Origin of the sequence: Virgibacillus dakarensis (assembly GCF_900155625.1) — a bacterium.
Classification (GTDB): domain Bacteria; phylum Bacillota; class Bacilli; order Bacillales; family Amphibacillaceae; genus Lentibacillus_C; species Lentibacillus_C populi.
On the sequence record NZ_LT732554.1, the window covers coordinates 1,094,968 to 1,325,653 of the forward strand.

205 protein-coding genes, 6 tRNA genes, 4 pseudogenes and 3 riboswitches (1 of these 218 cut by a window edge) are annotated in these 230,686 nt (G+C 41.0%); of the genes and pseudogenes, 176 read left to right on the forward strand and 39 right to left on the reverse strand.

What is annotated here, in order from left to right; all coding sequences use genetic code 11:
* The 14 genes and pseudogenes from CZ382_RS15120 to CZ382_RS15185 form a co-directional block, all read left to right on the forward strand.
* A protein-coding gene (locus CZ382_RS15120) for a hypothetical protein (protein ID WP_088052017.1) crosses the window boundary here: on the forward strand, nt 1-150 show its final stretch. 297 nt of this gene lie to the left of the window's left edge; the window shows 150 of its 447 coding nt (coding positions 298-447); the start codon falls outside the window, past its left edge; it ends in the stop codon at nt 148-150.
* Nucleotides 151-162: 12 nt separating this feature from the next.
* Nucleotides 163-237: transfer RNA gene (locus CZ382_RS15125), tRNA-Glu, on the forward strand.
* A gap of 78 nt (nt 238-315) precedes the next feature.
* A tRNA-Val gene (locus CZ382_RS15130) sits at nt 316-391 on the forward strand.
* 92 nt (nt 392-483) lie between these two features.
* Nucleotides 484-559 (forward strand) — tRNA-Thr (locus CZ382_RS15135).
* Between the two features lie 39 nt (nt 560-598).
* Nucleotides 599-683: transfer RNA gene (locus CZ382_RS15140), tRNA-Tyr, on the forward strand.
* Between the two features lie 12 nt (nt 684-695).
* Nucleotides 696-770, forward strand: a tRNA-Gln gene (locus CZ382_RS15145).
* Nucleotides 771-829: 59 nt separating this feature from the next.
* Nucleotides 830-905 (forward strand) — tRNA-Lys (locus CZ382_RS15150).
* A 221-nt stretch (nt 906-1,126) separates the two neighbouring features.
* Nucleotides 1,127-2,416, forward strand: coding sequence for a hydroxymethylglutaryl-CoA reductase, degradative (locus CZ382_RS15155; RefSeq protein WP_088052018.1), 1,290 nt, complete (start codon nt 1,127-1,129; stop codon nt 2,414-2,416).
* Nucleotides 2,413-3,273 (forward strand): annotated as a pseudogene (gene mvk, locus CZ382_RS15160) (mevalonate kinase); the annotation flags it as partial. The gene CZ382_RS15155 and the pseudogene mvk, both read left to right, overlap by 4 nt.
* A gap of 434 nt (nt 3,274-3,707) precedes the next feature.
* Entirely contained in the window at nt 3,708-4,685 is a 978-nt protein-coding gene (gene mvaD, locus CZ382_RS15165) for a diphosphomevalonate decarboxylase (protein ID WP_088052021.1), read from the forward strand.
* Nucleotides 4,682-5,803 carry a phosphomevalonate kinase gene (locus CZ382_RS15170; RefSeq protein ID WP_230856195.1) on the forward strand — a complete coding sequence of 374 codons (1,122 nt, stop codon included), beginning with the start codon at nt 4,682-4,684 and terminating at the stop codon, nt 5,801-5,803. The genes mvaD and CZ382_RS15170 overlap by 4 nt, the downstream gene beginning before the upstream one ends.
* Before the next feature lie 74 nt (nt 5,804-5,877).
* Nucleotides 5,878-6,303 (forward strand): metallothiol transferase FosB, encoded by a 426-nt coding sequence (gene fosB / locus CZ382_RS15175; protein WP_088052022.1) that lies wholly within the window; start codon nt 5,878-5,880, stop codon nt 6,301-6,303.
* A gap of 272 nt (nt 6,304-6,575) precedes the next feature.
* A complete protein-coding gene (rocF, locus tag CZ382_RS15180) occupies nt 6,576-7,478 on the forward strand; it encodes an arginase (RefSeq protein ID WP_088052023.1) in 903 nt (300 codons plus the stop codon).
* A gap of 58 nt (nt 7,479-7,536) precedes the next feature.
* Nucleotides 7,537-7,683, forward strand: a riboswitch (cyclic di-AMP (ydaO/yuaA leader).
* 114 nt (nt 7,684-7,797) lie between these two features.
* Nucleotides 7,798-9,123, forward strand: coding sequence for a TrkH family potassium uptake protein (locus tag CZ382_RS15185; protein ID WP_088052024.1), 1,326 nt, complete (start codon nt 7,798-7,800; stop codon nt 9,121-9,123).
* 119 nt (nt 9,124-9,242) lie between these two features.
* On the opposite strand, the gene CZ382_RS15190 is transcribed toward CZ382_RS15185, so the two are convergent.
* Nucleotides 9,243-9,398 carry an aspartyl-phosphate phosphatase Spo0E family protein gene (locus CZ382_RS15190; protein ID WP_230856196.1) on the reverse strand — a complete coding sequence of 52 codons (156 nt, stop codon included), beginning with the start codon at nt 9,396-9,398 and terminating at the stop codon, nt 9,243-9,245.
* A gap of 148 nt (nt 9,399-9,546) precedes the next feature.
* Between CZ382_RS15190 and sigW the strand changes: the two genes are divergently transcribed.
* The 6 genes from sigW (at nt 9,547) to CZ382_RS15220 (ending at nt 16,144) form a co-directional block, all read left to right on the forward strand.
* Nucleotides 9,547-10,110, forward strand: coding sequence for an RNA polymerase sigma factor SigW (gene sigW / locus CZ382_RS15195; protein WP_088052026.1), 564 nt, complete (start codon nt 9,547-9,549; stop codon nt 10,108-10,110).
* A 15-nt stretch (nt 10,111-10,125) separates the two neighbouring features.
* Entirely contained in the window at nt 10,126-10,767 is a 642-nt protein-coding gene (rsiW, locus tag CZ382_RS15200) for an anti-sigma-W factor RsiW (RefSeq protein WP_088052027.1), read from the forward strand.
* Nucleotides 10,768-11,188: 421 nt separating this feature from the next.
* The gene (gene cdaA / locus CZ382_RS15205; protein WP_088052029.1) at nt 11,189-12,010 is read left to right on the forward strand and encodes a diadenylate cyclase CdaA; all 822 of its coding nucleotides are present in this window, start codon (nt 11,189-11,191) and stop codon (nt 12,008-12,010) included.
* Nucleotides 12,003-13,259 (forward strand): CdaR family protein, encoded by a 1,257-nt coding sequence (locus tag CZ382_RS15210; RefSeq protein ID WP_088052031.1) that lies wholly within the window; start codon nt 12,003-12,005, stop codon nt 13,257-13,259. Before cdaA ends, CZ382_RS15210 begins: the two co-directional genes overlap by 8 nt.
* 162 nt (nt 13,260-13,421) lie before the next feature.
* Entirely contained in the window at nt 13,422-14,765 is a 1,344-nt protein-coding gene (gene glmM / locus CZ382_RS15215; RefSeq protein ID WP_088052032.1) for a phosphoglucosamine mutase, read from the forward strand.
* Between the two features lie 578 nt (nt 14,766-15,343).
* Nucleotides 15,344-16,144: a 3D domain-containing protein gene (locus CZ382_RS15220; RefSeq protein WP_088052034.1), complete on the forward strand. Its 801-nt coding sequence runs from the start codon at nt 15,344-15,346 to the stop codon at nt 16,142-16,144.
* A 94-nt stretch (nt 16,145-16,238) separates the two neighbouring features.
* Here CZ382_RS15220 and CZ382_RS15225 read toward each other — a convergent pair whose 3' ends face one another.
* Nucleotides 16,239-16,418, reverse strand: coding sequence for a hypothetical protein (locus CZ382_RS15225; RefSeq protein ID WP_088052036.1), 180 nt, complete (start codon nt 16,416-16,418; stop codon nt 16,239-16,241).
* 329 nt (nt 16,419-16,747) lie between these two features.
* On the opposite strand from CZ382_RS15225, the gene CZ382_RS15230 reads away from it, so the two are divergent.
* Complete coding sequence (locus CZ382_RS15230; RefSeq protein ID WP_088052038.1) at nt 16,748-17,938, forward strand: glycine C-acetyltransferase; 1,191 nt, start codon at nt 16,748-16,750, stop codon at nt 17,936-17,938.
* A gap of 238 nt (nt 17,939-18,176) precedes the next feature.
* Complete coding sequence (locus CZ382_RS15235) at nt 18,177-19,109, forward strand: L-threonine 3-dehydrogenase (RefSeq protein WP_088052040.1); 933 nt, start codon at nt 18,177-18,179, stop codon at nt 19,107-19,109.
* A 408-nt stretch (nt 19,110-19,517) separates the two neighbouring features.
* On the opposite strand, the gene CZ382_RS15240 is transcribed toward CZ382_RS15235, so the two are convergent.
* The 3 genes from CZ382_RS15240 to CZ382_RS15250 all read right to left on the reverse strand — a co-directional run bounded on the left by CZ382_RS15240 (nt 19,518) and on the right by CZ382_RS15250 (nt 22,653).
* Nucleotides 19,518-20,591: a nuclease-related domain-containing protein gene (locus CZ382_RS15240; RefSeq protein ID WP_088052042.1), complete on the reverse strand. Its 1,074-nt coding sequence runs from the start codon at nt 20,589-20,591 to the stop codon at nt 19,518-19,520.
* A gap of 104 nt (nt 20,592-20,695) precedes the next feature.
* Nucleotides 20,696-20,968, reverse strand: a complete 273-nt coding sequence (locus CZ382_RS15245; protein WP_159457810.1) for a hypothetical protein — start codon at nt 20,966-20,968, stop codon at nt 20,696-20,698.
* Between the two features lie 68 nt (nt 20,969-21,036).
* Nucleotides 21,037-22,653 (reverse strand): ABC-F family ATP-binding cassette domain-containing protein, encoded by a 1,617-nt coding sequence (locus tag CZ382_RS15250; RefSeq protein WP_088052044.1) that lies wholly within the window; start codon nt 22,651-22,653, stop codon nt 21,037-21,039.
* A 472-nt stretch (nt 22,654-23,125) separates the two neighbouring features.
* Between CZ382_RS15250 and CZ382_RS15255 the strand changes: the two genes are divergently transcribed.
* Nucleotides 23,126-23,755: a hypothetical protein gene (locus tag CZ382_RS15255; protein ID WP_088052045.1), complete on the forward strand. Its 630-nt coding sequence runs from the start codon at nt 23,126-23,128 to the stop codon at nt 23,753-23,755.
* 237 nt (nt 23,756-23,992) lie between these two features.
* Nucleotides 23,993-24,976 (forward strand): helix-turn-helix transcriptional regulator, encoded by a 984-nt coding sequence (locus CZ382_RS15260; RefSeq protein ID WP_088052047.1) that lies wholly within the window; start codon nt 23,993-23,995, stop codon nt 24,974-24,976.
* Nucleotides 24,977-25,030: 54 nt separating this feature from the next.
* Here CZ382_RS15260 and CZ382_RS15265 read toward each other — a convergent pair whose 3' ends face one another.
* From CZ382_RS15265 to CZ382_RS15280, 4 genes are all read right to left on the reverse strand, one after another.
* Nucleotides 25,031-25,669: a YpmS family protein gene (locus CZ382_RS15265; RefSeq protein WP_088052049.1), complete on the reverse strand. Its 639-nt coding sequence runs from the start codon at nt 25,667-25,669 to the stop codon at nt 25,031-25,033.
* 54 nt (nt 25,670-25,723) lie between these two features.
* Nucleotides 25,724-26,620: an SGNH/GDSL hydrolase family protein gene (locus CZ382_RS15270; protein WP_088052050.1), complete on the reverse strand. Its 897-nt coding sequence runs from the start codon at nt 26,618-26,620 to the stop codon at nt 25,724-25,726.
* Nucleotides 26,621-27,005: 385 nt separating this feature from the next.
* Nucleotides 27,006-28,007: a homoserine dehydrogenase gene (locus tag CZ382_RS15275; protein WP_088052052.1), complete on the reverse strand. Its 1,002-nt coding sequence runs from the start codon at nt 28,005-28,007 to the stop codon at nt 27,006-27,008.
* Nucleotides 28,008-28,039: 32 nt separating this feature from the next.
* Nucleotides 28,040-29,761 (reverse strand): PLP-dependent aspartate aminotransferase family protein, encoded by a 1,722-nt coding sequence (locus CZ382_RS15280; RefSeq protein WP_088052053.1) that lies wholly within the window; start codon nt 29,759-29,761, stop codon nt 28,040-28,042.
* 164 nt (nt 29,762-29,925) lie between these two features.
* Nucleotides 29,926-30,042, reverse strand: a riboswitch (SAM riboswitch).
* A gap of 112 nt (nt 30,043-30,154) precedes the next feature.
* On the opposite strand from CZ382_RS15280, the gene CZ382_RS15285 reads away from it, so the two are divergent.
* A complete protein-coding gene (locus CZ382_RS15285; RefSeq protein ID WP_140392740.1) occupies nt 30,155-30,418 on the forward strand; it encodes a hypothetical protein in 264 nt (87 codons plus the stop codon).
* Nucleotides 30,419-30,526: 108 nt separating this feature from the next.
* Here the strand turns inward: CZ382_RS15285 and rarD are convergent, their stop codons facing one another.
* Nucleotides 30,527-31,441 carry an EamA family transporter RarD gene (gene rarD, locus CZ382_RS15290; protein ID WP_088052055.1) on the reverse strand — a complete coding sequence of 305 codons (915 nt, stop codon included), beginning with the start codon at nt 31,439-31,441 and terminating at the stop codon, nt 30,527-30,529.
* 494 nt (nt 31,442-31,935) lie between these two features.
* Here rarD and megL point away from each other — a divergent pair, with 494 nt between their 5' ends.
* The 4 genes from megL to CZ382_RS15310 all read left to right on the forward strand — a co-directional run bounded on the left by megL (nt 31,936) and on the right by CZ382_RS15310 (nt 37,300).
* A complete protein-coding gene (gene megL, locus CZ382_RS15295) occupies nt 31,936-33,120 on the forward strand; it encodes a methionine gamma-lyase (RefSeq protein WP_088052056.1) in 1,185 nt (394 codons plus the stop codon).
* A 208-nt stretch (nt 33,121-33,328) separates the two neighbouring features.
* Nucleotides 33,329-34,771: a cardiolipin synthase gene (gene cls, locus CZ382_RS15300; RefSeq protein WP_088052058.1), complete on the forward strand. Its 1,443-nt coding sequence runs from the start codon at nt 33,329-33,331 to the stop codon at nt 34,769-34,771.
* A gap of 99 nt (nt 34,772-34,870) precedes the next feature.
* The gene (locus CZ382_RS15305) at nt 34,871-35,383 is read left to right on the forward strand and encodes an acyl-CoA thioesterase (RefSeq protein ID WP_088052059.1); all 513 of its coding nucleotides are present in this window, start codon (nt 34,871-34,873) and stop codon (nt 35,381-35,383) included.
* Between the two features lie 492 nt (nt 35,384-35,875).
* The gene (locus CZ382_RS15310; RefSeq protein WP_088052061.1) at nt 35,876-37,300 is read left to right on the forward strand and encodes an alanine/glycine:cation symporter family protein; all 1,425 of its coding nucleotides are present in this window, start codon (nt 35,876-35,878) and stop codon (nt 37,298-37,300) included.
* A 398-nt stretch (nt 37,301-37,698) separates the two neighbouring features.
* Here the strand turns inward: CZ382_RS15310 and CZ382_RS15315 are convergent, their stop codons facing one another.
* Complete coding sequence (locus tag CZ382_RS15315; RefSeq protein ID WP_088052063.1) at nt 37,699-38,103, reverse strand: PepSY domain-containing protein; 405 nt, start codon at nt 38,101-38,103, stop codon at nt 37,699-37,701.
* A 226-nt stretch (nt 38,104-38,329) separates the two neighbouring features.
* Nucleotides 38,330-38,932, reverse strand: coding sequence for a cupin domain-containing protein (locus tag CZ382_RS15320; RefSeq protein ID WP_088052065.1), 603 nt, complete (start codon nt 38,930-38,932; stop codon nt 38,330-38,332).
* Between the two features lie 204 nt (nt 38,933-39,136).
* On the opposite strand from CZ382_RS15320, the gene CZ382_RS15325 reads away from it, so the two are divergent.
* The 6 genes from CZ382_RS15325 to CZ382_RS15350 all read left to right on the forward strand — a co-directional run bounded on the left by CZ382_RS15325 (nt 39,137) and on the right by CZ382_RS15350 (nt 47,865).
* Nucleotides 39,137-40,714 (forward strand): spore germination protein, encoded by a 1,578-nt coding sequence (locus CZ382_RS15325; RefSeq protein ID WP_088052066.1) that lies wholly within the window; start codon nt 39,137-39,139, stop codon nt 40,712-40,714.
* The gene (locus tag CZ382_RS15330) at nt 40,711-41,889 is read left to right on the forward strand and encodes a Ger(x)C family spore germination protein (RefSeq protein WP_088052068.1); all 1,179 of its coding nucleotides are present in this window, start codon (nt 40,711-40,713) and stop codon (nt 41,887-41,889) included. Before CZ382_RS15325 ends, CZ382_RS15330 begins: the two co-directional genes overlap by 4 nt.
* 29 nt (nt 41,890-41,918) lie before the next feature.
* Nucleotides 41,919-42,983, forward strand: a complete 1,065-nt coding sequence (locus CZ382_RS15335; protein ID WP_088052069.1) for a GerAB/ArcD/ProY family transporter — start codon at nt 41,919-41,921, stop codon at nt 42,981-42,983.
* A gap of 526 nt (nt 42,984-43,509) precedes the next feature.
* A riboswitch (cobalamin riboswitch) is annotated at nt 43,510-43,692 on the forward strand.
* Nucleotides 43,693-43,953: 261 nt separating this feature from the next.
* The gene (locus CZ382_RS15340; protein WP_088052071.1) at nt 43,954-46,242 is read left to right on the forward strand and encodes a ribonucleoside-diphosphate reductase subunit alpha; all 2,289 of its coding nucleotides are present in this window, start codon (nt 43,954-43,956) and stop codon (nt 46,240-46,242) included.
* A gap of 111 nt (nt 46,243-46,353) precedes the next feature.
* The gene (locus CZ382_RS15345; RefSeq protein WP_088052072.1) at nt 46,354-47,400 is read left to right on the forward strand and encodes a ribonucleotide-diphosphate reductase subunit beta; all 1,047 of its coding nucleotides are present in this window, start codon (nt 46,354-46,356) and stop codon (nt 47,398-47,400) included.
* A complete protein-coding gene (locus tag CZ382_RS15350) occupies nt 47,401-47,865 on the forward strand; it encodes a flavodoxin domain-containing protein (RefSeq protein ID WP_308777387.1) in 465 nt (154 codons plus the stop codon).
* Nucleotides 47,866-48,102: 237 nt separating this feature from the next.
* Here CZ382_RS15350 and CZ382_RS15355 read toward each other — a convergent pair whose 3' ends face one another.
* Nucleotides 48,103-48,663: an HAD family hydrolase gene (locus CZ382_RS15355; RefSeq protein ID WP_200809536.1), complete on the reverse strand. Its 561-nt coding sequence runs from the start codon at nt 48,661-48,663 to the stop codon at nt 48,103-48,105.
* A 127-nt stretch (nt 48,664-48,790) separates the two neighbouring features.
* Entirely contained in the window at nt 48,791-49,642 is an 852-nt protein-coding gene (locus CZ382_RS15360) for a cytochrome c oxidase assembly protein (RefSeq protein WP_088052075.1), read from the reverse strand.
* A 613-nt stretch (nt 49,643-50,255) separates the two neighbouring features.
* Here CZ382_RS15360 and CZ382_RS15365 point away from each other — a divergent pair.
* The 5 genes from CZ382_RS15365 to nhaC all read left to right on the forward strand — a co-directional run bounded on the left by CZ382_RS15365 (nt 50,256) and on the right by nhaC (nt 55,749).
* Nucleotides 50,256-50,852, forward strand: a complete 597-nt coding sequence (locus tag CZ382_RS15365) for a DeoR family transcriptional regulator (RefSeq protein WP_088052077.1) — start codon at nt 50,256-50,258, stop codon at nt 50,850-50,852.
* Between the two features lie 195 nt (nt 50,853-51,047).
* Nucleotides 51,048-51,461 carry a FixH family protein gene (locus CZ382_RS15370; protein ID WP_235000446.1) on the forward strand — a complete coding sequence of 138 codons (414 nt, stop codon included), beginning with the start codon at nt 51,048-51,050 and terminating at the stop codon, nt 51,459-51,461.
* A 312-nt stretch (nt 51,462-51,773) separates the two neighbouring features.
* The gene (locus tag CZ382_RS15380) at nt 51,774-53,273 is read left to right on the forward strand and encodes a copper resistance CopC/CopD family protein (RefSeq protein WP_088052081.1); all 1,500 of its coding nucleotides are present in this window, start codon (nt 51,774-51,776) and stop codon (nt 53,271-53,273) included.
* Between the two features lie 30 nt (nt 53,274-53,303).
* Nucleotides 53,304-53,945, forward strand: coding sequence for a YcnI family copper-binding membrane protein (locus tag CZ382_RS15385; RefSeq protein ID WP_235000447.1), 642 nt, complete (start codon nt 53,304-53,306; stop codon nt 53,943-53,945).
* Between the two features lie 406 nt (nt 53,946-54,351).
* Entirely contained in the window at nt 54,352-55,749 is a 1,398-nt protein-coding gene (gene nhaC / locus CZ382_RS15390) for a Na+/H+ antiporter NhaC (protein WP_327365609.1), read from the forward strand.
* A 246-nt stretch (nt 55,750-55,995) separates the two neighbouring features.
* Here the strand turns inward: nhaC and CZ382_RS15395 are convergent, their stop codons facing one another.
* Nucleotides 55,996-56,325 (reverse strand): winged helix-turn-helix transcriptional regulator, encoded by a 330-nt coding sequence (locus CZ382_RS15395; RefSeq protein ID WP_088052085.1) that lies wholly within the window; start codon nt 56,323-56,325, stop codon nt 55,996-55,998.
* A 391-nt stretch (nt 56,326-56,716) separates the two neighbouring features.
* On the opposite strand from CZ382_RS15395, the gene CZ382_RS15400 reads away from it, so the two are divergent.
* Complete coding sequence (locus CZ382_RS15400) at nt 56,717-57,955, forward strand: aminopeptidase (protein WP_088052086.1); 1,239 nt, start codon at nt 56,717-56,719, stop codon at nt 57,953-57,955.
* A gap of 14 nt (nt 57,956-57,969) precedes the next feature.
* Nucleotides 57,970-58,167, forward strand: coding sequence for a hypothetical protein (locus CZ382_RS15405; protein WP_088052087.1), 198 nt, complete (start codon nt 57,970-57,972; stop codon nt 58,165-58,167).
* 12 nt (nt 58,168-58,179) lie between these two features.
* Here CZ382_RS15405 and recQ read toward each other — a convergent pair whose 3' ends face one another.
* Nucleotides 58,180-60,321 (reverse strand): DNA helicase RecQ, encoded by a 2,142-nt coding sequence (recQ, locus tag CZ382_RS15410; RefSeq protein WP_088052089.1) that lies wholly within the window; start codon nt 60,319-60,321, stop codon nt 58,180-58,182.
* A 423-nt stretch (nt 60,322-60,744) separates the two neighbouring features.
* On the reverse strand, nt 60,745-62,043 hold the full coding sequence (gene brnQ, locus CZ382_RS15415; protein WP_088052090.1) for a branched-chain amino acid transport system II carrier protein: 1,299 nt from the start codon (nt 62,041-62,043) through the stop codon (nt 60,745-60,747).
* 459 nt (nt 62,044-62,502) lie between these two features.
* Here brnQ and CZ382_RS15420 point away from each other — a divergent pair, with 459 nt between their 5' ends.
* On the forward strand, nt 62,503-64,353 hold the full coding sequence (locus tag CZ382_RS15420) for a cation:proton antiporter (protein ID WP_088052091.1): 1,851 nt from the start codon (nt 62,503-62,505) through the stop codon (nt 64,351-64,353).
* A 398-nt stretch (nt 64,354-64,751) separates the two neighbouring features.
* Complete coding sequence (locus CZ382_RS15425) at nt 64,752-65,000, forward strand: hypothetical protein (protein ID WP_088052092.1); 249 nt, start codon at nt 64,752-64,754, stop codon at nt 64,998-65,000.
* Between the two features lie 96 nt (nt 65,001-65,096).
* On the opposite strand, the gene CZ382_RS15430 is transcribed toward CZ382_RS15425, so the two are convergent.
* On the reverse strand, nt 65,097-65,282 hold the full coding sequence (locus tag CZ382_RS15430; protein WP_088052094.1) for an SE1832 family protein: 186 nt from the start codon (nt 65,280-65,282) through the stop codon (nt 65,097-65,099).
* Nucleotides 65,283-65,367: 85 nt separating this feature from the next.
* Here CZ382_RS15430 and CZ382_RS15435 point away from each other — a divergent pair, with 85 nt between their 5' ends.
* Nucleotides 65,368-66,210 (forward strand): GNAT family N-acetyltransferase, encoded by an 843-nt coding sequence (locus CZ382_RS15435; protein WP_159457811.1) that lies wholly within the window; start codon nt 65,368-65,370, stop codon nt 66,208-66,210.
* A 48-nt stretch (nt 66,211-66,258) separates the two neighbouring features.
* Here CZ382_RS15435 and CZ382_RS15440 read toward each other — a convergent pair whose 3' ends face one another.
* On the reverse strand, nt 66,259-67,347 hold the full coding sequence (locus tag CZ382_RS15440) for an AI-2E family transporter (RefSeq protein WP_250889651.1): 1,089 nt from the start codon (nt 67,345-67,347) through the stop codon (nt 66,259-66,261).
* A 259-nt stretch (nt 67,348-67,606) separates the two neighbouring features.
* Here CZ382_RS15440 and CZ382_RS15445 point away from each other — a divergent pair, with 259 nt between their 5' ends.
* The 5 genes from CZ382_RS15445 to CZ382_RS15465 all read left to right on the forward strand — a co-directional run bounded on the left by CZ382_RS15445 (nt 67,607) and on the right by CZ382_RS15465 (nt 73,084).
* On the forward strand, nt 67,607-69,337 hold the full coding sequence (locus tag CZ382_RS15445; RefSeq protein ID WP_088052097.1) for a phospho-sugar mutase: 1,731 nt from the start codon (nt 67,607-67,609) through the stop codon (nt 69,335-69,337).
* A 195-nt stretch (nt 69,338-69,532) separates the two neighbouring features.
* The gene (locus tag CZ382_RS15450; RefSeq protein ID WP_088052099.1) at nt 69,533-70,039 is read left to right on the forward strand and encodes a hypothetical protein; all 507 of its coding nucleotides are present in this window, start codon (nt 69,533-69,535) and stop codon (nt 70,037-70,039) included.
* Nucleotides 70,040-70,424: 385 nt separating this feature from the next.
* Nucleotides 70,425-70,787 carry a DUF488 domain-containing protein gene (locus CZ382_RS15455; RefSeq protein ID WP_088052100.1) on the forward strand — a complete coding sequence of 121 codons (363 nt, stop codon included), beginning with the start codon at nt 70,425-70,427 and terminating at the stop codon, nt 70,785-70,787.
* Nucleotides 70,788-70,826: 39 nt separating this feature from the next.
* Nucleotides 70,827-71,267, forward strand: a complete 441-nt coding sequence (locus CZ382_RS15460; RefSeq protein ID WP_088052102.1) for an OsmC family protein — start codon at nt 70,827-70,829, stop codon at nt 71,265-71,267.
* A 422-nt stretch (nt 71,268-71,689) separates the two neighbouring features.
* Nucleotides 71,690-73,084 carry an L-cystine transporter gene (locus CZ382_RS15465; RefSeq protein ID WP_088052103.1) on the forward strand — a complete coding sequence of 465 codons (1,395 nt, stop codon included), beginning with the start codon at nt 71,690-71,692 and terminating at the stop codon, nt 73,082-73,084.
* 194 nt (nt 73,085-73,278) lie between these two features.
* Here the strand turns inward: CZ382_RS15465 and CZ382_RS15470 are convergent, their stop codons facing one another.
* Complete coding sequence (locus tag CZ382_RS15470) at nt 73,279-75,096, reverse strand: DNA ligase D (RefSeq protein ID WP_088052105.1); 1,818 nt, start codon at nt 75,094-75,096, stop codon at nt 73,279-73,281.
* 183 nt (nt 75,097-75,279) lie between these two features.
* Here CZ382_RS15470 and ku point away from each other — a divergent pair, with 183 nt between their 5' ends.
* The 3 genes from ku to CZ382_RS15485 all read left to right on the forward strand — a co-directional run bounded on the left by ku (nt 75,280) and on the right by CZ382_RS15485 (nt 78,286).
* Nucleotides 75,280-76,131 carry a non-homologous end joining protein Ku gene (gene ku / locus CZ382_RS15475; RefSeq protein ID WP_088052107.1) on the forward strand — a complete coding sequence of 284 codons (852 nt, stop codon included), beginning with the start codon at nt 75,280-75,282 and terminating at the stop codon, nt 76,129-76,131.
* A 266-nt stretch (nt 76,132-76,397) separates the two neighbouring features.
* Nucleotides 76,398-77,423 carry an acyltransferase family protein gene (locus CZ382_RS15480; protein WP_088052109.1) on the forward strand — a complete coding sequence of 342 codons (1,026 nt, stop codon included), beginning with the start codon at nt 76,398-76,400 and terminating at the stop codon, nt 77,421-77,423.
* A 35-nt stretch (nt 77,424-77,458) separates the two neighbouring features.
* Nucleotides 77,459-78,286, forward strand: a complete 828-nt coding sequence (locus CZ382_RS15485) for a sugar nucleotide-binding protein (protein ID WP_088052111.1) — start codon at nt 77,459-77,461, stop codon at nt 78,284-78,286.
* A gap of 43 nt (nt 78,287-78,329) precedes the next feature.
* Here the strand turns inward: CZ382_RS15485 and CZ382_RS15490 are convergent, their stop codons facing one another.
* Nucleotides 78,330-79,679: a YjiH family protein gene (locus CZ382_RS15490; protein ID WP_088052112.1), complete on the reverse strand. Its 1,350-nt coding sequence runs from the start codon at nt 79,677-79,679 to the stop codon at nt 78,330-78,332.
* Between the two features lie 612 nt (nt 79,680-80,291).
* Here CZ382_RS15490 and CZ382_RS15495 point away from each other — a divergent pair.
* From CZ382_RS15495 to CZ382_RS15515, 6 genes are all read left to right on the forward strand, one after another.
* Complete coding sequence (locus CZ382_RS15495; RefSeq protein WP_235000448.1) at nt 80,292-81,935, forward strand: ABC1 kinase family protein; 1,644 nt, start codon at nt 80,292-80,294, stop codon at nt 81,933-81,935.
* Nucleotides 81,936-81,948: 13 nt separating this feature from the next.
* Nucleotides 81,949-82,245, forward strand: a complete 297-nt coding sequence (locus CZ382_RS15500; protein WP_088052114.1) for a phasin family protein — start codon at nt 81,949-81,951, stop codon at nt 82,243-82,245.
* A gap of 140 nt (nt 82,246-82,385) precedes the next feature.
* Nucleotides 82,386-83,960 (forward strand): FMN-binding glutamate synthase family protein, encoded by a 1,575-nt coding sequence (locus tag CZ382_RS15505; RefSeq protein ID WP_088052116.1) that lies wholly within the window; start codon nt 82,386-82,388, stop codon nt 83,958-83,960.
* Nucleotides 83,961-84,167: 207 nt separating this feature from the next.
* On the forward strand, nt 84,168-84,311 hold the full coding sequence (locus CZ382_RS23965; RefSeq protein WP_188724764.1) for a hypothetical protein: 144 nt from the start codon (nt 84,168-84,170) through the stop codon (nt 84,309-84,311).
* A 110-nt stretch (nt 84,312-84,421) separates the two neighbouring features.
* Entirely contained in the window at nt 84,422-84,715 is a 294-nt protein-coding gene (locus CZ382_RS15510; RefSeq protein ID WP_088052117.1) for a DUF5327 family protein, read from the forward strand.
* A gap of 91 nt (nt 84,716-84,806) precedes the next feature.
* On the forward strand, nt 84,807-85,175 hold the full coding sequence (locus tag CZ382_RS15515) for a DUF423 domain-containing protein (RefSeq protein WP_088052119.1): 369 nt from the start codon (nt 84,807-84,809) through the stop codon (nt 85,173-85,175).
* 255 nt (nt 85,176-85,430) lie between these two features.
* Here the strand turns inward: CZ382_RS15515 and CZ382_RS15520 are convergent, their stop codons facing one another.
* The 3 genes from CZ382_RS15520 to hemQ form a co-directional block, all read right to left on the reverse strand.
* Nucleotides 85,431-85,682: a hypothetical protein gene (locus CZ382_RS15520; protein ID WP_088052120.1), complete on the reverse strand. Its 252-nt coding sequence runs from the start codon at nt 85,680-85,682 to the stop codon at nt 85,431-85,433.
* A gap of 237 nt (nt 85,683-85,919) precedes the next feature.
* Nucleotides 85,920-86,447 (reverse strand): spore coat protein GerQ, encoded by a 528-nt coding sequence (gerQ, locus tag CZ382_RS15525; protein WP_088052122.1) that lies wholly within the window; start codon nt 86,445-86,447, stop codon nt 85,920-85,922.
* A gap of 700 nt (nt 86,448-87,147) precedes the next feature.
* Nucleotides 87,148-87,897 carry a hydrogen peroxide-dependent heme synthase gene (hemQ, locus tag CZ382_RS15535; protein WP_088052125.1) on the reverse strand — a complete coding sequence of 250 codons (750 nt, stop codon included), beginning with the start codon at nt 87,895-87,897 and terminating at the stop codon, nt 87,148-87,150.
* Between the two features lie 202 nt (nt 87,898-88,099).
* On the opposite strand from hemQ, the gene pta reads away from it, so the two are divergent.
* Nucleotides 88,100-89,071, forward strand: a complete 972-nt coding sequence (pta, locus tag CZ382_RS15540) for a phosphate acetyltransferase (protein WP_088052128.1) — start codon at nt 88,100-88,102, stop codon at nt 89,069-89,071.
* 124 nt (nt 89,072-89,195) lie between these two features.
* Here pta and CZ382_RS15545 read toward each other — a convergent pair whose 3' ends face one another.
* A complete protein-coding gene (locus CZ382_RS15545) occupies nt 89,196-90,053 on the reverse strand; it encodes a lipoate--protein ligase family protein (RefSeq protein ID WP_088052130.1) in 858 nt (285 codons plus the stop codon).
* Between the two features lie 178 nt (nt 90,054-90,231).
* Here CZ382_RS15545 and CZ382_RS15550 point away from each other — a divergent pair, with 178 nt between their 5' ends.
* The 3 genes from CZ382_RS15550 to CZ382_RS15560 all read left to right on the forward strand — a co-directional run bounded on the left by CZ382_RS15550 (nt 90,232) and on the right by CZ382_RS15560 (nt 92,831).
* The gene (locus CZ382_RS15550) at nt 90,232-91,545 is read left to right on the forward strand and encodes an HD domain-containing protein (protein WP_088052132.1); all 1,314 of its coding nucleotides are present in this window, start codon (nt 90,232-90,234) and stop codon (nt 91,543-91,545) included.
* Complete coding sequence (locus tag CZ382_RS15555) at nt 91,535-92,041, forward strand: YwgA family protein (protein WP_088052133.1); 507 nt, start codon at nt 91,535-91,537, stop codon at nt 92,039-92,041. Before CZ382_RS15550 ends, CZ382_RS15555 begins: the two co-directional genes overlap by 11 nt.
* A gap of 262 nt (nt 92,042-92,303) precedes the next feature.
* Complete coding sequence (locus CZ382_RS15560) at nt 92,304-92,831, forward strand: YwhD family protein (RefSeq protein ID WP_088052134.1); 528 nt, start codon at nt 92,304-92,306, stop codon at nt 92,829-92,831.
* A 297-nt stretch (nt 92,832-93,128) separates the two neighbouring features.
* Here the strand turns inward: CZ382_RS15560 and CZ382_RS15565 are convergent, their stop codons facing one another.
* Nucleotides 93,129-95,177: a transglycosylase domain-containing protein gene (locus CZ382_RS15565; RefSeq protein ID WP_235000449.1), complete on the reverse strand. Its 2,049-nt coding sequence runs from the start codon at nt 95,175-95,177 to the stop codon at nt 93,129-93,131.
* A gap of 456 nt (nt 95,178-95,633) precedes the next feature.
* Between CZ382_RS15565 and CZ382_RS15570 the strand changes: the two genes are divergently transcribed.
* The 40 genes and pseudogenes from CZ382_RS15570 to CZ382_RS15770 all read left to right on the forward strand — a co-directional run bounded on the left by CZ382_RS15570 (nt 95,634) and on the right by CZ382_RS15770 (nt 145,234).
* Complete coding sequence (locus CZ382_RS15570; protein ID WP_088052137.1) at nt 95,634-96,071, forward strand: DUF1934 domain-containing protein; 438 nt, start codon at nt 95,634-95,636, stop codon at nt 96,069-96,071.
* Nucleotides 96,072-96,076: 5 nt separating this feature from the next.
* Nucleotides 96,077-97,744: an arginine--tRNA ligase gene (argS, locus tag CZ382_RS15575; RefSeq protein ID WP_088052138.1), complete on the forward strand. Its 1,668-nt coding sequence runs from the start codon at nt 96,077-96,079 to the stop codon at nt 97,742-97,744.
* A 373-nt stretch (nt 97,745-98,117) separates the two neighbouring features.
* A complete protein-coding gene (locus CZ382_RS15580; protein WP_088052139.1) occupies nt 98,118-100,223 on the forward strand; it encodes a heterodisulfide reductase-related iron-sulfur binding cluster in 2,106 nt (701 codons plus the stop codon).
* A gap of 273 nt (nt 100,224-100,496) precedes the next feature.
* Entirely contained in the window at nt 100,497-101,684 is a 1,188-nt protein-coding gene (locus CZ382_RS15585; RefSeq protein ID WP_088052140.1) for an acetyl-CoA C-acetyltransferase, read from the forward strand.
* A gap of 194 nt (nt 101,685-101,878) precedes the next feature.
* On the forward strand, nt 101,879-102,733 hold the full coding sequence (locus tag CZ382_RS15590; protein ID WP_088052141.1) for a 3-hydroxybutyryl-CoA dehydrogenase: 855 nt from the start codon (nt 101,879-101,881) through the stop codon (nt 102,731-102,733).
* Between the two features lie 90 nt (nt 102,734-102,823).
* On the forward strand, nt 102,824-103,966 hold the full coding sequence (locus CZ382_RS15595; protein WP_088052142.1) for an acyl-CoA dehydrogenase: 1,143 nt from the start codon (nt 102,824-102,826) through the stop codon (nt 103,964-103,966).
* Between the two features lie 195 nt (nt 103,967-104,161).
* Nucleotides 104,162-105,301 carry an acyl-CoA dehydrogenase gene (locus tag CZ382_RS15600; protein ID WP_088052143.1) on the forward strand — a complete coding sequence of 380 codons (1,140 nt, stop codon included), beginning with the start codon at nt 104,162-104,164 and terminating at the stop codon, nt 105,299-105,301.
* Between the two features lie 155 nt (nt 105,302-105,456).
* Nucleotides 105,457-106,110 carry a TetR/AcrR family transcriptional regulator gene (locus CZ382_RS15605; protein WP_088052145.1) on the forward strand — a complete coding sequence of 218 codons (654 nt, stop codon included), beginning with the start codon at nt 105,457-105,459 and terminating at the stop codon, nt 106,108-106,110.
* A 3-nt stretch (nt 106,111-106,113) separates the two neighbouring features.
* Nucleotides 106,114-109,356 (forward strand): fused isobutyryl-CoA mutase/GTPase IcmF, encoded by a 3,243-nt coding sequence (icmF, locus tag CZ382_RS15610; protein WP_088052147.1) that lies wholly within the window; start codon nt 106,114-106,116, stop codon nt 109,354-109,356.
* A gap of 291 nt (nt 109,357-109,647) precedes the next feature.
* Nucleotides 109,648-110,163, forward strand: a complete 516-nt coding sequence (rpoE, locus tag CZ382_RS15615; RefSeq protein WP_088052149.1) for a DNA-directed RNA polymerase subunit delta — start codon at nt 109,648-109,650, stop codon at nt 110,161-110,163.
* Between the two features lie 237 nt (nt 110,164-110,400).
* The gene (locus CZ382_RS15620) at nt 110,401-112,002 is read left to right on the forward strand and encodes a CTP synthase (RefSeq protein WP_088052151.1); all 1,602 of its coding nucleotides are present in this window, start codon (nt 110,401-110,403) and stop codon (nt 112,000-112,002) included.
* A gap of 448 nt (nt 112,003-112,450) precedes the next feature.
* A complete protein-coding gene (locus tag CZ382_RS15625) occupies nt 112,451-112,819 on the forward strand; it encodes a response regulator (protein ID WP_088052153.1) in 369 nt (122 codons plus the stop codon).
* Between the two features lie 513 nt (nt 112,820-113,332).
* Entirely contained in the window at nt 113,333-114,190 is an 858-nt protein-coding gene (locus CZ382_RS15630; protein ID WP_088052154.1) for a class II fructose-bisphosphate aldolase, read from the forward strand.
* 160 nt (nt 114,191-114,350) lie between these two features.
* The gene (gene fsa, locus CZ382_RS15635) at nt 114,351-114,992 is read left to right on the forward strand and encodes a fructose-6-phosphate aldolase (protein ID WP_088052155.1); all 642 of its coding nucleotides are present in this window, start codon (nt 114,351-114,353) and stop codon (nt 114,990-114,992) included.
* Nucleotides 114,993-115,263: 271 nt separating this feature from the next.
* The gene (locus CZ382_RS15640; RefSeq protein ID WP_088052156.1) at nt 115,264-116,550 is read left to right on the forward strand and encodes a UDP-N-acetylglucosamine 1-carboxyvinyltransferase; all 1,287 of its coding nucleotides are present in this window, start codon (nt 115,264-115,266) and stop codon (nt 116,548-116,550) included.
* Between the two features lie 569 nt (nt 116,551-117,119).
* Entirely contained in the window at nt 117,120-118,088 is a 969-nt protein-coding gene (gene glpX / locus CZ382_RS15645; RefSeq protein WP_088052157.1) for a class II fructose-bisphosphatase, read from the forward strand.
* Nucleotides 118,089-118,767: 679 nt separating this feature from the next.
* Complete coding sequence (rho, locus tag CZ382_RS15655) at nt 118,768-120,048, forward strand: transcription termination factor Rho (protein WP_088052159.1); 1,281 nt, start codon at nt 118,768-118,770, stop codon at nt 120,046-120,048.
* Between the two features lie 143 nt (nt 120,049-120,191).
* Nucleotides 120,192-120,437: a type B 50S ribosomal protein L31 gene (locus tag CZ382_RS15660; RefSeq protein ID WP_088052160.1), complete on the forward strand. Its 246-nt coding sequence runs from the start codon at nt 120,192-120,194 to the stop codon at nt 120,435-120,437.
* A gap of 505 nt (nt 120,438-120,942) precedes the next feature.
* The gene (locus tag CZ382_RS15665; protein ID WP_088052161.1) at nt 120,943-121,563 is read left to right on the forward strand and encodes a thymidine kinase; all 621 of its coding nucleotides are present in this window, start codon (nt 120,943-120,945) and stop codon (nt 121,561-121,563) included.
* A 574-nt stretch (nt 121,564-122,137) separates the two neighbouring features.
* Nucleotides 122,138-122,434, forward strand: coding sequence for a WXG100 family type VII secretion target (locus CZ382_RS15670; RefSeq protein ID WP_088052162.1), 297 nt, complete (start codon nt 122,138-122,140; stop codon nt 122,432-122,434).
* A gap of 185 nt (nt 122,435-122,619) precedes the next feature.
* A complete protein-coding gene (esaA, locus tag CZ382_RS15675) occupies nt 122,620-126,144 on the forward strand; it encodes a type VII secretion protein EsaA (RefSeq protein ID WP_088052163.1) in 3,525 nt (1,174 codons plus the stop codon).
* Entirely contained in the window at nt 126,125-126,616 is a 492-nt protein-coding gene (gene essA, locus CZ382_RS15680) for a type VII secretion protein EssA (protein WP_235000450.1), read from the forward strand. The genes esaA and essA overlap by 20 nt, the downstream gene beginning before the upstream one ends.
* Before the next feature lie 11 nt (nt 126,617-126,627).
* Entirely contained in the window at nt 126,628-126,882 is a 255-nt protein-coding gene (locus CZ382_RS15685; protein ID WP_088052165.1) for an EsaB/YukD family protein, read from the forward strand.
* A 131-nt stretch (nt 126,883-127,013) separates the two neighbouring features.
* Nucleotides 127,014-128,342: a type VII secretion protein EssB gene (essB, locus tag CZ382_RS15690; RefSeq protein ID WP_088052166.1), complete on the forward strand. Its 1,329-nt coding sequence runs from the start codon at nt 127,014-127,016 to the stop codon at nt 128,340-128,342.
* Nucleotides 128,343-128,415: 73 nt separating this feature from the next.
* Nucleotides 128,416-132,864 (forward strand): type VII secretion protein EssC, encoded by a 4,449-nt coding sequence (gene essC / locus CZ382_RS15695; RefSeq protein WP_088052167.1) that lies wholly within the window; start codon nt 128,416-128,418, stop codon nt 132,862-132,864.
* 14 nt (nt 132,865-132,878) lie between these two features.
* Nucleotides 132,879-133,301: a YwqH-like family protein gene (locus CZ382_RS15700; protein WP_088052168.1), complete on the forward strand. Its 423-nt coding sequence runs from the start codon at nt 132,879-132,881 to the stop codon at nt 133,299-133,301.
* Between the two features lie 5 nt (nt 133,302-133,306).
* Nucleotides 133,307-133,618 carry a TIGR04197 family type VII secretion effector gene (locus tag CZ382_RS15705; RefSeq protein ID WP_088052169.1) on the forward strand — a complete coding sequence of 104 codons (312 nt, stop codon included), beginning with the start codon at nt 133,307-133,309 and terminating at the stop codon, nt 133,616-133,618.
* Between the two features lie 11 nt (nt 133,619-133,629).
* The gene (locus CZ382_RS15710) at nt 133,630-135,165 is read left to right on the forward strand and encodes a T7SS effector LXG polymorphic toxin (RefSeq protein WP_088052170.1); all 1,536 of its coding nucleotides are present in this window, start codon (nt 133,630-133,632) and stop codon (nt 135,163-135,165) included.
* A 33-nt stretch (nt 135,166-135,198) separates the two neighbouring features.
* The gene (locus CZ382_RS15715; protein ID WP_088052171.1) at nt 135,199-135,858 is read left to right on the forward strand and encodes a DUF443 family protein; all 660 of its coding nucleotides are present in this window, start codon (nt 135,199-135,201) and stop codon (nt 135,856-135,858) included.
* A gap of 217 nt (nt 135,859-136,075) precedes the next feature.
* Nucleotides 136,076-136,384: a DUF4176 domain-containing protein gene (locus CZ382_RS15720; protein ID WP_088052172.1), complete on the forward strand. Its 309-nt coding sequence runs from the start codon at nt 136,076-136,078 to the stop codon at nt 136,382-136,384.
* Between the two features lie 273 nt (nt 136,385-136,657).
* The gene (locus tag CZ382_RS15725) at nt 136,658-137,332 is read left to right on the forward strand and encodes a DUF4176 domain-containing protein (RefSeq protein ID WP_268811345.1); all 675 of its coding nucleotides are present in this window, start codon (nt 136,658-136,660) and stop codon (nt 137,330-137,332) included.
* A gap of 47 nt (nt 137,333-137,379) precedes the next feature.
* Nucleotides 137,380-137,946, forward strand: a complete 567-nt coding sequence (locus tag CZ382_RS15730; RefSeq protein WP_088052174.1) for a hypothetical protein — start codon at nt 137,380-137,382, stop codon at nt 137,944-137,946.
* Between the two features lie 655 nt (nt 137,947-138,601).
* Nucleotides 138,602-140,074 (forward strand): annotated as a pseudogene (locus CZ382_RS15735) (T7SS effector LXG polymorphic toxin); the annotation flags it as partial.
* A gap of 41 nt (nt 140,075-140,115) precedes the next feature.
* Nucleotides 140,116-140,841 (forward strand): hypothetical protein, encoded by a 726-nt coding sequence (locus CZ382_RS15740; protein WP_088052176.1) that lies wholly within the window; start codon nt 140,116-140,118, stop codon nt 140,839-140,841.
* Entirely contained in the window at nt 140,841-141,137 is a 297-nt protein-coding gene (locus tag CZ382_RS15745; protein WP_088052177.1) for a DUF4176 domain-containing protein, read from the forward strand. Before CZ382_RS15740 ends, CZ382_RS15745 begins: the two co-directional genes overlap by 1 nt.
* Nucleotides 141,138-142,139: 1,002 nt before the next feature.
* A complete protein-coding gene (locus CZ382_RS24545; protein ID WP_268811326.1) occupies nt 142,140-142,268 on the forward strand; it encodes a hypothetical protein in 129 nt (42 codons plus the stop codon).
* Nucleotides 142,269-142,398: 130 nt separating this feature from the next.
* Complete coding sequence (locus tag CZ382_RS15755) at nt 142,399-142,989, forward strand: hypothetical protein (RefSeq protein ID WP_088052179.1); 591 nt, start codon at nt 142,399-142,401, stop codon at nt 142,987-142,989.
* A gap of 207 nt (nt 142,990-143,196) precedes the next feature.
* Nucleotides 143,197-143,589 (forward strand): hypothetical protein, encoded by a 393-nt coding sequence (locus tag CZ382_RS15760; protein WP_088052180.1) that lies wholly within the window; start codon nt 143,197-143,199, stop codon nt 143,587-143,589.
* Entirely contained in the window at nt 143,586-144,062 is a 477-nt protein-coding gene (locus CZ382_RS15765) for a hypothetical protein (RefSeq protein ID WP_088052181.1), read from the forward strand. The genes CZ382_RS15760 and CZ382_RS15765 overlap by 4 nt, the downstream gene beginning before the upstream one ends.
* Before the next feature lie 134 nt (nt 144,063-144,196).
* Nucleotides 144,197-145,234 carry a lactonase family protein gene (locus CZ382_RS15770; RefSeq protein ID WP_088052182.1) on the forward strand — a complete coding sequence of 346 codons (1,038 nt, stop codon included), beginning with the start codon at nt 144,197-144,199 and terminating at the stop codon, nt 145,232-145,234.
* A gap of 308 nt (nt 145,235-145,542) precedes the next feature.
* Here CZ382_RS15770 and CZ382_RS15775 read toward each other — a convergent pair whose 3' ends face one another.
* Genes CZ382_RS15775 through CZ382_RS15790 form a run of 4 tightly spaced genes read right to left on the reverse strand, consistent with a single transcriptional unit; the run spans nt 145,543 to nt 148,087 of the window.
* Nucleotides 145,543-145,953 carry a DUF3021 domain-containing protein gene (locus CZ382_RS15775; protein ID WP_088052183.1) on the reverse strand — a complete coding sequence of 137 codons (411 nt, stop codon included), beginning with the start codon at nt 145,951-145,953 and terminating at the stop codon, nt 145,543-145,545.
* Entirely contained in the window at nt 145,943-146,404 is a 462-nt protein-coding gene (locus CZ382_RS15780; protein WP_088052184.1) for a LytTR family DNA-binding domain-containing protein, read from the reverse strand. Before CZ382_RS15780 ends, CZ382_RS15775 begins: the two co-directional genes overlap by 11 nt.
* 22 nt (nt 146,405-146,426) lie before the next feature.
* Nucleotides 146,427-147,173, reverse strand: a complete 747-nt coding sequence (locus tag CZ382_RS15785) for an ABC transporter permease (protein WP_088052185.1) — start codon at nt 147,171-147,173, stop codon at nt 146,427-146,429.
* A gap of 14 nt (nt 147,174-147,187) precedes the next feature.
* Entirely contained in the window at nt 147,188-148,087 is a 900-nt protein-coding gene (locus CZ382_RS15790) for an ABC transporter ATP-binding protein (RefSeq protein WP_088052186.1), read from the reverse strand.
* A 418-nt stretch (nt 148,088-148,505) separates the two neighbouring features.
* On the opposite strand from CZ382_RS15790, the gene cax reads away from it, so the two are divergent.
* Nucleotides 148,506-149,570 carry a calcium/proton exchanger gene (gene cax / locus CZ382_RS15795; protein WP_088052187.1) on the forward strand — a complete coding sequence of 355 codons (1,065 nt, stop codon included), beginning with the start codon at nt 148,506-148,508 and terminating at the stop codon, nt 149,568-149,570.
* A gap of 333 nt (nt 149,571-149,903) precedes the next feature.
* On the opposite strand, the gene CZ382_RS15800 is transcribed toward cax, so the two are convergent.
* Nucleotides 149,904-150,452 carry a MerR family transcriptional regulator gene (locus CZ382_RS15800; RefSeq protein WP_088052188.1) on the reverse strand — a complete coding sequence of 183 codons (549 nt, stop codon included), beginning with the start codon at nt 150,450-150,452 and terminating at the stop codon, nt 149,904-149,906.
* Nucleotides 150,453-150,668: 216 nt separating this feature from the next.
* Between CZ382_RS15800 and CZ382_RS15805 the strand changes: the two genes are divergently transcribed.
* The 31 genes from CZ382_RS15805 to murA all read left to right on the forward strand — a co-directional run bounded on the left by CZ382_RS15805 (nt 150,669) and on the right by murA (nt 181,478).
* The gene (locus CZ382_RS15805) at nt 150,669-151,556 is read left to right on the forward strand and encodes a DUF6612 family protein (RefSeq protein ID WP_088052189.1); all 888 of its coding nucleotides are present in this window, start codon (nt 150,669-150,671) and stop codon (nt 151,554-151,556) included.
* 219 nt (nt 151,557-151,775) lie between these two features.
* A complete protein-coding gene (locus CZ382_RS15810; protein WP_088052190.1) occupies nt 151,776-152,729 on the forward strand; it encodes a nuclease-related domain-containing protein in 954 nt (317 codons plus the stop codon).
* Nucleotides 152,726-153,034, forward strand: coding sequence for a hypothetical protein (locus CZ382_RS15815; protein ID WP_088052191.1), 309 nt, complete (start codon nt 152,726-152,728; stop codon nt 153,032-153,034). The genes CZ382_RS15810 and CZ382_RS15815 overlap by 4 nt, the downstream gene beginning before the upstream one ends.
* Nucleotides 152,998-153,423, forward strand: coding sequence for a hypothetical protein (locus tag CZ382_RS15820; protein ID WP_088052192.1), 426 nt, complete (start codon nt 152,998-153,000; stop codon nt 153,421-153,423). The genes CZ382_RS15815 and CZ382_RS15820 overlap by 37 nt, the downstream gene beginning before the upstream one ends.
* Nucleotides 153,424-153,566: 143 nt before the next feature.
* Nucleotides 153,567-154,637: a peptide chain release factor 1 gene (gene prfA / locus CZ382_RS15825; protein ID WP_088052193.1), complete on the forward strand. Its 1,071-nt coding sequence runs from the start codon at nt 153,567-153,569 to the stop codon at nt 154,635-154,637.
* A gap of 1 nt (nt 154,638) precedes the next feature.
* The gene (gene prmC, locus CZ382_RS15830) at nt 154,639-155,508 is read left to right on the forward strand and encodes a peptide chain release factor N(5)-glutamine methyltransferase (RefSeq protein WP_088052194.1); all 870 of its coding nucleotides are present in this window, start codon (nt 154,639-154,641) and stop codon (nt 155,506-155,508) included.
* Between the two features lie 315 nt (nt 155,509-155,823).
* Nucleotides 155,824-156,438, forward strand: a complete 615-nt coding sequence (spoIIR, locus tag CZ382_RS15835) for a stage II sporulation protein R (protein ID WP_088053497.1) — start codon at nt 155,824-155,826, stop codon at nt 156,436-156,438.
* A 72-nt stretch (nt 156,439-156,510) separates the two neighbouring features.
* Nucleotides 156,511-156,912 (forward strand): GNAT family N-acetyltransferase, encoded by a 402-nt coding sequence (locus CZ382_RS15840; RefSeq protein WP_088052195.1) that lies wholly within the window; start codon nt 156,511-156,513, stop codon nt 156,910-156,912.
* Nucleotides 156,913-157,149: 237 nt separating this feature from the next.
* Nucleotides 157,150-158,313, forward strand: coding sequence for a GNAT family N-acetyltransferase (locus CZ382_RS15845; protein WP_230856173.1), 1,164 nt, complete (start codon nt 157,150-157,152; stop codon nt 158,311-158,313).
* A 128-nt stretch (nt 158,314-158,441) separates the two neighbouring features.
* Entirely contained in the window at nt 158,442-159,458 is a 1,017-nt protein-coding gene (locus CZ382_RS15850) for an L-threonylcarbamoyladenylate synthase (protein ID WP_088052197.1), read from the forward strand.
* A 148-nt stretch (nt 159,459-159,606) separates the two neighbouring features.
* The gene (locus CZ382_RS15855; RefSeq protein ID WP_088052198.1) at nt 159,607-160,161 is read left to right on the forward strand and encodes a manganese efflux pump MntP; all 555 of its coding nucleotides are present in this window, start codon (nt 159,607-159,609) and stop codon (nt 160,159-160,161) included.
* Between the two features lie 1,233 nt (nt 160,162-161,394).
* The gene (locus CZ382_RS15860; protein ID WP_088052199.1) at nt 161,395-162,003 is read left to right on the forward strand and encodes a low molecular weight protein arginine phosphatase; all 609 of its coding nucleotides are present in this window, start codon (nt 161,395-161,397) and stop codon (nt 162,001-162,003) included.
* A 23-nt stretch (nt 162,004-162,026) separates the two neighbouring features.
* Nucleotides 162,027-163,319, forward strand: a complete 1,293-nt coding sequence (locus CZ382_RS15865; RefSeq protein WP_088052200.1) for a methyl-accepting chemotaxis protein — start codon at nt 162,027-162,029, stop codon at nt 163,317-163,319.
* A gap of 31 nt (nt 163,320-163,350) precedes the next feature.
* Nucleotides 163,351-163,788 (forward strand): ribose 5-phosphate isomerase B, encoded by a 438-nt coding sequence (rpiB, locus tag CZ382_RS15870; RefSeq protein ID WP_088052201.1) that lies wholly within the window; start codon nt 163,351-163,353, stop codon nt 163,786-163,788.
* 155 nt (nt 163,789-163,943) lie between these two features.
* Nucleotides 163,944-164,516, forward strand: coding sequence for a TIGR01440 family protein (locus tag CZ382_RS15875; RefSeq protein WP_088052202.1), 573 nt, complete (start codon nt 163,944-163,946; stop codon nt 164,514-164,516).
* A gap of 46 nt (nt 164,517-164,562) precedes the next feature.
* Complete coding sequence (locus CZ382_RS15880) at nt 164,563-165,819, forward strand: serine hydroxymethyltransferase (protein WP_088052203.1); 1,257 nt, start codon at nt 164,563-164,565, stop codon at nt 165,817-165,819.
* Between the two features lie 311 nt (nt 165,820-166,130).
* On the forward strand, nt 166,131-166,760 hold the full coding sequence (gene upp, locus CZ382_RS15885; RefSeq protein WP_088052204.1) for a uracil phosphoribosyltransferase: 630 nt from the start codon (nt 166,131-166,133) through the stop codon (nt 166,758-166,760).
* A gap of 29 nt (nt 166,761-166,789) precedes the next feature.
* Nucleotides 166,790-167,902: a non-hydrolyzing UDP-N-acetylglucosamine 2-epimerase gene (wecB, locus tag CZ382_RS15890; RefSeq protein WP_088052205.1), complete on the forward strand. Its 1,113-nt coding sequence runs from the start codon at nt 166,790-166,792 to the stop codon at nt 167,900-167,902.
* Between the two features lie 681 nt (nt 167,903-168,583).
* Entirely contained in the window at nt 168,584-170,833 is a 2,250-nt protein-coding gene (locus CZ382_RS15905; protein WP_088052208.1) for a S8 family serine peptidase, read from the forward strand.
* A 716-nt stretch (nt 170,834-171,549) separates the two neighbouring features.
* Nucleotides 171,550-171,918, forward strand: coding sequence for an ATP synthase subunit I (locus CZ382_RS15910; RefSeq protein WP_088052209.1), 369 nt, complete (start codon nt 171,550-171,552; stop codon nt 171,916-171,918).
* A gap of 23 nt (nt 171,919-171,941) precedes the next feature.
* A complete protein-coding gene (gene atpB / locus CZ382_RS15915) occupies nt 171,942-172,664 on the forward strand; it encodes a F0F1 ATP synthase subunit A (RefSeq protein WP_088052210.1) in 723 nt (240 codons plus the stop codon).
* 101 nt (nt 172,665-172,765) lie between these two features.
* Nucleotides 172,766-172,978, forward strand: a complete 213-nt coding sequence (atpE, locus tag CZ382_RS15920; protein ID WP_088052211.1) for a F0F1 ATP synthase subunit C — start codon at nt 172,766-172,768, stop codon at nt 172,976-172,978.
* Nucleotides 172,979-173,111: 133 nt separating this feature from the next.
* Nucleotides 173,112-173,639 carry a F0F1 ATP synthase subunit B gene (atpF, locus tag CZ382_RS15925; protein WP_230856174.1) on the forward strand — a complete coding sequence of 176 codons (528 nt, stop codon included), beginning with the start codon at nt 173,112-173,114 and terminating at the stop codon, nt 173,637-173,639.
* Nucleotides 173,636-174,178 carry a F0F1 ATP synthase subunit delta gene (locus tag CZ382_RS15930; RefSeq protein WP_088052212.1) on the forward strand — a complete coding sequence of 181 codons (543 nt, stop codon included), beginning with the start codon at nt 173,636-173,638 and terminating at the stop codon, nt 174,176-174,178. The genes atpF and CZ382_RS15930 overlap by 4 nt, the downstream gene beginning before the upstream one ends.
* Nucleotides 174,179-174,199: 21 nt before the next feature.
* Nucleotides 174,200-175,711, forward strand: coding sequence for a F0F1 ATP synthase subunit alpha (gene atpA / locus CZ382_RS15935; protein WP_088052213.1), 1,512 nt, complete (start codon nt 174,200-174,202; stop codon nt 175,709-175,711).
* A gap of 95 nt (nt 175,712-175,806) precedes the next feature.
* Complete coding sequence (gene atpG, locus CZ382_RS15940; RefSeq protein WP_088052214.1) at nt 175,807-176,673, forward strand: ATP synthase F1 subunit gamma; 867 nt, start codon at nt 175,807-175,809, stop codon at nt 176,671-176,673.
* Nucleotides 176,674-176,708: 35 nt separating this feature from the next.
* On the forward strand, nt 176,709-178,121 hold the full coding sequence (atpD, locus tag CZ382_RS15945; RefSeq protein ID WP_088052215.1) for a F0F1 ATP synthase subunit beta: 1,413 nt from the start codon (nt 176,709-176,711) through the stop codon (nt 178,119-178,121).
* Nucleotides 178,122-178,210: 89 nt separating this feature from the next.
* A complete protein-coding gene (locus tag CZ382_RS15950; RefSeq protein WP_088052216.1) occupies nt 178,211-178,606 on the forward strand; it encodes a F0F1 ATP synthase subunit epsilon in 396 nt (131 codons plus the stop codon).
* Nucleotides 178,607-178,886: 280 nt separating this feature from the next.
* Nucleotides 178,887-179,117 carry a DUF1146 family protein gene (locus CZ382_RS15955; RefSeq protein ID WP_088052217.1) on the forward strand — a complete coding sequence of 77 codons (231 nt, stop codon included), beginning with the start codon at nt 178,887-178,889 and terminating at the stop codon, nt 179,115-179,117.
* Nucleotides 179,118-179,393: 276 nt separating this feature from the next.
* Nucleotides 179,394-180,116 (forward strand): YwmB family TATA-box binding protein, encoded by a 723-nt coding sequence (locus CZ382_RS15960; protein WP_088052218.1) that lies wholly within the window; start codon nt 179,394-179,396, stop codon nt 180,114-180,116.
* A 33-nt stretch (nt 180,117-180,149) separates the two neighbouring features.
* Nucleotides 180,150-181,478: a UDP-N-acetylglucosamine 1-carboxyvinyltransferase gene (gene murA / locus CZ382_RS15965; RefSeq protein WP_088052219.1), complete on the forward strand. Its 1,329-nt coding sequence runs from the start codon at nt 180,150-180,152 to the stop codon at nt 181,476-181,478.
* Between the two features lie 590 nt (nt 181,479-182,068).
* On the opposite strand, the pseudogene CZ382_RS15970 reads toward murA, so the two are convergent.
* Nucleotides 182,069-183,196, reverse strand: a pseudogene (locus CZ382_RS15970) (RNA-guided endonuclease InsQ/TnpB family protein).
* A 225-nt stretch (nt 183,197-183,421) separates the two neighbouring features.
* Between CZ382_RS15970 and CZ382_RS15975 the strand changes: the two are divergent.
* The 9 genes from CZ382_RS15975 to CZ382_RS16015 all read left to right on the forward strand — a co-directional run bounded on the left by CZ382_RS15975 (nt 183,422) and on the right by CZ382_RS16015 (nt 192,914).
* Nucleotides 183,422-184,246 (forward strand): M55 family metallopeptidase, encoded by an 825-nt coding sequence (locus CZ382_RS15975; protein ID WP_088052220.1) that lies wholly within the window; start codon nt 183,422-183,424, stop codon nt 184,244-184,246.
* Nucleotides 184,247-184,258: 12 nt separating this feature from the next.
* Nucleotides 184,259-185,191: an ABC transporter permease gene (locus tag CZ382_RS15980; protein ID WP_088052221.1), complete on the forward strand. Its 933-nt coding sequence runs from the start codon at nt 184,259-184,261 to the stop codon at nt 185,189-185,191.
* A gap of 3 nt (nt 185,192-185,194) precedes the next feature.
* Complete coding sequence (locus tag CZ382_RS15985; RefSeq protein ID WP_088052222.1) at nt 185,195-186,157, forward strand: ABC transporter permease; 963 nt, start codon at nt 185,195-185,197, stop codon at nt 186,155-186,157.
* Between the two features lie 9 nt (nt 186,158-186,166).
* A complete protein-coding gene (locus CZ382_RS15990; RefSeq protein WP_088052223.1) occupies nt 186,167-187,171 on the forward strand; it encodes an ABC transporter ATP-binding protein in 1,005 nt (334 codons plus the stop codon).
* Between the two features lie 276 nt (nt 187,172-187,447).
* Entirely contained in the window at nt 187,448-189,082 is a 1,635-nt protein-coding gene (locus CZ382_RS15995; protein ID WP_088052224.1) for a peptide ABC transporter substrate-binding protein, read from the forward strand.
* 104 nt (nt 189,083-189,186) lie between these two features.
* The gene (locus CZ382_RS16000; protein WP_088052225.1) at nt 189,187-189,741 is read left to right on the forward strand and encodes a hypothetical protein; all 555 of its coding nucleotides are present in this window, start codon (nt 189,187-189,189) and stop codon (nt 189,739-189,741) included.
* Nucleotides 189,738-190,658 (forward strand): S66 peptidase family protein, encoded by a 921-nt coding sequence (locus CZ382_RS16005; RefSeq protein WP_200809537.1) that lies wholly within the window; start codon nt 189,738-189,740, stop codon nt 190,656-190,658. The genes CZ382_RS16000 and CZ382_RS16005 overlap by 4 nt, the downstream gene beginning before the upstream one ends.
* A gap of 298 nt (nt 190,659-190,956) precedes the next feature.
* Entirely contained in the window at nt 190,957-191,910 is a 954-nt protein-coding gene (locus tag CZ382_RS16010; protein WP_088052227.1) for a C40 family peptidase, read from the forward strand.
* A 47-nt stretch (nt 191,911-191,957) separates the two neighbouring features.
* A complete protein-coding gene (locus tag CZ382_RS16015; RefSeq protein ID WP_088053499.1) occupies nt 191,958-192,914 on the forward strand; it encodes an ABC transporter ATP-binding protein in 957 nt (318 codons plus the stop codon).
* On the opposite strand, the gene CZ382_RS24295 is transcribed toward CZ382_RS16015, so the two are convergent.
* Nucleotides 192,900-193,160 (reverse strand): hypothetical protein, encoded by a 261-nt coding sequence (locus tag CZ382_RS24295; RefSeq protein WP_088052228.1) that lies wholly within the window; start codon nt 193,158-193,160, stop codon nt 192,900-192,902. The genes CZ382_RS16015 and CZ382_RS24295 overlap by 15 nt on opposite strands.
* A gap of 398 nt (nt 193,161-193,558) precedes the next feature.
* Here CZ382_RS24295 and spoIID point away from each other — a divergent pair, with 398 nt between their 5' ends.
* The 5 genes from spoIID (at nt 193,559) to spoIIID (ending at nt 198,470) form a co-directional block, all read left to right on the forward strand.
* A complete protein-coding gene (gene spoIID / locus CZ382_RS16025) occupies nt 193,559-194,725 on the forward strand; it encodes a stage II sporulation protein D (protein WP_230856244.1) in 1,167 nt (388 codons plus the stop codon).
* A gap of 255 nt (nt 194,726-194,980) precedes the next feature.
* The gene (locus CZ382_RS16030) at nt 194,981-195,958 is read left to right on the forward strand and encodes a M23 family metallopeptidase (RefSeq protein WP_088052229.1); all 978 of its coding nucleotides are present in this window, start codon (nt 194,981-194,983) and stop codon (nt 195,956-195,958) included.
* Nucleotides 195,959-196,249: 291 nt separating this feature from the next.
* Nucleotides 196,250-197,284: an AimR family lysis-lysogeny pheromone receptor gene (locus CZ382_RS16035; RefSeq protein WP_088052230.1), complete on the forward strand. Its 1,035-nt coding sequence runs from the start codon at nt 196,250-196,252 to the stop codon at nt 197,282-197,284.
* Nucleotides 197,285-197,441: 157 nt separating this feature from the next.
* Nucleotides 197,442-197,672, forward strand: a complete 231-nt coding sequence (locus CZ382_RS16040) for a hypothetical protein (protein ID WP_088052231.1) — start codon at nt 197,442-197,444, stop codon at nt 197,670-197,672.
* 516 nt (nt 197,673-198,188) lie between these two features.
* On the forward strand, nt 198,189-198,470 hold the full coding sequence (gene spoIIID, locus CZ382_RS16045) for a sporulation transcriptional regulator SpoIIID (protein ID WP_088052232.1): 282 nt from the start codon (nt 198,189-198,191) through the stop codon (nt 198,468-198,470).
* 501 nt (nt 198,471-198,971) lie between these two features.
* Here spoIIID and CZ382_RS16055 read toward each other — a convergent pair.
* The gene (locus CZ382_RS16055; RefSeq protein WP_088052234.1) at nt 198,972-199,997 is read right to left on the reverse strand and encodes a nuclease-related domain-containing protein; all 1,026 of its coding nucleotides are present in this window, start codon (nt 199,995-199,997) and stop codon (nt 198,972-198,974) included.
* Between the two features lie 165 nt (nt 199,998-200,162).
* On the opposite strand from CZ382_RS16055, the gene CZ382_RS23795 reads away from it, so the two are divergent.
* The 7 genes and pseudogenes from CZ382_RS23795 (at nt 200,163) to CZ382_RS24665 (ending at nt 206,999) form a co-directional block, all read left to right on the forward strand.
* Nucleotides 200,163-200,330, forward strand: coding sequence for a hypothetical protein (locus CZ382_RS23795; protein ID WP_159457813.1), 168 nt, complete (start codon nt 200,163-200,165; stop codon nt 200,328-200,330).
* A 440-nt stretch (nt 200,331-200,770) separates the two neighbouring features.
* The gene (gene mreB, locus CZ382_RS16060; RefSeq protein ID WP_088052235.1) at nt 200,771-201,772 is read left to right on the forward strand and encodes a rod shape-determining protein; all 1,002 of its coding nucleotides are present in this window, start codon (nt 200,771-200,773) and stop codon (nt 201,770-201,772) included.
* Between the two features lie 595 nt (nt 201,773-202,367).
* Complete coding sequence (locus CZ382_RS16065) at nt 202,368-203,171, forward strand: flagellar hook-basal body protein (RefSeq protein WP_088052236.1); 804 nt, start codon at nt 202,368-202,370, stop codon at nt 203,169-203,171.
* 12 nt (nt 203,172-203,183) lie between these two features.
* A complete protein-coding gene (locus CZ382_RS16070; RefSeq protein WP_088052237.1) occupies nt 203,184-204,011 on the forward strand; it encodes a flagellar hook-basal body protein in 828 nt (275 codons plus the stop codon).
* 607 nt (nt 204,012-204,618) lie between these two features.
* Entirely contained in the window at nt 204,619-205,017 is a 399-nt protein-coding gene (gene tnpA, locus CZ382_RS16075; RefSeq protein ID WP_088052238.1) for an IS200/IS605 family transposase, read from the forward strand.
* A gap of 12 nt (nt 205,018-205,029) precedes the next feature.
* Nucleotides 205,030-206,143 (forward strand): annotated as a pseudogene (locus CZ382_RS16080) (RNA-guided endonuclease TnpB family protein).
* 181 nt (nt 206,144-206,324) lie between these two features.
* The gene (locus tag CZ382_RS24665; RefSeq protein ID WP_327365653.1) at nt 206,325-206,999 is read left to right on the forward strand and encodes a DNA-directed RNA polymerase subunit beta; all 675 of its coding nucleotides are present in this window, start codon (nt 206,325-206,327) and stop codon (nt 206,997-206,999) included.
* On the opposite strand, the gene CZ382_RS23970 is transcribed toward CZ382_RS24665, so the two are convergent.
* Both CZ382_RS23970 and CZ382_RS16090 read right to left on the reverse strand, forming a co-directional pair.
* Nucleotides 206,983-207,123 carry a hypothetical protein gene (locus tag CZ382_RS23970; protein ID WP_200809572.1) on the reverse strand — a complete coding sequence of 47 codons (141 nt, stop codon included), beginning with the start codon at nt 207,121-207,123 and terminating at the stop codon, nt 206,983-206,985. The genes CZ382_RS24665 and CZ382_RS23970 overlap by 17 nt on opposite strands.
* Nucleotides 207,056-207,274 (reverse strand): lmo0937 family membrane protein, encoded by a 219-nt coding sequence (locus tag CZ382_RS16090; RefSeq protein WP_088052239.1) that lies wholly within the window; start codon nt 207,272-207,274, stop codon nt 207,056-207,058. The genes CZ382_RS23970 and CZ382_RS16090 overlap by 68 nt, the downstream gene beginning before the upstream one ends.
* A gap of 82 nt (nt 207,275-207,356) precedes the next feature.
* On the opposite strand from CZ382_RS16090, the gene fabZ reads away from it, so the two are divergent.
* The 20 genes from fabZ to CZ382_RS16190 all read left to right on the forward strand — a co-directional run bounded on the left by fabZ (nt 207,357) and on the right by CZ382_RS16190 (nt 226,980).
* Nucleotides 207,357-207,779 carry a 3-hydroxyacyl-ACP dehydratase FabZ gene (gene fabZ / locus CZ382_RS16095; RefSeq protein WP_088052240.1) on the forward strand — a complete coding sequence of 141 codons (423 nt, stop codon included), beginning with the start codon at nt 207,357-207,359 and terminating at the stop codon, nt 207,777-207,779.
* Between the two features lie 10 nt (nt 207,780-207,789).
* A complete protein-coding gene (locus CZ382_RS16100) occupies nt 207,790-208,053 on the forward strand; it encodes a hypothetical protein (protein WP_088052241.1) in 264 nt (87 codons plus the stop codon).
* A gap of 689 nt (nt 208,054-208,742) precedes the next feature.
* Nucleotides 208,743-209,429 carry a response regulator transcription factor gene (locus CZ382_RS16105; RefSeq protein WP_088052242.1) on the forward strand — a complete coding sequence of 229 codons (687 nt, stop codon included), beginning with the start codon at nt 208,743-208,745 and terminating at the stop codon, nt 209,427-209,429.
* Entirely contained in the window at nt 209,426-211,210 is a 1,785-nt protein-coding gene (locus CZ382_RS16110; RefSeq protein WP_088052243.1) for a sensor histidine kinase, read from the forward strand. Before CZ382_RS16105 ends, CZ382_RS16110 begins: the two co-directional genes overlap by 4 nt.
* Before the next feature lie 411 nt (nt 211,211-211,621).
* Nucleotides 211,622-212,341, forward strand: coding sequence for an N-acetylmuramoyl-L-alanine amidase family protein (locus tag CZ382_RS16115; RefSeq protein ID WP_088052244.1), 720 nt, complete (start codon nt 211,622-211,624; stop codon nt 212,339-212,341).
* A gap of 227 nt (nt 212,342-212,568) precedes the next feature.
* On the forward strand, nt 212,569-213,405 hold the full coding sequence (locus CZ382_RS16120) for a polysaccharide deacetylase family protein (RefSeq protein ID WP_088052245.1): 837 nt from the start codon (nt 212,569-212,571) through the stop codon (nt 213,403-213,405).
* Nucleotides 213,406-213,640: 235 nt separating this feature from the next.
* Nucleotides 213,641-214,123 carry a competence protein ComK gene (locus CZ382_RS16125; RefSeq protein ID WP_088052246.1) on the forward strand — a complete coding sequence of 161 codons (483 nt, stop codon included), beginning with the start codon at nt 213,641-213,643 and terminating at the stop codon, nt 214,121-214,123.
* Nucleotides 214,124-214,368: 245 nt separating this feature from the next.
* On the forward strand, nt 214,369-214,872 hold the full coding sequence (locus CZ382_RS16130; RefSeq protein WP_188725491.1) for a pyrophosphohydrolase domain-containing protein: 504 nt from the start codon (nt 214,369-214,371) through the stop codon (nt 214,870-214,872).
* 47 nt (nt 214,873-214,919) lie between these two features.
* Nucleotides 214,920-215,051, forward strand: coding sequence for a TetR/AcrR family transcriptional regulator (locus tag CZ382_RS16135; protein ID WP_088052247.1), 132 nt, complete (start codon nt 214,920-214,922; stop codon nt 215,049-215,051).
* Between the two features lie 75 nt (nt 215,052-215,126).
* Nucleotides 215,127-215,297, forward strand: coding sequence for a hypothetical protein (locus CZ382_RS23800; RefSeq protein ID WP_155555358.1), 171 nt, complete (start codon nt 215,127-215,129; stop codon nt 215,295-215,297).
* A 29-nt stretch (nt 215,298-215,326) separates the two neighbouring features.
* A complete protein-coding gene (locus CZ382_RS16140; RefSeq protein WP_088052248.1) occupies nt 215,327-216,184 on the forward strand; it encodes an efflux RND transporter periplasmic adaptor subunit in 858 nt (285 codons plus the stop codon).
* Nucleotides 216,181-219,246, forward strand: coding sequence for an efflux RND transporter permease subunit (locus CZ382_RS16145; RefSeq protein ID WP_088052249.1), 3,066 nt, complete (start codon nt 216,181-216,183; stop codon nt 219,244-219,246). The genes CZ382_RS16140 and CZ382_RS16145 overlap by 4 nt, the downstream gene beginning before the upstream one ends.
* Before the next feature lie 438 nt (nt 219,247-219,684).
* Nucleotides 219,685-220,356, forward strand: coding sequence for a Crp/Fnr family transcriptional regulator (locus tag CZ382_RS16155; protein ID WP_235000451.1), 672 nt, complete (start codon nt 219,685-219,687; stop codon nt 220,354-220,356).
* Nucleotides 220,357-220,542: 186 nt separating this feature from the next.
* Nucleotides 220,543-221,025, forward strand: coding sequence for a c-type cytochrome (locus CZ382_RS16160; protein WP_088052251.1), 483 nt, complete (start codon nt 220,543-220,545; stop codon nt 221,023-221,025).
* A 2-nt stretch (nt 221,026-221,027) separates the two neighbouring features.
* Entirely contained in the window at nt 221,028-222,899 is a 1,872-nt protein-coding gene (gene nosZ, locus CZ382_RS16165; RefSeq protein WP_088052252.1) for a Sec-dependent nitrous-oxide reductase, read from the forward strand.
* A 91-nt stretch (nt 222,900-222,990) separates the two neighbouring features.
* Nucleotides 222,991-223,557, forward strand: a complete 567-nt coding sequence (locus CZ382_RS16170; protein ID WP_088052253.1) for a hypothetical protein — start codon at nt 222,991-222,993, stop codon at nt 223,555-223,557.
* On the forward strand, nt 223,550-224,878 hold the full coding sequence (gene nosD / locus CZ382_RS16175; protein WP_088052254.1) for a nitrous oxide reductase family maturation protein NosD: 1,329 nt from the start codon (nt 223,550-223,552) through the stop codon (nt 224,876-224,878). The genes CZ382_RS16170 and nosD overlap by 8 nt, the downstream gene beginning before the upstream one ends.
* Before the next feature lie 8 nt (nt 224,879-224,886).
* On the forward strand, nt 224,887-225,687 hold the full coding sequence (locus tag CZ382_RS16180) for an ABC transporter permease (protein WP_235000507.1): 801 nt from the start codon (nt 224,887-224,889) through the stop codon (nt 225,685-225,687).
* Entirely contained in the window at nt 225,680-226,363 is a 684-nt protein-coding gene (locus CZ382_RS16185; RefSeq protein WP_088052256.1) for an ABC transporter ATP-binding protein, read from the forward strand. The genes CZ382_RS16180 and CZ382_RS16185 overlap by 8 nt, the downstream gene beginning before the upstream one ends.
* On the forward strand, nt 226,348-226,980 hold the full coding sequence (locus tag CZ382_RS16190) for a hypothetical protein (protein WP_088052257.1): 633 nt from the start codon (nt 226,348-226,350) through the stop codon (nt 226,978-226,980). The genes CZ382_RS16185 and CZ382_RS16190 overlap by 16 nt, the downstream gene beginning before the upstream one ends.
* Nucleotides 226,981-228,012: 1,032 nt before the next feature.
* On the opposite strand, the gene CZ382_RS16195 is transcribed toward CZ382_RS16190, so the two are convergent.
* The 3 genes from CZ382_RS16195 to CZ382_RS16205 all read right to left on the reverse strand — a co-directional run bounded on the left by CZ382_RS16195 (nt 228,013) and on the right by CZ382_RS16205 (nt 230,558).
* Nucleotides 228,013-228,456 carry a threonine/serine exporter family protein gene (locus CZ382_RS16195; protein ID WP_088052258.1) on the reverse strand — a complete coding sequence of 148 codons (444 nt, stop codon included), beginning with the start codon at nt 228,454-228,456 and terminating at the stop codon, nt 228,013-228,015.
* Nucleotides 228,457-228,666: 210 nt separating this feature from the next.
* On the reverse strand, nt 228,667-229,410 hold the full coding sequence (locus tag CZ382_RS16200) for a threonine/serine exporter family protein (RefSeq protein ID WP_088052259.1): 744 nt from the start codon (nt 229,408-229,410) through the stop codon (nt 228,667-228,669).
* Between the two features lie 719 nt (nt 229,411-230,129).
* Entirely contained in the window at nt 230,130-230,558 is a 429-nt protein-coding gene (locus CZ382_RS16205) for a DUF2935 domain-containing protein (RefSeq protein WP_088052260.1), read from the reverse strand.
* Nucleotides 230,559-230,686 lie beyond the last annotated feature (128 nt).

Consider the following 230,686-nt stretch of genomic DNA (forward strand, 5'->3'; position numbering starts at 1 on the left):
AAACATCAACCGGAAAATGCAAAATATCGGCGGTTGGAAAGGTTTTTCCGTTATAAAGTAAAAAAATATAAAAATCCTCTTTACAAAAATAGGTTATCTGTATATAATAAAATTCGTCGGTTTGCGACAAGGTTTTATTTTAATCGATGACAAAGCCGTTAAGGCCCGTTGGTCAAGTGGTTAAGACACCGCCCTTTCACGGCGGTAACACGGGTTCGAATCCCGTACGGGTCACCACTAAAGATAAAATGGCAATTTGGCGGACATGTTAAATAACGTTATGTCACAATACATGCACCACCACATCCTGTACATGGAGGATTAGCTCAGCTGGGAGAGCACCTGCCTTACAAGCAGGGGGTCGCAGGTTCGAGCCCTGCATCCTCCACCATCTTACCCGAGCAAAGCTGTAATGTTCCGGTTTTCCCGATCTTACTGAATAAGCTTCTGGAACGATGAGCATACTTAGGTAAGAAACTATAGGCCGGCCTAGCTCAATTGGTAGAGCAACTGACTTGTAATCAGTAGGTTGGGGGTTCAAGTCCTCTGGCCGGCACCATTTTTTTATGTATAAATCGTGAAATATGGTTAACAATACGGAGGGGTAGCGAAGTGGCTAAACGCGGCGGACTGTAAATCCGCTCCCTCAGGGTTCGGCAGTTCGAATCTGCCCCCCTCCACCATTATCAGATTGTTGGGCTATAGCCAAGCGGTAAGGCAGCGGGTTTTGATCCCGTCATTCCCAGGTTCGAATCCTGGTAGCCCAGCCATTTTTTTATTTTTTCAACCGTTTATTACATAAGGACTAGCAATTGCCAATATTGCTTTTGAGCCATTAGCTCAGTCGGTAGAGCATCTGACTTTTAATCAGAGGGTCGGAGGTTCGAATCCTCCATGGCTCACCATTTATTCCATTATTTAATAACAATTTATCCAAAAGAACTCTAGCATAAATGTCACTATCCATAGTATAATTAGAAAAAACAAGGTCGTACTGTTTATCAACAACCTTGTTTATTTGCATTTTACGCTGTTTTTTTACATAATAGAAAGAGTAAATTTTTTTCTAAAAACAAATCATACATGATATAAATATATTATACGGAAGGCAAAAGGATGAGTTGGTATGAAAACTTCCAGGATCCCCGGTTTTTACAATATGACTGTTGAAAAGCGGCGAGAGCTACTGGCATCTATGCAATTATTCAATGACGAACAACTAAATAATTTACGTAAAGCTGAGTCGTTACCATTAGGTACAGCGGATAATATGATTGAGAACGTTATTGGAACCTTTCCCTTGCCACTTGGATTAGGATTAAACTTTTTAATTAATGGCAAGGATTATGCTGTGCCAATGGCTATCGAGGAGCCATCTGTTGTAGCGTCTGCCAGTTATATTGCCAAAATTGTCCGGGATGCCGGTGGATTCACAACAGAATCGACAGGGCGAGTTATGATCGGGCAAATTCAGGTTGTCGGTTGCCCTGATATCGAAGGGGCTAAAAAGGCGATATTGGCGGAAAGGGACGCATTGCTAAATGATGCAAATGCTGCATATCCTAGTTTAGTCGCCAGGGGTGGCGGCGCAGAGGATCTGGAAGTTAGACTTTTAAATGAAGGTTCAGGATCAAAATATGGTAAAATGCTTGTAGTCCATGTATATATTAATACGTGCGATGCGATGGGTGCCAATATTATCAATACCATGGTGGAAGCATTGGCACCCTCAATAGAACAACTAACAAATGGGAAGGTGTATTTACGTATCCTTTCCAATTATGCAGATCGATGCCTGGCTAAAGCAAGCTGTGCCATCCCGCCTGAACTCTTAGGGTCGGATGATTTTGCCGGAGAAGCGGTGCGGGACGGGGTTGTACATGCTTATGAATTTGCTGCCTCGGATCCTTACCGGGCGGTTACACATAACAAAGGGATTATGAATGGAATTGATCCGGTTGTTATTGCTACCGGCAATGATTGGAGAGCAGTTGAGGCTGGGGCGCATGCATATGCAGCTCGTTATGGAAAATACAGCTCCATGACAACGTGGGCTGTTGATGATAACGGAAATTTGGTGGGAGAGCTTGAATTGCCAATGTCTGTAGGGACTGTTGGCGGTTCAATTCGTGTTCATCCCATGGCGCAAATTGCCCATACCATATTAGGGGTAGCGTCTGCCGAGGAACTGGCACAAATCATTGTAGCAGTTGGACTCGCGCAAAACCTTGGGGCACTAAAAGCCTTGGTTACGGATGGTATTCAAAAGGGACATATGGCCTTACATTCTCGGTCTGTTGCCATGGCAGCAGGAGCTACTGGGGAGATGATTGATATTATTGCAGAACAATTGATTCAGGAAAAAGAAATCCGTGTTGGAAAAGCTAAAGAATTGGTGGAAGAATATATAAAATGAGTGCAGAAAAGGCAACAACTTCAGAACAAACAGCTATCGGTTTAGCTCATAGTAAATTGATTTTAATTGGGGAACATGCAGTTGTGCACGGACAACCTGCAATCGCAATCCCTTTTCCTTTGGTTGGAGTGGAATCAGTGGTTGAAAACGTACCCGGAGCAGTCAAAATGGATAGTACGTTTTATCATGGCCCACTTGACTTGGCACCGGAGGCATTGGATGGAATCGTGAACTGTGTAAAAGCGGCTATAAAAAAGCTTGGTTTACCGTGTAAAGATTTGTTGATTCGTATAAAGTCATCGATACCACCTGGCAAGGGTCTGGGATCCAGTGCCTCGGTTGCTATTGCTGTAATACGTTCATTATTTGCATATGCAGATGAACCCTATACGGAGGAGGAATTGCTCAGTCTCGCTAATATTTCGGAGACTTATGCACATGGTGCGCCAAGCGGGATTGATACATTGACGATTACGTCAGGATCTCCTGTTTGGTATGAAAAGGGGAGACCGTTCTATTTTATTCAACCTAAAGCAGACTTCCATTTCGTCGTTGCTGACTCCGGGCGGATGGGGGATACAAAATCTGCGGTTGAATCAGTGGCACAGTTATTTAAATCCGCACCGAGGAGAATACAAGCCAGCCTTGATCGTATTGGGGAAATTACCCATCATGCCAGACGAGCACTTGAAAAGGCTAGTAAACATATTTTAGGCAAAACCTTGAATGAGGCACAAAAGGAATTGGAAGCTCTTGGTGTAAGTGATGCGGGGCTAAACAGACTAATTTATTTAGCCCGGAGTGAGGGTGCGTTAGGTGCAAAGCTAACCGGCGGCGGAAATGGCGGCTGTATTATTGCTTTAGCACGGAACGAGGCACATTCGCATTACCTGTCCGAGAAATTAAAAAGGTTCGGAGCGCATGCAGTTTGGCCTTTTGTATTACGAAAACAATTGTAACTATTTTACGAGTGTGTTCAAAAAAGAGGATAAAAAGGATCAAGGTCGGCTAACGTCTCAGGCGTCCTGTTGCATCGCCGACTACTGGCTCACGTGCGTGTAGGAGATCAAGGCGCGGCGGGAGCGAAAAGGAAGGCTTTCCGAATAGACATCGCAGGAAAAGCGCTAATATCCCAGGAGCGGGCTTGTACAAGACGTAGGGACTTCTGCTGTTGGCGATTGTGGTAAGGCAGTTTTAACGGAAGATCTCCCACTGCTACTTAGAAACATCGATGTGTCATTTTACCGGACTTTTTGAACGCCCTTACAGCTAAGATGAAATGAGGATATTGATGAAGGCAACAGCTAAAGCACATACAAACATTGCCCTGATAAAATACTGGGGGAAAAGGGATGAATCCCTGATCCTGCCGATGAACAACAGTCTCTCATTGACACTGGACGTGTTCTATACGACAACTACGGTTACATTCCGTGAAGAGCTTTTCCAGGACGAGTTTCTTCTAAATGAGCAGGTTATTAGGGGTGAACAATATAATCGTGTTGCAGCGTTTCTTGATTTTATAAGAAGGGAAACGCAAGCAACAAGTTTACATGCTGAAGTCCGTTCGACCAATCATGTTCCAACCGCAGCAGGGTTTGCCTCATCAGCATCAGGATTTGCGGCATTAGCGGCAGCAACAACGAGAGCGCTTGATTTGTCGATTAGTGATCAGGAACTCTCGAGGTTGACCAGGCTGGGATCGGGATCGGCGTGCCGGTCTATTTTTGGCGGGTTTGTCGAATGGCATAAAGGAACGGAAAAGGATGGATCCGATTCCTATGCTGTTCAAGTGCAACCAGCGGAAGACTGGGATGTGAGGGTTGCAGCCGTGGTCTTATCGGAAACGACGAAAAAAATCTCCAGTCGGGAAGGTATGAAACGAACGGTTGACACGTCGGTGTTTTATCCAGGTTGGTTAAAAAGTATTCCGCGTGATCTTGAGCAAATAAAGGACGGAATTAACCAACGCGATTTTGAGAAAGTTGGCAGCATCTCGGAGGCAAATTGCTTGAGAATGCATGCGACAACACTTGGAGCGAATCCGCCGTTTACGTATTGGCACGATGCAACACTTCGGGTAATGCAGGGAGTACAGGCGATGAGGGAGCGCGGGATTTCGGTATTTTTTACGATTGATGCTGGTCCGAATGTGAAAGTTCTCTATTTACCTGAAGATGAAACAATCGTGCAGGAAACGCTCCGTCAGATACCTGGTGTACATGATGTGATTGTCAGTCGATCAGGACAGGGAGTAACCTATTTATGAGACATTTGCCGAACGCATCCATGACGATTCAGGTACCAGGGAAGCTTATGGTAGCTGGAGAATTCGCTGTTCTGGAGCCATATCACCAATTAGTTGTCATGGCGGTTGATCGTTATGTTTATGCTACGTTAACCGAAAGCAGTGACAATTATTTATCTTTACTGGATTTCGAATTGACAAGGCTAGCGTGGAAATATGAGAATAGTGAAATCAGGATTGCTACAGATGATGGCCGTATCCGGTTTGTTAAAGATGCGATGACTGTTGCGATTACTTATTTAAAGGAACATGGGATTACGCCAGCTGCTTTTCATTTATCAATTAAAAGTGAGCTGGAAGACGCTTCAGGTGTAAAGTATGGACTAGGATCAAGTGCAGCTGTCGTGACTTCGGTTGTTGCCGCGATTTTGCACAAGTACTTACCTGCAGATCCTTCAGCAGAATTGATATTTAAACTGGCAGCTGTGGCGCATGTTAAAACACAAGGTAGTGGTTCTGGAGCTGATGTTGCTGCATCATCCTATGGCGGCATTCTTCGCTATAGCTCATTTCAAGCGGATTGGCTCCTTGAGAACTACCAAAAGACAAGTTCCCTCAGCGAACTGCTGGAAAGCGATTGGCGTTATTTTTCTGTTAAGCCAATCGTACTTCCGAAAAATGTGTATATCTGTATCGGGTGGACAGGGAAACCTGCATCAACTTCGAGGTTAATTCCGGAAATCCGTAAGCTTAATGGCGCTCAACCAAGGCTTTATAAGCAATTTTTACATGAGAGCGAACAGGCTGTTCATACCTTTTTAGAGGGATTTGAAAAAGAAAACTTGGATCTCTTGTTCAAAGGGGTCAGACAGAATCGGCATGCACTTGCTACTGTAGGAGAAAACGCTGGAGTTGATGTTGAAACACCTTTATTAAAAACATTGTGTGATCTGGCTGAACAACATGGTGGTGCAGGAAAGCCTTCAGGTGCTGGCGGTGGGGATTGCGGTATTGCGTTTATGCCAAGTAAGGAAAATGCCCAGCAATTATTGAAGGCCTGGCAGGATGCGGGAATAAAGCCGTTAACGATTAACCCCAATTCCGATGGGGCAAGGGTTGTGGAAACATTTCACGAATGATGATCAGGTAATGTCCTTCACCGGATTTATACCTGATTTTTTATATGATAAAGGTATAAATGGAAGGTGATCAAATGGGTTTTGTGAAAGGAATCAATCATTTGCTGTTTTCGGTGTCTGATCTGGAAAAGTCGATCGCATTTTATCAAGCGGTATTTGACGCAAAATTGCTCGTAAAAGGGCGAAAAACCGCTTATTTTAACCTGGATGGATTATGGCTGGCGCTAAATGAGGAGACGGGTATTCCCCGAAAAGAAATTTGGGAGTCATATACACATACAGCTTTTTCTATCGAGGAAACAGATTTTGAATCCGTTTATCAGAAATTGCTGCAGCTTAATGCACATATTCTGCCGGGACGGGATCGTGATGAACGCGACCGGAAATCCATTTACTTTACGGATCCAGATGGGCATAAGTTTGAATTTCATACAGGAACGTTAAAGGATCGAATGGACTATTACAAAGCGGAGAAGCCGCATATGGAATTTTTTGATTAAGGAAAGCAAAGGTCTTTGATTGATGATCTTTGCCTTTTTATTAATTGTGTATTTTTTAACCATCTATCTGTTATCAATAAAATACCCACATCAAAAAAGCAGAAACAACGACAATGAAACGCCAATATCAACCGTGAAGAAAAAAACATCAGCGGAGTAACGCAAACATCAATCTGAACTACTATTACCTCCTGCATATATATACATATAAATGTCAAGTTGAGTCATTACCCTTATTTTAGCTAAAATAAAGACATGAGGAGGCAGATAGGATGAAAAAGGATATGTCTATCATCGGGGTACCGATGGATTTAGGACAAAATAGAAGAGGGGTTGATATGGGCCCAAGTGCAATGCGCTATGCAGGTGCTATTGAGAGATTACAACGTTTACAATATAATGTAAGCGATTTAGGGGATATCCCAATTAATCGGCCAGATGGAAAGGATGACAAGCGGGATGGAAACCTGCGTAACTTGCAACAAGTTGCTGAAGGGAATCAGGCATTAGCCGAAATGGTCGATCAGGAAATCGGCAAAAATCGGTTTCCGCTCATTTTTGGCGGGGATCATAGTATTGCGATTGGCAGTCTATCCGGAATTGCCAAGCATTATAAAAACCTGGGCGTCATTTGGTATGATGCTCATGGTGATTTGAATTGCGGAGAGACGTCACCATCAGGGAATATTCATGGCATGCCGCTTGCTGTCAGCCTTGGAATTGGGCATGAAAAACTAACAAATATGTTACATTACCAGCCTAAGGTCAAACCGGAAAACATCGTCATTGTCGGAGCGCGCTCACTCGACCCAGGTGAAAGAGAATTAATCAGAGAAAAAGGTATAAAAGTGTACACCATGCATGAAATTGATCGGATCGGTATGACGAAGGTGATGCAAGAAACAATTGACTATTTACAGGAGCGTACAGATGGTGTTCATCTTAGTCTTGATCTGGATGGACTGGATCCATCGGAAGCACCAGGCGTAGGGACTCCAGTCCTCGGTGGACTAACCTATCGCGAAAGTCATTTGGCGATGGAGATGCTTGCTGAAGCAGACATTCTTACATCTGCAGAATTTGTCGAAGTAAACCCGATATTGGATGACAAGAACAAGACGGCTACAGTTGCGGTCGGATTGATGGGGTCCTTATTTGGTGAAAAATTAAAATGAAAAATAGACTTTACAACTTTTATAAATAAGCGTAAGATAATGAGCATCATATTTTTACTTTTCATAACCGCTTAATTTCTAAATGAAAACGGGGGAACCATTTTTGTGATGTGATCATCACTAGGGGTGAATCCATATTAACGGTAGGGTGACTCTTAACACCCGAATCCGACAGCTAACCTCGTAAGCGTCCGTAAGAGGAGATACAGTGCTCATTACTGATCGAACCACAGGGCTCTGCCTCTGTGGTTTTTAGGTGACTGTAATGTGCATGTGGATTTATTTTCCTCGATATATAGCTAAAGAGGAGAAACAGCAGATGAATTTACGTAAAAGACGAATCAATCTTCACCCACCGCAATTTGTTATTTTAATTTTTAGTTGTTTTATTCTGATTGGTACTGTCCTGCTGAAGCTGCCATTTGCAACTACTGTATCGATTAGCTGGATTGATGCACTATTCACGAGTACATCGGCGATGACGGTTACGGGACTTGCTTCCGTTGACACAGGTACAACATTTACTTTATTTGGGCAAGTTGTTATTTTGGGGTTAATTCAAACGGGTGGTCTTGGTATTATGACCTTTGCTGTCCTGTTATTTATCATGCTTGGGAAGAAAATAGGTCTGAAGCAGCGCCTGATTATTCAACAAGCATTAAATCAGCCAAATCATGGTGGAGTGATTCGGCTGGTAAAGCAGCTATTCTTTTTTTCCATTACAATTGAAGCAATAGCTGTTATCATTCTGACGTTTCGCTGGGTGCCGGAATTTGGCTTACAAAAAGGAATTTATGTTAGTATATTTCATTCCATTTCCGCTTTTAACAATGCGGGTTTTTCTGTTTGGCCTGACAGCTTATCAGCTTATGTTGGCGATCCAATTGTTAATAGTGTGATTAGCCTATTATTTATTACTGGTGGAATTGGATTTACGGTTTTAACAGATATGTGGTATAACCGATCTTATAAGAAGTTTTCACTGCACACCAAATTAATGATCGTCGGTACAGTAGTGCTGAACGTTGCCGCTATGTTATTTATCTTTATTTTTGAGTTTAATAATGATGCAACATTAGGGACTTTATCATTTATGGATAAATTATATGGCTCGTATTTTCAAGCGGTAACGCCAAGAACGGCAGGGTTTAATTCGGTTGATATCGGTGGCCTGGAAGAACCTACTATATTACTGATGATGCTATTAATGTTCATTGGTGCAGGTAGTGCATCTACCGGAGGCGGGATCAAATTAACAACTTTTCTAATTATTGTATTTGCTGTTGTTAACTTCTTAAAAGGCAAGAAAGAAATTGTTATTAAACATAGACGAATTGACAATACACTAGTCGTCAAATCACTAGCCATCTTAACCATAAGCTTAACCTTTATTTTCCTGGCTATTTTGACATTGAGTATTACGGAACGTAGGCCCATTCTGCCAATTGTTTTTGAGGTGATTTCAGCGTTTGGAACAGTAGGATTGTCAATGGGGCTGACCGCCGATTTATCAGATGTTGGGAAGTGTATTATCATCTTTATGATGTTTATTGGCAAGCTGGGCCCGCTTACGTTAATGTTTTCATTAGCAAAAACCAAATTCGATAAGGTCCGTTATCCGAGTGAGGACGTTTTAACAGGATAAAAAAATCGAAACAAATAAAAAAGACATTGAATTCCGTGAAGAAATTTTGATGTCTTTTTTTACCCTTATTATTTTCTATTGTCATGATGAATTATATGTATTATCCAAGAAGTAAGCTGTTATGCACTTGCTGCTGCTTTAGTATGATATTCATTCAATAATTCATCCAATTGTTTACTGGATTTTACGACAATATCAGACGTTAATTCATACGAGCAACTTAACGTGATCATTTCATTACGACATTGTTCGATTTTTTTTAGTAAATTTTCCACACAACTATCCCCCTATCTAGTATACTATAATATGGAATTCCCTATATATTTGCAATAAAAAAGTTTTTATTTTTTTATAAGAAAAGTGAAACCTTTTGAGACTTGATTCGTAACACAATTTACCGCAGGCTAGCGGAGGTACTTGATAATGGACTTGATGATTAAAGAGAAAATAAAACAGGTAAAAAAAGGTGATCAAGCGGCTTTTGCCGATATCGTTACCTTTTTTCAGAATAAAATTTACCAGCATTGTTACAGGATGCTTGGTAATGCGCACGAGGCGGAGGATATAGCGCAAGAGGCTTTTATTCGGGCATATATCAATATCGATTCGTATGATGAAGGGCGGAAGTTCTCTACCTGGCTCTATCGAATTGCAACAAACTTGACGATCGATCGTTTACGAAAACGGAAACCGGATTATTATCTTGATGCTGATATAAAGGGTACAAAGGGATTGGATATGTATTCCCAGCTTCAGGCCGATAATCGATTGCCAGAAGAAGAAGTGGAAAATTTGGAATTACAGAGCTATATTCATCAGGAAATTTCCGAGTTGCCACCGAAATACCGATCCATTATTATGTTAAGGTATTTAGAGGAATTTTCCTTGAAAGAAATTAGTGAAATCTTGGACATTCCATTAGGGACGGTAAAAACGCGGATTCACCGAGGACGGGAAGCATTACGCAAAAAGCTTCGTCACGTGTAAAGGAGTGTGGACAGTTTGGGATGCAATCATGAAGCGATTGAGCTTATGCATAAATATTTAGATGGAGATTTAACGAAAACGGAAGAAGCGAACTTGCGCCTGCATTTGGAAAACTGTGAAAGCTGTCAACAGCACTTTCATGAATTAAAACGGACGATTACCTGGATTCAAAGTACCGAGCGTATAGAGGCGCCGCAAGACTTCACACAAAAGGTTATGGCGAAGCTGCCAAAGGAAAGAAAACGCGTCAGCTACAAGCGCTGGTTTAAGGCGCACCCAATCATTACTGCTGCTGCGATATTTTTTATTCTAATGTTTAGTGGAATATTCTCTGCCTGGAATCAGGATAACCAGCTAGTTGTCTCCAAACAGGAAAATTTAGTCATAGATGGAGACACCGTTATCGTTCCGGAGGGGGTAACGGTTTCTGGAGACCTTCTTGTTAAAAATGGCAATCTGAAAATTGACGGAACTGTTGACGGCAATGTTACTTTGATTAATGGAAAACTTATCGACAGTTCCATTGACGGGAAAGGACTAATGGCCTCGGTGGGGGAAGTTAACGGGGAATTTAAACAGGTTGATCAGGTTTTTGAATGGATTTGGTACCATTTAAAAAATATTTTTCGAAGCATTTTTTCATTCGGGGAATTATAATCCGGAAAATTGGAGGCGCTGGGCTGGACGTTGTTTATTATGACGCCCAGTTATCCGGCGCATAAATTGGGTCCACTTGCTGGCACCAGAAGATGGTCTAAAATTTCACCTGGGATATTTCCCGGGTTTTTTATTAGGTAAAAAGTATAAGAATATGGGCTCTATTCCGCTTATGTCAGGATAGGCCACGTCCGGCTCCAGCACCCAGCGGCTAGTATGCAACACCCGCCTCCGTACGATAAGTCAACATCGACTCCCTCTGGTCGTCGTGTTTCCTTTATCTCCTACGGCTCAGTCCAGCATATACGCCGCTAACCGGGTGCTTGCGCCTTTGTTCTTTTCATTGGGGAAATATGATATAATATATACTGTTATTAAGTATAGAATGGATGGAGTTTTATGATCAGAGGGAAGTGTAAGCATGCTTGATGGGGGATTTGACGTTTTAGACCTGCTTCGAATTGGCGTAGATATTGGTCTCGTCTGGTATGTATTATATAAATTAATCATGTTAATCAGAGGTACAAAGGCAATTCAGCTCTTGAAGGGAATTGCAGTCGTATTGATAGTTTGGCTTTTAAGTATTGTATTCGAGCTGCAAACAGTTCAATGGATAACCAATTACGCTATAACTTGGGGATTTTTGGTAATTGTGATTTTATTCCAGCCAGAACTTAGAAGGGCATTAGAGCAGCTTGGCCGTGGCAATTTTTTTTCCAGGGGAGCAAGGTCGGAGGAAGAGAGGATCGAACAGACAATTGAAGCGATTGTTCAATCGGCAAACTATATGGCCAAACGGCGTATCGGTGCACTTGTTTCGGTTGCTCGTGAAACAGGGATGGGTGACTATACAGAAACAGGTATCCAGATCAATGGAAAACTGACACACCAATTATTAACTAATATCTTTACCCCGAATACACCGTTGCATGATGGTGCTGTCATTATAAAAGGGGAGGAAATCGTAGCTGCGGCCTGTTACTTACCATTATCGGAAAGCCCGTTTATCTCAAAGGAGCTAGGAACAAGGCACCGGGCGGCAATGGGGATTAGTGAAGTAACAGATGCGTTGACGATCGTCGTATCGGAGGAAACAGGCTATATATCTTGTACAAAAAATGGTGAATTACATAGGAATTTGGACCAGGATGGGTTACGAGACTTTTTACGAGAAAATTTAGCCTTAACATTGAAATCCCCTGAATCAAAGTCATGGATCAAGAGGGGGAAACGAAATGGATAATTGGTTTAAAAGTAAATGGTTTGTCCGAGCTGTTTCGTTGGCGTTTGCGGTATTGCTGTTCATATTTGTCAATGTGGAAATAAATGATAAAAGTGCTGAAAATCGATTTTTTGGTACGTCAAATGAAACACAGACGATCGATAATGTCCCCGTGGATATTCGAATTGATAAAAACTTTGTCGTAAGCGGTGTACCAGAGCATGTACGTATGTCACTCGAGGGACCGCAGAGTGTATTGGCACCGGCGGCAAAACAGCGGAATTTCGAAGTGTTTGTCGATTTGCGTGGTTTAGGCGAGGGAAAACACAAGGTAGAAATAAAATATGCCAATATCTCGGACGATTTGAAGGTTTATATCGAACCGAAGACGATTGATGTCGTTATTGAAGAGCGAGCATCAAAGGAATTTAATGTGGATGTTGATTTTATTAATGAAGATAAGCTGCCTAGTGGTTATGAGCTTGGAGATTTCATGGTCAATCCCCAAACCGTAACAATTAGAAGCTCAAAAAGCGTTGTAGATCAGATCGCCTCCGTAAAGGTGTTTGTCGATGTTGCGGAATTAACCGAATCGATTAATAGCCGAGAGGTTCCGATCAAGGTTTATGACAGTCAGGGGAATGAATTAAATGTTGCGATTGACCCGGAAAATGTTGAAGTATCAGCAGAAATCAATAATCCAAGTAAAAAAGTACCGGTAAGTGTGAAGACAACCGGGAAATTGCCAGATGGTTACTCGCTTGTATCCATTACTCCTGAAGTTAATGAAATAGAGGTTTTTGGGACAAGCAATTCACTACAGGATCTTGAACAGGCTGCTACAAAAGAAATTGATTTATCCAAAATTACGGAGTCAGGGACAATTGATATTGGTTTTGCCTTGCCGGATGGTGTGAAAGCCCGTGATCAGGATTCATTAAATGTAACCATAGAACTTGAACAGACGAAGACGACGGAAACGACGAAAACAACGAAAACGACGAAAACAATTAACGATGTCCCTATTGAGGTAGAAAATCTGGGGAATGAACAAGAAGTGTCGTTTGTTGAGCCAAATAGTCCCAAAATGGATGTTACAGTTAATGGGAAACAGGAAGATATAGATAAACTCAAAAATGAAGATATTAAGCTATCCGTTAATGCGGATGGACTGGGTGAGGGAGAACATCAGGTTCCTGTAATGATTGAAGGACCTGATGGCAATGAGTATACAGGTGAATTTGAAGAGGTAACCATTGAAATCACTTAGACACAGAAGTGGAAGTGACCGGTTCAATTAGTACTGATGGTCTGTAGGATAAACGGGTAAGGTTTTATTAGCTAAAAGGGAATGTTTAACAGTTAAGAAGGATAGACAATTTTGCTCTCACTTTGCAAGAGTTGGTTAATTGGAGAAAAGGAGAGGTACAGCATGGGAAATTATTTTGGAACAGACGGTGTCAGAGGAGTAGCAAATCTTGAATTGACACCAGAATTAGCATTTAAAATAGGACGCTTTGGCGGATATGTATTAACAAAGGAAACAGAAAAGCCGAGAGTCCTAATTGGACGTGACACCCGTATTTCCGGTCATATGCTGGAAGGGGCACTTGTTGCAGGGCTGTTATCGATTGGTGCTGAGGTAATGCGGTTAGGCGTTATTTCAACTCCGGGGGTTGCTTATTTAACAAAAGCAACGAGTGCCCAGGCAGGGGTGATGATTTCTGCTTCGCATAATCCGGTCGAGGATAACGGGATCAAGTTTTTTGGACCGGATGGCTTTAAACTGTCGGATGAACAGGAGGATGAGATTGAGGCACTAATGGAAGGCGAGGATACCCTTCCACGCCCGGTTGGTGCTGATTTAGGAATTGTGAATGATTACTTTGAAGGTGGACAGAAATATCTTTCCTTCTTAAAAGAGTCGATTGATAATGATTTTGCCGGACTGGAAATCGCCTTGGATTGTGCGCATGGTGCAACCTCGGGACTGGCGACACATTTGTTTGCCGATTTGGAAGCAGATATTTTCACGATCGGTTCATCACCGGATGGCTTGAATATTAATGATGGGGTTGGTTCCACACACCCTGAGAGCTTGCAGGCCTTTGTTACCGAGAAAGGGGCAGATATTGGCCTTGCATTTGACGGAGACGGTGATCGTCTGATTGCCGTTGACGAAAAGGGAAATATTGTTGATGGCGATAAAATCATGTATATTTGTGGAAAATATATGAATGAAAAAGGTTTCCTGCGACATAAGACAGTTGTCTCCACGGTGATGAGCAATCTGGGTTTCTATAAGGCGCTAGAGAAGCATGGGATGCGCAGTGATAAAACTGCCGTTGGTGACCGTTATGTCATGGAAGAAATGCGTAAGGGCGGCTACAATCTGGGTGGTGAACAGTCTGGCCATATTATCTTCCTCGATTACAATACAACGGGCGATGGAATGTTATCAGCGCTTCAGTTAGTAAACGTGATGAAGGAAACGGGCAAGAAATTGTCGGAACTTGCTGATGAAATGGAAGTATATCCGCAAGTACTTAAAAATGTGAAGGTAACCGACAAGAAAAATGCTATGACCAATCCGCAGATAAAAGAGGCGATCGATGCAGTTGAACAGGAAATGGCCGGGGAAGGACGCGTGCTTGTCCGACCGTCAGGGACAGAGCCGCTTGTCCGGGTCATGGTGGAAGCGTCATCCAAGGAAGACTGTGAACGGTATGCGGATCGGGTTGTCAAAGTAATTGACGATTTACTGGGAATAAAATAATACAATTTGCCGAAACTGCTCTTATATAAGAGCAGTTTTTTTCGCCTTTGAAATTATTCACAGGGCCTGACGACATTTGCTTTCTAAAATTTGGCTGGTCAACGAAATTACTAATTGGAATTATAATGGGCCAAACAAAACGGTTATCATTAAGCAAACAGGTAAAGATTACTAGAGCAGATATTAAGGTGCAATTTATTACGCATTAACGGACTGTAATATCCCCACTAAATGAAGTTTCACTTTATCATAAAAGAATTTTAGAACATAGCCTGTTTAAACCGCGGAAATGAAGAATATATTCTATCAGCCCAAAACTGCCTCATAAAGGAATAATTGCAAGGATGAAATACGGAGTTACAAAAAACGAAAGTCGTAATGAAAACTTGCATCAATATAGTTCCTTAGTCCTACATAATGTAAGAAACACAGCCTTTTGTCACAAATCTATTATATTTGTAATACATTCTAGTAGATTTGGTAATGCTTGTAATAGAGTCTTAACGATTCTGTAACTGCATTGCCTCATTTCCTGTGATAGTATAGGCAATGTCAGAATTTGAAGGAGGGACTACCCTATGAAGAAAATGGTAGCAGCACTTGCTACAGGTGTCATGATTGCTGGCGCGGCTGTAACGAATGTTTCAGCAGAAGAATACAAAGTCCAAGAAGGAGATAGCCTCTGGGACATTGCAAATGAATACAACACTACCGTTGATGACTTAGTTGAAATAAACGAATTGAAATCTACCACTATTCACCCGAATCAAAAACTATTTATCAATGAGACATATAAGGTGGAAAAAGGTGATACATTAAGCGGTATCAGTAAAAAGTTTGATGTAGCGGTAGATGATATTAAGGAATGGAACGATTTAACATCTGACTTGATAGTAGCCGGCCAGAAATTAGAAATTAAAGGTGTAAACATTGTCCAGAAAGAGCAATCAACCAACGATGCTACTAACGTATCAAACGATGACGCTGTTGAATCATCATCAAACGATAATGAAAGCACGAATGAAAATACACAGAAGGCTTCTAAAACGGAACCTGCCAAAACGGTAAAAAAAGATGACACACCACAAGGTAAAACAGTTACGGTTAAAGCAACAGCTTATACATCCGATTGTGACGGATGCTCAGGGGTGACATCAACAGGGATTGACTTGAATGCAAATCCAGATGCAAAAGTAATCGCAGTTGATCCAGATCTAATCCCGTTAGGTTCAGAAGTTTATGTAGAAGGCTATGGGCATGCAACTGCAGCAGACGTTGGCAGTGCTATCAAAGGCAATAAAATTGATGTCCACGTTCCAAACAAAGACGATGCAACCCAATGGGGTGTACGTACAGTGGACGTAACGATCCTAAAATAAAATAAACATTTGAATAGTTGAATGTTAGCAAAGTATCAGGAAAACACCTTTATATTTGGTGTTTTCCTTTTTTTATGATAAAAAAAACATGGAATTACGATTGTATGGTTAAAGAAGCACGATTTTGGTCATTTGTATCAGCTGGCTTGGAAATAGTTTGTGTATAGCCAATAATACCAAATCCAAGGATTAACACCAAAAATAACGCGATTAAAACTTTTTTCATGTTATCTCCCCCGCCTTCACTTTTGCTGTCTAGGATTAGTATAATCAAAATTTGCCCTCCAAACCATTGATTTTCGTTACATTTTGGCGGTAATTCTTACAAAAATGAAAGAAACTGATTAGATATAGATGGAAGGAGGGGATAACTTAGGAGCATTACCGTTTAGACAGGTAACGCTCGCTCGTGCTGGATAAACACCAGGCACCTTTGCATCTACTTGCAGAAGGCCTTATTTCCGCATAATTATACGTTATGATCAGCAACATAATATCGTACACACAGCCATTAATAAACAAAAAGGAATAACTATGGTAAACTTATTTATGGAATAAGGTTATGCTCCGTTAATACGTTTACATATGAAGGAGGAAATTAAAATGACAAGCAAGGCACTGCAATCTTTTTTAGATGAAAATATTGCTGACTTAAAGGAACGTGGTTTATATAACGAAATTGATCCGGTTGAAGGTGCAAATGGGCCGGTTATCACGATCAACGGGAAAAAACTGATCAACCTGTCCTCGAATAACTATTTGGGGCTGGCAACTGATGATCGCCTGAAAAAGGTTGCAAAAGAAGTAGTCGATACTCATGGTGTTGGTGCGGGGGCTGTTCGAACCATTAACGGTACACTCGATCTGCATCTTGAATTGGAAAAGAAATTGGCGGAATTTAAAGGGACAGAAGCAGTTATTTCCTACCAATCTGGATTTAACTGTAACATGGCCGCTATTTCGGCCGTTATGGATAAACACGATGCTATTCTCTCTGATGAATTAAACCACGCTTCCATTATTGACGGCTGCCGCTTATCAAAGGCTAGAATTATCCGGTTCAACCATTCGGACATGGATGACCTCCGGCAAAAGGCGAAGGAAGCAGTCGAATCCGGGAACTACAATAAAATAATGGTGATTACCGATGGCGTATTTTCGATGGACGGAGATGTCGCGGATCTGCCGGGAATTGTTAAGGTGGCCGAGGAATTTGACCTGATTACATATGTTGATGATGCCCATGGATCCGGTGTTTTAGGAAAAGGCGCAGGAACCGTCAAACATTTCGGCTTACAGGACAAAATTGATTTCCAAATGGGGACACTTTCCAAGGCAATTGGTGTGATCGGTGGCTATGTAGCGGGCAAGGAAAATTTAATTGATTGGCTAAAAGTTCGCTCACGCCCATTTTTGTTCTCGACAGCAGTAACACCTGCCGACGCAGCAGCTGCAACCAAAGCAATTGAATTGTTAATGGAAAGTACGGCACTAAATGAAAAGCTTTGGGAAAATGGCGATTACCTGAAAGCGGGACTGAAAAAATTGGGCTTTGATATCGGCGACAGTGAAACGCCGATCACACCATGCATCATTGGTGAGGAAAAAGCTGCACAGGAATTCAGCAAGAAACTAATTGAAGCGGGTGTTTATGCAAAATCAATCGTTTTCCCGACCGTGCCAAGAGGAACAGGGCGTGTTCGTAATATGCCAACAGCTGCACACACGAAAGCGATGCTTGATGATGCATTGGCTATTTATGAAAAAACAGGGAAAGAAATGGGATTGATTTAGGCTGCGGTGATGAAGGAAATGATGCCGATTTTCCCGATACGATTCTCCATTTTTGGAAGCATAATGATAATGAACGAGGAAAATGGTAAAACAAAAGTCAGAGGTTTGATGTCGGATTGGTGAGTCAGCCAAAAAGGGGAAGATTGGAGCTAAACAGTCCTGACACGTTCAAGGGGAGGAAGGGAACACCCCACCCCAACTGAATAAAGTTTCACTTTATAACAAGGAGTAAAATGGAATGAAAAAGATTCTAGTCACTGGTGCTCTTGGACAGATCGGTTCAGAGCTTGTTACAAAACTTCGTAAAACATATGGTACGGAAAATGTAATTGGAACAGATATAAAGAAACAGGAAAAAAATGATGGTCCATTTGAAATTGTTGATGTAACGGACGGCGACCGATTGTTTTCGGTTGCCAAAGAACATCAGGTAGATACCATTATGCATTTAGCAGCATTATTATCGGCCAAGGCGGAAATAATCCCGAAAATGGCCTGGGACTTAAATATGGGTGGGCTAATCAACGCATTAGAGGTGGCGCGCGAGCTTAATTTGCAATTTTTCACCCCTAGTTCAATTGGAGCGTTTGGGCCGTCAACACCAAAAGATCATACACCACAAGATACAATCCAGCGCCCAACAACGATGTATGGCGTTAATAAGGTGGCTGGCGAACTACTTTGTGATTATTATTATCATCGATTCGGTGTTGATACGCGTGGGGTGAGGTATCCTGGATTAATTTCGCATGTGACATTGCCAGGCGGCGGCACAACTGATTATGCCGTGGAAATTTATTATGAGGCAATTAACAACAAAGCATATACCTCTTACATTGCTGAACATACATATATGGATATGATGTACATGCCCGATGCGTTAAACGCCATTATGCAGCTGATGGAAGCAAATCCGGACAACCTGAAGCATCGCAATGCATTTAATATTTCAGCGATCTCCGCAGCACCAGGGGATTTTGCAAAAGAAATCAGAAAGCATATACCCGAATTTACGCTTTCGTATGATGTTGATCCAGTACGGCAAAATATTGCGGAAAGCTGGCCAAATTCACTTGACTCTTCAGCGGCAACAGATGAGTGGGGGTTTAAAGCGGAATATGATATTGGCAGGATGACTGAGGATATGTTGGAGAAAATTGCTGGGAAATGAATGATGGAGAGGCCTTTTCTTTTGAGAGAGGGCCTTTTTATAGGAGGGAGATTGTTGGGGGTGTGGAGGATTGAGCTAAGAATGCGGAGGTTTTGACCGGAGCATCAACAGTTGAAATGGTGAGCATCGACAGGGAAGAGAGCAACATCAACAGTGGAATGGTGAACATCGACAGAGAAGAGAGCAACATCAACAGTTGAAAGGTGAGCATCGACAGAGAAGAGAGCAACATCAACAGTGGAAAGGTGAGCATCGATAGAGAAGAATGCAAAGTCAGTCGGGGCTTTCGCAGATTAATACGGAAAACAATCAGAATGGAAGCTTTGATTAAGATTAATATAAAGAATCCATTTTGAATAAAGATTGATCAAAATGGATTCTCATCTATCAAATTTCAAAAAAGTTAGATCATTTTCTGCTTGTGTCACTCAACAGTCCAGCAGCTAATGTAATATTAATCAAATAGTTGAAACACAGACTTATGCTTACCCGGGTAATCGGAGTTTTGTGGATAATTTTCAATACTTGGGCGAGATATTTTCTTGCACTATTTTTCCCAACATAGTGGAGTTTCATTGACTTCAGTAGATAATACATTACACTTGGTGAATCAATTTTTAGTAGTTCACGGCATTGCCGGTTGGTGATTGTATTATTAAAAAGTAGGAAATAATCCAAAATAATACGCTCATGCAACAATTTAATCTCTGCAGTACAGCTTCGGCAAGTCCACTTCTTGTTTATGCGTTCGACTGCTGTCTGCCAGCATGAGGGACAAACAATTCCATCAATAAGGTGCTTCTTTTGAATATTATATTGTTTTATTAAGTTGGGGTGATGTGGTATATCCCCACTTAATATGGCATTATTTAAATTTTTTATTTGAATATTGCTTAGCACAGTTTCAGTGTAATTGTCTGTTAATGCTTTTAAATGTAAATGTAAACCTTCCTTCCGTATCAATTTTCGATAAATAACGGGATCGTCCTGTTGGATTTTAATTATCGTTGATGGGTTACTGCTTACGACTAATGTTTCGATTGGGATAGACATGTTAAATTGCTGCAGCCATGCTTTTAAATGCATTTTTTGTGTCTCTGCCTGTAAAACAGGATCCTGAAATGCGGTGATTTTTCCACCATTAATCTGAACTAACTGATGCAACTCCGGATCGTATTCAATTGTACCAGCGAGATTTTTAATTTCTACAATGCATAAGAATGTTTTGGAAACGATCAGTGTATCAATTTGAAAATTTTTATTGTGGATTTTCAGGCGAATGTTGTGGAAAATGTAGAAGTTTTTATGGGGAAAAAGCGATAAGTTATAATCTACATCTTTTTCACCGCGATACCCGGCATTAAATCGATTAAAGTCTTCTGTGAGCTTTCGGTGTGTCCGGTAACCTTCTTTCAAATTCCGAAACAATGCCTCATAGCATAAAATAACGTATGGTTTTGTTCTATACTTTACCGTAAACAAATAAAAATCCTCCTCCTAGTGGTTGATATTGTAAGATATTCGACAAAAAAGATGAAATTCCTTTATTAATATAGGAACTTTTCATGATCTATTTGCCGATAATATCAAAATGCCCATGGAATATCAGGGGGAGAGTACGAAGCATCAACAGTAGAACGCGCAACATCGATAGCAAAAAGCAGAACATCAACAGTAGAACGCGCAACATCGATAGCAAAAAGCAGAACATCAACAGTAGAACGCGCAACATCGATAGCAAAAAGCAGAACATCAACAGTAGAGCGTGCAACATCGAGAGTAAAAAGCAGAACATCAACAGTAAAACGCTCAGCAACGTCGGCAGTAAAACCCGAAACACCAAATACGTCCCTCAACATCTTTCATATAGTCTAGCCCGGAATATGCAATAAATAAAAAATGCCTCTCAATCAAGGAGGCATTTCCATTAATACATTGCCGCAATTTCCTTCTGCAGCCTCTGATCCTGTACATACTCATCATAGCTCATCTCTTTATCGATGATTCCATTTGGTGTAAGCTCAATCAAGCGATTGGCAATACTTTGGATGAACTGATGATCATGCGATGTAAAGAGAATGGATCCTTTAAACTTGATTAATCCATTATTTAAAGCGGTAATCGACTCCAAATCCAAGTGGTTCGTCGGTTCATCAAGCAGTAAAACATTGGCATGGCTGAGCATCATTTTTGACAGCATGCAACGGACCTTTTCGCCACCGGATAATACACTTGCTTTCTTTAATGCTTCTTCTCCCGAGAATAGCATTCGTCCAAGAAAGCCGCGTAAAAATGTTTCAGTTTCGTCCTCCGGTGAATATTGCCGTAACCAGTCCACTAGTGGCAGATCATTGTTTTCGAAGTACTCCGAGTTGTCCTTTGGAAAATAGGATTGGGAAGTGGTGACACCCCATTTATACGTACCAGTGTCAGGCTCCATTTCTCCCATAAGAATTTTAAATAAGGTTGTCTTGGCGATATCATTTTTCCCGACAAAAGCGACTTTGTCATCTTTGTTGATCGTAAAACTAACGTTATCCAATACTTTTTTACCGCCAACCGTTTTGGTCAAATCTTCTACACGGAGTAAATCATTGCCGATTTCACGACCCGGTGTAAAAGCAATATATGGATATTTGCGGGATGATGGTTTAATGTCATCCAATGTAATAGTTTCCAGCAGCTTTTTCCGTGATGTCGCTTGTTTGGATTTGGAAGCATTCGCGCTAAATCGGGCAATGAATGATTGTAATTCCTTGATCTTCTCCTCTTTTTTCTTGTTCGCCTCCTGTGCCATCTTTAATGCAAGCTGGCTTGATTCGTACCAGAAGTCGTAGTTGCCAATATAGATCTGAATTTTGCCGTAGTCGACATCGGCAATATGGGTACACACTTTGTTTAAAAAATGCCGGTCGTGAGAAACAACGATAACGGTATTTTCAAAGTTAATCAGGAATTCCTCCAACCATTGAATGGCTTGGATATCCAAACCGTTTGTCGGCTCATCAAGCAATAAAATGTCCGGATTTCCGAATAATGCTTGGGCGAGCAATACCTTAACCTTCTGATCACCAGCTAAATCAGCCATTTTTGTTGTGTGAAGTGATTCATCAATACCTAATCCCTTAAGCAGGATCGCAGCGTCTGATTCAGCCTCCCAGCCATTCATTTCGGCAAATTCACCCTCAAGCTCTGCTGCACGCATTCCATCTTCCTCGGAAAAATCTGTTTTCATGTAAATAGCGTCTTTTTCCTGTTTTACCTTGTATAAACGCTCGTGCCCCATTAGAACAGTATCGATAACTTGATAGTCCTCATAGGCGAAATGATCCTGTTTTAATACAGCCATCCGCTCACCCGGAGACAGCGAAACATTGCCGGATTGGGCTTCCACTTCACCGGATAATACTTTCAGGAAGGTGGACTTGCCGGCACCATTCGCACCGATCACTCCATAACAGTTGCCATGGGTAAATTTTAAATTTACATCTTCAAATAATTTTTTATCACCATATCGCAAACTGATATTTGTAACAGTTACCATTTGTTTCATATCCTCCTTAGAAAAACTCGGCATCCGCCTCGTCCTTAATCGCGGGTGCCGTAGTTTTTCTTATACTTTAATCTTATAAAAATTTAACTTTCTTAAAGAGGATGTTCAAAAAGTCACCAAATGATAAGCGGCGACTTTTTGAGCACGCACTTAAAGTGAAAAAAAGTAATCATGGCTAGCTTAAGGGATTTACAGGGTTTCGTCAATCTTAAATGTGCATATAATAGAAAAAGCAATGTAAATTGTAAACCTAATCAGGAAAACATTCACAAAATAGCAAAAATCAGCTTGTATATTTTCGGCTTTTTCGGTAAAGTTTTAGGTAGTGTTTATTTTCATTAATTTTTTTATGAAAGGACTATATTTTTACAGGAAAATATGTAACAATGAAGCAACGTGATTTTTGTTTTGTGATTAGCATTTAAAGTCATTATACCCTAGGAAGCTTAATGGAGGGGACATTATGGGGGAGAAAACGATCTATTTCCTCTTTACTGACACGGGCACATACTTAGCCAAGGCAATTAATTATTGTACAAAGCAATCCTTGAACCATGTTTCCATAGCTTTTGACCATGAGCTAAAGGAGGTTTACAGCTTTGGAAGAAAAAGGCCCAGAAATCCATTTATCGGCGGATTTGTCAGAGAAGATATACGCAGTGACTTTCTGAAAGAGTCAGCCTGTGCCATCTATTCGTATCGTTTATCCGAGGCGGATTGTGAAAAAGTGCTTCGAAAAATCAAAGAAATTGAAGCACGAAAGCATGACTATAAGTATAATTTTCTTGGTCTGATCGGGGTTTTACTCCGAATTGAGATTGAACGGGAACACGCCTTGTTTTGCTCCCAATTTGTTGCGACGGTTTTACGGGAAACAGAATCATTTGATGTTAAAAAACCGCTTTGTTTCGTCACACCGGCAGACATCCGTAATCATATAGGGCTAAACCTGATTTACCGGGGGCGGCTTGGAGATTATCAGCAGTGTATGAAGCAAGCCGAGCACAAATTGGTAAAAGGCGAACAAACATTATCAAAGCAATCATTTATTTATACATTATCAGAGAAAGTTAAACAGTTTGTCATCAGGTAGGGAGCCATTCACATTTGTCGATGGTTCCTTTTTTATAGAGGATGTGGGAGCTGTTTAGAGATCCTACTGCGAGCAGAATAGAACTTGAATTTATATCCTTTCTTATCTTTAAAATATAGCCAAATGATTAGCGGTCAACCTCAGACGCCTTACTTGTGTCCACTGACCGATATCGGCCGACTTAACCTTCAGGATTAATCTGGCAGCCTTTTCAACAATTAAAAGGAGGTAAACAAAATGGAGCGGACAAGCAATTATCGCTTACTTAAAATCAAGGAAGTTTTATTTAATGAGACCGATGATTTTCATGAGCTTGGAATCGATGAACTACAGGAGCGGTTAAAGGAGATCATGAATGATGCTACCTATGATAGCCGTACGATTAAACGTGATTTGCAAACGCTTGATGATATGGACTTTGAAATTGTCCGTAATACCGGCAAGTTTGGCAAAACATTTTTCAGTCATCAGGCGCGACTGTTCGAAACCTATCAATTGCGGTTAATCATTGATGCAGTGCTATCTGCCCGATTTATCACAACGAATGAAAAAAAACAATTAATTAACAAAGTGAAACAACTGACAAGCAAGCATACTGCCAAAACATTGCCTGAGCCGATTTTATTCAGTCAATCAGCCAATACGAATTATGAGTTAGTCAAGCTTAATATCGATTGTGTTCATCGGGCAATTGCTGAGAGAAAAGTACTTACATATCAATATGGCAAGTTCAATGTCAACAAGGAGTTTGTTTATCATCGTGACGGTGCCATTTACCATGTTGCACCATATGCCTTAATCTGGCAAAACGATTATTACTACTTAATTGGTTTGTTTCAGGAAACAGATGAAATCCGCCATTACCGACTTGACCGTATCCGCAACATCTCCATAACCGAACAAACCTTTACGAAAAAGGATTTTCAGCTGAATGATTATGTGAATCAAAGCTTTCATATGTTTGCCGGTGATGAAATATGGATCAAGGTTCGTTTTCATATGAATCTGGTAAATGTCGTATTGGATCGCTTCGGGCATGAGGCAGATATTAAGCAGATTGATGAAGACTATTTTGTCCTGACAACGAAAGCAAAATTATCGGATGGGTTGCTTAACTGGATACTTACATGGGGGCATCAAGCAAAAGTGTTATCACCGGATTATCTTGTGGAAAGGGTGAAGGATAAAATCAGGCAGATGCAGGATGTATACGAAGATTAAGGAGAACAAAAGGAAAGACGGGGATTTTTGAAAAGTCCCGTCTTTTAACAAGTGCTAGTAAAGTTTTGCTAACTCAATCCCTAATGTCTCATAAGGGATTTCAATCTTAAACGCTATGTCATTTGCTTCCAAATCAAACCGATCAATACTTACCTGGAAATTACTTTTGATTTCCATGTCCTTTACAGCTACATAAATTTCCTCATTCTTTGGGTCAATGATTACCCAGTCAGGCATTGGCAAATACTTTTTCATGTATTCCATTATTTTCCGATTTGGCAGTTCCAGCAATCCGACAGAAATCGATTTCTGCTTGAGAACGACATTCCCATCATCCTGGACAATTGGTTCGAGATGAACGGATAATGGCACAGTTGTCGAAAATACCGGCAGCTCACCAATTAAATGGACATCATCTTCAAGTGAAACCCGGTAATGATGCTTGGAATCGTTTAATAGTTTATCAATATAAGCATTGACTAAATCGTTTAGGTTCTGTTTCGTTGTACGTACGATAAATTCAGAGCCTTCTTGTGCATTTTTGCTGTCCGGTTCTGGAACGGCTGTATCGGAAACAGGCCAAAAAATAAATAGAATCAGCATGATAACAATGAGCACATTAAGGGAAAGCAAGCCATAAAATAATCGCTTCCACTTATATCGTGATTGCCTGTTTTTCCTTGGTTCTGACATACTAGCTCCCCCCTTTATCTAGATAATAATCAAGAAGTATTGGTTACCATTCCTTTACTCTGTCAAATATTCCAATACCCGCTTGGCGATGCGCTGATAGCCAAGGGTGTTTGGATGGAAATTATCCTCGGCATATAAATCAACATTAGTATCTGCTAATAAATCTATTGTCGGTATAAATGCAGCATTTTCATACCCACTTGTGACATTTTTTCCGATCGTATTCCAGTCCTTAACAATAATACCGAGTTCTTTTATCTCCGGGAAATACTTTTCAAACGGGTTATAAAAACCGATCAGGTAAATTTTGGTTTTTGGGTTTAATTCGTTTATTTTATCAAAAATTTTGGTTAAGCGGTTTTTATAATCATCGCGTTCCTTGGCAAAGTCATTGTAAGATAAACTAGTGAAATTTTCCTTGAGTACTTTCATGATGTCATTTGCCCCAATTGTGATGATGACAATATCGGATTCTTTAATGGATTGGACAATTTGCGGATTGTCAAGACGCTTAAGCAACTGGTCGGATCGATTCCCGCGCTTACCGTAATTCTCAAACTCTGCCAGATGCGTTCTTTTATTTATCGTATTGTCCAGGATTCCGACATAACCGCCTTCTCCAGACGAATCACCGACTCCTTGTGTTAAAGAATCCCCAATTGCGACAATGTGTGCTTCCTTGTTTGTAAAGTAATCAATTGTGCTTTGTACCGCATCCTCCACGAACGTTTTAACATGTGTTTTAGCATCATCATTTTCAGATTCTTTCCTTTTCTCCTGTTCCTGTTTTGGCTCGCCCGTCTTGTTGTTATCATCGGTTGCTTCTTGCTCAGATGGCACGCTTTTAAAGGTCTGCTGTACTTCTGTATCCGAACTGGTAAAAATGAAAAAAACTCCAACGCCAGTAAAAACTAGTATTATAATCAAAATAAATGCCATTTTTCGCTTCATGTCCATCACACCTATATGGAAAAAATTCTTGTTGTCCTGTGCAGGGAATTTATCTATCTATAAAAATATAACTGTTGTTCCAATAGTATATGTATACCCGTTTTCATTGGCAAGTATATCATGTTTTATTCGTTCATTTTTTCTGTTATAAATTTGTAATGAAATTGAGAAATTGTCGTGGAAAGAGAAGGAGGCTGTCCATTGATGAATGGGGACAGCCCATGGTAAAGTGAAACTTCATTCAGTGGGGGGATTTCGACGCACAGGACGTGCTAGTGCAGGCGAAGGCATTCGGACGTGACGGTTTTCCTCCCCACCTTCTTCGTTTTTAGTTTACTCACGCTAAGGACGGAGGTATTAAAGCACGTTAATGCGTGATTAAATTCTACGGAAAAGCTAATGCAGCCACCGGCGATGTTGGCACTTCCGGATGTCCCCATATGTGGCAAAAATCCTCGATCATGGCACTGGCTGTCGGGAGAGAACCCGCGCCAGGGCCAACCAGTGTTAATGGGCCGAGAATATCCGCTTGCAGATGAATGGCATTGCTGACACCGTCGATTGCATATAATGGATGGGTTTCCGGGATGGCTACAGGCTCTATGCTTGCCGAAATAGTATCATTCGTAAAGGTAATTTCTGCAATATGTTTAATTCGTCTATTAGCATGCGCCTCTTCTATGTGCATTTCTGGTGTGATTCCTGTAATGCCAGTTCGTCTAACCTTCTTCCATACCGGCTGTTTGGCAAAAATAAGCTCACTTAAAATCATCAGTTTATAAAAAGCATCGTAGCCCTCAATATCATTCGTTGGATCAGCCTCTGCATAGCCCAGTTGTTGTGCTTCTTTTAATGCGTGGGAAAAAGTTGCCTTCTCTTCCCTCATTTTCGTCAATATATAATTTGAAGTACCATTAAGGATTGCTTGCAACTTGTCAATTTGATTCACATTTAACAGCCTTTTGACGGTTTGAATAATCGGAATTCCTCCGGCTGTTGTTGCTTCAAATCCAATCGTTACCTGATTTCGGGCGGCAAGTTCTGTTAATTCTTTTCCATGAAAAGCGAACATTTCTTTATTCGCCGTAATGATATGTTTTCCTTTTTCTATGCAGTGTTTCAGGTAGGTAAAAGCTGGTTCCCGCCCGACAATTGCTTCAAAAACAACATCAATGGCCGGATTTGATGCAATCTTATCGATATCCGCCGTAATTATCGCATCACCGGCTTTATTTTGATGCTTTTCCGGGTGTTCTACCAAAATAGCTGATACAGAAATCGGAAAACCGGTTATTTTTTGCAAGCGGTTTTGATGTCTCTGGATCGTTTCATAAACCCCGCTTCCAACCGTTCCAAAACCAAGTATTGCTACGGACAGTGTCTTCATAATCGGAATACCTCCCTTGTGCTTTATCACCCTTAAACTTGAACAGTCGTTTGTTCCGGTTTTTTACTGCGGAGGCGGGCAAATTCGTCATAAGGTTTTACTCCTGTAATAACCTTAATACCTGCTGCCTCGGCATGTTCCAATGTTTGATCCGTAACATTAGGCTTTTCAATCCATAAAATTTTGCCTTGCTTATTGATAAACTGCTCGATGAAGCTTGCAGGTACAGATCCTTCTTCCAGCCAAACGGCATCAATCGTAAATGGCAGATCATTCAGCTGCTCCTCGTCATTTACCGTTACAATTTGATATCCGAGTCGTTTTAATTTATCCGTTTGCAGCCCTGAGTCATTTTCCTTGCTGATGACAGCGATTGCCTTTTGTCTTACATTCCCACCTGTCCGGTCAAATGGCGAAGAAAGCAGCCATTTGACAGCGTCCTCGTTTGTTGTTTGGAATGAGGCTTTAGAATTGGTTGACTTGGCAATAGCTTGGTCCAGGTCAACTAAAATATCATGAACACGCTCAATTCCAATTGACAGGCGAACCAGTTCTTCTGATACACCACTTTTTTGTAAATCTTCCGGGCTTAATTGCTGGTGTGTGGTGGATGCCGGATGGATAATCAGCGATTTTGCATCACCAACATTGGCAACATGTGACCATATCGAAATATTGTCGATTAATTTTCTTCCCGCTTCACGGCCGCCCTTTATACCAAATGTAATAATGGAGCCAAAACCGTTTTGTAAATACTTGGTTGCTAAAACGTGTGCTGGATGATTCGTTAATCCCGGATAATTAATCCATTCTACAGCTGGGTGATTTTTTAAATATGCGGCAACCTCTTCTGCATTTTGATTGTGACGTTCCACCCGCAAATGCAACGTTTCCAGTCCTTGCAGAAGCAGAAAGGCATTTTGCGGGCTCAGGCATGCTCCGATATCGCGCAAAAGCTGTACGCGTAACTTTGTGGCAAAAGCGGCTGAGCCAATATCGGCATAGCGTATCCCATGATAGCTTTCATCTGGTTCGGCAAAGCCAGGGAATTTTTCATTATCCCAGTTAAACCGTCCGCCATCAACCACAATTCCACCAATTGAGTTGCCATGCCCACCAATCCATTTCGTGGCAGAATGGATGACAATGTCTGCTCCCCACGTTAATGGTTTGGCACTGTATGGTGTTGCAAATGTATTATCGACAATTAATGGAATGTTGTTGCCGTGGGCGATTGCTGCAATCCCTTCGACATCGAGAACATTAAGACTTGGGTTTGTAATAATTTCACCATATATTGCTTTCGTTTTCGGAGTGATGGCAGCTCGAATCGCCTCGAGGTTTGTTCCGTCAACGAATTTGACATTTATCCCATACCGTGGCAGTGTAATGGCAAACAGGTTGTATGTTCCGCCGTACAGGTTGCTGTCGGCAATAATCTCATCCCCTGCACCTGCCAGGTTAAGTATGGCTAGTGTGATAGCCGACATACCGGATGATGTGGCAACAGCAGCAACCCCGTCCTCCAGCTGTGCTAAACGCTCCTCAAGAACAGCGACTGTAGGATTGCCGATTCGTGTATAAATGTTGCCTGGCTCTTGCAGGGCGAATAAGTTTTGCGCATGCTCCGTGTCGCGGAACACATAGGAAGTAGTTTGGTAAATTGGTACTGCCCGAGACCCGGTTGTTGGGTCTGGTTCCTGTCCTCCGTGAAGTAATAGGGTTTCCTGATCGTGAAAATGAAAATTTGTCATGAAAAACTCCTCCTTTTTAATTTGTGTTCAAAAAGTCGCCGCTTCAACTGGTGACTTTTTGAACGTCTCTTTTAATAGTCGAAAGCTTCGGTCAAATAAGGATAGAGAGAGGGGAAAATAAAAAGCCCCCTTCCTAAGAAGAGGGCGTATCATCAACGTTCCTCCTCTTATCTTCCAGATCGTAATTGACCTGTAGGATGTAGCACCTTTCAGATCTGATGTCCAGTCTGATGGTTGCCGGGCTTCACAGGGCCTATTCCCTCCACCACTCTTGATAAGAGATTAAAGTTTGGAAAATTTAATTTAACAAGAATTATATACCTGACTTTGGCTATAAGTCAACTGTTTTTTAAAATTATTTTTTTAGGGTACCGGATTGCAAGAATGCAGGGCTTGGGGGAGAAACATCAACCGGAAAGCAGAAATATCAGCGGGAGAGCGAAAATATCAGCGGGAGAGCGGAAATATCAGCGGGAGGATAGGAACATCAACCGGAGAGCGGAAATATCAGCGGAAGCGTGGAAATATCAGCGGGAGGGCGGAAGCATCAACCGGAGGGCAGGAACATCAGCGGGAGAGCAGAAACATCAACCGGAGAGCAGAAATATCAGCGGGAGGGCGGGAAACATCAGCGGGAGGGCAGAAACATCGGCCTGAGAGCGGAAACATCAGCGGGAGGGCCGGAACATCAACCGGAGAGCAGAAACATCAGCCGGTGCGCGATGCTCCGTCCATCCACTGCCAAGAACGATCCGCTGACCTTCCTCAACTAGACATTCGTTTCTCCACGCGTTTTAACGGGCGCCGCTGTGCAGAGCTCATATAAATAATTAGTGCAATCCAAATTAGCGAAAACGATACGAGATGGGCACGTGAAAATGTTTCATGATAAAGAAACACACCCAATAGCAGCATAATGGTTGGGGCAATGTATTGCAGAAAGCCAACCATTGATAACGGAATTTGTTTTGCGCCGCTTGCAAATAACAATAGCGGAACAGCTGTTGCAACTCCGGCACCAATCAACAGGAGCGAAGTACTGGTGAAAAGACTATCCATCGTTAACACATGATTCGGTATCGCGATCAAATAAATAAGGGCAATCGGGGTTACGATCATCGTTTCAATTGCCAAACCGAACATTGCACCGATATCAACAGTTTTTTTCAATAACCCATACAGTCCGAAGCTAATCGCCAGCAATAAGGAGATCCATGGGAATACTCCATAGCTGACAGCAAGATTAATGACCCCGATGGCTGCAACGAGAAATGACAATAGCTGTCTTCGTGTTAATCGTTCTTTTAAGATAATAATTCCCAGCAAAATACTGATTAGCGGATTAATATAATACCCCAGACTTGCCTGAATTACATGGCCATTGTTGACAGCCCAAATATAGGTAAGCCAATTGATACTAATCACGATCGATGCAGTCGTGATACCGAACAATTTCTTTTTATTCTTAAAAATTGCTTTACATTCCTGAATAAATCCGGGCCATTTGCGAACAGAGAGAATGACCGCAATCATAAAAACAAATGACCAAACAATTCGATGGGCAAGAATGACGCCAGCAGGAACATTGTCGACCAGCTTCCAGTAAATTGGCAGGAATCCCCAGAGCAAATAGGCAAAAGCAGTATAGATAATTCCAAGTTTCTTATCCGTTTGGTTCATATTGTTTCCCTCTCAATCTGTTAAAGTACGTAGTCAAAGATCACCAAATGAGAACAATAGTACCACGTTAATAGCCAGCATCGATATTAACACGTCCATGCGTTGCAAGAATGACGAGACGATGACGCTTTTGAGGAACGGGGCTTTACAGGGCTTGCCAACCTCTCTTGTTGGCGGTTGAATGGCGGTTTTAATAAGGCTCCCCTATCGCTAACTCTGGACTTTTCGTTTATCATTTGATGACTTTTTGAACACCTGGCAAACGGAATTTTTGCAAATCAAAGTAAGACAATTTTAGAATGTTGATTTAAAAAACGCAATGATCTTGCCTATAAAAAATGAAGTATCCGTAACATGGATAAAGACGGCATTCTGGCTTGTTAATGACAGAGGTTCTTAGTGTTTTTAATAATCCCGAGAACGCTTTCAATATCAGCTCATTTCCGCTATCATAGAAGTAGACAGATAAAAGGTTAAAAAGGGGAGAGGGCAGGATGGCAGGGAAATATAAGCATTTTGAAACGTCGGTCATTCATGAAGGTCACGATGCAAAAGACATGTTAGACAGTTTAACAACACCATTATTTCAAACGTCGACATTTACATTTGAAACAGCAGAACAGGGTGAACGGAGATTTGCAGGAGATGAAGCAGGGTTTATTTACTCACGTTTGGGCAATCCGACGGTGAGTGTTTTGGAAGAGCGAATTGCCGCCCTTGAAAATGGCGAGCGGGGACTCGCATTTGGTTCTGGCATGGCTGCAGTATCCGCTGTATTAGTGGCGCTGACGAAGGCGCACGACCATATTGTCTGCTCATCCGGATTGTACGGGTGTACGTTTGGGCTTTTGGCCATGATGGAAGAAAAGTACCATATAACACATGATTTTTCAGGGATGGAATCCAGTGAAAAGCTTCGTGCATTAATCAAACCGGAGACCGCGTGTATTTATGTGGAAACACCGATCAATCCGACGATGAAGCTGATTGACCTGGAAATGGTTGCGAATGTTGCCAAGGAATTTAATGTCCCAGTTGTGGTGGATAATATATTTTCCTCACCATACTTGCAACGACCGCTTGATTTGGGGTGTGATGTTGTCATTCATAGTGCAACAAAATATATCGGTGGGCATGGAGATGTCGTGGCAGGTCTTGCTGTCGGGAAAAAGGAATTTTTGGATTCGGTGCAAATGACGACCCAGAAGGATATCGGCGGGATTATTTCCCCATTTGATGCATGGCTCTTAATCAGGGGTTTAAAGACGTTGCCGATCCGTCTTGACCGGCACTGTGATAATGCCGAGAAAATTTTTGTGAAGCTGCGGAATCACCCGAAAGTGGCAAACGTATATTATCCTGACGACGAAGCCCATCCGGATTATCTGATTAGGGAAAAGCAGATGAAACGTGGCGGTGGTGTTATTTCGTTTGAAATCAACGGAACGAAACAGGATGCACAGGCGCTGTTAAATGCATTGTCGTTTTTGAAAATTGCGGTTAGCCTTGGAGACGCCGAGACGTTAATCGAGCATCCAGCAACCATGACCCATGCGGTTATCCCGGAAGCGTCGAGACTGAAAATGGGAATAACCGATCAACTCATTCGCTTATCAGTCGGATTGGAAGCATGGGAAGATATTTGGCATGATTTGGAACAGGCGCTGGATAAAATCTAGGGAACGCGGATAATGGAAAATGACCTTGTAAGTCGTACCGCTCTTTAAGTGGTACGGCTTTTTGCGATGCGGAAAAATAAATGGTTTTTTCCATGCTTGTTTTTTGCCAATACTAGTATACAATAATAACTTAGCTGAAGCTTTTTACTGGATTAATCCGTATTAATCAACAGGAAGTACCTAGTGTGTTGGCGAAGGGAGGATCTGCATGGTTTTCATTCCCTATTTTTTAGGTTTTATCATCATTTTCAATATTGCACTTGCTTTTACGATTATTTTCCTTGAACGCAAGGATCCGCAGTCTACGTGGGCGTGGCTGATGGTCTTGTTATTTATCCCGGTTGCCGGTTTCTTTTTATATTTAATATTTGGCAAAAGTATAAGCAAGCAGCGGATATTTATGTGGGATACGAAGAGCAGGCTTGGAGTGAAAAAAGCGGTACAGGAGCAAATGCGGGCACTGGAGGAAGACCGGTTTGTTTTCAAGCATCCTGATATTGCTGCTTATAAAGATTTGCACTTTTTACATTTACGAAACAATGATGCAATTTTCACCCAGGATAACAGGGTAGATATATATACGGATGGCAAGGAAAAATTTGATGCTCTGATCAAGGACTTGGAGGAGGCAACCGACCATATTCATTTGCTGTACTATATTATTCGTTACGATCAGCTAGGTAAACGGATTGCGGATTGTTTAGTTAAAAAGGCCAATGAAGGTGTGGAAGTACGTGTTCTTTATGATGATATGGGCTCACGATCATTAAGCAGAAAGTTTATTAAGCGGATTCGTCGTGCGGGAGGCCAAGTCGAGGCCTTCTTTCCCCCAAAGATTCCAAAAGTCAACTTTAAAATTAATTTCCGTAATCACCGAAAGCTGGCAATCATTGACGGCCGGATTGGCTATATCGGCGGCTTTAATATTGGTGATGAATACCTTGGAAAGGCTAGAAAATTCGGCTACTGGCGGGATAATCATTTACGGGTTGTTGGTGATGCAGTTACGAATATGCAAACCCGTTTTATTCTTGATTGGAACCAGGCATCACGGAATGATATTTTGTATGAAGATCGCTATTATGCGGCTGTTCCGGAGGGGGATGTTGGAATTCAGATCGTTTCCAGCGGGCCTGATTCGGAATGGGAACAAATAAAAAATGGGTACATCAAAATGATTTTATCGGCTAAAGAGTATGTTTACATGCAAACACCGTACTTTATTCCCGATGAAAGTCTGCGTGATGCTCTAAGAATAGCATGCTTATCTGGTGTGAATATTAAGGTCATGATACCAAATAAACCGGATCATCCATTTGTTTATTGGGCAACACTGTCCTATATTGGCGATTTATTAAATGCTGGTGCAGAGGTTTACATTTATCAAAGTGGCTTTTTACACGCGAAAACAATTATTGTCGATGGCAAAATTGCTTCTGTCGGAACGGCCAACATTGATGTACGCAGTTTTCGCCTGAATTTTGAAGTGAATGCATTTTTATATGATGCGGGGATTGCCGAAAAATTGGTCGAGGCATTTCAGCATGATATTTCTTTGTCCACGCAAATGACAAAAAAATTGTATGAAAAACGCTCGTTGGGAATCCGGTTTAAAGAGTCGCTATCCCGGTTATTGTCACCAATTTTGTAAAAAGACTCCTGTTAGCATTGCTTGTACTGAAGATTGACACATTACCGATGATTCCTCATAGTAAAATATTTCTTAGAATCCAATTCAGGAGGTAGCAAAATGGACAGAAAACCATGTTCAAATTCATTAGCAGTTAAAACATCACACGTTTTACCACCGGATACGAACAACCACGGGACATTGTTTGGCGGGAAATTAATGGCGCATATTGATGACGTGGCTGCGCTTGCGGCTGTTCGGCATGCACGGCTGCCGGTTGTTACGGCTTCAACTGATTCCGTGGATTTTCTCGAGCCTGTCAAAGAAGGAGATTCCATTTGTGTTGAGGCCTTTGTCACGTGGACACATAATACGTCGATGGAGGTATTCGTTAAAGCCGTTACGGAAGATTTATTGACAGGAGAACGGAGCGTTTGTACAACTGCCTTTTTAACGTTTGTAGCAGTCGATGATAACGGGCGCCCTATTCCAGTACCTGAAGTTTATCCGGAAACCGAGCAGGAAAAACAATTGCATCAATTTGCTCCTGAACGTGCTGCACAGCGGAAAAAAAGAAGACAGCATGCAAAAGAACTGGCAAAAAATTTCGGTACAGCTTACCCTTGGAACTAAGAAAAGCGGAAGCGCCCGGTTAGCGGCGTATGTGCTGGACTGAACCGCAGGAGATAAAGGAAACACGGTGAGCTGGAAGCGAACCGATGTTGACTTATCGTACGGAGGTGAAGGAAGCACACTAGCCGCTGGGCGCTGGAGCTGGACATGGCACATTCTGGTAATGAATTGTTACGGGTAAAATATATATGCTTTCTTTACTACGAACGAAAAATATGAAAAATGAAAAGTTTGTTTCGGAACAAAGAATAAGATACAATATTTAAATATAACATATGAACAGGAGCCTGCTAGTGTGGCTTCTTTTCTTATGAATTACTTCCTCCTTGCACTTATTTCAGGGATTTCTGTTTATCCTTATGGCATACATCAGTATGGACTGTACAACACAAGTTTCCACTTCTTTAAAACGTTACTTTTAGATAAATATCGGGAAGTGTAAAAGAATACATATAGTGTAAATGTTTCACCAACTTGAAGGGAGAATTCACCATGGATTTCATTGAAAATTTAGTAGGGGAAGTTAATGACGTATTGTGGGAGTATGTCCTGATTATCGTTTTAATTGGATTAGGTCTATGGTTCACAGTAAAAACAAACTTTGTTCAGTTCAGACTGTTTCCCGAGATGTTCCGGGTTGTCTTTGATAAGCGAGCTGTAAGTGCAGAAGGAAAAAAGGGTACATCATCGTTTCAGGCTTTTGCCATCAGTGCTGCGTCAAGGGTCGGAACAGGTAACCTTGCTGGTGTTGCAACTGCGGTAGCCGCTGGTGGCCCTGGTGCTATCTTTTGGATGTGGCTGATCGCACTGCTAGGTTCGGCGTCTGCCTTTGTAGAAAGTACATTGGCACAAGTTTATAAGGTGCCAGGGAAAAATCAGTATCGTGGCGGGCCTGCCTATTACATGGAGAAGGGACTTAATAAGCGATGGCTGGCAATTATCTTCGCGATTACGATAACATTCACATATGGGCTTGTTTTTAACTCTGTCCAGTCAAATACGATTAGTCTGGCATTCTCCGGTGAATTTGATTTTAATAAAAATTACATGGCTGTTATATTGGCTTTATTAACTGCTATTGTAATCTTTGGTGGCTTGAAAAGCATTGCCAATGTAGCCCAGATTATTGTGCCCGTAATGGCAATTTTATACATTTTTATAGCAATTTATGTACTGATTATTAATATTACGGCTGTTCCTGATATGATTGGATTGATTTTTGAAAATGCCTTTGGAATACGTGAAGTGGCTGGTGGCGGATTTGGTGCCGCGATTATGATGGGGATTAAGCGGGGCTTATTTTCGAATGAGGCTGGTATGGGTAGTGCACCAAATGCTGCAGCAACAGCTGAAGTCACACACCCGGCCAAGCAAGGGTTAATTCAGGCTTTAGGAGTATTTTTTGATACAATACTCATTTGTACTGCTACAGCATTTATTATTATTTCGGCTGGTGGTTATGAGGGAAGTGAATTGGACGGTATTCAATTGACACAAAATGCTTTTGGAATTCACATCGGTGACTGGGCTGCAGTATTAATAGCGATTGCAATCTTCCTGTTTGCCTATAGTTCGATTTTAGGCAACTATTATTACGGTGAAAACAATATTGGTTATGTAAAGGACAGTAAAGTTGGTCTATTCATTTACCGCATCGCCGTCCTTGCAATGGTCATATTCGGGGCAATTGCGACATTCGACCTTGTCTGGGCACTTGCAGACCTGACGATGGCGATCATGGCATTAATCAACCTTTACGCCATTACGAGATTGTTTAAGGTTGCAAGTCGTGTCCTGAAAGATTATCAAGAGCAGCGGAAGGCAGGGAAAGATCCAGTCTTTTACCGCGATACACTGGAAGATGATACAGGCGTTGCATTTTGGGATCGTGAGCAGGCGGAACACGCTGACAAATAAGATGAAAAGCGGAAGCGTGGGTTTATCGCTGGACGTGGCTTGTTTTGCTGTGGGCGAAAGACAACTAGCATACCCCCCATTGAGTGAAGTGGATATCTTCCAGAGGGAATCGTCCAAAATCAGCGAAATAACGCAATCTGCAGGTTTGAAATAAAGTTTGGCCAAAAACACCTTTGGATGAAGTTGAAAGTAAAAAGCTAGATGAACGTCTTATAATGATGAATGCTGAAGTATTATCAATCTGCCAGGCATACTTAATCATCCCCGTTTGCATGGTCAGATGTCATAGCGATGGCAAAAGAAACAACCGACCAACTGAAAAACACAGGCTATCAAAATTAGAAAAAGGCTGTCAAAATATGACAGCCTTTCTTTGCTTGGTGGATTACTTTTTTATATTAATCATCTAAATCATCGTCATCATCGTCATCATCGTCATCATCGTCATATTCTTTTTCAAGTACTTTTCCTGTAACAGCATCCACTTTAACTTCTGCCTCTCTTTTGCTTGTGTTTAGTTCAAATTCATAAACATAACGGTTATCATCTTCATCTAATTCCATTTCATTTACCGTTCCATTGACAGCTTTTTCGGCAATTTCTATCGCTTCTTGTTCAGAAATACTATTTTGTTTCGAAGGTTGGCCTTTTTCATCATGATCATCTGTAGATATCACTTCTTGGCTCTCCGTAACTTTTTGAATCTTTTCTTCTCCGTTATTATTCGTTGTTGCACCTACCGTTAAAGCTCCACTTAGAATTACACCTGCTGACAACATACCAATTAACATTTTGTTTTTCATGTTTATTTCCTCCTTGTATATTTTCTATATTTACAATATAGCCAACCAAGATTAGAGAGAAAGGAAAGTAACATTAGAATTTGATTAGAAGTTCTTTTGATTTCCATCATTTCCTTTTGGTGTAGCTTAGAATTGACGAACCCACATTTTAGAATAAAAAAAAGAAGCCATTTTGGAAAAAGATTGATCAAAATGGATTCTTGTCCAGCAGATTTAAATTTAGCTTTTATAAAATAGTCTGATCATTTTCTACTTCTGTTGTTCCTGAAAGTGCTCGATTGCCATAGCCTTCTTCCGCAGCCATTGCATCTGCTTTAGTCCTATGAACGGTACCAAATGGATGGTTTGGTGGGGCGTATATCGAGTATAGTTTTAAAGGGACATTTCCTGTATTTGTGACATTGTGCCACATTCCCGCCGGTATCATGATGGCAGAGTCATCAAAAATTCTCCTTTGAAAACTTAAGTTGTCTCTACTTTTGCCCATTTGTACAATTCCCTGACCTTGTTCAACCCTTAAGAATTGATCAACGTTAGGGTGCATCTCCAAACCAATATCTTCACCAACATGGAGACTCATTAATGTAACTTGCAAATGATTACCTGTCCATATTGCAGTACGATACGTATTGTTTTGCTTGGTGGCTTCATTGATATTTATAACAAATGGGTTTGCTCCATAATCTTTTAACGTATTCTGACCATAAGATGACTGATACGAAGCAAATGTCTCATTCGGATCAGCCCAATAACCTGTAAGATTTCTGTAGGTATGCATGGGTACATTCATATAATAAGGATATTGATACATATAGGGCACACCGTACATTTTCCTCAATCCCTTCACATTCATAAATTGTTATCACAAATTATCCTATGTACTGTAGGAGAGGTGTGTGCACTTGACCTAATGTAACTTTATATGAATATTTTAACCCTGAATCTTTTCTTACTAGCGTCTCCATAATAAATACATATTTCTTAATGATAAACCAATAATAGTGTTAAAAATGAAAGGGGGTAAACTATCCAATTGAAGCGTTCATCTAACATTAAGAAATTGATTAAAAAAATAAAGAAGAAAAATACAAAACCCCAACAGCAAAAATTCTCTAACGAGGATTGGCAGCCGTTTTCAACCAATATTCATGAAAACGAAGAAGCATTAAAACAACAGTTAGGTACAAGTCAGGATGTTATGTTTACCAAATTTACGATTAAATTACAAAATGGCGATACACTTAACGCTATATTAGTTGCGATTGATGGATTAGTTGATGAAGAAGCAAAACGTGACAATATAATAAAGCCACTGATTGAAAGTGCGCTGCAAGAAAAACCTAATGAAGATTTAAAACAGATACAGGAAAGAATTTCTGCAAAAAAAATTACCGTGGAAAGCAATTTATTTAAAGCTGTCCAGCAAGTCTTAAAAACAAAAGCATTACTAATCATTGACGGTTTTAATAAAGGGTTGCTAATCACTATCGAAGGGTTTGAAACTCGAGCTATCGAAGAACCCGATACAGAACAGGCAGTGCGAGGAGCAAGGGAAGGTTTTATCGAATCAACGGGGGTAAATGTTTCATTGCTTCGCCGTAGAATTGCCCACCCTTCTTTGCGATTCGAAACAATAGAGATCGGCAAGTATAGTCAAACGGGTGTTACGATAGCTTATATAAAGGACATCGTTGACCTTGACCTTGTACAACGAGTCAAGCATCGTCTTGATGAGATAAAGGTGGATTCAATTAACAGCTCAGGAGATGTTGAACAATTGATTGAAGATCACCCATATTCAATCCTTCCGACAGTTGGCAATACGGAACGGCCTGATAAGGCAGCAGCTTTGTTAATGGAAGGAAGAGTCTTGCTTTTAATTGATGGAAACCCCTTTTGTTTATATGTTCCACATTTGTTTCTCGAAAGTTTCCAGAACATTGAGGACTATAATTCTCGTCCATATTATAGCTCATTCATTCGTTTAATGCGTTTTTTGGCTTTTTTTATCAGCATCTCTTTTCCTGCTTTATATATTTCTGTCCTTAATTTTAATAAATCGTTAATTCCATCAGATATGATTGTACCACTAATTCAAGCAAGAGAAACGGTTCCGTTTCCACTTGCGATGGAAGTCATTATGATGATCTTGATGTTTGAAGTTGTTCGTGAGGCTGGAGTTAGACTGCCCAAACAACTCGGATCTGCTTTAAGCATCGTTGGTGCCTTAATTTTGGGAGATGTATCCGTATCGGCTGGACTTGTCGGAGCCCCGACAATTGTTATAGTTTCCATATCTTATATAGCCGCCTTCGTCATTACGCCAATCGCGGATGTCACTGCATTAATACGTATTGGTTTGTTCATTGCCAGTAGCGTGTTCGGATCATATGGATTGTGTATGGCTATGTTGGGTCTGTTAACCCATATGGTGTCATTAACATCACTTGGGGTTCCTTATATGACACCCTTTTCACCAAGCCACTTTCAAGATTGGAAGGACGGTATTATCCGTTTTCCAACGAAGTTGCTGAAACAGCGACCAAAAAGTATACCAAATCAACGCACAACAAGAATGAAGTCATTACCAAAAACAGGTGATAAACAATGATACGAACGATCTTCATCATGATTTGCAGCCTCTTTTTATTAACAGGTTGCTGGAACAACCAAGAGCTTGATAAAACAGCCCTCGTCCACGGAGTTGGTCTGGATAAGTCAGACGAACAATTAAAAATAAGCGTTGAAATCATTAAACCAACAAGTAATCAAGAAGGAGGTCAAGGTGGGGGTAAAGGTAGTGGACAACATATCATACTAGAAAAAAACGCTGATACATTTCTTGAGGGAGCTCGTGAATTGATTCGGTATGCAAAACGGCGCCTTCAATTCGGACATGCTCGTGCATGGATAGTTAGCGAGAGGTTAGCAAAAGGGAATTTTTTCCATTTACTCGACACTGTTAGACGGGATCAAATGTTTCGCTTAAACAGTCACCTATTTATAACGCAGGAAGATCCAAGCGAGATTTTGAACACGCCGACCCTGTATGAGAATCTTACCTCTATTGAGCTTGTGACTGCTTTGGAGCAAACACAATTTATTGCTGAATATGCACCAATAACTTCTCGTGAATTTTATAAGTTAATCGAAGGACCCATTCCTAATGGCTACATACCAATGCTTTCAATTAAAAAGGCAGGTGAACAAACAGTCACCTCAATTGACGGAACAGCAGTTATCAAAAACAATCAAATGGTGGGCAAGCTTAACACTGAAGAAACGATGGGGCTGAATTGGCTCTTAAATCATGTCGAGGGTGGGAGTATTACTGTTTCCCTCGATGAAAACGAGAAAGTTTCTTTAGAAATTACGAAAGCAAAAACAAAAACGAAACCGATTTTAAATGGAAGGCAGTTAAACGTGGGTATCCAAACAAAGATTGAAGGTACACTTTCAGATAATATGACGACAAAAAGAATTAACGAAGCTTTCTTAAAAGAAATTGAAAAAAAGATCTCTCATCACGTTCAAAATGAAATTCATACCACATTAAAGAAATTACAAAAAGAATTGGAAACAGATATTACTGAAATTGGATTAGAAACACATCGAACATATCCAGAACAGTGGCAAACTATTCATTCGGAATGGAATGATATCTTTGCTAATGCAAAGATATCTATCGATGTTGATGCCAACATTACCCATGAAGGGTTGATTAACGAAAATGATCCTCGTGAACATCGAAAACCATACAACAACCCCTATCCATTTTCAAAATGAACTTTATAATTATAAAGGAGTAAAAAAATATGTTAACAAAATGGGAGACGCTATTTTTATTAATCATGACACTTCCTGTTATGGGACATGTCCTTATCCTCCCGATAATGCTCGATGTTGCTGGAAGAGATGCTTGGATTTCCGTTCTTCTCTCACTTCCAGCCGCATTTGCATTTGCATATGCAATTTATCGACTGCGTTTGAACCATCCGGGCATCAATATTTCCGAAATGTTTGCCCTTCTTTTAGGTAAATGGTTTGGAAGAATTGTTGTCGGGCTTTTCATTCTCTATTTTTTATTTTTAACAATATTTTCATTTTCTGCCTTGGTTGATGTTGTTTTTATTGATTTTTTGCCTGAGACGCCTCGAATGGCCATTCTCATCTGGTTTTTAATCTTTTTCTTCTATGCAGCCACTAAGGGTATTAAACGAATTGCATTAACTGCTGGTGTGTTAGCTCTTATTGGCTTGATTACAGGTCATACCGTTACATTGATGGATACTCCAAAAAAGGATTGGAGTGAACTTCAGCCTTTGTTGGAGTTTGGATGGGGTCCAGTATTATGGGGCACTCTAATTCTTGTAAGCATTTGGATTGAGCTATTGTTGTTATTATGTGTTCCAATCAAAAACATTCACGAAAAACGATTGTTTTTATTATGGATCATTGGGGTATTGCTAAATGCACTGATGATGACTTCGACAATAACCGGCGTCATTACAATTTTTGGACAAGGACAAGCTGATAATTTTACGTATCCGGCAACGGAAATTGTACGAATTATCAATTTGGGGTTTATTGATCGCTTTGATATTTATGGCATGATTTTAATGACATTCGGTACGTATATCCGCTGTAGTCTTTATTTTCGGATTGCCTACAATATGAGCGTATCGGCAAATTCCTCGAAATGGGTGAAACGAATACTGTTTTCTTTTTTCGTTGTTCTTACTTTTTTCGGTACCCTTTATCTTTCAAAAGAACATTTTCGTATTACTGAAGCAATTAACATATATACATACATGATTGTCCTGTATCCGGTACCTTTTTTGTTGTTATTTATCTCCTGGATGAAGAAAAAGAAAGCATAAAGTGACATACAATCACTTGAAGTCAATAATGTACGATAATACATCTACATGTTTACAAATCTATTGGCTGCTTATGCCCTATAATTTGGCTTTACTCACTAATAAGTATAATGAAAATCTATTGGAAAAATTCCCAGCTGCCTACCGTCTTGGTTTAGTAGCAATGATGGCAAACCAAATATGAAGATGGAGTTTACCAAAAATCAATAAAAATTATCCAACCGTAGGATTTATAGGATGCCAAACCAGGAAGAGAACTATAAAACTGAATATAGAAATATAATATACTGGAGATTGATGATATATTTAAAAAGCCCCTTTAGACAAAGCAGCATCCAAAGGGAAGTAAAGCTTCGCGACTTTGTTTTAAATCTGCACGAGCTGCAGAAACATCATCACGAATTGACGATAAATCCGAGGAAAAGTAAATTCACCTCTTGCCAAAACAGAAGAATTGATTTAGTATTGGTATTACACAATTAATACAATATATTGTATTAACTACTATCCAGAAAACTATATATAGTATTTTAACCTAGGCTAAGATGCCGTTTGGCTTAATTGGGAATCTGGTGAAAGTCCAGAACTGCCCCCGCAACTGTAAATGCTGACGAAAGTGAAGAGATCCACTGTGTACGTGGTATACGGGAAGGAATCAGGAGTAGGTGGAAGCATCAGTCAGGAGACCTGTCTAGTATAAGGTGAAATTTCAGCTTCTTCGGGGATTGAGAAGATGGGATGATGGTGCTGTAGGTGTGTGTTCAAAAGGGAGGATAAATGTGTCTTTATTTACTGGATCTTTTGAACAACCTCTGTAGGGACAAGTTACCCTTCGTTTAGTTGTGCTGTCGTTTCATCCACTCAAATAATATTGGGTGGATTTTTAATTCCCGGAAAAGGATGTTCAAAAAGTAAGGGTTGACTTCGGGCACTTGTTTTGGACATATATCGGAAAAGGGAGGAAGAAGAAATGAGTTTACAAACAGCTTCAGTCATGGATGACATCATTGCCGAACTGGATGCAGCTGCACAAAAATATCATCTGGATACAGCAAGCATCACACAACAAATAAAGGCTTTAGACGTATCAAAAGAGGAAGCAAACCAGCAGGCATTATTCTATGCGCTGAATAATATTGCGATGGATCAGCCGGGGTGGACTTTTGTTGCTGCCAGAATGTATTTAAACGAATTATATCAGCAGGCGGCCACAAACCGCGGCTATAACGAAGACATAAAATATGGCGATTTTTATCAACTAATCAGGACGCTTTCAGAGAAAGGAATCTATGCAGAAGATCTGCTCTGTTTTTACGAAAAAGACGAAATCAAAGCATTGGAAAAAGAAATCGATCCTGAACGGGATCAATTGTTTAATTATATCGGCCTGTTTTTGCTTGCTGACCGTTACATAACAAAGGACCATGAACATCAGATTTATGAACTGCCGCAAGAGCGATTCATGATTATCGCCATGACATTGATGAAGCACGAACCAAAGGAAAACCGACTGGAATTGGTAAAAGAAGCTTACTGGGCAATGAGTAACCTGTATATGACTGTAGCAACACCAACACTTGCCAACGCGGGAAAAAGCTTTGGTCAGCTTTCCTCGTGCTTTATTGATACGGTTGATGACTCACTTGATGGGATCTATTTAAATAATTGGGATATTGCCAGACTTAGTAAAGATGGCGGTGGGATCGGTGTTTATTACGGAAAAGTGCGGGCACTTGGGTCGGATATTAAAAAATTCAAAGGAAATTCATCTGGTGTTGTTCCCTGGATCCGTTTGCTGAATGATACAGCGGTCAGTGTTGATCAGCTTGGCCAGCGTCAAGGAGCTGTTGCAGTTTATCTGGATGTGTTTCATAAGGACATCATGAATGGCTTCCTTGATCTGAAAACGAATAATGGGGACGAAAGGCGTAAAGCTCATGATATTTTTACAGGTGTAGCGATGCCAGACTTATTTATGGAAAAACTGCAGGAAGTTGATGAGAATGGCCGCAGTATTGGCCAGTGGCACACCTTTTGTCCGCATCAGGTGAAACAGATAATGGGATGGAAAGATGAATTTGGTAATGCACTTGGTTTAGAGGACTTTTATGACGAAACAGACCAGAAATACTTTGCCGAAAAATACGAGGAGGCGGTAAACCATCCATTGCTCCCCCGGAAAACATACCGGGCGATGGATATTATGGCACGAATCATGGTTGCACAGCTCGAAACCGGGACACCGTACATGTTTTACCGCGATGAAGCGAACCGGCAGAATCCGAATAAACATGTACGTGGAATTGGCCGGACATCGATTTACTGCAGCAATTTGTGCACGGAGATTATGCAAAATATGTCGGCAACTGCGATTACCAATGAATATCAGGATAATGACGGAAATATTGTCATTGTACGGAAACCGGGGGATTTTGTTGTTTGTAATCTATCATCTATTAATCTTCCGCGTGCAGTAGAGGCAGATGTATTAGATCGGCTTATTGCGATCCAAATGCGGATGCTTGACAATGTAATTGATTTGAACACGATTATGGTTGGACAAGCACAAGTAACGAACCAGAAATACCGTGCAGTGGGATTGGGAACTTTTGGTTGGCATCATCTATTGGCGCTGAAAGGTATTTATTGGGAGTCGGATCAAGCGGTAGCATATGCGGATGAATTGTATGAGAATATTGCCTATCATGCGATTAGGTCATCGATGGAGCTTGCTAAAGAAAAGGGAGCATACAGTAATTTCTCAGGTTCGGAATGGCAGACGGGTGCCTATTTTAACCGGAAAGGGTACAATAAAGATCGCTGGCTGGAACTGAGAGAACAAGTTGCGAAGCATGGTATCCGTAACGGTTGGCTAATGGCTGTAGCACCCAATTCATCGACTGCGAAAATCGGTGGCTCAACAGACGGGATTGATCCGATCTATGCTGTAGAATACGCCGAGGAAAAGAAAAATTTCAAATTCAAAGTTACAGCACCAGATTTGGATCATACGACATATGCCTTTTACCGCAGATCCCGGCATGAATTGGATCAGCACTGGAGTATTAGACAAAATGCGGCGCGACAACGTCATGTCGATCAATCGATTAGCTTTAATTTATACGTCCGGCATGATATTAAAGCAAGGGATTTGTTGAATCTGCACATGGACGCTTGGAAGCAAGGGTTGAAAACAACGTATTATGTGAGAAGCACTTCGCAGGCGGAGATAGAAGAATGTGAAGCATGTCATAGTTAGGAGACGCAATTAACTGTTTGCAGATTTGACAGGAAGAAATCGGCCTATCGCTGATTTCTTTCCGTAAATACTCCGGTAATGTTTTGATTAAATAGGGGAGGAATAAAATAAATGACTGTCAATACACCGATAAAGCGAATCAATTTATTAAACCCGGAATTTCCTAATAAATCGACCGGTATCATTAATGGAAAATCTTCTGGGCTATTAAACTGGAATGATATCGCTTATCCGCAGATGTACGATTTATATCAAGCATTGTTGTCAAACTTCTGGAAGGCTCAGGAAATAAATATGCAGGATGATATTAAACAATGGGATTTATTAAGTCAAAATGAACAAGATATTTTCTTACGGGTCAATACCCAGCTGGCGATGCTGGACAGTCTGCAAACACCAACAATGAATCAGGTGATGGACTATGTTTCGGATTCAAGTTTTAAAGCTATTTTTGCTGTAATATCCCAGCAAGAAGCGGTTCACAATGAATCATACTCGTATATTTTAAGCTCGTTAGTACCACTAAAAGAGCAAAATGAACGCTTTGACCAAGCGAAAAGTGATCCGATTGTTTTAAAGCGGAATCAGCTTATTTTAAATACCTATGATACCTTCAGAAATAATCCGACACCAGAAAATATTTTCAAACTTGGCGTGAACTCGATCAATTTGGAAGGAATTTATTTTTATGCGGGATTTGCCTTTTTCTATAATCTGGCACGTCAGCAAAAGATGTTGAAATCAAGTACGATGATTAGTTATATTCAACGTGATGAAATGCAGCATACGTACTTTATTACCCAATTCATCCGGATCCTGCTTGCGGAAAATCCGGAGTTAAATACAGATGAAAATATTGATTATATCTATCAATCGATTACCAATGCTACAGAATTGGAAAAAGAATGGGCGCATCATATTTTAGCTGATATTGAAGGAATTGATTTGACCGAATTTGATCAGTATGTCGAATATCTTGCCAACAAACGGTTGCGTCAATTAGGAATGAAAAATCTTTACGAGGAAAGAAAAAATCCAATGCCATGGATCCATGTATTTAGCGATGAAATGATCAATGAAACGAAATCTGACTTCTTTGAACAAAAGGCAAGGACATATTCCAAAGTAACCCAGTCCAATGGGTTTGAAGAATTGTAGGTGATAGTTTTGCGAATTGCGGTTGTTTACGCGTCGGTAACAGGTAATACAGAAGAATTGGCGGAAATGATCCAACAACAATTTACTGCCTCTTCTATTCACGTTGACCTTTTTTCGGTCAAGCATTTTCCGCTTAATTGCATTACCGATTATGATGGGATTGTGATTGGTACGTATACCTGGGCAAATGGCACCATCCCTGGAGAAATGCTTGCACTATATGAGCAAATTGAGTCAGCCGATACACAACAATTAACGACAGGTGTATTTGGTACGGGTGACAGCTTCTTCCCTTATTTTTGCGGAGCGGTAGAGGAATTTCGCGATATGCTGTACGTCCATACGAATTTAGCAGTGACAATGAAAGTAGAACTTAGACCTCAATCACAGGATTGGAGCAAATGCCGGAAATTTGTCGATTGCATTTTGGAACAGCTGGAGCACGAGTTGCAACCAATAGGGTAATCGAGTCGGAAGCATGAACAGATGAACAGACTAGAAAACGATGTATAGGAGATAATAAGCGAGAAGTATTACGTCAATTATTGTCGATATTTCCCGGGAAATAAGCTCCCTCATAATATGTGAGGGGGCTTAAATTTCGAGCAGACAAGGCAGGAAAGATCTAACTACTATAATGTTCAATATATCACCTATTAACCACCAGTAGCCTATCATATTTTACCCACATCAAGTAACTTGTTAAATCATTATTTTAAAGGTATGAAGTTGGGATCTAATATCTCCCGGTCTGAGACGTTCAACTGGTGATTTCAATTCTTTGTTGTCTAAATAAAGCGTGGCTGTTTTTACCTGTAATTGATATAACTTCTTGATAGCCTCGGTCGTACTAAACTTTGTATTTGCCTCCAAAAACCTTCCGAGTAATATGAATGTATAGATGAATGCACTCGTGTCGTAATATAGCACAATGGAGTCGGCGGATACAGCGTTTTTTAACATAGCAACTGTAAGGAAATGACTGTAGAAGAAACCTGCTGATGTAGTTAACACTACTAGAACGTCCATCGTTGCATTACCATTTTTTAATGCCTTCCATGCTCGCTCATAAAACGAAAACCCAATTATAAATTGAATCGGTACTGTAATTAAAAATTGAAAAAAAGGGTTGGTAAATAGTTCTGGAACGTAAACAAAGGAAGCCCATTTGAAATGAGCTAACATTGCCCATGCGAGTGGAAATGTTAGCATAGCCGAAAAGTGGAAAACATCGGCAGAAAAATACAAAACATTAACACGCAAGCAGAAACATTATCGAAATAATAGAAACGTCGGGTCGTCCCAGCAAAATATCACATAAATAACAGCCAAACTCTCTCCGGAACCCGAATGTTTGGCTGCACGAAGGTCTTTCACTTATACGGAGCATTTATGGGCTTATTTGTTTATGCAAGTATGCTCCAGCAAAATGGGAATTTGCCTCTTTGCCACCAAGTTTAACCGTGATCATCAGACCAATTTTGTGCAATCCCATCATGAAGATACCTGCCGCCAATTGATCAAGCTTCGTGTTAAACGGTGGCGGAAGTAACGAGACAGGACCCGAACCGGACTGTAATGGTAGACAGAGATTGGAGGTTGCTTGAGCAAGTAATGGATTATTTGCGCCATCAAATAGTGCATTCAAGATGAACAAAACACAGGCCGGCATTAAAATAAGCCCACTCATCAATGCATACCGTTTTTTCTGTTTATTCGATAAGCGCTGTTTTGGATCAGGGATTGCGATTGGCCACCACATACCAAAGGATAAAACAAACAGAAAACTTAAATATCCATTATGAAGAGAATTACTTTTTGTCAGAACGGTTAAAACAATTGGCAAATGGTACATAAAGAATAGAATAGCAAACGTAATCAGGGCAATCATCGACGGGAGCAATAACTTGCATATTTTTTTCATCCAGGGGGTTTTCCATAAAAATTCAAATAGGTGTTTTGGAATTCCCAACAATATAACAGGCGGGACAATAAAATAAAGGATGCTCATCTGCGTCATATGCAGACTAGATGAGAGGTGACTAAATTTTGCTAAAGGACTACCAGTTATCACGTATAGCAATCCGATGCCAAACAAAAAGAGAAGGACTTGCGGATGAGTCAGGTTGATCTTCGCAACTCGTTTAACGAAGAATACGTATACGCCGGCTATACATAAAAGACCAGTCAAGAAAGGAATATGCCATGTGATCGGTCCTAATAGCAGTATCTTATCAAACATGGGCCAACCCCTCCTTGTTTTGATTAGCTATTATTACCACATTAACAGAAGTACACTATGTCAATATCGAATTTGGGAATAGCGGGACACTCGGGCTTGCGTCCAATTAAGGAATAAAAAAGAACACCTCGCTCTTATAACCCGTCAAGTTTGATGACTACGGTTTACATTCCATAAAATTAACAGCATTGAAATCCCCACTGCATGAAGTACTTAATAATATAAGGATATTCATGGTTATTGCTGAGGATTTTTAGAATTTATGTGCGTATTCAAAAAGTCGCCACTTATCATTTGGGACTTTTTGAACATCCTCTTTAAGGGGAATTTAAAACAGTTTGGTTTGTACCGTCTTTCATGGATGGGGAAAAATTTCGTCACCGTTTTACCATATGTTTGGGTAGGCTTGGGTTATTACTAAAAACGCTCAGTATTGTGTGAGAATATAACAAATCTTTGAATAGCTTGAAAAGGGCTGATAGTTGGAACGTTTACCAAGTATTCACAGATCGTTCACATAAATTTCATTGATAAATCGAACTGTAATCGCTATACTTTGTTTGGAATTGTTATTTTTAGTTATAAATAATCAAATTGTGAATGGAGAGAAAATATGTTACCAATAGAACGCCAAAATCGTATTAAAGAATTGGTACGAGATAAACAAAACATAAAAATTACAGATTTAAGCGAGCTGTTGGGTGTATCGGAAATGACCATTCACCGAGATATTAAACCATTGATCAATGAAGGGGTTGTTATGAAAACCTTTGGGGGCATTTCGTTAGTTCGGGAACAACAACCCGGTAATCATTCTAACGTCGAAGTTTGTGTCTTTTGCAGCCGAAAAATTCAAGACAGATTAGCGTACCGGCTTATTCTATCAAACAATGAAACGGAAATGGCGTGTTGTGCACATTGTGGACTGCTCCGCCATCGTCAACTAGGTAAAAAGGTTGTTCAAGCAATTTGTCCTGATTTTTTTAAACAAACGACCATTAGTGCCCCGTTAGCCTGGTATGTAGTGGACGCATCTGTAGATATTGGCTGCTGTAAACCACAGGTTCTAACATTTGAGCAGAAAGAACCTGCGGATAATTTTGTCAAAGGGTTTGGTGGCCAGGTGTATACATTCAGTGAAGTAATCGAGGTTATTTTCCAGAAAATGAACGGTGGGCATTCGTGTTGCGGTAAACACCACCAAGAATAGGAAGCCTAATAAAGCCGCTAGTCGGAAGCGAAAAGCCGCCGATCGATGTGAAAAAAATTACCGATCCAAGCTAGGAAAGCTGCCAATCGGACGCAGAAGACAGCCTAGCCAATTCGGAATGGGGGGGTGGTCCAACTTGCCTATCTTCTGATGTAAACAAAGTTACTTGAGTTGGAAAATGATGGAGGGATTATCATGATGAAGAAGTTAGTAATGTTGGTTTTGTTCATTTCATTAGCTGTACTCGCTGCTTGTGGTAATGATGATAATGCAAGTGGAGATGATGAAATTAAAATGCTGGATGTTGTTTTTAACGTTCCGAAGACTGCTAAAGTAGATGAAACCGTCGAACTAAAAGCGAATGTTACATACGGTGATAAAAAAGTGAAAGAAGCGGAAGAAGTCGTTTTTGAATATTGGGAAAAGGGAGATGAAGACAACAGTACAAAGGTCGATGCGAAAAATAATGGCGATGGAACATATACAGCGGAAGTAGCTTTTGACCATGAGGGTGTGTTTGAAATGTATGCACATACGACAGCTGAGGGTTTGCACATGATGCCGAAAAAGTCAATTACGGTTGAAGAAGGTTCAGATACGAAGAATTAGGAAGGGAACGAAATGGACCGCGGGTTCTTCATTTCTTTCAATAGATAAACGATTTTTGTTAAGAAGTGAGTTAGGAAATTAGCTGAGCTGTCCCCCACTATAGCCTGTTTTAGGAAGGGTGACGGGAATGCTTACTTTCGCATCAACAGGAAAGAGAGAAATAATCTGTGAGAGGAGGGGATTACAATTAATAAAACAGCAGGCAGTTTACATAGCAAAGGGTTTTCCCGTTGTGCCAAGTTTATTGCCTTACTTATCGGCTTTTCGCTCTCATTTCTTTATACTTCAAATGTTGAAGCGCATTCCACTTTATTGGAAATGACACCAGCTGAAAAGGTAGTCGCAGAAGAATCGCCACCGACCTTAAAATTGCGTTTTAACGAGCCGATTGAACAGGATCTTGCTACGGTTACCATTTACGATTGGAATGCAAAACCGGTCTTTACAGGGAATCCCGATGAGGGCGGGCCAGAGCGGTCTCCACTCCTTGAGTTTACGCTGCCAGAGCTGATACAAGGGACTTATACTGTTCAATGGAATGTGGTCTCGTTAGACGGTCACCCCGTTAGTGGTTCATACGCTTTTGCTATCGGTGAGCCAACCGCGGGCGGGGCTAAGTCGGTCGCTGGCGCTGGGGAGAATGAAGGACCTCTAATTGCCGCCCGTACGATTGTGGAAGGATTAATACTTTTGGGGGCAGGTTTGTTCTGGTTTGGCTGGCTAGCTGAGAGATGTCATTTTCCAAGCCTTGATACAATATTTAAGAAAGGTAGACGAGTTGGTGCTGCGGTCCTTTTGTTAGGAACAATCGTCGAACTGGCAACATATGGTACGGCCCTGCCACCGGGGTTGATGAAAACGGTATTCAACGGAAGATGGGATTTATTAATTCAGTTTCCTTTCATACTTATGCTGTTCGCGCAATTGATTGCTCTGATTATGCTGCTCATTCCGGGAATGATGCGTGGCTGGTATTTGTTTATGTGGTTGTTACTTGCTGTCATTCCAGCCTTTGGTGGGCATGTTTGGGGATTGGAAAACCCGACGCTTGCTTTGATTCCGCGGATTATCCACCAGCTGTCAATTGCTTTTTGGCTTGGGGCGCTTGCGTATGTTATTTTACTCGTAATTTGGCAGCGAAAGCAGGACAAAGATATTTTATGGAAGGAATTTAGGCCATTTTTTGTAACCAAGATGATGATTGCTTCGGGATTAGTAATCGTTTCCGGATTTATCATGGTCTTTCTCCAGACCGGTTGGACTGCGGTGATAACCGATTGGATGGGATGGAGTACCTTGTTGCTTATTAAAATCATCTTGACGATCCTTATGCTATGTTTGGCGCTATTCCAAACGTTAAGATGGAGAAAACGTGAGAAGTTTACTACATCTCGTGTTATCCGGGTGGAATGGATTGTCGGTTTGGTTGTCATTGTAATAGGTGTATGGATGAGTCAAACAGCTTACCCAACTGCTGTTAAGTCATATGAAGATACATTGGCAGATGGTCAGGCCAAAGCAGCCGTCTACATCGATAAGCTAAAAACAGGTGACCAGAAAATGACCATCGAAATTCCTGAAGTGAATGGTGAACAACCGGAAGAAGTGACCGTTGCTATTTCCATGCCCGACCATGGAATGAAAGATGGCCCATTTACTGCAGAAAAAGCGGAATCCGGTGATTATGAAGTAGTATTACCATTTTCCATGTCGGGAACCTGGCGTCTCGATATTATAGCGAAATATCCGGGGGGTGACCAGAAAGAATGGACAGATGGTGATATATTTGTTACCGGAGACGGAAATCATTGATGATAAATTATAAATAGGAGGTTCAGTTAAATGATAAAAAGAACAAAATGGTTCATACCATTATTCGCAGTGCTCTTCCTGTTCGTAATGGCGCCTATTGCTGAAGCACATGTGACGGTACACCCGAGTGAAAGTTCAACAAATGACTACGAAAAATACACAGTGCGTGTTCCTGTAGAGAAGGATACGAATACAACCGAAGTAAAATTGGAGGTTCCAGAAGGTATAAATCTTGTTTCTGTTTTACCGATGCCAGATTGGGATTATAAATTGGAGAAGGACGACAATGATGTGATTACCTCAGTAACATGGCTTACAAAGGATAAAGGCATTGGGCCGAATGAATTTATTGAGTTTTCTTTTATCGGGGCAAATCCAGGTGAGCCTGGAGAATTCAGCTGGAAGGCTTACCAGACATATGATGATGGATCAGTTGTCGATTGGGTTGGTCCTGCTGATGCAGATGAGCCAGCTTCGGTGACAAAGGTTGTCGAGGGAGATGGTGCTGCACCTCACGGGGATAACCAAATAGCTGATCCAAGTAATACAACAGAGGAAAAAGCTGCTGATGATAATGCCACCTCAGGCACTGCTAACAACTGGTTATCTATTTCACTCGCAACAGTCGCAATCCTGTTAGCGATTATCAGCTTATTCCGTAAACGTGCCTGATATATATAAACTAAAGAGAAAGTTACGGTTACAAGAGTAGCAAAACGATACAATGGGACTTTTAAACACAGACTTATTAAAAAACCGATTACCTCACAAATAAGTGATGCATAATCGGTTTTTAACATTCTTAGGCCAAATTCAATAGGTAATCCCATCTTCATATAGAAGGTCAGAAAGGTCATTAAAAGTAGCCTTTTATGCTTTAAAAAACGGGTTGACTTTGTTGCTTTATTGCTTTACCATAATAAAGTAATATTTTTTAAAATAAGCTCAACCAGAATAATAAACGGGTTAAATTAGCCGTTGATAATCCAAATATACTGTTTCTTGTATTGTTGAGGTTATAAAACGCATAGATTTGTAGAAATAGATAAAGAAAATTACCGAATTGGAGGCTATGAAAATGGAAAGGCCCAAGAAAAAGATCTCATTAGGTTTAGCGTTGATTCCGTTCTTGGTCATGATTATCGCCATGACTTTTGTCATTATTAAGTTTGAAGGCTCACCGCACATTCCTATTCTACTTGGGGCAGTTATGGCTGCTTTTATCGCCTGGAGGTGTGGTTATTCGTGGAGTGATTTGGAGAAGTTTATTTACCAGGGAATTACGAAAGTGCTGCCTGCGGTAATCATTTTGATATTGGTTGGCCTGATTATCAGTGCTTGGATTGGCGGGGGAATTGTTACGACTATGATTTATTATGGACTGGAAATTATTTCACCATCATTTTTCCTTGCTGCCATGCTCATTATTTGTGCTATCGTTACCGTGATGATTGGCAGCTCATGGTCGACAATTGGAACGATCGGTGTTGCTGGAATGGGGATTGGAATCAGTATGGGAATCCCGCCTGCTATGATTGTCGGTGCAATTGTTTCTGGTGCATTTTTCGGTGATAAAATGTCGCCGCTTTCTGATACAACCATACTGGCATCGGGAATTGCTGGATCGAAATTGTCTGAACACATTAAACACATGCTTTATACAACGGTACCTGCTTTTATTATTGCTTTTATTGTCTATTTTTTTATGGGGATGAAGTTTGCTGGTAATACAGTCAATACGGAAAATATTGATGCTGTGATGAATAGTTTGCAGGCTAATTTTGTCATTTCGCCATGGCTGTTACTGATCCCGCTTGCTGTTATTCTTCTGGTAGTTAAAAAAGTTCCAGCCCTGCCAGCACTGACAGTGGGAATTATTTTAGGATTTCTGGCAGATATCTTGATTCAAGGAGGGAGTATCGGGGAAGCAGTTAATGCCCTGCAAGCCGGATATTCCATTGAGACAGGAAATGAAACGGTTGATCATTTATTGAAACAGGGCGGATTGGATTCCATGATGTATACCATATCGTTAGCCATGGTGGCCATGATATTCGGCGGCCTGATGGAGAGTACCGGAATGTTAAATGCTATCGTCGAACAAATTTTAAGACTGGCGCGTACAGGTAAAAGCCTATGTGCAACCACTGTCGTTTCATCCTTTTTCACAAACGTGATAACGGCAGAACAGTATATATCGATTATTATTCCAGGTAGAATGTATGCAAAAAGCTTTAAGGATAAAGAACTGCACCCGAAAAATCTTTCGCGTGCCCTAGAAGACGGAGGAACCATTACCTCGGCATTAGTGCCTTGGAGTACAGATGCTGTTTTCGTCTTGAGCACGTTAGGTGTCAGTGCATGGGCCTATGCACCTTATGCCGTGTTAAATTATTGTGTGCCAATTATATCGATTATTTTTTCCTTGATCGGGTATTCGGTTGTTTATACAAATAAAAAGGAAGCAACCGATTAATAGGTTGGCTTGCATCTCCAGAAGAAAGCGGTGATGCCAATTCTTAAGGTGTTTCTATATTAAGTAGCCCATAACGACGAAACTCCAATTGAATCATATACGCAGGAGCGAATCTCCTGTAAAAGAATGTTCGTGTTGCTCCTTGCAACTACGCCAAACCACACTAAAGCACATACCCCGCGGAACAGGGCAGTGTGCTTTTCCTTTATAAAAAAGCAGGCTGTCTCATCAACAGCCTGCTGCAACTTAACCGTTTTGCTCCTTAATTTCTTCCATCGTAATCCAGTCTTCCGCCCATTCCTGAATTTCTTTGATGACTGGTTCTAATGCTTTTCCCTTTTCCGATAATGAATATTCGATTCGAACCGGGAATTCCGAGTATATATTTCGCTCAACAATTCCTTCTTTTTCTAGCATTTTTAACCTGTCAGAGAGCAATCTTCCGCTGATTGGCAAGTCTGTTTCCATTTCTGAAAAACGTTTGGTACCTTTTAACAGTTCGAACAAAATAAGCCCGACCCATCGTTTACTCATAAGCTGCATTGCCTTTTCAAAACGTGGACATAATTCTTCCATGAAGATCACCTTCACTCTGGTATAATTAGTTTTATCTTGACATTATTATATCATAACCCAGCAATGGCTTTAATGAGAGCTATGACATAAGTAATTACGAAAAGTAACCTAATATGATCATAACATATGAAAGGCTTTCCGTAAATAAATACATGATGATCCGAAAAGTCGCAAAAATAAATCGCACAATTAAAAAATTATTTGGTAATCCTTTTATTTTTATGAAATAATAGTCGTAGGGGATGTTCAAAAAGTTGTAATCAGAACAAGGAAATGCGGGCACAAAGAACGTGCCAGGTCGACGTTGGCTAATGATTTGGCGATCTTGGTGACCTGTTAATTTGACAACTTTAGAACACGTATTAAACGAAATTTTTGGGAGGTAGAAACGATGGTAAGTAAACAAACACAGGAGAAATATGCTGAATTAGCATTAAAGAAGGGAGTCAACTTACAAAAAAATCAGGCACTCATGATTAATGCGCCAATTGAAGGTGCAGATTTTACCAGAATTGTCGTTCGAAAAGCATACGAATTGGGAGCTAAAGATGTACACATTAATTGGGGTGATGACGAATTAACAAAGCTATTTTATGAAAATGCACCAGACGAAGTTATCAATGACTTCCCCGATTGGAAAGTAAAGCTGCATGATACATATGCCGAAGATGGTGCAGCTGTTTTGTCCATACGTTCGACGAACCCCGATTTGTTAAAAGATATTGATCCGTCACGTGTTGCTAAAGCTAGCAAGGCGCGCGCACAGAAGATGAAGAATTTCCGGCAATACACGATGAACGATCGTATAACATGGTCAATCATCTCGATTCCAACTGGTGATTGGGCCCAAAAAATTTTCCCGGATAAATCAACAGAAGAGGCGATAGAAAGCCTGTGGGATGCCATTGTAAAAATTGTCCGGGTTGACAAGGATGATCCAATTGCTGCCTGGAAAGAACATAATGCAACATTAAAAACGGCTCGTGAACTGCTGAATAAGAAAAATTACAAAAAACTAATCTTTAAAGCACCGGGAACAAATCTGGAAATGGAACTGCCTGAAGGTCACATTTGGAAAGGGGGTTCGGCAGTATCAGAGAAAGGAATTACCTTTAATCCCAATATGCCGACGGAAGAGGTTTTTTCTATGCCACATAAATACGGTGTGAATGGTACAGTTTCCAGTACAAAGCCATTAAATTATGGTGGAAGCTTGATCGACAATTTTACGTTGACATTTAAAGATGGAAAAGTTGTTGATTTTAAAGCAGAACAAGGGGAAGATACGTTAAAACATTTACTGGATACGGATGAGGGCGCACGGAGGCTTGGCGAAGTCGCACTCGTACCACATGAGTCACCGGTTTCCCAGTCCGGACTGATTTTTTACAATACGCTATTTGATGAAAATGCTTCATGCCACATCGCACTCGGAAAAGCATATCCGACTAATTTGGCAGGCGGTGCGGAAATGAGCGAGGATGACCTTGATAAGCATGGTGTTAATGACAGCTTGAACCATGTCGATTTTATGATTGGGTCGGAGCAGCTTGACATTGATGGAGTCAAGGAAGATGGGACTTCAGAAGCAGTATTTCGTAATGGTACGTGGGCGTTTGATATTAAATAAAGTGTGAGAACGCCATGCAGTCCAGATTGGATGCATGGCGTTTGTTAATGTGCAATGTCGGCAGGATCACATCGTCCGGAATCACGGAAGTATCAGCCAGAATAGCGGAATATCAACCGGAACTCTGGAAGTATCGCCCGGAACCGTCTGAATATCAGCCGGAATCGCAAAACATCGACCAAAATGGCGGTAACATCGGCCGGGATCACTAATCTATGTCATCATTACATCAGTCCGTTCTTTACCAAAACCGCTTTTATTTTCGTATAACTATAGTCTTCGGGAAGTGCCTCACGTAACGGTTTCAATCTTGGCTCATCAATTTCCTCACGTGCGGCTAAAACTGCCGCCTCTTCCGCTTTATCAAAAAAGATATTCCAGGCAATTGGATATCCGTCTTTGAATGCTTTAAATATATGTCCCTCAATCGTTTGGGGAGAGAGCTCCCGGATAGCTGCAATGTCCTTGATTGATTTTCCAGATTGAAACAGTTGATAGCTGACAATATGACTTGGACCATCTTCGTCATTCCTTTTCACAGACCTTGGTTTAACCGGGTCGGAAATTCGTATTTTTGCTTTTACTTCCGGATTAGCGGCTCGCCATTCTACAATGGCACCGAGAAATGCATCACCGTACTGCTCAAATTTTTTCTCACCAACACCTTTAATCGTTAGCATGTCTTCTTTATTATCCGGGAAATAACGGCTTAATTCCTTTAATGTTGCATCAGAGAACAAGACATACGGTGGCACACCTTTTTCATCGGCAAGTTTTTTCCGTAGTCTACGCAAATTATCAAACAAGTCCAGATGGTAATCCGCTTCTTCAGTTACCGGAATTGGTGCTGTATAGATCCAAACTGTCCGGCGTCCTTTGAGCACTTCGACAGATTCTTTGTTCAACTTTAATGTAGGAAAACGGCCTTCCTCGGTATCAAGCAGCTTCTCGGCGACCAAAAAATGGATCCGTTCGGTTAATTCCTTTTCTGTATAAGCGGATAGGATGCCGTATGTTGTTAGCTTATGTAACCCAAAATTATGCAGCTTTTTATCGTTTGACCCTTTTAAAACTTTAGCCGTCATGCCAACACCGAAACGTTCGCCCATCCGTTTTACACAGGAAAGGATCATTTGTGCTTCTTCCGTAATATCGGTCTTTTCCTGCCGGTTGAGGCAATTGCTGCACCTTCCGCACGTTGTTTCAGCAGGTTTATCGTCGAAATATTCCAGGATGAAAGCAGTTAAACAACCGTGTGTATGGCAGTAGTTGATCATTGCCTGCAATTTTCGGTATTCAGCACGTTTGGCCTCGTCATCCATCAACGATTGTTCAATTAAAAATTTCTGCAGCTGCACATCCTGAGGTGAAAATAACAGGATGCAGTCACTTGGTTCCCCGTCCCGTCCAGCACGCCCTGCTTCCTGGTAATACGACTCGATTGTCATTGGCATTGCATAATGAATCACATAGCGCACATTCGATTTATCAATTCCCATACCAAATGCGTTTGTAGCGATCATGACTGTTTTCTCATCCTGAATAAATGCTGCCTGTGCACGCTTTCGTTCATCCTCCCCCATTCCAGCATGATATTTTTCACAGGCGATCCCTCTTCTCGAGAGCTGTTCGTATAACGTATCAGCCTGTTTCCGTGTTGCAGTATAAATAATCCCTGATTCATTAAGGTGTTCTTGTAAAAAAGAACGAACATAGGTGGCCTTGTCCTTCCCTTTCACAACATGAAAAGATAGGTTTTCTCGTTCAAATCCGGTATTAATTACATGGTTGTTTTTAATGTTCAGTAAAGATTGAATGTCGGTAATAACCTCTTCTGTAGCAGTTGCAGTTAAGGCTACGAAGACAGGGATATTCGTTAACCGGGTTAAATTGGGAACGATCGATCTGTAGCTCGGTCTGAAATCATGTCCCCATTGGGAAATACAATGGGCTTCATCAAATGCAACCAGTGATAGTGGAATGTTTTTAACAACATTAACAAAACTGCCGGATTCAAATCGTTCCGGAGCAACGTACACAAATTTATAGCGTCGGGCTGCCATGTTTTTTAAGCGCACTTGCTGTTCATTTGCTGACAGGGAGCTGTTAATAAATGTGGCAGGAATACCCAGGGCATTAAGGCCATCAACCTGATCTTTCATTAATGATATTAATGGAGAAATGATGATCGCGGTTCCATCAAGCGAGAGGCCGGGGATTTGGTAACATAAGGACTTCCCGCCGCCTGTTGGCATAACAGCGAGTGTATTGTTTGTCTGTAAAATATTAGCGATTGCTTCCTTTTGGCCTGGACGAAATGATTCATAGCCAAAATAGGTTTGCAAAATTTTTTCTTCTTCGCCCATCTTGTTCAACTCCTTTGCTAGTAGGTAAAGAAAGTATAAAAATTTAGGCTCTATTCTGCTTGCGTCAGAGTTGGCCATGTCCAGCTCCAGCGCTAAAGCCAAGCAAACTTCACACTCCTTCACTACGATAAGTCAACATCGGTTCGGGTAGGAAGGAAGGCCAACTAAAAGCGGACTTTGCGTCCAACTCACGTCTACCCCTATGAAGGGGCATGTTTCCTTTATCTTATTGCGGAGTGCTCCAGTTTGTACGTTGCTAAACGGGCACTTGCGCTTTTCTTATATAATCCTAACATATTTTTTTGACTCAGATGGCGTATTTTTTAAAATGATAATTTCGCAAATTTAGATGCCATAAAATAGAATTTTGTTGTTCAAACAGTGTTTAAAACAGTAAAAAGAGCTAACTTATATTGTTAGCTCCTAATGAGAATAATCTTGTGCAGCAGGTTCTCGAAAAAGCAATCCGATTAATCCGCCGGCTATAGCGGGAACAACCCAGCCCAGTCCGATGGAGAAAAACGGTAAATATTCCATGAATGGGGTAATTGTCTCTAACTTGAATCCATATGCAACCAACCCATCATACAAACTGGTAAGGGAGGTTAACACTATTGCCCCACGGTATACAGCCTTTGATCTGTGAAATAAGTTTTGCATAAATGTTAACAATATAAGTACAATGGCTATTGGATAAATAAATGTAAGGACTGGCACTGAGTAACCGATAATAGTGTTCAATCCTTGATTGGCAATGAGAAAACTGCCAATTGTTATAATAAGAACTATCCATCGATAGGAAAGGGCAGTAATTTTAGTGAAAAATTGCCCGCAAGCGACGACTAATCCTACTGAAGTGGTAAAGCATGCCAGGGTAACGATCACTCCAAGTAATAACGCACCGTAATTGCCAAACATGATAGTTGCAGCATTGGATAAAATATCGCCGCCATTGTCATAACTTCCTGTAGAGGCTAATTTTGCCCCGATCCAGCCGATCGAAACATAGACCGCCATTAATCCGATCGCGGTGATTAGCCCGGCTTTCAAGGTTGATCTGACCAATTCCCTCTGGGTGGATACCCCGCGTTCTTTAAAAGCATTGACGACAATAATGCCAAATGCCAGTGCAGCAATGGCATCCATTGTCAAATACCCTTCAACAAATCCTGTGAAAAAGGGGTTAACCGCATATTTATCTGTCGGGCTTTCAAGCGGGTGATCCAATAGTAAGAATCCGCCAACACTCAGTGCAATGATGGCAATTAACAAAATAGGTGTTAAGAATTGGCCAATTCGATCTACCATTTTTGACGGGTTTAAGCTTACCAAATAAACGAGAATAAAAAAGATCGTTGTAAAAATAAGTAATGAAAGTGTTGATGTGTTGTTTGTAAAAGGTTCTACACTCATTTCGTATGCAACGGTTGCCGCCCGGGGGATGCCAAAGAAAGGTCCAATTGCTAAATAAACGAGCGATGTAAAAATAAGTCCAAATAATGGATGAACCCGGTCAGCTAATTCACGAGCGTCATTTTTAACAAAAGAAATGGATGTGACAGCGAGGATTGGTAAACCAACCCCGGTAATGACAAATCCAGTGATCGCAGTCCAGTAAGAAGTACCAGAGTCGATTCCAAGTGTAGGCGGGTAAATTAAGTTCCCCGCTCCAAAAAATAAAGCAAAAAGCATAAATCCAATCGTGAAGATGTTTTTATTCATGTGATGATCCTCCTGCTATAATATCCGGCGTACCTGATCAGATGGTTATTTTCTATATTATCTGATAATTTGTATCAAAAAGTAGTTTGAAATGTCGCAAAGCAAAGTAATTTTAACAAGATTAATAAATGCTTGTCAATCCGAGTAACGTGTTTCGTTTTGACTATTTTGTGACATCTGGAAAAAGTATGGAAGAAGTGCACGATAAAGTAAAACTTCACCTGAGCGGGGGTTTCCGGCGCATAGAACGTGACGGTTTTAGTCTTTGTACCTATGATCGAATCTTTACGACTGTTTATCCCCCACCTTCCCGTTTTTGGTTTACGCATGCATAGGGGTGGGGTATTACACCGGTAAATACGTGATAAAATTTTTCGGAATCCACGGTTAAAATTGTTTACTTTATTTCAAACCGCGTTTAAAATACCTATATATTTAAGAAAAGAATGGGGGTATGATATGTTTCCATCTGTTTTGTTTGAAATTATGTTAATAGGCCTTCTCGGGATTGGCTCACAGTGGTTATCATGGCGCTACCGGATGCCGGCTATTGTTGTCATGTCGGTTGCCGGGTTAATAGTGGGACCATTTTTGGGCATCATGAATCCCCAGGAAGACTTTGGAACGCTATATAAACCAATCATTACTGTCGCAGTAGCGATTATCCTGTTTGAAGGCAGCTTAAATTTGAATTTTAAAGAACTGCGCGGGCTGGGACGACCGGTATTTCGCATTTCGACAATTGGTGCGTTTATTGCCTGGATATTAGGATCACTGACTGCGCATTATATTGCAGGCCTGTCGTGGGCAGTTGCTTTTGTAATCGGTGGTCTGTTCATTGTAACCGGTCCTACCGTTATTTTACCTTTATTGAGACAATCCAAATTAAAACCGCGTCCTGCCAAAATATTAAAATGGGAAGGAATTATTGTAGACCCAATCGGTGCGCTGCTCGCGGTATTTGCCTTTGAGATTATTTCTTATTTGACCGACAACGATCCTAGTGGTGTTTCACTTCTTTTATTTTTTGCTGCCTCGGTTTTTGCTGCAATACTTGGCTGGGCATTCGGCAGGGGAATTGGCTGGATGTTTGAAACAGGGAATATCCCTGAATATTTAAAGTCACCTACAGTGTTTATTGTTGTCATCATGTGTTTTACCATAGCGGATGAAATTACGCATGAAACAGGACTGCTTGCTGTTACTGCTATGGGGATGACGCTGGCAAATATGGGAATAAGCTCCGTTGAAGATATGCGCCATTTTAAGGAAAATATGTCCATCTTACTAATATCGGCGATCTTTATTATGCTTACTGCTTCCTTAAATATAGACACGATTTTGCATATTTTTGAACCAAGAATTATCGGGTATGTGGTATTGATGATGATTGCAGTACGACCACTATCGATTTTTCTGTCAACGATTGGAACTGACTTGGCGCTTAATGAAAAAGTGCTAGTCGGCTGGATTGCTCCACGGGGTATTGTAGCATTGACAGTTTCCAGCTATTTTGCTGCGATATTAGGGGATGCCGGATATGAAGATGCATCGATTATTACGACGCTAACCTTTGGGCTTGTCTTTTTTACGGTTGTTGCCCACGGTTTTTCAATTGGCTGGCTGGCAAAAAAACTTCATTTATCGATGGAGGGCAGGCCTGGGACGATTATTGTCGGCAGCAACACATTTACCGTAGAATTGGCAAAGTCGCTTATCAAAGCCAAAGCACCGGTAATCATTGTCGATTCCTCATGGGAAAAATTGCGAAAAGCTCGTGAAGCGGGGATCCCGTTCTATCACGGGGAAATGCTGTCAGAGCAAACAGAATATCATTTGGATACAACACCTTATGAATATTTAATCGCGGCAACTGATTATCATTCTTATAATTCACTCGTTTGTACAACGTTTATGCCGGAATATGGCCGAACCAATGTCTATAAGGTAAGTCCGTATAAGCAAATCGATAGTGACACAAATGATATTGTCAATAAAATTGGTGGACGTATCTTGTTTGGGGAGGAAGTTTCCACAGAAGATTTAAATCAGAACATTGCATCTGGCTTTGTTGTTAGACAAACAACTTTAACCGATCAATATAACTATAAGCAATATGTAAACGAACGTGATGATGCAGCGGTTCTCCTATATATGATCAAACCGTCTGGGAAAATTATTTTTTATGCCGAAGAGATGAAGGCAACACCTGAATCCGGTGATATTGTTGTCAGCCTTGCTCCACAGGATAAAAAAATCCAGGCAAAACTGGAAAACCGGCGAAATGGTACGAACGGGAATGGAAAGTAGGTAAAAATTGATTTAATCGTACCTGTTAAATAGCCCTATAATAAACGAGCGTAGATGAAGTCTGCGCTCGTTTATTTATAGGTGGCCATCTATTTGTTAAAAACATAGTTTGATCATTTGTAAAAAAGACTGATGTTTTGAAATAAAGATCGATCATTTGGCATAGAGTTTGATAAACTTCCCCATTAATATTGTGATTAAAGGGAACGGTTGTTGATAATGTCCTTTGCTTTGGCGCATATACCTTGGTAATTCCTTTTAACCTTAGATAAGTCAGCCTAAAATGCGGTATTAATGTTCTAATATTTGAAAGGAATCTTACAAGGTTTGGCGAATCTATTAAGGAGGATAATCAGTTTGCTTTGTCATTAACTTACCTTGGAAAGGGGTGAATAAGTTTGGGCCAAATCGATAAACGCAATCGTTTGGATGAGGAGTCTTTTAGTTATCGGGTCACCAAAAACAATACAGTTTTTATTGATTGGCAGAACAAACAAGTAAAGATTCTTAAGGGGAAGGAAGCCAAGAAGTTTCTGAACAAAATTAATCGTGTTAGGGATGAAAAAGAGCTGCAGCTATTAATGGCTAAAATAACCGGAAACTTCAAAAGAGGAAATGAACGAACTGTTAATAAAAATAAACGGTAAATATATTAAGAGCGTGTTTTGATCAATCTTTTTTCGAAACACGCTCTTTCCTTTTGTTTGTTCAAGTTTTTTAGTATCAATTTGACCAAACCTTTTTTAAGTAACATCTATTTCTTCTAATTTGCGATACATGTCCGCGATTTCTTCCTCTAATTCGATCAGTTTTTTTTCTGCAGTCGCCGTATTCTGACCAACCAATACCAATTTCTCAGCATCACCCTGGATTCGGACATAATCCGATTTCAGCTCCGCGATTTTAGCCTCAATTTCTTTTTTTGTCATGTTTATCACTCCTATTCCTATTCTAACGGATTTTCTCTTTACAAAAAAGGATATTACGCTAAAATTAGTGAAAAAGGAGAATTGGATGAACATAACACTAGTATCCTCACCACAGGAATTTTCCCGGCTTATTGAACCATTGTTAATGCAAAAAGAAGCTTGCAACAATCTGATGCTTGGTATTATTCAGCGCTTATTGGATGACCCAGAAGGAGAGGAATACGGTTATTTAGGCTATGTAGAACAAGATCATAAGGTGGTATTTGCGTTCATGCAAACCCCAAAGAACTGGATATTAGCTGATGCATCCAATGTAGATGAACGTGTCGTGCAAACGATAACCCAGTTTTTGTTTAACCGGCACATCCATATTCCCAGTATTATAGGGCCGGAAAAAGTAGCTACTATGTTTGTTAAACAATGGGAACAACTCAGGGGCTTGAAAGCAACCATTCATATGGAACAATTAATCTATCAGCTGGATAATGTAAATACAGTACCTATCGCGGAGGGGGAATTAATCCCTGCATCCGAAACCGATCACGACCTGATTGCCCTGTGGCTTGTTCAATTTGGGATTGAGGCAAACGAACATATTTCTGAGGAACACGCAAATAAAGCTGCTGCCAAATTTATCGGTAATCAATCCATGTACGTATGGCAAGTGAAGGGTGAGCCGGTTTCCATGGTCAACCGGTCCAGAAGAACAAAACATGGTGCAACAATCAATGCCGTGTTTACTCCTGACATCCATAAACAAAAGGGATATGCGACTAGTGCAGTTGCAACGTTATCAGAGAAGCTGCTGGAAAGCGGGTTTCAATTTTGCAGTCTATATACCGACTTGAAAAACCCTGTATCCAATAGTATTTATAAAAAAATTGGTTATTATGTTGTTGGGGACTCCATCGTTTATAAATTTTCGTAATGCTATCAAAAGGAAGGGCGAGCAATAATTTGTCCTTTCTTTTGCCAGCTATATTAACGCATCCTCTTTATTGTCTTTCGAGTCCTGATACGTTCTATAAAAATGGACAATAATCGTTTTCACAACCGCATAGAACGGTACGGCAAAGAGGATGCCAAGGAAGCCAGCGATACTTCCGGCAGCCAGAATCAACGTAATAATCGTTAACGGGTGCAGCTTTAGTGCCCGCCCCATAATATTTGGCGAAATAAGATTACCTTCGAGCTGCTGGGCAACAATCATGACAATCGCAACCCAAACAGCCATCATCGGATCCTGGAAAAAGCCGACGATCATTGCTGGAACAACCGAGATAAATGGGCCGATAAATGGGATGACACACATTATCATACCAAATAATGCTAAGGTCAAGGCGTATTTCAAATGAATGATTAGATAACCAATAAATAATAATATACCAATACATAGACTGACAAAGAGCTGTCCGAGAATATAAGAAGCCAATGTTTCATCGATTTTGTGCAAAAGACTGCGAATATTGGCTGCCTTTTTCTTATTAAATATTTTCGTGACAAACGGGACGAATTTGTCACCATCCTTAAGCATAAAAAACAGGAAGAAAGGAACCAATACCAAGGAAAAGACAAATCCGATCAACTGGCTGATAAACCCGAATAAAAATGACATGGCACCTTCAATGTACGATTGCAGATTGGACGTTACATGGTTAATTGCCTGATTCATATCAGCGGGAATCATGTCCTGGTTTGATTGCCATAAAGTGATTAAATTTTGCGCTCCCTCAACCATTTCCGGCACATTGTTAATCAAATTGGTGAATTGTTTTTGGGCAATCGGAGCGATGTAATTGATAATCAGATAAATAATAAGAATTAATAGAATGAACACAATAAAAATAGCCAGGACGCGATGGACCCGATATTTTTCCAGAAAGTGCACGACTGGTCTTGTTATGTAAAAAAGGACACCGGCACCTACAACGGGCAAGGCAACGGCTGCCAAATACTTAAAAATCGGATCGAATAAAAAATCGGTTGCGGAGATTAACAAGATTAATAGAAAGACTAAAATAAAAACGACTAACGTTTGGAACCAGCGCTTACTGTACACGAACATCACCACTTTCCTCTTATATAATTATTTTAACGATAAACGGCAAAAATAGGAAGTATCTTTTATTCTTTCCCGAAACGGGTGGAGATAAACAAATTCAGGCCGACAAAAATAGAATTCATTTTAAAAGTATGCTAGAATTTGGGTCATAGAACAGGTTGAGAACAAAGGCGATGGAGCCGACCGTGGCCTACTCTGCTGTTAGCAGAATAGAGTCTTAGTCTATATTTTGTATCTTTTGAAAAAGGGGATAGGACAGCGAATGGAACAATGGGAAAAAGCTTATGATAAGTGGCAATTGTTTCCGCATCTTGAGCCATCATTGAAGAGCGAACTAGCCAATATGAAAGATAATACGACAGCTTTAGAGGATGCTTTTTATAAAGAATTAACATTTGGCACAGGTGGAATGCGTGGCATTTTAGGACCTGGCATCAATCGGATGAATATTTATACAGTAAGAAAAGCGGTAAATGGTCTGGCAAATTATTTGCAGGTTAATTGTGTCAATGTAAAAGACCGAGGAGTTGCCGTGTCCTATGATTCCCGCCATATGTCGCAAGAATTTGCGCTTGAAACTGCTAAGGTGCTAGGAGCGTATGGAATTAAAGCGTATGTATTTGATTCGTTGCACCCGACTCCACTGTTGTCATTTGCGGTAAGATATTTAGGGACAGCTGCTGGGGTAATGATAACAGCCAGCCACAATCCACCTGAATACAATGGCTTTAAGGTGTATAACGAGGATGGAGGGCAAATCACACCAGCCGAAGCAGAAGCCATTATCGGATTTATTAATGAAATGAAAAACGAATTAACAGTCCCGATTGTAGAAAGAAAACAACTAGAAGAACAGGAACTGCTAAACTGGATTGGGGAGGAGGTTGATAATGCCTATCTCGCCCAGTTAAAACAGATCTCTAGACTTAGTGATCAGGAACAGCAGGTAAAGAAGGATTTGCAAATTGTCTTTACAGCTCTTCATGGCACATCATACGATTTAGTTTTAAAAGGTCTTGCACAATTGAACTTTTCGAATGTTGCTGTAGTCAAGGAACAGGCAGAACCTGATCCCGAGTTTTCAACAGTAGCTTCACCGAACCCGGAAGAGCACCAGGCGTTCACCATGGCGATTGAACAAGGTAAAATGGTAAATGCGGATATTTTAATTGGTACAGACCCTGATGCTGACCGTCTTGGCGTTGCCGTCAAGGATAGCACGGGAGAGTATACCATTTTAACAGGTAACCAGTTTGGTTCGCTCGTACTGGACTATATTCTGTCTCATAGTGATAAAGCACTATTAACAAACGCTCGCATGTTAAAAACGATTGTAACAACCGAAATGGGAAGCGCAATTGCTAATGCTTATGGAGTCGAAACGATTGATACATTAACCGGATTTAAATATATCGGGGAAAAAATCCGCCAATTTGATACAACAGGAGAAACGTTCATTTTTGGTTTTGAAGAAAGCTATGGTTATTTAATCGGCAGTTTTGCCCGGGATAAGGATGCCGTACAAGCGGCACTTATGGCTTGTGAAATGGCCTATTTCTGGAAAAAGCAAGGGTTGACGCTGCTTGATGCATTAGATGTTCTTTATGAGAAACATGGATTTTACCTGGAAGGCTTGTCCCAGCTCACGTTACAGGGTAAAGAAGGTGCGGCGCAAATCAAGGCAATCATGGATGACGTTCGGAAAACCCCTTTAACTGAAATAGCTGGATTAAACGTACTGCAAGTGGAGGATTATCTCTCCGGTGAGCGCACCATAATAAATAAGAACCATAATGTGGAAAAAATCGAACTTCCAAAGGAAAATGTGGTCAAATATATTTTAGAACATGACAGCTGGGTATGCTTAAGACCCTCTGGTACCGAACCGAAAATTAAATGCTATTACGGTGTTTGTGAAAAAAGCCGTGAAGCAAGTGAGGAGAGGTTAGCCTCGTTAAAAAGTACAATGGAAGCAGTTATGGAAAGGAAATAAGACAAAGGATAGTTTTTTATCACGCATAAACGGGCTGTGATACCAAGTGGGGGAGGAATTTGCCCCCCAATGTGACCTTTATCATCTATGATAAGGGTCTTTTTTGATGACAAAAATGGTGTAATTTTCTAATTCCCAAATGTTTAAATTTGGTAACTTTACTTATGCTTAACATTTCAGTATAGGAACTTTACCTTGGAACAAACTATAAAAAAATTGAAAGGACATGATCAGATGCTAAAAAACTTCATCCGAATAGTTATCGTTTTATGTACGATCGGCTCGGCTTGCCTTCTTTCTAAGAGATCGTTTGTTAAGTATTTACCTGTTACATTATTTTCATCTGCCTCCGTACTTGCTGAAATTTTATATTTTACTGTTCATAAGCTATGGAAGGTTAAAGGTGGGCCAGGTTCACTAATATGTAACACATCAATTTTGGTTTTGGGTCCTTATTTTTTTGGCACCTTACTGAGTTTTCAATTATCAAAAGGAAAGCTTCTTAAATACGCTTTAATCAATATTATCGCAGACTTCATTTATGCCTTTCCCCTAATAAAATTATTCAAGAAACTGGATTTCTTTAAATTGAAAGTAAACTCGATTCAATTTTATGTATTGATCGTAACTAATGCATTTTTAAACTTTGGATTCCAAAAGTTTTATGAAAGGGTTACCCTTCCGGAAAAAACAAGTGATTAACCTTTTAAACGTTTAAAATATTTAAATTTGAATTCAATAGTTTATGAGCTTCATGAAAAAATAAGCCTTTTGCTTTGCAGCTTGGTTTGACAGTACAAGTTTTTTGTTGATCAAAAGAGGACCTTTCTGGCATAGGAGTCTCGGGCACTTCCGCCTTTAGTTCATGACAATAGGTGCATTCTGATTGATTGTTACATTTACTGGTAGCATAATAAATATACGGTTAGGCGGTTCTTATGGTTGAGTTTTGCAGGAATGGGTAAATCAATAGAAGAAGGGTACCTGATAAGAAGAATTAGATGGTGGAGTACTGTTTCGTGAAAAAAACAGAGCTGGAATTCAATCCATCGCACAATAGTATAGTGCAGGAAGGAGTGATTAGGAAATGCCAGTAGCTATTAAACGGGTTTACGAAGATGCCAGGGATAAAGACGGTGTACGTATATTGGTTGACCGTGTATGGCCAAGAGGGATGTCAAAAGAAAAAGCGAAACTCGATCATTGGATGAAGGAAGTCGGCCCGTCCAATGAGTTGCGGAAATGGTTTGGCCATGATCCGGACAAGTACGATGATTTTAAGAAGAAATATAAAGAGGAGCTTAAAAGCGGAACGCAGCACAAGGAACTTGAGAAACTAAAGCAAATAACGAAGGAACATGATAAGAACATTACATTATTATTTTCCGCCAAGGACGAAAAATATAATCAAGCACAAGTATTAAAGGAAATACTTGATCAGCAACAATAAAAGAGTTTTTAAGATTAACAACAAAACTGAGGTGATCAAATGGCGAAACATCATTTTCATTTACATGCAGACTGGCCGGGCGGACGTAATAGTGAGGGGTATATGGATGCCGGCAATCTAAAAACGAAAATTTCCATCCCGCCAGAAATGGATGGACCGGGAATTGGGACAAATCCGGATGAGATGCTGCTGGGTGCTGCAGCAACATGCTATATTATTACGTTGGCCGCCATGATCGAACGGGCAGAATTACCTTTGCAAAAAATGTCACTTGAATCGGAAGGGATTGTCGATGTGACGAATGGTGTATTTACATATAAAAAGATCATTCATAAACCGACAGTATCCTTGAAAAGTAGTGCAACCACGAAACAAATCGACAAACTGCGAAAATTGGTTGAAAAAGCCGAAATAAGCTGCATGATTTCACGTGCTATAAAAGGGAATGTTGAAATCGAATTGCAAGCTGCAATTAGATAAAGTGAAACTTCATTCAGTGGGGTTTCCAACGTACAGGACGTGCTTGTGCAGGCGAAGGCATGTGGACGTAACGGTTTTACCTCTCCTTCCGTCCCCACCTTCACGTTTCTGGTTTACTCACGCTTAGAGGCGGAAGTATTACAGCCCGTTAATGCGAGATAAATAGTCTGCATTCAGTCGAAATCAGATAACAAGTTAATATGAAATAAAAATGAAAATGGGCAAACACATATTTTCCATGTGAATTGCCCTTTTTCAATAGGGGAAATAGCTGCGCCAAATTTTTTTCTTGACACATTGTTCCCTATCCTTGTATAGTATTAAAGCATACTAAGGTTATCGGAATTATTTATTTTAATTTCGGTTTAATAAAAAACTATAGCAGATAGCTTCTGCCTAATGAAACAGGAGGGAGACAAACAGTGGATACATTTTTAATAATCGTGAACATTGCGGTTTTAATCGCTATTATTGGACTTCTTATTTGGATGCAAAAGAAACACTTGTCATTTACAAAACGCGTGTTTACTGGTTTAGGTGTGGGAATTGTGCTTGGAGCTGTTTTACAAGCAATCTATGGCACCGGTTCTGACGTATTAACCCAAACCACCGATTGGTACAATATCGTCGGCAGCGGGTATATCAATCTGCTCATGATGATTGTTGTTCCACTCGTAATGGTGTCGATTATTCAATCGATTATCAATTTGGAAAAATCATCTGAACTTGGGAAAATGTCAGCCTGGATTATCGGAATTCTTGTGGCAACCGCAATGATAGCGGCACTTGTAGGGATTGGCAGTGCAGCATTATTCGATCTGAATGCCGATCAAATCGAGGCGGGCCAAGCAGAAAATGATCGCAGTGCAATGCTGGAATCCACGTTAGATGAAGTGGAGGGTATGTCAGCACCTGATAAGATTTTAAGCTTCATCCCGTCAAATATCTTTCTGGATATGACACAACAACGGTCGACATCGGTTATCGCAGTTGTTATCTTTTCGATCATTGTTGGTGTCGCAGTTCTCGGGTTGCGAAGAAAAAAACCAGAACAGGCTGAATTGTTTACGAAAATAGTCAACTCGCTTTATGCCGTTGTCATGCGTATCGTAACCTTGATTCTACGGCTAACGCCATTTGGCATTCTTGCGCTAATGGCAAATACGGTCGCATCTACTGATTTTGCCGGTATTATCGAACTAGGAAAATTTGTCATAGCTTCCTATGTTGCGATTATTGCAATGTTTATTGTTCACCTGATTTTGGTAGGCGTATTCGGATTAAGTCCGATGACGTACTTGAAAAAGGTGTTACCAGTGTTAAGCTTTGCATTTACATCACGATCAAGCGCTGGTACGATTCCGTTAAACATTCAGGCGCAACGAAATTCACTTGGTGTGCATGAAGGAATTGCTAATATGTCAGCGTCATTTGGAGCAACAATCGGTCAAAACGGTTGTGCCGGATTATACCCGGCAATGCTTGCGATTATGATCGCACCATCAGTCGGAATAGATCCATTCACATTTGGATTCATTGCTAAATTGGTTATCATTGTCGGTATCAGCTCGTTTGGTGTGGCAGGAGTTGGTGGAGGAGCTACATTCGCAGCGATTATTGTGCTTTCATCCATGGGTCTGCCAGTAGGACTCGCCGGACTCCTTATTTCAATTGAAGCGTTAATTGATATGGGACGTACTGCACTTAATGTCAATGACGCCATGCTTTCGGGTACCTTAACATCACGAATCCTGGGAAAATTGAACCTGAAAACATTTAATGATAAAACGGCAATTGAAAAAGATATAGCTATATAAAAAAACGGCCACTTAAGTGGTCGTTTTTTGTTTCGATCAGGTGGGCATCTTTTCGATCAAGGATTGCTAAATTTGAATCGACCACACCCCAAAAACGATCGAGAAGCCGTAATTTCGAACGAGCACACCCTTAAATCAATCGGAGCCATGAATTTCTACCGAGCCCAGATCAAAATAATCGAGTACCTGCCGAATTATTTCCCGATCAGCCCTATCACTTTCTCCAAATTTTGCCTTTCCTTTTCGATAAAATATCCGGCAAATGGGCAACCGAGCAGTTTTACCCGTTCAACGGTATTGGCAATCGTAAATGGAATGGGTGATAATCCATCTTGCAATTCCTCCCAGAACAATGGTGTGGCAACCGTCGCCTCTTCTGTCTTTCTCGGGGAATACGGGGCAATGATCGTTTTATTCCGTCCGTGCTGTACATAATCAATATAAAGACGCCCGTGCCGGTTCTTCTTCATCCGTTCCGTGGTAAAATGTTGTGGATATTCCTGTTCAATCGTCTTGGCAATCGCTTGGGTAAATAAAGCTGTTTCTTCATAGCTAATACTTTTTTCCGGGATTGGAATGTGAACCTGCAACCCTTTGTTGCCGGACGTTTTTACAAACGCAGCAAGTTCCAGATCATCAAGAATCTGTTTCAACAACTTTGCCGCAACAACGGCAAGTGAAAATCCTTCGCGATCAGGTGGGTCAAGGTCAAATACAATCTCAGAAGGATACGTATTTCCAGCTTTTTGAAAAGGAACGTGGTATTCTATCGCACCATGATTACCGAACCATAATAATGCATCCAGTTTATTGCAAACAATGAATGTCTCCCCTTCCATTTCCATACTGTCAATAGAAGGCGGTGCATAATCCGGCAAATGTTTTTGAAAAAAAGACTCTGCGGACACACCGTCCGGGCAACGGATTAAGGTAAGCGCGTGTTCCTTTAAAAACGGTAGCATATATGGGGAAATTTCCCGCAAATAGATAAGCAGATCTCTTTTCGTCAGGTTTTCTTTTGGCCAAAATACTTTGTCTGTATTGGACAGTTCTAATTCATCCGGAAGCATGGCCATATCCAGCCGTAATTTATTGAGTGTACAATCAGAGGCAGAAGTATTGACGAGCAGCCTTGCAAACTCAGGCTCGCGAATTTCGCTTTTTAACAAATCGAGTGTATGGATCTCCGCACAAATTGCCGGTGGCAGCTTGTATCCGTCTCCGCTTTTACTTCCCTTTTCAGTAAATAATTGCTTCAATGTTTGAATCGATTCTGAATCGGGGCTGTGTTTACATTTGCCAACTTCCAGCAATTCATTGTTTTCGTATACGTTTGCGGTAAAATAATCATTATTGGGATCGAAATAGCTGAGCACACATTGGACCTGACGCCAATTTTTTATTTTAAACCAATCATTATGGTGTTTGCCTGCTCCGTAAACACTATTTTTTCGTTTAGCAACGATTCCTTCACCTTTGTATGTAAAAACAATGTCCCATAATTCGGCATGATTTTCATAATATGGGACATAACATAAACGATGCAGCGATGAAATATTGAAGGGAAATGCTCCCTTTTTAAAAAAATCCTGCAGCATGTCTTTTCGCTGCTGAAATTTTTCCTGAGCTACATCCTTTCCCTTTAAAAGCGTTATATCGAATGCTAAAAATGTTGCTGGTCGTGTTTGCGCATTATTTTTAATCGATGTTTTGTCCTTCAATCTCCCACGCTTTTGTATCCACGAAAAATTTGCCTGGTAGGGATTATTTAATACAACCAGTTCTCCATCCAGTCTAAGCGGAAGTAACGACTGAATCTTTTCCTGATGGGCTAAGCAAAAATCGGCAATCTCCGGAAAATTTGGGGTTAGATCCTTATTATTTTTACTTGTCAATGTAATGTGCCCCTGTTGCCAATCAAGGACACAGCGAAAGCCATCATACTTCACCTCATACAGCCATTCATCATCAGCTGGAATTTGGGTACTGGCTATTGGTTTCATTACATGCATATTCGAAACACCTCTCTCCCTATTAAGATGTCTAGAATGGCCAAGAATAAACCGCAGACGTGGTAAAAATTCGGCGAAATTCGGGAAATGACTTGGCACCGAAGAGGCACGGATGCGGCGGCACAACAACGGGATAAAAATAAATGGTGGCGGAACACTATAGAAAAAAGGGAGGTCGTTGCCATGCACACGATGTGGAAAGGTACAATCAGCTTTGGCCTGGTCAATATTCCGGTCAAAATGCATGCTGCTACCGAAAATAAAGATGTAAAGCTTAGGCAGCTCCATAAAGAATGCCAATCCCCAATTAAGTATGAACGTGTTTGTCCTGTGTGTGATCGGGAAGTAAAAAATGATGAAATTGTCAAAGCGTATGAGTATGCAAAAAACAAATTTGTCGTGTTAGATGAAGAGGAATTGCAAGCCTTGAAAAAGGAACAAGAAGATAAGGCAGTTGAAATTGTCGATTTTGTCCAATTAGAGGAAATTGACCCTATCTACTTTGAAAAAAGCTATTATTTATCGCCTAATGAGGGGGGCGGAAAGGCGTACGGGCTTTTGCGTGCGGCATTAATGGATACTGGGAAGATTGGTATTGCCAAAATGATTATTCGATCCAAGGAACAGCTTGCTGTTATCCGCGTTTATCAAAATACACTCGTTGTCGAAACGATACATTATCCTGACGAGGTACGCAAGGTTCAGGATGTTCCCAATGTCCCGGAACAAGCGGAACCGGAAAAAAAGGAATTGGAAACCGCTAAAATGCTGATTGATCAATTGACAACAGAATTTGATCCGGAGAAGTATAAAGATGAATACAGGACTGCACTGTTGGATTTAATTGAAGAAAAGAAAAATAAGGAGCAGGTCGTAACAGGTGAAAAGCAGCCAGTGCCAGATAATGTAACGAATCTGATGGATGCACTTCAGGCCTCACTGGATCGGGCAAAACAGGACAAACCAAAGCCGAAACAGCCCAAGCGGAAAACGAAAACAAATACAGGCGAGAAAAAGAAAAAGGTTGCAAAATAGAGATGGACAGGCACTTGCAGGGTTCCTGCGGGTGCCGGAGTCCGTCATAAATCCTTGCCATAACCGGTACGCTGGTCAATTAAACATTTCGGCACATTAAAATGTGGCATTTTCATGAAAAATATTACGCAATGGTATCTTTCTTTCATTCCATTTACAGTTCCCTAACAACCTTATGAATTCGCTGTTTTTCGCATGTATTTTTCTTTAAAAACGGGTAGACTTGATTATACAGAAGCGATACTTTATCAAAAAGGATGAGTTGCATGGAAAGAAATGCGTTTTTTGATAATGCGAAACTTGCATTAATATTTTTAGTCGTATTTGGGCACATGATTCAGCCATTTACAAATGGATCAAACGATATCAATACACTATATACATGGATCTACACCTTTCATATGCCTGCATTTATTTTCTTATCCGGATTTTTTGCCAAAGGCTCAGGAAATAAGGCTTATGTTCTTAAACTAGCAAAAAAACTAATACTGCCATATTTAATTTTTCAGCTTCTATATACGGCGTTTTACTTTTTCATCGGTAAAGACGATTGGCAATCAGGTGTTTTTTATCCACAATGGTCTTTGTGGTTCTTATTTAGTCTGTTCAGCTGGCACATGCTGCTCTATTGGTTTAAAAAGATACCACCAGTACTGAGTATTGCAATTGCGGTTGAAATTGGCTTAATCGTCGGCTACTTTGGCGAGGTTGGTCATACATTCAGCTTATCACGTACATTTGTATTCTTTCCGTTTTTCTTGATCGGATACTGGTTAAAAGAAGAGCATGTCATGCTGCTAAAAACAAAAGCAGCTAAAATTATTTCGGTAATTGTTATGCTGTCTGTGGCAGGAGCGATATATTTGGCTCCGGAGATTAATTCCGGCTGGCTGTTAGCTTCGAAATCATATGGGGATCTGGGGATGCCGGAGTTCGGCGGTTTGGCACGACTTATTGTCTATGTAACTTCTGCATTGATGGCGATGAGTGTTTTAGCCTGGATACCGAAAAGTAAACATAAGCTGACTATCTTGGGAACAAGAACACTCTACGTTTATTTATTGCACGGGTTTTTTATCCAGTTCTTCCGGGAAACAGATTTATTTGAAATCAATAATATAATTGATCTCTTTGGATTGGCCGTTATTTCAGCAGCAATTGTCCTCGTATTATCAAGTAAACCGATAAAAGTGGTTTGGCAGCCTTTTATTGAAGGGAAGATAGCTAATATAAGAGGTTTCTTTGGTCAGACAAACAGAAGAACACAGCACAACCAGAACCTTAACACGTAATCTTAATTCCAATCCATTAAGGGAAGGTGACAGAAATGAAGGTTTGTGTATTCGGCGCTAATGGTTATGTAGGTGCTTCAGTGTATCAGCAGCTTCATCATACAGACACGGATGAAGTGGTTGGGACATATTTACAGGAACCAGCAATCCTGGAAGGTCTATACAAATTGGATGTCAATGAGCCTGAGTCGTTCTCAAATTTTTACAAGAAGGAAAACCCGGACGTAGTCGTTTGGACGGTCATGAGCGGACCAAACGAACACAAGTTAACTGATCAAGGCCTGATCCATTTGATCACACACCTGACGCCGCAAACAAAATTGGTCTATATTTCGTCTGACTTTGTTTTCTCTGATGGAAACGGGCCTTATGAAGAAGATGATCCATTATCCAACCTGCCTGATGATCATTCGTTTAGTAACTATGCAAATGGGAAGGTAAAGGCAGAGCGTTTAATTGATAATGAATTAACCAATTATATCATTTTAAGGGCTGGCCCAATTTATGGGGAGAATGGAATTGGTAAGCTGGATGAACGAACCGATCAACTGTCTTACCATTTACGCTCCGGAAATCCAATCGAATTCCGGGATGACCTCATTCGCACCTTTGTGCATATCGATGATTTAACAAAGGCTATCGATGTAATGGTTCATAATGATGTGACAGGTGTTTACCATGTTGGTCCGGAAGAAAAACAAAGCTTTTATGAATTTATGAAACAGATGGCTAAACAAATGGGCTATGATGATCGGTTAGTTAAAAAGGGCAGTGAAATAGAAAAGGTTGATACCGAAATCCCGAAAAACACCTCGTTGATCACGGAAAAGATTAAGGATGTAGTAAGTATCGAATTTAAATAATCAAGTAAAAGCCACCACATAATTTTTGTGGTGGCTTTTACTATTAAAATAAAAAGTGTGCGATTAACGTAATAATCGGCAATGTAATAATAGTCCGCAGTAAAAAGATGATCAATAAGTCTTTAAACGACACCGGTACCTTGGAACCTAATAACAGTCCACCAACTTCAGACATATAAATCAGCTGTGTGACCGATAGTGCCGCAATGATAAATCTTGTCATATCCGCTTCGATTCCAGAACCGATAATGGTAGGCAGGAACATATCGGCGAAACCGACTAAAATGGTTTCCGAAGCCTCCGCGGCAAATGGGATCTGCATCGCTTCCAACAAAGGAATAAATGGGACACCGAGCCACTGGAAGAATGGCGTATACTCGGCAATGATCAGTGCAACCAGACCAAATGCCATTACCACTGGTGCAACACCCATCCACATATCAAGGACATTTTGCCCGCCTTCCTTAAAAAACTTGAACACGCTTGATTCTTTTCGCGCTTGTTCAATCGCTTTTTGATAACCGTATGATAAGCTATTATGACCCTCGGGAATTTGTTCCTCGTTATTTCCTTCTACTTCGTTGACATACGTATCCGGTTTTCGCGACAGTGGCGGAATCCGTGGCATAATGAGTGCGGCAATAAATCCGGCAGCAAGTACTGTTAAATAGAATGGTACGAACATATACCCAAGGTCGACCTGGCCTATAACAACCAATGTAAATGTGATCGATACAACAGAAAAGGTTGTCCCAATAACAGCCGCCTCACGTTTGGTGTAGTAGCCATCTTCATATTGCTTGCTTGTTAACAAAACGCCAATTGTCCCGTCACCGATCCAGGAAGCAAGGGAATCAATGGATGAGCGTCCCGGCAAGCGAAATAATGGCCGCATTACTTTGGTCATCAGCGTGCCAAATAAATCTAATAACCCAAAATTCATTAACAACGGTAAGAATAAGCCGGCAAACAGAAAGACCGCAAATAATGTGTGCAGTAAATCATCCAGTATCATTTGGCCGGTATCTTCGCTATATACAGCCTCGGGTCCCAGCTGGAAGTAAACCATCACAGCGAAAATGGCTGCCAGTACCCTTGTCACAGTCCAAAAGTTGCTGACATAAAATAATTGCTGAAAAAAAGGTGTTCGGGCGAAGCTTTCCGGTCCGGATACTTTAGCAATAACCGTCATAAGTGCAGTAATAACGATAATTATCATCATAATGGCTGATAATTGACCGGCAAGTCCGGCTTGTACCCAATTAGCCAACACCGCGATAGGGATCGTTAGCCCATCACTTGTTGGAACAGGTACCATAAATAAAAAAATACCGAGCAATGATGGAATAATAAACTTAAGGCTATCCACCAGTGTATATTTCCTCTCGTTCATGAAGTTGTCCCCCTGTGTATTCTCCTCTTGTTGTTGATCTCTGAAGTTCTCCCTGCATTTTCCTTTATTATAGCAGAGGGGAGGTTTAGAAACAATTTAATATTTTTGCAAAAGAGAAATTAATCATGCATAAATGATAACCAATTTTTTCGCATATACTAATAGTACGTGTTCAAAAAACCTCCAAATTGGAAGGGTGACTGAGAACGCGATCTCCTCTAGCAACACTAGCATGACCTGTACACCAGCAAGTAGGTAGAAGCGGCTCGCAGCAAGAAACAGGCAGGCCGGAATTTGCCGCTATCATTTGGTGACATTTCTGATTGCCTTCTAATAAGGATTATGAAGAAATTCCATAAATTTCTTCATACATTGCTTAAATACAAGGGAAAAATATCTTCTACTAATCCACCTATGTCAAGGCCAGTTCAGGAGACAGTACGTCCTCTGGAAGCCATCTTCTTGGAGACTGTACAATGATTCAGGGAGGATTGTTTCTAACGGTCAGGAACTTCTATCCCCTTTTTTGAACACGCCCTGATAATTCCAACCAGCTAAAGAGAAGGTTTAACGTAACCATTATTTCGGGTAGAGTATGTTGAGGTGTTGATCGTGCAAAACGGCTTAAAATACAATGTCATTTATCGTTGTACGATTATTGTTTGGATGACGGTGAAATTTATTTTCCGGCTATATTTTTTCCATTTGCGGCATCGGATATGGGATGAGCGAACAAGGCAAAAATGGAATGAACTTTTGCGGGAAATGGCAAGTGAATATCGAACGAAGGCGATTAAACTTGGCGGTGTTTTGATCAAAGTCGGACAGTTTTTAAGTACCAGGGCCGATTTCATGCCAGATGTATTTATCCGGGAATTAAGCGGACTCGTTGACCGTGTTCCACCGATACCATTTTCTTATGCCAAAGAAGTAATGGAAGAAGAATGGGGCGGGAGTATTGATGATCATTTTGCGGAAATAATTGATAAACCGATAGCCTCTGCGTCGATTGGCCAAGTTTATCAAGGAAAACTGCATGATGGAACAATCGTTGCGATTAAAGTACGAAGGCACCGTGTCAAAGAAATCTTTTACATTGACTTTAAAGCATTAAAGATCGTGTTTTGGCTTATCCGTCTGTTAACATCATTTGGCAAGAAGACAGATTTAAATGCATTATACCGTGAACTTGTTTTGGTGATGGAACGTGAGCTGGATTTTGAAAAGGAGCTCGCGTTTGGAAAGTATTTCAAAGAAAGGTATAAGGATTACCATTCCATCCATATTCCTGCATACGAAGAGCAGTTATGCACGAATAAAATCCTTGTCATGGAATGGATTGAGGGTGCAAAAATAACGGATACAGTTTATATGGCGGAGCACAATATTAATGTCAGGCAAACGGCAAAAGCAGTATTTGATTTTTACTTTGAGCAATTTTTCAACCCTGGTCATTTTCATGCTGACCCTCATGCCGGGAATATACTAATCCAGCAGGACGGAACCATCGCGATCATCGATTTTGGCATGATTGGGGAAATCCGCAAACAGGATACCCATCTTTTCAAACGGCTGATTCAGGGGATAATCGTTGACGATTACGATAGAATACTAAAGACGCTTGATGAAATGAATTTTATTTTACCAAATGCAGACAGGGATAAATTAATAAAAATAATTAAGCAAACAATCGAAATGTACGAAAACGGCTCATTTAAAGAAATGAATGCACATATTATGGAACAAATCAAGGATGACATCCGCATATTTATTAAAGAACAGCCAATTCAATTGTCAGCTGACTATGCCTATTTGGGCAGGGCGATTTCCATTGTTCTTGGGGTATTGATCAGCATTTATCCGGAAATTGACTTTGAAAAACTGGCAAAACCTAAAATTAAGGAATGGTACGGCGGTAAAGGCTTTATCGATTCGATTTATAAGCAAGTTGTCAAAGATGCCGCAAAACCCATTCTCTCTTTTCCAAATGCAATGTTAAATTGGCTGGAAAATGGGGAAAAGGATAGAAAATGGCAAAAAGAGCAGCAGCATACCAGATTACTAAATCAATTTTATTTGCTGCTCGAAATCGTAACGTTTATCATGGTGGCAGGCAGTATTGTATCAAGTATTTATGCCTATCAGGCTGGCAGGTCAATACTTTTTATCGGAAGTATTGTTGTCCTCGTCATCTTTTTCTTCATATTGAATTTCCTTTTCATCAAGCATTATCGTATGATCCGATCAATTAAATAGGGAGGCATCAACAATGGGTGACTTATTACGCAAGGGATTTTTATTAGGGTTAGGTGCAGCTGTGAGCGGTAAGGAGAAGCTGGAGCAGAAGCTAAAGGAACTCGTGGATAAAAATGAGCTGACCCAGGAGCAGGCACGAACCGTCTTAAACAACTTCATGGAAAAAGGAGAGACGAAAAAAAATGAATGGAGCGCCAAGCAATATGAGCAAACACAACAAATGATCAAAGACCTGGGCATCGCAACGAAAGACGATATTGATGCATTGCGATCACGAATCAAGGAGTTAGAGGAGAAAGTGAATAAGTAAGAAAACGAATGGAAGCGTCCGGGCTGAGCGCTTCCTTATTTGTTTTAAAGTTTACAAGAAGCTGTAGCAGGGAAATATCTATTTAGTAAATGGCCAAATTTTGCTTGGTTATCTAATAGGAAGAAGGGAGGCGATAAGAAATGACAACTAATCTGTTAATCACATTAATTGTCGTCTTGGGGATGGTAATTGTAGTCCCATTCGCAGTCTTCCTGCGAATTTACTTGCATGATCAGAAGCAAAAGGAACACTCGATATTGCGGAACTACCCTGTTTTAGGAAAAATACGTTATATCCTTGAAAAAGCCGGACCGGAATTCCGTCAATATCTTTTTAACAATAATAATGAGGGAAAACCGTTTAACCGGCGGGAATTTGAATTTGTTTATAAAGCAGCAAAATACAACGGCCGGATGATCGGGTATGGTTCGGAACGGGATTTTTCCGAGGAAGGGTTATATATCGTTAATCATATGTTTCCAAGTCAACGAGAGGAAATGAAGATTGATCAGCAGCCTAAAATTAAAACAAGGCTTTATACGATCGATAATGAAAAGCTTCTAAGTCGGAAAGAACACCATGAGGAAGCTATCCTTAACCCGTTTTATTTAACTGACGATGAAGCTATTATTCTCGGAAAAGATACCGTTCGTCATCCGTTTGAAATTAAAGGATTCATCGGCCAGTCGGCAATGAGCTTTGGTTCATTGGGGGATCATGCAATAACAGCACTTTCCAAAGGGCTGGGCATGGCTGGCGGTACATGGATGAATACTGGGGAAGGAAGCGTCTCCCCATATCATCAAAAGGGTGATGTAGATATTATTATGCAAATTAGTCCAGGGTTATTTGGTGTACGGACAAAGGATGGGGAGTTTTCCTGGCAGGAATTTAAAAACAGAAGCGAAATTGGACAGGTTAAAGCGTTTGAATTGAAATTAGCTCAAGGTGCAAAAACACGTGGGGGTCACGTGGAAGGCAGTAAAGTTACCGAGGAAATTGCGGAAATTCGTAAAGTAGAACCAGGGGTAACGATTAATAGTCCAAATAGATTCAGAGGGTTTCATGATGCAAAGGACTTACTGGAATTCGTCGATAACATGCGTGATATTGGCGGTAAACCAGTCGGTACCAAAATTGTTGTTGGTGATGAACATCAGGTGGAAAACTATATTCAGGCAATGAGCGAAACGGGAATTGTTCCAGATTTTATTACAGTCGACGGTGGGAACGGCGGTACGGGGGCTACTTATTATGAACTTGCTGAATCAGTAGGACTGCCAACATTTGCCGCATTGCCGCTTGTTGATGATATGCTGAAAAAATATCATTTGCGTGACAGAACAAAAATTATTGCCTCAGGGAAACTGATTACACCGGATAAAATTGCGATGGCACTTGCATTAGGCGCGGACATGATCAACATTGCCCGAGGTTTTATGCTTAGTGTCGGCTGTATTATGGCGCAGGTTTGCCATACAAATAATTGTCCTGTTGGTGTTGCAACGACAGATCCTAAACTTCAAAAGGCATTAAGCATTGAAGAGAAAAAATATCGTGTTTGTAATTATTTGGTCGCTCTGCGCGAAGGGGTTTTTGAAATGGCTGCTGTTGCCGGTTTGGACAGTCCGACAAAGTTTAATCGGGAGCATATTATTTACAAAGACCGGTTTAACCGGGTGAACAAGGTAAGGAGTTACTCCCATAGCGGCTAATAAAAAAGGAAGCAGGTGTTGTAAACTAGCAGCAGTGTGGAAATGGCCTTACCTGATAATGAATTACCGTATGAAATTAGACAACTTCTTTAATAAAGTGGTGAATATTTCGTATATTTGTAATTATAATGTTGACTCCTCTCAGAAATATTGGTACAATAAAGAGCAGAAAATGACTTTTGTTGTGATTGGGGGGGTTATAGCGTTTTGGAGAGCTTTTTACATGTATTAAAGGATACGGAAAAGAAGCTTGGCAGGCAGTTGCAAGAACGGGAAATTGAATTTTTGCAATGGGTGTATGATCGCTATACGGAAGAAGAGCAACAGAAGGAAAATATATGTCTATCGTAAAAGCCTTGGAGCAGAATCCAAGGCTTTTCAAATTGTCATAAACTTGTCTTTTCGCTATGCAGGCGTTACGTGTTATACTAAAGCAAGTTCTAGTAAAGGGGCGGTTTTTGATGTCCGTAACAAACAGTACAGTTATTCGAAAAATAATTAAAGAAGCTGAACAGGCAAAGGAAAAGCAAACGGATGATAAGCAAATGCTGAAGCATATCGCCAATGTAAAACTTTTATGTGAGCTGCTTTTAGAAGAAGAGGGCCCATTACAAGCAAATAGTAATGAAATAACAGCAGACGAAATAAGGACAATGATGGGCACGACCAATCATCAGTTGGTTGAGCAGCAACAGCCCAATCATTCTAAAAATGATCATGATGATGCCAATGGCGAATCAATTTTTGACTTTTAGTGTCAATCCAAGGGTTGCTGAATTGGGTTAGTAAGGGTCGGAGCTCGCTAGTTATTTTTTGAACAACCTTTTAAACAAGGAGTGGATCAATATGAAGTTATTTTTAGTGCTTGGTGTGATAAATGGATTTTTGGCAGTTGCCTTAGGAGCTTTTGGGGCACATGGTTTAGAAGGAAGGATCTCGGAGAAAGCACTAGGAACGTGGGAAAAGGCGGTCAATTATCAAATGTTCCACACGATGGCATTGCTTGTAACGGGACTGGTGATCAATAAAATTCAAACTGGCGGGGTGATGTGGGCAGGGTGGCTGTTCTTTATCGGAATCGTGTTGTTTTCCGGGAGCCTTTATATCTACTCCACCACTGGTATTAAAACGTTCGCCATGATCACACCACTTGGCGGAGTCGCATTTCTGCTTGGCTGGGTGTTGCTTGGATATGCCGTTGTCAAATATTTATAAGTTCAAATAGTTGCCAAGCTAGGACTGGAAGGTCTGGATCGCTTAGTGATGAGAGCTTTAAGGGTCAGGTCGCGGCAGGAAATGGGTTTATATTTGCCAAGGACGAGCTTGCTCAGGGCGGCTGGCATCTGTTGTTGGCGGTTGTCGTGGTTATTTTAGCAGAGGATCCCCCTATGTTTAGATACCGGAACAGCGGAGAAACAGGTAAGCGTCCGAGTTCGACTGCTGATCATTTGGTGGCTTTTTGAGCATCCTCTATAAATGAAAAATCATATACGTTGCGAAAATAAATAATAGTATTGCCTGCAAAAAATGTTTGCCGGCCTGGTTTGTCTGATGTGTGTGCCATTCAACAATTGCACCACTAAGCATACTAAAGGCAATCATATACAATGCAATGATAATCACGAAGGCAAAACCTTTAAGAAGGGCAATAATTCCAACGATTACAGCTACAATAATGAATAGTAGCTCCAAACGAATAAATTTTTCATATGGATGTCGCATATAAACTCCCCTTTTGGCTGAAAAACGGCAAGGAATTGAAAAGATCGCGGCAAACTGTATGTGAAGTCGGAAAACCCCGGTCGAACACGTAACAGTCCTGAACGAGCGCACAGGAATCCTGAACGAACTTGTACCTGGCTAAACTTACAAAAAGGATGACGCATCACAGAATTATGAACCCACTGTTTATAAAGCGGCTCATTCCATATGGTCATCCTTTCATGAAATAATGAGACATTACCTTGATGGATAACTGGCCAGTTGTCCCCCTGCTCCGCCGTACGGATATGCGTAATTGATTTCTTCATCGAATGTTACATAATCAAGATAAACCATTAATAACAAATACCGTCTGCCAGATTCAGGGTCACTTATGATGACGTGGTCCCGTCCAGCAGCTTCGATAATCCCCTTAAATACTTTCTGTTGTGTGTTTTCAAAGGTCATGTAAATGGTAGCTTCTTTACCTTTATTTAATCGTAATATGTTCTCGATATATGACTGTTGCTCTGGCAGCATCCCCTGTGTCGCTCCAGGTTGCTGTCCTTGCGGGAGTTGCTGTCCTTGCGGGAGTTGCTGTCCTTGTGCGTATTGCTGGGCTTGCGGGAATTGCTGGGCTTGTGGGGATTGCTGCTCTTGCCGAATTTGTTGTCTTGTATCATATACTGGATAATAGGCTTGGGAAGTCTGCGGGTAATAGTAGTATGGATAGGCTTGATAGGCGTTTGTATAGGATTGATTTGTACCGTCTTGCTTTTGACTCATAAAAAAACCTCCACTTAAATTTTAATATACTGCTGGGAAATCAGAAGCTATCAGGCGTAAAAAACAATGCACTTGTATCTACCGGCATTCCATCGACCATACCATTGGTACCGGGACACGTTCCTTCAGGTCCAAAAAAATAAATTTCCATTGATAATCTTTTCTGTTGATGATGTTTCTTGTTTGCACGCTGATAAAAGTATGTGCCACCGCAAACCCGCCAGGACTCTGAAAATCATATTTTCGTATTGAATTCTGGTAAAATCCAGGTAAGCAGACCTGATGCGAATTACTCGTATTACCGACCATTAGCGTATTTTGTGTTTGCCATCTGCCTCTTACTTACACATGTATCAATCGTGCAAGTAATTTGGGTACCCCTTTTCCGTCGGGGGAATAACAGCCGTAAAGTACACCTCATTTCTGTATATCTTTATGCTGGGCTTTTTAATGATGTGTATGATAATTTTAAGTGTAGTATGACAAAAATTGCTGTCGGGTATTTCTAGTTTGTAGATAACAGAAGAATAAGAAAAACACTAACGCGTCTTTCTAATATCAGAAGCCAGAGGTCGGATTGGGAAGAAATCGGTAGGTAGTCGATTTCAATATCTTTACTAAATGCCGATTTTTATACATTCGTATCCTTTAAAAAAGGTTTTCTGCACGTTTATACAGAAAACCTTTACTAACAGGATTATTATACTTGCAAAAAAGCTGGAACGTTTTCTTTTGGCAGATGGTTGCCAACGAAAAACTCACCAAATTCTCCAAAACGAGCACTAACTTCATCAAAACGCATTTCGTAAACGATTTTCTTTAATTGAACAGGATCATGAGCAAATAACGTCACGCCCCATTCCCAGTCGTCAAAACCGAATGATCCAGTAATGATTTGCTTGACTTTGCCCGTGTATTTACGGCCCGTTTTACTATGCTCGTACAATAACTTTGCACGAACATCCTTTTCCGTTGCATACCAGTTGTCTTCCCCTTGCCGGCGCTTGTCCATTGGGTAAAAACACATATGCTCCCATTTCGGCAAAATTGGTTTTAGCCGTTCTTGAATTCTTGGATATGATTCAAGGTCTGGCCCTTCCTTAGGCTCGGAGTATTTGGAAAGCTCGACAACCGAAACATAGGAATAAGCTGGCTGTAAGTATTCAGCAAATTTGGATTTATTAAATTCCGTTTCTAATTCATTTAATTCAACCATTGTCGGACGAAGAAACATGAACATGATGTCCGCTTTTTGTCCAACTACGGTATAGACAACATGACTGCCATTTTTCGCCGCTTCAACAGCTTCCCATTTTGTCAGTAATTGTTCAAATTCATGGATAGCTGCTTGTCTTTCCTCACTGGATGCCATCTTCCATGATGTCCAATCGATGCTTCGGAGGTCATGCAAGGAGTACCATCCATCCATTGTTTCAACTGCTTCAACCATCTATATCGCTCCTTTACGTACAATAAATAAAGCTGTTCTGTTTTTACTATATCACATTTGGGGAATGATAATCATGGAAAACGGATGTACTTTGGCGGTAGTATATTAATTTGTGAAAAGTTCGTGTCAATCGGGGTGAATAATAGATTAAAGGATAGGAATCGATTATCATTTTTGTATAAAGGAAAGGAAGGTTTTAACTATGAGCAACCTATTTACGGAAATAGCGAATACAATTGCGGATAAGAATAAACATATTGTGTTTCCGGAAGGGACGGATCAACGGATATTAGAGGCCGCAAGTAAACTGGGTGCTGCAGGAATTTTAACCCCGATCCTAATCGGGAATAAAGCTGGCATAAAACATACTGCTGAGGAGGTTGGTGTGGATGTTTCCTCATGTAAATTAATCGACCCAGCGGAATTTCAGGAGTATGAGCTGATGGTAGAAACATTTGTTGAAAGGCGCAAAGGGAAAGCGACTACCGAAGAGGCCCGTGAAATTTTACAGGATGAAAACTATTTCGGTACGATGCTCGTTTACATGAATCAGGCGGATGGTTTAGTAAGCGGGGCAATACACTCAACGGCAGATACGGTTCGGCCGGCACTGCAGATCATTAAAACAAAGGAAGGCATTAAAAAAACATCTGGTGTATTCATTATGGTCCGCGGCGAGGAAAAATATGTTTTTGCCGATTGTGCGATTAATATAGCACCGGACAGCCAGGATTTAGCCGAAATTGCAGTTGCAAGTGCAGAAACCGCAACGTTATTTGATATCGATCCCCGTGTGGCAATGCTCAGTTTTTCAACAAAAGGATCTGCAAAATCAGAGGAAACAGAAAAGGTTGCAGCAGCTGTCCGATTAGCTAAGGAAAAAAATGCGAATCTGTTAGTTGATGGAGAATTCCAGTTTGATGCTGCCTTTGTACCAAGTGTAGCACGAAAAAAAGCACCTGATTCCGTACTTGCGGGGAATGCAAATGTATTTATTTTTCCAAGTCTGGAAGCAGGGAACATCAGCTACAAAATAGCCCAGCGTCTTGGCGGGTTTGAAGCAGTCGGTCCCATTTTGCAAGGATTAAATCAGCCGGTCAATGATTTATCACGCGGCTGCAGCGCGGATGATGTATATAAGTTAGCACTGATCACAGCAGCCCAGGCTGAATAATTGGATGTAATCGAACTCGCAGTAGATTTTATGCAGTTTTGCTCGCATATCAGTGTGCGAGCAAATTTTGGCGGGGCTGGGGGCATCAACGGGAGAGTAGGAACCCCGGTTACTGTTCCCGGTCCTAAATTAAGCCATTTTGTGTAATAAATTCATTCCGCTTTTTCATTTGTTTTAGCCTGGTTTGGAAGGTCGCCAGTTCGCTTTCCGAAAAATCTGTTTCAACCACTTCATCACTTAATGCTTCCAATGTTGTATGGACACGCCTTTTTATATCATCCACAGTTAACTTCATACCAAGCAGTTCTGACAGTGAGGCCATTGTTGTTGGATCTACTGCAGGATACGTAAATTTTGTTTTTGCCCCTTGCAAACTGACATCATAAAATTTACGGATTAATGCAGCACGAGTAAAGCTCGACCCTTCCACATCCAAATAAATCTGTATCGCTGCGCCATCCTTGATCCGCCGCTGGGAAATTCCAGCAAATTTCCTGCCATCAATACTTAAATCATAATCTCCTGGACAATAGGAACCGACAATTTCGTACGCCTTAATGTTATCGGTAAGGTCACTTAGGATATATTGTACAAAACTGACCATCGCCTCATAGCATTCATAAATAGAAATATGCCGTACTCCGGGAAGGATGAGCGATATATTTAAAACTCCATCATCCAATGCGACAGCAAGACCGCCGGAATTACGAACAACTGCCTGATAACCTTGCTTCTGCAGCATGGAGATTCCATGTTCAATAAAGGGCAAGCGGGCGTCTGGGATACCGAGCACGACCGTATTGGGATGAACCCATAACCGGACAGAAGGTGGGGAAATTCCGTCACTGACCGAAGTAGCCAATGCATCATCAATTGCAAATGAGACCATCGCGGAAATCGGTACGTTATGGATATATGCTTCATTCGACTGATCGATATAGCGAAACGTCGTATGACGAATAATGTCTTTCCAGGTCTTCATCATGTGTTCTCCTTCAATTAAAAATTCCAAAGCAGAAAACTCCGGAGTATCGGCTGCTCTCCTCACTTCAGTTGTGCAAACGATTAACCAGCAATTTTACGTGCTGTTCCTCTTTTTAACTTTGACATTCTATTATATAATATAACAAAACTGTCGAAAAGAAACGGGTTGTTTAGTAATGGTTTATAAAGATGAGCAATTGGATGAGGAAAAGGTATTTAAGGATCCCGTACATCGATATGTCCACGTTAAGGACAGGGTAATATGGGACTTGATTGCGACGCCTGAATTTCAGCGGCTGCGGCGGATTAAACAGCTGGGCACGACAAATTTAACCTTTCATGGCGCAGAACACAGCCGTTTTAATCATTCATTGGGTGTGTATGAAATTGTCCGAAGAATTATTTTTAATTTCCGGAACGAGCCACATTGGAATACGAAAGAACGCCTGTTGTGTCTTTGTGCGGCTCTATTGCATGATCTGGGTCATGGCCCCTTTTCGCATTCATTTGAAAAGGTATTTAAACTGGATCACGAAGATTTCACCCAGCAAATTATTCTCGGGCGTACCCATGTACATACGATTTTGGAAAAAGTGGAACGAGGCTTTTCCCAAAAAGTTGCCGATGTGATTGCGAAAACATATGAGGATAAATTAGTGGTTAGTTTAATATCCAGTCAGATTGACGCTGATAGGATGGATTATTTGCAGCGTGACGCTTACTTTACTGGTGTAAGCTACGGCCATTTTGACATGGAACGGATTTTGCGGGTAATGCGTCCAATTGATGATCAGGTTGTCATTAAATCAAGCGGCATGCATGCAGTGGAAGATTATATTATGAGCCGTTACCAGATGTATTGGCAAGTATATTTTCACCCTGTCACAAGAAGTGCGGAAGTTATTTTGTCAAAAATTCTCCATCGGGCAAAGTATTTGTTTGAAAAAAAATATCGGTTCAAGCTGGAGCCTACCCATTTTATTTCGTTTTTTAACGAAAGGCCTGTACTTGACGAATATTTAAAACTGGATGAAGCAATTGTTTTCTATTATTTTCAGCTTTGGCAGGAAGAGGATGATCCGATTTTACGTGATCTGTGCGAACGATTTATGAACCGCCGGCTGTTTAAATATGTCGAATTTAATCCAAACCAGCAAATGAACCAGTGGATGGAACTATATCGTCTGTTTCAGGAAGCGGGTATTGATCCCGAATATTATCTTGTCGTTGATTCATCATCGGATTTGCCGTACGACTTTTACCGCCCTGGTGAAGAGGAGGAGCGGCTGCCGATTCATTTGCTGATGCCAAACAATGAGCTTAGAGAGCTGTCAAGACAATCGGATATTGTCGAGTCGATTTCCGGGAAAAAACGAACCGACCACAAGCTGTATTTTCCAGCAGATATAGTAAGCAGCATGCAAGATGGGAAGAAGCAACGGATTTTGGAACTTTTGGATAATGGGGGAGCGAAAAAACATGTTAACTAATCATGCAAAACTGATGCAATTTTTTTCCATCGCGAAGGAAGTTACCGGTCGAAAAAAACTGCAGAAAATGATTTATATTTTACAAAAAAACAATGTGCCGTTTGCAGAAAAGTACCAATTTCATTTTTACGGGCCTTACTCGGAGGAACTCTCGCTAAGAATCGAGGAACTGACCAATTTGGGATTTATTTCCGAGGAAAGGGAGGAAAAAAGCAATTATTATCAATACCATTATCAAATTACCGGAGACGGCCGGGAGTTTTTGAACCAATTCACGCTGGACATGCCGGATTTTACCTTAATGGTGGAACGATTAAACACAAAAAGTTCACGGTTTCTGGAGCTTGTTTCAACGATGCTTTATTTCGATGATTTACCAAGAAACGAGATCGCGGAAAAAGTCCATGTCGTGAAGCCGAAACAAAATTATACGGATGAAGAACTAAAAGAGGCTTGGATGTTTATCGATTCTTTGCAAGAAAATCAGTTGGTATAAAGGCGGCTATATGCGTACCTGGCCAGTAAATCGTTTATTTCGGACAGTATTTTATGGGAATTGGCTAGTAAATGCATGAAGTTGGACAGTATTTGTAAAATCTGGACAGTAAATGTACGAAATCGGACAGTAGTTACGATTTGACCAGTAAACGTATGAAGTCGGACACTATCTGCAGGTGAACTACAGCCCAGAAGATGTGAAATGGGCAATCGCCTGTGCTACAATAGGAATCAACATGATGAAGGAGGGTCCTTTAAAAATGAGTTCAGATCAATCTTCCAAAAATAAGAAAAGTAATCCATTCACGATTATAAAAGATGATCCACTTGATGGGGATAGAGGTTATGGTGCCGGATCAATAAGTCTTGAAAATATGTCATCGGTAATTGTTGATCCGAATGAAGACAGAGCATTTGTCGACATGGGTGCCATGCATGCGCGTAGTGAGGTGGAGCGCCGTGTCAAGTTTTTACCGGATAGGGATGCTGTTCCGAACGGGAAATTGTATTGGATTGTTTGGGTAACAGTCGAAAAGGGCGAAAACGGCCCATATTTTTCTGGGGTGTGCGGCAGTGAAATCCGGGTTGACCGTTCCATTAAACGTGCCTATAAATCAATGCCCGAGCATGTGACACATATGGAAAAGTCGTTAAAAGGCAAAATAATAGTTGCACATATGGATGAACATTCCAAAAGATTATTAAGAGACTTCCTTGTTGATTTTAAAGGCGGGGAAATGTGGGAAAATTCCTCGGATGAGTTGAAGCAGGCACTTCCGGAATCGTGAACAATTTGTGAACGAATCATGAACAATTACGGAAATTCTTGTGCTTTGCGATATTAATTTGTAAAATATGTATACATGGGCTTACACATGTATTACTAGGACAATAAAGAAGCTGACCTTAAAGCGGGACGGACCTGCCAGAAGTCAGCTTCTTTATTTTGTGGTAAAGATACGATAAACGGTAGAGAACAGGATCAAAGCTGGAGAAAGTGCCTTCCAAACGGGAGCGACTCGACACCTTCCCCGATCCGGAGACACCGTTACAGGGTTACGCAAGCGCTTCCCGGCTCCCGCTGCCTAAAACAACATATCAAATAACTTCTTTAAAACACCTTTTTTCTCAGCATCCTTCTGCTTGTCTTTTTGTTCACCGGCTCCATCCTCATCTGGAAAATGCAACGAACAATATTCTTTCGGTTCTGTACCTTTTTTAAAATACATGACACGGCTGTGTTTGCAGTAACGGGTTGCTCGCTTGCCGGTTTCCGGATCGATGGGCACGGCGACAACCCCGGATGGTACGTCAAACTTATGTGGCGGGATATGTTTATGGGCCCCTTCCATAAATCCGGCCCAAACATTTTTTGCATAGGAACCTTCTGCAACTTTTTCTATTGGGCGATTGTCGTCATAGCCTGTCCAAATACCCATTACCAGATCAGGGCTGTAGCCAATCATCCAGCTATCGGAATTCGTTGTTCCCGATTTGCCCGCATAAGTACGGGTCAGTTTATCTGCTATTGACGAACCAGTCACAGCCATATACCCATTTAACGAACGGTCAAACATTCCCGTCATTAGTTGCGTTAAAATAAATGTACGCTGGGCATCGAGGATTTGTTCACCTTGTGCATTGTCCCGTTCATAAACGGTTTTTCCATTGCGGTCAACAATTTTTTCAATCGTATGGCTGGAAATGTCGTGACCTCCGTTAGCCAGGATTCCGTAGCCCGTCACCATTTCATTGACAGATATTGAAGCAGTTCCCAATGCGAGTGATGGTACCTTGGGCAATTTGCTTTCAATCCCGAATCGCTGTGCCGTATCAATCAATTTCTCCACGCCTAAAAACAGGTTCGTTTTTACCGCGTAAACATTATCGGACAATGCTAATGCCTGTGCAAGCGTAATTGGTTCATTTGCGTAATACCCATTGTAATTGCCAGGCTGGTAAACCTGCCCATCCTCCAGTTCAAAAGTGGTTGGCTTGCTCATGAGCATGGTTGTTGGAGTATAGCCGTTTCCGAGTGCTGCATAATATAAAAACGGCTTAAAGGCAGATCCCGGCATCCGTTTTGCCTGGATAGCCCGATTGAATGTGCTATTCTGGTAATCACGGCCGCCAATAAGTGCGTGAATCCCGCCTGTATCCGGATCCATTGCAATTGCTCCTGCCTGGATTTTACTCCTTTCCTGAAAAACATCATTAACTTCCTGTTCCAGTTGTTTTTGCTGATTGATGTCTAACGTTGTATGAATTTGATAGCCGCCGGCACGTACTTTTTCTTTGTCAAGATCTAAAATCCCCGCAGCCTCCTGTAAAACAGTATCAAGAAAATATGGGGCAAGCTTGTCTTGTTTCTCCTCGACTGTTTCAGCAAAAGCAAGTTTTTCCTTTGTTGCCAGTAAGAAAGATTCGTTATCGATTACCTTTTTATCGCGCAATAATCCTAATATCCATTTTTGCCGTTCTTTTGCATTCTCCATGTTGTTGAATGGCGAATAATAGGCGGGTCCTTTTGGAATTGCAGCCAGCATCGCAGCTTCTGCAAGTGACAGTTCATTTGCCGATTTATCGAAAAAATACCGGCTTGCCGCTTCCACGCCATATGCACCATGCCCATAATAAATCGTATTTAAATAGCCTTCCAAAATCTCATCTTTTGAATAAAACATTTCCAGGCGGATCGTGTAAAAGGCTTCTTGTAATTTTCTTGTCCAAGTTTTTTCAAAGGACAAATATAAATTTCGGGCATATTGCTGTGTTAGTGTACTGGCGCCTTCTTTTAGCGACATCGTTTTCAGATCCGTCCAAAGAGCGCCGGCAATGCGCGGAATATCAAATCCATTATGGTCATAGAAATGCTGGTCTTCGGCAAGCAGTATAGCCTTAACCAGTTGTGGTGATATGTCGTCTAAGTCTACCCAGTAGCGGCTTCCGTTCCCGCTCTCTTCGCCAACCACCTGGCCGTCCTGGCTATAGTAAATGGTATTTTGTTCTGTTGACAGCTTCGGTGGTCCGAGTAGAAAGCTGACCAAATAAACACCCGCTATAAAGATAATAGCTGACAGGATAATACCGATCGTCAGTTTTCTAAAAAAATGTTTCTTTATCCAGCTCATCATTTTAGCTCCAATTTTCGTGTGTGCATTCATCAATCATTATGGGAAAAGGAAAACGGAAATAAACACCACTTAAGAAAAAAATGGCACGTATCCCACACTTTTTCGTTGATAATGTGCGATTCCAGTCGATATGTCGCGCTTTTTGGTTGATGGAGGCGATTTCTTAGATTATTACACAATTATACGGACTTAATCTAAACGTAGAATTCGATGATTCAGGGGAAATGCTGAACAAACGTTCGAAATCGCTGAACAAACGCGAAAAACCGCTGATCAAACGCAAAAGTCGCTGAACAAACGTTCGAAACCGCCGATCAAACGCGAAAAGACGCTAATCAAAATGGAAAAGTCCGATGATCAACAAGAACACCACCAAAAATCAGCTTAATATTGAATTACTCCCCCATTTATCGCTATAATAGGTAAATATCCGATTAATCAAGCAGGAGCGATTTTATGGAAATAGAGCAAACCCGGGTTGCCGTCGAATTTTGCATGACGATTGAGGATAATGGTCAACTGGAAGAAACGAAAGCAGAAGCAACCGGAGTTTTATATAAAAAGGGCCAGATGGATGTACTGACATATAATGAACATACCGAGGATAACGATATAATCAAAAACCTGCTGACTATTCAGCCGGAAAAGGTCAGCATTAAACGAACGGGACCAGTACAGATGCACCAGCAATTGCGGCTAAAGCAACCATCGGAAAATCTATTTCATCATGCACATGGTACGATACATATGGAAACATTCACGGACCGGATAAATTATCAGCCGTTAAGCACCACCAGCCAAGGGAAACTGGCAATCGATTATCATGTCAGACTAAATGGACAACAAATAGCACGCAAGCATCAATTAACACTGACGTTGAAAGAGGAGGAGTAAACGAAATGAACGTATTAGCACAAACGGAAGAAACATTGAAACAAGAAATTGCCAAAGCGGTAATTAAAGCGAATCTTGCTGCAGAAGCTGAATTGCCGGATATTATTCTGGAGAAGCCGAAAGACAAGGCACACGGAGATTTTGCTTCAAACATTGCGATGCAGCTTGCCCGGATTGCCAAAAAGGCACCACGGCAAATCGCCGAAGATATCGTGGCAAATCTGGATCAGACAAAGGCAGCAATTGAAAAAGTCGAAATTGCTGGTCCTGGCTTTATCAATTTTTTCACGAAAAATGATCTTTTGGGTGAGCTGATTCCGACCATTTTACAAGCGGATCATGCATACGGCAGGTCCAATGCTGGTCGAGGGGAAAAAATCCAAGTTGAATTTGTCTCGGTTAATCCGACTGGTGATTTGCATCTTGGCCATGCGCGAGGGGCTGCATTTGGTGACGTACTTTGCAATGTGCTGGATACAGCTGGCTATAAAGTCCAGCGTGAATACTACATGAATGATGCTGGCAAGCAAATCGACAACCTGGCATTATCCGTTGAAACCCGTTATTTGCAAGCGTTAAATATCGATGCTGAAATGCCTGAGGACAGTTATCGCGGCAAAGATATTGTTGGAATTGGCGAAGAACTTGCAAAAAAATACGGAAATAAGTGGGTCAACGCAGATCGGGATGAACGGCTTGCCTTTTTTAAAGAATATGGCCTGGAATATGAAATGGGTAAACTAAAAAAGGATTTGACCGATTTCGGCGTACATTTCGATAATTGGTTTTCCGAACGCTCTTTATATAAAGATAATAAAATTACCGATGCGTTAAACACGCTTAAGCAAGGTGGTTATATTTACGAAAAAGATGGGGCGACATGGTTCCGCTCCACTGAATTTGGCGATGATAAGGATCGTGTTTTAATCAAACAGGACGGGGGTTATACGTATCTGACACCGGATATTGCCTACCATCAAAATAAGCTGGAACGGGGCTTTGATAAAATAATTAACGTCTGGGGCGCAGACCATCACGGGTATATTCCGCGGATGCGGGCGGCGATTCAGGCTTTAGGTTATGAAAAAGAAAAGTTTGCTGTAAAGATTATTCAAATGGTTAACCTGTTTGAAAACGGTGAAAAAATTCGGATGAGCAAACGGACAGGAAACGCCGTTGCATTGCGTGAATTGATGGATGAAGTTGGTGTTGATGCGGTTCGCTATTTCTTCGTGATGCGTTCCAATGATTCCCAGCTTGATTTTGATTTAAGTCTGGCACGTTCCCAGTCAAATGATAATCCTGTTTATTACGTACAGTATGCCCATGCAAGGATTTGTACCATGCTGAAGCAAGCGGAAGATAGAGACTTGATTGACGAGCATTATGATGCAAGCTTGTTAACAGCGGAAAAGGAACTTGACTTATTGAAAAAATTAGGAGAATTCCCGCAAACCATTGCTGATGCAGCGGAAAAGGAAACACCACATAAGGTGACGCAATATATTTTTGAACTGGCTTCATTGCTGCATAGCTTTTACAATGCTGAAAAAGTGCTGGATGCCGAAAATCCGGAACGAACAAAAGCGCGGATTGCCTTAATGAAGGCCGTTCGAATTACGATTGCCAATGGCCTGAGCCTGATCGGTGTAACGGCTCCTGAAAAAATGTAACTTAGCCTCCTCATCCAATGTAGATGAGGAGATTTATTTTTTGTTTAAAGATATGTTCTCGGCAACGGAAGTTTTTTCCGTATTGAAGGGGCGTTTGTGCTTTTGTTTCATTGCTACTCCCTTACTATAATAAAAATGACAATTATCACATATATATATAAATATGTTGACTGAATGATCATTCATCATTTAAAGTAGTATTATAATCTTTTAAAGTTATGCTCTGACTTAGGAATTTTTCGGAAAATGCAATCGCTATCATTTTGGTTATAGTAGAGGCACCAGAGCTGGACGTGGCTTATCCATTCAATAACAAACTAGAGCCTGAATTTTATACTTTCTTTAAATAAGACAAAGGGGGAGCGGATAGGATATGGATACGTTTTTGTTGATCAATGCGATTCTATTTACAGCTATTGTTATGTATGGACTATATTTATTTGGTAGAGTCGTAGCAACACGGACAGCCTATATCAAACTGGGTAAAAAATCAACGTTTGATGGTGAAGTGAAGGAGCGCTTGCGGAGGATTGGCAAAATTGTTTTTGGGCAATCAAAACTGTTAAAGGATAAAAAATCCGGTATCATGCATGTCATGATGTTCTATGGATTTATCCTTGTTCAATTTGGTGCCATCGATATGTTTGTGAAAGGTCTGGCACCCGAAAGGCATTTACCATTTGGGGTATTTTATCCTGGGTTTACGTTTTTCCAGGAGCTTGTCACTTTAATGATTCTCGTTGCAGTTGCTATTGGCTTTCACCGCCGCTATGTGGAAAAAATTGTAAGGTTGAAACGTGGATTTAAAGCAGGACTAGTACTGATTTTTATTGGAACGTTAATGCTATCCGTATTGGTTGGAAACGGGATGGCCCAAATCTGGCACGGCCATGACGCAACCTGGACTGAACCGGTTGCCAGTTTGATCGGACTAGGCTTTGGCTGGATGTCCCCGACCGCAGCAGCAGTAGTGTTCTATATTGCCTGGTGGGTTCATGCCATTACCATTCTTACATTTTTAGTATATGTGCCGCAATCAAAGCATGCACACTTGATTGCAGCGCCGATCAACGTATTTTTAAGTAAACGGGTAACTGGAAAATTGAATAAACTGGATTTTGACATAGATGAGGATGCCGAAGAAAGTGAAGAGGAGATTTCCTTTGGCGTCGGGAAGGTAGAGGATTTTGAACAGTATCAGCTGATTGATTTTTACGCCTGTGTGGAATGTGGCCGCTGTACGGATGTATGCCCGGCAGCAGGAACGGGTAAAATGCTGTCGCCAATGGATTTGATGATCAAAATGCGTGACCATTTAACCGAGAAAGGGGCAGCGATTACTGGGAAAACGCCATGGGTTCCGGCGTATGCATTTGCCAATACCAAAGGCAACCAAATTGCAAAATCCGAGGCAGCTGCAAGTGTGGAAGATGTCAGCCTGATCGGTGATGTTATCACTATTGAAGAGCTTTCTGCATGTACAACTTGCCGGAATTGTGAAGATGCGTGCCCCGTGATGAACGAGCATGTTGATAAAATTATTGACCTTCGCCGTTATCTGGTCATGACAGAGGGGAAAATGGATCCAGATGCCCAACGTGCTGTGATGAACATCGAGCGTCAAGGTAATCCATGGGGCTTGTCGAAAAAAGACCGGATTAAATGGCGCGAATTAGATGAGTCTGTGTCTATTCCGACTGTTAAGGAATTGAAAAAGGAAGATAAAGAATTTGACTATTTATTCTGGGTAAGCTCAATGGGTGCCTATGATAACCGCAGTCAAAAAATTGCTATTGCATTTGCCAAACTGATGAATGAAGCAGGGATCCGTTTCGCGATACTAGGCAACAAAGAAGCAAATTCAGGCGATACAGCCCGCCGAATCGGCAATGAATTTTTATTCCAGGAAATTGCTGAGAAAAACATTAAAGAATTTGAAAAACATGACGTGAACAAGATCGTTACGATCGACCCACACGCGTACAATATTTTCAAAAATGAATATCCTGACTTTGGATTTGAAGCGGAAGTTTATCATCATACGCAATTATTGTTTGATTTGGTGATGAATGGAAAACTAAAACCGCAGCGGGAAATCAACGAAAGGCTTACGTATCATGATTCCTGTTATTTAGGGCGCTACAATGGTGTGTATGATCCGCCAAGGGAAATTCTCCAGTCGATACCAGGACTTGAACTTGTTGAAATGGAGCGCAGCCGGGAAAATGCGATGTGCTGTGGAGCTGGCGGCGGATTAATGTGGAGTGAAGAAACGACCGGTAACCGGATCAATGTCGCCCGAACAGAACAGGCAATCGCTGTTCAGCCATCCATGATTTCCAGCGCCTGTCCATATTGTCTAACAATGCTGAGTGACGGTACAAAAGCAAAAGAAGTGGAAGACGATATCGGCACAATGGACGTTGCGGAAATTCTGGCCTTATCCGTATTTGCCGAGGAACATTCGAAAACAGCATAATTCTTACTGTCCAATTTTGGCAAAGATGATCAAACTAGTAATCTTGTAGTGCGTGTTCAAAAAGTCGCCGCTTATCATTTGGTGACTTTTTGAACATCCTCTTGTATGTCAATTTTGCTTAATGATTCAAATTAATGATAGAATGGAAGAGAGGGTAAATAGCCCCCTCTTCATTTAAACTGTATATCTGAGCGAGCGTTCAATCGAATAAAGAAAGCGTTATCAAAGCTTGTTCTAATAGAAATACATAATTTAGAAGGGAATGGTTTAACAATGAGAAAAACAGTAATCATTTCAGGAGCAAGAACACCATTTGGCAAATTTGGCGGAGCATTAAAATCATTTACCGCTTCCCAACTAGGTGGAAAGGCAATCCGTTCCGCACTAGATCGTGCTGGTCTGACAGAATCGGAAATTGATGAAGTCATCATGGGAACGGTTTTGCAAGGCGGTCAAGGCCAGATTCCTTCACGACAGGCAGCACGGGAAGCAGGAATTCCATGGGAAGTAAAAACAGAAACGATTAACAAAGTATGTGCCTCAGGTCTCCGCAGCGTTACATTGGCCGATCAATTAATTCGTCTTGGCGATGAAGAAGTGATCGTTGCTGGTGGGATGGAGAGCATGAGCAATGCGCCATACTACCTGCCGGATGCTCGCTGGGGAAATCGCATGGGTGATAAAAAGGTAGTTGATTTGATGATACATGATGGCTTGACATGTTCGTTTAAAGGAATCCATATGGGTAACTATGGAAATTCAACTGCTGAAGAATTTGGATTGACAAGAGAACAGCAGGATGAGTGGTCACTCCGCAGTCACCAGCGAGCGATAAAAGCGATAGAGGACGGCAAATTCGCTGAGGAAATTGTCGCATTAGAGGTTCCGCAACGTAAAGGGGGAGCCATTGTTGTTGATACCGATGAGGCCCCCCGTAAAGATACAAGTATGGAAAAGCTGGCTACATTGCGCCCTGCTTTTGACCCGGATGGTACGGTCACAGCCGGTAATGCACCGGGAGTCAATGACGGCGCATGTGCATTTGTCGTTATGGCTGATGAAAAAGCAGCCGAGCTTGGCAAAACACCAATGGCAACGGTTCTAGGCCATGCAGAAGTAGCGGTTGAAGCTAAAAATTTTCCACAAACCCCAGGACTTGTAATTAATAAACTGCTCGAGAAAACAGGATACTCCAAGGATGATATTGATTTATTTGAGATTAACGAAGCTTTTGCCGTTGTTTCTTTGGCTAGTGGACAAATTGCTGGTATAGATCCGGAAAAGGTAAATGTGAATGGTGGCGCAGTAGCACTAGGTCACCCGATTGGTGCTAGCGGCGCTCGCATTATTTTAACACTGATTCATGAACTAAAACGCCGCGGTGGTGGATTAGGGATTGCGGCGATTTGCAGTGGCGGTGGCCAAGGGGATGCCATTTTAGTGGAAGTACCTAAACAGTAAACTATAGGCAAGGGGCAGTCTCTTAAATAGTAATATTTTGTACGGGATGAGCGCGCGGGTAACATTTTTGGACCGCGCAATACCATCCAAGTACTGTAAAATAGTGCATCCTAAGCAGTAATAACACCATATGCAAAGGCATATCACCAATAAATATCATGGTGCTCAGATCATAAGGGAGGAATCAGACGAACATGGATATAAAAAAAGTGATGGTAATCGGTGCAGGACAAATGGGCTCAGGGATTGCCCAGGTCTGTGCCCAGTCAGGCTTTGATGTTTTTTTAAACGATATGAGTGAGCAAGCATTGGAAAAAGGCATGAAAAATATTGAAAAGTTATTGATGCGAGCAGTCGAAAAAGAGCGAATCACGGAAACACAGAAAACGGACACGTTAAATCGGCTGCATCCTTCGACAACATTAACCGATGCCGCTTCGTGTGATGTAGTCATTGAAGCAGTCGTCGAAAATATGGAAGTGAAGGCTAAGGTGTTTGCCGAACTCGACAACATCACACCAAAACATGCCATTTTAGCGTCGAATACATCCTCATTACCAATTACAGAAATAGCAGGTGCAACAAGTCGCCCCGATCAGGTAATTGGGATGCATTTTATGAATCCGGTTCCAATAATGAAACTGGTTGAAATTATTCGCGGACTGCAAACGAGTGATGAAACATATCAGACAATAGAAAACATGGCAAAACAATTAGCGAAAACGTCTGTTGAAGTGAGTGATTTACCAGGATTCGCTGCCAATCGTATTCTTATGCCAATGATTAATGAAGCAGTATTTGCATTATACGAAGGAGTAGCATCGGTTGAAGACATTGACACAGTGATGAAACTCGGCATGAATCATCCGATGGGACCTTTGACATTAGCTGATTTCATCGGTTTGGACACGTGTCTTTATATCATGGAAGTACTTTACGAAGGATTTGGCGACAGTAAATATCGCCCATGTCCATTACTTCGGAAATATGTGAACGCTGGCTGGCTTGGTAAAAAGTCGGGCCGCGGATTTTACCAATACGGCGATTAAAGCCACACTGCCGGAAGCGCAATAGATAAATATAGAAGGTCAAAACGATTTTTACGATAACAGCATGATAGACAAAAAGGGGGCGAATGGATGAACTTGTATTTATCCGAGGAACAGGAAATGATCCGTAAGATGGTGCGCGACTTTGCCCATAAAGAAGTCGCAAAAGAAGTGGAACGTATGGAACGAGAAGACCGTTTCCCAAGAGAGCTCATTCAGAAGATGGGGAAGCTTGGGCTGATGGGAATCCCAATCCCGACGGAATATGGTGGAAGTGGCATGGATCTCATCTCTTATATTATTGCGATAAATGAATTATCCAAAGTTAGTGCCACACTTGGCGTCATTTTATCCGTACACACATCTGTAGGGACTAATCCAATCCGTTATTTCGGTAATGAAGAACAGAAGAAACACTACTTGCCTAAGCTTGCCTCCGGTGAATATTTGGGTGCGTTCGCCCTGACAGAGCCTGGTGCGGGTTCAGATGCAGCCAGTTTGAAAATGAAAGCGAAAAAAGCTGGCGACAACTATATTTTAAACGGGTCAAAGATGTTTATAACGAATGGGGGGGAAGCAGACACGTACATTACCTTTGCCCGCACAAGCGATGAACGGGGAAAAAGCGGTGTGAGTACATTTATCGTCGAAAAAGATACACCGGGTCTAGTCATCGGCAAGAAGGAAAAGAAAATGGGGTTACACGGTTCCAATACGGTACAACTAAATTTCGACCAGTGTATCGTTCCGCAAGAGCAGCTGCTTGGTAAAGAGGGAGACGGTTTCAAAATTGCGATGGCCATTCTGAATCATGGGCGAATTGGAATTGCTGCTCAGGCTTTAGGAATTGCTGAAGCAGCACTTGCGTACGCCACAAACTATGCGAGTACCCGTGAACAATTCGGTAAGCCCATTGCCCATAATCAAGGAATTTCCTTTAAACTAGCTGACATGGCAACAGAGGTAGAAGCTGCAAAACTATTAACCTATCATGCTGCATCGCTTGTTCAGCAAAATAGTGCGTGTAGCAAAGAGGTATCCATGGCCAAAATGTACGCGGCGAAAACCGCAAGAAAAACGGCAATTGAGGCTGTGCAAGTATACGGCGGTTACGGATATACCAAGGACTACCCTGTGGAACGCCTTTTCCGGGATGCGAAGATAACAGAAATCTATGAAGGAACAAACGAAATACAGCATATCGTTATCGCCAAACATCTCTTACTAGACTGAAAAGCTCTAACTAGCTGGCACTGTTTAGTGCTTTCAAGCATGGGCGAGTGCAGTTTTTTGAATAAGATATATGGAATCAATTAGTATAGCGATTTAACACAGGACTTATTAGATATAAAAGATTATAAGGGAGGTGACCCTGGTTGTTTTAATGTTTTTAACATGGATTGCACCTAAAATGACCAGGAGTACAAAATGAATTTTCAACTAACCGATGAACAGGAAATGCTGCGTAAAATGGTTCGGGATTTTGCGAAGAAAGACGTCGAGCCAACAGCAGCTAAGCGTGATGAAGAAGAACGCTTTGACCGCGAAATTTTTAATAAAATGGCGGAACTTGGCTTGACCGGGATTCCATGGCCTGAAGAATATGGCGGGATTGGTGGGGATTTTGTCAGTTATGTCATAGCTGTAGAGGAGCTATCACGTGTTTGTGCCTCAACAGGTGTTACACTATCGGCACACCTGTCGCTTTGCAGCTGGCCAATCTTTAAATACGGAAATGAAGCACAAAAGCAAACATTCCTCACTCGTTTGGCAACAGGTGAAGCATTGGGCGCCTATGCGCTGTCAGAGCCTGGTGCAGGAAGTGATGCGGCAGCTATGAAAACAACCGCGAAAAAAGATGGCGATCACTATGTGCTGAACGGGAATAAAGTGTGGATTACCAACGGTGGTGTGGCTGATATTTATCTTGTTTTTGCCAAGACAGATCCAGAGGCCAGACATAAAGGGGTTAGTGCTTTTATTGTCGAAAAAGGCACAAAGGGATTTACTTTCGGCAAAAAAGAAAAGAAATTGGGCATTCGTTCATCCCCTACAACCGAATTAATTTTTGAAAATTGCCGTGTACCGAAAGAAAATATGCTAGGTGCGGAAGGAGAAGGCTTTAAAATTGCCATGGCAACCCTTGACGGAGGACGCAATGGCATCGCAGCACAGGCATTAGGTATTGCCCAAGGAGCACTTGATGCGGCGGTTGACTATGCAAAAGAGCGTGAGCAATTTGGCAAACCGATTGCACATAATCAAGGAATCTCGTTTAAGTTAGCTGACATGGCAACCGAAGTTGAAGCTGCCCGTCTGTTAACCTACCAAGCAGCATGGCTGGAATCACAAGGACAGCCATACGGAAAAGCATCAGCAATGTCAAAATTATTTGCAGGTGACGCTGCGATGCGTATTACGGTGGAAGCAGTCCAGGTATTCGGTGGCTATGGCTATACAAAGGATTACCCGGTCGAGCGCTATATGCGCGATGCAAAAATTACGCAAATCTATGAAGGAACAAATGAAGTACAGCGCCTGGTTATTGGCAGGATGCTGACGAAATAAAGTTGGAGCAATGAAATCGGCATTGAGCCGATTTCGCGCGACAACCCAAGGGGAACGCGCGACATGATGTCGAGCTCGTATTGGATGAAGCTAGTGATCCATACAGGTTGTTATCGGAATGGTATCAAAAATGGAAGAAGGAAGGGAGGGTGTACATGACGGACAAACAAATTCTTTCCTCTGTAAAGGATCAGGAGTTGATTGAAAAACGGCGCACCCAAATGGTTCAAGGAGCGATTACCCTTTTCAAGGAAAAAGGCTTTCATCGGACCACTACGAGAGAAATTGCCAAGGAAGCGGGCTTCAGTATCGGAACGCTGTATGAATATATTCGTACAAAAGAAGATATTTTGTTTCTAGTTGTCGATTCGATTCACCATCAGGTTCGTGACCAGCTGGAGGCAAAAATTAACTTGGCAACTCCATCCGTTGCAAACTTTGTCTCTGTGATTCAATCCTATTTTCACTTGATGGATGACATGCAGGAGGAGGTTCTCATCCTATATCAGGAAGTAAAATCGCTCAAAAAGGAATCAAGAGAATACGTGCTGCGTAAAGAGCGGGATATGATCAGTATGCTCGAACGAGTTATTGCTGCCTGTCTGCCTGATGAAATAGCGAAACAGGATGTGGAGCTTTTAGCAAACAATATTTTTGTCCAAGGGCAAATGTGGGGATTCAGAAGGTGGATACTCCAAAAGCAATTTACACTGGAAGAATATATTGACGGTCAAATCAATTACCTGCTGAAAGGTTTAAATATTAAGGCACAACCAGACGAGGGATTTACACAAAAGGGAGGAGTATAAATAATGGAAAGCCCGGAAGTTTACTATCCAAAAAACCCTGTCCGTATCGTATCCGCTTCCAGTCTGTTTGATGGGCATGATGCATCGATTAACATTATGCGGAGAATTATGCAGTCCAGTGGTGCAGAGGTTATCCATTTGGGGCATAACCGCTCCGTCGAAGAAGTGGTGCACGCCGCCATTCAGGAGGATGCACAAGGAATAGCTATTTCATCCTATCAAGGAGGTCATGTCGAATATTTTAAATACATGGTTGATTTATTAAAGGAACTCGGTGCAGATCATATTAAGGTTGTCGGCGGCGGCGGTGGAACGATTCTTCCCCGCGAGATTAAGGAGCTGCACGAATATGGTGTGACATGGATCTTTTCACCGGAGGACGGCAGGAAGTATGGACTCCAAGGCATGATTAATCGTATCTTGGAAAAATGTGATTTCGTTCCCCCGATTAATGTCAAAAAGGATCAGGAAAAATTGTTCAAGGGAGATCGTGGTGCTATTGCAAAATTCATCACCTATATGGAGAACGGTTCGGTCGATGATACGGAAAAACAGACAGTATTGAAAGTGATCCGGCAGAAGGCACATGATAAAACCCCCGTTCTCGGGATTACTGGTACCGGCGGAGCAGGAAAGAGCTCCTTGACCGATGAATTAATCCGTCGTTTCATCCATGAGATTCCGGATAAAAAAATCGCGATTATTTCGATCGACCCGACAAAAAGGAAAACAGGTGGAGCGTTGCTTGGTGACCGGATTCGCATGAATGCCATTTTTAGCGACCGGGTTTATATGCGGTCACTTGCAACCCGCGATTCAAGTACGGAATTATCCAAAGCAATCCAGGAAGCCATCGAAGTTGTGAAAGCCTCCGGTTATGACTTCATTATTGTGGAAACAAGTGGTATCGGTCAGGGGAATGCTGCAATCACCGATGTAACGGATCTGTCCATGTATGTCATGACAGCGGAATTCGGGGCTCCATCCCAATTAGAGAAAATTGATATGATTGATTACGCCGACTTTATAGTCATTAATAAATTTGAGCAAAAAGGGTCTGAAGATGCACTGAATCAAGTTCGTAAGCAATATGAACGAAGCCATATGCTCTTCCACCAGGACCAAACAAAGTTCCCGGTATTTGGGACCATTGCAAGCCAGTTTAATGATGAAGGTACGAATGCATTATTTGCCTCGATTGTCGATACGTTAAACGAAAAATACGATTGGAATGAGACGATCGACTTCAATCGGAATACCATTGCCGAAAAGCAGAACATGATCATTACCAACGAGCGCCGTCATTATTTGCGCGAAATTGCAACACATGTGCGCAACTATCATCATAATGTCGAAAAGCAAAGTGATATCGCGCGAAAGCTTTACCAGCTTGAAGGGGTAAAAGAAGTATTGGATGGAGACGCTGCCATCCAAACCATTGATGATAAAATTGCCAGCCTCGAGGAAGAGCTTGATCCAAAAACAAAAAAACTGCTGGACAGCTGGGATGAAACAAAGGAAAGGTACAGTCAGGATAAAATGACATTCGCTGTTCGGGGTAAAGAAATCGAAATGGATATTGTCACCGAATCATTGTCAGGCTTAAAAATTCCGAAAGTTGCATTTCCCAATTATACAGACTGGGGTGAGCGGCTAACCTGGCTTTTAAAAGAAAATGTCCCTGGTGCTTTTCCATTTACAGCAGGAGTTTTCCCTTTTAAACGCAAAGGGGAGGATCCGACACGACAGTTCGCCGGTGAAGGGACACCAGAGCGGACAAACCGCCGTTTTCATTATTTATCAAAAAATAATGATGCGAAACGTCTTTCGACAGCGTTTGATTCGGTGACATTATACGGAGAAGACCCAGCAAAACGCCCGGATATCTATGGAAAAGTCGGCGAAAGCGGGGTTAATATTTGTACACTTAGAGACATGAAAAAGCTGTACGATGGTTTTGATTTAACGAATCCATTAACATCGGTATCGATGACGATCAACGGTCCGGCACCAATTATCCTGGCGATGTTTTTCAATACAGCAATTGATCAGCAACTTGCTAAATTTAAAGAAGAAAACGGCCGGGAACCTAACAAAGCGGAATATGAAAAACTGAAAGACGATACATTGGCCGTTGTTCGGGGAACGGTTCAGGCCGATATTTTAAAAGAAGATCAGGGGCAAAACACGTGTATTTTTTCAACTGAATTTGCGTTACGTATGATGGGGGATATTCAGCAATATTTTATCGATAAAAACGTCCGCAATTATTATTCGGTTTCGATATCCGGCTATCATATTGCCGAAGCAGGAGCAAATCCGATTACACAGCTTGCCTTTACACTGGCAAACGGATTTACTTATGTGGAATATTATTTGAGCCGGGGAATGGACATTAACAAATTCGCCAAAAACCTGTCCTTCTTTTTCTCAAACGGACTTGATCCGGAATATACGGTGATTGGCCGTGTTGCCCGTCGTATCTGGGCTGTGACCATGAGGGATAAATATGGCGCCGATGAACGGAGCCAGAAGTTGAAATATCATGTGCAAACGTCTGGAAGGTCTTTGCATGCACAGGAAATTCAATTTAATGATATTCGCACCACATTGCAGGCATTGCTAGCAATTCAGGATAACTGTAATTCTTTGCATACTAATTCTTATGATGAGGCGATTACAACGCCGACAGAGGAATCGGTACGACGAGCAATGGCGATTCAAATGATTATCAATAAAGAGTTCGGCCTAACGAAAAATGAAAACTCCCTGCAAGGTTCATTTATTGTTGAGGAGTTAACCGATCTTGTTGAGGAAGCAGTACTACAGGAATTTGAAAAAATGAATGACCGAGGCGGCGTATTAGGAGCAATGGAGCGGCAGTATCAACGTGGTAAAATCCAGGAAGAATCGCTTTATTACGAAGGCAAGAAACATTCAGGTGAACTGCCGATAATTGGCGTAAATACGTATTTAAGTCCAAATCCGCCTTCAGAGGAAGAGATTGATTCCATGGAGCTTGCCCGTTCATCGACTGAGGAAAAAGAACATCAAATCAGTGAGCTGCATAAATTCCAAAATGCCAATAAGGCGCATGTTGACGCTGCACTAAAACAGCTAAAGCAGGTTGCCACATCCGGTGGGAACATCTTTGCTGAACTGATGGAAACCGTCAAAGTGGCGAGTCTTGGACAAATTACGAATGCACTGTATGAAGTAGGCGGGCAGTACAGGAGAAATATGTGATTTCATGCGTTTTTTGATACGGAAGAAAAAAAGTGAACAAAGGCGCTGGAGCCGGACGTGGCCTGCCCTGACATGAGCGGAATAGTGCCGGATTTTTATACTTTCTTACCTGTTGAGAAAAACAAGATGTTTTTCTCAACTTTTTTATGGTTTTCCCTAGCATATTCAGTCTTGATTTGTTTATAATGTATGGTATGGTTTATTAGAAAATAGGCTAAAATGAAAGATTATTAATAAATGTCCATGATAAAAGCAAGGCTGATGATAAAATAGAAAAGGGAGTGCGTTACCGTGAGCTTGAAAACTTATAGCCACGAAGATTTAGCAGATATGTCGATGATCGAATTGGCAAATTTAATTTTATTAGATGAAAAAAAAGCGCTTGATTTTAGAGAGGTTTTTGAAAAAATTTCGGAACTAAAAGGCTTTACGGAAGAACAGAAAGAACAATTTATTGCGCAATTTTATACGGACCTGAACATTGATGGCAGGTTTATGACACTTGGTTCCAATATGTGGGGGCTGAAACGGTGGTACCCGGTTGAGCAAATTGATGAGGAAATAACAGCTGAACCAAAGAAAAAGAAGAAGGCGAAGAAAAAGAAAAAAGCGGAAGAAGATTTTGAATCAGATGCTGAACTTGATATTGTTGACGAAGACATCGAAGTACTAACGGATGATTTCGTTGCCGATGAAGAGGAAGAAGACTTTGATGATTTTGAAGATGACGAAGAGCTTGATGAGGATTTTGCCGATGAAGATGAAGAGGACATCGACGATGATGAAGAGGAAGAAGAGAATAAATAATCCAAAATGGCTGCTTGACTTTTTCCTATCACATGAGTACAATTTTTATTGGGCTCTTTAAATTAAAATCAATGAAGCGTTCCCCCTGGTTGGGGGGAACGCTTTTCGTATTTTAAAGAGGCAAGCAAATAAATTTACGTTTAAATCACACATGTTGATGAACATTAAACGGTAATGATGCAGTTTTCTCAAAATGAAGCACCACCATATACAGTACAGAAGGAAGAGGGATGGATAATGACAAAGTATATTTTTGTAACGGGCGGTGTTGTATCATCGCTTGGAAAAGGGATTACGGCAGCTTCTTTAGGGAGATTATTAAAAAATCGCGGTTTAAAGGTGACCATTCAAAAGTTTGATCCCTATATCAACGTTGACCCCGGTACCATGAGCCCATATCAGCATGGTGAAGTATTTGTAACGGAGGATGGCGCGGAAACGGATCTGGATTTAGGTCATTATGAACGTTTTACCGACATCAACTTGAATAAATACAGTAACATTACAACGGGAAAAGTTTATTCAAGTGTTATTAAAAAAGAACGACGTGGGGATTATCTTGGTGGCACGGTTCAAGTTATTCCCCATATTACAAATGAAATAAAAGAGCAAGTATTTCGGGCTGGACAAGCAACTAAAGCGGACGTTGTAATTACAGAGATTGGCGGTACAGTCGGGGACATTGAATCATTGCCATTTTTGGAGGCAATCCGCCAGATTAAAAGTGATATCGGCCGCGACCATGTCATGTATATTCATTGTACACTTGTTCCATATATTAAAGCGGCAGGTGAAATGAAAACAAAGCCGACTCAGCATAGTGTGAAGGAGCTGCGTTCATTAGGAATTCAGCCGGATGCGATTATTTTGCGAACGGAACTACCAATTAGCCAGGACATGAAAGATAAAATTGCTCTTTTCTGTGATATTAACGAAAAGGCGGTTATTGAAATGCGTGACGCCGATACACTTTATCAAGTACCGATCGCACTGCAGGAACAGCATCTGGATCAATTAACTTGTGACCATTTCGGGCTGGATTGCAAGCCGGCTGCTATGGACGAATGGAAGCAGCTGGTCAATAAGGTGCGAAATTTGTCAAAAACAGTAAAAATTGGCCTTGTTGGAAAATATGTCGAACTTCCTGATGCCTATATTTCGGTTGTCGAATCATTGAAACATGCCGGATTTCTTTACGATACAGATATCGACATTCATTGGATCAACGCGGAGAAGCTGGATAAGGAAACAATTAAGAAGGAACTTGCCCAGGTTGATGGAATATTAGTCCCTGGAGGTTTTGGCGACCGGGGTATTGAAGGAAAAATTGAAGCAATCCACTATGCTCGGGAAAACAATGTTCCATTTTTCGGCATTTGTCTGGGAATGCAATTGGCTACCGTTGAATTTGCCCGCAATGTATTAGGGCTTGAAGGGGCACACTCAGCAGAAATAAATCCGGAAACATCATATCCGATCATTGATTTATTACCCGAACAGAAAAACATCTCTGATTTAGGTGGTACATTAAGGCTAGGGATATATCCATGTAAATTGCAGGATGGTACAAAAACGAAAGCTGCATACAATGGAGAGGATATCGTTTATGAACGGCACCGTCACCGATATGAATTTAATAATGAATACCGCAATCTAATGGAGGATAATGGCTTCATCTTCTCCGGCACGAGTCCAGATGAAAGATTGGTGGAAACGATTGAACTGGACAACCATCCATGGTTTATTGCCTGCCAGTTTCACCCGGAATTTAAATCGCGCCCTACCAGACCGCAACGTTTATTTGCCGGCTTTATTGACGCTGCGATAAAACATCAGTAATCACCTGATCAATATCAGCGACCATTGTGTTTTGCACTGTCCACTAAGTATGAATCATATAATTTTTAAAACTTGAAACCCGCCTATAATAGGCGGGTTCTTATTTGCATATAATTTTTATAATTTGGAATATAACCGTATTTGTGTTTTTGTTCTCTAAAAAGAAGGATATTGGCTATTTTTATCGAAATAACATTATGGAGGAACAAAGGCGCAAGCGCCCGGTTAGCGAAGTATAAACTGCGCCCTGCCAAGCAGGGTGGTTCGGTGTTGCTGCCGGGAGCAGCGGTTTTAACCGAACATTCCTACGAAGGAGATAAAGGAAGTTTACTACAGCTTTAGCGCTGGAGCCGGACGTGGCCTGCTCTGCTGTAAGCGTAATAGCGTCTCAAATTTTGTACTTTCTTTACTTATGATAAAGAGATACTTATAAGGATGGTTAGAGTCTATGAAAAAAGAGATATTAATAGTTGATGATCAACCTGGTATACGATTATTATTACAGGAAGTGTTTGAAAATAGTGGCTATCATGTTGTGACAGCTAAAACGGGGAAGGAAGCGTTGGATAAAATACATAGTGGTACGTTTGATTTAATGATGCTTGATTATAAATTACCTATTGTTGATGGTGTAAAGGTTCTCCAACAATTAGAACTTGAAGAGATTAACATACCGGCAATCGTCATGAGTGGTCTAGTTGAGGAACTCGTCAAGGAATTGGCGAATTATCCGAATGTAAAGGAAGTTGTCGGCAAACCTTTTAATATTAATAGCATATGCACCATTGTAAACAAACTGCTTGGGTGTGAATCATAAAGTGAAACTTCATTCAGTGGGGTTCCTTCCTCCCTCACTGAATGTTAGCCTGAGAACCACACGATGTGGGTCACGAAGACGTAGACATAAAAGGAGGTGGCATTTTTCTTATTGTATTTAGGCTCTATTCTGCTTACGTCAGAGTTGGCCATGTCCAGCTCCAGCGCTAAAGCCAAGCAAACTTCACACTCCTTCACTACGATAAGTCAACATCGGTTCGGGTAGGAAGGAAGGAAGGCCGACTAAAAACGGACTTTGCGTCCAACTCACGTCTACCCCTTTTGCAGGGGCATGTTTCCTTTATCTCATTGCGGAGTGCTCCAGTTTGTACGTTGCTAAACGGGCGCTTCCGCTTTTCTTATTGTTCCTAAAATCGGCCATTTACGGGCTATAAAGGAAATGAAGTGGCGGAAGTATACATATGTTGCGACTTTAAACGTGAATTGGTATTCTTATACTGTAATTAATACTAATTTGTATAGATGTACCTTGTCTATGAAGGAGGATAATAGGATGCCATTAGTGTCGATGAAAGAAATGCTTGAAAAAGGAAAAGCAAATGGGTATGCTGTTGGACAATTCAATATCAATAACCTAGAATATATTCAGGCTATATTACAAGCGGCCGAAGAAGAAAAATCACCAGTTATTCTCGGTGTTTCGGAAGGTGCCGGAAAGTATATGGGCGGCTTCAAGGTTGTTGTCGCGATGGTTAAAGCGTTAATGGAGGAATATGGTACAACCGTGCCTGTTGCGATCCACCTGGACCATGGTTCAAGCTTTGAAAAGGCTGCACAGGCAATTCACGCCGGATTTACCTCTGTTATGATCGATGCCTCACATGATCCACTGGAAGAAAATATTGCCGTAACAAGTAAAGTAGTTGAATTGGCACACATTCATGGTGTATCCGTGGAAGCCGAACTCGGTACAGTGGGCGGACAGGAAGATGACGTTGTGGCTAATGGCGTAATCTACGCAGACCCTAAGGAATGTTTAGAACTGGTTAATCGTACAGGAATTGATTGTTTGGCACCAGCACTAGGTTCCGTTCACGGGCCGTATAAAGGGGAACCAAACCTTGGATTTGCTGAAATGGAGGAAATCTCCAAAACAATCGAACTTCCTTTAGTATTGCATGGCGGTACAGGAATTCCAACAAAGGATATCCAACATTCTATTTCATTGGGTACGGCAAAAATTAATGTAAACACCGAAAATCAAATTGCCCAAGCGAAAAAGGTCCGGGAAGTATTAAATGAAAAACCTGACCTGTACGATCCGCGAAAATATTTAGGACCAAGCCGCGATGCCATTAAAGAAACCGTTATTGGCAAAATGCGTGAATTTGGTTCATCAAATCAAGCGTAAAAGCACAAAAGCGGAAGCACACTAGTCCCTGGGGCTGGGCAAGGAAAATAATTTTGCCCATTTGGACAACGAAATCGGCTTTAAATTGCCGATTTCTTTCATCTGACTTCTATTTACATGTTCTTTAAAATATATGTAGGGAAAGAGAGGATACAACGACATGAAATTTTTTATTGATACAGCAAATATTGATGAGATTCGCGAGGCAAATGCACTCGGAATCCTGGCCGGTGTTACAACGAATCCGAGTCTGGTCGCAAAAGAGGGCGTGTCTTTCCATGACCGTCTCCGGGAAATAACGAAAGAAGTTTCCGGATCTGTAAGTGCAGAAGTAATTTCGGAAGATGCAGAAGGGATGATTAAAGAAGGAAAAGAGCTTGCGGCAATTGCCCCTAACATCACGGTTAAAGTACCAATGACCCTGGAAGGACTTAAAGCCGTAAAAGCGTTCAGTGACTTAAACATCAAAACAAATGTAACATTGATTTTTAACGCGAACCAGGCATTGCTTGCTGCACGTGCAGGGGCAACCTATGTGTCGCCATTTTTAGGACGCTTGGACGATATTGGTCAAGAAGGTATGGATTTGGTCGCAACGATTGCAGAAATTTTTGACCGTCATAGCATTGCAACAGAAATCATTGCAGCATCAATCAGACATCCATTACACGTCACAGATGCAGCCTTAAACGGTGCACACATTGCTACTATTCCATATAAAGTACTGTCACAGCTTGTGAAACACCCATTAACCGACCAAGGAATTGAAAAGTTTCTTGCTGATTGGAACAACGCAAAATAAAATCGCATGAAATTGGAAAAAATGTGCAAGATAATAACAAAGGTGCTGTAGCTGGAGGATCAAAAGCGGAAACGCTCTGTTAAAAGGGAAAGCCGACTAAAAACCGGTGCGTTAATACGGGGTCGGCATCATCTGCATCCACCGTGTGTCATATGTGCTGGGCGGTCAATGGTGGTCTGATAATCGGTATAGCACGAGTTACAAAAAATTATTCGAAATGTGTGTGTTCAAAAGCTTATTTTGAACAACCTCAAAAGGCGGGGTTTTCCAATTGCAAAAAATGTTAGTAGAAGGCGGTCATACATTAAATGGCAAGGTGCGAATCAGTGGTGCGAAAAATAGTGCTGTTGCTCTTTTGCCTGCCGCTATATTGGCTGATTCTGATGTAACAATTGAAGGACTACCAGAAATCTCTGATGTTTACACGCTTGGAGATCTGCTTGAAGAAATCGGTGGCAAGGTAATGTGGAATGGTCAAACGGTACATATTGATCCGGAACATATGATTTCCATGCCGCTGCCCAACGGAAAAGTGAAAAAACTGCGGGCATCGTATTACTTTATGGGGGCAATGCTGGGTAAATTTAAACAAGCCGTTATCGGTCTCCCAGGCGGCTGCCATTTAGGGCCGAGGCCAATTGATCAGCATATCAAAGGGTTCGAAGCGTTAGGTGCGAAGGTAACCAATGAACAAGGTGCTATTTACATCCGTGCTGAAGAACTTACCGGTGCCAGGATCTATTTAGACGTTGTCAGTGTCGGTGCAACGATAAATATCATGCTTGCAGCGGTAAAGGCAAAAGGTAAAACAATCATTGAAAATGCCGCAAAGGAACCGGAAATTATTGACGTTGCAACACTTTTGACGAATATGGGTGCACAAATTAAAGGTGTTGGAACCGATGTTATTCGGATTGAAGGCGTTCCATCATTGCACGGATGCAGACACACAATTATTCCTGACCGCATTGAGGCAGGAACATACGCGATAGCCGCTGCCGCAGCTGGCAATGAAGTTGTTATCGACAATGTTATTTCCCAGCATTTAGAATCGCTGCTTGCTAAATTGCGCGAGATGGGGGTAACGGTTGAAGAAGGGGATGAACAGTTGTTAATTGCTTCCAAACAGCCATTAAAAAGTGTCGATATCAAAACGTTAGTTTATCCCGGTTTCCCAACCGACCTGCAGCAGCCATTTACAACGCTGTTGACAAAAACAGTTAATACAGGTGTTGTAACGGATACCATTTATTCAGCCCGACTAAAACATATTGACGAACTAAGGCGAATGAATGCTATAATAAAAGTGGAAGGTGGATCAGCAATCATTTCCGGTCCTGTGCAGCTTGAAGGAGCCAGAGTGAAAGCAACCGATTTACGTGCAGGGGCTGCGCTTATTGTAGCTGGTTTAATGGCCAATGGCATTACCGAAATAACCGGACTGGAGCATATTGACCGAGGATATGAAAAAATAACAGAAAAACTAACCGACCTCGGTGCAAATGTCTGGCGTGAAGAAATGAATGACCAGGAAATAGAGCAATTTCAAAATTCATGAACAAAGGCGCAAGCGCCCGTTAGCGACGTATATGCTGCGCCCTGCCAAGCAGGGTGGTTCGGTGTTGCTGCCGGGAGCAGCGGTCTTAACCGAACATTCCTACGTAGGAGATAAAGGAAACATGCTCCTTCATAGGGTAGACGTGAGTTGGGCGCAAAGCCCGTACTTAGTCGGGCATCCTTCTTACCCGAACGAGGGGATGTTCGACTAAGAACGCCACGTCCTGTGGCAACGTCGAACTGACCTACATCCTGTAGGCCCGACTTATCGTACGAAGGCGGGTGTTGCATACTAGTCGCTGGGCGCTGGAGCCGGACGTGGCCTACTCTGGCACGAGCAGAAGAGAGCCCTGATTTTTATACTTTCTTATCTGTAAACAAAAGTGTAGCACCTGGTTAGTGGCTGGGTAGTGAGCTGTATGTAGCCAATCCTGATGGTTGGCTCATAAAAATGGAATGTTTATTTTGAAATTGCTAAAAGAGATAAATAAATGCGGACAGTTAAAAATGTCCGCTTCGCTTTTCACGATCCATGGAATGAGGGGATTTTGCATAAAGGGGAGAAAAACCATGGAAAGAAGTTTAACAATGGAAATCGTACGTGTTACAGAGGCAGCAGCATTAAAATCGGCCCGTTGGATGGGACGAGGTAAAAAGGATGAGGCTGATGATGCTGCAACCTCTGCTATGCGTGCTGTATTTGATACAATTCCGATGCAAGGGACTGTCGTCATTGGCGAAGGTGAAATGGATGAGGCGCCAATGCTCTATATTGGGGAGAAGCTCGGAACAGGTGAAGGACCACGCGTTGATGTAGCGGTTGACCCGTTAGAGGGAACGAACATCGTTGCCCAAGGTACATGGAATGCGCTTGCCGTCATTGCAATCGCTGACCATAAAAAACTGCTCCATGCACCGGACATGTACATGCAAAAACTTGCTGTTGGTCCGCAAGCAGTTGGCAAGGTAGATATAAATGCTTCCACACTTGAGAATCTGCTGGCAGTCGCAAAAGCAAAAGGCAAAAATATCGAGGATGTTGTCGCAGTCTTATTAGATCGCCCGCGCCATGAAAGATTGATTGAAGAAATCAGACAAGCAGGAGCAAGAATTAAACTAATTCCCGATGGCGATGTTGCTGCTGCGATGAACACCGCATTTGATGATACAGGCGTTGATATCTTGTTTGGAATCGGTGGAGCTCCCGAAGGCGTGTTATCCGCAGTTGCATTGAAGTGTCTTGGCGGTGAAATCCAGGGAAAACTGATCCCGTCAAATGATGAAGAACGGGATCGCTGCAAGAAAATGGGGATTACTGATTTTGATAAAGCATTAACAATGGAAGACATCTGCGGTGGTGATGACGCTATTTTTGCGGCAACGGGGGTAACGGACGGCGAACTACTGAAAGGTGTCCAGTTCAAGGGCCAAAAAGCAACGACACAAACCGTTGTAATGCGCGCAAAAAGTGGAACTGTACGCTTCATCGATGGCGAACACAGCTTGCAAAAGAAACCAAACCTCGTAATCAAACCGTAAATGGAAAACGTAAAGTTTCTGTTTAACGGCATGTAGACGGAGTACAGCAAATCCCGGTGGAAACATTCTCTATAAGTGCATGTTCAAAAGTTACCATATATCATCTGGTGACTTTTGAACCCCCTCTGTTAGCCCAGTGCTTGCTGTAGACGTAATAAGAAGGAAGCCTATTATGTACCGGCTTCCTTCTCTATTAATTCATATCTAACTTTTTTATCAAAATAGAGTTGAATAATACTGCTGAAAAAGGTAATATTGTAGATGTTTAATAATAGTTAAGAATGGCTAATATAATTTGTAAAAGAGGATGTTCAAAAAGTCCGGTGAAAATGGCGCATTAAATTTCTTTGCTAGTTTGGTTGGACTGTTGCCCCCAAGTCTTCGATGTACAAGAAATAAGGTACGGTTTTTAGCCGACGTTGATCCTTTTATCTTCCTTTTTGAACAAACTTATAAACAAACTTCAATTCTAGCTTCCGACAATTCTTCATTTCTTCAAGGCATTCTTCAGGTAAAGAAGTGAAATCTCAGGTGAAATACGTTCATGGCAGTCGGTTTTAAGTGTCCAAACACTATTGTGGCAATGATGAAATTCTTATGGAATATTGATTAAATAAATAACTCGTGTTGATAACTGTAACATAATACAATTTGAAAAATGAATAGGCGTGGTGATGGAATGGCTACATTGACAATTTCTCATTTAGAAACACTCACATTAAAAGAAATTTATACACTGGCAAAGGAATATAAAGTATCCTATTATGCCAAGCTAACAAAACGGGAACTTATTTTTGCGATTTTAAAAGCACAGGCGGAAAAAGATGGGTATTTATTTATGGATGGTATTCTGGAAATCATCCCATCGGAAGGGTTTGGCTTCTTGCGTCCGATAAATTATTCCCCTAGTGCGGAGGACATTTATATTTCCGCTTCGCAAATCCGGCGTTTTGATTTACGTAATGGCGATAAGGTTTCCGGTAAGGTGCGGCCACCGAAAGAAAATGAACGCTATTACGGTCTGCTGCATGTCGATGCTGTAAATGACGAAGACCCAGATTCTGCAAAGGAACGTGTTCATTTTCCAGCATTAACCGCACTATATCCGGATCGATTAATGAATTTGGAAACAGGAACAAAAAAGTTATCTACTAGAATTATTGATTTAATGACGCCGGTTGGTTTTGGACAGCGTGGATTAATTGTTGCACCGCCAAAAGCGGGGAAGACAATGCTGTTAAAGGAAATCGCCAACAGTATTTCCGAGAACCATCCAGATGCCAAGCTGATTATTTTACTGGTGGACGAGCGCCCGGAAGAAGTAACCGATATCGAACGTTCAGTCCATTCCGATGTTGACGTTGTCAGCTCAACATTTGATGAAGTACCAGAGAGTCATATTAAAGTGTCAGAGCTTGTCCTGGAACGGGCAATGCGCCTAGTCGAACATAAGCGTGATGTTATTGTATTGATGGATAGTATAACAAGACTTGCCCGGGCATATAACCTGGTCATTCCCCCAAGTGGCCGAACACTTTCCGGTGGTATTGATCCGGCCGCATTTCACCGGCCAAAACGCTTTTTCGGTGCAGCGCGAAATATTGAAGAAGGTGGAAGTTTTACTATTTTAGCAACGGCATTAGTGGACACAGGATCACGGATGGACGATGTGATCTATGAGGAATTTAAAGGTACCGGCAATATGGAATTACATCTTGATCGCAATTTGGCGGAAAGAAGAATTTTCCCAGCCATCGATATTTTACGGTCTGGTACCAGAAAAGAAGAATTACTTGTTCCAAAGAGTCACCTTGATAAAATCTGGGCTATCCGCAAAACGATGCAGGATTCAAATGATTTTCTCGACCGCTTCCTAAAGCGGCTTAAGGCATCGAAAAGCAACGAGGAATTTCTCCAGCAGCTTGAAGAGGATATGAAGCGCCGTGGCACGAAAAGATAGATTTACTGACGCTGTCCTATTGCAATCGATAGCGCACACTGGTATAATCTCTTTATGTGAGTTTAGATAAGGTAAAACACCTATGACGGCTCTTGCAATAACTCTGTTTCTTAAGGATTCAGGGCAAAAAGGAGTGGAAAGACATGAAAAAGGAAATTCATCCAGAGTACAGAAAAGTTGTATTTCTTGATACTAGTTCAGATTTCAAATTCTTGAGCGGATCAACACAAAGCTCCGACGAAACAATTGAGTGGGAGGATGGCAACACGTACCCACTAATCCGTGTGGAAATTTCATCAGCATCACACCCATTCTACACAGGCAAACAAAAAGCAGACAAAGTCGGCGGCCGCGTAGACCGATTCAAGAAAAAATATAATATGAAATAAAAAGTGGAGCCGACCGTTTAGGGGCGTATGGACTGCGCCCGCGCAATGCGGGTGGTTCGGTGTTGCTGTGCAAAGCAGCGTTCTTAACCGAACATTCCTACCGCAGGAGATAAAGGAAACACGATGAGCTGTAAAGCGAATCGATGTTGACTTATCGGATGGAGGTGAAGGAAGTCCACTAGCCCCTGGGAGGCGGAACTAGATTAAATAAAAGGCTGAGGCGACTGTTTAGAAGCGGACGCATAAGCAAGGGACCGGAAAACACCTGGTCTTTGGTGTTTGGAGTGTCCATTGCTTATGACGGTAGCTTCTAGGAGCCGAAGCTTTTGAAGTAAAAAGTCGAGAGATCAAGGTTTCTTGATTCCTCTTTACAAAAACAGGCAAATTGTCTAAACGTTGCCTGTTTTTTTACTTTAAAAATACAAAAGATAAATGATGAATTCTGCAAAATTAGTGGTAAACTTACTACATACGATGAAACACTTGAGAAGGGAGAGACCCGCTCGTGTATGTAATGAAACAAAGTGGTTGGGTAGAAGTTATTTGCGGCAGCATGTTTTCTGGTAAATCAGAGGAACTAATCCGCCGGGTCCGCCGTGCAACATATGGAAATTTAACGGTACGAGTTTTTAAACCTGCTATCGATGATCGATATGCCGATGACTCAGTTGTATCTCATAATGGTACATCAACAATCGCCCGCCCAATCAGCAGTTCAGAGGAAATTCTGGAGAATATTGATAAAACAATTGATGTTATTGGGATTGATGAAGTGCAATTTTTTGACGAAAATATTGTAGCGGTTGCTGAGGAATTAGCGAACAAAGGAATTCGTGTCATTATTGCAGGGTTGGATACGGATTTCCGCGGAGAGCCATTTGGGCCAATGCCGAAATTAATGGCCTTAAGTGAATCGGTAACCAAGTTAAATGCGATTTGTCCAATATGCGGCTCTCCTGCAAGCAGAACACAGCGCTTAATTAATGGCAAACCTGCATCCTATGATGATCCGGTTATTTTAGTTGGTGCGTCCGAGGCATATGAACCGAGATGCCGCCACCATCACGAAGTGCCGAATAAGCCAAGTAATCAAATATTAAAGAGCTTTGTTAACTTGATCGAGTAAAAAGAGTGCGTGGGTGCTCTTTTTTTATTTCATTTCGTTATCTAAGTGCGTGTTCAAAAAGTCGGCGCCTATTATTCGGCGGCTTTATGAACATCCTCTCTAAGCTACAGCTTATGTATTCGAATTGAAGGATTTTTTGCTAGAACCCAACGACAATCGACTACAGCTGAATCAGCCCGCCCTTTGGCAAATAATTACCGCTTTTTTTCGTGTGATGGGCTACCCGTAGAAGCTCTTCTTGAACTTCTCCTTGAAAGGCTAATTCGTTTTAAGCAGAGGTGGAGACTGCAGGGGCTTTGCGTCAAAATTTCTACCTATTAAATAGATAAAAAGTACTACAAAACACCAACAATAAATTTAGGTAATATTAATCAAATTTTAAATATAAAGCAGATTTTTAGTCGTATGATAGGTACTTTATACCAATTATCGAAACAGTAAGGAAAATCATGGTTGACAGTGTAAAAGTAGTTCATTAGGATTGAATTAGGAACGGGTTTATCAATGCTTAAACCCAACTGATTTAAAGCTTTTATCTTTGCAAGTAATTATTTTATAAGGGAGATGAAGAAACATGGCAGGACAAATTCGCATGACGCCAGAAGAACTTCAGGCTAAAGCAAAGCGTTATGGTCAAAGTTCAGACCAAATCAGCCAAATTTTAAGAGATTTATCCAGTTTGCAAGAAGAACTAAGAGGGGAATGGGAAGGTCGTGCGTTCGAACGATTCGACGATCAGTTCAGAGAATTATCTCCAAAAGTCGAAAACTTTTCTCAGTTAATGTATGAAATTCAGGTTCAACTTGAGAAAACAGCTGATGCAGTGGCTCAACAAGATGAAGCTTTATCACAAAACTTTGGTCTTAGATAAGAGACTTTATTTGAGTTGAAATAAGTGAATTCGTGTCCATTCTTCACTACTTATGAGCTACACGACAATTGTTGTGTAGCTCATGTTCATTAAGCTTCTCTCTCCTTGCAGTATTTTTTCAATAATTTGGTATTATTTAATTTATTATTTATTTTTTATAAAGAATGAGCAGGAGTTGTTGACAAATGAAAAAGGGGTTTAAGCAATTAATATTGTTTCTGGTTTTAATGGTCGTCCTGGCTTCGGGTTCATCTTATTTATCGCTAAACCATGTTACAAAAAGTAAAAATGCCAAGGATGTTCAGACAATGGCAATTGCATTGGTAAATGAAGATGAGGGGGCAACATTTAATAACAATGATTTGTCATTTGGTGATGCTTTTGTAAAAAGTTTGGATAAGAACAATGAACATGACTGGTATGTTGTCAGCCGCGGTGTTGCCGAGAGCGGCCTTGAAAGAAATACATACGATATGATGGTTGTTATTCCAAATGATTTTTCTGAGAAGGCATTATCAATAAGTTCAGAAGCACCGGAGCATGTTGTGCTAAATTATAAAATAAACGCATCTGGTAATAAGAATTTTCAAGCGGAGGCAGAGAAAACCGCCAGTTCCATACTAAATGACTTTAATCGCCGGATTATTGATGTTTATTTTGCAAGTGTTATAGGTAATTTGCAGGAGGCACAAGATAACATTGGGGAGGTTGTAAAAGAAGAGGCATTATACACGAATACATATAACAACTCAATACACAACCCTCTTGCAAATTATACGGATCAATTTAGTAATGTAAAAGACAGTGCCAAGACATCCAAAGATAGTTTTAGTGGTCTGGAAGATACATTAGGCACTTTTGGGAAACAGTTAAGTGATGACGCTAATATGAATCAAGACTATTTATCTAGCATGAGTGACACCTCGAAATTGCTTGAAAACAATAGTGTTTTGTCGATGAATTTTCTTGATCAGTTGAAGCAGTTTAATGCTGGATTCAATAGTGGAGATGTTGAAGAGCAGCTTCAAGCATTAAAATCAGCAAACGACTTTATTAATAGCCAGTTTCGAAAAAGGGAAGATGATACATCAAATATCTTATCCGGTACTGTAGCACTACAATCGCATTTAGCATCGTCAAAGGAAAAGGTTGCAAATGCAAAAGATAAAGTAGATAGGATTTTAAATGAAGAAAATCGTGAGGGATTGGAGAATGAAGTTAAGAACCGACTTACAAAAGTATTTGGAGAAGCATTCGATGAAAAGTTAAATATGAATTCTTTATTTGAAGCTCCCGATAGAAGAGCTCGTGAAAGGATTAAAGAGCAAATAGAAAAATTACCTTCATTGAATGAAGATGATATTGATAATTTGGGTTTACCGCCAGATACAACAGTTGAACTTAAGAACGTTATTGCAGTAACAAATGAATATATTAAAGATCCGAAATTTAATTATGATGGTACGCCTACTAATGGTGCTGAAGAATTATCTTGGCAAGTAAAAAAATTAAAGGAACACTTAAATCAAACAGGTATAACGGAGACTGATTCTGTCAACCTGAAAGAAGTGGATGACAGTGAAAGGGGTTATCAGTTTAGGCTTAATATACCTACTGAATATACACTATCAGAACTTCTGATAAACGATGAAGATGTTGATGTAGGAGAACCTGAAATAAATAGGGGCAGGAAAGTTTATCCGGTTAATTTGGCAAATGTCAACGAGGGTGATTTTACAGTTAGTGTTACACTTGGGCTAGATAATACTAGTAGTTTAATTAATGTTTTTGAACCTGTGACATGGAGTTGGGAATTGGAACCAACTGATAGTGGGGAACCTGATGTTAAAGAGTATGCATCTATTCAGTTGCCAAATACACCATTAGTTGCAAGTATAAGCACCGTTCAAAGTGATAATAAAGAAACTGAAGAGAGTACATCTATTGATAATGAAACTGAAGGCGGAAACACTAATCCACCATCGGCAGAAAATGGCCAAGAAACAAACATTCCAAAAGAGAAAACTGATCAATCTGATGATCAAAAAAACAACAATAAGGAAAAGACTGAGACAGAAAAAGAATCAGATATAAAGAACAATGAAAGAAAAGAACAAACCGGTTCCGAAGATGGAACGGGGAACCCTAATGGAGACGAAGTGGATGGTGAAAATGATGAAGATGCTGATGGTAAAGATGAGGGAACTGATGATGTAGTTGTAATAAATAATTATGTTTATCACGAGGTAATGTCACCAGTTATAGATAATGCAACCAAAGATCTTATTAATGCATTACACTATACTGTGAATCATTATCAAAGAATGCTCACATTATATGAAATGTATTTTGGGTTTGGTTTATCTTGTGATGAAAATGACTGCCCAAACATAAAAGAAGGTCAATCCCTTATAGATATGGCAACAGATGATTCACTTTACAAGTTATTTAACGAAAAAGATATCGGTAAATTACTAACAGAATATGTCGTTGGTCGAGTAACAGAAGGTGTAACTGAACAAATCCGGCAACCATTAACAAGATTGCAGGGGCAAATAGGTAAGTTCCAGGAACAGGTTAACTGGGCAAATGGTAAAGCCGAAGAACTTGCAGAAGATGTTACTGAAACAAAACAGCAAGCAGTAGTTCTAAACGAAAGCCTAGCCGAAACACTGGCCAACGTTGCAAAATGGCGAGAACAAAGTTTACAACTGCTGGAACAACAAACCGAAATTCAAGCACATAACGATGAGGAACATACTGCAGTTATGACATTGGGCAGTGAGTTTCAACCGCTATTAATGTCGAGTCAAACACTTGCAGAGCAAGCGCAAACGAATCTTAATTCTGCAGAAAATGTTTATCAAACCTTTGATAATATTGATGAGCAAGCAAGTCAAATTCAGCAAAGCGGAACTAATTTAGTCAGCAAAGCTGGAGAATTATCGGTGAATATGACCAACAACCTTTTGGAGGATCAGGAGTTTGCGGATAATTTTGCTGATGTTCTAGCAAATAGCCGGATCGGTGACAGGCAGAATGAAGATCTGTATGATTTCCTATCCAATCCTGTGCAAACGAAGAATAACGGAACAATTGTGGCCGGTGATGATAAATTCACACCATACTTTCTTGTGTTAGTTTGCTTCATTGTTGCTCTGTTTACAGCCTATGTGATTTCGACAAACAATCAAAGGCGCATAGCTGACGACCAATTTGAATCAGAGAAATCCCTAATGGGGAAAAACACGCTCATAACAACAATTACAGGAAGTATCGGTGTTGCAGAGGGGATCATAATTGGTCTGCTATCGGGGTATTTCCTCCATATAAGCGAAGGGGAACTAATCAAGTGGACTGGGTTAATCACCTTGGTTATGGTAGTAATGCTGTTAGTAGCAACGTATTTATTAAGACAATTGAAAATGATTGGTATGTTTATCCTGCTTGTTGTACTAAGTCTGTATCTATTTTTAACAAAAGCGCTAGGGTCCGGTATTGCAGGGTTGGAAACATTACGCATGTATTCACCATTGCAACATGTTGAGACATTGATATCCAAAACGGCGCTGGGAGCAACAAGCTATGGAACAGGTGTGTTTGTTCTCCTTGGTCTGGCACTGATTGGTGTTCTTGCTAATTTGCTTGTCCTATACCGCACTGCAAGAAAAGGGGAAGAGGATGATGAACGTGTTGCAGAAGCTAATTAAACTTGTGTCTACGGGTATCTTCTGTCTGCTGCTGATGTTGCCATTTCAGGCATCAGCAGCAGACAGTCCTAAAAAAAATGGAGAACTGGAATGGAAGCTAGATCGAATTATTCAGAACGAATCTGGAGATAACCGGAGGAATACAGCAACCGAATTGGAAAAAACCTTCCCTGATTTGTTTAAAGAGGAAACAACATCTGTAATCGAGGAAAAACAGGTCGAAAGCACAGAATCAATTGAGAAGCTGGGGGAATCCCTATTTACGATGGAATCAGAGGGAAATACAACAATTAAAAAATTGGAAAACGCTTTGTTTACATCCGAATATACTGCTCCAACAACATCGTCCGAAAAGGCTCAAGAAGAACAAGAAAGTTCATGGTTAAATAATGCGCTTGTAGCTGGGTTAACCGGATTAGTATGTGTTGTATTTGGTGGTATTTATATCATGATGCGAAAATTGTCAGATTAGGAGAGTAGAAAATGCTGCATGATACCCATATTGATGTGACAATAGATTTTAGCAACCGAGGAGACGCAGGTCTATATGACTTGCGAATTCCGGTGCAGCTATCGGTTAAACAGTTACTGTTAAATGTAATGGAAACATTGAAACTTGATTTGGCTGATGGATCACGCTGTGCTATTAAAGTGATTACAAAAGATTTACTTCTGGCGGATGATGACATACTGGCGGATTATCCAGTGACAGATGGTGATATTTTAACAGTTTTGTAGAAAGGAATTTTCCGAGCTGACAGGTTTATTGGACCGCAGACGGAATATAAGTTTTCCGCTAAATGAAGGTTAACTTTATTCCAGAATGCGGTATGTTTATATGGTTGTTCAATATGGAGGAGTCAAAGGATATGAAGGAAAAAACGATTCAGTTTGATAAACTCTCACTTCAGTTTACGATTGAGGATGATATCTGGCAATTAAAACTGCCTAAATCACAGACACGCATAAAAGATGTCCGGCAAATGGGTGTGATGATTGAGGCACCTGAATTTTTTGTGCCGGTAAAAGTAAGTGATGAAGCAGATTTGTTTACCTTTTCCTTTTTTGTTGATCGGGAAAGAAAACAGTGGAAAGACGTGCTAAAACTTAATCGAAATGAGAAATTACGACTTTTATGCAACGTATCCCGGTTCGAAAAGGGGTTATCGACAAGGGTGACGTTCTTCCTTCATCCGGATAATCTGGTATTTGATGATAATTTGATGCCATTAGCCGTATATCGTGGAATCCGTGGTTTGGTTCCACCTTTTGATGTGGATGAAGCGGGTTTTCTTAAACAGCTAAAATGTTTAGCTATTGCTCTTTTGTCCAAAAAATATACCTTTGATGAACTGTATTACGGTTCATTACAAAATGCGAAGGATACTGAATTTGAGCGCCAAGTCAACGAAATAAGTGACCTGACGCAGTTAATCGCATTTTTAGAAGAGAGCTACCGGGCTGAGCAAAAGAAAACAGAAAAGAATATGCAAATTGTTCCGATTAAACGTTTTCGTCTGTTTAAACAATTGGCGATTATCATGATAGCCGTCTCTGTTTTATTGGCCGCACCACTTGTTTATTACGGGTTTGTAAAAGTGCCATACCAAGAGGAACTATTGGCAGCCCATGATGAATACCTTGCATCAGATTATGGAGAGGTCATTCATACACTAGAGGATACGGATGCGGAAAAGTTACCCGATGCAACGAAATATATCCTCGCTTATTCCTATATAAGTGTGGAAGATTTATCCGAACAAGAAAAAGAAGTCATTATGAAAAATGTAAGCTTGAAAAGTGATAAAAATTATTTGTTGTATTGGATTTATAATGGCCGCGGTGACTTCGATGAGTCGGTTGAAAAGGCAAAATATATTGATGATCCCCAGCTGATTATGTATGCTCTGATCAAAAAAATCGAGCAGGCAAAAAATAATCCGGATTTAACTGGTACCGAACGTGATGAAAAAGTAAGCAAACTGCAGGACGAACTGAACAAATATCAAGAAGAATATGATCTGCTCCCTGAAGAAGAAGCAACAAGCAATGATCCAACAAATGAAGCACAGGATATGCAAGAGGAAAATCTTGAAGAAGGGAATACGGAAGAAAATCCCGATCAAACAAACTCTGATAAGGAAAATACGCAACAACAGAAAGACAAAAAAGATGATGAAAAAAAGAAAAAGGATTAACAAGCGAATGGCAAAGTTGGACGGCAGGCAGTTCAACTTATAAGATGGATTGGTTTAGAGAGGAAGAAAAAGGATGGCACAGAAGACATTAGTGATAAGTTATGGTGATCAATTGCATAAATGCCATTTACCCGAAAATGACGCTAAAGAGATAACAATCGGAAATGATTGGTCTCGAACCGTAACGTTTTTGGCACTTGACCATTCCCTTTCTGTAACATGGGATGGGAAGGCGTGCAATATTAAAGGTAATGTACTACATATCAACGAGAGCTTAACAATTAATCAAGCAGATCCATTACATTTTTATCTAACAGATGTAAAGGAACGACATATATATGATACAACGGGTAAGCATAGTGTGACGTTCGGTGGCAACGAATATGATGACGTTCAGATAGAAGGGGTAAACGTAGATTTCACGTTAATCCGGGAGCATGCACAATCACTGTTTAAACTGGAAATCCATAAAGGGGATATCTACCATAATTATTACCGAACAACCGGAAATGTGTGTCTCGAACCAGGCGATGAACTCTTTTTTGATGGTGTTACCGTTCTTATTAACGATGAAAGCATACAAGTGATAACAGCGAAGCGCTTATCATCGAAATTAGTCCCGCTTGTGGAAACAGATAGTCATTACAGTGACGAATATCCTGACTATCATCGCTCACCGAGAATCATTTACAGGGAACCGGAAGATAAACGAACGATCGCCAAGCCATCCAATAAACCATCTAAACCAAGTGAACAGCTGGCTCGAACAATTGTACCACCACTGGTCATGATTGCAGCACTCGTTCTTATCACACTTGTACAGCCTAGAGGGATATATATTATCGTCATGCTTGCTATGACAGTTACGACAATCATCTTTTCGATCACTACTTATATAAAAAATGTTAAAAAATATAAAGCTGATATGAAAAGGCGTGACAAAACGTATAGAGAATATTTACAACGAAAGACGAAGGAATTGTACCTTGCCAGTGAAGAGCAGCGCCATGCCTTGGAATATCATTTTCCCGATGTGGAACAAATTCGGGATATGGCGATACATGTAGATGCCCGTACGTACGAGAAAACGATGTTTCATCATGACTTTTTGCAATTCCGCACAGGTTTAGGAAAAGTGGATTCAAGTTTTGATATCGAATTTAATGAGGAAGAGTTTACACAGGAAAAAGATGAGCTCGTCGATGCAGCGCGTGCACTTCTTTCCCAATATCAAGGAATAACGGATGTACCTGTTGTAACGTCGCTAATGAATGGTCCGGTTGGATACATTGGTCAGCGGGAACTTGTTTTGGAGCAGCTGCAGTTATTGGTCATGCAAACAGCTTTATTTCATAGTTATTATGACGTCCAATTTATTACGATTTTCCCGGAAGAAGAGAAAGCAGATTGGAACTGGATGCGCTGGCTTCCACATGCAAGCCTGCAGGATCTGAACGTTCGCGGGTTTGTCTATCATGAACGGTCAAGGGATCAGGTTTTGCATTCGATGTATCAGGTGTTAAAAGAGCGAAAACTTGCTTTGGATGAAAAAGCCAATAAGAATGAAAAACTCTATTTTTCACCCCATTATGTCGTGCTCATTACAGATGAGAAGCTGATTCTGGATCATACTATCATGGAATTTTTTAATGAGGATCCAAGTGAACTAGGGGTTTCACTAGTTTTCGTGGAAGACGTGTTGCAGTCGCTTCCGGAGCATGTCAAAACGGTAATTGATATCCGGGATGCAAAAAGCGGGAACATTTTACTTGAAGAGGGGGAACTGGTCAACAGATACTTTACCCCAGACCATTTTCCGGCGGGTTTTAACAAGGAAGATGTTTCAAGGGCACTCGCGCCGCTTAACCACTTGCAAAACTTGAAGAATTCGCTTCCGGAGAGTGTTACTTTTCTCGAAATGTACGGTGTGGAGAAAGTGGAGCAGCTGAGCATTTCAGGACGCTGGGAACGGAATCAGACATATAAAAGCCTGGCCGTTCCGCTGGGATTGCGTGGCAAGGAAGATATTGTTCAGTTAAATTTACACGAAAAAGCACATGGTCCGCATGGTTTGGTCGCCGGTACAACTGGTTCCGGTAAATCAGAAATTATTCAGTCCTATATTCTATCCCTGGCAGTAAATTTCCACCCTTACGAAGTTGCCTTTTTACTGATTGACTATAAAGGCGGCGGGATGGCAAATTTATTCAAAAATCTGCCACATTTAGTCGGAACCATCACAAACCTGGACCGTGCGCAATCAATGAGGGCACTTGCCTCCATTAAGGCAGAGCTGCAAAAACGCCAGCGACTCTTTGGCGAATATGATGTGAACCATATTAATCAATACCAAAAGCTTTATAAACAAGGGGAAGCAAGTGAAGCGATGCCACATCTATTCCTGATTTCGGATGAATTTGCCGAACTAAAATCGGAACAGCCAGACTTCATGAAGGAGCTTGTTTCCACCGCCCGGATTGGTCGTTCGTTAGGTATTCACCTGATTTTGGCCACGCAAAAGCCGAGTGGTGTCGTTGATGATCAAATCTGGTCAAACTCGAAATTCAAGCTTGCCCTTAAAGTGCAGAATACGAGTGATTCAAACGAAATCCTAAAAACGCCTGATGCGGCAGAGATCACACTACCAGGTCGTGCCTATTTGCAGGTCGGCAATAATGAAATATATGAATTGTTTCAAAGTGCCTGGAGCGGCGCAGATTATGTGCCGGATAAGGACGACCAGGAATTGGTTGATACGACGATTTATGCGATCAATGATTTAGGACAGTACGACATTTTAACCGAGGATTTAAGTGGATTAGACAAGAAAGAACAAATCGAAAAAGTCCCAACAGAGCTTGATGCGGTGATTGATTATATTCATGATTATACGGAGTCACAACAGATCGAGCCACTGCCAAGGCCATGGCTGCCACCATTGCCTGAGCGGATATTCGCGAAAGATCTGCATCCGGTTGATTTCGAGGAAGCATGGCAAGAACCGAAGAAACCGTTAAAGACTACTATTGGCCTGTTGGATCAGCCGGAATTGCAGGCGCAAGAGCCGCTTACGCTTGAGTTGGCAAAAGACGGACACATCGCGGTTTTCTCAAGCCCTGGATACGGCAAGTCAACATTTTTGCAGACATTGGTGATGGATTTAGCGAGACAGCATAACCCGGAACACTTGAATGTTTACTTGTTGGATTTTGGTACAAATGGATTGTTACCGCTGAAAAATCTCCCGCATGTGGCGGATACCATTTTGCTTGATGAAGTAGAAAAGATGGAGAAATTAATTCGTTTATTAACAACGAACATAAAAGAACGTAAGCAGAAACTAAGTCAGTACGGTGTCGCCAACATGGAAATGTATGAGCAAGCCAGTGGCGAAACGGTACCAAATATCTTTGTCGTCATCGATAACTATGATTCCGTTCGCGATGCAGACTTCGGCGACGAATTTGACCGGTTAATCACCCAAATCGCCCGGGAAGGTGCAAGTATTGGTATCCATTTAGCGATTAGCGCTGGACGACAAGGTGCAATGAGAATGCCGTTGTTATCCAATATTAAACTTCAAGTCGCCCTTTACCTGATTGATCAGACAGAGGCACGGGCAATTGTGGGAAGAACAGATCTGGAGATTGAGGAAATTGCCGGGCGGGGTCTGATTAAGTTGGAGGATCCTGCGTTGTTCCAGGCGATGTTGCCGGCAGAAGGGAAGGAAGCATTGGCAATTATTGATGCGATTCAGGAGACGGCGAGACGGATGGATGAACATTGGGATGGGGAGCGGCCAGAAGCTATTCCGATGATGCCTGAAGGAGCTATTGATTTTGAGCAGTTTAGGAAAAACAAAAAGGCGAAGGAACTGGTTAATAACCGATCCCTGCCACTCGGGCTTGAATTTGAAGATGTTAGTCCGATCGCCTTTAATCCAACAGAATACGGTCATTTGATCGCGGTCAGTGACAGAAAAGACGGCCTAGACAGATTACGCCATGCGTTAGTCAAGAATATATCACTGCTTTCAGACTCGTATCAAACCATGATACTTGACAAAAGTGATCAAAAGCTTGCTGATATAGCAACCAATGTAAATGCCTATATTTCAGAAAAAGACGGGATAACCGTTGCCAAAAGCGACATTATAAACGAGATTAATAGTTGCTCCGGAAATGATTCAGATGGAATGAAATGGATCATCTTAATTGCCGATTTGCAGGACTTCTGTGAACGAAGCAATCTGGATGAAAAGGAGCTTCCAGTATTGCTGGAAGATGGAGCGAATGCTGGCATCCATTTTATCATATGTGGCGACTATAGTTATATTGGCAAGAGTTTCGAACATGTACCGAAGTATGTTCGTAATATAGTAACAGTTGGTTTAATCAGCATGCGACTTGGCGATCAGGATATATTCCAGCAGCCATTTATCAGACAAGAAAAGTATCCAAATGCGTATGAGTGCTATTACGCAATGGATCATCAGCATGTGAAAATTAAAATACCGAAGTGAGGGGGAGTGGGTAGATGAGTGAACTTAGCACTTTAAAGGCGCAAAAAAGATCTGTGGAAGCAGGGATTTCGAATTCGAACAATCAAATAGCTCTTCTGGAGGATAAAATCAGCAGATTACAAGAGGCATCGGGAGAATTGGGAAAAAACATATCAGAGCTTGGAAAAATAAAAAAGAGTATTGATGGTCTGACGATTGATGAAAATAGTTGGCAAGGAAAAAAGGAAGATCAGTTTGAGAAAAATTATCAATGGTATAAAACCAGCGTAGTAAACTTTATTTCCAAAACGGAAGATGCGCAAACAACAATGGAAGAAGATATTACCAGATATCAAGGCACAATCGATTCGTATGAGAATGGATTGAAAACCCTGCGAAGTACACTCTCATCACTTGAGAGTCAAATAAGTGCTGCAGAAGCCGCTAAAAAGGAGTGATGTAAATGGCAGAAGTGGTAGGTATAAATATAGGTGAATTCCAATCCAATATCGAAAAACTAAGATCATCCCTTTCAGGTTTGGAAAGTAGTATTAAAACAAGTCGGACATTTGATAAAACAAATATTGCGCCTTTTACAGATGACTTGGAAAATACAATTAAAGCCGTTAAGTTACTTGAAGAATATAAGACATTACTGGATACGGATATCACTACGCTGGAAGATACAGGAGAACAGATGCGGGAGAATGATGAAAATCTGGCAAACTATAATAATCCCGATCCTGAGTCCGGTCCACAACCGTTACGAAATTAGGAGGGAAGTAAATGGGAAATAGAGTGGATATATCCGAGATCAGGGAATTTTCAGATGAATTAACGAAAACTGCATCTGATATTAAATCCAGTTTGGATAGTATTCAAGCTGAAATAGATCGGATCATAGCAATGGAATCTTTTTCTGGAAAAACCGCAAAAAGTGCCAAAAATTACTTTGCAGATCTGCATAAAACAATTTTGGAATCCTTTAACGGGCTATTTACAGACCTAAATGATAATTTAAAACTGCATGTAGATTTGTTTCAGTCCGATGTAGATTCAAGTCAATCGGCTATTGTAGACAGTGATTATTTGACGGATACCGAAATGGACGTTGATGAGAAATATGAAAAGTTAAATGGCGAGCATGTATCAATTAATCGAACAATTAACAATGTTGCGGATATTAGCAGTGCAACCAGCCCTAAATTTTCTTCCGTAACGATTAGAAGAGATGATGCTGTTGAAATAATAACAGATTTAAATGACAAGTTTATCGATTTTACGAGTGAAGGAAAAGACCATGATTCACAAACAAAGGAACTCCTGCACAATATTGAGGTTGCGATGAAATCAGCAGGCAGGAGCTCGGGTGTGAATCGATTTGCGGATTATAAAACTGCCACACTGTATCAGGGAATACCAGCTTTGAAGGATCATAATAGTGGTACCACAGATGAGAAGGAAAAGATAGATGAACTGTTAGAAGAGATCCAATTGGCCCGAAAAGCGAAAGATAAAGCAGTAAAAGATCTTGATGAACCTTTACAGGATATATTACAAAAAGCTTTTACAGATTTAAATAACGGCAAAATCGATGAGGGCCAATACTACGATATTTTATCTGATCTTAAAGCACTTCAAAATGGAAAGAACCCGGAAAAGGAAATGTCTAAAGGATTTATGGATTTCGTGATAGAGAGATCAGGGGAATTTAGTGGAATTTTCGCTCAGAATACCTTTGGCTCTTATATTGAGGATAACATTACAAAGCATGGAAATAAGGTACTTAGTCGCGGTGAAGTAATTGGACTAATGGGAAGTAATGCCCCCTCTCACGGTCCAGCTAATTCCTTGTTGAAAAAAGGAAAAAATATCATAAGAGTCGGACAGTCTGTTGGTGGAATACTTATGGGAGCGAGTGGCGCCATTACCATGTATGACGATTTGCATAATAACAACAAGACACCAGGTGAAGCAACCGCACATACCGCCGGGCTGTTGGGAGCAGGTATTGTTGGGGATGCGCTTGGAACAGGAGCAACTTATGGAATAGCAGCCCTTCTTGGGTCTAACCCAGGGGGATGGGCGGTAGCAGGAGGTATAGCCTTAGGTACACTTGCAACATGGGGTTTTAATAAAGCCTATGAAAATAACTTTTTGGGCATTCAAGACGGTTTGGATTATGTAGGTGAAAAAATAGATGAATTCACAAACAATGTTCATGAGGCCGTTAGCAATGTTAAAGAAACGGCAAGTGATTTTATGGAGGATGTCGGTGAAGCTATTAGTGGTACCCTAGATGCAATCAATCCGTTTTCTTAGCCCAATCAATCTAATGAAGTGGGGAATCGTTAAATGAATTGTAAAGTACAAGGTGTATTTAGAAACCTTAGATATAGAATCCTGACCATCGATGGGGAAGAGTATATCATGGACATGGGGCACTCTTTTTGGAAGATTATATTTCCGTTTTTTTTCTGGTTGCTCCCGAATCCTGTGTTTAAAGTAAATGACCCGAATATAGCAGAAAAATTGAAGTCACCAGAAGTGAACAAGGTTAAAACAGGGTATTCCAGTATATTGGGAGGGGGCATTGGCGTTCTTTTAGCAACACTTTTAAAGCCTATTGCAGACTACTTTGCACTTCCGGATACGCCATTAATCAATGCTATTATTCTCAGTATCCTTGTAGTATTCGAGTTGCTACTTTTCGTATCTCTAAATAATAAGTTTAAAAAGAAATTGCGTGGTGCTTTGAATCTTAAGGATCTAACGAAAGACAAATTATGGATAAGGCCACAGTCTTTCAAACATTTTTTTCAAGTTGTAGTAACCTATCTTTTTGTTCTGGCATTAACCTTTGTTCTATTTTATTTTTCTATTGTGGATTCGGATATCGTGACACTATTATTTGCAATTTGTTCCTTATTTTTTTTATTGATTATTCATGCTTTGACGGCAACAGTAGGTCATACCACCGTGAAATTCAAGGGCGAGAAAAAAACAGCGGTTTAATGCAGGATACTATATAAGAGGATGTTCAAAAAGTCACCAAATGATAAGCGGCGAATCTCTTCGTTGGCTTGCTTTTCCGCTGCTCATGTACCTTTTTATGTAAGCTACGTCGCCTCGACCTTCTTGCTTCTCATTCGGCGACTTTTTAAACACGCACTATAAAAGAGTTATTAATTGTAAAAATAGAATAGTAAAAAATTCAGGAAGGGGAATATTAATGTTACCGATTGGAACAATTGTGTATTTGAATGAAGGAACGAGCAAACTAATGATACTGAATAGGGGCCCTATTCTAGCAGGAGAAACTGAAGGAGAAAGGATATGGTATGATTACTCAGGGTGTTTTTATCCGCAGGGCCTGGATCCCAACAATGTTTTTTATTTTAATGAAGAAAATATAGATGAAGTGGTGTTTGAAGGATTTAAGGATGAAGAAGAACACCGTTTTAAAAAGATATTCAATGACCTGAAAGAAGAAAATAAGCCAAATATTAAAAAAGGAACAGTTACGGGTCCGTTGAAATAAAACAGGATAGTTTAATTATTGAAGAAGCATATGAACGATATGCTTCTTTTGTTTAGGGTTTACATGGGATTGGAATAGAGTAATTGGATAGGAGTCGTGTCGGAATAGTTCGTCTGTGGATGTTCTATTCCCTGTGCCCGAAGTGTCATTTATTTGAATAATCTACAAGAGAGTTCTGCAGCTATTCGATCAGGTTTAGACAAGGTAAAAAAATATTGAAGCGATTAATGGCATGGGTTCATTTTCCGGCAAAGCCGCAAAAGAAGCAAAACAATATTTTGGAGATTGCATTTAACAATATTGGAGTCATTTAAAGGATTGTTTAATGACCTTGAAGAAAATTTGCAGCAACATATCAAGTCATTCGCATCCAACGTGGATTGCAGTGATTCTGCCATCATTAAAAGCAACTATTTGCAAGATGTCAAAGAAGACATTAATGAAGTATTTGAGGATTTGGAGAAGCAGGACGAAATCATCCATAATACAATCCAAGAAGTATCCGATATTTCTTCCGCTGCTCCTCCATCTTTTGCGGATGTAAATGAGTGGAAGAAAAAAGCAGTAAAGAAAATTACAGAGCTGGATGAAGATTTATCCTCTTTCAACGGTGTAGGCGATAAAACCGCTAGTATGGAGTTATTACCTTTAGGTTCAGTAGTTAAATTGAAGAATGGAGAGCAGAAAATCATGATTACGGTTAGACTACCTTTGTATAATAATAAAGGAACAATTGGATATTTTCATTACGGGGCTTGCCTCTTTCCAAACGGTCAAGTCGACCAAAAAACGTACTTTTTTAACAACTCCGACATTGAGGAGATATTTTTTAAAGGATATATTGATGAATTGGAAGAGGATTTTCAAAAGAAATATCAAGAGGAGATAAAGAACATTCAATATCCGCAATTAGAGTTAGTACAGCAAGAAGCAGAAATTGAGGATTGAGTTTTCACTCGATATTGTTAAGAATACGTTTAAAGGGATGTGAGTGTATGCCAAGATCCTATGTAGCGATTTATCAAAATAAGGAATTAAATTATTTTTTATACTTTGATTTTAAAAAACATGAGTTTTTTTCAATTGCGGAACGAAAAAACCAATCAATGATACTTTTAACAAGCTTTGTTGCGATAGTTTTCTATGCAATAATGAAAAGTGTGTCATTTGGTATAGCAATAGATCCATTGAAAATGTTATTTATTGCTAGTATTCTAGGAATAATACTAGGCTATATAAGTATAAAATTAACAGACAGAGCAATCAAAAAAGGATTAGAACGCAGAAAAGAAGTGATACATCCAACGAATCGAGAGTTGCGTGAATATCTTTTCGAGGGGAAAAAACAATATAAAGTGCAAGTTTTTGTCATACTACTTTTATTCCTTTTTATTTTCTTAAGTGCGGTTCTTCTATATTTTATGCCGCAAAGTGTATTAATGTTTCTTGTTAACATTGGCTCATGGGTGGTTAGTATGTTAAGTGCCTGGCTAATAAGACCAATAAAGCGAAGTCAAGCCCATAAACAATTAGAAGGACAACTGGAAAAACACTCGGGTTGAATTTTGTCTATCCCGCTATTCAATAAACGAAAATTTGAAAATAAAATTGGCCTGAAGCAATCCATAGATGCGGATAATAATAAAGTAAAACAATGAAAGACATGCCGATTGAAGCGGAAGAATTTGCGAGCGTCAAAGGACATTGCCACCTATTATGATGGTAGTGGGGTGTCAGAACAGGATTTGAACCAATATGATGAAGAGATGAAGAAAAAAATATCAGGATGTCCTCGATTATCGGGATAAATTAATGGACCAATACAATCTTGTGCAAGCTGAAAATAAAGATGAAGACAGCAAATTTATAAACTTAAACGTGCGGAAGATTAATACAAAACGCTAAAAAAAGACAGATCTTATTACACGGGATCTGTCTTTTCTGTTCACGCTACATCTAACCCAACGTAGAATTTTAAGAGATGTGGGTTAAAGTTTCAAGAAAGCCGCCTCTTTATTCTTAGGGTCACATTTTTTGGGGGAAACAAACATTTTCTTTCATCAAGATCATGATCACATAAAAGAGGTTTACTACACGGATTTGATTCAGAAGGTTAAAAAATAGTATATTACAAATGTTATTAACCAATTTTTGAAGGAGTCAGTAAATTAAGTGGCCTTTGCAAATATTTGACCGTGCTAAGACAAGGTAAAAGAAAATATTGAAGCGATTAACAACATGGGTTCATTTTCCGGCAAAGCCACAAAAGAAGCAAAACGATATTTTGGAGAATTGCATGTAACAATATTGGAATCATTCCGGGGATTGTTTGCTGACCTTGAGGGAAATTTGCGGCAACATATCAAGATATTCGCATCCGACGTGGATTACAGCGATTCTGCCATCATTAAAAGCAACTATTTGCAAGAGGTCAAAGAAGACATTAATGAAGTGTTTGAGGATTTGAAAAAACAGGACGAAATCATCCATGATACAATTCAAGAAGTGTCCGATATTTCTTCCTCCACTCCCCCGTCTTTTTCGGATGTAGATGAGTGGAAGAAAAAGGCGATCAAGAAAATGATAGAGTTGGATGAAGATTTAGCCGCGTTCAACGGTGTAGGTGATGAAACAGATGTGAAAGCGATCATGCACCAAATTGAAACAGTGATGAGCAATGCCAAAACGAGTGAAGGGAAAGCGCGGTTTGCGGATTTTGAAGGTGCTTCTCAAGGTAGTGAGTTAGCGAAGTTACAGGATTATAATGAGGATAAGAAAGCAGAAAGAAATGCAGAAATTGAAAAGGGAAGGAAGACTAAGGATGCAGAATTAAAAAATTTAAATGATGGTGCGGATGATATACTAAATGCGGCATTTAATGATTTTGAAGAGGGTAAGATAGATAAGGAAACGTATTTAAATATTTTGAGTGGACTTAAAAAATTTGACAAAGATGTTAGCGAAGGTAAGGAAGACATCGAAGTTTCACCAGAACTTATTGATTATTTAAATGAAAATGACAATGATAACACGGATGATGTTGTAGATACTTCTGGTAAAATGACAAAACATGGAATAACAGTTGCAACTCTTGCAAAAGCGTATGACTTACACAAAAAAGGATTTGAAATTGAAAAATATAAGACAAAAGGGAAAAAAATGATCCGTTACAGGGTGCATAACCCAGAAGTTGCGGGAATAAATAAATCTAAGAATCGGAACACCAAAATATATGATAAAGAGTATGTGAAACAACAAGTGAACAGAGGAAAGTCTGGCGATAAAATACCTATTGCGGATAAAGTAAATGCTAAGGCAGGGGCTATAAGTGGATTAAAAACAAAGGCTGGTTGGTTGGGTGTTGCAATTGATGTAGGATTGAATGCAAAAGACAATATAGAAGATGGTGAATCTGTCCAGAGAATAGTTGGAGATGCAGGTGTTGATGTCGGCATTGGAGCTGTGTCATTAGCCACAGCCGGAGCTGCTGCAGCATTTGCGGTAGGCACTATGGGCGCACCAGTATTAGCAGGTGCAGCTATAGGAGTTGGGGTGTCTTACGGAATTTCCTTCGTAGCAGGGATCGAAATTGGTGGAAAAAGCGTCACTGATCATGTAAAGGATGGTGTCCAAGGTGTTGCTAATGGTATTAAAAGTGGTGTGAAAACAATTGCAGGTTGGTTTAAATAAGTTTTATATATGAATATGTTATTATAAAGAGAGGTGGAAATATGAAAATAAACCCCAAAATGAGACATCAGGATTTAGCTCAGCATGTTAATGAACAATTAGAATTTATTCCCGTAGAGGACGTTAGATCATCCGTAATAGTAATGATTCTTGTTATATACGATGTGCCTTTACTTATGGGTTTATTAAGTATATTTGAACTTGAATATTTATGGATTGTCTCACCTTTTATTCTTATCCTTCATTTATGGGGGACCAGACTTCTCATAAAAAATCCTTATTCTACACAGTTTGAGATGGTTTTATTTATGGGAATATGGGGTTCATTCGGGGCAATTTCCTTATTTGTTATGGTACAGGGGATGTCGTATTATACGCTTCATATTACCTCTGTGTTTTACTATATCGTTATCAATTTGACGTCCATCCTGTTGACGTATATTTTTGTAAAATACCAAATTGATAAATACTCCGGTGACCCAACGAAGGAAAAGAAACGTGGAAACAAATCAAAATATATGGGGGCATTAGCTATCGCCCCAGCAATAGGGTATATGCTAGGACAAAGTGTGCAAGAAACGATTGTTTTAAAATTTGTTATTGCATTAATCGTTATATACTTTTTCGCCATTTTTCTTGTGTATGCTGCAGCAAAGTTTTTACATCGTTACTTTTTTATGAAAGCGAATATGGACTATGTAAACTATCATCCATATTCCAACAAAAAAAAGGAAAAACTTATTAAACAAGGAGTTGAGATAAAATAATGGAGACACTATTACCGTACGGAACTATAGTCTTGTTAAAAGGCGGAAATAAACGTTTAGTGATTTATGGAAGAAAACAAATAGTTACAGGTGAAGGGGGAGAGGATATTCAGACACAAGAAGAGGAAATAACAGAACAAACGATGTATGACTATATTGGTGTTCCATACCCGGAAGGTTATATTAGTCAAGAGTACACTTATGCATTTAATCATTCTGACATTATCGACATTATATTTCGGGGCTATGAAGATGAAGAAGAAGAGGAGTTCCAAAAAACTTTAAGACAGGTTTAAAGACTTTAGAAAATGAATATGAGTAAAAAGGGGAGGCAAAATCCTCGGAGAATATAAAGGAGTTAAGTGGGCCTATCATGTGTTGGGTGACTTTAACTTCTTTTTTTTATAAGCATCTATTTAAAGGATGTTAAAGAAGACATTAATGAAGTATTTTGGGATTTGGAAAACAGGACAAAATCATCCATGATACAATTGAGGAAGTATCCGATATTTCTTCCGCTACCCCCTCTTTTTCGGATGTAGACAGTGGAAGAAAAGGCGATAAAGAAACTGATAGTGCTGGATGAAGGTTTATCCTCGTTCACCGGTGAGGCGATGAAACAGAAGTGGAAAAGTAATGCATCAAATTGAAGAAGCTAACAGTAAAATATAAACTCATAAGCCGAATTCTGTTTTGTAAAATTACATTATTTGTCGGGGGTTTTCCGTCTTTTTGGGAACTTTTTTAATTCTAAGTTAAAGATAAATTGAAGAAGATTACTGTAAATGAACCGTTCTAACAGGAAGGCAAACTTAACTTCTATTAGACGGAAACATATATAGGTTGGGTTTGACGTGTATGAAAGGTGGGTTTTATATGAAGGGAAAGGTGCCGTTATATGGTACGATAGCAGGTTTAATTTGTATTTGCTACGATAGGAATATATGGAGGAATTAAAACGCTCTTATATTCTAGTACCTGCTATCTTTATTCTTATAGCCTATTTCTTATTTAAGCTTTTACCTCAGTTATGGGCTTCTATCATAGTGGTGGCAAGCTTGGCTGTGTTTGGTGTGTATTTTCTTTTCGGATTATGGAGTCTTACTATTATTGTGTTATGTTACTTATCCTTTTTAATTTTTGTGAACTATGTAGTCAAAAACGATAAATGGTCATCGGTGGCGATGAATATTGCATCAATCGTATTTATGCTAATTTTATTTTTCCTTGTAGTAAAGAAAAATATATTATAAGTATGGAAGGTTTCGGAAAGGTGGATTAAACTGAAAAGATGGTTATTGGCGCTATTAGCTAGTTTCACTGTAGTCGTACTTGCTGCATGTAATGATGTAGCCGGGTCAACAGGTGGTTCAAACAAAGAAGATAGTGATATGACAGCGGAGGAAGTCTATTCACTAAAGCTTTAGATGCTTCAGAGATTTCCGGGGTTGAAGACAAAGGAATCGTACAGTAGCTGCGTTTGGAGACTAGTTAATGTTCCCTATCAATCTTTGCTATGGGACACTTTACTACGAACACGTCAGGAGAGGAACTATTATGGAAAAGAAATTGATTCCCTTCTATAGGGAAGCCTATCGTAACAGAATGGGGTGTACGTTATTTATTGACATGAACACAATGGGGATATATCGGGTATATGATGATAATTATCGTTTTTTCCAGAGCTCGCAGTACTGGTTCTATTTTTTAGGGGGTTATTGGATTCTAAAAGGGATAGGTGACTTTAACATACATATGAACTTTCTCCCAAGTGTCCTTATCTTACTTGTTATTGGCGGGGGATTCTTCTGGTATGGATATCACCATTTGTATAAAAAAGCGATGGAAAATATGAATTTAAAAAATGCCTATTTGACAAAGGATGAATTTATAGGTTACGCCAAAGCAGGCCGCCAAAATGCACGTTTGCTCATAATCGTATTGATGGTTATTATCATTATCTACCTTTTTCTCCTGAAGTTTTACCTTGCTGTGCCTGCAATTGACTTATTAATTATTATAAGCTTACTTTCGTTTGTTATAGGCGGGATAATTCGGTCGCTCCCTATCCAGCGACTTCGCCTAAACTATCAAAACAGTTTTTTGGATAAAGTAGCAACCGAAGTACATAATAAAATGGCACAGTAAAGCCGCTTTCATTAAAAAATGAAAGACATTAACTAGCCAGGAGCTTGGGTAGGTAAGCAAGTAGATAGAGAATAGAATAGTTTCAAAGATACGGCAGGTGATATTGCAAATAAGCTACAATAAATAAGGAAGTAGCAAAAATTTCTGGTTATGCGTTTGACCAATTAGAGTGTTGATGCGTATACGTCGGGCTAAGGGGTGAAATGTTTGAGCCTAAAGAAATACATAATCATAGCAATCTTGTCCACAGTTATCAATTTTTCAAGTGTTTTCAACGTTGCTTATGGAGTTTGGTCAATTGTATTACTTATATTCTCGATTTTTGCTGTTAATAATCGGGATTCGGAAAAAATTGAAAAGGATAAAAGATTGCTTGGGTTTATTCATACGTTTATGTTATGTGTGATAATTTTTATCAGTACAAGTATGGGCAGTATTTGGATTTTAAGTATGAGATATGTAGTTTATACTTATTTAAGTGACTTTCGTGTTCTATTTATAGTACTCTCTATTTTGGGGCTAATTGTTTATTATTATTTAATCATTCGGTTACTATTGGAAGCAATTGCTATTCTAAGGCAGAAAGGAGGAAAAAAGTGAGAGTAAGATATATTTTCCTGATTTGCTTTTTCAGTCTATTGATTAACATTGCCAGTATGTACAATATATTTTTTGGGATTTGCTCATTGTTTTTAATATTGCTCGTTGTAATTCCTCAGTTGATTGTTAAAACAGTAAATAGAGCTAAAAGGAAGGACAGTGAAAGATCCTTTGCTGTTAGAAATTTAGCGGAATATGGTTCACAGAAAATAACACGATCTATGAATAAATTTTCCATTTTATTTAGCTTAGCCGTAATTTATTGCGCTGCGGCAGCCTTCATATTTATACAAATAAACCGTAAAGATGCTGTTCGTGCCTTTATGATAAATCATTTTCAGTTTGGTAAAATAACATTGATTGCACAAACGCTAAGTATACTTGGATACATTTTATTTATAGTTTCATTGGCCCTTGTTACGTTGAACTCTATTCGATTGGTTAGAAACGAAGAAATATTTGCTGGTAAATAACATACGTTTCATTTCATGTATTAAATAACGGGCCGGGGGATTGAATAAATGAGTAAAACAATTATCTGTGCTCTGGTATTATTAGAGATAGGGACGATTTGGTAGACTATAAATTTCAATAAGGGGAGATACAAATGGTCGCAAAATACATCGGCTTTGCCGGTACATACACACGCCAAAATAGTAAAGGAATTTACCGTTTTGAGTTGGATACCGAAACGGGGACACTTGATATGTTACAGGTAGCGGATGAGATCGGAAATCCAACCTATCTAACCATCAGCGCAGACAATCACTATCTCTATTCAGTAGTTCAAGATGGGGGTAGAGGTGGTATAAATGCGTATGAGCTAGATCGTATAACAGGTACATTGCAACACATTAATAGCCAACTGACAGAAGGAGCGCCTCCCTGCCATTTGGATATTCGTGGGAACGTACTTGTTACCGGTAATTATCATAAAGGGGAAATTGGGCTTCATCATGTTCAGAAGCAAGGGGCGCTGGAAGCGGGAACATTTTTAAAGCATAAAGGGCACGGTATCCACGAACGCCAGGAAAAGTCACATGTGCACTATACCGGGTTTACTCCAGACGGGAAGCATGTCGTTGCTGTTGACCTTGGTACAGATGAGCTAGTTACGTATAAGGTAAAGGACAATAAACTTACACGTGTCGCTACACTGCAAGTAAAACAAGGTAGTGGCCCTCGACATATTGTATTCCATCCAAATGGAAATACTGCTTATCTTCTTACGGAATTAAGCTCAGAGGTAATTGTTTTAATGTATGATGCGGAAACGGGGACTTTTTCCGAAAAACAATACATAAGAACGGTTCCCGATAATTTTACAGATAAAAATGATGCTAGTGCCATTCGCATTTCTGCTGACGGAAAATTTGTCTATACCGGGAATCGTGGGCACAATAGTATTGCTGTATTCCAAGTTGATGAAGAATCATTCACCCTTTCGATGGTAGAAATTGTCCCGTCAGGTGGGGAGTGGCCACGAGATTTTATTATAGATCCAAGTGAAGCTTACATTATCGTATCCAACCAGCATACCGGAAACCTCGTCCTGTTTACCCGTAATAATGAAACAGGAAAGCTCTCTAGAATGGGTTCTGAAATTAAGGTGCCTGAAGTAGTCTGTGTAACGTTTTTGAGGTAATACAGAAACATTCTTTTCGATAGAGAACGTTGGTGGCGTTACCAATCCTTTTTGTACCTACTAAGCCCGATTGACTAAGAGAAAAACCCTATCGAAGTGAGGAAACTCGATCGAAGGCGGAAAAAACCGATCGGAAGTGGAAAAACCCCGATCGAAGGTGAGAAAAACCCGATCGGAAGTGGAAAAACCCCGATCGACTAGAAGAAAAGCCCGATCGAAGTGAGGAAAGACCAAAACAGCTGCCTTTTTACAGCAAAAGGTTCGACAGTTGGGCTGACAAACTAGACCGAGCAATTTGCCCGGTCTTGTCAATCCTTTCTCTGCAACTGCTCATTCAGGTCATTTTCCATTTTTTTAAAGTATAAGTAGTACCCTGTCCAATATAAACTGTACATGATAATAAACAGTAAAATGCCAAGCAGGATAGACAAGATTTGGAATGGAATCCAGCCAATCGGGATCGCAATAAGAAAAAAAACTATGATGGAAAGGCTAAAATGGATGACCGTCTTTTTTAATGGGCTCCATCTGTCATTTTCATAAATAAATGAGGATAACCCAAAATAAATACCAAGTATAAGGCTTGCAAGCATATGCGTCCATACCTCGGATATGGAAACTTCTATATGATTAAACTTTATAATGGTCAGGGCAACAAATGTATAGATCCCACCGAAGGCAACACCGATCATGCCTCTTTTAAGTATTTCAATCATCATTTGTCACCCCTCCTGTTAACAATTTTTCTTTTACTTTTGCTACATGGTTTCGTGAAATATATTCTTTATTTCCAGATTGGAAGTAGACACAAAGGTTTCCATTAAACGATAGCTCAAATCGCTGGATAAGATGGAGATTGCCGATAACTGATTTGGAAAAACGCATAAAGTGATAAGGAGTCAGTATTTCTTCTACTTCATAAAGCTTCATTTTAATTTCAAATCTTTTATTTTTTACGGCTGCGAATACTTTTCTCTTTTCAGCGTATACGAAATCGATATCATTTGGATCAAGCAGCACGGTTTGATCATCTTCTATGCCAAATAAACGTCTTGATTTTCTTTTTCTGATGAGATTAACGATCTTATCCAGATCTTCAGACCATTGACTGGCTTGAATGGTAATCGATGTTTCCGTGTGTTTTTCATCAATATCTATGTTTACCTTCATCCCCATCCCCCTTATGCCTTAACTAGCCCCGTGCTCGTTTTAAAAAATATGGATAGCGTACGGTTGCAATGATAAAACCAATGCTGCCAAATGCAAATAAAATGAGTAATGTCTGAAAGAGCCCCTTGAACATTAGTGTACCATTCATTGCATCCTGAAATGCTTGGTGCGCCCAATATTGTGGAAGGAAGCGGGCGATGGTTTGCAGGAAATCAGGCATCATATCAATTGGTATCCACAGCCCGCTTAACAAGGCACCACCAAGCCCGATAATCTGGGTGATGGCAAGCCCCATATTGTCTGTCTTTACAAGTAATGCTAATGCTAACCCCAGTCCAGTGGCGGTTAAAGCTAAAATTACTGACAAAACGAGCAGAAATATCGGTTGTGCTAATGGTATCTGATAAACGAGTTTACCAAACAAAAATAAAATAATAATTTGCACCCATACTATAAAGATATATGGTATCCATTTACCAAGCAAATAAAAATAAGGGGAAATCGGTGTACTGGCAATTCTGGCTGTCATTCCTAAGTCTCGGTCTTTAAGAAACGTGGATACCATTGAAATCATAATAAAAAATACAAACATAACCGTATAACCGGGAACAATAGAGGTAATAATTTGCTGTCTGGCCGACCCATCGACTCCTGAGGTGAATACAGCAATAAATAAAACAGTAAAAATGATTGGTAAGATAAGCATCCAAAACAGCAATCCCCGATCTTGCAGATTTTTTTTAATTTCCCACGTAACTATGGCTCCCATAAAACCTCTCCTAATTAAATTATTTCATCCCTCAACTTATTTCCGGTTACCGTAAAAAAGACATCTTCCAAACGCGGCCGGACGAGCTCTAAACGTTCCAATCCATTATCCCGGATTTTATAAAACATCAGTACCTCCTCCATTGCCGATAGCGGAGTTTTTGTCGTTAACAGATAACCGTCTTTATGAGGGGATACTTCTCCAAACCTTTCCATCTCCTTTGGCAATGATATGGTTCCTTTTACAAAAATAGCTGGGATTGCATACTGTTGTAACAAATCGCCGGTCTTACCATAGTGTATGGTTTTTCCGTGATCCATAAATGCCACCTCATCACATAACTGCTCCACTTCTTCCATATAATGGCTGGCACAGATAATAGTACATCCTTTTTGTTGTAATCGCTGGATCATTTCAAAAATATAGCGCCGTGATTGTGGATCAATGCCGACAGTAGGTTCATCCATAATAATCAGCTTCGGCTGATGCATTAACGCACAGCCAATGTTTAAACGACGCTTCATTCCTCCTGAGAAATGGAGTACCTTGTCTTTTACCCGATCGGCTAATCCGATCTGATGCAAAACCTCTGTTGCTCTATGCTGGAGTGTTTTTCCTTTTAAACCGTATAACTTTCCAAAAAAGCAGAGGTTGCTGTACGCAGATAAGGTTTGTTCTAAACATATTTCTTGTGGTACGTAACCAATCTCTTCTTTTCTATTGCGGCCGTTGGTCACCTGTATATTTCCGTGGTAATCCTGGATGATGGAGGCAATAATTTTTAATAATGTCGATTTACCTGCCCCATTCGGTCCTACTAAGCCAAAACAGCTGCCTTCAGAAATGGATAGAGAAATTTGTTTTAAAGCCTCCTTTTTTCCGTAGAATTTCGTAACATTTGTAATGGTTATCAATGGTCCCACCTTCCTTTATCACATTATCGCAAATGTTTTTCGTTTATTTCTCGAAAGCAGGGATAACTTGCATTATTCGATGTATGAAGTAACAGATTTATGGTACGAGTGCGGGTACAAACGTAAGCCTGGTTTAAAAAGCAAATAATATCCATTTAAAATGGGTAAAATACCTTCAAGGTAATGTTGTAAGTTTCCACAAGAAAAAATCCATCGTTGTCGGAGCTCTTGTTAACGTAAAGGTACTATTGATAGTGTAGTTTCGAGTACGAGAAACGCTTTCCAAATTTTCCTTGAGCATTTGTATCTCTTTTTCCTGTAAGAAAGCTTACGAAGGATGAGTTGGTTTTCAATAGTAATTTAGAAAATAGGTGCTGTGGGGATGTAATGAATAACTTTTAAAGGGGAGGGTTACAAAATGGTAAACAAACTTTTCATCATCCTCGTCATAATCGGATTGCCACTATCAATAATTGGCTCCCTATTTCACTGGTCCGAGGTTATCATGTTTGTTGTGTACTGTTTGACAATTGTTGCCCTGGCTGGGTTTATCGGACGGGCGACGGATAGTTTATCGATTGTGATGGGGCCGAGAATTGGCGGGTTAATGAATGCTACGTTTGGGAATGCGGTTGAACTGATTATTTCTATTTTTTCCCTTAAGGCTGGACTTATCGGGATTGTTTTGGCATCGCTCACCGGCTCTGTCCTGGGGAACTTGCTCTTTGTGGCAGGGCTTTCCTTTTTTATCGGCGGTTTGAAATATAAGCGCCAGTCGTTTGATATTTATAATGCAAGACATAATGCTGGACTGCTCATTTTTGCTGTATTGGTTGCTTTTGTTATCCCCGAAGTATTTTCCCATACGATGAATGATCGGGACACAATGACACTCAGTATCGGGGTATCGATTATTTTAATTATTTTGTATGCGGCCGCACTCGTATTTAAGCTGGTAACCCATCGCGGTGTATATCCAAATAATGGAGAAACGGAGCAAACGGATCAGGAAGAGGAAACACCGGAGTGGGGGAAAGGAAAAGCTGTTATCATCCTGGCTGCGGCAACAATTGCAGTTGCCTATGTTTCGGAAAACTTGGTTCATACATTTCATACAGTTGGCGATACATTTGGCTGGTCAGAGTTATTTATTGGGGTAATTATTGTGGCGATCGTCGGGAATGCTGCAGAACATGCATCCGCGGTAATAATGGCTTATAAAAACAAAATGGAGGTAGCCGTAGAAATTGCCGTCGGTTCAACGCTGCAAATAGCGATGTTTGTGGCACCGGTTCTCGTTTTACTATCACTCTTTTTCACAACTTCCATGCCGCTTGTTTTTACCTGGGCAGAATTAATCAGCATGGTAATGGCAATTTTGCTAATGATTATGATTTCCGTCGATGGGGATTCCAACTGGTTTGATGGCCTTGTTTTGCTCGCCGCGTATTTCATTATGGGGATTGGTTTTTATTTGCTGTAGTTTTGGAAGTAGATGTTGACGTCGTAGTTTCGAGCTGCGGAGAAAGAAGTAATCCTTACACAATTCGCCGCTAATCATTTGAGGTTTTTTGAGAAACCTCAATATAATAAATAAAATCCTCATCCCGATGGGGAAATCGGGGTGAGGATTTTTGTACGGTTTTGTATCGGTTAATTGCCTGGCGGGCGGTTGCGTTTATATTTATTTTGGTTCTTCATATCGTTCAGTTCTTCCTTGCTCTTGTTTTTCGTCTTTGTTTTATCCTTTGCCATTAAAATAGCCTCCTTTTCGTTTAGTTTGGCTAAATATTATTAAAAAGATGCAGGGAAGCTTTTATTCAAACAGCTTTGCAAAAGCTTCCTTCTTGATTTTGTAATCGCTTGTTGTCCGTTCTTGTTTTAATTCGTTGATTTCCTGTTTTAGATCGTTTATTTTCTCCGTTTGTTTTTCGATCATTTTGATTCGCTTCTTTTGCTTGTCCTGTTGTTCTTTTACAGCCGTTATCGATTTTTCCTGGCTGGCGACATTGGCTACGGTTTTTCCAATTGTCTGCATCACCGTTAAGATGTTATCCTTGTAATTCCCCTGATCCAACGCGGACTGGACATCTTCTATTGAACTCTTCTTTGTAACCATAAAACTTCTGTCACCTAGCATTTTCTTAATGGATGCTTTTTTATAATTTTGGTTTTTACATTGTTTAATAAATTTCAAAACGTCGATTGCCTCAGGATGGTAGTATATTACATCCTGCTTTTCTGCTTTTGGGATATACACGTTAAATTCCTCGATCCAATTTTCTGCAGTACTTTGTGGAACGTCAACGATATGGCACAGACCATGTAAATTTAACAATTCCAAAGCTTTCACCGTCTTTCTCATCGTAATTTTTCATGTGACCATATTCAATTGTATTTTTTAATGGTAGTATAATATTGTGGAAAAAATATGTAAGACATACGGAAAAAACGAATAATCTTTTCATGATGAAACGCACAGACTTGATACCATATTTTTAAAAAAGTGAATAAAGTGAAACCTTTTATTTCGTTGTCCGTATACATATTTGTAGAATTATTTTGGAAAGGTGGATACAATTTGAAAAAATGGATGTTATTAATCGTGGCCGGGGTATTGGCACTTGTACTTGCTGCATGTAATAAGACTGCCGAACCAACAGAAGGCACGAGCAAGGAAAAAGAGAGTGACTTAACAGCGGAGGAAGTATATACGAAGGCATTGGAAACCTCTGAGAAAATGGAAAGTGCCGAAGTATCAATGAACTTGAAACAGCGAATGGAGTCTGAGGCAGATTCGGTTGCAATGGATACGGAAAGTAAATTTGATACAAAAATGACGATGGATCCAATGGCAGTTTATCTGAAAGGAACTACAAAAATGACGATGGACGGTTCCGAAGAGAAAATGCCAGAAATGGATATGGAAATGTATATGGTTGATGATGGAATGTATATGTTTAGTGATCAGCTTGGCGGCGGCAACTGGTTGAAAATGGAAGGTGCTTCAATGGACGCTATCCAAGAAATGGCTGGTCAGCAGCCAAATCCATCTGATCAGTTGAAAATGCTGAAAGATTACGCAAAAGATCTTTCATTTGAACAGTCAGATAATGAATTTATCTTAAAGCTGTCTGCTGACGGGGAAAAATTCAATGATTTGATGCAACAAACGATAAAGGACTCCTTGCCGCCAGAATTGATGCAGCAAATGGGTGAGGAAGGAAAGCAGGCTCTTGAGAATACAAAGATTAACAGCATGAACTATGAAATTACGATCGATAAAGAAACATTTGAAATGAAAACATTCAATATGGACATGGATATGGCCATGGAACAGAATGGTTCTGCCTTAAATATTGTGCAGAATATGGAATCCGAGTACTCGAACATTAATAAAGTCGACGCAATCGAAGTGCCGGCAGATGTGAAGGAAAATGCAATAGATGCAGCAAATCAGCAACAATAGAGATTAATAGTTTTTTGTTTGGAAAAATGCGCCGTTTATTAGGCGCATTTTTTATTTGGTGACGGATAGCCATAAATCCGTGCTATTGATAAAAAATGACATTGAAAAATAGAAAGTAGTGACGGTTTACGCTTTAAAACAGATTTTTAGGAGATTTTATTTATCTTAACCATTTTTGTAGTATGATAGGATATAGACTACAAGAAAGGATATGGTTGAATGATTATCCCCCTTGATGAATCGGATTATATCCCCCAATTAAAAGCCTTGGATCAAAGGATCGCACTACAACATCCCGAAAAGCAGCTTATACAAGGTCATCTAAAAAAAGAAATGGCCGGTGCCAAGGGCCAGTCCGCATTAACCTTCCATTTGAAATTATTGCGTGATGAAGATTATTACATTTTACGCAACCCGCGGATTGATGATGGAAATAAGCACTTCGAAATTGATAACCTTATTTTATCCAACAAATACTTTCTCCTGGTAGAGGTAAAAAACTGGTATGGCACATTATTTTTTGATGGTGAAAAACAAGTTATTCGTGTTGGTGATGATGGTAAGGAAGAAGGGCTCCCCAATCCGATTCCACAGGTAAAACTGCAACGGCATCGGTTGCAAAAATGGTTGCGCCAATTAGATATCCCGCAAATTCCCCTGCTCCATTTCGTTGTAATCAGCTTTCCTAGCACGATTATTAAACCCATGTATACAGACCAACCAGTTCCAGATGAAATATTCCACAGTAATTTACTCCCATTAAAAATAGAAGAACTAAATCAGCAATACAGTAAAAACATCTTGCCCGAGAATACGCTCAAATCAGTGGCCGCACACGTTCGTAATGCACATCGAATAAAGAAAGTAAAGGTATTGGAAAAGTTTCATATTCCTAAAAACGAACTTATCAACGGGGTGTTTTGTCAAAAGTGTTCCGCAAACCCCATGGATTGGCTAAATGGTGCATGGTATTGTCCGGTTTGCATGCATATATCAAAAAACGCACACATACCGGCGCTTAATGATTATAGTCTACTAATTAATAAGGAAATTACTAATCGCGAGGCCAGAGCATTTTTACGGATTGATTCACCGCATGCTGCCAAAAGGATTTTATCAAGTAACTACCTGCCAATTGGAAAAAACGGTTGGCGACGTTATAAATTAAGATGAGAAATAAATTCAAAAAAGAAAAGCCGCCGATCGAAGTCGAAAAGCCGCCGATCGAAAGTGGGAATCCGCTGATCGAAAACGAAAAGCCGCTGATCGAAAGTGGGAAGTCCGCCGATCGAAAAGGAGAATTCGCTGATCGAAAGTGGGAAGCCGCTGATCGAAAAGGGGAATCCGCTGATCGAAAGTGGGAATCCGCTGATCGAAAAGGGGAATCCGCTGATCGAAAGTGGGAATTCGCTGATCGAAAAGGAGAATCCGCTGGTCGAAAGTGGGAAGTCCGCCGATCGAAAAGGGGAATCCGCTGATCGAAAGCGGAAGTCCGCCGATCGAAAAGGGGAATCCGCTGATCGAAAGTGGGAATTCGCTGATCGAAAGTGGGAATTCGCTGATCGAAAGTGGGAGTCCGCCGATCGAAAGCGGAAGTCCGCCGATCGAAAAGGAGAAGTCGCTGATCGAAAGTGGGAATCCGCTGATCGAAAGTGGGAATCCGCCGATCGAAAGTGGGAATTCGCCGATCGAAAGTGGGAAGTCGCTGATCGAAAAGGAGAATCCGCCGATCGAAAAGGGGAATCCGCTGATCGAAAGTGGGAATTCGCTGATCGAAAGTGGGAATCCGCTAATCGAAAACGAAAAGCCGCTGATCGAAAGTGGGAAGTCCGCCGATCGAAAAGGAGAACCCGTTGATCGAAGGTGAAAAGCCGCCGATCTCGAACGGAGCAACCCGATTAGCATCGCCCACTCGATAGCACCACCAACCATACACCCACCCAAAAGAATTTTGACCTCCACCAGCGAGTATACTATAATTAGACTGTTAATCAGAAAGAGGTGGACGTGGTGTTAGACCGTTTACAATCATTGGAAGATCGCTATGATAAATTAAATGAACTGCTAAGTGACCCGGATGTTATTAGTGATACGAAAAAGTTGCGGGAATACTCAAAGGAACAATCGGATTTGGAAGAAGTAGTGCAGGCCTATCGCGAATATAAAGATGTGACTACCCAGCTAAAAGATGCCAAAGAAATGCTTGAAGATGAGCTGGATGATGACATGATTGAGATGGTTAAGGCAGAAATTGCTGAACTTGCTGAATCCAAGGTTGAGCTTGAGGAAAAAATGAAGGTGCTGCTATTGCCGAAAGATCCGAACGATGACAAGAACGTGATTATGGAAATTCGTGGGGCTGCTGGTGGTGATGAGGCTGCATTGTTTGCGGGGGATTTGTACCGGATGTATTCTCGCTATGCGGAATCACAGGGCTGGAAAACGGACGTATTGGAAGCACACACGACCGGAGTCGGCGGATACAAGGAAATCATTTTTATGATTAATGGTACTGGTGCATACTCCAAGCTGAAGTTTGAAAATGGTGCCCATCGGGTTCAGCGTGTTCCCGAAACAGAATCTGGTGGCAGAATCCATACATCGACTGCTACCGTCGCGGTGTTACCGGAGACAGAGGAGGTCGAGGTTGAAGTTCATGAAAAGGATATCCGTGTTGACACATACGCATCAAGTGGTCCTGGTGGGCAAAGTGTCAATACAACAATGTCGGCTGTCCGTTTGACGCATGAACCGACTGGGATTGTCGTTTCCATTCAGGATGAAAAATCACAAATCAAAAACAAGGAAAAAGCGATGAAGGTGTTGCGTGCGCGGATTTATGATAAATACCAGCAGGAAGCACAGGCGGAATATGATGAATCGCGAAAATCAGCAGTAGGTACCGGTGACCGGTCTGAGCGGATTCGCACGTATAATTTTCCGCAAAACCGTGTAACCGATCATCGGATCAATTTAACGATTCAAAAATTGGATCAGATTTTAACTGGTAAATTAGATGAGTTTATCGATGCATTGCTTATTGAAGAACAAACGAAAAAATTGGAACAGATTGGTGAATAAAATGGAAAAGCCAATGAAACAATATGAAGTCCTCAGGCGGGCTTCTCTTTTTTTAGCAGAACATAACCGGGAAGAAAACGTTGCCTCAATTTTGCTGCAGCATTACTTGGGTATGTCAAGGGCGGCGTTTTTTGCCGGAATGCGGGATCCGGTTCCGGAAACCATTGCCCAGCAATTTGCAACAGCCATCAAAGCGCATGCGGAAACAGGGATTCCGGTTCAGCATTTGACGGGCTATGAGATATTTTACGGCCGCAGGTTTCATGTTAATGAACATGTACTGATCCCAAGGCCGGAAACAGAGGAGCTTGTCCAGCATGTCATTCAGTTCGTACAGCAATGTAATACGGATAAGTCCTTGACGATTGCCGATATTGGAACAGGAAGCGGGATTATTGCCTGTACACTCGCGCTTGAATTGGAAAATACTACCATTTATGCAACGGATATTTCGGAGGATGCTTTAACGGTTGCCGAAAAAAATGCTAACGAACTTCAAGCAAACGTCACCTTTTTACAAGGGGATTTTTTACAGCCGCTTCTTCAGCAAAACATAAAAGCAGATATCATCGTGTCTAATCCACCGTATATTGCCAGGTCAGAAACAAGCATGATGTCTGATACAGTTATCCAGTTTGATCCGGAGCTGGCGCTTTTTGCCGAGGAAAATGGGTTAGCCGCCTACCGAAAAATAATTGGGATGCTTCCGAAAGTTATTAAGCGAAATGCAATGGTGGCCTTTGAGATCGGCTATCAGCAAGGAGAAGTGGTTAAACGTCTATTAAAAGCACAGTTACCGCAAAGCACCGTGCAAGTTCATCAGGATATTAATCAAAAGGATCGCATTGTTTTGGCAAAAATCACCAAGTAACCTTAGCCGACTAGACCACTTTAGCACACATTAGCGGGCTGTAATATACCCCTGTAAACATGAGTACACCAAAAAGGGGATAAACACAGCCCGTAAATACCTGATTCGTTCGGGCCTACACGATGCAGGTCACAAAGGCGTTTTAACAGGACGTTGCGACCTTTAGCCTTTGTTCCTTTCGTTCAGTGGGCGAGGGAAACCTCCACTGGATGAAGTTTCACTTTATAAAAATATAAATTTTACTAGAATACTAGTTTAAAAACATGATTTCCCGCCCATACTGTTTATAAATTAAACAAGAGAGGGTTCGAAATGATGAAGAAACTAGTATTTTTTGCTTTTATAGTTATACTTATTTTTATCATGCTGCCGACCAAAGGCATTTTTCAACAAGCTAGTTCAGATCAGGGTTATCAAGTGATCCCGGACGAGGCCATTCGACTGCGGATTTTGGCTAATAGTGATGGGGATGAAGATCAGCGGATTAAACGAGCAGTCCGTGATGAGGTAAATAAATCGATTGCTGGATGGGTGGAAGATATTGCCGATATTAATAAAGCTCGGGAAGTAATTCAAGGAAAGCTGCCAGCGATTGAAAAAATAGTCGGTAAAGTCCTGGAAAAAGAAGGCGTATCACAAGCTTATCAGGTAGAGTACGGTGAAAATGTTACATTTCCAACTAAATTGTACGGTACTTATTTATATCCAGCGGGTGAATATGAAGCAGTGCTGATCACGCTTGGCGAAGGAGAAGGGGCAAACTGGTGGTGTGTATTGTTCCCGCCGTTATGTTTTTTAGACTTTTCCAACGGGGCCACTGTTGCAGAGGCTGCCAGTGTTGAGGAAGAAGTAAAGGAAAAAGAGGAAGAGGAAAAGGAAGAAGAAGTTGAAGTAAAGTTTTTCTTGTTTGAATGGTTAGGTTTGTCATAGATTCCATTACCACCGCATAGAATCATAGAAAAGGAAAATCCAAATCTACTAAATTTAGCTGAGGTGATGAAGATGAATCTAGTCGCGATCAAGCATGCATCGAAAGAAAAGGTAGAACAATTTTTGGATCATAATCAAGACGTTGTCCGCGATTCACTTTTTAAGAATGGTTATGTAATAGAAATGGATCAGCAAATTGAAGGGTGCTTTATTTTGGAACAGGTTGATATTGGTGTTTACTGGTTAAAGCAGCTTCATGTAACGAAGAAAGCAGCACCATCGCTTCCCGTCTTGCTGGAATCCGTTTTGGCTCTGGCAAAAGAACGAAATGCGAGAAGTGTTTATGTGCATAGTCATCAGCCAATGGTAGATGTCTTGCTTGAGGCACTGCAATTCCATCCACAAAAAGAAAATGTATTTGTGGATAATTATTCGGCAGACAAAGGGAATTGGTGGTCATATAACGTGTCTTAAATGAGTTATCCACACATTTCCGTGGATAATCATCCTAAAAGCTGTTGATAATGTGTACAGTATTAATTTTACTAATAAAATATGTGGATTATGTGTATAACAATAAAATACCTTCTTAAAGTCTGTGGATAATTTCCATGGACTTTTTTTGTGAAAACAGGAAATCCAGCATCGCGCCGTACAAGTAAAAAATGATATGCTAAGGGAACAATAGCCACAAACAACGGAGGAGATATTTTGAAACAAATCAAAACACTGACAGAGGCTGATTATGATGCTGTCTTTTCCCTGTCACAGTTTGCTTTTCAGTATGAATTATCAAAAGAAGGGTTGTTGAAAAAACAGGAGGAAGTAAAGCGCCATATGATTTGGGGCTGGATGGAGGACGATCGGCTGGCAGCGAAACTTCATCTTATTCCATTATCCTGTTACATAAATGGCAACGCTTTTTCGATGGGAGGAATTAGTGCTGTTGCGACATGGCCTGAATACCGCAGACAAGGGATGGTGAAGCACCTGCTTTATCATGCTTTAACATATATGAGGGAAAATGGACAAAGCCTGTCATTCCTTCATCCTTTTTCGTTTGCCTTTTACCGGAAATATGGATGGGAGTATGCTTTTACGGAGCAGCATTACGCCATTCCGCTAGAAAAGTTGAAAAAGAAATGGAGTCCTATTGAAGGATATGTACGGCGAATACAGCCGGATATACCATTATTGCATCGTATTTACACAGAATATGCGAAAGTCTATAATGGCATGCTCGTACGGGATGAGAAATGGTGGAAGCAGCGTGTACTAAAGGATAAGCAACAAATTGCGGTAGCCTATAATGGGGAGGGACATCCAGAAGGGTACCTCATTTATAATGTGAAGGAGCATGTATTTGACGTGACGGAAATGGTTTATAGCAACCTGAATGGATGGAAGCAATTGCTTCATTTTATTGCCAATCATGATTCCATGGCCGATAAGGTGAAGCTTACCGTTCCGGAAAATGATAAACTCCCGCTGTTACTTGATGAACCAAGATTTGAGCAGAAACTGGATCCCTACTTTATGGCACGGATTGTTGATGTTCAGCGATTTTTACAAGCGTACCCTTTCCAACAAGATGGAAAGCTCACTTTCGTTATCAAAGATGAATTTTTCCCGGAAAATAGTGGGACGTATCAATGGCAAAAAACGGCGGAGGAAACAAATGTGACAATTTCAAGATCCAGTAATACAGTAGATGCCGTTCATTGTACGATCCAGGTTCTGACAGGTATGTTACTGAATTTTAAACGCCCAAAAGAATATTATCACGTTGGTCTTCTTAGTGGTGAGGAAAAAACGATTGATCGGCTTGAGCAGCTGATTCCTAACCGGCAAACATTTCTAACCGATTTCTTTTAGGTTTGCGCCCTAATTGTGAATAATGTGGATAATTTTTGTAGCCTGTGGATAAAACCAGAGCAGGCTTTTATATTTTATACATTTTCTATTATCGGCTAGAATAAGTGGTAGAAAAGAGGTCAACGAAGATGCAAACAAAACTTTGGAAAGTGATAGAGCAACAAGGGATACAGGAGGCCGCAGCACTGTTGAAAAACGGTGAGGCGGTTGCGTTTCCAACCGAAACGGTATATGGCTTAGGAGCTGATGCGACAAGCGAAACGGCAGTGGCGAAAATTTTTCAGGCAAAAGGACGTCCGGCAGATAACCCGTTGATTGCCCATGTTGCAACAAAGGAACAACTAGAAAAATTGGTATCGGCAATCCCGCCGTTTGTGGATAAGTTGATTAACGCTTTTTCACCTGGACCATTAACCTATGTTTTGCCAAGTAATGGCCGGTGTGCGGAAAATGTGACGGCGGGGTTATCCACAATTGGGGTTCGTATGCCCAGCCATCCAGTTTCACAAATGCTCCTGCGGGAATGTGATATTCCGATCGCAGCACCAAGCGCGAATATTTCCGGCAAACCGAGTCCGACCACAGCCGAACATGTATGGCAAGATTTAAACGGTAAAATTGCTGGTGTATTGGATGGTGGACCAACCGGTGTCGGGCTTGAATCAACTGTCATTGATTGTACAGGAGAAATCCCCATTGTCTTGCGCCCGGGCGGAATTACCAGTGAACAGCTGGAACAGGTAATTGGGCGTATTATGGTGGATCCGGCGCTTGCCAATACAGATAGGAGACCAAAAGCGCCAGGGATGAAATATCGGCATTACGCCCCTGAAGTTCCTATGTGGCTCGTCGAAGGATCGGCGAAAGAATTGCAGACGGTGATCACAAGGGAGCAGAAAAACTATGACCGGATTGGTGTGATGGCGAGTAATGAAACAGCTTCACTAGTAACGGCTGATCAGATGATTGCACTTGGGGCTAAAGAATCCTTAGCGGAAATTGCCGCAAACCTGTATGATGCATTACGAACCTTTAAAGAAGGTGACATTGATCTTATTTTATGTGAAACATTTCCGGAAGCGGGTATCGGACGAGCAATTATGAACCGGCTGAAAAAAGCTGCGAGTGTTTATGTACAGGAATAGTTTACTAGGCACTTAACGATATGTTGAGATTCGGTGGGTGATGCCATGCTCGATTTAGGGCGGAGAAATCAGCGCCCCATATAGCCTTCATTCATAATCCAACTTGGACATGCATAGGATCTAATAGCATGTCCGGGGAGGTTTGTGGATGTCGGCACATCAGTTGGGCGAAATTGTTTCGTTAGTATTTATGGCTTTTGCCCTGGGAATGGACGCTTTTTCCGTCAGTCTCGGGATGGGGATGCAAAGCTTGCGTCTCAAACGAATAGCATTTATCGGAATGGTGATCGGCTTATTCCATATTATCATGCCGTTTATGGGAATTATGGTAGGAAAAGCGATATCTGTAAAAATTGGTGAGTTAACAACACTGGTAGCCGGCACGCTATTATTTGCGATTGGAGCACAGATGCTTTTCTCCGCGTTTAACCATGAAATAAAAAAAGTTGTGAAGCCTGCTGGAATTGGGCTGTTATTTTTTGCCATAAGTGTCAGCGTGGATAGCTTTTCAGTTGGCTTAAGTCTTGGAATGTCGGGTGTGAAAATAGCAATAGCACTTCTTTTGTTCGGTGCGGTGAGTACTGTTTTAACCTGGATCGGCATGCTTCTGGGAAAAAAAGTTCATGGCCTCCTGGGGGTTTACAGTGAAATATTAGGCGGCAGCATATTATGCGGGTTCGGATTATATATGTTATTCGGGTAAAATAACGGGTGCCAGATGTTGTACGACATCCGTTTTTAATTGGAGCCATTAAGCATTTTCGATCGAGTCCGGTGTGAAAACGCTCGAGAAGTACTTGAAATCGCTCAAGTCTGCCGCGAACCCGCTCGAGAAGCAGCTGAACCCGCTCAAGTCTGCCGCGGAATCGCTCGAGAAGCAGTTGAACCCGCTCAATTCTGATGTGAAACCGCTCGAGAAACACCTGAAACGCCCCCACGCTAATAAAGATCATATATTTTCAATCGGCAATACTGCAATCTCGATCGACAGCCCCTGCTTTTTTAACTATTCTTCTAGAGGATGTTCAAAAAGTCCGGTAAAAATGACACTTCGGGATAGGGGATCTTCGACTAAGTGCCGACACGTCCTGTGTCGAACGTCGAAGTCACCACATCCTGTGGAAGCTCGTTGGCTTGCTTCTCCGCTCCTCATGTACCTGGGATAAGGATCTTCTGCTAAAACCGCCCACGACAATCGCCAACAGCAGAAGTCAGTACCTCCTGTACAAGCCCGGTGCCGGGAGCTACGCCGCCTCGAACTTCTCGGTCCTTTTTATCCTCCTTTTTGAACACGCTCTTCTAAACAGACGTTTAATACTGCTCATTTCTCATCTTAACTGTTTTTTCTGACATTCCTTGTCTTTCTATGGTATAGTTTGAGTAGAAGTTTTTTCCCACCTCAATCGGCAGTAAAACCCTACTTCAAGGCTTCAGAGAAAACAGTATGTGGGGATTAGCTGGCCGTCAAAATCCGATTCGATCGGGCCTGCACGACCCAGTCACAAAGGCGTTGCAATAGGACGTTGCAGCTTTAGCCTTTGTTCTCGTCTAGGAAATTATAAAATTTTGCGGCTGTGGATAACTTAATAACCGGATAAGCCACGTCCGGCTCCAGCGCCCAGCGGCTAGTGTGCAACACCCGCCTCCGTACGATAAGTCAACATCGGTTCGGATAAGGAGGAAGGCCGACTAAGTACGGGCTTTGCGCCCAACGTCGGCATACCCCTTTTGCAGGGGCATGTTTCCTTTATCTCCTACGGTAGGAATGTTCGGTTAAAACCGCTGCTTTGCGGAGCAACACCGAACCACCCTGCTTGGCAGGGCGCAGCACATACGCCGCTAAACGGGCGCTTGCGCCTTTGTTCCTTAAGTTCAGTGAGGGTTAAAAAGAATCCCCTGCTGAATGAAGTTTTCACTTTATAATGGGGGTTCCTTTATGAAAATCTTGTTTATTTGTACCGGAAATACATGTCGAAGTCCGATGGCTGAGGCGTTAATGAAGCATAAATATCCTCAGGCGGAAGTGCAGTCAGCGGGGATTTTTGCTGGGAAAAACCAGCGGGCAAACCAAACTGCGATAGAAGCGCTCAAGCGTTTGGGGATTCCGATTGATCACCGTTCCCAGCCAGTTACCGCTAAATTGCTCAATTGGGCGGATCTCGTACTGACAATGACAACACAGCATAAACAATCACTGATTTTGCAATATCCAAAATTCCAGGACAACTATTTTACATTGAAGGAATATGTTTCAGAAGCGGATAAAAGAGTGTGGCAGGAAATTAAGCGGGCTTATGCTGACTATGAAGAAAAGCGCTCTATTTATATCCAGGAGTATCAGCACAAACTGGATAACGCTAAACTTGAGGCAAAATTGGCTGAACTGTTGCATGATGATGTGCAGCGAATTCAACAAATGGAAGCCAGTTTAATCAATTACGATATATCGGATCCATTTGGCGGAGATTTGGCCATTTATCAAAATACATTAAAAGAATTAGATGAAAATGTCGATTTATTAATCAGGAAGATAAAAAACAACTGAATAAGGTGCAGGGGGAAAAAGGGATGAAGAAAAAGTACCGGTTTAGCTTACGACTTAAATTTGTGCTGTTAACAACAATTCTAGCTATTATTACGTATTCATTTACAGCGTTATTTATTTACATTGTCTATGATGCTGTTCACCAGTTTTGGGCAATTTCACAGCAGGGCTTCATCATCATGACGTTACTAATGGGGATTTTTTGGTCCGGTATATTAGCCTATTTTGCTGCAAGGTTTGTGACAAGACCACTGGAGAAACTGGAGGGTGCCGCCTCTCGTGCTGCAGATGGTGATCTGAATCAGTCTATTGACGTTTCCAGATCTGACGACGAAATTCGCGGGCTTACCATTTCCTTTAATACAATGCTTAAAAATTTAACCAATATGGTGCATAATATAGAGAAGCACTTTGAAAATACGAATCAATCGGTTCGTCAGTTGAAGGATGCCTCGAATGAAGCTGCCCAGCATTCACAACTAATTGGGGCCTCCATTGATGAAATTTCCAAAGGCGCGGAAAGCTCATCAGATGCCATTCAGCAAACGGTGCTATCAGTTGAAGTGGCAACGGAACTGGCGGAGGAAGTACAAAGCAAAGCTAGCCGGTCAAAGGATAAATCCAATACAATGCTGGGAACGTTAAACAAGAGCAAACTGGTGGTAAATCAATTAGTGACGGGTATTCAGGAGGTGGCCGGCAGCCAGGAAAAATCCTTGCAAGATGTCGAGCATTTAAAGGAAAATGCGCTGCAGGTGGAAACCATTATTTCCATGGTTGGGGAAATTTCCGAGCAAACGAATCTTCTGGCATTAAATGCATCCATTGAAGCTGCTCATGCCGGCGAACATGGCAAGGGGTTTGCAGTGGTAGCTGAAGAAATACGTAAATTGGCTGATCAAAGTGCAAATGCCGTTAAACGTATTTCTGATTTAATTACCGCCATCCAGGATGATGTTGCGATAGTCGCTAAGAAAATTAATGACAATGTCGTATATGTAAAAGAGGAAACAAAAAAAGGGGTAGAGACAAATCAGGCCATTGAACAAATGGCCAGCTCTGTTAATGATGTAGCTTCGGAAATTGCTGCGATTGCAACAGTTGTCAACAAGCAGTTGGAATCGATTCAAGCTACTAGTGTACAATCACAGGAGGTCGCGGCAATCGCCCAGGAAACATCGGCAGGAACGGAGGAAGTGAATGCGTCGATTCAGGAACAGGCAAGTATTATTGAGGACGTTGATAATATGGCATCTTCATTAGAAAAACAGGCTCAAACCTTAAATGAGCAAATCCGGCAGTTTAAGGTTTCGTAAAACTATACAACAAAGACAAGGAGCGATAGCAATGAAAGTAATTTTAACTGCTGACCATGCGGGGATGACGATCCGCAATGAGGTGAAAGCACTTCTGGATGAAGCAGGGATAGAATACGAAGATACCGGCTGTGATTGTCAAGGCTCGGTTGACTATCCAGATTATGCACTTCCTGCAGCGGAACGTGTAGCGAAGGGGGAGTTTGATCGCGGTATTTTTATTTGTGGAACCGGCATTGGCATGTCGATTGCTGCAAATAAAGTGAAAGGCATTCGCTGTGCGCTGGTACATGATGTTTACAGTGCAAAATTAACCAGACAGCATAATGATTCGAATGTATTGGCCATGGGAGAACGCGTCATTGGATCAGGGCTTGCCCGGGAAATTGCTAAAACTTGGCTTGAAACCGAATTTGACGGTGGCCGCCACGCAAACCGGATTGGAAAAATTACAACGTATGAAGGTTAAATAGGTGATGGATGGGGATTTGTGACCGGCTGCCTGATAATGAAAGGGAGATAACTTGATGTAAGATGGCAGCTACATTTAAAATTGGGATAACGGCGACCTGAAGTGAATCCCCCAATGTCTCGTCACGTTAAATAAGGCAGGTGAAGTGGATAATGGAGTTACATCAACAGGTGCAACATGATATGGAGTCTGCCCTCCAGGAATGGATAAACAGCGGGTATATACATGATGGTGATTTGTTTGTCGTCGGCTGCTCGACAAGTGAAGTGATCGGCAAGCATATTGGTACTGCCGGAAGTGAAGATATCGCAGCAATTATTTTCGAAAAACTGGCACATTTCCAGCAGCAATTAAAAATTAAGCTAGCTTTTCAATGCTGTGAGCATTTGAACAGGGCACTTGTCGTAGAAAAAGCCACCATGCTGGCACATCAGCTTGAGGAAGTATCGGTAGTTCCGGTGCTAACAGCAGGAGGTTCAATGGCTTCATATGCTTATAAACAGATGGATAATCCTGTCGTTGTCGAAAAACTCCAGGCAAACGCGGGAATGGATATTGGTGAAACAATGATTGGCATGCATCTGAAACGTGTTGCTGTTCCATTACGTTTTGCAAAGCGCCAGATCGGCAATGCCCGGCTTAGCACAGCACGGACCCGGCCGAAATTAATCGGCGGGGAGCGCGCCAACTATAAAGAAACAGCAGTTAATAATAGTTGTAAGTAGGGACTGGAAACACCAGTACCAAAAAAATATATAGGAGGGTTTACACATGGAGACAGCAACAAAGTCAGCAACAAAACTAAAGCAAGCAGATCAGGAACTGTACGAGGCAATGCAAAATGAAAAGCAGCGTCAACAGCAAAAAATTGAGCTGATCGCATCGGAAAATTTTGTGTCTGAAGCAGTTATGGAGGCGATGGGTTCCGTGTTAACGAATAAATATGCCGAGGGATATCCAGGTAAACGCTATTACGGTGGCTGTGAGTTTGTTGATGTTGTAGAGAATTTGGCCCGTGATCGTGCAAAGGAGTTATTTGGTGCTGATCATGTTAATGTTCAGCCACACTCCGGGGCACAAGCTAATATGGCTGTATATTTTACCGCTTTAGAGACAGGTGACACGGTTTTAGGGATGAACTTAAACCATGGTGGCCACTTAACACATGGGAGTCCGGTGAATTTTAGCGGTAAACTTTATCATTTTGTTGATTATGGTGTTGACAAGGAAACGGAACAGCTTGATTATGATGCGGTTTTGGAAAAAGCAAAGGAGGTTCAGCCGAAACTTATTGTTGCTGGTGCCAGTGCGTATTCCCGGACACTTGATTTTGCCAGGTTCCGTGAAATTGCCGATCAGGTCGGTGCATACTTAATGGTGGATATGGCACATATTGCCGGTTTGGTCGCTGCCGGTTTACACCCAAATCCAGTGCCGTATGCCGATTTTGTTACAACGACGACACATAAAACACTAAGAGGACCACGTGGCGGCATGATTTTATGTAAAGAGGAATTCGCGAAGAAAATTGATAAATCTGTTTTCCCTGGTATGCAAGGCGGCCCATTGATGCACATTATTGCCGCAAAAGCAGCGTCATTTAAAGAAGCGCTATCTGATGATTTCAAAGCATATGCCAACCAAATCATTAAAAATGCTAAAACGTTGGGTGAAGAGTTGAGGAATGAAGGAATCCGTATTGTCTCTGGCGGTACTGATAATCATTTGCTGCTATTAGATGTTACACCGCTCAACCTTACTGGGAAGGTAGCCGAGAAGGTACTGGATGATATTGGTATTACAACGAATAAAAATACGATTCCGTTTGACACAGAAAGCCCATTCGTAACTAGTGGTGTTCGTATCGGTACAGCAGCCGTAACGACACGTGGTTTTGCTGAAGCTGAAATGAAGGAAATTGCCGCGATTATTTCCCTTACATTAAAAAATCATGAAGACGAAGCAAAATTAAAAAATGCAGCAAATCGTGTAAAAGTATTAACGGATAAATTTCCGCTATATGCATAACGATATCGACGTTCCTTTTATGGAGCGTCTTTTTGCATGGATTTTTACGGTATCAGAAGTACCTGTTTAAAAACAGCAAATTGCTGAATAAACTGCAAAGTTGCTGTTATTATTGCTAAACGGGTATAAGCTCCGGAATACCAGTGTAAACGAGGAAAGCATGATCAGGAATTTAACTGCACCGCCGCCCCAACCTCACCAACTTTTTGAACGCATTTAAAGGCGGAATCATTTATATCAGCGCTTGAAACGTTACCATTTTTTCAGTACAATTTGAAGGATGCAACTAATAAAGAGGAGTGATCAGCATTATGGGAAATGTACACGTACTGGATCATCCGTTAATTCAGCATAAATTAACGTACATAAGGGATAATGACACAGGAACAAAGGAATTCCGCGAACTTGTCGATGAAGTAGCTATGTTGATGGCATTTGAAATTACCCGTGATCTTCCACTAAAGGAGATTGACACGAACACTCCTGTTACCACTGCTAAAACAAAGGTATTGGCGGGGAAAAAGATTGGTCTGATCCCGATTTTGCGTGCAGGTCTTGGTATGGTAGATGGTATGTTAAGGCTAATCCCGGCTGCCCGCGTTGGTCATGTAGGCCTATATCGCGATCCCGAAACACTACAACCGGTCGAATACTATATTAAATTACCATCAGATATTTCTGAACGTGAGCTGATCGTGATTGATCCAATGCTTGCTACAGGCGGTTCGGCAAACGACGCAATCGCTTCACTAAAAAAACGCGGAGCTAAGCAAATCCGCTTAATGTGCCTGATTGCTGCACCAGAAGGCGTCAAAAAAATACAGGAAGAACATCCGGATGTTGATATTTATCTGGCAGCTTTGGATGAAAAATTGGACGACCATGGTTATATTGTTCCAGGCCTCGGCGACGCTGGTGATCGGCTTTACGGGACAAAATAGGTTAAAAATGCTAAGTGGAGTGACGAGAAATGACAAAGCACACTAAAGTAATGACGATTTTCGGGACAAGGCCGGAAGCGATCAAAATGGCACCGCTTGTGCTGGAATTACAAAAACGGGAAGGTGAATTTGCATCTCTTGTAACAGTGACCGCACAGCACCGGGAAATGCTTGATCAGGTGCTTGCCATTTTCGGGATTACACCTGATTTTGACCTGAACATTATGAAGCAAAAGCAAACACTAGCGCAAATTGCAACACGAGCATTAGAAGGCTTGGATAAAGTGATGAAAGAAACCAAGCCGGATATTGTATTGGTCCACGGGGATACCAGTACAACATTCGTTGCTTCACTTGCAGCTTATTACAACAAAATAGCGGTTGGTCATGTGGAGGCAGGACTTCGAACATGGAATAAATACTCACCATATCCGGAAGAAATGAATCGCCAGCTAACAGGTGTTATGGCAGATCTGCATTTTGCGCCAACGGAAAAGTCAAAGCAAAACCTTTTGCAGGAAAATAAACCAGCCAATCGGGTTTTCGTAACGGGAAATACGGCAATTGATGCTTTAAAAACAACGGTCCAAGATGCATATACAAGCCCGATACTTGATGAGCTGGGTGATCAGCGGCTAGTGCTGATGACCGCACACCGCCGGGAGAATCTAGGGGAAAATATGCAGCAAATGTTTCGGGCGATCAGACGGATAGTTGAAACACATGATGATGTACAAGTCATTTATCCGGTACATTTAAACCCGGTCGTACAGCAAACAGCAAACAAAATTTTAGGAAACCATGATCGAATTAAACTTATTGCACCACTCAGTGTCGTGGATTTCCATAACTTTGCTGCCCGCGCCCATTTAATTTTGACAGATTCTGGCGGGATACAAGAGGAAGCTCCTTCACTCGGTGTTCCGGTACTGGTATTACGTGACACTACCGAACGCCCTGAAGGAATCGAAGCCGGGACATTGAAATTAGCTGGTACGGATGAGGATACAATTTTTACGTTAGCAGATGAACTGCTGTCGGACAACGAAGCACATGAACGAATGGCTAAGGCTGCCAATCCATATGGAGACGGTCACGCATCCGAAAAAATTGCTGATGCAATTGCGAAGTATTTTAAATAAAAAAGGATTCAGTGGGCAGACTGAATCCTTTTTAAAATTATCGATCTTAGGACTTAAGAACGTTTAGGGGGATAACCGGTGGCGAGGAAACATCGTCCGGAGCGCGAGAACATCGTCCGGAGCGTGAAAACATCGTCCGGAACTCGGAAACATCACCCGGAGCGGGGAAACATCGTCCGGAGCGTGAAAACATCAGCCGGAGTGCGGGAACATCGCCCGGAGCGAGGAAACATCGTCCGGATCCCGGGAACATCGCCCGGAGCGTGAAAACATCGCCCGGAGCGGGGAAACATCGTCCGGAGCGTGAAAACATCAGCCGGAGTGCGGGAACATCGCCCGGAGCGAGGAAACATCGTCCGGATCCCGGGAACATCGTCCGGAGCGTGAAAACATCGCCCGGAGCGGGGAAACATCGTCCGGAGCGTGAAAACATCAGCCGGAGTGCGGGAACATCGCCCGGAGCGAGGAAACATCGTCCGGATCCCGGGAACATCGTCCGGATCGCGGTAAACATCGTCCGGAACGCGAGAACATCAACACAAGATCAGTAACATCAACAAAAAACCAACCATATACACGCTCAAAATAATCTCACTCCTGTCACGTAGAAAAATTCCCTGCCTATACATGCATGATTTTCATCTTTTTCCAAAAAATAAAGGGAAAAGGGGGGACTTCAGCATGCGGCGATGTTTCATGGTAAGTATAATGGTAACAATGCTCCTGGCACTACTTCATACAACCACGTTAGCTAATACAGAAGAAGACGATGATACTGTATCCGTCATTATTGAAGTAGATGGGGAGCCGGGAGAACATCAAAAGTACATTGAGACATACTACCCTTCTATTGATGTTGTTGCTACATATGACAAACTTTTCCACGGTCTAGCACTACAGGGCGATCCGAAAAAGCTCGCCAAAATGGAGTCGCTTGAATTTATTAAAGCAGTCCATCCTGTCACAACGTATGAGGCAAATTCCGTTGGCCCTCCACCAATAGAAGACATTCAAATAGAAGTTGAAAACAACAGAAAAGCTCATTCATTAAACAAAAATAAGTCTAACGCTGTTGTTCCTGAGGCAGTCAATAATACTTCCTACACGGGAAAAGGGGTTAAGGTTGGTGTTGTCGATACGGGGATTGATTACAACCACCCGGATCTGGCAAAAAACTATACACAAGGTTATGACCTCGTTGATCTTGACGATGACCCAATGGAAACGGTTGCCTCGCAGGGGATACCGACCCTCCATGGGACCCATGTTGCCGGGATTATTGCCGCAGACGGAAAACTTAAGGGAGTTGCTCCTGATGCCGAAATTTATGCATACCGGGCATTAGGTCCAGGCGGACAGGGGACATCAGTACAGGTGATTGCCGCACTGGAACAAGCGGTAAAAGATGGCGTCGATATGATTAATCTGTCATTAGGAAACGCTGTTAATGGTCCGGATTATCCGACAAGTATTGCCGTAAATCGTGCAGTTGACCTTGGTGTTGCGGTTGTTACGGCTAATGGAAACAGTGGTCCGGAGAATTGGACGGTTGGATCACCAGCGACTGCATCAAAAGCGTTGGCTGTTGGTGCATTGACCATGCCACAAGCGGTGCCATTTCTTTATGAACCTACTAATGATAAAACGATAGCGATTACTCCAATGGCCGGTTCACAAGCGTGGGATCTGGATAAAGATTATCAAGTTGTACATACAACAGGCAAACCAACAAATGTCCGGGGAAAAATAGTGCTCATGGAACGTGGGAAAATTCCTTTTTACGAAAAGGCAAAGATGGCGGAAGAGGCAGGCGCTGAAGCAGTAGTTATTTATAATAATGAGCAAGGTGCTTTACAAGGATCTGTCGAAAATGAAAAGGATCCGCTAACCATTCCGGTTGCAGCCACTACGAAGCAAGCGGGAGAGTGGCTAGTCAACAAATCGCAAAAGGACGCTGTTTATCTCGAGACAACCTATAAACAAACAAAGAAGAATATTGCCGATTTCAGTTCGCGTGGTCCGGTTACCGTTGATTGGGATATCAAGCCAGAGGTTATCGCGCCCGGAGCAAAAATTTTAAGTACGGTTCCTGGTGGTTATCGTGAATTGCAAGGGACAAGTATGGCAGCCCCACATGTCACAGGCGCGATGGCTTTATTGAAGCAGGCACACCCTGATTGGTCAGTAGAACAAATGGAAGGTGCGTTAAAAACGACGGCACTGCCGCTGGGAAAACAAGGACAATTGTATGATCCAATTGTCCAGGGAATGGGACAAATCAGGCCAAAACTGGCCATTAACACAGACACCATTATTTATGATCCTTTACTATCATTCGGTAAAATAACCGGATACAAAAAAAGTAAAACGGTCGACCTGGTAATTGAAAATACAACAGCGCAGGATCAAAGCTATTCGTTTGACATCCCAAGCATGAAAAAAGGCCAGCACTTTCAATTACCTAAAAACTTTACGGTTAACGCACATGAACGAAAAACCGTTCAAGTTAAGTTGGATGTTGTCAGCCAACAGCTGGAGGAAGGGATCTATCAAGGCTGGCTGACATTAAACCAGGAAAAGAAAAAATATCATCTGCCATATTTGTTTGTGAATCAAACGGCAGATTATCCAAAAGCAATGGGATTTGATTTTTCATTAAAACCCTTTTCAGATGACAGTTACATGTATCAGTTGTATGTAACCGACCCGGTCAAAAGTGTTACAGTCAATTTATACAATTCTGCTACATTATTATATGAACGACCATTTGTAACGATTGATGACCCAAAAATAGGGATGAACGAGGGCGAAATCGACAAACGTGACCTAGGTGAACCAGGAGTTTATAAAGCACTGATCACCGTTCAACTGGAAAATGGCGAATATGAAAGCTATGAAACGGAGATAGAAATAACTGAAGAACGCAGCTGACTGGTAATTGAGGGGGACAATGGCAGATACAAAAATAGCTTCACATTGAATTAATTTTGCAGCATGAAATGTCAATTTCCCCCTCCGATTCTAGTCACTATTTCGTTCACAAAAATGTCATGATATAGGCAAATATTTTCCTTTATAATGGAAGAGTGGATGCTAACATTACAACCTGCAAAATCAGAAAAGTGTAGTTAGAGTACGAATGGCTAGGGTGAAATTCAGCCACCTTACTCCTGGAAAAAATGGGCTAATTGCCAATTTGTATTTTATATCACAAACCAATTGACAACAGAGTATGGCTATTGTACACTATCCTAGTATGGGATGGTAGGGTTTTCACTATATTGTGATAATTGTGCGTAATCGAAAGAGCCGTTAGGAATAGGAAAATGATGTCGAATTTTTCTTATGTGTTAACAGAAGGTCATCCGAACCCGAGATTCCTGTTTTTAATATGCACGATTATAACAGTATGAGGAAACTTATCTGTAAAGTCAGTGATTTTTCTCACTTCTTGTCAACTTGGACGACTGGCGAAAAGAATGTTGGACTGACAAAACATACGGCTACCTGGAGCATAAGGGCGTTAAAGCGAAATACTAGAAATCATATGTTTCATTATTGCAAAAAACATCGACTGAAAAACATAAAAGTCGCTTATGAAGCATGCGCTTTAACGAGCGTGAATATTTACAGGAGAAGAGTAAACCATGTCGCAATATCAAAATATGATAGCAAGAGAACGCAAAATGATGTTCTACCTTCTCGCTATTTGGGTGCTTGGAGCCGGATTTACACCATATCCACAAATATTCCTTGGACTTCTTTTAGGAAGTATCGCCAGTTTCTATAATTTATACCTTTTGCAAAGGAAGATTAATGACTTTGCAGAAGCCGTAGAAAAAAAGCAATCGACAAAGGGACTTGGCACTATTTCGCGATTTGCCGCAGCCGCATTGGCAATTATAATCGCGCTTCAATTTGAGAACTATTTTCACATTATTGCTGTTTTAATTGGAATAATGACATCCTACCTTGTCATTATGATAGATTTAGTTATCTTTAAAATTAGGGATTAGTGCATGGAAGCGGGGTGAATAAAATGGATCATGAAGCACCAATAGTGGAAGACGTATTTGGAATACCATGGCTTGATTTTAATTTATCGAATGTGGTAATGATGGCAGTTGCCTCATTAATTGTGTTCATCCTTTGTGTTTTAGGTGTACGAAAGCTCCAGATGAAACCTACTGGTGCACAGAACTTTATGGAATGGGCCCTTGACTTTGTAAAGGGAATTATCAATGGGGCAATGGATTGGAAGACGGGGAAAATATTTTTACCGTTAGCACTGACACTAATCACTTATATCTTTGTCAGTAATCTATTAGGTGTTATCACGATGGCAACATTTGGCCATGAACTATGGTGGAAATCACCAACATCCGACCCGGGTATCACGTTAACATTATCGACTATGGTTATTCTGTTGACGCATTTTTATGGGATTAAGATGCGTGGTGCAAAAGAATATGGGAAAGACTTCTTAAAACCATTCCCGGCTTTTTTACCAATTAAACTAGTTGAAGAATTTGCGAATACGATGACACTGGGTCTTCGTCTGTTCGGAAATATCTATGCAGGTGAAGTCCTTTTAGGGCTATTGGCAGGATTAACATCGTCGAGCGTGCTTGGCTTCTTAGGAGGAGCAATTCCAATGCTGGCATGGCAAGGATTCAGTATTTTTATTGGCGGGATTCAGGCGTTTATTTTCACAACGTTAGCGATGGTTTACATGTCGCATAAAGTGAGCAATGATCATTAAGCATGATTTCATATTGTTAATTAACCGGTTTTGACAGTTTACCTGTTAAAACAGGAAATGATTAAAAAACATATCTAATTACTTTGAGGAGGATTTATATTATGGGAGCTTTAGCAGCTGCAATTGCAGTAGGTTTAGGTGCATTAGGTGCCGGTGTAGGTAACGGTTTGATTGTAAGTCGTACAGTTGAAGGGATTGCCCGTCAACCTGAACTAAGAGGTCAACTGCAAACAACAATGTACATTGGTATTGGTCTGGTTGAGGCGATGCCGATTATCGCCGTAGTTATCGCACTAATGGTAATGGGTAGATAAATAAACAAATAATGAAATGGCGAAGTTTGTCTTCCACAAGATCCTTCGCCGTTGTTTTTACTGGAAATAAGCTAAGAACGAATGTTAAATAAAAGAAATTCCTGCCTGATTAGATGGGAAAGGAGTGAATTCTGTGCAAGTATTTACTGGGTTTTCTATTATCAATGCATCAGTTGGCAGTCTCCAAGTCGGGGACATGTTAGCCCAACTATTCTTCTTTATCGTTCTACTCGTATTAATACGTAAATTTGCCTGGGGACCATTAATGTCCATGATGCAGAAGCGTGAAGAATATGTTGCATCAGAAATCGAGGCTGCTGAAAAAAGCCGTGCTGAGGCTGAACGTGCGCAAGAAGAGGCGACAGTCCAATTAAAACAAACGAAACAGGAAGCACAAAAAATTATTGAAGATGCAAGAAATGTTGGAGCAAGGCAAGAACAGGAGATTGTTGATTCAGCTCGAAAAGAAGCAGAGCGTATCAAACGTGCTGCGCAAGAAGAAATTCAAAATGAGAAGGAAAAGGCAATCCAGGCACTTCAGGATAAAGTGGCTTCATTATCAGTTCTTATTGCAAGTAAAGTAATTGAGAAAGAAATAAGTGCACAAGATCAGGAAAAATTGATCAATGACTACATTAAAGAGGTAGGAGAAGAGCAATGAGTGAAGCAGTAGTTGCTAAACGTTATGCAGATGCTCTCTTTCAGCTCGGTACTGAAAAACAAGCACATGAAGAAATGGTTGAGGAATTTCGTGTTGTGAAAGAAATTTTTCAAGATAATAAGCGACTTTACACATTCCTCAAGCATCCTCGTGTCAATAATGAGAAAAAGAAACAATTCCTGGATGAAGTGTTTCAAGGTATGTCAACCGATGTCGTCAATACATTAAAATTGCTTGTAGAACGTCATCGTGTTGAGATCATCCCGTTCGTTATTGATCAGTTTAGACAAATGGTCTACGATGCACAGGGAATTGCAGAAGCAACGGTATATTCTGTTCAGGAGTTATCTGATGCTGAAATAAAAGAGCTTGCAGCCGTATTTGCCAAGCGATTGGGTAAAAAAGAAATTAAACTTGAAAACAAAATTGATCCGTCGATAATCGGCGGTGTGAAACTTCAGATAGGCAATACGATCTATGATGGTTCGCTTCATGCAAAATTGAAACGAATCGAACGGAATATTGCAGGAGCAAACTAATGATGATAGGGGTGAAATGGTATGAGCATTAAGGCGGAAGAAATCAGTGCGCTTATCAAGGAGCAGATTGAGGACTTTGACGCACAAATTGAAGTAAGTGATGTCGGTACAGTAATTGAGGTTGGTGACGGGATCGCACGTGCTCACGGTCTTGACAATTGCATGGCCAATGAGCTAATTGAATTTTCTAACGGTGTAATGGGGTTAGCACAAAACCTTGAAGAAGCAAACGTTGGTATTGTTATCCTTGGACCGTATACAGATATTAATGAAGGTGATGAAGTTCGCCGTACAGGCAGAATTATGCAAGTACCAGTTGGAGAGGAATTACTTGGACGTGTGGTGAATCCGCTTGGTCAGCCGATTGATGGGAAAGGTCCGGTTGAAACAGCAAAAACTCGTCCAATTGAATCCCCTGCACCTGGTGTTATGGCACGTAAATCTGTTGATGAACCATTACAAACAGGGATTAAAGCAATTGATGCACTTGTACCGATTGGACGCGGACAGCGTGAATTGATCATTGGTGACCGTCAAACTGGTAAAACAACGGTTGCCGTAGATACGATCATTAATCAAAAAGATCAAGATATGATCTGTATTTATGTGGCAATCGGACAAAAAGAATCGACTGTACGTGGAACGGTAGAAACTTTTCGTCGTTACGGTGCGCTTGATTATACAATCGTTGTATCTGCTGGTGCATCAGATCCTGCGCCATTATTGTACCTTGCACCATATGCAGGTGTATCAATGGGTGAAGAATTCATGTACAACGGCAAGCATGTCTTGGTTGTTTATGATGACTTATCGAAACAGGCAGCTGCTTATCGTGAACTTTCTTTACTATTACGTCGTCCACCAGGCCGTGAAGCGTTTCCTGGGGATGTATTCTATTTACACTCACGTCTACTTGAACGTGCAGCAAAATTGAATGATGACTTAGGTGGCGGTTCCTTAACGGCATTGCCATTTGTTGAAACGCAAGCAGGTGATATTGCCGCTTATATTCCAACAAACGTTATCTCCATCACAGATGGACAAATTTTCTTGCAGTCGGATTTATTTTTCTCGGGTGTACGACCAGCAATCAACCCTGGACTTTCCGTATCACGTGTTGGTGGTTCCGCACAAATTAAGGCAATGAGGAAAGTTGCTGGTACACTAAGGCTTGACCTTGCTTCTTTCCGTGAATTAGAATCATTTGCACAGTTTGGTTCTGATTTGGATAAAGCAACGAAGGCAAAACTGGATCGTGGTGCACGAACAGTTGAGGTTTTGAAACAAGGATTGCATAAACCTTTGGCTGCTGAAAAGCAGGTTATGATTATTTATGCATTGACAAAAGGATTCCTGGATGATGTTCCAGTTGAAGATGTTACCCGCTTTGAGGAAGAATTCCACCTATGGATGGATGAAAACCGCAAAGAATTGTTAGCAGCTATCCGCAATACTGGTCAACTTCAGGAAGCTGAAGATATGAATGAAGCAATTGAGTCCTTTAAGAAAACATTCTTGCCTAGTGATAAATAGAATTTTTAGAGAACAGAGTAACATGTCAATAAGTATGTTTTGCCTACATCTGACATCCAACTTCTGGTCTCTGCTAAGAAAGGACGGTGACAAGCTTGGCATCACTCAGAGATATTAAACATCGGATTGATTCAACAAAAAGCATGAAAAAAATCACTGGGGCAATGGAAATGGTTTCTGCTTCCAAATTGACACGTGCAGAACAAAATGCAAGATCTTTTGTCCCGTATAGTGAGAAAATGCAAGAGGTTGTAGCAAGTATTGCCGCAAACAATACGAGCGTTGATCATCCGATGTTACAATCCCGTGAAGTAAAAAAGACAGGTTATCTCATTATTACGTCAGATCGCGGTTTGGCCGGTGCATACAACAGTAACGTATTGCGAAATTTACATCAAACAATCGAAAAACGCCATCGTTCAAAGGATGATTATTTGGTTATTGCTGTTGGCCGTGTAGGCTATGAATTTTGTAGAAGCCGCAATCTACCGGTAGCAAAAAGTATTCTTGGACTTGCAGATCAGCCGAATTTTGCTGATATAAGTGAATTGGCTAAAGAAACAGTTCAAATGTATAGTGACGAAGAAATTGATGAATTGACTATTTTTTATAACCATTTTGTAAGCAGAATCTCTCAAGAGGTAACGACGAAAAAGCTATTACCACTTACAGACTTACAAACAGGATTGGGTTCAGCTTCTTTGAGCCAATATGAGTACGAACCAGGTGAAGAGGAAATTTTGAATGTGCTTTTACCACAGTATGCGGAAAGTTTGATTTATGGTGCATTACTTGATGGGAAAGCAAGTGAACATGCGGCACGGATGAATGCAATGCGTAATGCTACAGACAACGCTACAGATATTATTGATGATTTATCATTAACATATAACCGTGCGCGCCAAGCAGCGATCACACAGGAAATTACCGAAATTGTTGGTGGAGCAGCTGCTTTGGAATAGCCTTGCCGATTGAAAGAAAGTTAGGAGGGAAATTGATGACGAAAGGTTACGTTACACAAGTCATGGGACCTGTTGTCGATGTGAAATTTGATGATGGCCAGCTCCCTGACATTTATAATGCATTACATGTCGGTTTCACTGCAGACGATGACACACATGTAAGTATCGATCTGACATTGGAAGTAGCACTTCATCTTGGCGACAATTCCGTACGTACAATTGCCATGTCGTCAACAGATGGTGTCATGCGCGGCATGGAAGTTGAAGATTTAGACGGCCCGATATCAGTACCAGTTGGCGATGATACATTAGGCCGTGTATTTAACGTTTTAGGTGATAAGATTGACCTTGATGAGCCGTTAGATAAAGGGGTGCGCAGGGATCCTATTCACCGCGAATCACCAAAGTTTGAAGATCTTGCGACGGAAACGGAAATATTGGAAACCGGTATTAAGGTTGTTGACCTGCTTGCCCCGTATATTAAGGGTGGTAAAATCGGCTTGTTTGGTGGAGCTGGTGTAGGAAAAACAGTTTTAATCCAGGAATTAATTAATAACATTGCCCAGGAACATGGTGGTATTTCCGTGTTCGCTGGTGTTGGAGAGCGTACTCGGGAAGGGAACGACCTTTACTATGAAATGAAAGACTCAGGCGTTATCGCCAAAACAGCAATGGTATTCGGGCAAATGAACGAGCCGCCAGGGGCACGGATGCGTGTGGCATTAACTGGTTTGACAATGGCTGAATATTTCCGTGATGAACAAGGGCAGGACGTATTGTTATTTATTGATAACATTTTCCGTTTCACACAAGCAGGTTCAGAGGTTTCCGCTTTACTTGGCCGTATGCCTTCTGCCGTTGGTTATCAGCCGACACTTGCAACCGAAATGGGACAATTGCAGGAGCGGATTACATCAACGAATAAAGGATCTGTAACGTCCATTCAGGCAATTTATGTACCTGCCGATGACTATACGGACCCGGCGCCTGCAACAACATTCGCTCACCTTGATGCGACGACAAACCTTGACCGTGGTCTGTCTGAGCAAGGTATTTATCCGGCGGTGGATCCATTAGCATCAACATCACGTGCATTGGATCCAGAGATTGTCGGCGAAGAGCATTATAAAGTAGCACGTGAAGTACAACAAACACTGCAGCGCTATAAAGAATTGCAAGATATCATTGCAATACTTGGTATGGATGAACTTTCCGATGAAGATAAATTAACAGTGGCACGTGCACGTCGAATTCAATTTTTCTTATCGCAAAACTTCCACGTTGCTGAACAGTTTACCGGACAACCGGGTTCATATGTTCCAGTTAGCGAAACTGTTAGTGGCTTCAGGGAAATTTTAGATGGTAAATATGATGACCTGCCAGAGGATGCTTTCCGATTGGTTGGACGAATAGAGGAAGTTATTGAAAAAGCGAAGGAAATGGAATAATATTGCGGACTTATTAAAGCAGCAGCTGTGTTGTAACGATATATAAGAAATAACCAGTGCTGCTCATTAGGTCACAAGGAGGGGTTACATTGAAAACACTAACGGTGAGTGTTGTTACTCCTGATGGTCCAATTTTGGAAGATAGTTATGATATGGTTAGCTGTAAAGCTGAAAATGGGGAACTTGGTATTTTACCAGGTCACATTCCATTAGTCGCTCCATTAACAATTAGTGCAGTACGATTAAAACGCGGTAATGATATGGAACGATTAGCTGTTAACGGCGGATTTTTGGAGGTGCGGCCGGATAAGGTAACAATTCTTGCCCAATCTGCCGAGCGACCTTCCGATATCAATGTTGACCGCGCTGAGCGAGCTAAAAAACGCGCAGAACAACGCCTCCAGTCTAAACAGGATGAAATCGACTTCCAAAGGGCAGAATTAGCACTCAAACGAGCATTAAACCGATTGGATATTGCTCGATAGATTTATAAGTAAAGCCTAACAAGAAAAGTCTCTCACTACTGGTGGGAGATTTTTGCTGTGAAATAAGCCATACGAAATGAAACAAAACACCTTTAAAAATAACGTCGATATTTCCCGGGAAATGTAGTTGACGCCAGCATAATAATTTCCCACATCGTAACAGTATTCGACTTTTTTTGCTGGGAATGAAATGCACGAGTAATCAATTGACATTTGTCTGTATACATGGCAAAGTTACAATAGTAAAGCACGATGAATTACATAATAAGGTGTGAACGAAATGTTTTCAATTGGACAACTTGCAATCGTAAGTATGATATCGCATTTAATCTTCATATTTATTACCTGGAAGGTTGTACAAACGATTAATGTTGATCCGCTTATTCAAAAAGGGCGTATAACAGAGGCACGAATTCTCTTGCTATTTATTACCATTGTAATTGGTTCAGGTGTCAGCAGGTTCTTCCTTGAATTCCTTCAATGGTCACGGGATCTTATTTTTCTTTTTTAACGGATAGGAAAAATAAAGATCGGCAGGTAGGAAAGATATTGAAATCGGCTACCTAGCCGATTTCTTCCAATCTAACCTCTGGCTTCTGAAATTTAAAAAGACGCTCAAGCGTTTATTTATTGGGTTGCGGCGGTTTTGGTGCTGGTACCCCCTTGAAACCTGTAAACTATATTAGATGGAATCTACCCTATTACTCTAGTAATCATGTCGATATTTGTACGGTATTAATTTTTATCCCCCTGTTCATACTGGTTATAGAACCGAACAGGGGGAATTATGATGAAAAAAACAGGTCTTTTTCTTTTATTGCTGCTTGCATTATTAACGAAAACCGTTTTTGGATATACCACTACTGCGGACGATGAAATAGTCGATTTAGCATCAGTTGTTTTGGAGAATAATTTAGCCGTTGAAGATTGGCAAGTAACGATTAAAGAACAGGTCACCCGAGCAAAAGCAGATAAGTTGGTACAGCAATTAAAAAATAGTTATTTAGCCTCTACTACAAATGATGAGAACGTTATAAAATATTCATTTAGTGACGCTCAAAAACAGAAAAGCGTTGTCGAATCATTTAAGGTCATCGTTCCTAAAAACGCCAATTATAAAGCGGAGGTTATTGCGGTTATTCGTGGTGATTACTGGGACCAATCAATCAAGCAGGCTTATTATTCGACAATAAATGCATTGCCTGAATCTTTGTTCACAAAACAGGCAAAAGAATTTGCTTGTCTGACGACTGAAAGTAATGGTACAATTAGCAGTGATGATTTTTTAAAAGCGTTTATGAACGAATTAAAGGTAAAACAAATTTTGACACAAACAGACAACATTAACCATTCAACGGTTGGAAAAATTATTTATGGGTATACACCATTATGGAATCAAGAGATCTCCATAATGGACAAAACAATGAATATTCAATTGGCAATGAATGAAAATGAAAACGGCGATACAACATTCACGATAGGAACACCTATCTTGATAACTGAATATTAATATAGGGAAATTGCAACTGAAGGAGATTGAAACATGGAAAAGATCATCGTTCGCGGCGGGAGACAATTAAACGGCGCCGTTAAGGTTGAAGGTGCTAAGAATGCAGTGCTGCCTGTAATCGCTGCAAGTATTATCGCAAGCAAAGGAAAAAGTGTTTTACATGATGTTCCGGTTTTAGCTGATGTATATACAATTAATGAAGTTATTCGTAATATGAATGCAGATGTACACTTTGAAAATAATACCATTACAATTGATGCGTCAAAACCGTTAACAACGGAAGCCCCTTTTGAATACGTACGTAAAATGCGTGCGTCCGTATTAGTGTTGGGGCCTCTTTTGGCGCGCTATGGTCATGGCAAAGTTGCAATGCCTGGTGGCTGTGCCATTGGCTCCAGGCCAATTGATTTACATCTAAAGGGTTTCGAAGCAATGGGCGCGGAGGTACATGTTGGCAACGGCTTTGTTGAAGCAAAGGTTAATGGCCGTCTGCAGGGTGCCAAGATCTACTTGGATGTTCCAAGCGTTGGTGCTACCGAGAATATTATGATGGCAGCTGCACTGGCAGAAGGAAAAACAGTGATTGAAAACTGTGCAAAAGAGCCTGAGATTGTTGATTTGGCTAATTTCTTGAATAAAATGGGCGCACGAATTGTTGGAGCTGGTACAGAAACGATTCGAATTGAAGGTGTCGATAGCCTGCACGGAACAGAACATGCAATTATACCGGACCGTGTCGAAGCAGGTACATTTATGGTAGCTGCGGCGATTACTGGGGGAAATATTTATATTGAAAATGCGGTGAGTGAACATCTTCGTTCAGTTATTTCCAAGCTTGAAGAAATGAATGTAACGATTAGAGAAGAAAACGGTGGATTACGTGTAATTGGCCCGAAAAAATTAAAGGCAACAGACATCAAAACATTGCCACATCCAGGATTTCCAACTGATATGCAATCGCAAATGATGGCGTTGATGCTGTTCGCACAAGGTACAAGTGTGATAACAGAAACCGTATTTGAAAATCGCTTCATGCATGTGGAAGAGTTCCGGCGTATGAACGCTAAAATGAAGATTGAAGGCCGGAGTGTCATTATAGAAGGTGACGCCGATTTGCAAGGTGCCGAGGTAGCTGCTACCGATTTACGTGCGGCTGCAGCGTTGATTCTTGCTGGATTAAGAGCGGAAGGTTATACACGTGTTACGGAATTAAAACATCTGGATCGCGGCTATGTTAACCTCGCTGGCAAATTAGCTGCCTTAGGGGCAAATATTGAACGTGTGGATGAAAAAGCGGAAATCGAAGAACCGGAAGCAGAACTAGATTACCAGAATAATAATTTCATAGCAAAGTTATCTTAACTATACGTTCTTGTTCAAGGGGGCCGCTTATCATTTGGTGACTTTTTGAACATCCTCTATACTATTGTATGTTAAAGCAGGTAATGCCATGTAGGGCATTACCTGCTTTTTGCGTGTAGAAGAATAGAGCCTTGGTATACACGTTCCCTCCGGAGCGGAGACACCGATTCGAGATCAGGAATATCGCCCCGAGGAGCAGGGATATCGACTCAAAAAGAGAAACATCGCCCCGAGGAAGGAAACATCGACCCAAGAAGAGAAACATCAACCCGAGCGTGAAAACATCGTCCCGAGAAGAGAAACATCAACCCGAAAGCGTAAATATCGCCCGGCGATCGTGGAAACATCGCCCCGAGAACGAATACATCAACCCCAGCGCAAAAACTATACCCAATCGAACTAACCTACCACTAGGAACATCCGCGTGAATGACCCCACCTTATCATCCTTTCGGAATGCTTGAAGGTGGGGCTTCCTGTTTCACAGACCATTGCATCTTAGGGGATTCCTAAGACGTCTTACATTGTCTCCACAGGCTTTGTTTAGACTGTTCGGACACAACCTTGCCCTACAGTTTTTCGTGTTCTCATTTAGTCGATGGCCATCATCTGATCCAGCTGTTCCATTCCTTTACGCAATATATTAAGACTTGCATTGTGGTCACGATCCAGGATTGTTCCACATCCTTTACAGATATGCGTACGAATAGAAAGAGATTTCTTCACTCGTGTTCCGCATGTAGAACAATCCTGTGACGTGAATGCTGGATCGACTTTTAGCAAGATACTTCCATTTCGTTCACATTTATAGGAGAGCATGTTTCGAAACATGCCCCATCCTGCATCGGAAATGGATTTTGACAAACGTTTATTTTTTACCATATGACGGATTTCGAGATCCTCTACGGCAATGATCGAATAGTCTTTCGCCAAATGGTAGCTTAATTTATGTAAAAAATCTCTTCGCTGATTCGCTACCTTTTCATGAAGGGAACGGACTTTAATCATTTGTTTCACATAATTTGCCGATCCGCGTTTCATTTTAGAAAGTTTTACCTAGGCTCTTTTTCGTTTCTTTTCTGTTTTACGAATAAATATAGGGTTTTCATAGCTTTTTCCATCGGACAGAACTGCGTATTTATTTATCCCTACATCAATGCCAACTGCAAGATCACGATTGATTGGTGCTGGATATGCTTGTCCTTCGACACTGAAAATAGCATACCAGCGACTGCCTTGTCGCTTGATGAGGAGTTGTTTGATTGTGCCTCCCATTGGTCGATGTAAGTGAATAGGAATTTGCCCGAGCTTGGATAGTTGTAACTTGCCGTTTTCTGTAAAAGATGCTGCATAGCGATGATGTGTATTCGGTTTGAAGCCAAATTGTGGGAAGGTCATGCTGTTGTAATCCTTGTATTTTTTGAGTTTGGGGTAGTTCGCTTCTTTTCGAAAGAATTTGGTAAATGCATGGTCTAGGCGGCGGAACACTTCTTGTAAGGCTTGTGATGGTATTTCTTTTAGGAATTCCCATTCTTGCTTGTCTTGTTTCAATTGCTTTTGCATGTCAAAACGACTATACGATTCCTTCGATTGTCTGTATTTACGTTGTTTGTCGAGAAGTGCAGAGTTATATGTTAGCCGACAATAGGAAAGCCAGGTCTCCAGTATTTCTATTTGTTCAGATGAAGGGAAAATTTCATATTTTTGATTCAGTAACATGAATGCACCTCCTAACCCTATTATGGATCATGCGTTTGGGGTTGGCAAGCATTTTACTAAAGCAAACCGAAATTCATCTCCCCCTTAGCCTTTAGGGGTTGCCAGTAACAGGCTTGAAGAGGGAGACTTCTTTCGGAAGGCAGTTAAATTAAACCTTTAAAATTTGTTATTATTGTGGTAAAATTGTAAAAAAATTAATAATAGTCCACAAGGGGGAGGAGCAACATGAAATTATATATGTCAGTGGACATGGAAGGGATAACAGGACTTCCGGACTATACATATGTTGATTCGGCTAAACATAATTACGAACGAGCGCGAAAGATAATGACGGAAGAAACCAATTACGTGGTGGATGCAGCTTTTAAATTTGGCTGTGATACGGTTTTGGTCAATGACAGTCATTCGAAAATGAATAATATTTTAATCGATCAATTGCATCCAGAGGCACTTTTAATTACTGGAGATGTGAAACCGTTTTCAATGGTGCAAGGGCTTGACAATACCTATGGAGGAGCAATATTTCTCGGTTATCATGCACGGGCAGGACAATTTGGTGTAATGGCACATGCGATGATTCATGCAGTCCGAAGCTTTTATATTAATGATATACCGATTGGTGAGCTTGGTTTCAATGCATATGTGGCGGGATACTATGGTGTTCCTGTTCTAATGGTTGCGGGTGACGACCAGGCTGCAAAGGAAGCGGAGGAACTTATTCCAAACGTTACAACGGCGGTTGTCAAAGAAACCATCTCTCGCTCGGCTGTTAAAAGTCTGACACCGAAAAAATCTGGAGAATTACTTACGGAAAAAACAGAAGTAGCATTAAAAAATCGGCATCATGTTAAACCACTTATACCGCCGGAGAATCCAGTGTTACGAATTGAATTTAACAATTACGGTCAGGCTGAATGGGCAAATCTTATGCCGGGAACAGAACCTGTGCCAAATTCAAGCATTGTGACCTATCAGGCAAAGGATATTCTGGAGGCGTATCAAGCGATGCTTGTCATGACGGAGCTTGCAATGCGTACAACCTTTTCATAGGAGTGGAACGACATGCTTAGATATATTTTAAAACGATTTGCTATGATGGTCATCACGATTTGGATTATCGTTACATTGACGTTTATTTTAATGGTGTCGATTCCTGGTTCACCTTTTAACGAAGAACGGGGTACGAATGAGACGGTTCAGGCCAATCTCGAGGCACATTACAATCTCGATGAACCATACTACATACAGTATTTGCTTTATTTAAAATCAATTGTAACGTTTGACTTTGGCCCTTCCATCAAGCAGCCGACAGAAACGGTAAACGATCTGCTTGGACGCGGGTTCCCGATTTCCTTTGAACTAGGAATCGTTACGATTATCGTCGCAGTTATCTCCGGTATTATCTTAGGAATTATGGCGGCTCTACGGCATAACAAGCTAATCGATTACGCCGCTATGAGTTTTGCTGTACTGGGTATCTCGATTCCCAACTTTGTTCTGGCAACATTGTTAATCCAGCAATTAGCCGTTAACTTGCAGCTTTTTCCGCCGGCAACATGGTCAAGTCCCGCCCATATGGTGCTTCCAGTCATTGCGCTGGCAACCGGCCCGATGGCGATTATTGCCAGGCTGACACGGTCAACAATGCTTGAGGTGCTGACACAGGATTATATCAAAATGGCCCGGGCCAAAGGTCTGACACCTTGGAAAATCGTTGTTAAACATGCATTGAAAAACGCGCTTATGCCAGTCGTGACCATATTAGGGACATTGCTCGCAAGTATTTTGACCGGTACATTCGTTATCGAGAAGATATTTGCCATACCAGGGATGGGAAAATATTTTGTAGAAAGCATCAACCAGCGGGACTACCCGGTCATCATGGGGACAACTGTATTTTATAGTGCCTTTCTCATCTTTATGCTGTTTCTGGTAGACATTGCATATGGTTTCCTGGATCCAAGAATCAAGCTGCATAAAAAGGGAGGAGAATAAGGCATGAAACAAGCGAGTGAACAGACAATAACAGATTCTCCTTCCAGGCAAGAGGTTTCTGACTTATTGTTCAAATGGAAGGAAAAAGATTTAAAAGCAGCCGAAGCCGTTTCCAGACCTTCTCTATCCTACTGGCAGGATGCATGGAGACGGCTGATGAAAAATAAACTGGCAATGGCGGGATTAATTTTTTTAGTCCTGTTAACCATTATGGCTGTAATAGGTCCAATGCTAACACCATACTCGGTTAGAGATCAGGATTTACCTAATCAGTTTTTACCCCCATCCGGAGCCCATTGGTTTGGTACTGATTCGTTGGGGCGCGATGTCTTTACCCGTACATGGTATGGAGCGAGAATTTCATTATTTGTCGGCTTAATGGCCGCGCTTATCGATTTTTTCGTTGGTGTTGTTTATGGGGGGGTTGCTGGCTATAAAGGTGGTCGCACCGACAACATCATGATGCGTATCATTGAAATTTTATACGGGCTTCCGTATTTGCTCGTTGTTATTTTGCTATTAGTTGTCATGGGTCCTAGTCTAACAACGATTATTGTTGCGCTGACGGTCACTGGCTGGGTAGGGATGGCTCGAATTGTCAGGGGACAGGTTTTGCAAATTAAAAATTATGAGTTTGTTCTTGCCTCGAAATCATTTGGTACCAAGACGAAGCGGATTATTCGCAAAAACCTGCTGCCTAACACAATGGGGCCAATTATTGTACAAATGACCTTAACGGTGCCGAGTGCTATTTTTGCTGAAGCATTTTTAAGCTTTTTAGGCTTAGGCGTACAATCACCATTCGCAAGCTGGGGTATGATGGCGAATGATGCACTTGGCGCCATTCTGTCAGGAAACTGGTGGACTTTATTTTTCCCGGCATTTTTCATCTCGTTTACGATGTTTGCTTTTAATGTTTTAGGTGACGGGCTTCAGGATGCACTTGATCCGAAGCTGAGAAAGTAGGGGATACAATTGGAAAAAATTCTCGAAGTAAATGATCTCCATGTTACCTTCTCCACATATGGAGGAACGGTAAAAGCCGTTCGTGGAGTCAATTTTCATTTAAATAAAGGGGAAACCTTGGCAATCGTTGGTGAGTCCGGCTGCGGAAAGAGTGTTACCTCCAATGCAATCATGCGGCTTATCCCGGATCCTCCGGGCAAAATATCTGGCGGTTCTATCCTGTTCAATGGGCGGGATCTTACCAAGCTTTCTGACAAAGAAATGCGCCGGATTCGCGGTGTCGATATTTCAATGATCTTTCAGGATCCGATGACGGCATTAAATCCAACGTTAACGATTGGCAGTCAGCTCATGGAAGGACTAAGGCAGCACCATAAAATTTCAAGTGATCATGCCAAAAAGAAGGCACTGGAAATGATGGATCTGGTCGGGATCCCCAACCCGGAAGAACGGCTGAAGCAATACCCGCACCAATTTAGTGGTGGGATGCGGCAGCGAATTGTCATTGCCATGGCGCTCATTTGTGAACCAGAGCTGTTAATTGCCGATGAACCGACGACAGCACTTGATGTAACGATTCAGGCACAAATCCTCGAGCTGTTTGAAAAAATTCAAGCTGGTACTGGTGTTTCGATTATTTTGATCACCCATGATTTAGGGGTCGTTGCCAAAATCGCTGATCGTATTGCTGTGATGTATGCAGGAAAAATAATTGAAGTTGGTACCAAACGGGAAATTTTTTATGAACAGGAGCATCCGTATACGAAGGGTTTGCTCAAATCTGTTCCAAGGCTCGATTTAAAGGGGGAGAAGCTCACCCCAATTGATGGTACACCACCAGATTTATTCTCACCTCCACAAGGATGTCCGTTTACCGCACGATGTCCAATGGCAATGGAGGTGTGTGATAAAGTTTATCCCTTTTCATCTGAGCTGTCAGATACACACCATGTGGACTGCTGGCTGCAGGATGAACGGGCTAAACAGCTTTTGGCTGAAGCAGCCGCGAAATAAAATCAAAGGCGGAAGCGCCCGGTTAGCGGCGTATGGACTGCGCCCGTGCAACACGGGTGGTTCAATGTTGCCGCGCAAAGCGGCGGTCTTAATTGAACATTCCTTCGTAGGAGATAAAGGAAACACGGTAAGCTGGAAGCGAACCGATGTTGACTTATCGTACGGAGGCGGGTGTTGTCCACTAGCCGCTGGGCGCTGGAGCCGGACGTGTCCAACTTTGGTGTAAGCTGGATTGAGCCAAGACTATCTTTACTAATTAAAAGGGGGAAAATTTTCATGAAGAAGTGGCTTTTACTGTTTTTGGCAGCATTGACGTTCACTGTTCTGGCAGCATGTACAGCAAATAAAGATGCTGGCAAGAAGCAAGATGATGACAGTGGCACAAAAGGAGAAGCAGCGAGTGAGGAAAAGGTATTGCTTATGAATAACGGAGAGGAGCCATCTTCGTTAAATCCGCCAGAAGGTTTTGACTCGGTTTCATGGAACGTGTTAAACAACCTGATGGAGGGAATGACACGTCTTGGGAAAGACGACAAGCCTGAAGCAGCAACTGCCGAGAGCTGGGATGTCTCTGAAGACGGAAAAACGTACACATTCCATATTCGTGAAGACGCCAATTGGTCAAACGGTGATCCCGTAACAGCTGGTGACTTCGAGTTTGCCTGGAAGCAGTTGCTTGACCCGGAAACAGGATCGCCAGCAGCATTTTTAGGATATTTTATTGAAGGCGGCGAGGCATTTAACAATGGGGAAGGGTCAGCAGATGATGTGATGGTTACAGCAAAAGACGACAAGACGTTGGAAGTTACCTTAAAAGCGCCTACCGGATTTTTCCTGCATGTCATTTCAAACCCGGCGTTTTTCCCGGTAAATGAAAAAGTAGCCAAAGAAAATCCCGAGTGGTATGCCGATGCCGACTCATTTGTAGCCAATGGTCCATTCAAAATGGAAACATGGGAACACGACAGCAAAATCGTCATGGTGAAAAACGATCAATATTGGGATAAAGACACCGTGAAATTAGATAAAGTCGATTGGGCAATGGTTCCGGAAACAAATACGGAATATCAAATGTTCCAAAGTAATGAGCTTGATATGACAGAAATTCCATCTGATATGGCGGATCAGTTGATTGATGGAGATGACGTAGTAATTGAAGATCAGGCAGGTCTCTATTTTTACCGATTTAATGTGGAGAAAGAGCCATTCCAAAACGTGAAAATCAGAAAAGCATTTGCGATGGCTGTTGATCAGAATAAAATTGTTGACTTCGTTACGAAAAATAAAGAAGAAGCGGCACATGGTTTTGTATCACCAGGTTTTACCGACCCTTCAGGCACTGATTTTCGTGAAGCAAACGGCGATCTCGTAACGTTTGATCCAGAAAAAGCCAAGCAACTATTGAAGGAAGGGATGGAGGAAGAAGGCTATGATAAGCTTCCGCCAGTGACATTGACCTACAGCACAGATGAAGCACATAAAGCAATCGCTGAAACATTGCAAAATATGTTCAGTGAAAATCTTGGTGTAGATGTTACATTGGAAAATACCGAGTGGAACGTATTTTCAGAGGATCAAAAGGCATTGAAACTTCAGCTATCACGCAGTACCTTCTTATTTGACTATGGGGACCCAGTTAACTTCCTGGAAAGCTTCATTACTGGCTCAACGATGAACCGTACAGGATGGTCGAACGAAGAATACGATAAGCTGATCGAAAAAGCAAAAACAGAGACCGATGAACAAAAGCGCTGGGATTATATGTATGAAGCGGAAAAACTGTTAGCAGAAGAAATGCCGATCTTCCCGATTCATTATTATAATCAGGTATACATTTATAAAGATAATATTTCCGGAGTAGTCCGCCACCCGGTTGGATATTTGGAATTGAAATGGGCGGATAAGGAGTAGCTGTTTTGTATGGGTTGCACAAGCTGGCTTTAGTCCTGGAGGAATGTCCCCGATTTGCTTTGCGATAAGGGCGCACGGGTCCGGGAGAGTGTGGGCTTCGCTGATTGAGTGTAGCTTCGCTGGTCGAGAGGGAGGCCGCCGATCAAAAGGGAAAAGCTGTGATCGAGCTTAAGAAGCCGCTGAACAAAAGGGAAAAGCCGCCGATCGAGCTCAAGAATTCGCTGAACAAAAGGGAAAAGCCGCCGATCGAGCTCAAGAATTCGCTGATCAAAAAGGAAAAGCCGCCGATCGAGCTCAAGAATTCGCCGATCAAAAAGGAAAAGCCGCCGATCGAGCTCAAGAATTCGCCGATCAAAAGGGAAAAGCCGCCGATCGAGCTCAAGAATTCGCTGAACAAAAGGGAAAAGTCGCCGATCGAGCACAAGAAATCGCTGATCAAAAGGAAAAACTTGCCGATCAGCAGCTTGGAACCCGGGAAAACAGCGCGAACCCGGATCAATACCGCGCGAAGAAGCCTAAAAGTCACGCGAATGATCACTTCGTTTTTAATGAAGCCAAGCGTATTCATATCAGAAAGGAACGGTCCATTTACACATGCTCATGGGCCGCTCCTTACATACATAGTAATAGCGATACATAGAAGGAAGGTTTTATCATGATCTATCCAGCACGCATCCATAAAGGTGACACAATTGGTGTGATTGCACCAGCCAGCCCGGTAATTCGAAAAGAACTGTACCGCGGGATTACGTTTTTTGAAGAAATGGGACTGTATGTCAAGCTTGGCAAGCATATTGACCAGGCGTGCGGTTATTTGGCTGGTACGGATCAGGAGCGGTTGGCGGATATGCATGCGATGTTTGCTGATCCTTCTGTGAAAGCCATTTTTTGTGCCCGTGGCGGTTACGGGACAGGAAGAATGGCAGCGGAGATTGATTATGATCTTATTCGAAAACACCCGAAAATTTTTTGGGGATATAGTGATATTACCTATTTACATACGGCAATACGACAAACAACAGGGCTTGTTACATTCCATGGGCCGATGGTTGCATCCGATATCGCAAAGGCTGATTTTGCTGAGTTGTCAGCAAACCTTTTTGAACAACTATTCTTTCCAACGAAACTTTGCTATTCGGAGGCAGTATCTCCCTTACAGGTGCTTGTGCCTGGTGAAGCAACCGGAGAGATTGTTGGCGGTAATTTATCACTTTTGGTCAGTACGCTTGGAACCCCGCATGAAATTGATACAGAAGGAAAATTGCTGTTATTAGAGGATATTGGTGAAGAGCCGTATCGGGTTGATACAATGCTCAATCAGCTGAAGCTCGCTGGCAAGCTGTGTCACGTGGCAGGCATGATCATCGGTGACTTTGCTTTGCCAACACCAAAAAAAGAGAAGCCTTCCTTAAGTTTAGATCAGGTTTTTCAGCATTATTTTGCTGAACTGAACTGTCCAGTAATGTCAGGGTTTAAAATAGGCCATTGTACACCAAACTTTTCCGTTCCTTTAGGGGTAAAAGCAACATTATCGACTTCCAAAAAAACCCTTGTTATAAACGCAGGGGTAAAGTAGTGGATGGTCTCCTGCATAATAACGCGTTAAAGCCGTCGGAGGGACAATGTATAGTGAACATAAAAACGGCAGACCACTGCATACATCATTCGAGGTAAACAGGGCTGTGGTTAGGTAATTGCATGTGAAGTAAGGAACCGGATCCGCTTCTGGGGAGCTGTTCGTTGGATAATACGGAATCTCTTTTGACCTAAAGAATGCAACATACTAAAAAGAATAATTCCAGCCCTATTAAACATGGGCGTATACCTTAAACATGTCCTCAACAAGTAATTTGACAGGAAAGGAGCACGAAAGGATGGTTAATCAAACGTTTGAACAATTTCCCGAAACACTATGGGTTGCGTCAGTACAGGTTGCCACCGTTTGGACAAATCCGGAGTCGGCCAGGGAAATGGACAGATTTGGAACGAGTAATCCAACAAACATGGATAAATGGATCGAGTCATTAACCTTTGAGCAGCGTGTTGCTTTGTGTGATGAAAACCGTGTGCAAACACAACTATTATATGGAGAAATGGTGCTTATCAGCGAAGTTCAGGATGATTGGGCGCATGTCATTATCCCAAGCCAGCCCTCACATAAGGACGACCGCGGTTATCCGGGCTGGGTACCAGCCAAACAGCTGAAAAAAGTGGCAAAACGTGATTGGCGTTGCAGCAAAACGGCTGCCGTTACAGAAAAATTTGCTTGGCTTGAAACCGAGTCTGGGGAGCATTTTTTGAAAATAAGTTATCAAACCCAACTTCCATTAATAAAGGAACACCCCGATCGAGTTGAAGTGATGACACCCCACGGGCCTTTATTTATAAAAAAAGGAGCAGTTACAGTTTTTCGGGCGGCTACTGGACTGAAAAAACAGGATGGAGGCCAGGTTGTCCAGGCTGGCGAGCAATTTCTCGGACTGGAATATTTTTGGGGCGGCATGAGTTCGTTCGGCTACGATTGCTCGGGTTTCAGTTATGCCATGCACAAAGCGAATGGCTACCTAATACCGCGTGATGCAGGTGATCAGGCAAAAAACGGGGAAAAAGTTTCATATGATCAACTATTGCCAGGAGATTTGATTTTCTTCGCGTATGAGGAAGGGAAGGGGGCCCTTCATCATGTCGGTATCTATTACGGTGACGGAAAAATGCTTCATTCACCGAAAACGGGGAAACGAATTGAAATAATTGCCCTTGAAGGAACCGTATATGAACGGGAACTTTGTGCGGCAACGAGGTACTGGCACAGGGAGGAATTGAAGTGAATGAGGATAAAATTTTGCAGGTTAACAACCTGAAAAAATATTTTCAAATGGGAAAAGGCCAAGTTTTAAAAGCGGTTGAGGATGTCAGCTTTTATGTTAAAAAGGGAGAAACATTTGGCCTTGTCGGTGAGTCGGGCTGTGGTAAATCAACGATCGGCCGAACGATCATGGGCCTGTATGATAAGACAGCTGGTGATGTCATTTTTGCTGGGAAAAATGTGCATGCGCTTGATGAAAAGGAAAAATTTAGTTTTTACCGCAGCATGCAAATGATTTTTCAAGATCCGTACGCATCGCTGAATCCCCGTTCCACGGTAAGGGAAGTGATCGCTGAGCCGATGGAGGTTCACCGGTTATTTTCCAATAAACAAGAGCAGGTTGCCCGTGTTTATGAGCTTTTGGAGGAAGTTGGTTTAAATCGTGATCATGCCAACCGTTACCCGCATGAATTCAGCGGCGGGCAGCGTCAGCGTATTGGAATTGCCCGTGCGCTCGCATTAAATCCGGATTTTATCATAGCTGATGAGCCAATTTCTGCGCTTGATGTCTCGGTCCAGGCACAGGTTGTTAATTTACTGAAAGACTTGCAAATGGATAAGGGGTTGACATTTCTATTTATTGCCCATGATTTATCGATGGTCAAACAAATTTCCGACAGAATTGCTGTGATGTATTTAGGCAATATGGTTGAATTAACTGCAAGTGAAGCACTTTATGATACCCCACTGCATCCCTATACGCAGGCATTATTATCAGCCATTCCGATTCCAGATCCGGATATTGAGGAAAGCCGTGAACGAATCATTCTGGAAGGTGAATTACCAAGTCCAATTAACCCGCCAAGCGGCTGTGTCTTCCGTACCCGCTGCCCCATGGCCATGGAAATTTGTTCAATCAAAAAACCAGCGTGGCAGGAAGTTGAGCAAAGTCATTATGTAGCTTGTCATTTATATGATGATACAGTGGAAGATAAAACGCCGCTAAAACGGTTAAGCACAGTTTAAATAAGACCCTTTCGCCCGGAGACTGGCGGAAGGTTTGTTTTTTAAGAAGTGTTTAACGAAAACATCGTCAGTAAACCGGGCAACATCAACAGAAAAGGAGTCAACATCGTCAGTAAACCGCTCAACATCAACGGAAAAGAGGCCATCATCAACAAAAAGCCACTTAACACTAACGAGAAAAGAACCCAACGTGGCATGGAACCACGCAGTATAGTCCGGTGCAGTGTTTATCCTACAAATCATCATCAAAACTACCAATCCTGTACAATTGCTCTACCCAGAATAGCTTGTCTATTTCCAAACATAATTCCTGTTTTTCTGGTTCTATTGTTTTCTGGGTTTGTATAAGTTTAATAGTAGGGATGCTAGAAGAGGATGTTCAAAGGTCACCAAATGATAAGCGGCGCACTCCAGAGTCGGCAGCAGGGTCTCTTCTGCTAAAACTACCCATGAAAATCGCTAACGTAGAAGTCAGCACCCCTGTTAGCCCGGTGCCGGAAGCTGGGAAGCCGCGTCTTTCAAGAGCCAATCAGCGATTCTTTGAACATCCATTAGAAGCTTCTTAATACGTTGTTGGATGAACCCGAGTATCAGGAATAGCAACATTCGAACCAGCATACAAATTTCTTACGAGGAGGCGGCAGATGAAAAATCGCAACTACAACTACAAAATGCCTAAAGCGTGGAAAAAGAAGAAAAAATCCACCTTCAATCGAAAAAGCACTTCCCTTATGCCTGTAAAAAAGGGGGAATTACCGGGGAAGCTCAATCAAAAAAAATATAAGCAGCTAACGGGAACATCATCTACATGGAAATTACCGGGTATATTATTTGTGGCCAGTTTAAGCATCATTATGTTGATCATTCCTACATTAATTGTTATGCCAGATGGGAGCAAGAATGATAAGCAAATGACAGTGAATGCCGGTCAAGAGCCCGAGGAGACCGTTGAACTAAGTGCAGGTGATTCTCCTTTCTCGGTAGAAGTCATGCGGGCAAGCAGTGACAAAGTCGAAAATGTGCCATTGGAAACATATGTATCCCGGGTTGTGGCCTCCGAAATGCCAAGTGAATTTGAATTGGAGGCATTAAAGGCTCAAGCACTTGCAGCAAGGACATATATAGTGGATTTGCTATTAAACCAGGATCAGGAGGATAAACCGGCAGTGACCGACACTACGGCAAATCAGGTATACAGCAATGAAGCAGAACTGCGCAAAAAATGGGGGAAAGACTACAATAAGAATATGCAAAAGATAAATAAGGCGGTTGCCTCGACAAAAGGGGAAATATTGACGTACGATAACGCTCCAATATTCCCGGCGTTCTTTTCGACAAGCAATGGGTATACAGAGAACTCTGAGGATTATTGGGAAAATAAACTTCCCTATTTACGCAGTGTCAAAAGCCCATGGGACAAAAATTCGCCGAAGTTTTTAGACCAAACGGTTGTCTCAATCGAGGATGCAGAACAAGCACTTGGGGTTGATCTGGGGGATCAGATTCAGGTTGATATAGCCCGAACAGACAGCAACCGGGTCAGCAAGCTGACAGTTGCTGGGAAGGAGTTTTCAGGAAGAGAAATTCGTGAAAAATTCAAATTGAGATCCAGTGATTTTGACATTGAGCAAAAAAACGGTCATCTCATATTTACAACAAAAGGATTTGGCCATGGAATCGGCATGAGCCAGTATGGGGCAAATGGAATGGCCAAAAATGGAAAAAGTTATCAAGACATTGTAAAGTACTATTATCAGGGAGTTAAAATAAGTGAAGTTGCAGAGACAGCACCAACACTTGTAGCAAAATAATGATATATAGTTGGAGGGCAGCATGATCGGTTATGGACAATTAACGTTTTCCTGACCAGGACTGCACCCTCTATTTTATATGGAAGTGTGCTTTCCTGGAAAAAATACTATTCTCCTAAACGAAATCCTGTACCTGTATAAAATCCTTACTTTCCCCCACATGCTGTAAAAAATACACAAAATCGAGAAATTTTTTTTATAAAATGTATAGTTTTTCTTTTTTCTGATCAGAATGGTTGTTGAGGTGATGATCAAATGAAAGAAGAAAACAATGGTACTCCAAAAAATAAATGGAGCCGCATTTTTCGCAAGAAGTGGTTTTTCCCAGCGTTATACCTGGTAATTGCCGCCCTGTTATTGTCAGTGGTCGTATGGTACCAAAATCTGGATAATCAAGTACAGGAGCCGAAAGACCAAGGCGTTTCAGATGACTACGCGAAAAGTCCGTACGATGATGAAGCGCAAACTGTAACCGAGCAGCAGGAAGCTGTTAAAATGCCTGTCGAAAAAGCAGATCAAGCAGAAATTGTAACTAAATTTTTTGATTACAACGCAGACCAAAAGGATCAGGAAAGTGCCCTTGTCCATTACAACAACCGATACTATCAAAGTACTGGTATCGACATTGCATCTCCAGAAGTTGAAAAATTTAATGTTACAGCTGCGTTAAGTGGAACTGTCACAGAAGTAAAGGAAGATCCGCTTTTAGGCAATGTTGTTGAGCTATCACACGAGAACGATGTGACAACGTACTATGCAAGTCTTGGAAAAGTTGATGTCAAAGCCGGAGATAAGGTGAAGCAAGGCGACGTTATTGGGACAGGCGGTAAAAACTTATTTGGTAAAGACAAAGGTGTACACGTCCATTTTGAATTAAGAAAAGATGGAAAAGCTGTCAATCCGGAGGAATTTTTTAACCAGCCTGTAAGCAAACTGGACAGTGCAGTAAAAGAGGATTCGAACACGGATGAGTCTGATCAGGCAGAGGAATCTGGAGCAACGGAGGATTCCAACCAAACCGATGAATCCAATGGTACTGATAATTCCAGCGATGCAGATGATGCAAATTCTGATGATCAATCTGGTACAAATGATGAAAGTGAAACACCGGATGCGGATCAGGGCAACAGTGATCAGAATCCAGATCAAGGTCAAGACAAAGAAACAGATGCAACGGATGGAAATTCTGCCGGAGCAACCTCCGATTCATCCAAAGCATCAGCAAATGCCTAATTTCATATAGGTATATAAATTGTTAGATTTACCCTAGTATAATTTGCTAGGGTTATTTTTTTGTGGATGCGGCTATCATCTTGCTGAGACAAGGCTCATGGAATCTATTCCAGGCGAGAGTCGAAAATTGTCGAACGATTCCGCTTTTTTTCTGCTAAAAATGTGTTATTATAATAGTAATCGTTGGTTATTGTTAGAGTTTGTCAGAATGTGTCGGAATAGCCATCTAATATACTTGAAACTTGAGTTCATATACGTAAAGGCCTGAGTTTATTAGAAAGGAGAAGCAACGTGAAGTATCCCAAGGCTGACATAACAGCTAATTCTTTAAATCCCATTTCCTCTGATGACAAACAGACATTGGAACAAATAATCCCAATGTTGCAACAGGAATACGATAACGAAACTGTTTTACAACTGACACGAAAACTTTGTCTCCAGTCGACCTCAGATGACATAAATAAAAAGGGAATGGAATTTTTATTTACTAATGGCTATTTGCATGACTTGCAACTACTTATTAACAAGAATAGAGAATCAGAAAGTAAATCAAACAGAGAATGGGCTGAAGTCTATCAACTTGTTGTTGACAGAGCAGAATTCCGTGCCTATCCTCGTAAATTATTAAGACAATTGGAATTTTGTCATACAGATGATCCTGAACTGCGCTGTGTGATTGAATTTCTTAAAATATCTATTCACTTTGACTTGAGAGAATTCGGTAAAATTGGCAATTTCCTTGATAAACAAACCTCTTTATTCGATGAGGTAGATGACACACTACTATTATCTTTTTTTAATTCAAGACTTTATCAAACCCTGTTTATCTATTATTGGACAAGAAATGAACTGATTGTTGCCAGAAAATATGCTTTCCGTGTACTTAATGAAACAACAAACAATAGAACGGCGGTAAACATGCATATTAATCTGGGGTTGACTTATACGTTTGATACTTATTTTCAAGGGATGTATCATCTGAATGAAGCGTTGAGGCTTGCCAAAAAACTAAATTATCAAGATGGCATTAACATAATTAACCAACAAAACATACCTTTTTTATCAGCCCATTTTAAAAAATTCGAAGGCATTACAACAGATGATAAAAGTGAACAAGCTCATTTGGAAATAGCAAAAGGGAATCATGCAAAAGGGATTGAACTTCTGAATCAGCTGAAAATCGACAGCCCTTTTAAAATGTATTACCTTGGCATCGCCAAACGAGACAAAAATATACTTCTCCGATCCTATAATTATTTTATTGAGAAGAGAAGTGATTATTTCTTCAGCAAATTACCACTAAGTGTCTTGGCAAATATGGATTGAGCAAAACAGCACTAACAACGTGGGTAGAAGTGGGGTTGCTCAAAAAAAATACCCTGCTTTTATTATAAAAAACCAGCAAAGAGAACAACACACCATGATGGGATTTCTTTTCATCTTTATCTTTAGCCAACTTAAAACAGGGAAGGGAGGGATATACATGAAGAAGGCACGCGCATTGGTTCTTGCAGCTGCGATGTTATTAGGAATCACATTTGCAACTGGCATGGTTAATTCAGGGTCTGCTTATTCGGTTGATCCGGGATATGGCGATATATTCAGTGACCCGGGATATGGTGACATATTTAAGGACCCAGGATACGGCGATATTTTCAGTGATCCAGGATATGGTGACATATTCAATGATCCAGGATATGGCGACATTTTTTAATTGTTGTTAGGATGTTTTGATATGGGACCATTCTCCAAAGTTTTGGTGAATTACAGTGTTTTCCACGCAGTTGCAACTGTAGCAATGACATCTTCCGTTTTTTTATTTTAACATTAGCACTGTAATTCACTCCTTCTAAAAATAACTGCTTGTCTCCTTCTTCAATCGCGTAATTTTAATCATAATCCACGAAATTTAGTAATAAAATGTTACAAACCAAGCAATCAATTCATGGTCTGAGGTGAGAGCTTGTGTAGCATGTCAAGCCTTTTTGTTAACCATCCAATACATACATTTTTTTTATAACTTTGATCGTCTTCACATATATATTACCGATTAGACTAAAAAATCGACATTGAGGGGTATTTTTATGCCCTGTTTTTTGAAAATTAAAAACGATACAAGACATCGCTGCACAATAATACATTTCCAGCTGATAATGAAGTCGTAATAATTCTTGATCACCTTGTCTCAGGTACACACCTCGGAAACAGACAACTTAGGGAGGCGAACGGTGTGCACGATTACATCAAGGAAAGGACTATCAGGATAGGGAAACATGTCGTTGAGACGAGGAAAACCGTCCGAATGATAGCAAAGGAATTTGGTGTGTCCAAAAGTACTGTCCACAAAGATTTAACAGAGCGTCTACCAGAAATAAACCCAGAACTGGCAAACCAAGTAAAAGATATCCTGGAATACCACAAATCCATCCGCCATCTCCGCGGAGGCGAAGCAACCAGAAAAAAATACAAGATCGAACCAGAAAAAGCAACAACCATTGAACCGGTAGGATAAACAGCACGAGAAATTAAAGGAGGTGGTTGGCAGCAGGTAAAACCTAACAGTACATTAGCTTTTTAATTTGCCGAAGACTCCAGCCGATATGTCTGGGGTCTTCCGTGTTTTGTTCCAAAGCAGGCGATAGCAGCCATTTTTTTAACAAAGGTATCAATCCATGAACTACGGGTATCGCGTCATAAGCAATTGCTCAATCCCAAAAATGGGGCATCACCCGGGGAGCAGGAACATCAACTGGGGGGCGAGGAACATCGGCGGTAGAGCGGGAACATTCGCCGGAGAACAGAAACATCGGCGGGAGGGCAGGAATATCCCCCGGAGAGCGAGGAACATCAGCCCAAGAGCCAGAATATCTCAGGAATATCAACCGGATACTGTTACTCAACTGCCAGGGCAAGAATATCGACGCGAGGCAGAGCAGAAACATCAATCCAAATATGTGAACAAGAATTCCAAGGTGAAATACAACTTCAGGTAGAATTAACATTGTGTTTTTAGTTAGTCAAAAATATCGAATACAGATTTATATTTACCCGGGAAATCGGAATTCTGCGGAAAGTCATTTACATTTGGTGAAAGGTATTTTCTAGCGCTATTTTTTCCGATATATTGTAAATTCATAGAGTTTAATATTGTATAGGAGCTTTTTGGTGAATTTATTCGCAGTAACTCCCTGCATTGTTTATTTGTGATTGTATTGTTGTAAAGAAGAAAGTAATCAAGTATATAACGTTCATGTAGTTTATACCCCGGTGTAGTGCATGAAGGGCATGCCCATTTTTTATAAAGGAGGTTCATGGGAATATGTCCACAAGCGGGGCAGGGAATTCCTTTTATAAGATGCTGCTCCTGAACGTTGTATTTACTAATTAAATCTGGGTGTTTTGGGGAATTTTCATTTAATATAATTTCACTAATCATTTTCATCTGGGCTTTGTTTAATACATTTTCGGGATACTTTTTAACCAGTTCATTTAGATGCAAGTACAGACTTTCTGTTCTAATTATTTTTCTATAAATATCCGGATCATTCTGCTTTATTCTTAGAATGGTTGATGGATTACTACTTACCACCAATGTTTCGATTGGCACCGTTAAATTAAATCGCTGCAGCCAGGTGTTTAATTGCATTCTTTGCGACTCGGCTTGAAGTATTGGATCCTTAATTGCAATTACTTTGTCTCCTTTTTTCTGTATTAATTGATGCAGCTCTTGATCATACTCTATTTCTCCAGCCAGGTTTTTGATTTCTAGAATACATATGAAATTTTTAGAAATAATTAGTGTATCAATTTGAAAGTGTTTGTTGAAGATTTTCAAGCGGATGTCATGTAAAATAAAGAAGTTTTTGTGAGGATAAAGGGATAAGTTATAATCTACATCTTTTTCACCATAATAACCAGCGTTAAAACGTTTGTAATCCTCAATAAGTTTATGGTTCCTCCTGTATGTTTCTTTCAAATTTCTAAACAAAGCCTCGTAGCACAAAATAACGTAAGGTTTTTTTCTCTCATTTAAAAACAATAAAAATCTCCTCCTTTTCAATAGTACATTTATTAATTCGACAAAAAGTGAGAAAGTCCTGCAATTAAATTATGAATTTTATGTGAATGTTTTAAAGTAGTTTTGAGAAAACCCACCTGACGATCAATAACATCAGCTGGAGGGCAGGAACATCCCCTGGAGATCATGAACATCAGCGGGAAAGCGAGAACATCCCCCCGGAGAGCAGGGACATCAGCGGTAGAGCAGGAACATCGCCCGGAGCGCGAGAAACATCAGCGAGAGGGCAGGAACATCGGCGGGAGAGCGAAAACATCAACCGGAGAACAGGAACATCAGCAGGAAAGCGAGTAACATCAACCGGAGAACAGGAACATCGCCCGGAGAGCGAGGAACATCAGCGAGAGGGCAGGAACATCGGCGGGAGAGCGAAAACATCGACCGTAGAACAGGAACATCAGCAGGAGAGCGAGTAACATCAACCGGAGAGCAGGAACATCAGCGGGAGAGCGGAAACATCGACCGGAGAACAGAAACATCAACGCGAGAGCAAAAACATCAACTCGAATGCGAGAGCATCAACCCGTACAAGGAACACATTACCCAAGGGAAATGCATTGTCCCTGATCTACGCTGGAAACTGGAGACGGTCTAATGACACACGAAAAAATCCCTAAACTTTTTTCCAATATATGCAGTTAATTGTTGAACTTTGTGGTAAAATATTATATTAGTAGCATTATGTCCTCTGACAGATGCGCGATGAGTAAATGTAGCAAGGAGGATCTTGATTCATGTTTTCTAGGGATATTGGAATTGACCTTGGAACCGCCAATGTATTAATTCACTTAAAGGGAAAAGGAATTGTTTTGAATGAGCCGTCAGTCGTTGCGATGGATCGTACCACAGGCAGAGTGCTTGAGGTTGGCGAGGCAGCGCGGCGAATGGTTGGGCGTACACCAGGAAATATTGAAGCCATCCGTCCATTGAAAGATGGAGTTATAGCGGACTTTGATGTGACAGAAGCAATGTTAAAACATTTTATAAATAAAATTAATGTAAAGGGGTTTTTGTCGAAACCACGGATGTTGATTTGCTGCCCAACGAACATTACGAAAGTGGAGCAAAAGGCAATTAAGGAAGCGGCTGAGAAATCCGGCGGCAAGAAAGTATATTTGGAAGAGGAACCGAAAGTAGCAGCAATTGGAGCAGGGATGGAAATTTTCCAGCCGAGCGGAAATATGGTCGTTGATATTGGCGGCGGTACAACAGATGTAGCCGTATTGTCGATGGGTGATATTGTAACCGCACAGTCGATTAAAATGGCTGGCGACAAATTTGACGGAGAGATTCTTCAATACATAAAGAAAAAGTATAAACTGCTAATTGGGGAACGTACTGCAGAGGATATAAAAATTAACGTTGCAACGGTTTTCAAAAATTCGCGTAAAGAGGAAATGGATATTCGCGGACGTGACATGGTATCCGGCTTGCCGCGCACAATTACCGTCTACTCTCATGAAATTGAGGAGGCACTGAGCGAATCGGTGGCATTAATTACACAAGCGGCCAAATCAGTATTGGAGCACACACCGCCAGAATTATCCGCTGACATTATCGATCGCGGCGTCATTCTTACAGGTGGAGGCGCATTGATTCATGGTATTGATCAACTGCTAGCAGAGGAATTGAAGGTTCCTGTCTTTATGTCAGAAGAACCGATGAATTGTGTTGCCAAGGGAACGGGTATTATGTTGGAGAATATTGATAAAATTGAACGGAGAAAAATTGTTTAATGGTAAACTGGACACATCTAGGTTAAGTCAATCGGACAAGTATCACATCTCGTATGAAACATCACGCTGTAAACAGCAATTATCGAGGTATTCCTGATTGGAAAGGGGACTTTCATACAGAAAATTTCCTGTTGCCTCATTACTTTATCATACACTAATGCCCGATTTTCAATTGTATCAAACGTTGAACAAAAGCGGAAGCGCCCGTTTATCGGCTAGAGTGCTCTCGCCCTGCCAAGCAGGGTGGTTCGGTGTTGCTGCCTGGAGCAGCGGTTTTAACCGAACAAACAACCGCCGGAGATAAAGGAACCATGCCCCTAAAAAAGGGGTAGACGTGAGTTGGGCGCAAAGCCCGTTTTTAGTCGGCGGATCCTTCCTACCCGAACGAGGGGATGTTCGACTAAGAACGCCACGTCCGCATGTCTTCGTCGAACTGACCTACATCCTGTAGGCCCGACTTATCGTACGGAGGCGGGTGTTGCACAATAGGCGCTGGAACTGGACGTGGCTTACTCTGCCGAGAGCAGAATAGAGCCTAAATTTATATACTTCCTTATCTTTAAAAAATTCCTTACATAAAGGGGATCTGAGTATTGTGCTTAGAGGATTTTACACAGCAGCCAGCGGAATGATTGCCCAACAAAGGCGGCAGGAAGCCTTATCCAATAATATTGCCAATGCGAATACTCCTGGCTATAAAGCGGATCAGCCAACATTACGTGCATTCCCAGAATTATTAATACAGCAGATGGGGGCAAAATCGATTCCGACAACGAAGGGACTGAATTTGCCAACCCAAAATCCGCTTGGCAGCCTGAACACAGGGGTTTACGTTCAGGAAACAGTACCGAATTATGCCCAAGGTGATATCAGGGAAACAGGCATTTCAACCGACGTCGCATTAATTAATGGCGAACTGCCGGATGAGACGGGCTCATTATTTTTTACCGTACAAAATGAAGCAGGGGAGCAGCGCTATACAAGAAATGGCAATTTTACAGTTGATGGACAAGGTTTTTTAGTGACGAATCAAGGATATTACGTGTTAGACCAGGCAGGTAATCCGATTCAAACAAATGGAATGGACTTTGATGTTACCGATAATGGCGTGATTCAAATAGGTGGACAGACAGCCCCACTTGGCATTGCATATGCTGCAAACGCCGATGAGCTTGAAAAAGAGGGCAATGGCTTGTTTAATGGTGAGGCTGGTGCAGTCCCCGCCGGTGCCACTTTCAATGTGAAACAAGGATTTTTGGAACGCTCCAATGTGGACGCATTGCAGGCGATGACACAAATGATGCAATCCTACCGTTCGTTTGAAACAAATCAGCGTGTATTAAAAGCATATGATGAAAGTATGAGCAAAGCCGTTAACGAGATCGGCCGGCTCGGTTAGGAGAGGAATTGGATGTCACGAACAATGATCCAAGCTGCAGTGACGATGAATCAGCTGCAGAACAAACTTGATTTAATTGGACATAACTTGGCGAACAGTCAAACAACCGGTTATAAAAGTCGCCAGGCAGATTTTTCATCCCTATTATTTCAGCAGATCGACAACCTGACAGATCCCGCTAATGCAGAAGGCCGGCTTACCCCTGATGGTGTTCGTGTCGGGTCTGGAGCCATATTAGGTCACACGAATATTAAGTTAACACCCGGTGCATTAAAGGAAACCGGACGGGGATTAGACGTTGCCTTATTAAAAGACAATCAGTTTTTCCAAATTCAAGTGACGGAAAATGGTGTTGCCGAAACACGTTACACAAGGGATGGGTCGTTTTACCTAAGTCCTGTTAATAATAATCAGGTAATGCTGACGACCACTGACGGCCAGCCTGTTCTTGGAGAGAATGGCCCGATAACTTTTGCGGATGGATTTGATGAAATTGCAATCCAATCGGACGGACAGATTGTTGTCAAACGGGGAAATCAAACGGAAGCAGTTGGCAGGCTTTCAATTGTGGAATCAGTACGTCCGAGACTTTTGGAAGCCACAGGACAAAACACTTATCGTCTTCCTGATCTGGATGCATTAAACATTCAATACGTCGATGTTATGCAGGCGGTCAATCCAGACGCTGATGTGTTAAAAACTGGTGCCCTCGAACAATCGAACGTTGACATGGAAAAACAGATGAGTGATTTGATCATGGCGCAGCGATCATACCAATTCAATGCACGGACAATTTCGATGAGTGATCAAATGTCGGGTCTTATCAATCAGCTTCGTTAGTGTTTATCACGCATTAACGGGCTGTAATACCTCTCCCTCTATAGTGTAAAGGTGGGGTATTACAGCCCGTTAATTCCTGATTCGTTTGTGGGCCTGCGCGATGCAGGTCACAAAGGCGTTGCAACAGGACGCCTGAGAATGTAGCCTTTGTTCCTTTAGCGCAGTGTGCAAGGAAGGAAACCCCCCACTTCAATCTTTAGAGAAGAATAAGTGGGGTAAACAGCCCCGTTCCACCAACTTTCAAGGGGGATGAAGGAAGGCATCTATACAAGTCCTGTGGAAACCACCTGCAACAGCGCATCCTGTACGTTTCCCCCCACTGAATGAAGTTTGGCGGAACCATCCCTGCCATTTCACCTTATTGACGAATGGCATAAAAATCACTATAGTAGTTTTATGAATGTATAAGATTATTAGATTACCAGATAAAGCTTTCATAGGATTTAATGCTTTCCGAAAGAAGTCTCCCTCTTCAAACGTGAAGGGTGAAGTACACGATAAGGGGGAGATGAATTTCAGTTGGGCGGTAGCTCAAAGGCTTTTTTCTTTTACTCTTTTCTTTATCTTGCTATAATCGGTATTATAAGGATAAGGGATTGATATAAAGATGAATTTGGATAGTAATAATCACTCAGTGTTCTCGATGTACTACCATCTTGTTTTAGTAATAAAACACAGAAGAAAAGTTATAGACAATAGTATTTCTGATTATGCAAAAGAAAAATTTGTATCGTTGGGTGAAAAATACAATATTACCTTGATGGAGTGGAACCACGATATAGATCATATTCACATTTTGTTCAAAGCCCACCCTAATAGTGAGTTATCCAAGTTTATCAATGCTTATAAAAGTGCGAGTTCAAGACTCATCAAAAAGGATTTTCCTCATGTTCGAAAAAAGCTGTGGAAAGAAATGTTTTGGTCAAGAAGCTATTGTTTGTTGACCACTGGTGGTTCTCCAACCGAGGTGATAAAAAAGTATATCCAGAATCAAGGGATGAAATGAGGTGGTTTTGGTATGAAAAAACAAAATAAAGCCTACAAGTTTCGATTGTACCCGACAGAAGAACAAGCTTTGTTCATACGCAAAACATTCGGTTGTGTTCGCTTTGTCTACAACAAAATGTTAGCAGAACGGAAAGAAACCTATGAAACGTTCCAAGATGATAAAGAAGCGTTGAAGCAGATAAAACATCCTACTCCTGCAAAATACAAACATGAATTTGAGGCTAAATGAGGTAGATTCTTTAGCCTTGGCGAATGCACAATTAAATTTAGACAAGGCATATAAAGCTTTTTTCGAAGGTAATGCTAAGTTCCCGAAATTCAAGAGTAAACGGCATAGACAAAGTTATACGACGAATGTTGTGAACGGAAATATTGAGTTGTTAGATGGTCAAATCAAGTTACCTAAATTAAAAATAGTGAAAGTGAAACAACATCGAATCATTCCATCAGACCATACGATTAAGTCTTGTACGATTTCGATGACTTCATCCAGAAAATACTATATCTCCATTCTTACTGAATACGAAAAGGAGATTAGGCATAAGGATATTGAAAACGTTGTTGGTTTGGATTTTGCTATGGATGGGTTGTTTGTGGATAGTGAAATGGGTGAGAAAGCCAATTACCCACGTTTCTATCGGCAAATGCTGGAGAAATTAGGTACTGAACAACGAAAACTCTCTCGTAAAAAGAAAGGTTCTTCAAATTGGAACAAGCAACGTATTCGAGTCGCTAAAATCCAAGAAAAGGTAGCGAATCAGCGCAAAAATTTCCTTCATCATAAATCAAAAGAACTAGTTACCAACTATGATGCCGTCATCATCGAAGATTTGGATATGAAAGGGATGTCGCAGGCACTAAAATTCGGAAAAAGTGTAGCTGACAATGGTTGGGGAATGTTCACCTCTTTCCTGCAGTACAAACTGAAAGAACAAGGAAAGCTACTTATCAAAATAGAAAAATGGTTTCCTTCCACAAAGACTTGTTCAAGTTGTGGTTCGGTTAGAGAAGTAAAGCTATCAGAACGTACTTATCAATGTGCTTGTGGACTACATATCGATAGGGATTATAATTCCGCACTCAATATCAAAAAAGAAGGCATGCGCTTACTAGCGATTGTCTAAAAACATAGATAAACTCTTGGAACGAGAGGGTTAGCTTGGTCAATTTCGTCAGCTAGTAAAAGTGGCGACTACCCAAGAAGCCCCCACTTCAACCAACCCGTAAGAATGGTAAGTGGTGGGTAGTTCACTGCTTTCCGAGAATGGATCATCATGAACGTAAGGAAGTAAGGAGAACCGCGCCATGTCCACTAACCAATCGAAAAAGCCTGTTAATGAGGAACAGCCTAAAAATCGACTTCTAAAAGATATGCTTCGAAAGGGAAAAAGATTGCTGAGGCGGTTGCAAGCTTTGCTGAAACGCCTTTCAGAAAAACTTAAAGTCCTGCTTGCAAAACTACGTGCGTTATTGAAGCAGTTCGTTGAAAAAGTAAAGCCCCTGATACGTAGATTGCAGCATTTATGGAAAAGGTTTATAGCAACACTTAAAGATAAGCTAGAAGAAATCCGGCAAGAGCTTAAGCGTAATCAAGAGAAGCGAAAGCAAGTCAAAGTAGTAAAAAAAGAGCAATCTGATCAGCAGGGTAGTGTTTTAGTCAAGAAGCGGGCAAGGCAAACGGAAAAAGAAACGAAGAAATGGTCAAAACAAAAGCGGGTCGATCCGGCGGCAGAGAAAACCGTCGAGGTGAAAACCCGTAAACAACAGAAGCAACTGCAGAAAAAAGAAAAAAATAAAAGACCTAGACGACGTGTTTTCCCAATCTGGCTGCGGCTTATTGTCATTCTGATTCTTTGTGTGGTAGCTCTTATCGTCGGATTAATGGTTGGTTTCGGTGTGATTGGCGATGGTAACCCAACAGACGCATTGCAAAAAAGTACGTGGCAGCATATTATTGATATCGTTAAGAAGGAAAAATAAACAGCATGGCTGCAGTTAGTGCAGCCATGCTTGTTTTATATCTTGGAAAAACCCCGCTATGATTTGCGGTTGCCTGTGAATAATCGTATGACCAATACAATAATGGCAATAACAAGTAATACATGTATAAGGCCTCCAGCTATTTTAAAAACCAAGCCAAGTATCCACAAGACAAGCAGAATAATGAATATTGTCCACAGCATCAAACTCACTCCTTGTCGTTTAATTTGTCCATCTTTTAACTCCGTATTCTTAAGGGCAATGAATGTCGACATCGTTCACTACCCTTTTTTTCGTCGATTTAACCAATTCTTTTGTTATAATGGGAAAAGTACATAAAGAAAAAGGAGCGAGTTTATCATGGACATGCAGCAAATAAAAGATATTATTCCGCACCGCTACCCATTTTTATTGGTGGACAAAATTACCGAGGTGGAGGAAGGAAAGCGTGTTTCCGGAATCAAGAATGTATCCATTAATGAACCTTTTTTTCAAGGGCATTTTCCTGATTATCCAGTCATGCCGGGTGTACTGATTATCGAGGCACTTGCACAGGTCGGCGCTATCACCATGTTAGGCAAGGAAGATAATAAAGGGAAGATTGGTTTCCTGGCAGGTGTCGACAAATGCCGGTTTAAACGTCAAGTAAAGCCTGGTGATCAATTAAATTTGCAGGTCGAAATTTTGCGTTTGAAAGGTCCGATTGGAAAAGGAAAAGGTGTTGCAACGGTTGACGGCGAAGTCGCCTGTGAAGCAGAGATTATGTTTGCGATAAAGTGAGGTTTCAAAAGTGGGGTGTTTTTGCACCTCACTTAAATTTTATTACGCTAATTACATGCACCTGAATGATAGCGGCTTTTTCGTAGAATTTGGGCGTATTGCTGTCGCTTTTTTCGTTGGTTTTGTGTACTTTACTGCCGATGTTCGTACCCTTTTCGTTGATGTTCGCGTTCCGGCCGATGTTCGTACCCTTTTGGTTGATGTTCGCGTTCCGGCCGATGTTCGTACCCTTTTGGTTGATGTTCGTGTTCCGGCCGATATTCGCACCCTCTGAGATGATATTCGGCTCAGACGATTTACCATTACAACGGACACCGCGTGTACACCCATTCCATCCCCCTATCAATTTTAATTATATTGCGTCATTTTATCCTTTCTTTTGCGCAAAATATGACTATCCGTGAAGATAGCCTCCATCCTTTTACTAAATTCCATCTGATATAATTATTCTGCTTTACTGAAACCTTTAAGTTCAACAATTGGACCAGGAAACTTTGGATTTTCTACAGTGCGAGCTTTCAAGCAAAAAGCATTTGGGCAAGTAGCCTTCTTGTTTGAAGGTAACTTATCAACATAGTACATCACGGTAGATGGAACGCCGGATGCTGGGAAAATAGTACGTCTATAGTGGGGAGCAGGGGAAAAGCTGGAGATAACCTCAAAGGCTTACCTACCGCTAACCATTCCGGAGTAAGGATTTGACTCTCTATTTATGAATAGGGCCATTATCTTAAATAACCGCTTTGATTTAAAGTATGAGCTCGAAAAAAATTTCGATTTCGTTCTATTCTAATGCTGTTTTAATATGGGTAATATAAAAATGTAAGGTGTGGCAATTAATTCAACTATCCCTAAAAAGGGTTTACCACGAAGGCAATAAATTAAAATCTTTATCTTATCTTTACATCATTGTGATATTCTTTCACATAGGTACTAATCTTTAAGACATTGCGAGGGAGAAAATTGCAAAAAACAATATTAATTGTAGAGGATGAAGACATTTTACGTGAAATAGTTAAGGATTATTTATTAAATGCAGAATATGAAGTATTAGAAGCAGCAGATGGAAATGAAGCTTTAGCTATATTTGAAGAACAGGAAGTCCATTTAATTATTCTAGATATTATGTTGCCAGAGTTAGACGGATGGTCTGTTTGCAGACGAATTCGCAAATCATCCGATGTGCCTATTATTATGCTGACAGCTCGTGCGGATGAAGACGATACGTTACTTGGTTTTGAATTAGGTGCTGATGATTATGTTACAAAACCATACAGTCCACCAATTTTGTTGGCAAGAGTAAAACGATTAATGGATAGTCGATATTCTCATGCAGATAAGTTATCTAATCAAGATACTTTAATTAGCAATGGTATCCAAGTCTATTTCCCTTCACGTACAGTGACTGTAGATGGAGAAAGCATAAGTTTGACACACACAGAGTTTGAAATATTAACGTATTTAATGCAAAATCAAGGGATTATTATTACGAGAGAACAACTTATTACTAAAATTTGGGGTTATGAATTCGTTGGTGATGACCGCACAATTAATAGTCATATCCGTAATTTACGTCATAAATTAGCTAATAAAGCAAATAGTATTGTAACTGTTATTCGGGCCGGTTACAAATTTGAGGCCAAAGCATGAAAAGAGGAATTGTAACAAAATTATTTATGCTAACGGCATTATTATGTATGTTCATTTTGGCAACTATTTTCATTGGACAAACCATATTTTTTAAGCAATATTATGCAAACCAAAAGATAAATGATATTAAAGCGAGTATTCAATCTTTTGAGAAAGACTACTTAAAGACTGGAGAAGATGTATCAGCAATTCAAAGGCTAGAGCAGGATTTCTACCAAGAAAATTCAACATGGATTACAACATTGGACAGTGTAGGAAATATTAAATACGCAAATGATTTTTCTGTAAAAATTCAATTAGATCCTTCTCGAGATAAGGATTTCTCTAATCGTATAATGAACATCCCATTGTATAGCCTCATTGGTCTTGAAGATATGCAAAGGGTAAGGTTTCAATTAGAACAGGGAAATCGTATTTATATTGATGGGATAAAAAAGGATAATACAATCATTCCTGCTATTTTAACGGTAAAAAATAAGAATGTTGTATTAGAGAATATGCAACTATCGGAAAAGTTATATGGCAAAAGGGATGCGACAGAACCTTCTCCAAAAGATAGCTCACAGATCTTTTTTAAAGGAGAGATTAAGAAATTACAATTACCGTCGGGTGCCGTACGTTCAAACATTTATACAAATCGTGTGTTTATAGAAAGAATAAAACGATTTCAAGTAAACCTATTATTAAATGAAAATTATAATAGTAATGCCAAAACAATGGACTATGAGGAAAATAATATTAGTTACAAAATAATAATTAGACCCATAAAAGATACGACTGGTGAAACAACTTATATTTTTGCTATGACATCCTTACAACCAGTTGATGAAGCCGTACAAATGTTAAAAGATTATTATGTATACTTAATTATATTTGTACTAATTCTTATTGTTTTGGCATCATTTTATTATTCAAAAAAGATCGCTAAACCATTGTTACAAATAAATGACACGACAAATAAGATTGCAAACTTGGATTTTTCGGAAAAAATACCCATTACATCAAAAGATGAAATTGGTACATTATCACACAATATTAATACACTCTCTGCCACTTTGAATTCATATATTAATCAATTGCAGCAGGATATAGAGAAAGAAAAACAATTAGAAAATACACGTAAAGAATTTATTTCCGGTGTTTCACATGAACTAAAGACGCCTTTAAGTATAATGAAGAGTTGCATCTCCATTTTGGAAGATGGAGTTGCAAGTAATAAAAAAGATTATTATTTTAAGGCAATGGCAAACGAAGTAGATAAAATGAATATGCTCATTGTTGATATGCTTGAATTAGCAAAATTTGAATCTGGTACGTTTAAAATGAAAATGGATGTTTTCTATATCGATCAGATCATTGAGTATATATGTGAACAATTAACATTAGATATAAGAAACAAGCAATTACATGTTCATAGACACCTTTCTAAGATTAAGGTAGTTGCAAATCAACATCGGATTGAACAAGTGATTACGAACTTTATCACCAATGCGATTCGTTATACACCAGAAAATAAAAGTATTATGATTTCCACAAAAGAAGAAAATGAGCGTGTAAAAGTATGTGTAGAAAATAACGGGGCCCATATTCCCGAGGAACATTTAGAGAAAATATGGGATCGTTTTTATCGTGGAGACACATCTCGCAGGCGTTCGAAAGGTGGAACAGGATTAGGGCTTGCTATTTCAAAAAATATTTTAGAGCTGCATGAGTCGCAGTATGGTGTATCGAATACCGAAGACGGTGTGCTGTTTTTCTTCTATTTAAACAAAGAAGGGTAGATATATTATTAAGAAAACTTTTACATTCTGCATACTTAAGGGATAATGAGGTTTAATTTTATTTAAGCTGTCCGTTCAATGGGCCTTTAATGAAGGTATTGAACGGATGGCTTTTTTTGTATGAACGTGATCATAGACCGTATTAATTTTAACCGCAACATCATTTATAAATCTTTAAATGATTTCTATATTATCTTTATCTCATCTTTATCTCTTTCTATTAATATTTAAACAGTTGAAACGTGCTTAGAACCAGGAGGGATAGATTATCAACAGCTTTACAGCAGAAAACTAGGAGAATCATCCGTCAAAAAGCAAAAATCAGTAACTACTAAATGCAATGACTTTTGTCAACGTCAGTACGTTAATAGTACTCCTAAACCATAGAAAATATAGAAAGAAGGTAGAAGCATGAAAAAAATACTATTTATTCCATTACTATTACTTTTAATTGTAATAATATCAGTTTTCATAAGCAACTCGGTCAACAATAAAACGAACGCTAATCATAATAATATCATTAACAATAATGATGATCATAATGATGATAAAGACACAGTTCTTAAAGTTGTCATTGATCCAGGACATGGCGGTAAAGATAAAGGGGCGACAGGCGCCAGCGGTAAGTATGAAAAGGATTTTACGCTAAGTTTATCGAAAAAGGTGGAAGAACTGTTGGAGCAGGAATCTGGAATACAGGTTTTTATGACCAGAACGGATGATAGCTTTATTTCACAAGAAAGCCGATACAGACCAAAATATGCTAATAAACTAGATGCAGATTTATTTATATCTATTCACGGTAACACCTTTTCCGATCCCGATGTTTCAGGCACCGAAACGTATTATTATCACAAGAATTCCCGCCTATTTGCTAAGTTCTTACAGAAACATGTGGTTGAAGCAACCGGGTTCAGGGATAGAGGAACAACGAAAAAAGATTTATTTGTTGTAAGAGATACGAAAATGCCAGCGGCTTTGATCGAAGTAGGTTATCTAACGAATCCCCAGGAAGAGTCCAAAATGTTGACGGACGATATTCAATCACGTGTTGCTAATTCAATTGTTGAAGGGATTAAAGAATACAAGGAGAGATCGGAAAAACAAGGGATCTTAGAATGGATCTTTTAAAAATCAATACAGAACGTGGGTATGTTTTTTCTTTCATCTTCATAAAAGGTAAAATTACCATCACAGTAAGCCATCCAATTTTATGACTTTATATGTCATATATATGGATGGCTTCTTATCATTTTATTTAATCTTTAACGTAAATCCATTTGTCCTTCATCTCTTCTTTACCTCATTTTATTAATCTATCAACAAGGATGAAAACGATATAGAATAGAGGTTTTTAAATGAAAAAGCTTAAACTATTTATTTTTCTTGCCTGTTTGGTTATTTTTTATGGATGTCAAAGTGATTTGGACCATGATCAGAAGGAATCAAAGGCGAAGAAATCCATTGTAACAAGTCAACATACAGAGTCGGAACTTAATAATAAAAAGTCCATGAAGCAAAAAACGGAATCTGAGAAGTCTGAGGCGGATAAAGAGAATATAGAAAAAACTGTTTACCTGACCTTTGATGACGGTCCTACTTCAGCAACAACAGATATTCTAGATACTTTACACCAATTTGATGCTGAAGCAACATTTTTCATGCTGGAACCTTCTATGAAGGAATTACCAGAAGCTGTAGACAAAATTGTAGAGGAAGGTCATGCTGCGGGTTTACATGGTGTGACCCATGACATATACCACTTTTATAAATCCGAACAATCTGCTCTTGAAGAAATGACTACTGCTCAGGAGACACTTAAACAAATTGCAGATGTCCAGTCCAATCTGATTCGGACACCTTATGGAAGTGTTCCTTATTTAACTGAATCATATCGAGAGGTTTTAGATAGCAATGGGTTTAAAGTGTGGGATTGGAATATTGACAGTGATGATTGGTCATTATCCGGTGACCAGTATGTAGATACGGTTATTGGACAAATAGAAGAGCTGGTTAATGCCGGGGAGGCACCAATTATTCTTATGCATGATAAACAAAATACAGCTGACCATTTGTCTAAGCTATTAACCTATCTAGCAGAACATGGATTTCAAACAAAAAAAATTGAAGAAAATACACAACCATATAACTTCAACTGTTATCAACGGTGTCATCGACTTTCTACAAAGGAGTAGCATAAACAAGCATTAAGGAAGGCGCAAAAGCTAAACGGACCATTGCGCCTTTGTTATGTTCACGCAAAACGAAAGCAATTTAAATAATAAATTGATACCATCCCCCCTGTAAATAGGAAAACTTATATCCCATTCTATGCCTCTGATTGTAAACTTTTTTCAAACAACAATAATATTAATTAGCAAATCATCTGAAAAAATAGTACAATAGTCATGAGAATGGGAGGATTGACTGATGGGCGTTGTTGTAAATTCACCTATTTATGTGATAACACCACAAACGAAAGCAATTTTACAAAAGAATTCTGCCTATTATCGTTCGCGAGTTTTGGAAATAGGACGGGAAAGGTCTTCTATTTACAGGCCGGAACACATCTTAAATCATAACTGTACCATTAATGGCGCAACTTTATCAGGGAGAAGAGCTGCAGTAAAACATATTTTAAAGGCCTGCAGCAAATTACCGATCCCGGTTATCCCCTGCAAAGATGTGTACATGCTGCCGACAGCCTCGATCAAAAGCAGAGATTGTGTATGGCTCTCCTATTATCACGTTCATTATTATGAACAACGGGATAACAAAACATATGTCGCCTTTCGTGATGGTTCAGGTCTCTATGTTAACGCCTCAGAAAATGCAGTGGATATGCAATTCAAGAAAGCCAGTCAGGTAATTGCCCAGATGAAACGCCCTACCTTTCAAAATGTAATAGGTTGAGTAACAACGCCTGACCTGGGCAACTATGGCCAGCTTTTTCACAATAAGTGTGGCTAATTAACCATTACCCCGGGTCGATTTCGTACGTTTCCTGCCCAAAACCTGATTTGTCCACCAGTTATTATTGAGAAGCCTTCTATACTTGCTTCATTTACTCCGACCCATGTATGATGGAAAAAAGAAAAGCAGTATTCACACCTATATGACTGACCGATCAGTCAAAACGCATGGAGAGGGGAATAGTAATGAATAATCCATATGAACAGGTTCGAGAATTTCATCAGGCATTTCGTCATCCAATAAATGATAAGCCAACAGCAATGGACAAGGAAACAGCGTTAAAACGTGCGGCTTGGACAACGGAAGAGGTTGTTGAATTTTTATACGCAACTGTTTCTGGCAACAAGGATGAGTTTCATCATTTAGTTGATCAATTACATGAATCCATCGAAAAAACAAGGGAAAAAATTATCCGAAAAAACGAAGAAATCACGGATGTTGTTGTCGCACAGGCAGACGCATTAACGGATATCAGTTATTTCAACTATGGATCCTTTACCATAATGGGTGTGGAACCGCAGCCGTTATTTGATATTGTTCAACAAGCAAACATGGGGAAATTATGGGATGACGGCAAAGCACGATACAGGGAAGAAGACGGTAAAATTATTAAACCGCCAATGTGGGAAAAGAATTTTGCACCAGAACCCAAAATAAAAGCAGAAATTGATCGTCAATCCAAATTGTAGACTGAAACCTTTCAGAATGTAATACGTATAAAGAACCGGGTGTTAAGATGAATGAGAAGTTAATGCTGATCGAGAAAAGCATGAATTTGCTTGCCCGGAAAGGATACCATACCACATCCATTCAGGAAATCGCCACTGCTGCCGTTGTATCAAAAGGAGCATTTTACCTGTATTTTTAATCGAAAGAAGATTTTATCAGGACAGCATTCCGTTATTACTATAAGCAAATTTCAGAAAAAGTGGGAAAACCTCAATTGCAAAAGCAGCAGCTCCATGAAGCGCTTGATGTTATTTTGAATGAAATAGGAGAAGCTACACCACAGCTAATACTCATTCAAGGGATGCTGGCACATTTTCAAAATAGTACCGATTTTAAAACAGAGTGTCACGAGGTTGCCCGGCTTTTAGAGATAGAACTGCTGTGACAGAAATTAAAAACAGAGGAGATACATAGATGAAACGAACACTTTTAGCGGCACTGGCAGTCGTAGTAATCGGACTGCTTACGGCATGCAATCAAGATGATAAGGAAAACAAGGAAGCGAAGGAGACCGTCACCCCTGTCGAAACGGCGAAAGTGGAACAGGGCGATTTTGTTATCGAAAAATCGATCTATGGCCGTACAGCACCAGCCTCTTCAACTCCAATTATGGTACCTAATCCAGGGGAAATCACCGCACTTGAAGTAGAGAACGGGGATACGGTTGACAAGGGTGATTTAATTGCGACCATTTCTGGCGGCCAAAATATTTATGCCGCAAAAGCCGGCGAAATTGCCAATTTAACTGCTGAAGAGGGTTCGCTTGTATCCAACGAGGATCCAATAGCGGTAATTGCCGATTTTGATACGTTAAAAATCCAATTAACCGTCACGTCAGACGAATTGAATTTGTTTGAAAAAGAAGCGAAACACAATGCTACAATCGATGGGAATGAAGGGAAGGCAGAAATCACGTCCATTGCAAAATTGCCGAATGATACTGGGCTATATCCGGTTGAAGCGACGATTGATAACGAAAACGAGGAGATGTTACCAGGAGAAGTAGCGACACTTTACGTACCCGAGAAAAAGGTCAAGGATACACTGATTGTACCAACCGCAGCAATTGTGGAAGAGGGCGGGGAATCGTTTGTCTATGTTGTAAAAGACGGTAAGGTGGTAAAAACAGATGTGAAAGTAAAAGAAGGACAATCAGACAAGACGGCAATTGAAGGTGAACTCAAAAAAGGTGCTGAAGTCGTAACTAGTGGACAGTTGACACTTGAGGACGGCAGCAAGGTCAATGTTGTGAAAGCGGGGAATCAGTCGTGAAGCTAGTAAACACCTCTGTCAAACGACCTGTTGGCGTGATCATGATCGTCCTGGCGATTTTGGCGCTGGGATTTGTATCAATGCGAAATCTGGTCATCGATCTATTCCCAAAAATTGATCTGCCGATTGCGGTTGTTGCGACAACCTATCAAGATGCAGCACCGCAGGAAGTAGAAAACTTAATCAGCCGGCCGATTGAATCCTCCGTCAGCTCGGTGGAAGGAATTGAAACCGTTCAGTCCCAGTCCCAATCCGGTTCATCACTCGTCATGATGATGTTCAAGAATGGCACTGATCTTGACCAGGCATTACTCGATGTCCGGGAAAAAATTGATCAAACAAAGGGACTATTGCCAGAAGATGCTGGTGACCCAAGCGTTCTGCGGTTTAGCCCGGATCAAATGCCAGTTATGTGGGTTGGGTTAACCGGAAAAGATCCGGCAGCCTTAACAAAAATTGCCGAAGATCAGCTTGTCCCGTTTTTCGAACGACAAGGTGGTGTCGCATCGGTAACCGTTGAAGGTGGGAAGGAACGGGAAATACAGCTGGTTTTAGATCAGGCAAAATTACAGCAATATGGCGTTACACCACAAGGCTTGACCCAGGCATTAAACAGCTCGAATAAATCCCTATCAGCCGGGTCAGTGGAAAAAGGAAAGCAGGACCTGCAAATTCGTGTTACTGGGGAATTTGACTCCATTGCTGATATTAAACAAACGATTGTTCAAACTGAAAATGGTGCTACGATTCATGTAGAAGATGTTGCCAAGGTGAAAGATACGTATAAAGCACCGCAGACTACAACACTCGTAAACGGTGAACCCTCTGTTGTACTTTCGATCATGAAAAAGACAGACGGTAATACGGTTCAGGTATCAGATAATATTAAAGCAGGTATGGATGAAATAAAAGATAGTTTGCCGGCAGATGTGAATTTGGATGTTATCATTGATACATCTGAATTTATTACACTTTCGATCAACTCCGTGGTGCAAAACATTCTGCTTGGCGGGATCATTTCCATTGTTATTTTGCTGTTATTTTTGAAAAGCATCCGTGCAACCCTGGTTATCGGGCTTTCCATTCCAATTGCGATCATTTCCACGTTTACCTTAATGTATTTTACCGGGGAAACGTTGAACGTCTTAACACTTGGTGGATTAGCGCTCGGAATTGGGATGATGGTCGACAGCTCAATTGTCATTCTGGAAAATATCTATTCCTACCGACAGCGCGGTTACAGTTTATTTGAAGCGGCCACAAAGGGTGCATCGGAGCTTGCCCCGGCCGTTATTGCCTCGACAACAACGACACTCGTCGTATTTTTGCCGATTGTCTTTGTAGAAGGGATTGCGTCCGATTTATTTACGCCGCTTGCCCTGGCCGTTTCCTTTTCCTTGATCGCGTCGCTCGTTGTCGCGGTAACATTAGTGCCAATGCTGTCATCAAAACTGCTTTCGAAGGCGATGGAGGATCATGGCCGACGATACTGGTTCGACCGTTTTATGAATCGTGTGAATAACGGTTACCGGAATGTTCTAAAATGGGTATTGAAACATCGTAAAACAACCGTCTTCGGAACGCTTGCGGCGATAATCGCAAGTTTAGCACTTGTTCCATTTATTGGTGCTGAATTTATCCCGGCCTCCGATCAAGGGCAAGTGCAAATACAAGTCGAAGCCCCGGCGGGAAGCTCACTAAAGCATACAGAGGAGATTGTCGAGCAAGTAAACGGGAAATTGGATGCGTATGAAGAACTAATGGAAACGAGCTATGTAAGTGTCGGCGGTAGTGGCTTCGGTGTTGGGGCTGCAAGTGGTGATACAGCGACTTACACGATACAGCTTATCCCATCATCAGACAGGGAGAAAACAACAGATGATATTGTTCAGGAAATCAATAACGAGATAAAAGATATCCCTGGTGCTGAAATTACCGTTAGCTCGATGGAAAGCGGAATGAGCATGGGCGATCCGGTACAAATTCAATTGAGCGGGCCAGAACATGAAGTATTACGGGAACTAAGCGATCAGGTTGTTGCAAGTATTTCTGACATTAACGGCGTTTATAATCCGGAATCGTCCGCTGCTGAAGGTGTACCACAGCAGACGATCACGATCAACGAAGATAAGGCGGCTATGTACGGGTTAACACAGGAGCAAATTACCGGTCAAATTCAATTGCAGTTTACGGGCCAAGCCGCAACAAAATACCGCGAAGCCGGGCATGAGATGGATGTAACGATGATATATCCAGAAGATGAGCGCAGTCAAATCAGTGATTTGCAAAATATGAAAATAACGTCGCCATCCGGTGCCGCCGTCCCACTGGAGGATGTTGCGGAATTCAAGGAAATGCAAGGTCCCGTTACACTACAACGGGAAAATCAACAGCCACAATTAAATGTGACAAGTGATGTTGTTGACCGCGATCTTGCAGGTGTTGTCAGTGATATCGAAGCAACATTGGACGAGATGAATTTTCCAGAGGGTTACAGCTACAAAATCGGTGGTCAAGCAGAGGATATGGCCGATTCATTTTCGGACTTGGCAATGGCGTTGATCTTCTCGATATTCCTGGTTTACGCCGTAATGGCAGTGCAGTTTGAGAACTTCCTTTTCCCGTTCATTATTATGTTCTCCATGCCAGCAACGGTCATCGGTGTTATGCTTGGTTTATTCGTAACTGGATTACCATTGAGTATCCCAGCCTTTATCGGAGTTATCATGCTGGCCGGAATCGTCGTCAACAACTCCATTGTTTTAGTTGACTATATAAATATTCTCCGGCGCAAAGGGATCGACCGCTGCGAAGCAATTTTACAAGCTGGTCCAAGCCGCTTGCGCCCAATCCTGATGACAACCTTGACAACGATCCTGGGAATGGTGCCACTCGCACTCGCATTAGGGGAAGGCGCCGAAACACAACAGCCATTAGCAATTACGATCATATTTGGCCTGGGTGTTTCCAGTATCTTCACCCTGTTACTGATTCCAGTTGTGTATACGTTGTTTGATGATTTGACAGGGAAGATTACGAGGCGGAAGAAGAAAAAAGCATAGAGTTTTGTTGTAAGGGATCCCTGTTTAAGCGGGGATCCCTTTAGTTTTGCGACCTGTTTATGTTCAGTGGGCAAGTTGTGTACACGAACGTGAAGGCCGCTGATCGAAAGGAGAAAATCGCCGATCGAAGCCGAGAAATCGCCGATCGGAAGAAGAAAGCCGCCGATCCAAGTCGAGAATCCGCTGATCGAAGTCGGAAAACCGCCGATCGAAAGGGGAAAGTCGCCGATCAGAACCAGAACTTCAGCGATCCAAACTCGTTTCGCTAATGTTCAAAGAGCAAAAGCAAATGTTTGTAATTTACTCCATAATCCACCATTCCGGCATCTTCCTTTTACACATTCATTTATGTCCGTTTTTAAACAATTATGAATTATGGTTGTAAACAAGTAAAGCTATGGTACGATTTATATATCAGGAAATAAGGGGATGTATAACGTGGATAGGTTGGATAACTTTGAATTTTTATCCTACTTCAATGAGGATGAGCTGAAAAAGCTAAAAAAAATGTTGCATAGAAGTACGTTTAAAAAAAATCAGCAATTGTTTGCAGAAGGAGACCCAAGGGAACGAATATTTTTGTTGAAAGATGGTTATATAAAATTGGAGAAAACGAACCTTGATGCAACGATGCTTTATATTAATTATGTTAAGTCGAATGAGCTTTTTCCATATGTCGGTTTGTTTACAGAGGAATTTTATCGTTATTCCGCATATGCCCTAACAGATGTTTCGGTCTACTATATTCCAGTTCAACAATTTGAATCACTGATTCGTTCGAACAATGAGCAGTTATTTTTAATAATAAAAAAGTTGGATCGGCTTACAAAACGGCACCAGGATCGACTGCAGACGATTTCCACCCCATATGCAACAGATCGGGTAATTCAGGCGCTTAACTATTTGGTTCAGAACTTTTCCTCCAAAAAAGGAGAAGATTTTGTTGTTGATGTGCCCATGACGATGACCGAGATTGCCAAATTATCCGGGGCCAGCCGCGAAACAGTTTCCCATGTTTTTAAAAGACTAAAATGTGATGGAATTTTGTCTATGACGAGGAGACAAATTATCATCCGTAATATCAATTATTTTAATGAAAAAAATGCATAAAACCTCATAAAAACCGGACATTTCATTGTCGGGTTTTTTTATTTTGCAAAATGAATGCCCCCAGTCCTAAAGATTTTTTTGCCAAATCCTTCACAAGTAAGTTGTGATGAATTTCACATATAAACGGATTGAAGTGATTTATGATCAATTATGAAATCATTATTTCAGTTGCAAAGGAGGAGGAAAATGAAAGTTAACAGTATTATTTTTATCGTTGGTTTTCTTGTTGCGTTTACCGCCGGTTATTTATTTTTTGGTAGTGATAACAGTTCTGCCAACAAAGATGAACAGCCTGCTGAAACGCAAAATTTATCAGATGATGAGGCGTCAGCAGATGATAATCAAGCAGCAAGTGACAAGTCAACAGCGAAGTCTGAAGAGGGGGATGCAACCGTACCAGCCGAGGCAGCACCGTTAAGCAGAAATAATTGCCTATCCTGTCATGCGATTGAATCACTTGGAGCTAAAGGTGGTACAACAGGTCCAGATCTTTCGAACGCGTTTACCGAGGTGGAAGGTAAACATGGCAAACCACTAGAAGAATTTTTAAAAGAGCCCACATCAGCTGTAATGTCAGGTGTGATTGGGGACAATCCATTAAAAGATGAAGAAAGAAAAGCGATTATTGAAGCGTTGAAAAAAGCTGCTGAAAAAGGAGGTCAATCATAATCATGAATGCCAGTTTGACGAAAGTCTTATCAGGAATAATTGGAATTGCAGCAGGTTTATTGGTTGCCTTTCTGGTCTTTGGCAATACAGGATCAAGTGATATGGCTACAACCAATAAGCAAAATAAATCGAACGCTGAAAAGGTGTATGTTCCACCTGGAGAACATGATGAATATTACATGATGGCATCTGGGGGCCATTCCGGACAACTTTTTGTTTACGGACTTCCATCCATGCGCTTGATCCGTCAAGTTCCTGTATTTAGTCCAGATCCAGCCACAGGTTATGGATTTGATGATGCATCAAAGGAAATGCTTAATGGCTACAAATGGGGGGATTTTCACCATCCAGCCATTTCCGAAACCGAGGGGGAATATGATGGGCGTGCATTGTTCGCGTCAGATGTCGGAAACAACCGGGCAGCATACGTTGATTTAGAAACGTTTCACACAACCGATATACTAGAAATTCCAAACGTTTCTGGTCCGCACTGTGCAGCATTTGTTACTCCAAATACGGAATATTTATTTCTACCAACACGTTTTAGCGTACCGATAGGCGGAGAATATGCCGAACTGGATGAGTACAGTGAGAAATACAAGGGCGTTATGACAGCAGTGAAACCGGATGTCAAAAATAAAAAAATGGATATAGCCTTTCAGGTAATGCTGCCACCATGGGCTTATGACTTATCGGATGCTGGTAAAAAGCTATCAAACGGATGGAGCTTTCTTTCTACTTATAATACAGAAGAAGCAACGACAACGTTAGAAATCAATGCATCGCAAAATGATCGTGACTATATCGTGATGTTTAACTGGAAACAAATTGCCAAGGAAGTAAAAGACGGTAATTTTACAGAAGTAAACGGTGAAAAAATGTTTGACCCTGCAAAATATCCTGGATCGGTTTATTTAGTTCCCGTTCCGAAATCTCCTCACGGTGTAGATGTCACCCCAGATGGTGAGCATTTCATTGCCAGTGGGAAACTTTCACCTACGACATCGATGTATAGTTTCGAAAAAGCGCTAGAAGCCATTGAAAAAGAGGATTTCCAAGGAGAAGCGAAAGGACTGCCAATTCTTAACTATGATAGTGTCATTGATAAGGAAGTTGAAGTTGGTTTAGGGCCGCTTCATACACAATTTGATAATAATGGAAATGCTTATACAACGCTGTTTATCGATTCACAAGTGGTGAAATGGAATCTGGAATCTGGAAAAGTTATTGACAAAGCAGAAGTAGCCTATTCCCCAGGTCACCTGGCAGCTGTGGAGGGTGATACAGCAAATCCTGGTGGAAAGTGGCTTGTATCGCTGAACAAAATTGCCAAAGACCAGTACCTCTCTGTTGGTCCGTCACATCCGGAAAGTATGGATCTGGTTGACATAACGGGTGAGAAAATGGAACTGGTAGCAAATGCACCATCACAGCCAGAACCGCATTATGCGCAAATTATTAATGCAGATAAGATTAAAACAACGGAAGTAATGGATAAAGATGAAAAGCGCAAAAATGCTGTCTGGAGTAAAGATGAAGCTCATATCGAACGCGATGGCGATGAAGTGCACGTTTATGGTGTTGCATTTCGGTCCCGGTTTGTATTTGATGCACAGAGTGATAAGCCGGATGTCGTCAAGGTAAAAGAAGGTGATACGGTTCATTTTCATATGACAAATATTGACCGGGATGAAGATATTACGCACGGTTTTGGGATCAATGGTTATAATGAAAACTTTGAAGTACAGCCGGGCGAGACAAAAACACTCACGGTAAAAGCGGATAAATCAGGAACGTTCCCAATTTACTGCACCAACTTCTGTTCGGCATTGCACCAGGAAATGACCGGATACCTCCTTGTGGAACCGAAATAGTGACAGATCGTCAGCAATTTGAGACACATAGAGGTGCAGTGAAATAAACTGCACCTCCCAATCAACATGTCATGATGAAAGGGATGAGCATATGGGACGAATTAGTTTCAAGGGAATGCTGGGGTTAGTTCTTTCCGCTATTTGTTTTGCCGTATCCATATTTTTCCCTTGGTGGGCACTTCGGCTAACTGCTCCACAATATAAGGAAGGATTATATATGTGGGTATATCCGTATAAAATGGAAGGTAATCTCGATATTATCAACAGTTTGAACCATTACATCGGCATGAAACAGTTCAGTGAAGCAACATTTCCAGAGTTATCATATCTCAGTTATATTGTTGGTGGCGTAGCGATTTTAACGCTTGTCATTGCTATCAGCCGAAATCGCACATTGCTTGCCGGTTGGACAGTGATTATTCTGGCACTGGGTATTGTCGGTATTTATGATATTTATCGCTGGCTGCACACGTTTGGTGCAAATTTATCATCTTCTGCTCCTATTGAAGTTGACCCGTTCACACCACCAATCTTTGGCACAAATCAGCTAGCAAACTTTGAAACATTCTCATTTTTTTCATACGGAGCAGGTTTCGCAGGGATAGCTATTTTTCTCTTGCTTGTCGTTCTTTGGAAAGGAAAAGAACGTCATGTATAGACGGATGATTATTATCGTGTTTACAGGTTTATTTTCCATGCTTTTTCCGAAAACGCTGCTGGCTGAAGAAAGCGAATCAATTCAAGCATTACTGGAAAAAGCAAAGCCAGGAGATACGATACAACTCGAAAATCGTGTTTATCAAGAGGATGTCGTAATCAACAAGCCTGTTGTTATCAAAGGTGCTGGCAACACCGTTATAAAAGGAAGTGGAGATGGAAATGTTGTCACGCTAACACATGATGGAATCACACTGGAAAATGTAACAATTAAAAACAGCAGTTCTATCCTTGATAAAGACTTTGCAGGAATTAAAATTTATTCGAATGACAACAAGGTGATGCATATACGGATTGAAAACAGCCTTCATGGTATTTATTTAAGTGAAAATAAAGGGAACAAGCTGATTGACAATACCATTACTGGTGATCAAAAGCGGAATCAGTCGCGACGGGGAAATGGCATTCATTTGTTTCATTCATCAGAAAATGTCATTAAAGGAAATACCATCGATTCAGCACGAGATGGGATTTACTTTTCGTTTGCTGAACATAATCAAATAAAACAAAACACCCTAACCGGCAATCGTTACGGACTTCATTATATGTACTCGGATCAAAATACATTTTACCAAAACGAGTTTTTTGAAAATGTTGGCGGTGCAGCTATCATGTATTCGGATGATATTGTGTTAAAAGAAAATCGGTTCCATGATCATTATGGTCTGCAATCGTTTGGCGTACTTCTGCAAACAGCCAATAATGTAAAAATGATCGATAACCAAATCAATTTTAACCAAAAGGGAATTTTTATGGATCAATCCAATCGAAATGTTTTAAAGGACAATCAAATTATAAATAACCGGATTGGAGTCGATGTATGGTCGAGTTCGGTTGATAATATATTTTCGGAAAACAGGATTATCGGAAATAATCTTCAATACAGCACAAATAGCGGCAAGGACGCTAACAATTGGAGTGAAGCGGGAATTGGAAATGCATGGTCTGATCATACGGTAGTAGATTTAGATCAAGATGGAATTGCCGATAACCCTTATCAATTTACCTCGGCTTTTGGAGAAGTGCTTTCTAAACAGCCGCTTGGAACGTTATTTCTGGACAGTCCGGCTTTGGGTCTCTATGAAAAATGGAATCAACTAATTGGAACAGATACCAGCAATATAAAAGATCCGTATCCAGTCAAAGTAAATCAATTGGCTTTTTCGATATTTCCATTTGGATTAATAATCATTTTATTGACGATAGGTGCTTTGTGGATAGGACACAAACGGGCAATACAGGTATGGGGAAGGGGGAGATAAAATTGGTGATGATCGTAAAAGAGTGGAGAGAATATCACCGTAGTTCTTTGTTGCTTATGACAGTTGGCCTTGTAGTACTGTCAGCATGGTTTGTTGTATTTCAATATCATGGTATGAACGTCTCTGTCTCATTTCGTACAGGTCTCGTGCCAATATTTCAAACTTCATTGTACTTTTTGCCGCTTCTGGCTATCTTTTATGGAGCGTTTTCCATGGCATTGGAAAAAAGCCAGCGAACGCTGCCGATTCTGTTGGCTAGAGGCATGACGGTTCCACAATTCGTATTGCGTAAATTCGTCTCTCTTTTTTCAGTATTTTTGCCAACCATAACGCTTGCCTATCTCATTGCAATGATTCCTGCCAAAATGGTTTTTGAGAATTTTGATATAAGAGAGTTTGCTGTTTTTCTGTTCTCAGTACTACTGTTGAGCGCTATTTTCATTACGATTGGTATTTTACTAGGCACAATCATTAATCAAAAAGTGACGCTGGTCGGATATATTATCGGCGTATGGCTAGTGTTAATTTATTTAGCTGACCTGTTGCTCATGTATTGGCTTCCGTCTGTTGCGATGAATGAAGTATTCATGTTTTCCGTCATTTACTTTTTATCACCAGTCCATGCGGTCCAATACTTTTTGTTTGTTCAGCTTCATATTTACCAGCTTTCTGATTTAAGCGCCGTATACGAACAATTTATTTTTGAATCGCCTTGGCTGATTCTGCTGGGAAATACGGTATTGTGGATTGGCATGTCTATGTGCATATCTATTTATATATTGAAGCGAAAGGGTGTTACCCATGATTAAAGTAGAAGGTGCAACCCAAATATATCGTTTGCAAACGATCTTTGACGAAGCAAACTTTGTCATCGAACGAGGTGAGCGTATAGCAGTTGTCGGAAGAAATGGGGCTGGGAAGACGACATTATTACATGCATTGGCAGGTTTTACCCGATTGAAGAAAGGCACGATAACAATTGACGGGAAGCGTGTATACCATCCGGGGGCATGGAATAACAAGCTTTCTTATTTACCCGAAAAATTCCAGCTATACGCACAGCTTTCGGTGGAAGAAAATGTACAATATTTTGCTGATACACTGCGATTGCCCAAAGAAGTTGTAAAGCAGTCGCTTACACATACAAACATGTGGGATCATCGAACAAAACGGATGACACAGCTGTCCAAAGGGATGCTGCAGCGGGTAGGGTTAAGTATTGCACTTATAGGTGAGCCGGAATGGATTATTTTAGATGAGCCGACATCGGGACTTGACCCTTTTGGGCGAAAAGAATTTCTCCGGCTTTTGGAGCAGATTGATTCAGAGAGGCAAACGCTTTTGTTTACAACACACCACTTTGATGAAGTAAAACAGCTGGCAACACATGTGCTCTATTTGCGTGACCGTACAGTAAGCAAAATGAATTCTGTTGATTTTTTACACCAGTTCGAAGGGAGCATGTCGATATGTGGAAATGGGTAATGTTGATCATCATAACGATTGGATTGTTTGGTTGTTCCCAAACAACTGAAGACCAGAAAGGAAATGACGATGAAAAAGACACGCAGCAAGAAGACCAGTCAGTATCTGTGGCAGAGAAGGCAAATTCTGACACGATAGTAGCAAAAGTGGCTGACCATGAAATAACAGGCGAAGACCTCCATTATGAAATGAAGCGACTGGCGCTGATTTCCAAGTTGCAGGGTGCCGAAAAGAAACAGGAACAGCCATCTTCCCAAATAGCGATCCAGGAATTGATCCGCAATCATATCATTCATCAAATCGCGCAGGAAGAGGGAATAACAGTTGATAAGTCCAAGCAGCAAAAACGTGCTCAATCTGTTCGTCAGGATGTTGAAAGCAGTGACGGATATACTGATTTAATGCAGGGAATTGACGAAGAAAAATTCTGGTCAAGAGAAAAAGACCGATATGAAATCATATTGGAAGCAGAAAAACTCATTACAAAGCTAATGGATGGCGTGCAAAAAAAGCACCCGGATTACAGCAAACAAGCATTAAAATTTGACGCCCAAAAGGAATTGGAGGAAATCATTCAAGAAGAACTAGCAGAAACAAATGTAGAAATATATGATTAAAGACAGTGGGAACATGTAGAGCCCAAAACTTGTTTCGCTAATATTCACAGGCTTTCACTAAAGTTCACGCTAGTCTATTTAACCTGAATTCCCGGAATGTATAACGATGAAAACCTCATGAATCTCTTTCGTGCCAACTGTTAAGGGATTTCTTATGCCTCGTTACACTTTAGAAAGTATAACGAGGAAATGCAATACTACCCAAATGTATCATTGTAGAAAACTGTTGATTTGTCAGCCTACACAAGATGATGGCTACCAAATATATGCTACCTCGTTATAAATGGTGGGAATCCAGGATTTAACGGACACGTCAAAAGATAATCGTGTATATTTTAATTTCAGAAGAGGAAGTGTTTATTATGGGGAAGCGCGTGTGCCGGAATGCATAAAGTATAATTCAATATTTTAATCGTTGAGGAGGGGAGAGCTGCTTGGCAAGTAGCACGTGGAATGGGGTTTCGTGATTCTACTGTATGTAAGTGGGTTTCCAACTAGTGGAATTACCAACATGTCGCGGAAAACATACGTTAAGCAAATTTCGACATAAAAGAACCATATTTTTTATACGCCAAGACTGTTATAGGTGTAACAAAACTTATTTTTTCCTTATTATCTGAACATAGATAAAGAGATAAGTTATGAAAAATCTCATAAATCCTTTAGTAACAAGGCGTTCAGTAACTTTCTGGAACACCCCCTTAACGAATGTTTTCAGCGTTTTGCTGGTAGGACACCTATAAGTAGATTAAACTAATTCAAGAGGTGGTACTTATTAATCTTGAAAGGGGGAATATTGTTATCCACGATTAAATAGTCTTCCGGAAGCAATCATAAAACCCGGGGAAATAAATGATATCTCGCCGGAAATGAAAACATCAATGGGGCATCATAAAGCCGCCGATCCAAGTCAGGAAGCCGCCGATCGGAGTCGAGAATCCGCCGATCCAAAGTAGAAAGCCGCTGATCCAAGTTGGAAAGTCGCCGATCGGAAGCAGAAAGCCGCCGATCGAACGGGGAAAGTCATCTATCTCACCCTGCCCGCCGCCACACCCATTTCCGGATCAACTGATTCACAACTTCAGAAAACATCAATCCAATTGCAATACCGCCAGACAACAGCATCACTTTCGCTGACAATTGAACCGCGGTGTAATAGTCATTTTCGACAAAGTTGCGCATGGCATCATACGCACTTCCACCTGGTACAAGTGGTATAATTCCGGACACGATAAAAATGATGATCGGGGTTTTATACAGCTTGGCACAAATTTGGCTCAGGGCACCTACTAACATCGCTGCAAAAACTGTTGCGGGAACAACATCCATTCCTTGCTGTACAAGTAAAAAGTAAAGAATCCAGCCAAACATGCCAACCAGCCCGCATTGAATTAAGGCTTTTCTTGGTGCATTAAATAAAATGCCGAACCCGGCTGCTGCAATGAAGCTGGTAAAAAGCTGTGCAATGATTGTCATGTTGATTCTCCTTTTGGTTGGTGAAGTATTTTGGAACGTAATATGAGAGCGGCGTTCGAGCATCGACCCGAGAGCGAGAACATCGGTCGTATTCGAGTAGATATCGACTCGAGTGTGCGAATATCAGCCCGGGTGCACAGGCATCAACCGGTTGATTGCGGGTATCAGCCCGATCACTCCAATCATCTACACGAGTGTTCAAACGTCAATCTACAATACCCCAAAAACTACTGCAATGCCCGCACCGATTGCGAATGCAGTCAGCAATGCTTCTACGCCCTTCGATACACCCGCTACCAAATGACCGGACATTAAATCGCGTACAGCGTTGGTGATAGGCAGGCCTGGTACGAGCGGCATCACCGCGCCAATAATAATTTTGTCCAGTTCCACTCCCAGACCACTATAGATAAATCCAAATGCCAGTAGCCCAATTACAAGCGAGGCAAAAAATTCTGCAATAAATCGAATTTCGACAAGCCGATCACAGCCTAACATCGCGGCAAATCCCATCCCACCAACAATAAATGTCGGGATATAATCAGGCCATGTTCCGCCAAACATGATAGTAAAGCTGCCGCTGACAAATGCTGCTGCAACAATTTGCATCCAGCTCGGAAATGTTAGCTGAGTATGATCAACTTTTTTCAGCATTGCTAATGCTTCAACAAGATCCACGCTGCCAGCTGTAACTTTCCGTGATATATCATTAACATTCGAAATTTTATGTAAATCAGTTGAGCGTTTGGAAATGCGAATAAAAGTCGTTGATTCAGCAACATCAGTCGAAAAATTGATGCCGGTTGGGGTTGCATAGCTCTGTGCATCAGCCAACCCATAAGCCGCTGCGATACGATTCATGGTATCCTCGACACGATAGGTTTCGGCACCACTTTCCAGCATAATTTTCCCCGCAAGTATACACACCTTAGAAATCGAAACCGGTTCATGCACTCGTGTTTCACCCCGCAACTAAAGAAATCTGTACTAATCCATGCCAATAGTATAATGGCAAATGACCCGGATGAAAAGAATAACAAGTCAAGGAGTACTCCCGCATGACGTTACTTTATTTATGGAGGATTAATTGAAGATCACGTCGTTCATGCCCATGCTGAGTTACTGAAAGATGACTTTTCCTCCGCAATCGGTCGTTCATTCCCCTGCTGAGTGACCCAATGATGACTTTTCCTCCGCAATCGGTCGTTCATTCCCCTGCTGAGTGACCCAATGATGACTTTTCCTCCGCGTTCGGTCGTTCATTCCCCTGCTGAGTGACCGAAAGATGACTTCTTCTCCGCGTTCGGTCGCTCATTCCCCTGCTGAGTGACCGAAAGATGACTTTTCCTCCGCGTTCGGTCGTTCATGCCTCTGCTGAGTTACCCAATGATGACTTTTCCTCCGCGTTCGGTCGTTCATTCCCCTGCTGAGTGACCGAAAGATGACTTCTCCTCCACAATCGGTCGTTCATTCCCCTGCTGAGTTACTGAAAGATGATTTTTCCTTCGCGTTGAGTAGTTGATTAATTTCTGGTATGTGTAATGCCCGGGACTTTTACAGATCGCCATTACATTTAAATCAGTAGTCTAAAAGTTTAATAAAAAACGTGCTACTGTATAATTTTAGTAGCACGTTAATATAAAAAATTGCATTCTTTCAAATCAAAGGAATGCTTAATTCTGGTCATACAAAATTGTTTGGGCAATCCCTATAAAATACTCCGATTCATCAACAATATGGTCAATCACAACTTTTGCCGTCTGATTTCCGGAAACAGCTTTACTCTCCGTCTTAACTTGTCGGCAAAATTGGATAAAAGCAACACTTTCCTGCAAGCAGAATGACACAAGGTCAAGTACCTGCTGATACAATTGCGGTGAAACTTGGTTGTTGCTTCGAATGACCGACTCCACAAAACGGGTTACATGCTGGTGTGTCGTATTCAATACATCCTCCCATCGTTTAAGTGCATCGACAAATTCCTGTTCCAGATTCTGCACAAGCTCCCGCATGACCACAGTATGCTCTGCTTCCTGCTGCTTCCAAAACTCCGCCTCATCCAGTACCCGAAGCGGCATCTGACTTCCGTAATAATACTGCACCCGACTATCCCTCCAATGTAAACAAATGATGTCTAATAATATGTATGCTGGAGAAAAGACAATCATGTTTAATATCTTACAAACGGAAAAGTGGGAAAATCGATAAAACCAGGTTTACAAAATTACGA

Bases quoted from the DNA above. Each gene is read 5' to 3' on its own strand.
- CZ382_RS15715 (WP_088052171.1), top strand. From the start codon at position 135,199: ATGAATTGTAAAGTACAAGGTGTATTTAGAAACCTTAGATATAGAATC.
- CZ382_RS15625 (WP_088052153.1), top strand. From the start codon at position 112,451: ATGAAAAAAGAGATATTAATAGTTGATGATCAACCTGGTATACGATTA.
- CZ382_RS15930 (WP_088052212.1), top strand. From the start codon at position 173,636: ATGAGTGAAGCAGTAGTTGCTAAACGTTATGCAGATGCTCTCTTTCAG.
- CZ382_RS15230 (WP_088052038.1), top strand. From the start codon at position 16,748: ATGACAAGCAAGGCACTGCAATCTTTTTTAGATGAAAATATTGCTGAC.
- CZ382_RS23970 (WP_200809572.1), bottom strand. From the start codon at position 207,123: ATGTATTACTTGTTATTGCCATTATTGTATTGGTCATACGATTATTCA.
- murA (WP_088052219.1), top strand. From the start codon at position 180,150: ATGGAAAAGATCATCGTTCGCGGCGGGAGACAATTAAACGGCGCCGTT.
- cax (WP_088052187.1), top strand. From the start codon at position 148,506: ATGGTAAACAAACTTTTCATCATCCTCGTCATAATCGGATTGCCACTA.
- CZ382_RS15860 (WP_088052199.1), top strand. From the start codon at position 161,395: ATGAAAATCTTGTTTATTTGTACCGGAAATACATGTCGAAGTCCGATG.
- atpA (WP_088052213.1), top strand. From the start codon at position 174,200: ATGAGCATTAAGGCGGAAGAAATCAGTGCGCTTATCAAGGAGCAGATT.
- CZ382_RS15370 (WP_235000446.1), top strand. From the start codon at position 51,048: ATGATGAAGAAGTTAGTAATGTTGGTTTTGTTCATTTCATTAGCTGTA.
- CZ382_RS15685 (WP_088052165.1), top strand. From the start codon at position 126,628: ATGCTGCATGATACCCATATTGATGTGACAATAGATTTTAGCAACCGA.
- atpB (WP_088052210.1), top strand. From the start codon at position 171,942: ATGGATCATGAAGCACCAATAGTGGAAGACGTATTTGGAATACCATGG.
- CZ382_RS15210 (WP_088052031.1), top strand. From the start codon at position 12,003: ATGGATAATTGGTTTAAAAGTAAATGGTTTGTCCGAGCTGTTTCGTTG.
- CZ382_RS15460 (WP_088052102.1), top strand. From the start codon at position 70,827: ATGGCGAAACATCATTTTCATTTACATGCAGACTGGCCGGGCGGACGT.
- CZ382_RS15785 (WP_088052185.1), bottom strand. From the start codon at position 147,173: ATGGGAGCCATAGTTACGTGGGAAATTAAAAAAAATCTGCAAGATCGG.
- CZ382_RS15810 (WP_088052190.1), top strand. From the start codon at position 151,776: ATGATTATCCCCCTTGATGAATCGGATTATATCCCCCAATTAAAAGCC.
- rarD (WP_088052055.1), bottom strand. From the start codon at position 31,441: ATGAACCAAACGGATAAGAAACTTGGAATTATCTATACTGCTTTTGCC.
- CZ382_RS16070 (WP_088052237.1), top strand. From the start codon at position 203,184: ATGTCACGAACAATGATCCAAGCTGCAGTGACGATGAATCAGCTGCAG.
- CZ382_RS24665 (WP_327365653.1), top strand. From the start codon at position 206,325: ATGTCCACTAACCAATCGAAAAAGCCTGTTAATGAGGAACAGCCTAAA.
- CZ382_RS15815 (WP_088052191.1), top strand. From the start codon at position 152,726: ATGAGAAATAAATTCAAAAAAGAAAAGCCGCCGATCGAAGTCGAAAAG.
- CZ382_RS15840 (WP_088052195.1), top strand. From the start codon at position 156,511: ATGAATCTAGTCGCGATCAAGCATGCATCGAAAGAAAAGGTAGAACAA.
- spoIIR (WP_088053497.1), top strand. From the start codon at position 155,824: ATGAAGAAACTAGTATTTTTTGCTTTTATAGTTATACTTATTTTTATC.
- CZ382_RS15255 (WP_088052045.1), top strand. From the start codon at position 23,126: ATGGGGGAGAAAACGATCTATTTCCTCTTTACTGACACGGGCACATAC.
- CZ382_RS16115 (WP_088052244.1), top strand. From the start codon at position 211,622: ATGAAAAAAATACTATTTATTCCATTACTATTACTTTTAATTGTAATA.
- ku (WP_088052107.1), top strand. From the start codon at position 75,280: ATGCACACGATGTGGAAAGGTACAATCAGCTTTGGCCTGGTCAATATT.
- CZ382_RS15910 (WP_088052209.1), top strand. From the start codon at position 171,550: ATGTCGCAATATCAAAATATGATAGCAAGAGAACGCAAAATGATGTTC.
- CZ382_RS15670 (WP_088052162.1), top strand. From the start codon at position 122,138: ATGGCAGGACAAATTCGCATGACGCCAGAAGAACTTCAGGCTAAAGCA.
- brnQ (WP_088052090.1), bottom strand. From the start codon at position 62,043: ATGAATAAAAACATCTTCACGATTGGATTTATGCTTTTTGCTTTATTT.
- CZ382_RS15440 (WP_250889651.1), bottom strand. From the start codon at position 67,347: ATGTTCGTGTACAGTAAGCGCTGGTTCCAAACGTTAGTCGTTTTTATT.
- CZ382_RS15875 (WP_088052202.1), top strand. From the start codon at position 163,944: ATGGAGTTACATCAACAGGTGCAACATGATATGGAGTCTGCCCTCCAG.
- CZ382_RS15980 (WP_088052221.1), top strand. From the start codon at position 184,259: ATGCTTAGATATATTTTAAAACGATTTGCTATGATGGTCATCACGATT.
- CZ382_RS15705 (WP_088052169.1), top strand. From the start codon at position 133,307: ATGGCAGAAGTGGTAGGTATAAATATAGGTGAATTCCAATCCAATATC.
- CZ382_RS15490 (WP_088052112.1), bottom strand. From the start codon at position 79,679: ATGAACGAGAGGAAATATACACTGGTGGATAGCCTTAAGTTTATTATT.
- glmM (WP_088052032.1), top strand. From the start codon at position 13,422: ATGGGAAATTATTTTGGAACAGACGGTGTCAGAGGAGTAGCAAATCTT.
- CZ382_RS16005 (WP_200809537.1), top strand. From the start codon at position 189,738: ATGATCTATCCAGCACGCATCCATAAAGGTGACACAATTGGTGTGATT.
- cls (WP_088052058.1), top strand. From the start codon at position 33,329: ATGGTTTTCATTCCCTATTTTTTAGGTTTTATCATCATTTTCAATATT.
- CZ382_RS16160 (WP_088052251.1), top strand. From the start codon at position 220,543: ATGAAAGTTAACAGTATTATTTTTATCGTTGGTTTTCTTGTTGCGTTT.
- esaA (WP_088052163.1), top strand. From the start codon at position 122,620: ATGAAAAAGGGGTTTAAGCAATTAATATTGTTTCTGGTTTTAATGGTC.
- cdaA (WP_088052029.1), top strand. From the start codon at position 11,189: ATGCTTGATGGGGGATTTGACGTTTTAGACCTGCTTCGAATTGGCGTA.
- CZ382_RS15975 (WP_088052220.1), top strand. From the start codon at position 183,422: ATGAAATTATATATGTCAGTGGACATGGAAGGGATAACAGGACTTCCG.
- CZ382_RS15280 (WP_088052053.1), bottom strand. From the start codon at position 29,761: ATGACAAATTTTCATTTTCACGATCAGGAAACCCTATTACTTCACGGA.
- hemQ (WP_088052125.1), bottom strand. From the start codon at position 87,897: ATGGTTGAAGCAGTTGAAACAATGGATGGATGGTACTCCTTGCATGAC.
- CZ382_RS15520 (WP_088052120.1), bottom strand. From the start codon at position 85,682: ATGCGACATCCATATGAAAAATTTATTCGTTTGGAGCTACTATTCATT.
- tnpA (WP_088052238.1), top strand. From the start codon at position 204,619: ATGAATTTGGATAGTAATAATCACTCAGTGTTCTCGATGTACTACCAT.
- CZ382_RS15630 (WP_088052154.1), top strand. From the start codon at position 113,333: ATGCCATTAGTGTCGATGAAAGAAATGCTTGAAAAAGGAAAAGCAAAT.
- fsa (WP_088052155.1), top strand. From the start codon at position 114,351: ATGAAATTTTTTATTGATACAGCAAATATTGATGAGATTCGCGAGGCA.
- rpiB (WP_088052201.1), top strand. From the start codon at position 163,351: ATGAAAGTAATTTTAACTGCTGACCATGCGGGGATGACGATCCGCAAT.
- CZ382_RS15270 (WP_088052050.1), bottom strand. From the start codon at position 26,620: ATGAAGCGAAAAATGGCATTTATTTTGATTATAATACTAGTTTTTACT.
- CZ382_RS15185 (WP_088052024.1), top strand. From the start codon at position 7,798: ATGAATTTACGTAAAAGACGAATCAATCTTCACCCACCGCAATTTGTT.
- CZ382_RS15585 (WP_088052140.1), top strand. From the start codon at position 100,497: ATGAGAAAAACAGTAATCATTTCAGGAGCAAGAACACCATTTGGCAAA.
- CZ382_RS15555 (WP_088052133.1), top strand. From the start codon at position 91,535: ATGTTAACTAATCATGCAAAACTGATGCAATTTTTTTCCATCGCGAAG.
- CZ382_RS15560 (WP_088052134.1), top strand. From the start codon at position 92,304: ATGAGTTCAGATCAATCTTCCAAAAATAAGAAAAGTAATCCATTCACG.
- CZ382_RS15485 (WP_088052111.1), top strand. From the start codon at position 77,459: ATGAAGGTTTGTGTATTCGGCGCTAATGGTTATGTAGGTGCTTCAGTG.
- CZ382_RS15570 (WP_088052137.1), top strand. From the start codon at position 95,634: ATGGAAATAGAGCAAACCCGGGTTGCCGTCGAATTTTGCATGACGATT.
- CZ382_RS16195 (WP_088052258.1), bottom strand. From the start codon at position 228,456: ATGACAATCATTGCACAGCTTTTTACCAGCTTCATTGCAGCAGCCGGG.
- CZ382_RS15600 (WP_088052143.1), top strand. From the start codon at position 104,162: ATGAATTTTCAACTAACCGATGAACAGGAAATGCTGCGTAAAATGGTT.
- CZ382_RS16140 (WP_088052248.1), top strand. From the start codon at position 215,327: ATGAAACGAACACTTTTAGCGGCACTGGCAGTCGTAGTAATCGGACTG.
- CZ382_RS15985 (WP_088052222.1), top strand. From the start codon at position 185,195: ATGAAACAAGCGAGTGAACAGACAATAACAGATTCTCCTTCCAGGCAA.
- CZ382_RS16040 (WP_088052231.1), top strand. From the start codon at position 197,442: ATGAAGAAGGCACGCGCATTGGTTCTTGCAGCTGCGATGTTATTAGGA.
- spoIID (WP_230856244.1), top strand. From the start codon at position 193,559: ATGAAAAATCGCAACTACAACTACAAAATGCCTAAAGCGTGGAAAAAG.
- atpE (WP_088052211.1), top strand. From the start codon at position 172,766: ATGGGAGCTTTAGCAGCTGCAATTGCAGTAGGTTTAGGTGCATTAGGT.
- CZ382_RS15360 (WP_088052075.1), bottom strand. From the start codon at position 49,642: ATGTTTGATAAGATACTGCTATTAGGACCGATCACATGGCATATTCCT.
- CZ382_RS15545 (WP_088052130.1), bottom strand. From the start codon at position 90,053: ATGAAGACCTGGAAAGACATTATTCGTCATACGACGTTTCGCTATATC.
- CZ382_RS15580 (WP_088052139.1), top strand. From the start codon at position 98,118: ATGGATACGTTTTTGTTGATCAATGCGATTCTATTTACAGCTATTGTT.
- CZ382_RS16135 (WP_088052247.1), top strand. From the start codon at position 214,920: ATGAATGAGAAGTTAATGCTGATCGAGAAAAGCATGAATTTGCTTGCC.
- CZ382_RS15595 (WP_088052142.1), top strand. From the start codon at position 102,824: ATGAACTTGTATTTATCCGAGGAACAGGAAATGATCCGTAAGATGGTG.
- CZ382_RS15395 (WP_088052085.1), bottom strand. From the start codon at position 56,325: ATGGAAGAATTATGTCCACGTTTTGAAAAGGCAATGCAGCTTATGAGT.
- CZ382_RS15445 (WP_088052097.1), top strand. From the start codon at position 67,607: ATGGAACAATGGGAAAAAGCTTATGATAAGTGGCAATTGTTTCCGCAT.
- CZ382_RS15340 (WP_088052071.1), top strand. From the start codon at position 43,954: ATGAGTTTACAAACAGCTTCAGTCATGGATGACATCATTGCCGAACTG.
- CZ382_RS15330 (WP_088052068.1), top strand. From the start codon at position 40,711: ATGATACGAACGATCTTCATCATGATTTGCAGCCTCTTTTTATTAACA.
- fosB (WP_088052022.1), top strand. From the start codon at position 5,878: ATGGGTTTTGTGAAAGGAATCAATCATTTGCTGTTTTCGGTGTCTGAT.
- CZ382_RS16030 (WP_088052229.1), top strand. From the start codon at position 194,981: ATGAAAGAAGAAAACAATGGTACTCCAAAAAATAAATGGAGCCGCATT.
- CZ382_RS15365 (WP_088052077.1), top strand. From the start codon at position 50,256: ATGTTACCAATAGAACGCCAAAATCGTATTAAAGAATTGGTACGAGAT.
- mreB (WP_088052235.1), top strand. From the start codon at position 200,771: ATGTTTTCTAGGGATATTGGAATTGACCTTGGAACCGCCAATGTATTA.
- CZ382_RS16190 (WP_088052257.1), top strand. From the start codon at position 226,348: ATGTGGAAATGGGTAATGTTGATCATCATAACGATTGGATTGTTTGGT.
- CZ382_RS15590 (WP_088052141.1), top strand. From the start codon at position 101,879: ATGGATATAAAAAAAGTGATGGTAATCGGTGCAGGACAAATGGGCTCA.
- CZ382_RS15235 (WP_088052040.1), top strand. From the start codon at position 18,177: ATGAAAAAGATTCTAGTCACTGGTGCTCTTGGACAGATCGGTTCAGAG.
- CZ382_RS15880 (WP_088052203.1), top strand. From the start codon at position 164,563: ATGGAGACAGCAACAAAGTCAGCAACAAAACTAAAGCAAGCAGATCAG.
- CZ382_RS15245 (WP_159457810.1), bottom strand. From the start codon at position 20,968: ATGTTGAGGGACGTATTTGGTGTTTCGGGTTTTACTGCCGACGTTGCT.
- CZ382_RS16170 (WP_088052253.1), top strand. From the start codon at position 222,991: ATGGGACGAATTAGTTTCAAGGGAATGCTGGGGTTAGTTCTTTCCGCT.
- CZ382_RS15755 (WP_088052179.1), top strand. From the start codon at position 142,399: ATGGAAAAGAAATTGATTCCCTTCTATAGGGAAGCCTATCGTAACAGA.
- CZ382_RS16090 (WP_088052239.1), bottom strand. From the start codon at position 207,274: ATGTCGACATTCATTGCCCTTAAGAATACGGAGTTAAAAGATGGACAA.
- CZ382_RS16130 (WP_188725491.1), top strand. From the start codon at position 214,369: ATGAATAATCCATATGAACAGGTTCGAGAATTTCATCAGGCATTTCGT.
- pta (WP_088052128.1), top strand. From the start codon at position 88,100: ATGAGCAACCTATTTACGGAAATAGCGAATACAATTGCGGATAAGAAT.
- CZ382_RS15435 (WP_159457811.1), top strand. From the start codon at position 65,368: ATGAACATAACACTAGTATCCTCACCACAGGAATTTTCCCGGCTTATT.
- atpD (WP_088052215.1), top strand. From the start codon at position 176,709: ATGACGAAAGGTTACGTTACACAAGTCATGGGACCTGTTGTCGATGTG.
- CZ382_RS24295 (WP_088052228.1), bottom strand. From the start codon at position 193,160: ATGATGATTTGTAGGATAAACACTGCACCGGACTATACTGCGTGGTTC.
- recQ (WP_088052089.1), bottom strand. From the start codon at position 60,321: ATGGGCGAAGAAGAAAAAATTTTGCAAACCTATTTTGGCTATGAATCA.
- CZ382_RS15275 (WP_088052052.1), bottom strand. From the start codon at position 28,007: ATGAAGACACTGTCCGTAGCAATACTTGGTTTTGGAACGGTTGGAAGC.
- CZ382_RS16125 (WP_088052246.1), top strand. From the start codon at position 213,641: ATGGGCGTTGTTGTAAATTCACCTATTTATGTGATAACACCACAAACG.
- CZ382_RS16010 (WP_088052227.1), top strand. From the start codon at position 190,957: ATGGTTAATCAAACGTTTGAACAATTTCCCGAAACACTATGGGTTGCG.
- CZ382_RS15305 (WP_088052059.1), top strand. From the start codon at position 34,871: ATGGACAGAAAACCATGTTCAAATTCATTAGCAGTTAAAACATCACAC.
- gerQ (WP_088052122.1), bottom strand. From the start codon at position 86,447: ATGAGTCAAAAGCAAGACGGTACAAATCAATCCTATACAAACGCCTAT.
- argS (WP_088052138.1), top strand. From the start codon at position 96,077: ATGAACGTATTAGCACAAACGGAAGAAACATTGAAACAAGAAATTGCC.
- nhaC (WP_327365609.1), top strand. From the start codon at position 54,352: ATGGAAAGGCCCAAGAAAAAGATCTCATTAGGTTTAGCGTTGATTCCG.
- CZ382_RS15335 (WP_088052069.1), top strand. From the start codon at position 41,919: ATGTTAACAAAATGGGAGACGCTATTTTTATTAATCATGACACTTCCT.
- CZ382_RS15400 (WP_088052086.1), top strand. From the start codon at position 56,717: ATGGTAAGTAAACAAACACAGGAGAAATATGCTGAATTAGCATTAAAG.
- mvaD (WP_088052021.1), top strand. From the start codon at position 3,708: ATGAAGGCAACAGCTAAAGCACATACAAACATTGCCCTGATAAAATAC.
- CZ382_RS15345 (WP_088052072.1), top strand. From the start codon at position 46,354: ATGACTGTCAATACACCGATAAAGCGAATCAATTTATTAAACCCGGAA.
- CZ382_RS15310 (WP_088052061.1), top strand. From the start codon at position 35,876: ATGGATTTCATTGAAAATTTAGTAGGGGAAGTTAATGACGTATTGTGG.
- CZ382_RS15250 (WP_088052044.1), bottom strand. From the start codon at position 22,653: ATGGTAACTGTTACAAATATCAGTTTGCGATATGGTGATAAAAAATTA.
- CZ382_RS15605 (WP_088052145.1), top strand. From the start codon at position 105,457: ATGACGGACAAACAAATTCTTTCCTCTGTAAAGGATCAGGAGTTGATT.
- nosZ (WP_088052252.1), top strand. From the start codon at position 221,028: ATGAATGCCAGTTTGACGAAAGTCTTATCAGGAATAATTGGAATTGCA.
- CZ382_RS15745 (WP_088052177.1), top strand. From the start codon at position 140,841: ATGGAGACACTATTACCGTACGGAACTATAGTCTTGTTAAAAGGCGGA.
- CZ382_RS15170 (WP_230856195.1), top strand. From the start codon at position 4,682: ATGAGACATTTGCCGAACGCATCCATGACGATTCAGGTACCAGGGAAG.
- CZ382_RS15420 (WP_088052091.1), top strand. From the start codon at position 62,503: ATGTTTCCATCTGTTTTGTTTGAAATTATGTTAATAGGCCTTCTCGGG.
- rocF (WP_088052023.1), top strand. From the start codon at position 6,576: ATGAAAAAGGATATGTCTATCATCGGGGTACCGATGGATTTAGGACAA.
- CZ382_RS15480 (WP_088052109.1), top strand. From the start codon at position 76,398: ATGGAAAGAAATGCGTTTTTTGATAATGCGAAACTTGCATTAATATTT.
- CZ382_RS15500 (WP_088052114.1), top strand. From the start codon at position 81,949: ATGGGTGACTTATTACGCAAGGGATTTTTATTAGGGTTAGGTGCAGCT.
- CZ382_RS15995 (WP_088052224.1), top strand. From the start codon at position 187,448: ATGAAGAAGTGGCTTTTACTGTTTTTGGCAGCATTGACGTTCACTGTT.
- CZ382_RS15405 (WP_088052087.1), top strand. From the start codon at position 57,970: ATGCAGTCCAGATTGGATGCATGGCGTTTGTTAATGTGCAATGTCGGC.
- CZ382_RS23795 (WP_159457813.1), top strand. From the start codon at position 200,163: ATGAACATCAGCGGGAAAGCGAGAACATCCCCCCGGAGAGCAGGGACA.
- CZ382_RS16015 (WP_088053499.1), top strand. From the start codon at position 191,958: ATGGGAAAAGGCCAAGTTTTAAAAGCGGTTGAGGATGTCAGCTTTTAT.
- CZ382_RS15220 (WP_088052034.1), top strand. From the start codon at position 15,344: ATGAAGAAAATGGTAGCAGCACTTGCTACAGGTGTCATGATTGCTGGC.
- CZ382_RS16185 (WP_088052256.1), top strand. From the start codon at position 225,680: ATGATTAAAGTAGAAGGTGCAACCCAAATATATCGTTTGCAAACGATC.
- CZ382_RS15320 (WP_088052065.1), bottom strand. From the start codon at position 38,932: ATGTACGGTGTGCCCTATATGTATCAATATCCTTATTATATGAATGTA.
- CZ382_RS15780 (WP_088052184.1), bottom strand. From the start codon at position 146,404: ATGAAGGTAAACATAGATATTGATGAAAAACACACGGAAACATCGATT.
- CZ382_RS15385 (WP_235000447.1), top strand. From the start codon at position 53,304: ATGATAAAAAGAACAAAATGGTTCATACCATTATTCGCAGTGCTCTTC.
- CZ382_RS15855 (WP_088052198.1), top strand. From the start codon at position 159,607: ATGTCGGCACATCAGTTGGGCGAAATTGTTTCGTTAGTATTTATGGCT.
- CZ382_RS15720 (WP_088052172.1), top strand. From the start codon at position 136,076: ATGTTACCGATTGGAACAATTGTGTATTTGAATGAAGGAACGAGCAAA.
- CZ382_RS15470 (WP_088052105.1), bottom strand. From the start codon at position 75,096: ATGCATGTAATGAAACCAATAGCCAGTACCCAAATTCCAGCTGATGAT.
- glpX (WP_088052157.1), top strand. From the start codon at position 117,120: ATGGAAAGAAGTTTAACAATGGAAATCGTACGTGTTACAGAGGCAGCA.
- CZ382_RS15430 (WP_088052094.1), bottom strand. From the start codon at position 65,282: ATGACAAAAAAAGAAATTGAGGCTAAAATCGCGGAGCTGAAATCGGAT.
- CZ382_RS15510 (WP_088052117.1), top strand. From the start codon at position 84,422: ATGTCCGTAACAAACAGTACAGTTATTCGAAAAATAATTAAAGAAGCT.
- CZ382_RS15700 (WP_088052168.1), top strand. From the start codon at position 132,879: ATGAGTGAACTTAGCACTTTAAAGGCGCAAAAAAGATCTGTGGAAGCA.
- CZ382_RS15740 (WP_088052176.1), top strand. From the start codon at position 140,116: ATGAAAATAAACCCCAAAATGAGACATCAGGATTTAGCTCAGCATGTT.
- CZ382_RS15550 (WP_088052132.1), top strand. From the start codon at position 90,232: ATGGTTTATAAAGATGAGCAATTGGATGAGGAAAAGGTATTTAAGGAT.
- CZ382_RS15730 (WP_088052174.1), top strand. From the start codon at position 137,380: ATGCCAAGATCCTATGTAGCGATTTATCAAAATAAGGAATTAAATTAT.
- CZ382_RS15515 (WP_088052119.1), top strand. From the start codon at position 84,807: ATGAAGTTATTTTTAGTGCTTGGTGTGATAAATGGATTTTTGGCAGTT.
- CZ382_RS15710 (WP_088052170.1), top strand. From the start codon at position 133,630: ATGGGAAATAGAGTGGATATATCCGAGATCAGGGAATTTTCAGATGAA.
- nosD (WP_088052254.1), top strand. From the start codon at position 223,550: ATGTATAGACGGATGATTATTATCGTGTTTACAGGTTTATTTTCCATG.
- CZ382_RS15155 (WP_088052018.1), top strand. From the start codon at position 1,127: ATGAAAACTTCCAGGATCCCCGGTTTTTACAATATGACTGTTGAAAAG.
- sigW (WP_088052026.1), top strand. From the start codon at position 9,547: ATGGACTTGATGATTAAAGAGAAAATAAAACAGGTAAAAAAAGGTGAT.
- CZ382_RS15565 (WP_235000449.1), bottom strand. From the start codon at position 95,177: ATGATGAGCTGGATAAAGAAACATTTTTTTAGAAAACTGACGATCGGT.
- icmF (WP_088052147.1), top strand. From the start codon at position 106,114: ATGGAAAGCCCGGAAGTTTACTATCCAAAAAACCCTGTCCGTATCGTA.
- CZ382_RS15260 (WP_088052047.1), top strand. From the start codon at position 23,993: ATGGAGCGGACAAGCAATTATCGCTTACTTAAAATCAAGGAAGTTTTA.
- CZ382_RS15455 (WP_088052100.1), top strand. From the start codon at position 70,425: ATGCCAGTAGCTATTAAACGGGTTTACGAAGATGCCAGGGATAAAGAC.
- CZ382_RS15955 (WP_088052217.1), top strand. From the start codon at position 178,887: ATGTTTTCAATTGGACAACTTGCAATCGTAAGTATGATATCGCATTTA.
- CZ382_RS15865 (WP_088052200.1), top strand. From the start codon at position 162,027: ATGAAGAAAAAGTACCGGTTTAGCTTACGACTTAAATTTGTGCTGTTA.
- CZ382_RS15620 (WP_088052151.1), top strand. From the start codon at position 110,401: ATGACAAAGTATATTTTTGTAACGGGCGGTGTTGTATCATCGCTTGGA.
- essC (WP_088052167.1), top strand. From the start codon at position 128,416: ATGGCACAGAAGACATTAGTGATAAGTTATGGTGATCAATTGCATAAA.
- CZ382_RS16180 (WP_235000507.1), top strand. From the start codon at position 224,887: ATGATCGTAAAAGAGTGGAGAGAATATCACCGTAGTTCTTTGTTGCTT.
- CZ382_RS15775 (WP_088052183.1), bottom strand. From the start codon at position 145,953: ATGATGATTGAAATACTTAAAAGAGGCATGATCGGTGTTGCCTTCGGT.
- CZ382_RS15800 (WP_088052188.1), bottom strand. From the start codon at position 150,452: ATGAGAAAGACGGTGAAAGCTTTGGAATTGTTAAATTTACATGGTCTG.
- CZ382_RS15960 (WP_088052218.1), top strand. From the start codon at position 179,394: ATGATGAAAAAAACAGGTCTTTTTCTTTTATTGCTGCTTGCATTATTA.
- essB (WP_088052166.1), top strand. From the start codon at position 127,014: ATGAAGGAAAAAACGATTCAGTTTGATAAACTCTCACTTCAGTTTACG.
- upp (WP_088052204.1), top strand. From the start codon at position 166,131: ATGGGAAATGTACACGTACTGGATCATCCGTTAATTCAGCATAAATTA.
- CZ382_RS15265 (WP_088052049.1), bottom strand. From the start codon at position 25,669: ATGTCAGAACCAAGGAAAAACAGGCAATCACGATATAAGTGGAAGCGA.
- CZ382_RS15770 (WP_088052182.1), top strand. From the start codon at position 144,197: ATGGTCGCAAAATACATCGGCTTTGCCGGTACATACACACGCCAAAAT.
- CZ382_RS15315 (WP_088052063.1), bottom strand. From the start codon at position 38,103: ATGAAAAACAAAATGTTAATTGGTATGTTGTCAGCAGGTGTAATTCTA.
- CZ382_RS16120 (WP_088052245.1), top strand. From the start codon at position 212,569: ATGAAAAAGCTTAAACTATTTATTTTTCTTGCCTGTTTGGTTATTTTT.
- megL (WP_088052056.1), top strand. From the start codon at position 31,936: ATGGCAGGGAAATATAAGCATTTTGAAACGTCGGTCATTCATGAAGGT.
- CZ382_RS15905 (WP_088052208.1), top strand. From the start codon at position 168,584: ATGCGGCGATGTTTCATGGTAAGTATAATGGTAACAATGCTCCTGGCA.
- wecB (WP_088052205.1), top strand. From the start codon at position 166,790: ATGACAAAGCACACTAAAGTAATGACGATTTTCGGGACAAGGCCGGAA.
- CZ382_RS15660 (WP_088052160.1), top strand. From the start codon at position 120,192: ATGAAAAAGGAAATTCATCCAGAGTACAGAAAAGTTGTATTTCTTGAT.
- CZ382_RS15850 (WP_088052197.1), top strand. From the start codon at position 158,442: ATGCAAACAAAACTTTGGAAAGTGATAGAGCAACAAGGGATACAGGAG.
- CZ382_RS15505 (WP_088052116.1), top strand. From the start codon at position 82,386: ATGACAACTAATCTGTTAATCACATTAATTGTCGTCTTGGGGATGGTA.
- CZ382_RS16110 (WP_088052243.1), top strand. From the start codon at position 209,426: ATGAAAAGAGGAATTGTAACAAAATTATTTATGCTAACGGCATTATTA.
- rho (WP_088052159.1), top strand. From the start codon at position 118,768: ATGGCTACATTGACAATTTCTCATTTAGAAACACTCACATTAAAAGAA.
- prmC (WP_088052194.1), top strand. From the start codon at position 154,639: ATGGAAAAGCCAATGAAACAATATGAAGTCCTCAGGCGGGCTTCTCTT.